At 63.4% G+C, this 224,629-nt stretch carries 208 protein-coding genes, 3 tRNA genes, 2 pseudogenes and 2 riboswitches (1 of these 215 running past the window's edge); of the genes and pseudogenes, 96 read left to right on the plus strand and 117 right to left on the minus strand.

Annotation, left to right across the window (positions count from 1 at the left end; translation table 11 throughout):
• Positions 1–1,021, plus strand: the 3' portion of a protein-coding gene (locus tag JQ624_RS11950) for an EAL domain-containing protein (protein WP_212419085.1). The gene continues 1,712 nt to the left of window position 1, outside the view; only the last 1,021 of its 2,733 coding nucleotides appear in the window; the start codon falls outside the window, past its left edge; its stop codon occupies positions 1,019–1,021.
• A gap of 216 nt (positions 1,022–1,237) precedes the next feature.
• Here the strand turns inward: JQ624_RS11950 and JQ624_RS38535 are convergent, their stop codons facing one another.
• The 4 genes from JQ624_RS38535 to JQ624_RS11970 all read right to left on the minus strand — a co-directional run bounded on the left by JQ624_RS38535 (position 1,238) and on the right by JQ624_RS11970 (position 5,591).
• Positions 1,238–2,263, minus strand: coding sequence for a hypothetical protein (locus JQ624_RS38535; RefSeq protein WP_249129753.1), 1,026 nt, complete (start codon positions 2,261–2,263; stop codon positions 1,238–1,240).
• A 308-nt stretch (positions 2,264–2,571) separates the two neighbouring features.
• On the minus strand, positions 2,572–3,906 hold the full coding sequence (locus tag JQ624_RS11960; RefSeq protein ID WP_212419086.1) for a S41 family peptidase: 1,335 nt from the start codon (positions 3,904–3,906) through the stop codon (positions 2,572–2,574).
• A 132-nt stretch (positions 3,907–4,038) separates the two neighbouring features.
• On the minus strand, positions 4,039–5,211 hold the full coding sequence (locus JQ624_RS11965; protein ID WP_212419087.1) for an NADH:flavin oxidoreductase/NADH oxidase: 1,173 nt from the start codon (positions 5,209–5,211) through the stop codon (positions 4,039–4,041).
• A 77-nt stretch (positions 5,212–5,288) separates the two neighbouring features.
• Complete coding sequence (locus JQ624_RS11970) at positions 5,289–5,591, minus strand: hypothetical protein (protein ID WP_212419088.1); 303 nt, start codon at positions 5,589–5,591, stop codon at positions 5,289–5,291.
• Between the two features lie 180 nt (positions 5,592–5,771).
• On the opposite strand from JQ624_RS11970, the gene JQ624_RS11975 reads away from it, so the two are divergent.
• The 5 genes from JQ624_RS11975 to JQ624_RS11995 all read left to right on the plus strand — a co-directional run bounded on the left by JQ624_RS11975 (position 5,772) and on the right by JQ624_RS11995 (position 9,677).
• On the plus strand, positions 5,772–6,398 hold the full coding sequence (locus tag JQ624_RS11975; protein ID WP_212419089.1) for an HAD-IA family hydrolase: 627 nt from the start codon (positions 5,772–5,774) through the stop codon (positions 6,396–6,398).
• A 170-nt stretch (positions 6,399–6,568) separates the two neighbouring features.
• Positions 6,569–7,780, plus strand: coding sequence for a gephyrin-like molybdotransferase Glp (gene glp / locus JQ624_RS11980; RefSeq protein ID WP_212419090.1), 1,212 nt, complete (start codon positions 6,569–6,571; stop codon positions 7,778–7,780).
• A 224-nt stretch (positions 7,781–8,004) separates the two neighbouring features.
• Positions 8,005–8,706, plus strand: coding sequence for a transcriptional repressor LexA (gene lexA / locus JQ624_RS11985; protein WP_212419091.1), 702 nt, complete (start codon positions 8,005–8,007; stop codon positions 8,704–8,706).
• Positions 8,707–8,946: 240 nt separating this feature from the next.
• Positions 8,947–9,363, plus strand: coding sequence for a hypothetical protein (locus JQ624_RS11990; RefSeq protein ID WP_212419092.1), 417 nt, complete (start codon positions 8,947–8,949; stop codon positions 9,361–9,363).
• 5 nt (positions 9,364–9,368) lie between these two features.
• On the plus strand, positions 9,369–9,677 hold the full coding sequence (locus tag JQ624_RS11995; protein ID WP_409334321.1) for a hypothetical protein: 309 nt from the start codon (positions 9,369–9,371) through the stop codon (positions 9,675–9,677).
• Positions 9,678–9,744: 67 nt separating this feature from the next.
• Here the strand turns inward: JQ624_RS11995 and JQ624_RS12000 are convergent, their stop codons facing one another.
• Entirely contained in the window at positions 9,745–12,042 is a 2,298-nt protein-coding gene (locus JQ624_RS12000; protein ID WP_212419093.1) for a ComEC/Rec2 family competence protein, read from the minus strand.
• Between the two features lie 136 nt (positions 12,043–12,178).
• Here JQ624_RS12000 and JQ624_RS12005 point away from each other — a divergent pair, with 136 nt between their 5' ends.
• The 4 genes from JQ624_RS12005 (at position 12,179) to JQ624_RS12020 (ending at position 15,144) form a co-directional block, all read left to right on the plus strand.
• Positions 12,179–12,454: a hypothetical protein gene (locus JQ624_RS12005; RefSeq protein WP_249129754.1), complete on the plus strand. Its 276-nt coding sequence runs from the start codon at positions 12,179–12,181 to the stop codon at positions 12,452–12,454.
• A gap of 179 nt (positions 12,455–12,633) precedes the next feature.
• Positions 12,634–12,816 (plus strand): hypothetical protein, encoded by a 183-nt coding sequence (locus tag JQ624_RS12010; protein WP_212419094.1) that lies wholly within the window; start codon positions 12,634–12,636, stop codon positions 12,814–12,816.
• Positions 12,817–12,930: 114 nt separating this feature from the next.
• The gene (gene glnA / locus JQ624_RS12015; RefSeq protein ID WP_212419095.1) at positions 12,931–14,361 is read left to right on the plus strand and encodes a type I glutamate--ammonia ligase; all 1,431 of its coding nucleotides are present in this window, start codon (positions 12,931–12,933) and stop codon (positions 14,359–14,361) included.
• A gap of 426 nt (positions 14,362–14,787) precedes the next feature.
• Positions 14,788–15,144: an Mth938-like domain-containing protein gene (locus JQ624_RS12020; protein ID WP_212419096.1), complete on the plus strand. Its 357-nt coding sequence runs from the start codon at positions 14,788–14,790 to the stop codon at positions 15,142–15,144.
• A 729-nt stretch (positions 15,145–15,873) separates the two neighbouring features.
• Here JQ624_RS12020 and JQ624_RS12025 read toward each other — a convergent pair.
• Together JQ624_RS12025 and JQ624_RS12030 are read right to left on the minus strand one after the other, a co-directional pair.
• Positions 15,874–16,278, minus strand: a complete 405-nt coding sequence (locus JQ624_RS12025) for a nuclear transport factor 2 family protein (RefSeq protein ID WP_212419097.1) — start codon at positions 16,276–16,278, stop codon at positions 15,874–15,876.
• A 9-nt stretch (positions 16,279–16,287) separates the two neighbouring features.
• Positions 16,288–17,970, minus strand: coding sequence for a glutamine--tRNA ligase/YqeY domain fusion protein (locus JQ624_RS12030; protein WP_212419098.1), 1,683 nt, complete (start codon positions 17,968–17,970; stop codon positions 16,288–16,290).
• A gap of 143 nt (positions 17,971–18,113) precedes the next feature.
• Here JQ624_RS12030 and gltX point away from each other — a divergent pair, with 143 nt between their 5' ends.
• Both gltX and gltA read left to right on the plus strand, forming a co-directional pair.
• Complete coding sequence (gene gltX, locus JQ624_RS12035; protein ID WP_212419099.1) at positions 18,114–19,538, plus strand: glutamate--tRNA ligase; 1,425 nt, start codon at positions 18,114–18,116, stop codon at positions 19,536–19,538.
• A 159-nt stretch (positions 19,539–19,697) separates the two neighbouring features.
• Positions 19,698–21,002, plus strand: coding sequence for a citrate synthase (gltA, locus tag JQ624_RS12040; RefSeq protein ID WP_212419100.1), 1,305 nt, complete (start codon positions 19,698–19,700; stop codon positions 21,000–21,002).
• 197 nt (positions 21,003–21,199) lie between these two features.
• Here the strand turns inward: gltA and lpxB are convergent, their stop codons facing one another.
• From lpxB to JQ624_RS12125, 17 genes are all read right to left on the minus strand, one after another.
• Positions 21,200–22,363: a lipid-A-disaccharide synthase gene (gene lpxB, locus JQ624_RS12045; RefSeq protein WP_212419287.1), complete on the minus strand. Its 1,164-nt coding sequence runs from the start codon at positions 22,361–22,363 to the stop codon at positions 21,200–21,202.
• Between the two features lie 23 nt (positions 22,364–22,386).
• Complete coding sequence (locus JQ624_RS12050; RefSeq protein ID WP_212419101.1) at positions 22,387–23,244, minus strand: LpxI family protein; 858 nt, start codon at positions 23,242–23,244, stop codon at positions 22,387–22,389.
• Between the two features lie 19 nt (positions 23,245–23,263).
• Positions 23,264–24,067 (minus strand): acyl-ACP--UDP-N-acetylglucosamine O-acyltransferase, encoded by an 804-nt coding sequence (lpxA, locus tag JQ624_RS12055; protein WP_212419102.1) that lies wholly within the window; start codon positions 24,065–24,067, stop codon positions 23,264–23,266.
• Between the two features lie 171 nt (positions 24,068–24,238).
• Complete coding sequence (locus JQ624_RS12060; RefSeq protein ID WP_212419103.1) at positions 24,239–24,592, minus strand: hypothetical protein; 354 nt, start codon at positions 24,590–24,592, stop codon at positions 24,239–24,241.
• Between the two features lie 238 nt (positions 24,593–24,830).
• Positions 24,831–25,079, minus strand: coding sequence for a hypothetical protein (locus JQ624_RS12065; RefSeq protein WP_249129755.1), 249 nt, complete (start codon positions 25,077–25,079; stop codon positions 24,831–24,833).
• Between the two features lie 60 nt (positions 25,080–25,139).
• Positions 25,140–25,598 (minus strand): 3-hydroxyacyl-ACP dehydratase FabZ, encoded by a 459-nt coding sequence (gene fabZ / locus JQ624_RS12070; RefSeq protein WP_212419288.1) that lies wholly within the window; start codon positions 25,596–25,598, stop codon positions 25,140–25,142.
• The gene (gene lpxD / locus JQ624_RS12075) at positions 25,598–26,665 is read right to left on the minus strand and encodes a UDP-3-O-(3-hydroxymyristoyl)glucosamine N-acyltransferase (protein ID WP_212419104.1); all 1,068 of its coding nucleotides are present in this window, start codon (positions 26,663–26,665) and stop codon (positions 25,598–25,600) included. The genes fabZ and lpxD overlap by 1 nt, the downstream gene beginning before the upstream one ends.
• Before the next feature lie 127 nt (positions 26,666–26,792).
• Complete coding sequence (gene bamA, locus JQ624_RS12080) at positions 26,793–29,360, minus strand: outer membrane protein assembly factor BamA (RefSeq protein ID WP_212419105.1); 2,568 nt, start codon at positions 29,358–29,360, stop codon at positions 26,793–26,795.
• Positions 29,361–29,533: 173 nt separating this feature from the next.
• Positions 29,534–30,709, minus strand: a complete 1,176-nt coding sequence (rseP, locus tag JQ624_RS12085; RefSeq protein WP_212419106.1) for an RIP metalloprotease RseP — start codon at positions 30,707–30,709, stop codon at positions 29,534–29,536.
• Positions 30,710–30,752: 43 nt separating this feature from the next.
• Positions 30,753–31,976 (minus strand): 1-deoxy-D-xylulose-5-phosphate reductoisomerase, encoded by a 1,224-nt coding sequence (gene dxr, locus JQ624_RS12090; protein ID WP_212419107.1) that lies wholly within the window; start codon positions 31,974–31,976, stop codon positions 30,753–30,755.
• A 4-nt stretch (positions 31,977–31,980) separates the two neighbouring features.
• Positions 31,981–32,826, minus strand: coding sequence for a phosphatidate cytidylyltransferase (locus JQ624_RS12095; RefSeq protein ID WP_212419108.1), 846 nt, complete (start codon positions 32,824–32,826; stop codon positions 31,981–31,983).
• The gene (locus JQ624_RS12100; RefSeq protein WP_212419109.1) at positions 32,823–33,578 is read right to left on the minus strand and encodes an isoprenyl transferase; all 756 of its coding nucleotides are present in this window, start codon (positions 33,576–33,578) and stop codon (positions 32,823–32,825) included. The genes JQ624_RS12095 and JQ624_RS12100 overlap by 4 nt, the downstream gene beginning before the upstream one ends.
• Positions 33,579–33,620: 42 nt before the next feature.
• On the minus strand, positions 33,621–34,184 hold the full coding sequence (gene frr, locus JQ624_RS12105) for a ribosome recycling factor (RefSeq protein ID WP_212419110.1): 564 nt from the start codon (positions 34,182–34,184) through the stop codon (positions 33,621–33,623).
• A 70-nt stretch (positions 34,185–34,254) separates the two neighbouring features.
• Positions 34,255–34,971 (minus strand): UMP kinase, encoded by a 717-nt coding sequence (gene pyrH / locus JQ624_RS12110; protein WP_212419111.1) that lies wholly within the window; start codon positions 34,969–34,971, stop codon positions 34,255–34,257.
• A 71-nt stretch (positions 34,972–35,042) separates the two neighbouring features.
• Positions 35,043–35,969, minus strand: a complete 927-nt coding sequence (gene tsf, locus JQ624_RS12115) for a translation elongation factor Ts (protein ID WP_212419112.1) — start codon at positions 35,967–35,969, stop codon at positions 35,043–35,045.
• Positions 35,970–36,102: 133 nt separating this feature from the next.
• Positions 36,103–37,101 carry a 30S ribosomal protein S2 gene (locus JQ624_RS12120; RefSeq protein WP_212419113.1) on the minus strand — a complete coding sequence of 333 codons (999 nt, stop codon included), beginning with the start codon at positions 37,099–37,101 and terminating at the stop codon, positions 36,103–36,105.
• 223 nt (positions 37,102–37,324) lie between these two features.
• Positions 37,325–39,688, minus strand: coding sequence for a caspase family protein (locus JQ624_RS12125; protein WP_212419114.1), 2,364 nt, complete (start codon positions 39,686–39,688; stop codon positions 37,325–37,327).
• Between the two features lie 242 nt (positions 39,689–39,930).
• Between JQ624_RS12125 and JQ624_RS12130 the strand changes: the two genes are divergently transcribed.
• Positions 39,931–40,398, plus strand: a complete 468-nt coding sequence (locus tag JQ624_RS12130) for an aminoacyl-tRNA deacylase (RefSeq protein ID WP_212419115.1) — start codon at positions 39,931–39,933, stop codon at positions 40,396–40,398.
• Positions 40,399–40,521: 123 nt separating this feature from the next.
• Here the strand turns inward: JQ624_RS12130 and JQ624_RS12135 are convergent, their stop codons facing one another.
• The 3 genes from JQ624_RS12135 to JQ624_RS12145 form a co-directional block, all read right to left on the minus strand.
• A complete protein-coding gene (locus JQ624_RS12135) occupies positions 40,522–40,941 on the minus strand; it encodes a CBS domain-containing protein (RefSeq protein ID WP_212419116.1) in 420 nt (139 codons plus the stop codon).
• Between the two features lie 193 nt (positions 40,942–41,134).
• Positions 41,135–42,652, minus strand: a complete 1,518-nt coding sequence (gene adh / locus JQ624_RS12140; protein WP_212419117.1) for an aldehyde dehydrogenase — start codon at positions 42,650–42,652, stop codon at positions 41,135–41,137.
• A gap of 136 nt (positions 42,653–42,788) precedes the next feature.
• Positions 42,789–43,754: a helix-turn-helix domain-containing protein gene (locus tag JQ624_RS12145; RefSeq protein WP_212419118.1), complete on the minus strand. Its 966-nt coding sequence runs from the start codon at positions 43,752–43,754 to the stop codon at positions 42,789–42,791.
• A 181-nt stretch (positions 43,755–43,935) separates the two neighbouring features.
• Between JQ624_RS12145 and JQ624_RS12150 the strand changes: the two genes are divergently transcribed.
• The 3 genes from JQ624_RS12150 (at position 43,936) to JQ624_RS12160 (ending at position 45,530) form a co-directional block, all read left to right on the plus strand.
• Entirely contained in the window at positions 43,936–44,640 is a 705-nt protein-coding gene (locus JQ624_RS12150) for a YafY family protein (RefSeq protein WP_212419119.1), read from the plus strand.
• 90 nt (positions 44,641–44,730) lie between these two features.
• Positions 44,731–45,102, plus strand: coding sequence for a VOC family protein (locus JQ624_RS12155; protein WP_212419120.1), 372 nt, complete (start codon positions 44,731–44,733; stop codon positions 45,100–45,102).
• On the plus strand, positions 45,099–45,530 hold the full coding sequence (locus JQ624_RS12160; RefSeq protein ID WP_212419121.1) for an EVE domain-containing protein: 432 nt from the start codon (positions 45,099–45,101) through the stop codon (positions 45,528–45,530). Before JQ624_RS12155 ends, JQ624_RS12160 begins: the two co-directional genes overlap by 4 nt.
• Before the next feature lie 25 nt (positions 45,531–45,555).
• Here the strand turns inward: JQ624_RS12160 and JQ624_RS12165 are convergent, their stop codons facing one another.
• From JQ624_RS12165 to JQ624_RS12180, 4 genes are all read right to left on the minus strand, one after another.
• Positions 45,556–46,014, minus strand: a complete 459-nt coding sequence (locus JQ624_RS12165) for a DUF2846 domain-containing protein (RefSeq protein ID WP_249129756.1) — start codon at positions 46,012–46,014, stop codon at positions 45,556–45,558.
• 210 nt (positions 46,015–46,224) lie between these two features.
• Positions 46,225–49,734 (minus strand): DNA polymerase III subunit alpha, encoded by a 3,510-nt coding sequence (gene dnaE / locus JQ624_RS12170; protein WP_212419123.1) that lies wholly within the window; start codon positions 49,732–49,734, stop codon positions 46,225–46,227.
• 754 nt (positions 49,735–50,488) lie between these two features.
• A complete protein-coding gene (locus JQ624_RS12175) occupies positions 50,489–50,743 on the minus strand; it encodes a hypothetical protein (RefSeq protein ID WP_212419124.1) in 255 nt (84 codons plus the stop codon).
• Positions 50,744–50,934: 191 nt separating this feature from the next.
• Positions 50,935–51,672 carry an outer membrane protein gene (locus tag JQ624_RS12180; protein WP_212419125.1) on the minus strand — a complete coding sequence of 246 codons (738 nt, stop codon included), beginning with the start codon at positions 51,670–51,672 and terminating at the stop codon, positions 50,935–50,937.
• Between the two features lie 302 nt (positions 51,673–51,974).
• On the opposite strand from JQ624_RS12180, the gene JQ624_RS12185 reads away from it, so the two are divergent.
• From JQ624_RS12185 to JQ624_RS12195, 3 genes are all read left to right on the plus strand, one after another.
• Positions 51,975–52,268 (plus strand): DUF3551 domain-containing protein, encoded by a 294-nt coding sequence (locus JQ624_RS12185; protein ID WP_212419126.1) that lies wholly within the window; start codon positions 51,975–51,977, stop codon positions 52,266–52,268.
• 149 nt (positions 52,269–52,417) lie between these two features.
• Entirely contained in the window at positions 52,418–52,678 is a 261-nt protein-coding gene (locus JQ624_RS12190; protein ID WP_212419127.1) for a DUF3551 domain-containing protein, read from the plus strand.
• On the plus strand, positions 52,678–52,926 hold the full coding sequence (locus tag JQ624_RS12195) for a DUF3551 domain-containing protein (protein WP_212419128.1): 249 nt from the start codon (positions 52,678–52,680) through the stop codon (positions 52,924–52,926). Before JQ624_RS12190 ends, JQ624_RS12195 begins: the two co-directional genes overlap by 1 nt.
• A gap of 95 nt (positions 52,927–53,021) precedes the next feature.
• On the opposite strand, the gene JQ624_RS12200 is transcribed toward JQ624_RS12195, so the two are convergent.
• The 8 genes from JQ624_RS12200 to JQ624_RS12235 form a co-directional block, all read right to left on the minus strand.
• Positions 53,022–53,720 (minus strand): ABC transporter ATP-binding protein, encoded by a 699-nt coding sequence (locus tag JQ624_RS12200; protein ID WP_212419129.1) that lies wholly within the window; start codon positions 53,718–53,720, stop codon positions 53,022–53,024.
• Between the two features lie 7 nt (positions 53,721–53,727).
• Entirely contained in the window at positions 53,728–55,008 is a 1,281-nt protein-coding gene (locus JQ624_RS12205) for a lipoprotein-releasing ABC transporter permease subunit (protein WP_212419130.1), read from the minus strand.
• Between the two features lie 69 nt (positions 55,009–55,077).
• Positions 55,078–56,397 (minus strand): proline--tRNA ligase, encoded by a 1,320-nt coding sequence (proS, locus tag JQ624_RS12210; RefSeq protein ID WP_212419131.1) that lies wholly within the window; start codon positions 56,395–56,397, stop codon positions 55,078–55,080.
• Between the two features lie 208 nt (positions 56,398–56,605).
• Positions 56,606–58,171, minus strand: a complete 1,566-nt coding sequence (locus JQ624_RS12215; RefSeq protein WP_212419132.1) for a copper resistance protein CopC — start codon at positions 58,169–58,171, stop codon at positions 56,606–56,608.
• Positions 58,172–58,181: 10 nt separating this feature from the next.
• A complete protein-coding gene (locus JQ624_RS12220) occupies positions 58,182–58,706 on the minus strand; it encodes a YcnI family protein (RefSeq protein WP_212419133.1) in 525 nt (174 codons plus the stop codon).
• An 11-nt stretch (positions 58,707–58,717) separates the two neighbouring features.
• Positions 58,718–59,215, minus strand: a complete 498-nt coding sequence (locus tag JQ624_RS12225; protein WP_212419134.1) for a copper chaperone PCu(A)C — start codon at positions 59,213–59,215, stop codon at positions 58,718–58,720.
• Between the two features lie 54 nt (positions 59,216–59,269).
• Positions 59,270–61,477 carry a TonB-dependent receptor gene (locus JQ624_RS12230; RefSeq protein WP_212419135.1) on the minus strand — a complete coding sequence of 736 codons (2,208 nt, stop codon included), beginning with the start codon at positions 61,475–61,477 and terminating at the stop codon, positions 59,270–59,272.
• Between the two features lie 99 nt (positions 61,478–61,576).
• Complete coding sequence (locus JQ624_RS12235) at positions 61,577–61,945, minus strand: DUF2946 domain-containing protein (protein ID WP_212419136.1); 369 nt, start codon at positions 61,943–61,945, stop codon at positions 61,577–61,579.
• 480 nt (positions 61,946–62,425) lie between these two features.
• Here JQ624_RS12235 and JQ624_RS12240 point away from each other — a divergent pair, with 480 nt between their 5' ends.
• From JQ624_RS12240 to JQ624_RS12260, 5 genes are all read left to right on the plus strand, one after another.
• The gene (locus JQ624_RS12240) at positions 62,426–62,827 is read left to right on the plus strand and encodes a globin (protein ID WP_212419137.1); all 402 of its coding nucleotides are present in this window, start codon (positions 62,426–62,428) and stop codon (positions 62,825–62,827) included.
• A gap of 251 nt (positions 62,828–63,078) precedes the next feature.
• Positions 63,079–64,098, plus strand: a complete 1,020-nt coding sequence (locus JQ624_RS12245; protein ID WP_212419138.1) for a sugar ABC transporter substrate-binding protein — start codon at positions 63,079–63,081, stop codon at positions 64,096–64,098.
• A gap of 6 nt (positions 64,099–64,104) precedes the next feature.
• The gene (locus JQ624_RS12250) at positions 64,105–65,607 is read left to right on the plus strand and encodes a sugar ABC transporter ATP-binding protein (RefSeq protein WP_212419139.1); all 1,503 of its coding nucleotides are present in this window, start codon (positions 64,105–64,107) and stop codon (positions 65,605–65,607) included.
• Positions 65,608–65,617: 10 nt separating this feature from the next.
• Complete coding sequence (locus JQ624_RS12255; protein WP_212419140.1) at positions 65,618–66,652, plus strand: ABC transporter permease; 1,035 nt, start codon at positions 65,618–65,620, stop codon at positions 66,650–66,652.
• A gap of 74 nt (positions 66,653–66,726) precedes the next feature.
• A complete protein-coding gene (locus JQ624_RS12260; RefSeq protein WP_212419141.1) occupies positions 66,727–67,125 on the plus strand; it encodes an EF-hand domain-containing protein in 399 nt (132 codons plus the stop codon).
• A gap of 44 nt (positions 67,126–67,169) precedes the next feature.
• On the opposite strand, the gene mtnK is transcribed toward JQ624_RS12260, so the two are convergent.
• The 24 genes from mtnK to JQ624_RS12380 form a co-directional block, all read right to left on the minus strand.
• A complete protein-coding gene (gene mtnK, locus JQ624_RS12265; protein WP_212419142.1) occupies positions 67,170–68,480 on the minus strand; it encodes an S-methyl-5-thioribose kinase in 1,311 nt (436 codons plus the stop codon).
• A gap of 36 nt (positions 68,481–68,516) precedes the next feature.
• Positions 68,517–68,864 (minus strand): hypothetical protein, encoded by a 348-nt coding sequence (locus JQ624_RS12270; protein ID WP_212419143.1) that lies wholly within the window; start codon positions 68,862–68,864, stop codon positions 68,517–68,519.
• 25 nt (positions 68,865–68,889) lie between these two features.
• Complete coding sequence (locus JQ624_RS12275; protein ID WP_212419144.1) at positions 68,890–69,165, minus strand: DUF1467 family protein; 276 nt, start codon at positions 69,163–69,165, stop codon at positions 68,890–68,892.
• 6 nt (positions 69,166–69,171) lie between these two features.
• Positions 69,172–69,576, minus strand: coding sequence for a methylmalonyl-CoA epimerase (gene mce, locus JQ624_RS12280; protein ID WP_057849481.1), 405 nt, complete (start codon positions 69,574–69,576; stop codon positions 69,172–69,174).
• A 65-nt stretch (positions 69,577–69,641) separates the two neighbouring features.
• On the minus strand, positions 69,642–71,312 hold the full coding sequence (locus JQ624_RS12285; protein WP_212419145.1) for a ribonuclease J: 1,671 nt from the start codon (positions 71,310–71,312) through the stop codon (positions 69,642–69,644).
• Positions 71,312–72,124 (minus strand): biotin--[acetyl-CoA-carboxylase] ligase, encoded by an 813-nt coding sequence (locus tag JQ624_RS12290; RefSeq protein WP_212419146.1) that lies wholly within the window; start codon positions 72,122–72,124, stop codon positions 71,312–71,314. Before JQ624_RS12290 ends, JQ624_RS12285 begins: the two co-directional genes overlap by 1 nt.
• A 1-nt stretch (position 72,125) precedes the next feature.
• Positions 72,126–73,562, minus strand: a complete 1,437-nt coding sequence (gene nuoN / locus JQ624_RS12295; RefSeq protein ID WP_212419147.1) for an NADH-quinone oxidoreductase subunit NuoN — start codon at positions 73,560–73,562, stop codon at positions 72,126–72,128.
• 66 nt (positions 73,563–73,628) lie between these two features.
• Positions 73,629–75,140: an NADH-quinone oxidoreductase subunit M gene (locus JQ624_RS12300; protein WP_212419148.1), complete on the minus strand. Its 1,512-nt coding sequence runs from the start codon at positions 75,138–75,140 to the stop codon at positions 73,629–73,631.
• Entirely contained in the window at positions 75,140–77,200 is a 2,061-nt protein-coding gene (nuoL, locus tag JQ624_RS12305; protein WP_212419149.1) for an NADH-quinone oxidoreductase subunit L, read from the minus strand. The genes JQ624_RS12300 and nuoL overlap by 1 nt, the downstream gene beginning before the upstream one ends.
• Before the next feature lie 7 nt (positions 77,201–77,207).
• Entirely contained in the window at positions 77,208–77,516 is a 309-nt protein-coding gene (gene nuoK, locus JQ624_RS12310; protein WP_171581897.1) for an NADH-quinone oxidoreductase subunit NuoK, read from the minus strand.
• Positions 77,513–78,151 (minus strand): NADH-quinone oxidoreductase subunit J, encoded by a 639-nt coding sequence (locus JQ624_RS12315; RefSeq protein ID WP_212419150.1) that lies wholly within the window; start codon positions 78,149–78,151, stop codon positions 77,513–77,515. Before JQ624_RS12315 ends, nuoK begins: the two co-directional genes overlap by 4 nt.
• 137 nt (positions 78,152–78,288) lie before the next feature.
• Positions 78,289–78,783 (minus strand): NADH-quinone oxidoreductase subunit NuoI, encoded by a 495-nt coding sequence (gene nuoI, locus JQ624_RS12320; RefSeq protein ID WP_057840541.1) that lies wholly within the window; start codon positions 78,781–78,783, stop codon positions 78,289–78,291.
• Positions 78,784–78,790: 7 nt separating this feature from the next.
• The gene (gene nuoH / locus JQ624_RS12325) at positions 78,791–79,861 is read right to left on the minus strand and encodes an NADH-quinone oxidoreductase subunit NuoH (RefSeq protein ID WP_212419151.1); all 1,071 of its coding nucleotides are present in this window, start codon (positions 79,859–79,861) and stop codon (positions 78,791–78,793) included.
• Between the two features lie 10 nt (positions 79,862–79,871).
• Positions 79,872–81,947: an NADH-quinone oxidoreductase subunit NuoG gene (gene nuoG / locus JQ624_RS12330; RefSeq protein ID WP_212419152.1), complete on the minus strand. Its 2,076-nt coding sequence runs from the start codon at positions 81,945–81,947 to the stop codon at positions 79,872–79,874.
• Positions 81,948–81,954: 7 nt separating this feature from the next.
• On the minus strand, positions 81,955–82,449 hold the full coding sequence (locus tag JQ624_RS12335; RefSeq protein ID WP_212419153.1) for a hypothetical protein: 495 nt from the start codon (positions 82,447–82,449) through the stop codon (positions 81,955–81,957).
• Between the two features lie 2 nt (positions 82,450–82,451).
• Positions 82,452–83,777, minus strand: coding sequence for an NADH-quinone oxidoreductase subunit NuoF (gene nuoF / locus JQ624_RS12340; protein ID WP_212419154.1), 1,326 nt, complete (start codon positions 83,775–83,777; stop codon positions 82,452–82,454).
• 21 nt (positions 83,778–83,798) lie between these two features.
• Positions 83,799–84,014: a hypothetical protein gene (locus JQ624_RS12345; RefSeq protein WP_212419295.1), complete on the minus strand. Its 216-nt coding sequence runs from the start codon at positions 84,012–84,014 to the stop codon at positions 83,799–83,801.
• A complete protein-coding gene (nuoE, locus tag JQ624_RS12350) occupies positions 84,011–84,622 on the minus strand; it encodes an NADH-quinone oxidoreductase subunit NuoE (protein WP_212419155.1) in 612 nt (203 codons plus the stop codon). The genes JQ624_RS12345 and nuoE overlap by 4 nt, the downstream gene beginning before the upstream one ends.
• An 11-nt stretch (positions 84,623–84,633) precedes the next feature.
• Positions 84,634–85,593 (minus strand): FkbM family methyltransferase, encoded by a 960-nt coding sequence (locus JQ624_RS12355; protein WP_212419156.1) that lies wholly within the window; start codon positions 85,591–85,593, stop codon positions 84,634–84,636.
• A complete protein-coding gene (locus tag JQ624_RS12360) occupies positions 85,593–86,783 on the minus strand; it encodes an NADH-quinone oxidoreductase subunit D (RefSeq protein ID WP_212419157.1) in 1,191 nt (396 codons plus the stop codon). The genes JQ624_RS12355 and JQ624_RS12360 overlap by 1 nt, the downstream gene beginning before the upstream one ends.
• 5 nt (positions 86,784–86,788) lie before the next feature.
• The gene (locus JQ624_RS12365; RefSeq protein WP_212419158.1) at positions 86,789–87,400 is read right to left on the minus strand and encodes an NADH-quinone oxidoreductase subunit C; all 612 of its coding nucleotides are present in this window, start codon (positions 87,398–87,400) and stop codon (positions 86,789–86,791) included.
• A gap of 11 nt (positions 87,401–87,411) precedes the next feature.
• A complete protein-coding gene (locus JQ624_RS12370; RefSeq protein WP_409334316.1) occupies positions 87,412–88,002 on the minus strand; it encodes a NuoB/complex I 20 kDa subunit family protein in 591 nt (196 codons plus the stop codon).
• Complete coding sequence (locus JQ624_RS12375; RefSeq protein WP_057856661.1) at positions 87,993–88,358, minus strand: NADH-quinone oxidoreductase subunit A; 366 nt, start codon at positions 88,356–88,358, stop codon at positions 87,993–87,995. Before JQ624_RS12375 ends, JQ624_RS12370 begins: the two co-directional genes overlap by 10 nt.
• Positions 88,359–88,556: 198 nt before the next feature.
• Positions 88,557–89,072 (minus strand): MarR family winged helix-turn-helix transcriptional regulator, encoded by a 516-nt coding sequence (locus JQ624_RS12380; RefSeq protein ID WP_212419160.1) that lies wholly within the window; start codon positions 89,070–89,072, stop codon positions 88,557–88,559.
• Positions 89,073–89,246: 174 nt separating this feature from the next.
• On the opposite strand from JQ624_RS12380, the gene JQ624_RS12385 reads away from it, so the two are divergent.
• The 3 genes and pseudogenes from JQ624_RS12385 to JQ624_RS12395 all read left to right on the plus strand — a co-directional run bounded on the left by JQ624_RS12385 (position 89,247) and on the right by JQ624_RS12395 (position 92,206).
• The gene (locus JQ624_RS12385) at positions 89,247–90,437 is read left to right on the plus strand and encodes an aromatic ring-hydroxylating dioxygenase subunit alpha (RefSeq protein WP_212419161.1); all 1,191 of its coding nucleotides are present in this window, start codon (positions 89,247–89,249) and stop codon (positions 90,435–90,437) included.
• 43 nt (positions 90,438–90,480) lie between these two features.
• Positions 90,481–91,766 (plus strand): annotated as a pseudogene (locus JQ624_RS12390) (spinster family MFS transporter).
• Between the two features lie 245 nt (positions 91,767–92,011).
• Positions 92,012–92,206: a hypothetical protein gene (locus JQ624_RS12395; protein ID WP_212419162.1), complete on the plus strand. Its 195-nt coding sequence runs from the start codon at positions 92,012–92,014 to the stop codon at positions 92,204–92,206.
• A gap of 144 nt (positions 92,207–92,350) precedes the next feature.
• Here the strand turns inward: JQ624_RS12395 and JQ624_RS12400 are convergent.
• Positions 92,351–92,427: transfer RNA gene (locus JQ624_RS12400), tRNA-Asp, on the minus strand.
• Between the two features lie 325 nt (positions 92,428–92,752).
• Here JQ624_RS12400 and JQ624_RS12405 point away from each other — a divergent pair.
• From JQ624_RS12405 to JQ624_RS12415, 3 genes are all read left to right on the plus strand, one after another.
• Entirely contained in the window at positions 92,753–93,052 is a 300-nt protein-coding gene (locus JQ624_RS12405) for an HU family DNA-binding protein (RefSeq protein ID WP_212419163.1), read from the plus strand.
• Between the two features lie 105 nt (positions 93,053–93,157).
• The gene (gene pepT, locus JQ624_RS12410; RefSeq protein WP_212419164.1) at positions 93,158–94,414 is read left to right on the plus strand and encodes a peptidase T; all 1,257 of its coding nucleotides are present in this window, start codon (positions 93,158–93,160) and stop codon (positions 94,412–94,414) included.
• A 124-nt stretch (positions 94,415–94,538) separates the two neighbouring features.
• The gene (locus JQ624_RS12415; protein ID WP_212419165.1) at positions 94,539–94,916 is read left to right on the plus strand and encodes a hypothetical protein; all 378 of its coding nucleotides are present in this window, start codon (positions 94,539–94,541) and stop codon (positions 94,914–94,916) included.
• A 539-nt stretch (positions 94,917–95,455) separates the two neighbouring features.
• Here JQ624_RS12415 and JQ624_RS12420 read toward each other — a convergent pair.
• From JQ624_RS12420 to JQ624_RS12465, 10 genes are all read right to left on the minus strand, one after another.
• Positions 95,456–96,316, minus strand: a complete 861-nt coding sequence (locus tag JQ624_RS12420; protein WP_212419166.1) for a class I SAM-dependent methyltransferase — start codon at positions 96,314–96,316, stop codon at positions 95,456–95,458.
• Positions 96,317–96,372: 56 nt separating this feature from the next.
• A complete protein-coding gene (locus JQ624_RS12425) occupies positions 96,373–96,978 on the minus strand; it encodes an acetyltransferase (protein WP_212419167.1) in 606 nt (201 codons plus the stop codon).
• Positions 96,971–98,017 (minus strand): Pnap_2097 family protein, encoded by a 1,047-nt coding sequence (locus JQ624_RS12430; protein ID WP_212419168.1) that lies wholly within the window; start codon positions 98,015–98,017, stop codon positions 96,971–96,973. The genes JQ624_RS12425 and JQ624_RS12430 overlap by 8 nt, the downstream gene beginning before the upstream one ends.
• A gap of 79 nt (positions 98,018–98,096) precedes the next feature.
• Positions 98,097–98,173 (minus strand) — tRNA-Val (locus JQ624_RS12435).
• 67 nt (positions 98,174–98,240) lie between these two features.
• Positions 98,241–98,642 (minus strand): GFA family protein, encoded by a 402-nt coding sequence (locus JQ624_RS12440; protein ID WP_212419169.1) that lies wholly within the window; start codon positions 98,640–98,642, stop codon positions 98,241–98,243.
• A 132-nt stretch (positions 98,643–98,774) separates the two neighbouring features.
• Positions 98,775–101,201 (minus strand): endopeptidase La, encoded by a 2,427-nt coding sequence (gene lon, locus JQ624_RS12445; protein WP_212419170.1) that lies wholly within the window; start codon positions 101,199–101,201, stop codon positions 98,775–98,777.
• 314 nt (positions 101,202–101,515) lie between these two features.
• On the minus strand, positions 101,516–102,790 hold the full coding sequence (gene clpX / locus JQ624_RS12450) for an ATP-dependent Clp protease ATP-binding subunit ClpX (RefSeq protein ID WP_212419171.1): 1,275 nt from the start codon (positions 102,788–102,790) through the stop codon (positions 101,516–101,518).
• Positions 102,791–103,220: 430 nt separating this feature from the next.
• Positions 103,221–103,856 carry an ATP-dependent Clp protease proteolytic subunit gene (locus JQ624_RS12455; protein WP_212419172.1) on the minus strand — a complete coding sequence of 212 codons (636 nt, stop codon included), beginning with the start codon at positions 103,854–103,856 and terminating at the stop codon, positions 103,221–103,223.
• 300 nt (positions 103,857–104,156) lie between these two features.
• Positions 104,157–105,521, minus strand: coding sequence for a trigger factor (tig, locus tag JQ624_RS12460; RefSeq protein WP_212419173.1), 1,365 nt, complete (start codon positions 105,519–105,521; stop codon positions 104,157–104,159).
• A gap of 163 nt (positions 105,522–105,684) precedes the next feature.
• Positions 105,685–105,769 (minus strand) — tRNA-Leu (locus tag JQ624_RS12465).
• A 155-nt stretch (positions 105,770–105,924) separates the two neighbouring features.
• On the opposite strand from JQ624_RS12465, the gene JQ624_RS12470 reads away from it, so the two are divergent.
• Both JQ624_RS12470 and JQ624_RS12475 read left to right on the plus strand, forming a co-directional pair.
• On the plus strand, positions 105,925–107,235 hold the full coding sequence (locus JQ624_RS12470) for a multicopper oxidase family protein (protein ID WP_249129757.1): 1,311 nt from the start codon (positions 105,925–105,927) through the stop codon (positions 107,233–107,235).
• A gap of 10 nt (positions 107,236–107,245) precedes the next feature.
• Positions 107,246–108,331, plus strand: a complete 1,086-nt coding sequence (locus JQ624_RS12475; RefSeq protein ID WP_212419175.1) for an enolase C-terminal domain-like protein — start codon at positions 107,246–107,248, stop codon at positions 108,329–108,331.
• Between the two features lie 92 nt (positions 108,332–108,423).
• Here JQ624_RS12475 and JQ624_RS12480 read toward each other — a convergent pair whose 3' ends face one another.
• Both JQ624_RS12480 and JQ624_RS12485 read right to left on the minus strand, forming a co-directional pair.
• Complete coding sequence (locus JQ624_RS12480; RefSeq protein WP_212419176.1) at positions 108,424–109,923, minus strand: NAD(P)H-hydrate dehydratase; 1,500 nt, start codon at positions 109,921–109,923, stop codon at positions 108,424–108,426.
• Positions 109,924–110,038: 115 nt separating this feature from the next.
• Positions 110,039–110,248, minus strand: coding sequence for a hypothetical protein (locus tag JQ624_RS12485; protein WP_212419177.1), 210 nt, complete (start codon positions 110,246–110,248; stop codon positions 110,039–110,041).
• A gap of 46 nt (positions 110,249–110,294) precedes the next feature.
• On the opposite strand from JQ624_RS12485, the gene JQ624_RS12490 reads away from it, so the two are divergent.
• The 12 genes and pseudogenes from JQ624_RS12490 (at position 110,295) to pal (ending at position 123,117) form a co-directional block, all read left to right on the plus strand.
• Entirely contained in the window at positions 110,295–110,633 is a 339-nt protein-coding gene (locus JQ624_RS12490) for a P-II family nitrogen regulator (protein ID WP_011441447.1), read from the plus strand.
• 138 nt (positions 110,634–110,771) lie between these two features.
• Positions 110,772–112,181 carry a type I glutamate--ammonia ligase gene (gene glnA, locus JQ624_RS12495; RefSeq protein WP_212419178.1) on the plus strand — a complete coding sequence of 470 codons (1,410 nt, stop codon included), beginning with the start codon at positions 110,772–110,774 and terminating at the stop codon, positions 112,179–112,181.
• Positions 112,182–112,511: 330 nt separating this feature from the next.
• The gene (locus JQ624_RS12500) at positions 112,512–113,042 is read left to right on the plus strand and encodes a DUF992 domain-containing protein (protein WP_212419179.1); all 531 of its coding nucleotides are present in this window, start codon (positions 112,512–112,514) and stop codon (positions 113,040–113,042) included.
• A gap of 16 nt (positions 113,043–113,058) precedes the next feature.
• Positions 113,059–113,220: pseudogene (gene glnA / locus JQ624_RS12505) on the plus strand (glutamine synthetase); the annotation flags it as partial.
• Between the two features lie 252 nt (positions 113,221–113,472).
• Positions 113,473–114,225, plus strand: a complete 753-nt coding sequence (locus JQ624_RS12510) for a hypothetical protein (protein WP_212419180.1) — start codon at positions 113,473–113,475, stop codon at positions 114,223–114,225.
• A gap of 1,110 nt (positions 114,226–115,335) precedes the next feature.
• Positions 115,336–116,049, plus strand: coding sequence for a protein TolQ (gene tolQ, locus JQ624_RS12515; protein WP_212419181.1), 714 nt, complete (start codon positions 115,336–115,338; stop codon positions 116,047–116,049).
• 37 nt (positions 116,050–116,086) lie between these two features.
• Positions 116,087–116,563, plus strand: coding sequence for a biopolymer transporter ExbD (locus tag JQ624_RS12520; RefSeq protein WP_212419182.1), 477 nt, complete (start codon positions 116,087–116,089; stop codon positions 116,561–116,563).
• 47 nt (positions 116,564–116,610) lie between these two features.
• Positions 116,611–117,549, plus strand: a complete 939-nt coding sequence (locus tag JQ624_RS12525) for a cell envelope integrity protein TolA (protein ID WP_212419183.1) — start codon at positions 116,611–116,613, stop codon at positions 117,547–117,549.
• 126 nt (positions 117,550–117,675) lie between these two features.
• A complete protein-coding gene (gene tolB / locus JQ624_RS12530) occupies positions 117,676–118,968 on the plus strand; it encodes a Tol-Pal system beta propeller repeat protein TolB (protein WP_409334318.1) in 1,293 nt (430 codons plus the stop codon).
• 176 nt (positions 118,969–119,144) lie between these two features.
• Complete coding sequence (locus tag JQ624_RS12535) at positions 119,145–121,475, plus strand: bifunctional diguanylate cyclase/phosphodiesterase (RefSeq protein WP_212419185.1); 2,331 nt, start codon at positions 119,145–119,147, stop codon at positions 121,473–121,475.
• Positions 121,476–121,643: 168 nt separating this feature from the next.
• Positions 121,644–122,384: an N-acyl amino acid synthase FeeM domain-containing protein gene (locus tag JQ624_RS12540; RefSeq protein ID WP_212419186.1), complete on the plus strand. Its 741-nt coding sequence runs from the start codon at positions 121,644–121,646 to the stop codon at positions 122,382–122,384.
• 241 nt (positions 122,385–122,625) lie between these two features.
• A complete protein-coding gene (pal, locus tag JQ624_RS12545; protein ID WP_212419187.1) occupies positions 122,626–123,117 on the plus strand; it encodes a peptidoglycan-associated lipoprotein Pal in 492 nt (163 codons plus the stop codon).
• Positions 123,118–123,166: 49 nt separating this feature from the next.
• Here the strand turns inward: pal and JQ624_RS12550 are convergent, their stop codons facing one another.
• Positions 123,167–124,039: an alpha/beta fold hydrolase gene (locus tag JQ624_RS12550; protein WP_212419188.1), complete on the minus strand. Its 873-nt coding sequence runs from the start codon at positions 124,037–124,039 to the stop codon at positions 123,167–123,169.
• Positions 124,040–124,220: 181 nt separating this feature from the next.
• Between JQ624_RS12550 and ybgF the strand changes: the two genes are divergently transcribed.
• From ybgF to ftsH, 3 genes are all read left to right on the plus strand, one after another.
• A complete protein-coding gene (gene ybgF / locus JQ624_RS12555; protein ID WP_212419189.1) occupies positions 124,221–125,360 on the plus strand; it encodes a tol-pal system protein YbgF in 1,140 nt (379 codons plus the stop codon).
• Between the two features lie 50 nt (positions 125,361–125,410).
• Complete coding sequence (tilS, locus tag JQ624_RS12560) at positions 125,411–126,445, plus strand: tRNA lysidine(34) synthetase TilS (protein ID WP_212419190.1); 1,035 nt, start codon at positions 125,411–125,413, stop codon at positions 126,443–126,445.
• A gap of 266 nt (positions 126,446–126,711) precedes the next feature.
• Positions 126,712–128,634 (plus strand): ATP-dependent zinc metalloprotease FtsH, encoded by a 1,923-nt coding sequence (gene ftsH / locus JQ624_RS12565; RefSeq protein ID WP_212419191.1) that lies wholly within the window; start codon positions 126,712–126,714, stop codon positions 128,632–128,634.
• A gap of 197 nt (positions 128,635–128,831) precedes the next feature.
• Here ftsH and metE read toward each other — a convergent pair whose 3' ends face one another.
• The 5 genes from metE to JQ624_RS12590 all read right to left on the minus strand — a co-directional run bounded on the left by metE (position 128,832) and on the right by JQ624_RS12590 (position 135,720).
• The gene (gene metE / locus JQ624_RS12570; protein ID WP_212419192.1) at positions 128,832–131,204 is read right to left on the minus strand and encodes a 5-methyltetrahydropteroyltriglutamate--homocysteine S-methyltransferase; all 2,373 of its coding nucleotides are present in this window, start codon (positions 131,202–131,204) and stop codon (positions 128,832–128,834) included.
• Positions 131,205–131,315: 111 nt separating this feature from the next.
• Positions 131,316–131,518, minus strand: a riboswitch (cobalamin riboswitch).
• A 104-nt stretch (positions 131,519–131,622) separates the two neighbouring features.
• The gene (gene prpB, locus JQ624_RS12575; RefSeq protein ID WP_212419193.1) at positions 131,623–132,543 is read right to left on the minus strand and encodes a methylisocitrate lyase; all 921 of its coding nucleotides are present in this window, start codon (positions 132,541–132,543) and stop codon (positions 131,623–131,625) included.
• 11 nt (positions 132,544–132,554) lie between these two features.
• The gene (prpC, locus tag JQ624_RS12580) at positions 132,555–133,727 is read right to left on the minus strand and encodes a 2-methylcitrate synthase (RefSeq protein WP_212419194.1); all 1,173 of its coding nucleotides are present in this window, start codon (positions 133,725–133,727) and stop codon (positions 132,555–132,557) included.
• Positions 133,728–133,738: 11 nt separating this feature from the next.
• Positions 133,739–135,292, minus strand: coding sequence for an MmgE/PrpD family protein (locus JQ624_RS12585; RefSeq protein WP_212419195.1), 1,554 nt, complete (start codon positions 135,290–135,292; stop codon positions 133,739–133,741).
• Entirely contained in the window at positions 135,289–135,720 is a 432-nt protein-coding gene (locus JQ624_RS12590; RefSeq protein ID WP_212419196.1) for an acyl-CoA thioesterase, read from the minus strand. Before JQ624_RS12590 ends, JQ624_RS12585 begins: the two co-directional genes overlap by 4 nt.
• A 134-nt stretch (positions 135,721–135,854) precedes the next feature.
• Here JQ624_RS12590 and JQ624_RS12595 point away from each other — a divergent pair, with 134 nt between their 5' ends.
• The 4 genes from JQ624_RS12595 to JQ624_RS12610 all read left to right on the plus strand — a co-directional run bounded on the left by JQ624_RS12595 (position 135,855) and on the right by JQ624_RS12610 (position 143,221).
• Positions 135,855–137,279: a short-chain fatty acyl-CoA regulator family protein gene (locus tag JQ624_RS12595; RefSeq protein WP_212419197.1), complete on the plus strand. Its 1,425-nt coding sequence runs from the start codon at positions 135,855–135,857 to the stop codon at positions 137,277–137,279.
• 63 nt (positions 137,280–137,342) lie between these two features.
• Positions 137,343–137,562, plus strand: a riboswitch (cobalamin riboswitch).
• Between the two features lie 118 nt (positions 137,563–137,680).
• Positions 137,681–140,587, plus strand: a complete 2,907-nt coding sequence (locus tag JQ624_RS12600) for a ribonucleoside-diphosphate reductase subunit alpha (RefSeq protein ID WP_212419198.1) — start codon at positions 137,681–137,683, stop codon at positions 140,585–140,587.
• 26 nt (positions 140,588–140,613) lie between these two features.
• On the plus strand, positions 140,614–141,744 hold the full coding sequence (locus tag JQ624_RS12605; RefSeq protein WP_212419199.1) for a ribonucleotide-diphosphate reductase subunit beta: 1,131 nt from the start codon (positions 140,614–140,616) through the stop codon (positions 141,742–141,744).
• Positions 141,745–141,997: 253 nt separating this feature from the next.
• Positions 141,998–143,221: a glycosyltransferase family 87 protein gene (locus JQ624_RS12610; RefSeq protein ID WP_212419200.1), complete on the plus strand. Its 1,224-nt coding sequence runs from the start codon at positions 141,998–142,000 to the stop codon at positions 143,219–143,221.
• 12 nt (positions 143,222–143,233) lie between these two features.
• Here the strand turns inward: JQ624_RS12610 and JQ624_RS12615 are convergent, their stop codons facing one another.
• Positions 143,234–144,046, minus strand: coding sequence for a sialate O-acetylesterase (locus tag JQ624_RS12615; protein WP_212419201.1), 813 nt, complete (start codon positions 144,044–144,046; stop codon positions 143,234–143,236).
• Between the two features lie 339 nt (positions 144,047–144,385).
• On the opposite strand from JQ624_RS12615, the gene JQ624_RS12620 reads away from it, so the two are divergent.
• The gene (locus JQ624_RS12620; RefSeq protein WP_212419202.1) at positions 144,386–145,060 is read left to right on the plus strand and encodes a TetR/AcrR family transcriptional regulator; all 675 of its coding nucleotides are present in this window, start codon (positions 144,386–144,388) and stop codon (positions 145,058–145,060) included.
• Between the two features lie 91 nt (positions 145,061–145,151).
• Positions 145,152–145,577 (plus strand): OsmC family protein, encoded by a 426-nt coding sequence (locus JQ624_RS12625; protein ID WP_212419203.1) that lies wholly within the window; start codon positions 145,152–145,154, stop codon positions 145,575–145,577.
• Positions 145,578–145,688: 111 nt separating this feature from the next.
• Here the strand turns inward: JQ624_RS12625 and pyk are convergent, their stop codons facing one another.
• Positions 145,689–147,125 carry a pyruvate kinase gene (gene pyk / locus JQ624_RS12630; protein ID WP_212419204.1) on the minus strand — a complete coding sequence of 479 codons (1,437 nt, stop codon included), beginning with the start codon at positions 147,123–147,125 and terminating at the stop codon, positions 145,689–145,691.
• A complete protein-coding gene (locus JQ624_RS12635; RefSeq protein WP_409334319.1) occupies positions 147,122–147,658 on the minus strand; it encodes a DUF1036 domain-containing protein in 537 nt (178 codons plus the stop codon). Before JQ624_RS12635 ends, pyk begins: the two co-directional genes overlap by 4 nt.
• Before the next feature lie 245 nt (positions 147,659–147,903).
• Here JQ624_RS12635 and JQ624_RS12640 point away from each other — a divergent pair, with 245 nt between their 5' ends.
• Both JQ624_RS12640 and JQ624_RS12645 read left to right on the plus strand, forming a co-directional pair.
• Positions 147,904–148,206, plus strand: coding sequence for a DUF1244 domain-containing protein (locus JQ624_RS12640; RefSeq protein ID WP_212419206.1), 303 nt, complete (start codon positions 147,904–147,906; stop codon positions 148,204–148,206).
• 274 nt (positions 148,207–148,480) lie between these two features.
• Positions 148,481–148,756 carry a DUF2312 domain-containing protein gene (locus JQ624_RS12645; protein ID WP_212419207.1) on the plus strand — a complete coding sequence of 92 codons (276 nt, stop codon included), beginning with the start codon at positions 148,481–148,483 and terminating at the stop codon, positions 148,754–148,756.
• A gap of 193 nt (positions 148,757–148,949) precedes the next feature.
• On the opposite strand, the gene JQ624_RS12650 is transcribed toward JQ624_RS12645, so the two are convergent.
• From JQ624_RS12650 to JQ624_RS12670, 5 genes are all read right to left on the minus strand, one after another.
• A complete protein-coding gene (locus JQ624_RS12650; protein ID WP_212419208.1) occupies positions 148,950–150,593 on the minus strand; it encodes a DUF882 domain-containing protein in 1,644 nt (547 codons plus the stop codon).
• Positions 150,594–150,819: 226 nt separating this feature from the next.
• Positions 150,820–152,961: a murein L,D-transpeptidase gene (locus JQ624_RS12655; protein ID WP_212419209.1), complete on the minus strand. Its 2,142-nt coding sequence runs from the start codon at positions 152,959–152,961 to the stop codon at positions 150,820–150,822.
• Between the two features lie 354 nt (positions 152,962–153,315).
• Positions 153,316–154,806 carry a sigma-54 dependent transcriptional regulator gene (locus JQ624_RS12660; RefSeq protein WP_212419210.1) on the minus strand — a complete coding sequence of 497 codons (1,491 nt, stop codon included), beginning with the start codon at positions 154,804–154,806 and terminating at the stop codon, positions 153,316–153,318.
• A gap of 122 nt (positions 154,807–154,928) precedes the next feature.
• A complete protein-coding gene (locus JQ624_RS12665) occupies positions 154,929–155,570 on the minus strand; it encodes a TerC family protein (protein ID WP_212419211.1) in 642 nt (213 codons plus the stop codon).
• Positions 155,571–155,690: 120 nt separating this feature from the next.
• A complete protein-coding gene (locus tag JQ624_RS12670) occupies positions 155,691–156,032 on the minus strand; it encodes a hypothetical protein (RefSeq protein WP_212419212.1) in 342 nt (113 codons plus the stop codon).
• A 78-nt stretch (positions 156,033–156,110) separates the two neighbouring features.
• Here JQ624_RS12670 and JQ624_RS12675 point away from each other — a divergent pair, with 78 nt between their 5' ends.
• The 4 genes from JQ624_RS12675 (at position 156,111) to JQ624_RS12690 (ending at position 159,480) form a co-directional block, all read left to right on the plus strand.
• Positions 156,111–156,443 carry a helix-turn-helix domain-containing protein gene (locus JQ624_RS12675; protein ID WP_212419213.1) on the plus strand — a complete coding sequence of 111 codons (333 nt, stop codon included), beginning with the start codon at positions 156,111–156,113 and terminating at the stop codon, positions 156,441–156,443.
• Positions 156,440–156,883, plus strand: coding sequence for a hypothetical protein (locus tag JQ624_RS12680; RefSeq protein WP_212419214.1), 444 nt, complete (start codon positions 156,440–156,442; stop codon positions 156,881–156,883). Before JQ624_RS12675 ends, JQ624_RS12680 begins: the two co-directional genes overlap by 4 nt.
• Positions 156,884–156,981: 98 nt before the next feature.
• Positions 156,982–158,790: a M3 family oligoendopeptidase gene (locus tag JQ624_RS12685; RefSeq protein WP_249129773.1), complete on the plus strand. Its 1,809-nt coding sequence runs from the start codon at positions 156,982–156,984 to the stop codon at positions 158,788–158,790.
• A gap of 102 nt (positions 158,791–158,892) precedes the next feature.
• Positions 158,893–159,480, plus strand: coding sequence for an intradiol ring-cleavage dioxygenase (locus JQ624_RS12690; protein ID WP_212419216.1), 588 nt, complete (start codon positions 158,893–158,895; stop codon positions 159,478–159,480).
• 4 nt (positions 159,481–159,484) lie between these two features.
• Here the strand turns inward: JQ624_RS12690 and JQ624_RS12695 are convergent, their stop codons facing one another.
• Positions 159,485–160,267, minus strand: coding sequence for a sterol desaturase family protein (locus JQ624_RS12695; RefSeq protein WP_212419217.1), 783 nt, complete (start codon positions 160,265–160,267; stop codon positions 159,485–159,487).
• A gap of 97 nt (positions 160,268–160,364) precedes the next feature.
• On the opposite strand from JQ624_RS12695, the gene JQ624_RS12700 reads away from it, so the two are divergent.
• The 11 genes from JQ624_RS12700 (at position 160,365) to JQ624_RS12750 (ending at position 168,624) form a co-directional block, all read left to right on the plus strand.
• Positions 160,365–161,078 carry a TetR/AcrR family transcriptional regulator gene (locus JQ624_RS12700; RefSeq protein WP_212419218.1) on the plus strand — a complete coding sequence of 238 codons (714 nt, stop codon included), beginning with the start codon at positions 160,365–160,367 and terminating at the stop codon, positions 161,076–161,078.
• Positions 161,079–161,174: 96 nt separating this feature from the next.
• On the plus strand, positions 161,175–161,435 hold the full coding sequence (locus JQ624_RS12705) for an AbrB/MazE/SpoVT family DNA-binding domain-containing protein (protein ID WP_051379805.1): 261 nt from the start codon (positions 161,175–161,177) through the stop codon (positions 161,433–161,435).
• Positions 161,432–161,818: a type II toxin-antitoxin system death-on-curing family toxin gene (locus JQ624_RS12710; protein WP_212419219.1), complete on the plus strand. Its 387-nt coding sequence runs from the start codon at positions 161,432–161,434 to the stop codon at positions 161,816–161,818. Before JQ624_RS12705 ends, JQ624_RS12710 begins: the two co-directional genes overlap by 4 nt.
• Before the next feature lie 84 nt (positions 161,819–161,902).
• Positions 161,903–162,055, plus strand: coding sequence for an aa3-type cytochrome c oxidase subunit IV (locus JQ624_RS12715; RefSeq protein WP_057858656.1), 153 nt, complete (start codon positions 161,903–161,905; stop codon positions 162,053–162,055).
• A 132-nt stretch (positions 162,056–162,187) separates the two neighbouring features.
• Entirely contained in the window at positions 162,188–163,315 is a 1,128-nt protein-coding gene (locus tag JQ624_RS12720; RefSeq protein WP_212419220.1) for a Re/Si-specific NAD(P)(+) transhydrogenase subunit alpha, read from the plus strand.
• Between the two features lie 11 nt (positions 163,316–163,326).
• Positions 163,327–163,644: a proton-translocating transhydrogenase family protein gene (locus JQ624_RS12725; RefSeq protein ID WP_212419221.1), complete on the plus strand. Its 318-nt coding sequence runs from the start codon at positions 163,327–163,329 to the stop codon at positions 163,642–163,644.
• Between the two features lie 54 nt (positions 163,645–163,698).
• Complete coding sequence (locus tag JQ624_RS12730) at positions 163,699–165,096, plus strand: NAD(P)(+) transhydrogenase (Re/Si-specific) subunit beta (RefSeq protein ID WP_212419222.1); 1,398 nt, start codon at positions 163,699–163,701, stop codon at positions 165,094–165,096.
• 16 nt (positions 165,097–165,112) lie between these two features.
• A complete protein-coding gene (locus JQ624_RS12735; RefSeq protein WP_212419223.1) occupies positions 165,113–165,919 on the plus strand; it encodes an alpha/beta hydrolase in 807 nt (268 codons plus the stop codon).
• 54 nt (positions 165,920–165,973) lie between these two features.
• Positions 165,974–167,068, plus strand: coding sequence for a calcium:proton antiporter (locus JQ624_RS12740; protein ID WP_212419224.1), 1,095 nt, complete (start codon positions 165,974–165,976; stop codon positions 167,066–167,068).
• Positions 167,069–167,089: 21 nt separating this feature from the next.
• Positions 167,090–167,374, plus strand: coding sequence for a cupin domain-containing protein (locus tag JQ624_RS12745; RefSeq protein ID WP_212419225.1), 285 nt, complete (start codon positions 167,090–167,092; stop codon positions 167,372–167,374).
• 194 nt (positions 167,375–167,568) lie between these two features.
• Positions 167,569–168,624 (plus strand): hypothetical protein, encoded by a 1,056-nt coding sequence (locus JQ624_RS12750; protein ID WP_212419226.1) that lies wholly within the window; start codon positions 167,569–167,571, stop codon positions 168,622–168,624.
• An 11-nt stretch (positions 168,625–168,635) separates the two neighbouring features.
• Here JQ624_RS12750 and JQ624_RS12755 read toward each other — a convergent pair whose 3' ends face one another.
• Entirely contained in the window at positions 168,636–169,280 is a 645-nt protein-coding gene (locus JQ624_RS12755; RefSeq protein WP_212419227.1) for a tetratricopeptide repeat protein, read from the minus strand.
• 221 nt (positions 169,281–169,501) lie between these two features.
• Positions 169,502–169,807, minus strand: a complete 306-nt coding sequence (gene rpsU, locus JQ624_RS12760) for a 30S ribosomal protein S21 (protein ID WP_057838472.1) — start codon at positions 169,805–169,807, stop codon at positions 169,502–169,504.
• Between the two features lie 254 nt (positions 169,808–170,061).
• Here rpsU and aqpZ point away from each other — a divergent pair, with 254 nt between their 5' ends.
• Positions 170,062–170,784: an aquaporin Z gene (gene aqpZ, locus JQ624_RS12765; RefSeq protein ID WP_212419228.1), complete on the plus strand. Its 723-nt coding sequence runs from the start codon at positions 170,062–170,064 to the stop codon at positions 170,782–170,784.
• A 14-nt stretch (positions 170,785–170,798) separates the two neighbouring features.
• Here the strand turns inward: aqpZ and JQ624_RS12770 are convergent, their stop codons facing one another.
• Positions 170,799–171,902 (minus strand): 5-(carboxyamino)imidazole ribonucleotide synthase, encoded by a 1,104-nt coding sequence (locus tag JQ624_RS12770; RefSeq protein WP_212419229.1) that lies wholly within the window; start codon positions 171,900–171,902, stop codon positions 170,799–170,801.
• Positions 171,899–172,387, minus strand: coding sequence for a 5-(carboxyamino)imidazole ribonucleotide mutase (gene purE / locus JQ624_RS12775; protein ID WP_212419230.1), 489 nt, complete (start codon positions 172,385–172,387; stop codon positions 171,899–171,901). Before purE ends, JQ624_RS12770 begins: the two co-directional genes overlap by 4 nt.
• Before the next feature lie 151 nt (positions 172,388–172,538).
• Between purE and JQ624_RS12780 the strand changes: the two genes are divergently transcribed.
• Complete coding sequence (locus tag JQ624_RS12780) at positions 172,539–173,336, plus strand: GGDEF domain-containing protein (protein ID WP_212419231.1); 798 nt, start codon at positions 172,539–172,541, stop codon at positions 173,334–173,336.
• Here the strand turns inward: JQ624_RS12780 and JQ624_RS12785 are convergent.
• The 3 genes from JQ624_RS12785 to JQ624_RS12795 all read right to left on the minus strand — a co-directional run bounded on the left by JQ624_RS12785 (position 173,323) and on the right by JQ624_RS12795 (position 174,220).
• Positions 173,323–173,574, minus strand: coding sequence for a hypothetical protein (locus tag JQ624_RS12785; protein ID WP_212419232.1), 252 nt, complete (start codon positions 173,572–173,574; stop codon positions 173,323–173,325). The genes JQ624_RS12780 and JQ624_RS12785 overlap by 14 nt on opposite strands.
• A gap of 23 nt (positions 173,575–173,597) precedes the next feature.
• A complete protein-coding gene (locus tag JQ624_RS12790) occupies positions 173,598–173,810 on the minus strand; it encodes a hypothetical protein (protein WP_212419233.1) in 213 nt (70 codons plus the stop codon).
• Positions 173,811–174,013: 203 nt separating this feature from the next.
• Positions 174,014–174,220 carry a YdcH family protein gene (locus JQ624_RS12795; RefSeq protein ID WP_057851906.1) on the minus strand — a complete coding sequence of 69 codons (207 nt, stop codon included), beginning with the start codon at positions 174,218–174,220 and terminating at the stop codon, positions 174,014–174,016.
• Between the two features lie 239 nt (positions 174,221–174,459).
• On the opposite strand from JQ624_RS12795, the gene JQ624_RS12800 reads away from it, so the two are divergent.
• Positions 174,460–174,645 carry a YdcH family protein gene (locus JQ624_RS12800; protein ID WP_212419234.1) on the plus strand — a complete coding sequence of 62 codons (186 nt, stop codon included), beginning with the start codon at positions 174,460–174,462 and terminating at the stop codon, positions 174,643–174,645.
• A 77-nt stretch (positions 174,646–174,722) separates the two neighbouring features.
• On the opposite strand, the gene JQ624_RS12805 is transcribed toward JQ624_RS12800, so the two are convergent.
• The gene (locus JQ624_RS12805) at positions 174,723–175,826 is read right to left on the minus strand and encodes an NAD(P)/FAD-dependent oxidoreductase (RefSeq protein ID WP_212419235.1); all 1,104 of its coding nucleotides are present in this window, start codon (positions 175,824–175,826) and stop codon (positions 174,723–174,725) included.
• A 258-nt stretch (positions 175,827–176,084) separates the two neighbouring features.
• On the opposite strand from JQ624_RS12805, the gene JQ624_RS12810 reads away from it, so the two are divergent.
• The 3 genes from JQ624_RS12810 (at position 176,085) to JQ624_RS12820 (ending at position 182,437) form a co-directional block, all read left to right on the plus strand.
• Positions 176,085–178,790, plus strand: coding sequence for an EAL domain-containing protein (locus JQ624_RS12810; protein WP_212419236.1), 2,706 nt, complete (start codon positions 176,085–176,087; stop codon positions 178,788–178,790).
• Positions 178,791–179,199: 409 nt separating this feature from the next.
• Positions 179,200–180,726, plus strand: a complete 1,527-nt coding sequence (locus tag JQ624_RS12815; protein WP_212419237.1) for an ABC-F family ATP-binding cassette domain-containing protein — start codon at positions 179,200–179,202, stop codon at positions 180,724–180,726.
• 217 nt (positions 180,727–180,943) lie between these two features.
• The gene (locus tag JQ624_RS12820) at positions 180,944–182,437 is read left to right on the plus strand and encodes a glycerol-3-phosphate dehydrogenase (protein ID WP_212419238.1); all 1,494 of its coding nucleotides are present in this window, start codon (positions 180,944–180,946) and stop codon (positions 182,435–182,437) included.
• Between the two features lie 17 nt (positions 182,438–182,454).
• Here the strand turns inward: JQ624_RS12820 and JQ624_RS12825 are convergent, their stop codons facing one another.
• Positions 182,455–183,777, minus strand: coding sequence for a tetratricopeptide repeat protein (locus JQ624_RS12825; RefSeq protein WP_249129759.1), 1,323 nt, complete (start codon positions 183,775–183,777; stop codon positions 182,455–182,457).
• A 34-nt stretch (positions 183,778–183,811) separates the two neighbouring features.
• On the minus strand, positions 183,812–184,312 hold the full coding sequence (locus JQ624_RS12830; RefSeq protein ID WP_212419239.1) for a heme-binding protein: 501 nt from the start codon (positions 184,310–184,312) through the stop codon (positions 183,812–183,814).
• Positions 184,313–184,484: 172 nt separating this feature from the next.
• On the opposite strand from JQ624_RS12830, the gene JQ624_RS12835 reads away from it, so the two are divergent.
• From JQ624_RS12835 to JQ624_RS12855, 5 genes are all read left to right on the plus strand, one after another.
• Complete coding sequence (locus tag JQ624_RS12835; RefSeq protein ID WP_212419240.1) at positions 184,485–185,678, plus strand: ABC transporter ATP-binding protein; 1,194 nt, start codon at positions 184,485–184,487, stop codon at positions 185,676–185,678.
• The gene (locus tag JQ624_RS12840; protein ID WP_212419241.1) at positions 185,675–186,589 is read left to right on the plus strand and encodes an ABC transporter permease; all 915 of its coding nucleotides are present in this window, start codon (positions 185,675–185,677) and stop codon (positions 186,587–186,589) included. Before JQ624_RS12835 ends, JQ624_RS12840 begins: the two co-directional genes overlap by 4 nt.
• Entirely contained in the window at positions 186,589–187,404 is an 816-nt protein-coding gene (locus tag JQ624_RS12845) for an ABC transporter permease (protein ID WP_212419242.1), read from the plus strand. The genes JQ624_RS12840 and JQ624_RS12845 overlap by 1 nt, the downstream gene beginning before the upstream one ends.
• A gap of 231 nt (positions 187,405–187,635) precedes the next feature.
• On the plus strand, positions 187,636–188,469 hold the full coding sequence (locus JQ624_RS12850; RefSeq protein ID WP_212419243.1) for a C1 family peptidase: 834 nt from the start codon (positions 187,636–187,638) through the stop codon (positions 188,467–188,469).
• A gap of 21 nt (positions 188,470–188,490) precedes the next feature.
• Positions 188,491–188,919, plus strand: coding sequence for a protease inhibitor I42 family protein (locus tag JQ624_RS12855; RefSeq protein ID WP_212419244.1), 429 nt, complete (start codon positions 188,491–188,493; stop codon positions 188,917–188,919).
• A 93-nt stretch (positions 188,920–189,012) separates the two neighbouring features.
• Here the strand turns inward: JQ624_RS12855 and JQ624_RS12860 are convergent, their stop codons facing one another.
• The 3 genes from JQ624_RS12860 to JQ624_RS12870 all read right to left on the minus strand — a co-directional run bounded on the left by JQ624_RS12860 (position 189,013) and on the right by JQ624_RS12870 (position 192,340).
• Positions 189,013–189,864 carry a carbohydrate ABC transporter permease gene (locus JQ624_RS12860; RefSeq protein ID WP_212419245.1) on the minus strand — a complete coding sequence of 284 codons (852 nt, stop codon included), beginning with the start codon at positions 189,862–189,864 and terminating at the stop codon, positions 189,013–189,015.
• On the minus strand, positions 189,861–190,733 hold the full coding sequence (locus tag JQ624_RS12865; protein WP_212419246.1) for a carbohydrate ABC transporter permease: 873 nt from the start codon (positions 190,731–190,733) through the stop codon (positions 189,861–189,863). The genes JQ624_RS12860 and JQ624_RS12865 overlap by 4 nt, the downstream gene beginning before the upstream one ends.
• Before the next feature lie 221 nt (positions 190,734–190,954).
• A complete protein-coding gene (locus tag JQ624_RS12870; protein ID WP_212419247.1) occupies positions 190,955–192,340 on the minus strand; it encodes an ABC transporter substrate-binding protein in 1,386 nt (461 codons plus the stop codon).
• A 494-nt stretch (positions 192,341–192,834) separates the two neighbouring features.
• Here JQ624_RS12870 and JQ624_RS12875 point away from each other — a divergent pair, with 494 nt between their 5' ends.
• The gene (locus tag JQ624_RS12875) at positions 192,835–193,590 is read left to right on the plus strand and encodes a ThuA domain-containing protein (protein WP_212419248.1); all 756 of its coding nucleotides are present in this window, start codon (positions 192,835–192,837) and stop codon (positions 193,588–193,590) included.
• 111 nt (positions 193,591–193,701) lie between these two features.
• Here the strand turns inward: JQ624_RS12875 and JQ624_RS12880 are convergent, their stop codons facing one another.
• Positions 193,702–193,881 (minus strand): DUF3072 domain-containing protein, encoded by a 180-nt coding sequence (locus tag JQ624_RS12880; RefSeq protein WP_249129761.1) that lies wholly within the window; start codon positions 193,879–193,881, stop codon positions 193,702–193,704.
• A 49-nt stretch (positions 193,882–193,930) separates the two neighbouring features.
• Between JQ624_RS12880 and JQ624_RS12885 the strand changes: the two genes are divergently transcribed.
• Positions 193,931–194,389 (plus strand): hypothetical protein, encoded by a 459-nt coding sequence (locus tag JQ624_RS12885; RefSeq protein WP_212419249.1) that lies wholly within the window; start codon positions 193,931–193,933, stop codon positions 194,387–194,389.
• Positions 194,390–194,536: 147 nt separating this feature from the next.
• Positions 194,537–194,764 carry a hypothetical protein gene (locus tag JQ624_RS12890; RefSeq protein ID WP_212419250.1) on the plus strand — a complete coding sequence of 76 codons (228 nt, stop codon included), beginning with the start codon at positions 194,537–194,539 and terminating at the stop codon, positions 194,762–194,764.
• Positions 194,765–195,477: 713 nt separating this feature from the next.
• On the opposite strand, the gene JQ624_RS12895 is transcribed toward JQ624_RS12890, so the two are convergent.
• Positions 195,478–197,421 (minus strand): AsmA family protein, encoded by a 1,944-nt coding sequence (locus JQ624_RS12895; RefSeq protein WP_212419251.1) that lies wholly within the window; start codon positions 197,419–197,421, stop codon positions 195,478–195,480.
• Positions 197,422–197,905: 484 nt separating this feature from the next.
• Here JQ624_RS12895 and JQ624_RS12900 point away from each other — a divergent pair, with 484 nt between their 5' ends.
• The 5 genes from JQ624_RS12900 (at position 197,906) to JQ624_RS12925 (ending at position 204,085) form a co-directional block, all read left to right on the plus strand.
• The gene (locus JQ624_RS12900; RefSeq protein ID WP_249129762.1) at positions 197,906–201,172 is read left to right on the plus strand and encodes a CHAT domain-containing protein; all 3,267 of its coding nucleotides are present in this window, start codon (positions 197,906–197,908) and stop codon (positions 201,170–201,172) included.
• Between the two features lie 14 nt (positions 201,173–201,186).
• The gene (locus JQ624_RS12905) at positions 201,187–201,645 is read left to right on the plus strand and encodes a hypothetical protein (protein WP_212419253.1); all 459 of its coding nucleotides are present in this window, start codon (positions 201,187–201,189) and stop codon (positions 201,643–201,645) included.
• A gap of 205 nt (positions 201,646–201,850) precedes the next feature.
• Complete coding sequence (locus tag JQ624_RS12915; RefSeq protein ID WP_212419254.1) at positions 201,851–202,621, plus strand: hypothetical protein; 771 nt, start codon at positions 201,851–201,853, stop codon at positions 202,619–202,621.
• Between the two features lie 84 nt (positions 202,622–202,705).
• Positions 202,706–203,413: a CoA transferase subunit A gene (locus JQ624_RS12920; RefSeq protein WP_212419255.1), complete on the plus strand. Its 708-nt coding sequence runs from the start codon at positions 202,706–202,708 to the stop codon at positions 203,411–203,413.
• 21 nt (positions 203,414–203,434) lie between these two features.
• On the plus strand, positions 203,435–204,085 hold the full coding sequence (locus JQ624_RS12925; protein WP_212419256.1) for a CoA transferase subunit B: 651 nt from the start codon (positions 203,435–203,437) through the stop codon (positions 204,083–204,085).
• A gap of 92 nt (positions 204,086–204,177) precedes the next feature.
• Here JQ624_RS12925 and styB read toward each other — a convergent pair whose 3' ends face one another.
• Positions 204,178–204,660, minus strand: a complete 483-nt coding sequence (gene styB, locus JQ624_RS12930; protein ID WP_212419257.1) for a styrene monooxygenase NADH-dependent flavin reductase subunit StyB — start codon at positions 204,658–204,660, stop codon at positions 204,178–204,180.
• Between the two features lie 10 nt (positions 204,661–204,670).
• Positions 204,671–205,918, minus strand: a complete 1,248-nt coding sequence (styA, locus tag JQ624_RS12935; RefSeq protein WP_212419258.1) for a styrene monooxygenase subunit StyA — start codon at positions 205,916–205,918, stop codon at positions 204,671–204,673.
• A 134-nt stretch (positions 205,919–206,052) separates the two neighbouring features.
• Here styA and JQ624_RS12940 point away from each other — a divergent pair, with 134 nt between their 5' ends.
• Positions 206,053–206,949 carry a LysR family transcriptional regulator gene (locus tag JQ624_RS12940; protein WP_212419259.1) on the plus strand — a complete coding sequence of 299 codons (897 nt, stop codon included), beginning with the start codon at positions 206,053–206,055 and terminating at the stop codon, positions 206,947–206,949.
• A 16-nt stretch (positions 206,950–206,965) separates the two neighbouring features.
• On the opposite strand, the gene JQ624_RS12945 is transcribed toward JQ624_RS12940, so the two are convergent.
• From JQ624_RS12945 to JQ624_RS12955, 3 genes are all read right to left on the minus strand, one after another.
• Positions 206,966–208,612: an iron ABC transporter permease gene (locus tag JQ624_RS12945; protein ID WP_212419260.1), complete on the minus strand. Its 1,647-nt coding sequence runs from the start codon at positions 208,610–208,612 to the stop codon at positions 206,966–206,968.
• Positions 208,613–208,715: 103 nt separating this feature from the next.
• Positions 208,716–209,741 (minus strand): Fe(3+) ABC transporter substrate-binding protein, encoded by a 1,026-nt coding sequence (locus JQ624_RS12950; protein WP_212419261.1) that lies wholly within the window; start codon positions 209,739–209,741, stop codon positions 208,716–208,718.
• A gap of 207 nt (positions 209,742–209,948) precedes the next feature.
• Positions 209,949–210,905, minus strand: coding sequence for a threonine/serine dehydratase (locus JQ624_RS12955; protein WP_212419262.1), 957 nt, complete (start codon positions 210,903–210,905; stop codon positions 209,949–209,951).
• 89 nt (positions 210,906–210,994) lie between these two features.
• Here JQ624_RS12955 and JQ624_RS12960 point away from each other — a divergent pair, with 89 nt between their 5' ends.
• Both JQ624_RS12960 and JQ624_RS12965 read left to right on the plus strand, forming a co-directional pair.
• Positions 210,995–211,312, plus strand: coding sequence for a helix-turn-helix transcriptional regulator (locus tag JQ624_RS12960; protein WP_212419263.1), 318 nt, complete (start codon positions 210,995–210,997; stop codon positions 211,310–211,312).
• Positions 211,313–211,447: 135 nt separating this feature from the next.
• Positions 211,448–211,933, plus strand: coding sequence for a Crp/Fnr family transcriptional regulator (locus JQ624_RS12965; protein ID WP_212419264.1), 486 nt, complete (start codon positions 211,448–211,450; stop codon positions 211,931–211,933).
• On the opposite strand, the gene JQ624_RS12970 is transcribed toward JQ624_RS12965, so the two are convergent.
• Positions 211,872–212,699 carry a metallophosphoesterase gene (locus tag JQ624_RS12970; protein WP_212419265.1) on the minus strand — a complete coding sequence of 276 codons (828 nt, stop codon included), beginning with the start codon at positions 212,697–212,699 and terminating at the stop codon, positions 211,872–211,874. The two genes, JQ624_RS12965 and JQ624_RS12970, sit on opposite strands and share 62 nt — an antisense overlap.
• Positions 212,700–213,425: 726 nt before the next feature.
• Between JQ624_RS12970 and JQ624_RS12975 the strand changes: the two genes are divergently transcribed.
• Complete coding sequence (locus JQ624_RS12975; protein ID WP_212419266.1) at positions 213,426–214,589, plus strand: hypothetical protein; 1,164 nt, start codon at positions 213,426–213,428, stop codon at positions 214,587–214,589.
• A gap of 610 nt (positions 214,590–215,199) precedes the next feature.
• Here the strand turns inward: JQ624_RS12975 and JQ624_RS12980 are convergent.
• The 4 genes from JQ624_RS12980 to JQ624_RS12995 all read right to left on the minus strand — a co-directional run bounded on the left by JQ624_RS12980 (position 215,200) and on the right by JQ624_RS12995 (position 218,908).
• Complete coding sequence (locus tag JQ624_RS12980) at positions 215,200–216,699, minus strand: tripartite tricarboxylate transporter permease (protein WP_212419267.1); 1,500 nt, start codon at positions 216,697–216,699, stop codon at positions 215,200–215,202.
• Complete coding sequence (locus tag JQ624_RS12985) at positions 216,699–217,184, minus strand: tripartite tricarboxylate transporter TctB family protein (RefSeq protein WP_212419268.1); 486 nt, start codon at positions 217,182–217,184, stop codon at positions 216,699–216,701. The genes JQ624_RS12980 and JQ624_RS12985 overlap by 1 nt, the downstream gene beginning before the upstream one ends.
• Positions 217,181–218,146: a tripartite tricarboxylate transporter substrate binding protein gene (locus JQ624_RS12990; RefSeq protein WP_212419269.1), complete on the minus strand. Its 966-nt coding sequence runs from the start codon at positions 218,144–218,146 to the stop codon at positions 217,181–217,183. Before JQ624_RS12990 ends, JQ624_RS12985 begins: the two co-directional genes overlap by 4 nt.
• Before the next feature lie 117 nt (positions 218,147–218,263).
• Positions 218,264–218,908, minus strand: a complete 645-nt coding sequence (locus tag JQ624_RS12995) for a TetR/AcrR family transcriptional regulator (RefSeq protein ID WP_212419270.1) — start codon at positions 218,906–218,908, stop codon at positions 218,264–218,266.
• Between the two features lie 164 nt (positions 218,909–219,072).
• Between JQ624_RS12995 and JQ624_RS13000 the strand changes: the two genes are divergently transcribed.
• Positions 219,073–219,738: a glutathione S-transferase family protein gene (locus tag JQ624_RS13000; protein ID WP_283816911.1), complete on the plus strand. Its 666-nt coding sequence runs from the start codon at positions 219,073–219,075 to the stop codon at positions 219,736–219,738.
• A 32-nt stretch (positions 219,739–219,770) separates the two neighbouring features.
• Here JQ624_RS13000 and JQ624_RS13005 read toward each other — a convergent pair whose 3' ends face one another.
• Positions 219,771–223,064: a PAS domain-containing protein gene (locus JQ624_RS13005; protein WP_409334317.1), complete on the minus strand. Its 3,294-nt coding sequence runs from the start codon at positions 223,062–223,064 to the stop codon at positions 219,771–219,773.
• Between the two features lie 265 nt (positions 223,065–223,329).
• On the opposite strand from JQ624_RS13005, the gene JQ624_RS13010 reads away from it, so the two are divergent.
• Positions 223,330–223,713 carry a phasin family protein gene (locus JQ624_RS13010; protein ID WP_212419272.1) on the plus strand — a complete coding sequence of 128 codons (384 nt, stop codon included), beginning with the start codon at positions 223,330–223,332 and terminating at the stop codon, positions 223,711–223,713.
• 259 nt (positions 223,714–223,972) lie between these two features.
• Positions 223,973–224,407, plus strand: coding sequence for a phasin (locus JQ624_RS13015; protein WP_212419273.1), 435 nt, complete (start codon positions 223,973–223,975; stop codon positions 224,405–224,407).
• The last annotated feature ends 222 nt before the right edge of the window (positions 224,408–224,629 follow it).

Below are 224,629 nucleotides of genomic sequence, written 5' to 3' on the forward strand. Positions count from 1 at the left end.
CGAGGCGATCCGCTCGCCCTATCAATGTTTCGGCCATCAGGTGACCACCGACGCCAGTATCGGCATCGCGCTGGCGCCGCAAGACGGCTCCGACATCGACCAGATCCTGAAGAACGCGGATCTGGCGATGTACGCGGCCAAGGCCGCCGGCCGCCGCACCTATCGCTTCTTCGAAACCGACATGGAGGCCGAGGTCCGCGCCCGCCGCAGCCTGGAAATGGACCTGCGTCAGGCGCTCGTCGACGGCGGCTTCGAGGTCTACTATCAGCCCTGCCTCGGCCTGCAAACCAACGCGATCACCGGCTGCGAGGCGCTGGTGCGCTGGCGCCATCCGCAGCGCGGCATGATTTCGCCCGCCGAGTTCATCCCGCTTGCCGAGGACACCGGCCTGATCAACCAGCTCGGCGAGTGGGTGCTGACATCAGCCTGCAAGGAAGCCGTGAGCTGGCCCGGCAATATCAGGCTCGCGGTCAACGTCTCGCCGGTTCAATTCAGGAGCGGCACGCTGGCGCTGAAGGTGATGGCGGCGCTGGCCGCATCGGGCCTCGCTGCCGATCGGCTGGAGCTCGAGATCACCGAGGCCGTGCTGATTCGCGACGACGAGGCCGCGCTCGCCGTCCTGCACGATCTTCGCACCATCGGCGTCCGTATCGCACTGGATGATTTCGGCACGGGTTATTCCTCGCTGAGCTATCTGCAGCGTTTTCCGTTCGACAAGATCAAGATCGACCGCTGCTTCATCACCGACATCGCCGAGCCCGAAGGCTCGTCCTGCATCGTGCAGGCGGTGGTCAACATCGCCGCCGAACGCCACATGACGACGACGGCCGAAGGCGTCGAGACCGAGCAGCAACGCGACTTGCTGCGCGAACTCGGCTGCTCGGAAATGCAGGGCTATTTGTTCAGCCCGCCGAAGCCGGCAGCGGAGATCAGGCCGTTGCTGTCGGCGCACCGGCAGGGACCCGACGCGGTGCAGGTGAACCGGGCACGCAGGCGCAAGCCGGTGGTGCGGACGGCGTAGCTGCTTAAAGCCCTCTGGACGCACGTTCCTCGTTAACACAACAAAGACCGTCGTGCCCCGCGAAGGCGGGGCATCCAGTACGCCGCAGCTTATCGTCCCTGGAATTAGACACGCAATTTCTGTGACAGCCGGGCATAGCGAGTAGCCGCATGAACGCAGCGATATGCGGGAATAAGCCAAGACCGCGGATATCGCTCGCGCCCATCCGCCCCCTCACTACAGCCGAGCCTTCAGCGGCAATCGAAACGTCCGGAATCCCTCGAGCTCGGGAAACAGGTTCGCCACCTCGCGCGAGGCAAGCACGACGGCGGCCGGGACTTCGCCGCTGATCAGCCGATCGATCGCACTGGCTTTTACTTCGCGGAACTGGACTTCGGGGGCACCCGCCGCCATCAGCGCGGCGCTGACGCGTCCGCTCGAGGCGGATTGCTTCTCGGTGATCGCGATGTTCTTGTTGTTCAGGTCGGACAATGAATTGATCTCGGGGCGCACCAGCACGAGCGCGACCAGATTGTCCTGATCATCAGGCGATGCGGATGCGGTCTTTCCGATCTCGCTGGCCTTGTTAGACACCGTCGCGGGAGCCGGCGTCGCCGGCCGCGCGGCGATTTCGAGCGTCGCCGGCGGCGGCAAGGCGACCTCAGGCTTTGCCTCGGCCGCGACCTGGGACTTCACCTCGGGCTTGGACTCGGGTGCGGGCGCCTCGGCAGGCTGCGACGGGGCGATGGCGACTGCCTGCGCCGGCGCCGGCCGATCGGCGCGCTCCACCTTGGGCTCCGGCCGTTGAATGGCGGGGGCGGTCTCACCTACGGCCTTTTCCGGAGTAACGGCCGCCGTGGCCGCCGGCATATCCTTCGCCGGCGCTGAAGGTGCGGGTTTGGCAACGGCAATCTTCTTGCTGTTTGACGCCTTGGTGCCGGGCGCCTTGCCATTCGACGCCGCCGTGCCGGCGTGCAGCGCGGTGCGGGAAACCGGTACGTGCTGCCTTGCCACACGGGGGCGGGCTACGGGTTCGACACGCTCTATTTCCACCTCATCCGGTACCGCGACTCTGGTCTCGCGTTCCTCATGGCGCCGGGCGGACAACGCCCGGTAAGACCAGTCCATGTAGGACTGGCACGCGCGGTTGCACGGCTGTCCGTCGATATACACGACGCCGGGTGAATCGAGCGGTTCTGCCTGCAGGGCTCCGGTTGAACCGAGGAACAGGATCAGGGTCAGCAAAGTCCAATTTCTCGACATGACTACTCCGTTTGAACGCGCAGGGAGCGGGAACCGGCCTGGTGAAATATCTCGCGCGCGAGCTACGGCCGGTTGGAAACGGAGTTTCAAAAAAGGATATCCAGCCTACTTTGCATGGGGTTGTTTTCGATATTTTGTGTTTGGGGCTTGCGGCTTGCGGCCGAAGGGCATCTGCGCACGTCATTGCGAGGAGCCAGTAGCCCGCATGAGCGCAGCGAGATGCGGGGATGGACCAGAACCCCGGATATCGCTTCGCTCATCCGGGCTACGCGGAGAATTCCGACAGCGTCAATAGCGTTGGGCTGCCGCTAGTTCGGCACCGCGCGCTTCGCCATCGTCGGCGCGTTCGCATTGACCGTCACGCCGCGCAGCAGGTTGAACGCCGCGTTCAGCGCCTTGTCGTCCTTGTCGTTCGGCGGAACCCAGGCTTGCGAGCCGGCCTGCTCGGCGCCGTCGGCGGCGAGGTGGCCGCGCATCGAGGCTTCGCCCTTCAGTTCGGAGCGGTTCTTCAGTTCATCCGGCACGTCCTGCAGCACCTCGACGTCGGGCGCGATGCCCTGGGCCTGGATCGAGCGGCCCGACGGGGTGAAGTAGCGCGCCGTGGTCAGCGCCAGCGCGCCATTGCCGGCCCCGAGCGGGATGATGGTCTGCACCGAGCCCTTGCCGAAGGTGCGCGTGCCGATCAGGGTGGCGCGCTTGTGGTCGCGCAGCGCGCCGGCCACGATCTCGGAGGCGGAAGCCGAGCCGCCATTGATCAGCACGACCAGCGGCTTGCCCTTGGTGATGTCGCCGCCGCGCGCGGTGAAGCGCTGGGTTTCCTCCGCGGTGCGGCCGCGCGTCGAGACCACCTCGCCCCGGTTCATGAAGGCGCTCGACACCGATACGGCCTGGTCGAGCAATCCGCCGGGATTGTTGCGGAGGTCGACGACATAGCCCGCGAGCTTGTCGGCCGGGATCTCCTTGGTGATGCTGGCAATGGCCTTTTTCAGGCCGTCGGTGGTCTGCTCGTTGAAGCGGGTGATCCTGATATAGCCGATATCGCCGCCGTCGGTCTTGTAGCGGACCGGCCGCACCCGGATGATCTCGCGGACGATGGCAATATCGATCGGCGCGGCGGAACCCTTGCGCGCGACCTTGAGCCGGATCTTGCTGTTGGCGGGGCCCTTCATCCGGCTCACCGCCTGTTCCAGGGTCATGCCGGCAATGGTCTCGTCGTCGATCTGGGTGATCACGTCGCCCGACAGCATGCCGGCCTTGGCCGCCGGCGTATCGTCGATCGGCGTCACCACCTTGACGAGGCCGTCTTCCATGGTGACCTCGATGCCGAGCCCGCCAAACTCGCCATGGGTGGTCTCCTGCATGTCGCTCCAGCCCTTCTCATTCATGTAGCGCGAGTGAGGATCGAGCGCGGAGATCATGCCGTTGATGGCGCCTTCCATCAGCTTGGAATCGTCGGGCTTCTCGACATAGCTGGTCTTGATCCGCTCGAACACGCTGCCGAACAGATTGAGCTGGGTGTAGGCGTCGGAACGGGCCGCGGCCTTTGCCGCCGCCACCAGATTCGTCCCCTGCGGTCCCGTCACGAGAACGGCCAGACACGCGCCCGTCACCGTGCCGAGAAGAAAGGCAAAATTCCTGCGCATCGTGGGGCGTCCCTTATTTTTTCTGCGGACGCCCGCGATTCCCGTGAATCGGCGCCCCTGTCCCGTCGCCACCAACTCACAATGGCTTTTTGGTCGGATCAAGGCACGCCGCCCCGGACCAGTACGGCCTTGTCAGGAGGCCTTATCAGCTTCCTGCAGCCCGTTTTGCCAGGTGGAGGGCGGGGTTCCAAAACCACGCTTGGCGCGGGTACCCAGCCAGTAGCCGAATTGCGGCGGAACGTTGCGGAATGCGCCCTCCACGCCGAGCTTGAGCGCGGCGTCCATCGGCCAATTGGGATTGTTGAGGATTTCCCTCCCCACCGCGATCAAATCGGCTTGGCCATCGCGCAGGATCTGCTCGGCCTGGTCGCCATGGATGATGAGACCGACCGCCATCGTCATGATGTCGGCATGGCGCCTGACATATTCCGACAGCGGCACCTGGTAGCCAAATTTGATTTCCTTGCCCAGGATCGGTGCCATCTCGGTGATGCCGCCGGATGAACAGTCGATGACGTCGACGCCTTTGGCTTTGAGGATTTTGGCCAGCCGCACGCTCTGCTCGGGCCCCCATCCGGCGTTGTCCTCGACCGAGAGGCGGACGAACAGCGGCTTGTGGTCCGGCCAGTGCGCGCGCACGGCTTCGGTGATTTCGGTGATGAAACGCATGCGATTGGCTTCGGAGCCGCCATATTCGTCGCTGCGCGCGTTGGAGCGTTCGGAAAGAAACTGGTGCACGAGATAGCCATGCGCGCCGTGCAGTTCCAGCACGTCGAAGCCAGCTTCATGCGCGCGGCGCGCCGCGTTGCCCCAGGCCTGCACCAGGTCTTTCACCTCACCCCGCTCAAGCGCCTTCGGCACCGGCCATCTCTCGCTATGGGCAATGGCGCTCGGGGCCACCGGCTGCCATGCGTCCCAGTCCTCGATGTCAGGCGTCCGCTCCAGCGGGCGGTCGCCCTCCCAGGGCCGGCTCGCGCGCGCCTTGCGGCCGGAATGGCCGAGCTGAATGCCGGCGACCGCGTTCTGCTGCCTGATGAACTTGACGAGGCGGCCGAGCGGCTCGACGAACTTGTCGTCCCAGATGCCGAGATCGCCGACCGTGCCGCAGCCGCGCCGCTCGACCTTGGTCGATTCCACGACGACGAGGCCGGCGCCGCCGGCGGCGAACTTGCCGGCGTTCATCAGGTGCCAGTCGGTTGGAAAGCCCTTCTGGGCCGAATATTGATGCATCGGCGGCACCACGATGCGGTTCTTCAGTGTAACGCCGCGGATCGTCATCGGGGAAAACAGCAGCGTTTCCGTCATGTGGTTTCCTCGCATCCGGACATCATTGTCCCGGCATGACGCCGGGAAGTATTGGCGCCGGGAAGTGTCTTCTACTTTTACTTTGTGGCGCCCTCGGCGGATTTGGCCTTCGGCTTGGCCGGCGGCGCCTTGGCGGCTGCTTTCGGCGGCGCGGTGTCGCTGCGCACCGTCCCCCAGGGGTCCGTACTCTTCTGTTGTTCCGGTATGTTGCCGAGCGACCGCTTGTAGGCCCGCTCGGCCTCCTTCTCGGCCGCGATTTCCGAAGGTGACTTGGTCTTGTCGGTCTCACCGTATTTGGGAATGCTGGTCTGGGCCCAGGCGGGCCCGGCCAGCGAGGCGATCACAAATGTAGCGCCCAAGATTCCGCCCAGGATTTTCATGCCACCACTCCCCATTTCGAACCAAGGCGCTGTTTTTGACGCGTTTTCTTCACGCGAGAAGCGGCATCCGCTTCGCTCGAAAGCGCTATAGCACAGCTCGCGCACGGGCTTAAGCGCCGGATCGGGCCGAAATCAGTCCCGCCCGTTGCCCATGCCTGACCAGTTTTGTAAACGATGGCCATGAATTTGCCGCCAGCCCCCTCCTCCGTCGACGCATTACTGTTCGACCTCGGCCGTGTCGTGCTCGACATCAGTTTCGATTCCGTGATGGCGATCTGGGCAGAGCACGCGGGCTGCGAGCCCGCCGAGCTCGCCAGGCGTTTTGTCGTCAACGACAGTTTCAAGCATCACGAGACCGGCCGGATCGACGACGCGGCGTTCTTTTCGGGCCTGCGCCAGTCGCTCGGCATCGGCCTCACCGACGCGCAGTTCCTGGAAGGCTGGAACGCGATCTTCACCGGCGAGATGCCGGGTATTGCGCCGCTCTTGGCCGGCGCCGCACAACGCCTGCCGCTCTATGCTTTTTCCAACACCAATCCGGCCCATGTCGCGCATTTCTCGCAGGCCTATGCCGGCGTGCTCAGCCATTTCCGCGAGATATTTTTGTCCTCCAGCATCGGTTTGCGCAAACCCGACGCGGAAGCCTATGATCATGTGGTAAAAGCGATCGGGGTGCCGGCGTCGCGGATCCTGTTCTTCGACGACTCGGCCGCCAATATCGAGGGTGCGCGGGCGCGCGGCCTTTGTGCCATCCACGTGACATCGATGGATGACGTGGCAAGGGCACTGACCGCACTTGAGATCTAGATGACGAGACCGTCATTGCGAGCGCAGCGACTTGTCCGCCGTAGCTCAACGAGCGAAGGCGGAAGCAATCCATGGCCACGAAGAAAGCGTGGATTGCTTCGTCGCTTTGCTCCCTTGCGCAAACGCTACGCGTTTGTCGCAGGCAATGACGTCGAAGCCGGAGTTTGCCCGTGGCCTTGATGCCTGTCGCCGATGCGCTTGCTGCGATCCTTGCCGGCGCCGAACCGTTGCCCGAGGAAGCCGCGGCACTCGATGCCGCACATCATCGCATCCTCGCGCGCGACGTCGCCGCGCGGCGGACGCAGCCGCCGCAGGCGATGTCGGCGATGGACGGCTACGCGGTGCGCGCGGCAGATGCCGCCGATCTCTCGGCACGGCTAAGGGTGATCGGCGAGGTCGCCGCCGGCCGCCCGTTCGAGCGCAAGGTCGGCAAAGGCGAAGCCGTGCGGATCTTCACCGGCGGCGTAATCCCTGAGGGCGCCGATGCCGTCATTATCCAGGAGGACACGGCGATCGACGGCGATTGCCTCACCATCACGGAAGCCGCCGTTCCGGGGCGGCATATCCGCGCCGCCGGCGTCGATTTCCGCGAGGGCGACGTGCTGCTCACGCGCGGGCGCCGCCTCACCGACCGCGATTTGTCGCTCGCCGCCGGCATGAACTATCCGGAGCTTGCGGTGCACCGCCGCCCGAAAGTCGCCGTCCTCGGCACCGGCGACGAGCTGGTGATGCCCGGCGCCACCCCCGGCCCCGGCCAGATCGTCTATTCCAACGGCTACGGGCTGCGGGCGCTGGCGCGGGCGGAAGGGGCCGAGGTCGTCGATCTCGGTATCGCCGCCGACACGGTCGCCGCCACCGCGCAAGGCATCCGCCGGGCGCGCGAGCTTGAAGCAGATATCCTGATCACCATGGGCGGCGCCTCGGTCGGCGACCATGACCTCGTCAAGCGGTCGCTGGAGGCCGAGGGCACGGCCATGGCGTTCTGGCGTATAGCGATGCGGCCGGGCAAGCCGATGATGCACGGCAGGCTGGGCGCGATGCGGGTGATCGGCCTGCCCGGCAATCCCGTCTCCTCCTATGTCTGCGGCTTCCTGTTTCTGGTGCCGTTGATTCGTGCGCTATCGGGCCGCGACACCATCCATCATCCGCGCGAAAGCGCCCTGTTGGGGCGCGATCTCGCCGCCAACGACCAGCGCGAAGACTATCTTCGGGCACGCCTCGAAGCGCGCGAGGACGGCACGCTGATCGCGGTGCCGGTGAACCACCAGGACTCGTCGCTGCTCGGGAATCTCGCTGCGGCACGGGCACTTGTGATACGTCCGCCGTTCGCGCCATCAGCGGCGAAGGGTTCGCGTTGCGAGCTGCTCCGGCTGCCGGAATGACGCCCAAAACGGCGTCCTGAGCGTGGCTGGAAGCCTGCGTTGGGCCGAAGCCGCAATGCGTTCACCTGAAATTAAGTGGTTGCAGAACACATATCGAACATATAGTGTCTGTTCATGATTTGTTTCGACCGCTAGTGTCTATGGTTGGGAGTTTTGGGGGACTCCCGCGATGGACCCTGACGATTCGGGACCGAAAGACGACGCCAACCGGGGGATTGCTCGCGATGCTTACGCGCAAACAGTATGAACTTCTGCGTTTCATCAATGAACGGCTGAAAGAAGCCGGCGTACCGCCCTCCTTCGACGAGATGAAGGACGCGCTCGATCTGCGCTCGAAATCCGGAATCCACCGCCTCATTACGGCGCTGGAGGAGCGCGGCTTTATCCGCCGCCTGCCCAACCGCGCCCGCGCCATCGAAGTCATCAAGCTGCCGGAGCTCGCGGCCGCCGGCAACGGCCGCCGCGGCTTCACACCGAGCGTCATCGAAGGCACGCTCGGAAAGCGCTCCATGAGCACGCCCGCCACCGAGGACGACGGCAATCGCCCGGTCGCCGTCCCCGTGATGGGCCGGATCGCCGCCGGTACGCCGATCGAGGCGCTGCAGACCCGCAGCCACACCATCAGCGTGCCGCCTGACATGCTCGGCTCCGGCGAACATTACGCGCTCGAAGTGCGCGGCGATTCCATGGTCGACGCCGGCATTCTCGACGGCGACATGGCGCTGATCCAGCGCAACGAGACCGCCGACACCGGCGATATCGTGGTGGCGCTGATCGACGAGGAGGAAGCAACCCTGAAGCGCTTCCGCCGCCGCGGCGCCTCGATTGCGCTGGAGCCGGCCAACGCCGCCTATGAAGTCCGCATCCTGCCGCCGAACCGGGTCCGGATTCAGGGCAAACTGATCGGGCTGTACCGCAAGTATTGACCGGCCGAGTGCGGACGTGACCGCCACGACAATCCCGCCAATCCCGCCCCGGCCTTCGGCCGGGGTTTTTTGTGGCGCGGCCGGAACCAAACTGCGTTATCGCGTTTGTGATTTAAGCGCAGTGCGTTAGTCGCAGAAATGCCCAGAAACAAGAAAAGACTCTGCGCCAAGTCCACTCTGATAGAGGCCTGTGCCTCCTTCCAGACACGGGTCAGCTATCTCAAACGAGGGAGCCATCCGATGTGTGACTATAGCCTGCATGCTGTGGCGACGCGGCCAGCCCAGGTCGGCGAGACGCTGATCACCACGACATTCCGCGGTACATCGACCCGCGGCTTTGCGTCGGAACGCGAGCCAGCAGTGGCGGTCTGCATGCTTCCCGGCACTGAACTGGCGTTCGCCGAGGACGTCAGATACGACAACCGATGGATCTGGACGCGCACCACCGACTGGCGGGTCGGCAAGTTCAACCAGATCGAACCCGAAGTGACCGACCGCCACCACGACGCGATCGAATTTCCTGACGGAAGCCACGTGCTGGTGACGCAGCTTTGCGAAGGCCAGCGCGCGACCGTGCTGCAATTGCCGGTGACCGATGGCGAACGTGCGGCGAAGGTGACGGAAGCTCGACCGGCCGAATCCATCGTGACCGGATAAACGCAATGGGTATGCGATCCGCCGGTTCAAGCCGGCGGATCACGGTGATATCGTTTTTCGAGAAACTCGGCACCGAGGGGCAGTCGGTGGTCAACAAGGTTACATGGCAAAAAGCCGGACGCGTCACGGAGCCGGGACGGTACATGTTCCGGTACGGCTGGCTCACCATCACGGCCGAAGATCTCGCGATCTGGCAGCAATTCCCCGAGGCGTCGTTCACGCTGGTCAGCCTGCCGTCGGAGCCCGATGCGCCTGAGGAGTTTCATCTGGGCGCATTCGAAATACCAGCCAGTCCCTCGCTCGACGAGCACTAGTTTTTTGTTAATGACGCGTTTTCTTTACGCGAACCGGCTCCACTTCGCTCGAAAACGCTATGTTCGTCTATTCCTCCGCCTGAAGGTCGGCCTCGGCCGGCGTGGCGTCGACGGCGCGCGGCGGCACCACACGCGGCGCCAGGACGGCGGCGTCCGCCTCGCTCTCGTCGGCGATCGCCGGTGACCACGGGCGGTCGATCCCTCTGGGTTTAGCCGCCTCGACGACAAATCCCTCACCGCCTCGCCGCAACGCCATCGCGCCCTGCCGCCGCAGCCGGTCGGCATCGATGACGGACGCCGCGCATGAAGCGGGCGCCTGCCGCAGCGTCACGATGAGCGCGGCGCGCTCGCAATCGTCCGAAAGCGCCTCGGGCCTGAACGCCTGCGCGACCAAAGCGCCGCCAGCCGATTGCATCACGCAGCCAAAATCGTCGCACGAGACGCCTGCGGTGAGCGACGCGTCAGCCGCGGTGCGCGCGTCCGCATCCGCCGCCAGCCACTCCTTCAGCAGGAAGGTATCCCTGGAGCCCTTGACCGCATGCATCAGATGCAGCCGGCCGTCCGCGCCGCGGACGCCGACATGGCGGCCGTCGGCGGAGATCAGGATATCCGGTTGCGGCACCCTCGCCGCCCACAGCGCCGCCACCAGCACCAGCACGGCGCCCGACCAGCGCAGCGGCGTGCGCAACAGGCCGAGCAGGATAATGCCTGCGCTTGCCGCAATCAGCGGGCCGATGCCGAACGCCGGCACCCGCCCAACCGCGCCGGGCAGCGCCGCGACCCATTGCGTCACCGCGATCATCCAGTCGATGCCGACGCCCATGATTGCCCAGAACAGGCGATCGAACCCGAACGGCATCGCGACGAGGCCGAGCAGCCCGGCTGGCATCACAACTGCGGAGACCACCGGCATCGCCGCGAGATTGGCCAGTACGCCGTATGGCGTGACCCGGTGGAAGTGAAAGGCCGCATACGGCATGGTCGCGAGTCCCGCCACCAATGAGGCCAGCAGCAGCATCGTGATCTCGCGGCCGCCCCACAGCGCCGCGCGCGCGGTTGCGGTGTGATCGGCGGTCGCGAACAGGCGCGGCATACCCATCTGCACCAGCGCCACCAGGCCGAGCGTGGCGGCAAACGACATCTGAAAACTCGGATGCACCACCGCTTCCGGCGCCACCGTCAGCACGATCAGGGCCGCGACCGCAAGCGTGCGAAACGTGATCGCCCGGCGATCGACCATGACCGCAATCAGCACCACGGCCGTCATGAAGAACGAGCGCTGCGTCGCCACTTCCGCCCCCGACAGCAGCAGATAGAACGCGGCAGCGACGAGGGCTGCCGCCGCCGACCATTTCTTGATGGCGTAGCCGACGGTGAGCGCGGGGAACAGCGCCAGCAGCGCCCGCACCGCAAAGAACACGACGCCGGCGACGACGGCCATGTGATAGCCGGAGATCGACAGCACATGGCCGAGGCCGGAGATGAACATGGCGTCGTTCACCGGCGGCGAGATCGCGTCGCGCCGCCCGGTCAGCAGCGCGGTGGCAATCGCGCGCTTGTCGCCTTCCAGCGTGGTCCTGATCCGCGCGTCGATTGTATCGCGCAAGCCCTGCATCACGGCCGAATAGCGCAGGCGCAGCCCGCCGCCGGTGGCGGGCGCCTCCGCGGTCTTGATCGCGCCCATCACGAAGCCGGAGGCGCCGATGCCGGCGAAGAACATGTCGCGGCTGAAATCGTAGCTGCCCGGCCGCACCGGGATGAGCGGCGGCAACAGCCGCGCCTTCAGTTCGACAAAACTGCCGACCGCGGGCGCGGTGCCCTTCTTCACCGACAGCCGGACGCGCTCCAGCTTGGTCGATCCGCGCGCGCTTTCCATGGTGACGACGCGCAGGACAAAACGGTCGGTGCGCTCGCGAATGTCGCGGGTTTCGACAAAGCCGGTCAACGAAACCGAAAACATCGGCCGCGCCAGCACGCCATGCGCGATCCGCGCCGTCTTCCAGGTCGCGATCGCAAAGCCCGCCGCGACCGCCGCAATCATGACGGCGACAGGAAAGAATTTTTGCCGCCGCAGCAGCACCGCGACCGCGCATAGCGCGATGGCCACGACGGCGGCCACCGGCAAAACCGGCTCATGATCGGCAGCAAAGTAAAAGGCGATGCCGGTGCCGAACGCGATCGGCACCCAGGGCAACAACCGCCCGGCGCCAGCTTCCGCGCGCGCCCACGCGCGCAGCGTTTCGATCAATGGCGGCCAGAAAGCGGGACGCGATGGTACGAAGCCCCCGGCTGGCGCCGCCGCGCGCGGCGGCCAGGTCCCGGCATAGCCCCGCTTCCGGCCCGAAATGTCGCCCTGCTCCGCCACGCTGGTTACACCTTACGATCTCGTGGAGAGCATAAGACTACCGGACGCTGCATCCCGGCCGCTAGCGGAACGGATGCAGAAACCGGAGGAAATGCACATCGACCGGCGCTACACTTGTCGGGCACTCCCGGATCGCATGAAGGTCAAACGCCACGTGAAGCTTGCAGCCTGCATTTCGATTGCGTTGACAATATCAGGTCTGCCGTCAGCGCTGGCTGCGGCCGAACAATGCCGTTTCATCGAGGCGAGGTCCGAGCGCGAGGCCTGCTACCAGCGCCAGGAAACTGCGCGTGCCGCCCGGCAGAAGGCCCTGGAAACGCAACAGGCCGCACAGCCAAAGCCCTACGAGCCGATGGGGCCGGAGGATGCCCAGCTCGCAAAATCCATGCGCGGCATTTGCCGGGGCTGCTAGGCGGCCGGCGCCAGCCTCCGCGCGAACCCACCATCCAGTTCCGGCAGCCCACCGCCCGGAAAGCGCTCTTGCAAGTGCGCCGCAGCAGGATGCACACTGGGTTCGCTTGACTAGGTGTCAACGGCTCTCGGCCCGACTGGAATTCACGGTTGCGCCCAGAAAGAGCGGAGGATGACGCCATGCGAGAAATCGAAATCCACGACTATGCGCGGCAATTGCTGGAAGCACATGGCGCCAAGGCCATTGCCGAAGCTGCCCAGAACGCCATCGAACTCGAGGCAAAAGGCGAGGTCGAACTGGCCAGAACCTGGCGGCATATCGAAGACGCCATGAAGCTCATGCGCGGGCCGCACCAAAGCTGAAGCTGCCGACGCGGCAACGCAGAACGTGGACCAGGCCCCGTCGCAAGCCGCTCCGCCGCGGCCGAATGGCGGCGCGACCTCCAAGATGCGGCTCTCCATGACAGGAGTGAAGCCATGTTTCCGAAGTGTGCGACAGCCGAAGACCTCGTGAAGACGATCAAGGACGAGAAGGTGCAGATGATCGATCTGCGCTTCACCGACTTGCCTGGGGTGTGGCAGCATTTTTCCGTGCCGCCGAGTGCCGCGAATGTCGACGCTCTCAGCGAAGGCATTGGATTCGACGGCTCATCGATCCGCGGCTTCCAGGAGATCCAGGAAAGCGACATGCTGGTCGTGCCGGACCCAACCACGGCCTTCCTCGACCCGTATTCCCCAGCATCAACCCTGGTCCTGATCTGCAACATCAGGGACCCCGTGACCGGTCAACCCTATAGCCGTGACGCCCGCTACATCGCCCAGAAGGCCGAAACTTACCTGAAGGGCAGCGGCCTCGCCGATACGAGCTATTTCGGCCCTGAGGCGGAGTTCTTCGTGTTCAACGACGTGCGCTACGGGCAGGGCATCAATTTCGCCTTCCACGAAATCGATTCCAGCGAAGGCAGTTGGAACACCGGCAAGGAGGAAACGCCAAATCTGGGCCACAAGCCGCGTCCCAAGGAGGGATATTTTCCGGTTCCCCCGACCGACAGCATGCAGGCTCTCCGCACCGAGATGGTGCTGACGATGGAACAGCTGGGCATCCAGATCGAAGCCCACCACCATGAAGTCGCGACTGGCGGCCAGAACGAAATCGACATGCGTTTCACCACCCTCACCCGCATGGCGGACAATCTGATGATGTACAAATACGTGGTGAAGAACACCGCCCGCGAGCGCGGCATGACCGCAACGTTCATGCCGAAGCCGCTGTTCGAGGACAACGCCTCGGGGATGCACGTTCACCAGTCTCTTTGGAAGGGTGAGAACAATCTTTTCTACGACAAGGGCGACTATGCCGAGTTGAGCCAGCTCGGCCGCCACTACATCGGCGGTCTCTTGACCCACGCCTGGGCGCTGTGCGGGCTTTGCGCTCCCACCACCAACTCCTATCGGCGCCTGGTGCCGGGCTATGAGGCTCCGATCAACCTGGTCTATTCGCAGCGCAACCGCTCAGCCTGCTGCCGTATTCCGATGTATTCGCCGAACCCGCGGGCAAAGCGCGTCGAGTTTCGCTCGCCGGATCCCTCCTGCAATCCCTATCTGGCCTTTGCCGCGATGCTGATGGCCGGCCTTGACGGCATCAACAACCGGATCGATCCGGGCAGCCCGATCGACAAGAACCTTTATGACCTGCCGCCCGCCGAGGCGAAGGACGTGAAGTCGACCCCCGGATCGCTGGATCAGGCGCTTGACGCGCTCGAGCGCGATCACGCCTTCCTGCTCCGCGGCGATGTGTTCACCAGCGACGTGATCGAGACCTGGCTCGACTACAAGCGCAAGAAAGAGATCGATCCGATCCGGCTGCGCCCTCATCCTTACGAGTTTCATTTGTATTACGACATCTAACTAAGGCGTGAACTCATAAATCCGCAAGCGTACGCGGACTTCGGCTTTAGTGCGCAGACCACTGGAACCTTATTCCCGGCCGGAGAACTAAAGGAACGGCTGAAAAAATCTCGGTAGTCGGTAGTGGGTCAGTTTGAATATAGCAGCCATCCATACTGGAAAACGGGTGAGTGGAGGCGCATACTTCCAAAATGGCGACAATTGTCAGATGTAACAATTGCGGCGCCGAGTACCATCGTACTGACGAGAAATTCCTGGTGCCGCACACTGGTCACGCATCCTGCGCGATCTGCGGTGACACGCTCGAGTATTGGGTGGAAAACACCCATGTCGCCATATTCGAGTTGGTCACACGTCCAGACGGAAGTCCTGACACTCCCCAAACGCCGCGCTAGGGACCCAACCAACTCGCCAAGGGGTCAGGTCATGGAGATCGAACGCACTACATTCGGCGCCATCACGATTGACGGAAAGACCTATGAACACGACGTGATCATCCGTCTCTCCGGCGAAGTGGCAAGGCGGAAGAAAAAGCTGTCGAAGAAGTACTACGGCACCTCGCATGTCCTCTCGAAAGACGAAGCGAAGTTTATCTATGAGGACGGATGCGAGCAGCTAATTCTTGGCTCGGGCCAGATGGGCAATGTGCACCTATCGCCGGAAGCTCAAACGTATTTTGCGAAAAAGGGTTGCACGGTCCTGTTGCAGCCGACCCCCAAGGCGATTCATACGTTCAACAACTCGCATGCGAAGAAGATCGGCCTTTTTCACGTTACCTGCTGAACCGGGCCAGGCCGCGACTGCGCTGCGGCGCATGAGCAAAGGCCCGAGAGCGCATTGATAACATCGATTGGTCGCGCGGTCTGGGCGGTAGCGGAAACCACAATCGTCCAGGTCCGCAAGAGGTCCTGACCTGAGCCGCATGCCACATACGCGGCCGAAGGCAGAAGCGCAAACGGCTTTGGCGGCCGAGAAAACCTGCGCCAAGTAATGAAGTGAAGTGAAGGCGCGAGCACAGGGTGGGTCTATTGGTTCGACAAAACTACTGACCCGCCCCGCCAATTAGCGGGGTCCTGGACGAGACGTGATGGCTGACGATTTTCCATTCGCCGTCCTCGCGAACGATCACCCGCCCCCGCCAAGTGCGGGCACCAAGTGTTAGCTTCGATCCAGCTGATCGGCAAAGACCTCAAAGCGCGTGTCGCCATTGACTGCGCGGATACCCCAAGGTTGCTTGGTATCAACTACGGCAAATTCTTGCCCATTCTCGTCGAGGCCAGTGCAGATGATGTGACAACCAATCACTCCTGACTCGGGATAAGTGCTGTCGTTGCATAACGCGGCAGAGCTGACCACCGCACACTTTCTCCATAAACACCCAGTCTCTGCCAAACCGATCGGTGAGCCTGCATTCGACGATTCCCGGCTGGGACTCGTCGTCCACCCATCGTACGATCAAAACGCGGATTGCAATGGTCATATTATCCACGTCCTGAAGTAATCGCGGCTCGATTACTGCTCGATCAGCGGCGTCTTCGACGACACGTGGTGGCTGACGATCTTCCATTCGCCGGCTTCGCGAATGATCACCCAAGTGATCTTGACCTGCAGCGGCTCGGCATTCGCATCGACGATAAAGGTCGCGGTGCCCGCCACGTTGATCACGTCAGGCGCGGCGTGGGCGGTCCTGACATCGGTGAACTGAACTGTCGGTGAAGACCAGCGCGGCAGCGCGTCGAAATAAGCCTGCACGCCGTCATTGCCGCGGTAGAACGTCGGGTTCGAACCGAAGAAGAACGCGTTTCGTGAGTAAAGCGATGCGAGCGCGCTGGCGTCCAGCTTGTTGAACGCCGCCGCCCATTTCCCCATGATGCCGGAGACGATGTCGTCGGTCCCGCTACGCTCGGAGGATCCCATCGCTGGATCTCACCCCTTCCCGCTGACTTCCTTCGCAAAGGTGTCGCGCAGGCCGATCGTGCGGTTGAACACCGGCTTGCCCGGCGCCGAATCCCTGTCGCGCACGAAATAGCCCTGCCGCTCGAACTGCATCACCTCGCTCGAATTGCTTGCGGCGACGGATGGCTCGATCCGCGCGTCGGGCAGGATTTCCAGCGACTCCGGATTGAGGTCGGCGGCGAAATTCGCAGCACTCGGGCTGGGGTTCGCGAACAGCTGATTATAGACGCGGATTTCCGCCGGCACCGACTGCGCGGCCGACAGCCAGTGCATGGTGGCCTTGACCTTGCGGCCGTCGGGCGCGTTGCCGCCCCTGGTCGCGGGATCGTAGGTGCACCGCAGCTCGACGACTTCGCCTGCATCATTCTTGATGACGCCGGTGCACTTGACGAAATAGGCGTAGCGCAGCCGCACTTCGTTGCCCGGTGACAGGCGGAAGAACTTTTTCGGCGGGTTCTCCATAAAATCGTCGCGCTCGATATAGAGCTCGCGGCCGAACGAAATTTTTCGCGTGCCGGCCGAAGGGTCGTCGGGGTGGTTGACGGCCTCGAGCTCCTCGACCTGGCCTTCCGGATAATTCTCGATCACGACCTTCAAGGGCCGCAACACCGCCATCCGCCGCTGCGCTGATTTGTTGAGGTGTTCGCGAATGCAGAACTCCAGCATGCCGACATCGACCACGCTGTTGGCTTTCGCCACGCCGATGCGCTTGACGAATTCGCGCACCGCGGCCGGCGGCACGCCGCGCCGCCTCAAGCCGGCAATGGTCGGCATGCGCGGATCGTCCCACCCCGACACGTGGCCATCACGCACGAGCTGAGTCAGCACGCGCTTCGACAGCAGCGTGTAGGTCAGGTTCAGCCGGGCGAATTCGTACTGGCGCGGTTTTGACGGCACCGGCAGTTTTTCAAGCAGCCATTCATAGAGCGGCCGGTGGTCCTCGAATTCCAGCGTGCAGATCGAATGCGTGATGCCTTCGATGGCGTCCGATTGGCCGTGGGCATAGTCGTAGCTCGGATAGATCGACCATTTGGTGCCGGTGCGCGGATGCTCGGCATGCAGGATGCGATAGAGCACGGGGTCACGCAGGTTGATGTTGCCGGCGGCCATGTCGATTTTCGCGCGCAGCACGCGGGTGCCGTTCGGAAACTCGCCGGCCTTCATGCGGCGAAACAGATCGAGGTTCTCCTCCATTGTGCGGTCGCGGAACGGCGAGTTCTTGCCGGGTTCCGTCAGCGTGCCGCGGTTAACGCGGATTTCCTCCTGCGACTGGTCGTCGACATAGGCATCGCCGGACTCGATCAGACCTTCCGCCCAGTCGTACAGGCGGTCGAAATAGTCAGAGGCGTAATAGAGATCGGTTCCCCAGTCATAGCCGAGCCAGTGCACGTCGGCCTGGATGGAATCGATATATTCCTGCTCTTCCTTGGTCGGGTTGGTGTCGTCGAAGCGCAGATGGCACTTGCCGGCGAATTCCTGCGCGATGCCGAAATTCAGGGCAATCGACTTGGCATGGCCGATGTGCAGATAGCCGTTCGGCTCCGGCGGGAATCGGGTCACGATCCGGCTATGCTTTTTCGAGGAGAGATCGGCCTGCACGATGTCGCGGATGAAATCGCGTCCCGCCTCTGCCGCTACCGGTTCTGTGGTCATCCTGAGTTCCTGTTAGGGATTGGCGAACCTTCTGCCAAATTCGCCCTTGTGAGCCAAGCCTACTTTGCCCTGGGCTAAGGCTTTAGTTATGCACCGTTCCTGCTATACACCACGGCCGTTCAAGCATAGGCCCCGCCCCGGTAATGACTGATTCCGTCGTCACACGCTTTGCCCCCTCGCCCACCGGCTTCCTCCATATCGGGGGCGCCCGTACCGCGCTGTTCAACTGGCTCTATGCCAAAAAGCGCGGCGGCAAGATGCTGCTGCGGATCGAGGACACCGATCGGGAGCGCTCGACCGAGCCTGCCATCGCAGCGATCCTGGATGGCCTGAAATGGCTCGAACTCGATTGGGACGGCGACGTCATCTACCAGTTCAGCCGCGCCGCCCGCCATCGCGAGGTCGCCGAGCAACTGCTGGCCAACGGCAAGGCCTACCGGTGCTACGCCACCGCGGAGGAACTGACCGCGATGCGCGAGAAGGCGCGCGCCGAGGGCCGCACCCGCCTTTATGACGGGCTGTGGCGGGACCGCGACCCCTCCGAGGCGCCGGCCGGCATGAAGCCGACCATCCGCCTGAAAGCGCCGCAGACCGGCGAGACCGTGATCGAGGACCAGGTTCAGGGCCGCGTGGTCTGGCAGAACGAGAATCTCGACGATCTCGTGCTGCTGCGCGGCGACGGCAACCCGACCTACATGCTGGCTGTCGTGGTCGACGACCACGACATGGGCGTCACCCACGTCATCCGCGGCGACGACCATTTGATCAACGCCGCACGGCAGAAGCAGATCTACGACGCGCTCGGATGGGACATCCCGAACATGTCCCACATCCCGCTGATCCACGGGCCGGACGGCTCAAAACTGTCGAAGCGCCACGGCGCGCTCGGCGTCGACGCCTACCGCGCCATGGGCTATCTGCCGGCGGCGCTGCGCAATTACCTGGTCCGGCTCGGCTGGAGCCATGGCGACCAGGAAATCTTCTCGACGCAGGAAATGATCGACGCATTCGATCTGCCCGCGATCGGGCGCTCCGCGGCGCGGTTCGATTTCGCCAAGCTGGAGAACCTCAACGGCCACTACATCCGCCAGGCCGACGACCGTGAACTGGTGTCCCAGTTCGAGAGCGTGCTGGCTTACGTCCCCGAAGGCGCTGAGCTCAAGGCAAAGCTCAACGACACGACGCGCGGCCAACTGCTTCGCGCTATGCCGAGCCTGAAGGAGCGCGCCAAGACCCTGATCGAGCTGATATCGGGCGCCTACTTCATCTTTGCCGACCGTCCGCTTGCGATCGAGCCGAAGGCCGCCGCCCTGCTGACGCCGGAGACCCGCATCCTGATCGGCCAACTCCGGACCGCGCTCGAGACCGTCACCGACTGGCGTGCCGAGACCACGGAAGCCGCCATGCGGAATTTCGCAGAGCAGAACAACCTCAAGCTCGGCGCCGTCGCCCAGCCGCTCCGGGTGTCGCTGACCGGACGCACGACTTCACCGGGAATTTTCGATGTTCTGGCGGTCCTGGGGCGGGAGGAATGCCTGGCCCGTCTGGGCGATCAGGCGGCCAATTAAGCCCCTACCATATGGGGGGCCGCGGCCATCTTGCAGTGCACAGGGCAATAAGCTACGCCTTTGACGCCGCTTCAAGACAATCCGGCTTCCCTTGCTGCTGCCGCGAAATGGCACCAGGGTCGGCGCGGTTTTTCGTAACGATTTCATCGGGGATTCACGATGGACGCAAAATCCAGCAACAAGACTGCAACGCTCACGGTAGGTAACAAGACCTACGATTTCCCGATCCTCAGCGGCACGGTGGGGCCGGATGTCATCGACATCGCCAAACTCTACGCCCAGGCCGGGATGTTCACCTACGACCCCGGTTTCACCTCCACCGGCAGCTGCCAGTCGAAGATCACCTATATCGACGGCGACGCCGGCGTGCTGGAATACCGCGGCTACCCGATCGAGCAGCTCGCCGAGAAGGGCGACTTCCTCGAGACCTGCTACCTCCTGCTCTACGGGGAGCTTCCGACGCCTGCCCAGAAGCAGGATTTCGACAGCCGCGTGATCCATCACACCATGGTTCACGAGCAGATGGCCCGCTTCTTCCAGGGTTTCCGCCGCGACGCCCATCCGATGGCGATCATGGTCGCCGCCGTCGGCGCGCTGGCCGCGTTCTATCACGATAGCACCGACATCAACGATCCGAAGCAGCGCATGATCGCTTCGATGCGCATGATCGCGAAGGTCCCGACGCTGGCCGCGATGGCCTACAAATACACCGTCGGCCAGCCCTTCATGTATCCGAAGAACGCGCTCTCGTTCGCCGAGAACTTCCTGCACATGTGCTTCGCGGTGCCCTGCGAGGATTACAAGATCAACCCGGTGCTGGCTGACGCGCTCGACAAGATCTTCATCCTGCACGCCGACCACGAGCAGAACGCCTCGACTTCGACGGTGCGTATCGCCGGCTCCTCCGGCGCCAACCCGTTCGCCTGCATCGCCGCCGGCATCGCCTGCCTGTGGGGCCCGGCCCATGGTGGCGCCAACGAAGCCGCACTCGCCATGCTCGCGGAGATCGGTTCGGTCGACAAGATTCCGGAATTCATCGCGAAGGTGAAGGACAAGAACAGCGAAGTCCGCCTGATGGGCTTCGGTCATCGCGTCTACAAGAACTACGATCCGCGCGCCAAGATCATGCAGAAGATGTGTCACGCCGTGCTGGCCGAGACCGGCCATGGCAACGATCCGATGCTGAACGTCGCGATGGAACTGGAAAAGATCGCGCTGAGCGACCAGTACTTCATCGACCGCAAGCTCTATCCGAACGTCGATTTCTATTCGGGCATCACGCTGAAGGCGATGGGCTTCCCGACCTCGATGTTCACCGTGCTGTTCGCGGTCGCCCGCACCGTCGGCTGGATCAGCCAGTGGAGCGAGATGATCGAGGACCCGCAGCAGAAGATCGGCCGTCCGCGCCAGCTCTACACCGGCGTCGCGCGCCGCGACTACGTGGCGATGGACAAGCGGAAGTAAGCGACGTCGCTTACAGGAATCCTGAAAGCCGGATGCGATCGTCGCGTCCGGCTTCTCTCATTTTAAAACGGACGCGCCACGGTGTCAGACCTCATCCTGAGGAGCCGTGCAGCGGCGTCTCGAAGGATGAATGGCAACAGTGGGGCCTCATGGTTCGAGACGGCGCTGCGCGCCTCCTCACCATGAGGGTCTGGCGACTACCCCCGCCGCGCCTGCCACATCGTCGCCAGCACGATATCGGCGGCACGGGCGCTGGGCGGCTGGTTGCCGGTCGAAAGTATCCCGTCGATCTTTCTGAAAGCCTCCAGTTGCCTTCGGCGCAGGTCACTGTCGCCGAGCACCTCACGCAGCGCGGCGGCGAGCTTTTCCGGGGTGCAATCTTCCTGCAGGAATTCGGGAATGACATTTTCGCCGATCACGAGATTGGCCAATATCACCGAGTTCACCTTGATGGCGCGGCGCAGGATCCAGGCTTCCACCGTACCGGTCCGGTAGGCCGTCACCATCGGCACGCCGGCCAATGCCAGTTCCAGCGTCACCGTGCCGGATTTGGCCAGCGCCGCGTGCGCGATCCGGAACTTGGCCCGCTTCTCCTGCTCGCCGATCACGACCTGCGGCTGCACCGGCCAGGTCTTCACCGCCTCCACGACCGCTTCCTGCAGATGCGGCATGGTCGGCAGCACCAGTTCGAACGCTGTGCCCTGCTCCTGCAGCCGGGCGACCGCCTGGCCGAAGACCGCCATGTGGTGGCGGATTTCGCTGCGCCGGCTTCCCGGCAGCACCAGGAGCACCGGCGGCGATTGCGCCCGCCGCGCCGCTTCATCGGCGCTCGGGCGCAGCGAAGCCAGTTGCTCGGTCAGGGGATGGCCGACATAGGTGCAGGGCGGCCCGTGCAGCTTGCGATAGGCCTCGGGCTCGAACGGCAGCAGCGCCAGCACATGATCGACATATTTCAGCATCGCGCGCGCCCGGCCGGGCCGCCACGCCCAGACCGAAGGCGACACATAGTTGACGATCGGAATCCTGGGGGCCTTGGCGCGAACGCGCTTCGCCACGCGGTGGGTGAAGTCCGGGCTGTCGATGATGACGAGAATATCCGGTGCGGCTTCCGTCACCGCGATAGCGGTTTCCTTGATCAGCCCGAGGATCTTCGGCAGTTCCTTGACGACGGCGGCGAGCCCGATGATCGAGAGCTCTTCGATCGGAAACAGCGACTCCAGGCCTTCGCGCGCCATCGCGCGGCCGCCGATGCCTTCGAACCGCACCCCGTCGCCAAGGCGCTGGCGCAGCACTTTCATCAAATTGGCGCCGAGGCGATCGCCGGACTCTTCCGTCGCGATCAGAAATATCCTCCGCTCCATCCCGGCGGTGGCGCGAGACGGCGTCACGCGGGCAGACCCTGGATGAACAGGCCAGCGCTGTCAGCGGCCTCGATCATGGCTTGCGCCTCCGCGGCAATCGTATGGCCGGCGATCACGGCGATGCCGGCGAGCCCGGCCCGGGCTGCGCCCTCGATGGTTTTAGCGCCCACGGCCGGCAGGTCGAAGCGCAAATCCTGGCCGCTCTTCGGCGCCTTCACCAGCACACCGCGGCCGGATTTGGCGCGAATGCGCCCGGCCTCGCGCAGCCGCGCCACGCGCGCCAACAGCCCGTCGGTGCCCTCGATGTCCTCGACCGCCACCACGTGCCCGTCGATCACGACCACAGCCTGGCCGATGTCGAAGGGCCCAAGCGCGCCGAGCACCTGCCGCCCCTTGGCGATGTCAGCAACGGCAGCGGGATCGGGCATGGCGCGCGCAATATTTCCCTCCGGCATCAGGATGTCGGGGGCGACATCCCGGATGCCGACCATCCGAAAACCGTCCTGTTCGAGGATGCGGCCGATCCCCGACAACAGATGATCGTCGCCGCCGCGAAATGCCGCCCAGACGCGGCCGAGAACGCGGATCGTTCCCCAGTCGAGCCGGATTTCCGACAGCGCCGGGCGCAGCAGCGTGCCGATGAAGATCAGATCGCGGCAGCCCTCGCTGCGGAACAGTTTTGTGGCGCGGCCGAGCTGCCCGACCGAGATCCAGTGATGGCGGAAGCGCCCGACGCGCACCGGATCACAGGCGCCGCGCAGCGCGAACAGCACCGGCGCGATCCCCCGCTGGCTAAGCGACTCCGCCACCGCGAACGGCATGGCGCCGCCGCCTGCGATGACGCCGACCGGCGAAGAAATGTCAGAAGCCGCTGAAATCATGGCTGCGGCGATCCCGTCATCAATGCTTGTTGCCGTCGCCGGCGGGCAGGCAAAGCGCGCGATGTTTGCCTTGCGCGATGAAGGCGAGGATTTCAGCGATCGCCGGATCTTCGCCAGCGAGCTCCTGCACCACATTCAGCCGCTCGGCAAAGATGCCGGGGCCGTGAAACAGTTTTTGGTAGAACGCGCGCACTTTCGCCAGCCGCTCCTTGGTGAACTGGCGCCGCTTCATGCCGATGATGTTGAGCCCTTCGAGAGCAGCGTACTGGCCGTTGACGAGGCCGAACGGGATGATGTCGCCGCGCACGCCGCAGACGCCGCCGACCATCACCTGCGGTCCGATCCGCGTGAACTGGTGCACGGCCGACAGCCCGCCGATGAAGACGAAATCGCCGATCTCGCAGTGACCGCCGAGCGTGGCGGAGGTCGCAAAAATTACGTCATTGCCGACCTGGCAATCGTGCCCGACATGGCTGCAATTCATGAAGTAGCCGCGCTCGCCGACCCGCGTCACGCCGCCGCCGGCAACCGTGCCGGCGTTCATGGTGACGGATTCGCGGATAGTGCAGCCCGCGCCAATCTCGAGCCGGGTCAGTTCACCCTTGTAGCTCAGCGATTGCGGTGGGGTGCCGAGCGAGACGAACGGATAGATCGTGCAGCCGGCGCCAATCGTGGTTTGCGCGGTGATGTGAACATGCGCGATCAGATTGCAGTTGGCGCCGATAACGACGTTGCGGCCGATAATGCAATAGGGACCGATCGTCGTCCCCTCGCCGATCACAGCGCCATCCTCAACCCGCGCGGTTGGATCGATCGTACCCATCAAGCAGCCCAGCCCATCGATTGGACGCGAATATCTCGCGTTTTCGGGTGGTTAGCGCGACGTACCAACGCTGTCCAGTGACGTATGGTTACGCCGTATGTCGGCGCGTCCGGCTGCAAATCCTCCAGCCAGCGGCCTGATTCCCATGGCGAAAGTCGGGATAAACAGTCGCTAGATCATACTGCCGGGCAGGAAGCACCGGATCGAAATCCCGGTTGCCCCTTTTACAGGCCAAACCATGGTTCGGCCGGCGCGATTTGGCACGGTGATGACGGCATCGTCGGGCACGTCGATCCATTGGCCCTCGAGCCGGACGCGATAATGACCGTCCTTCGATTCCCAATCGACGTCGGAAACAACGGAGCCGTCGGCATCCGAGCAGCACAGCCCCTTCGCGCTTCTGAGGCTGTCGAACCAGGGCTTGAGCGGGGAGTTGGCGTAGCGGCCATCATCACGGGCCGTTGCACTTCCCGCGAAAACAGCGGCTAAGGCGATCAACGCACCGGCGGTTTTCAGGCGTTTCATGCGACTATCTCGACCTGCCACCGGAAATTACAAGTCAGTCGACGGACCGAAGTTCCAATGCGCCATGCTCACGCTGACGGCATGGCCGCACGGAGTGACGGAGCACATGCTCTGTCAACGATCGGACATTGTCGAGTATACCAGCGTATAGTCACGCCTGACCGTTGCCGACAATGCGCGGCGACAGCTCACGCAAACGGCGCCCTGCGCGCAGGCAACTGCCCCCCGCAAGACCTCTCTAGCTGCCCGCCAGTGCGATCCATTCGCTCACCTGCGCACGCGCGATCAGGGCGGCCGGGTCCGAGGCGCTGGTCTTGTAGACGAGCGCCTCGCCTTCGCGGATACCGGCAAATTCCTTGCCGAAGGCGTCGGCGACGTTGGTCTTGTGCGTCACCGCCAGATTATTGACGCCGGCTTTCGGAGGCGCGTTCACCAGATTGCGCACGGCGCGTCCGGCCTTGGCGTTCTTGCCGTCAGGGTTCGCCATCGCTGGTGAACAACGACATCAGGAAGACGTCGGTTGTATGACGGATGAATTCAATCCGATTCAATCCGTCAGCATCGCGCCGACGTCGGCCTCCGCGACCACGCTGCCATTCACCTTGGCGTCACCGTGAAACCACCACATCGCCTTGCGGCGGCCGATCGAGCGCATGTGGTACTCGATGGTGTCGCCGGGCATCACCGGCTTGCGGAATTTGCACTTGTCGATGGTGAGGAAATAAACCGCGCGCGGCTTCTCGGTGCCCTCGACCGACTTGATGCCGATGACGCCGGCGGTCTGCGCCATGGCCTCGATCATCATCACGCCGGGATAGACCGGACGCTCGGGAAAATGGCCGAGAAACGGCGGCTCGTTGAAGGTGACGTTCTTGATGCCGATGCCGCTGTAATCGGTCCGGATCTGGATCACCCGGTCGATCAGCAGCATCGGATAACGGTGCGGGAGCGTCTTGAGGATCTCATTGATATCCACGAGCTCGAATCTGACCGCTGCCTCCTCCATCACTCCCGCCCTTCGCCTTTCGGATCGGCCGTGCCGCCCTGCACCAGTCGCTCCACTGCAACAATCTCCCTGAACCACTGCTTGGTCGGCTTTGCAAAGAAACCGCCCCAGCGGCCGTTGGGCGGGATGTCGTCCTTGACCCCGCTCATCGCCGTTACCTGGGCGCCGTCGCCGATCTTGAGGTGGTTGTTGATGCCCACCTTCGCCCCCAGCGCAACGTTGTCACCGATTGTCAGGCTGCCCGCGAGCCCGATCTGGGCCGCGAGCAGGCAGTGCCTGCCGATGGTTACATTGTGGCCGATCTGGACCTGATTGTCGATTTTGGTGCCCTCGCCGATCACCGTATCGCGCAGGCTGCCGCGGTCGATGGTGGTGCCGGCGCCGATCTCGACATCGTTCTGGATCAGGACCCGGCCGGTCTGCGGCACCTTCAGATGGCCCTCGGGGCCAAAGAAGATGAAGCCATAGCCGTCCTGCCCGATGCTGCAGGCAGGATGGATCAGGACATTGTTGCCGATCAGGGAGAACTGGATCGCCGTGCGGGCGCCGACATTGCAGTCGCGGCCGATCTTGACGTCGGCGCCGATCACCGCACCCGCGCCGATCACGGTGCCGGCGCCGATCTCGACCCTGGGGCCGATCACCGCGAGCGGATCGACGATGACGCCGTCTTCCAGGTGGGCCGACGGATCGATGATCGCCGATGGCGCGATGCCGTCATTGTCGAACCAGGATTGCGGGCGAAGCGCATCGGCATGCCATTCGCGCGCCAGCTTCACGAAGGCGCGAAACGGCTGGCTGGCCCGCAGCACCGCCACATGGGCGGGCACCTGGGCTTCGAAACGCGGGCTGACCAGGCAGGCGCCGGCCTTGGTCGCCATGAGCTGATCGGCGTATCTGAGGTTGTCGAAAAACGCCAGGTGCATGGGACCGGCTTCGTCGAGCGAAGCGAGGCTTCTGATCACCTGACCGCCCCGTGCGGGGTCGACCAATACCGCTCCCGTCAACGCGGCCAGTTCGGCCAGCGTCGAGGCAGGGGGTTGCTTGAAGAATATCGGCTGCGCCATTCCACCCGTCGCAGTCCGGCCGACCTTCACAACAGAGTGCCGGCTCCGAAGAAACGAAGCCGACCCCTCTTCTGGTTCCGAGGTGTTCTCGTCACGCGGACCTTTCGTCCGTTCGCTTCAAGCCACCTTAGAACGATGTGCCGCCGCCAAACTTGAATTGCTGCACGCGGTCAAACTGACCCTTCGTAAGCGGAACCGCATAGTCGAAGCGCAGCGGACCGAACGGCGAAGCCCAGATGAGGCCCACACCCACCGAGGTGCGTACCACGTTGCCGTCGTCATACTGCAATCCCAAACAGGTTCCGGGAGAGGCCCCAGTCGTCGACGTCACCTGGGTCGGCTTGATACAACCGGGCACGTTGACCTCGCCCGTCTGCGCCCACGACGTCGGTCCCTTGTAGTCGAACAGCCCGCCAGCGTCGGCATAGACGGAACCCTTGAGCCCGACTTCCTTCGGCAGGAACCAGAACGGCATCTGCAATTCGAACGAAGCGCCCCAGTATTTGGTGCCGCCGAGCGCGTCACGCGTGCCGTAGGGGTTGATGTCGCGCGGACCGATGCCGTTGGGCGCGAAACCGCGAACGAGGTTCGGACCCATCTGGAAGTGATCCAGCATGCGCAGTTCGCTGCCACCGAACTGGTTCAGCACGCCGCCCTGGAGATGGATCAGGCCGACGATATCGGCAACCAGCGGGGTGTAGTATTTCGCATCGATCGCGGACTTGATGTACTTCACGTCGCCGCCGACACCCGCGAAGTCCTGCTTCCAGTCGATCAGCAAGCCGTCGGTCGGGTTCTTGTTGTTGTCCAGCGTGTTGTAATTCAGCGAGTAGCCGACCGCCGAGGTCAGCGTCTTGCCGCTCTGCAGTTCCCTGCGGACCGGCAGCGAAGCTTCGCCATCGCTGAAGCACCAGAGGCCGACGCCGGAAGTATCGGTGGCGGTCTGGCCCCCGTCCGTTATCGATCCGCCCGCGGGAGCGCCATTCAGATTCGCAAATGCCGGCGTCGGATTGAACGCGAGCAACGAGTTCGACGAGTTGTTGTTACAGTTCGCGAGCTGGTTCGGCAGCTGGATTTGCTGCTGGTAGATCGAGTAGCGCAGCTGCAGCGCGAGATCTTCCCGCAGGGTGAAGCCGAGCCGCGGGCTGAAGCCAAGCGTCTTGGTTCCGTAAGAAATATAGCTGTTGGCCAACTGCTCGCGATAAAACAAATCGAGGCCGAGCGCGACGCGATAGTCCAACAGATAGGGGTCGACGAACGACAGCGAACCACCGCGCGCGTACTGGCCGTAGGTCACCGCCGCCTTCGCATACAGGCCACGGCCGAGGAAGTTGCGCTCGGAAATGCTGACTTCGGCCAGCGCACCGTCGCTGGTCGAATAGCCGCCCGACACCGAGAAGTCGCCGGTCGACTTCTCTTCGAGATCGACAACCAGAATCACGCGATCGGTCGACGAGCCGGGCTCGGTCAGGATCTTCACGCTCTTGAAGAAGTCGAGGTTTTTCAGCCGGCGCTCGGCGCGATCGACCAGCGCGCGGTTGTAGGCGTCGCCTTCGGACAAGTCGAACTCGCGGCGAATCACGTAGTCGCGGGTGCGGGTATTGCCGCGGACGTTGATACGTTCGATATAGGTTCGCGGGCCCTCATCGACGGCGAACACGATCGAAACGGTGTGCTGTTCGAAATTGCGATCACCGCGCGGGCGCACCACGGCGAAGGCGTAGCCGCGCCGTGAGGCCTCGATCTGCATTTCCTCGACGGATTTCTCAAGCGCCTCGGCATTGTAGACCGAGCCGACGCTGACGCGCGAGAAGCTGCGCATCGAGGCGGCATCGAGGGTTGCGATGGAGGTCTGGAAGTCGACGGAGGCCACGCGATATTGCTGCCCCTCCTCGATCTTGAAGGTGACGAGGAAGCCCTTCTTGTCAGGGTCATACTCGGTCAGCGCGGCGATCACCTGCACGTCGGCGTAACCGTTCTTGAGATAGAAGCGGCGAATCAGGTCGCGGTCGGCCTCGACCCGGTCTGGATCGTAGACGTCGGCGCCGCCGAGGAAGCTCAGAAGGTTGGATTCGCGCGTCTTGATGACGTCCTTCAGGCGATAGGACGAATAGGCGACGTTGCCGACGAACTCGATCGACCTGACGCCGGTCTTGCTGCCCTCGGTGACCGTGAAGATCAGGTCGACACGGTTGTTCGGCTGCTCGATGATTTCCGGGGTCACACGCACGTCATAGCGGCCGGAGCGCCGGTAAATTTCGGCGATGCGCTGGGCGTCCGACTGAACCATCGGGCGCGAGAACGTACCGCGCGGCTTGGACTGGATTTCAGCCGAAAGCTGCTCGTCCTTGACCTTCTTGTTGCCTTCGAAGGCGATGCGCCCGATCACGGCGTTTTCGACCACGGTCACGACCAGCCGGCCGCCCACCTGGTTGATTCGCACGTCCTGGAACAGGCCGGTCTCGATCAGCGCCTTGAGGCCGTCGTCGATCTGGGCCTGTCCGAGCCGGCCGCCGGGGCCTGGCTTGAAATAGGAACGGATGGTCTCGACCTCGACACGCCGGTTCCCCTCGACGGAGATCGACGCCACTGTCTGGGCCGCAGCCGGCACAGACAACAGCGCGCCCCCCATCGGCGCGGCAACCATGATCAGAGCGCCCAGCAGAGCCCCCCGCACTCGCATTCCCAACATCATGCGCAACGCGCCCTCGTCATTCCAATGCCGGCCCGTACCCCTACGAACCGGCAGATTCCCAAAGTTGCACTGCTTGTAGCCAATTTCGCGAGGGCGGCAAACCAGACATCGCGGTGCGATTCCATTTTCATTCCAAGACGTTGCCAATGGGCAACGTCACAAAAAAGCCGCTTCTACGATCTTCCGAACAGCCCCTTCAGCCAGGGCACCTGATGGAAGTCGTTGTAAAAGGCGAACACCATCAACATCAGCACCAGAACCAGCCCCACGCGGAACCCGTATTCCTGGGATTTCTCCGACAACGGACGGCCCCGCAGCACCTCGGCCGTGTAGAACAAAAGGTGGCCACCATCGAGCAAGGGCACCGGGAACAGATTCAGCAGCCCGATCGAAATCGACAGCACCGCCGCCAGATGAAGCAGCGGAATCAGTCCCAGCGTGGCGACCTGACCCGAAATCTGCGCGATCCGAATCGGCCCGCCGATCTGGTCCGCGCTCGCCCGGCCAGTGAAGATGTTGCCGATATAGGCCAGCGTCTGCTCGATGACGAACCAGGTTTCCTTGATTCCGAGCCAAAGCGCGCTCGCCGGATCGACCTTCTCGGTGGTTACTTCGCCCGGCGAGGTTGCGCGGGTGATGCCGAGAATCCCGAGCCGCTGCGTGTTTCCGAACGGATCCTTCACTTCGCGCAGTTCCGGCGTGCCCTTCAACTGCAGCGTGGAATCACCGCGCTTGACGGTGAAGGTCAGGGTATCGCCGGCACGCACGCTGACGAAGCGCTGCATATCGGAGAAGCTGCCAATCTTCTTGCCGTCGATGGCGGTGACGATGTCGCCGACCTGGAAGCCCGCCCGCTCGGCGGCACTGCTGGCTTCGATCTTGTCCACGCGCGCCGTCGTGCTCGGCTTGCCGAAGAAGGTGAAGAGACAGGTGAAGATGACGATCGCCAGAATGAAATTCGCAATCGGACCGGCGGCAACGATGGCCGCGCGCGCGCCGACTTTCTTGTGATGGAAACTGCCCGCCCGCTCCTCGTCGGTCATGCCGGCGAGCGTTTCGGCCGAAGCCGGCGTCGAGGCTTCCGATTCGTCGCCGAAGAACTTCACATAGCCGCCAAGCGGGATCGCGGAGATCTTCCAGCGCGTGCCATGGCGATCGTTGAAGCCAACGAGTTCCGGCCCGAACCCGAGCGAGAACGTTAACACTTTCACGCCCGCCCATCGGGCGACCAGGAAGTGGCCGAGTTCATGAAAGAACACGACGATGGTCAGGACGAACAGGAAGGGAACGATGTAGCCGATGAGCCCATGGCCCAACGTACTGAAACTATGTAGAAAAAACTCTGACATCAGGTTCCCCTCGACAAGAGCCAAAGGCTCCGTCCCCAACCCTCTAGGATGCCTTTAAGGCAATTTGAGGCAATAGGGCGGCGGCTCTATTTCGCGCGTTATAGTCAACGGCAATCGCGTCATCGGCCGAGCTCAAAGGCGCAAGGTTCCCGGCGCGAATCCAGTCGTTCATGGTGGCTTCGACAAGGCGCGCGATCGACCCGAACTTGATCTGTCCGGCAATGAACGCCGCCACCGCCACCTCATTGGCAGCGTTGAATACCGTGGTCGCACCACGCCCCGTACGTAACGCCTCGTAGGCCAGACGCAAGCCCGGGAACCGCTCGAAATCCGGCTCTTCAAAGGTGAGCTGTCCGATTTTTGCGAGATCCAGCCGGGCCGAGGGGCCGACGATTCGGTCGGGCCATCCGAGGCAATGCGCAATCGGAATGCGCATGTCGGGCGCGCCGAGCTGCGCAACCACGGAGCGATCGGAGAATTCGACCATGCCGTGGATGATCGACTGCGGATGGACGAGAACGTCGATTTCGTCGGCGGTCAGCGCGAAAAGATAGGAGGCCTCGATGACTTCGAGGCCCTTGTTCATCATCGAGGCCGAATCGATGGTGATCTTCTGGCCCATGCTCCAGTTCGGATGTTTTAGCGCCTGCGCCAGCGTCGCCTGTTCGATGTCGGTGGCGGCCCAGGTGCGGAACGGACCGCCGGATGCGGTGATGATCACGCGCACCAGTTCCTCGCGATTGCCTGAGGAAAGCGCCTGAAACAATGCGTTGTGTTCGGAATCGGCCGGCAGAATGCAGGCCCCGGCTTTCGCCGCGCGCTGCATGAAGAAATCGCCGGCACAGACCAGGCATTCCTTGTTGGCGAGTGCCACGGCCGCGCCACGGTCGACCGCCGCCAGAGCGGGCTTCAGCCCGGCGGCACCGCTCACCGCCGCCATCACCCAGTCGGCGGGTCGCGCGGCGGCCTCGATGATGGCGCTTTCGCCGGCGCCGCATTCGATACCCGTGCCGGCCAGGGCGTCCTTCAGTTCGCCAAGGCGCGCGGGGTCGGCGATCGCAGCGAATCGTGCACCGAATTCCTTTGCGAGTTTGGCCAGCGCTTCAACATTGGTATTTGCGGTCAGCGCCTCGACGGAATAGCGGTCGCGCGCGCCGCGCAGCAAATCCATGGTGCTGTCGCCGATGGAACCGGTGGCGCCCAGCACCGTTACGGTGCGCGCGTCGGCTACCGCGGCCTTGTTGTTACGCAATGGAACTGCGCTCATAATTTCACCAAACCATAAGACCGCGGCCGACGCCATCGGCACCACCCCGCAGAAGACCGAAAAGTGCCGCCACAACGACGGCCGCGACAAATCCATCCAGACGGTCCATTAGCCCGCCATGGCCCGGAATAATGTGACTTGAGTCCTTTACGCCAAAACGCCGCTTCACGGCTGATTCGAAGAGGTCGCCGAGCTGCGAGGCGACTGAAAGAGCCCCGGAAAGCATCAATAACGGCCCGATTCTGCCCAGATCGAGCGCGGCAAAGCCTGCCGCCACAGCCAGGCTGGCGGCAAACCCGCCGGCGGCGCCCGCCCAGGTCTTTTTCGGGCTGACGCGCGGCCAAAGTTTCGGGCCGCCAATGCCGCGGCCCGCGAAATAGGCGCCGCTATCGGTCACCCATACGATCAGCAGCACGAACATCAGCGCGGCGAATCCCTTGACGGGATCGAGACGCACCAGCACCGAGGCGATCTCGGCCGCCGCCGCGTACAAGAATCCCGCCGCCGCCCAGTTTCGCCGCTCCGGCGCGATCGACACCACCGTAACGAAGCCGACGCCGAGCACGATCAGCGCGGCATCAAGCCGGCCAATCGCAAAGCAAAGCCCGGCGACCGCGAGCGCGGCCACACCCGGCACCATCACGCGAGTAGCGCCGGCGAGACCCACGATCGCGAGCCATTCCACGAACAGGCCGACGGCAGCCAGCGTCACCAGCGCGGCCCACAACCAGCCGCCCGCATAGGCGATCGCAACCGCAAGCGGGATCAGCACGGCGGCTGCGGCGATGCGCATCACCAGATTGCGCGAATCGGCGCTCGCTGCCGCCGGCGCGGCCTCGCGCTCGGTCACGATCCGGTTTTCGCGGCCAGACCGCCGAAACGGCGTTCCCGTCTGGCATATTCGGCAATGGCGCTTTCGAGCGCGGCCTTGTCGAAATCCGGCCAGTGGATCGGCACAAAAACGAGTTCGCTGTAGGCCGCCTGCCACATCAGGAAGTTCGACAGCCGCTGCTCGCCGCTGGTGCGGATGATCAAATCGGGATCGGGGATGTCAGGCGCATCGAGATAGCGGCCGAGCGTATCGGCGTCGATCGATGCCGGATCGCGCTTGCCCTCCGCCACTTCGCGCGCCAGCCGCTGGGCGGCGCCGGCGATTTCCTGGCGCGATCCGTAATTGAACGCGACCACGAGATTGAGCTTGGTGTTGCCCCGGGTCAGTTCCTCGGCTTCGTTCAAGAGCGTGCAGATATCGGGCTCCAGCCCTTCCCGCTCCCCGATCACACGCACGCGCACGCCGTCGCGATGCAGCGTCGCCAGATCGTTGCGGATGAAGCGGCGGAGCAGTCCGAACAGATCGCCGATTTCGGTCGCCGGGCGCGACCAGTTCTCGGAGCTGAACGAAAAGATCGTCAGATAGAGCACGCCGAGTTCATGGGCGGCGCGAACGACACGGCGCAGCGCCTCGACACCGCGGCGATGGCCTTCGGCACGCGGCAAGCCGCGCGCTGCCGCCCAGCGCCCGTTTCCGTCCATGATGATCGCCACATGCAACGGGACGGATCGATCCGGTCCTTCCGTGGCTGGGGCGGCGGCGTTCGGCATTATCTGAATTCCAAGACCAATCTCGATTCTTGAACGTTGCCGTCAAACGGTGAGGATTTCCTTTTCCTTCGCCGCAAGCAACTGATCGATTTCCGTAATCGTTCCGTCGGTCGCCTTCTGCACCTCATTGGCGAGCCGCTCCTGATCGTCTTCGGAAATCTCGTGATTCTTCTCGAGCTTCTTGACGATATCCAGTCCGTCGCGGCGGACATGGCGGACCGCCACCTTGGCGGCTTCGGCGTATTTGTGCGCGACTTTCACCAGTTCCTTGCGCCGCTCCTCGTTGAGCTCGGGAATCCGCAGGCGCAGCACCTGCCCTTCGGTCGCGGGCGAGAGGCCGAGGTTGGAATCGACGATCGCCTTTTCGACGGCCTTCACCATGGACTTGTCCCACACCTGCACGGAGAGCAGGCGCGGCTCGGGCACGCTGACGGTCGCGAGCTGGTTGAGGGGCATGTGCGAGCCGTAAGCCTCGACCTGCACCGGCTCCAGCATGGACGCCGCCGCGCGGCCGGTCCGCAAGCCGCCCAATTCGTGCTTGAGCGAGTGGGTGGCGCCTTGCATGCGGCGCTTCAATTCGTTGATGTCAAAACCGGGCGTGGGCATAACACTCTCCCCTCCTTAGAAACCAGCCGCCGGCGCCTTAAAGCCTGCGGTTCGAAGCAGCACTGGCATATCAGCCGGCGACCACCGTGCCGTGCCCGGTCCCGCGCAGGATCGCGCCGATCGAACCCGGCTCGGCGATCGAGAACACGATGATAGGCAGTGACGTCTCGCGGGCAAGCGCGAATGCGGTCGCATCCATCACCTTGTAGTCGCCGGCAATCGCCTGCGAATGCGTCAGGCGGTCGAAACGCTTGGCGGACGGGTCCTTTTTGGGATCGGCGCTGTAAACGCCGTCGACATTGGTGGCCTTGAGCACGGCGTGTGCCCCGATTTCGGCCGCCCGCAACACCGCTGTGGTGTCGGTGGTGAAGAACGGATTGCCGGTTCCGCCGCCCAGCAGGACGATTCGTCCCTCGGAAAGGTATTTGTGCGCTGCACTGCGGGTGAACAGCTCGGAAATCTCGGGCATCACGAACGCCGACAGGGTCCGCGCCGGCGTTCCCTTGCGCTCGATGGCCGCTTCCAGCGCCAGGCAGTTCATCACGGTGGCGAGCATGCCCATGGTGTCGCCGGTCGGGCGCGACACGCCGCGCGAGGAGACTTCGACGCCGCGAACGATGTTGCCGCCGCCGATCACGACAGCCACCTCGACGCCGAGCTTCTGGGCCGCGATCAAATCGTCGGCGATGCGGTCGATGGTGGGCTGGTCGATACCGAAGGAGTGGCTGCCGGCGAGATACTCGCCCGAGAGCTTGATCACGACGCGACGATAGACCGGCTCAGCCATTGCTTATCGCTTCCTTGTCCCGCGCAGGTGACTTCCGGCGCAATTACGCCGGAAGACGGTGACCGCAGCGGTTACTTCTTGCCGCTGGCGGCTGCGACCTCGGCTGCGAAATCGGATTCCTGCTTTTCGATTCCCTCGCCGAGAGCATAGCGCACAAATCCGGCAATCTTCACAGGTGCACCGATCTTGCCTTCGGCTTCCTTCACCGCCTGCGCGACCGACTTGCCCTTTTCGTCATGGATGAACGCCTGCTCCAGCAGGCAGACTTCCTTGTAATAGGTCTTCAGGCCGGACTCGACGATCTTCTCGATCACGTTCTCCGGCTTGCCCTGCTGGCGATACTTGTCGGCCAGCACGTCCTTTTCGCGCGTCACGATCGCCGGATCGAGACCGCTCGGATCCAGCGCCTGCGGATTGGTCGCAGCGACGTGCATGGCGAGCTGGCGGCCGAGATGGGCGAGCTCATCGGCCTTGCCGGCCGATTCGAGCGCGACCAGCACGCCCATCTTGCCGGCGCCGTCGATCACCGCACCATGGACATAGCTCGACACCACGCCCTGGCTAACTTCGAGCGAAGCCGCACGGCGCAGCGACATGTTCTCGCCGATGGTCGCGATCGCGTCCGAAATCGCGGTCTCGACGGTGACGCTGCCGACCTTGGCCGCCTTGATCTTCTCGACGTCGGCGCCGTTGTGGAGCGCGACCTGCGCGATCATCTTGACGAGGCCCTGGAATTGCTCGTTGCGGGCCAAGAAATCGGTCTCGGAGTTGACTTCGACCACGACGCCCTTGGCGCCCGAGGTCAGCGCGCCGATCAGGCCTTCGGCCGCGACGCGGCCGGCCTTCTTGGCGGCCTTCGACAGGCCCTTCTTGCGCAGCCAATCCTGCGCTTCCTGCATGTCGCCGTTGGTTTCGGTGAGGGCTGCCTTGCAGTCCATCATGCCCGCGCCGGTCGACTCGCGCAGTTCCTTGACCATCGCCGCAGTGATCGTTGCCATCGTCGAATATCCTTCTTGCCTGTTGCCACGGGCGCGGCGCGCGCTTTGCGCCGTGCCGCCGTCAGCTCCAGGGAATGTCGTAATCTGGGGAGCAGAACCGGTGGCCGGAAGACCCGGCCACGCGGCGTACCAATTATTCCGCTTCCGCGGTCAGCGTCTTGGCCTGGGCAACCCAGGCATCGGCGCGGCTCGGAAGACCGACCTCTTCACCGATCTTGTGCGCGGTATCGTGGTCGAGTTCGGCGAGCTGCCAGTAGTGGAAGATGCCGAGGTCGTTGAGCTTCTTCTCGATCGCACCCGATACGCCGGTGAGCTTCTTGAGGTTGTCGGCGGTGCCGCGCGGACCGGCCAGACCCTGGAAGCCGGTCGGCTGGGGAGCTGCCGGAACTTCCTCGCGGGCGGGCTGAACCGAGGCGCCGATGTCGATGCCGTGGTCGCCTTGCGCGCGGGAGATGCCGTCGATGGCGGCGCGGGCAATCAGGTCGCAATACAGCGAGATGGCGCGGCCGGCGTCGTCATTGCCCGGCACCACGAAGGTGATGCCCTTGGGATCGGAGTTGGTGTCGACGATCGCGGCGACGGGAATGTTGAGCCGCTGCGCTTCCTGGATCGCGATGTCTTCCTTGTTGGTGTCGATCACGAAGATCATGTCGGGAAGACCGCCCATGTCCTTGATGCCACCGAGCGAGCGGTCGAGCTTGTCGCGCTCGCGCTGCAGCGTCAGGCGCTCCTTCTTGGTGTAGGAGTTGGCCTCGCCGGACGACAGCACTTCGTCGAGGTGACGCAGGCGCTTGATCGAGCCGGAAATCGTCTTCCAGTTGGTCAGCGTGCCGCCAAGCCAGCGCGAATTGACGAAATACTGCGCGGAGCGCTTGGCCGCTTCGGCGACGCCGTCCTGCGCCTGGCGTTTGGTGCCGACGAACAGGATGCGGCCGCCCTTGGCGACGGTGTCGGATACCGCCTGCAGCGCACGATGCAGCATCGGCACGGTCTGGGCGAGATCGATGATGTGGATGTTGTTGCGGGCACCGAAAATGAACTCCGCCATTTTCGGATTCCAGCGGTGCGATTGGTGGCCAAAGTGCACGCCAGCTTCAAGCAGCTGACGCATAGAAAAATCGGGTAGCGACATAGTGATGATTCTCCGGTTGGTTCCTCCGGAAACGTGTGAGCAAACGAGCCTTATGGCCCGGCTGCCACCGGACGGCCTTTTGAGCCATGTTTCCGTGTGAGATGGCGCGCTGTATAGCCGGATTCCAGCCAGAAGCAAGGAAATACGGCCGGATTTTCGGCGCTCCGGCCCCGCGATTTAGGGCCGCCGCCGGCCAAATCCCTCGGATCTGGCCGGTTAACAATCAGCATCGGGCACCCGGCGGACACTTCCTGGCTGCCGCCGCCGGGGGCGGCGCCGGACGCGGCGGTGGCGCAGCCATCCGAGGGGGCGGTGGCGCCGCCATCCGCGGGGGCGGCGGTGCCGCCATACGCGGGGGCGGCGGCGCGGCCATACGTGGGGGTGGCGGCGCGGCCATACGTGGGGGTGGAGCGGCCATCCTTGGTGGAGGCGACGGCGTGGCCATCCGCGGCGGCGGGGCGGCCATCCGTGGAGGCGCCGGAGCGACGCGAGCCGCCGGCGGTGGTGAGGGCCTTGCCACATGCACCGCCGCCGGCGGCGGGGCTCGCCGCAGTTCAGGCTGCAATTGAGGTTTCGGAGCGATCGCAGCGGCGGGCCTTGGCGGCGCGGCGGCGCTGGGTGGCGGGACTCCGACCCTCGGCTGGCCAGCCGGAGCGGCGGGAGCGGTCGCGCCGATCGCGGGCCTCGAGCCGGCCGCCGCGCCGGGCGCGGTCGGCGGCGACCCGCCCGGCGCAAGCTTCGCGTTCGGATTGACGGTGCTTGGCGATACCGCCGCGCTCGGAGGCGCGGGTGGCGTGCCCCTGGCACCTGGAACCGGCAGCGCGTTGGTTCTCGGCAAAGTCTGGTTCGAAGGCAGCGTGCCCGGCGCATTGACCGGCTGTGTCGCGTTCGGCCTGCCGGTCTGCCCCGCCGGAGCGCCGGGCAAACCAGTCCTCACGGCAGGGTTGATCGTGGCGCTCGGCGGAACCGGCGCCTTGCCCTGCTGGATCAGCGTGGCCCTTTGCGCGACTGCGGGCGGCAGTGTCGGCGTGGCACCACCACCCTGCCCCGGCGCAACCGTTGCGCCCGGGGAGCCGGGGCGTCCGATAGCGTTGGCGCCAAGTCGTCCGGCGTCAGGTCCGGCCGCCGGCGACGCCGGCTGTGGCCGCCTGTTGATGACGTTGTTGATGACGGCCCTGTTGTGGATGTTGGCAAAGATGATGTTGTTCGGCGGCGGCGCCACATAGCGCGGGGCCCGCACATAGATCGGTATCGGCACAAAGATCGGCTGCGGCAGGATGAACAGCCCGATCGGCGGCGGCGGTGGCTCCAGTATCACGAAATCATCCGGCGGCGGCGGCAGGTAGTAGACCGGCGCCGGTGGCGGCGCGACAAAATCGAACTCGGGATCGCCGAAGGCCAGCACCGGCCGGTCGACATAGATGAACTCTTCCGGCGGCGGCGGCGGCACGTCGTAGTCGATGACGTCAAAGGCCGGCGGCGGCTCCAGCGCCGCGGTGAGAATGGCCAGACGTCGGCGCGCGTCGGCGGCATGAGGCCCGCGCGGGTAGCGTTGCAGATACGACCAATAGGCGTTCGGGGTGTCAGCGCGGTAGGTGCGGCGCCAGGTGATCGCTTCGCGCCGCGCCGCCGCGATCGCCCTCACCCGCTTTGCCATGGGATCGTCGGGATAGGCGGCGAGAAAATCCTCGTAGGCCGGCAGCGTGTCGCGCTCCAGCACCGCGGCGTAGGCGTCCTGCACGCCGAGATCGCGGATCGGCTTGCTGCGGATGGCGGCGACCTGATCCGGCGGTGGGGCGGCGGGTGCATCCGGTCCGCGCTCGAAGAACGTGAAGGCCGCATCGACCTTCTGGCTGTCCCAGGGCACCTGCGCGCCCTTGCTCGCCTCGTTGACGCGAAGCCGCACGCGATTGAAGACTTCCGGCAGCGGCAACCCGCCGGTCCGGATCATCTCGGCCAGCGACTGGGCATAGACGCCGTACGGTCCCTGCTCGGCCGGCGCGACCGTTCCGGGCGCCGCGTTGAACGCGATCAGCATGTGCGGGTCCGCCTCGACCAAAGCGAGACCGCTAGCGATCTGCCCGTTGACGAAAGGCTGCTGCCGCGCCGCGTCCAGCACGACGATGCCGGCCTTCAGCGGCAGCGAGGCGAGCTGACGGATGTAGTCGCCGGTCCGCAGCGCCTCGATCGGAACATCAATATCGCGGTTGATTGCGGAATCGACCGGCACGAAATAGTTCTCGCCCGCCAGTTGCAGCCCGTAACCGGCCAGATACACCATCGCGACCGTGTCCGGCCCCGAGCTTTCGGCTTTCTGGATGAAGTCGCGAAAACTCTTGCGCAGCGTGTCGCCATCGAGATCGCGCGCGCCGATCACGTCGAAGCCGGCCGCCTGCAAGGTCTGCGCGATCAGGCCGGCGTCATTGGCCGCCGTCGGCAGCGGCGATTTCGCATAGGCGGCATTGCCGACCACCAGCGCAATACGCTTTTCCGGCTGCTGCGCGGCCGCGGCGCTCAAATACCCCGCCAGTCCTGATATCGCGACCAGACACGCCGAGAGAATCGACAAACTTCTTGCTATCCGCATGGGATTCCACCCTGTCGCCGCCCGCGCTGCATGGAACGCGCATCAAAATGAACATTTCTTGAATAATTGCGCTCTCAGCAAGGCATGGCGCCTCGCTCCGCCCGGTTCCGGCACCGAAATTCGCATTGTCGCGGCCTTACGGCGGGCGTATCCTTTGATCAAATCGTGTTCGCCTGCATCGTGAGGCGACTGCGCGAGTACCTCCCGGTGTGCGAATTGCCCATGCAATGGAGGAAATCGCCATGACCGTTTCCCCGACCCTGCAGAAGTACCTGGATCAGAGCGTCACCTACGACCTGATCCCTCATACCCCCACGATGTCATCGACTCGCACGGCCGAAGCTTGCCACGTGCCGGGAGAGGCTCTGGCCAAGGCCGTCGTGCTGCGCCGCGACGGCGGTTACATGATGGCCGTTCTTCCGGCCTCCCATCACCTGCACCTGTCGGCCCTGAAAAGTCAGCTCGGCCACAAGGTCGACCTGGCGAGCGAAGACGAAATCGAACGGCTGTTCGAGGACTGCGACCGCGGGGCCGTCCCGCCGCTCGGCGAATGCTACGGGCTGGACGTCATCATCGACGACAGCATCGATGCGCGGCGGCACGTCTACATGGAAAGCGGCGATCACGCCACGCTGATCCGCATGGAGGGCGAGCAGTTCGCGCGCTTGACGGCGAAGGCCTGGCGCGGCCACTTCAGCACGCACGATTGAGGCCGCTCGTTCCGCCGACTGCGCCGCTGCGGTCGAGCGACTTCAAGCAGGACGCCCCGCGCCTGTTCGCGGTCGAACAGACGCGAACCGTTCAAGACGCTTCGATCGCAAGAAGCCGCCGCTTCAGTGGTGGGCCGCAACGCTCTTCACGTACCCGGACGTTAAATCACTCGGCGCGAACTGGCTGATGTCGCCCAGGCTGATCATGCCGACCATCCGCTTGCTCTTGTTGATCACCGGCAACCTGCGGACTTTCAGCGTCTCCATGTGATGCACCGCTTTCGCAAGGTCATCGTCCTCGCGGCAGCAATGAATGCCTTCGGTCATCACGTCGCGCGCCTTGGCGCGGCCGGCATCGAAACCGTTGCCGGCAAGTCCTTTGCAGACAATGTCGCGGTCGGTCACCATCCCGATCAGCTGATCGTCATCCCCGATCGGAATGCAGCCGATATCATGCGCTCGCATCAGCTTTGCGATTTCGGTAATGGGCGTGTCGGGGCTGACCCAGTCGACGCCCTTGTGCATCGCGTCTCTGACTTTCATGGCGGACCTCCGTTGCTGCGATTTCAGGTGGTATTCACGTGATGCAGAACAGTTCCCCCTCGGCAAGACTATACGACGGATCAGGCGGGACGGCATCGCAAAAAGCAATGACAAGTTCTTGAAATTTGCGAATCGCGTCGTTGCGCGCGGGTTGAAGCAACCCGCGCGCAACGCTGTCGCAAGTCAGAACAGATCAGAAGAAACCGAGCTTCTTCGGGCTGTAGCTGACCAACAGGTTTTTGGTCTGCTGGTAATGATCCAGCATCATCTTGTGGGTCTCCCGGCCGACACCCGATTGCTTGTAACCGCCGAACGCGGCGTGCGCCGGATAGGCATGGTAGCAATTGGTCCAGACCCGGCCGGCCTGGATGGCGCGGCCGAAGCGATAGAGCCGGCTCGCATCGCGGCTCCAGATACCGGCGCCGAGGCCGTAGAGCGTGTCGTTGGCGATCGCGAGCGCCTCCTCGTCATCCTTGAAGGTCGTGACCGAAACGACGGGTCCGAAAATCTCCTCCTGGAAGACCCGCATCTTGTTGTTGCCCTTGAATACCGTCGGCTTGATGTAGAAGCCGCCGGCGAGATCGCCCGGCAGTTCGTTACGCGCCCCGCCCGTCAGCACCTGCGCGCCCTCCTCGCGGCCGATGTCGATATAGGACAGGATCTTCTGCATCTGCTCGGAGGACGCCTGCGCGCCGATCATGGTGGCCGGATCGAGCGGATCGCCCTGGACGATGGCCTCGACGCGTTTCAAGGCCCGCTCCATGAAGCGGTCGAAGATCGATTCATGGATCAGCGCGCGGCTCGGACAGGTGCAGACCTCGCCCTGGTTGAACGCGAACATGACGAAGCCTTCGATCGCCTTGTCGAAGAAATCGTCATCCTCGGCCATGACGTCCTTAAAGAAGATATTGGGCGACTTGCCGCCGAGTTCGAGCGTCACCGGGATGAGGTTCTGGCTGGCATATTGCATGATCAGCCGGCCCGTTGATGTCTCGCCGGTGAAGGCGATCTTGGCAATGCGCGGCGAGGACGCGAGCGGCTTGCCGGCCTCGAGGCCGAAGCCGTTGACGATGTTGAGCACGCCTGGCGGCAGCAAGTCACCAATCAGCCCTGCCCACACCATGATCGCCGCCGGGGTCTGTTCAGCGGGTTTCAGCACGACGCAGTTACCGGCAGCCAGCGCCGGCGCCAGCTTCCAGCACGCCATCAGCAGCGGAAAATTCCACGGAATGATCTGGCCGACGACGCCGAGCGGCTCGTGGAAATGATAGGCGACCGTATCGTGGTCGATTTCGGAGAGGCCGCCCTCCTGGGCGCGGATGGCGCCGGCGAAGTAGCGGAAATGGTCGATGGCGAGCGGCACGTCGGCCGCGGTGGTCTCGCGGATCGGCTTGCCGTTGTCCCAGGTTTCGGCGAGCGCGAGCAGATCGAGGTTTTCCTCCATGCGATCGGCGATGCGGTTCAGGATCAGCGCGCGTTCGGCGACGCTGGTGCGGCCCCAGGCTTCCTTGGCGGCATGCGCCGCATCGAGCGCGTCTTCGATGTCGTTGGCATCGGAGCGCGCGATCTCGCACAGCAGCTGGCCGTTGACCGGCGAGAAGTTCTCGAAATAGCGGCCCGAGCGCGGCTCGGCCCATTTTCCGTTGATGTAGTTCCCGTATCGCCTTTCGAACGGGGCCTTCGCAGTTCGTGAAAATTCGACCTTGTTCATGGCTGTTCCTCGCTATGGCGTCGCTGAATGCGGCGCTCGAGAAAACCATGGCGAAGGCCGGCTTCGTTGTCAGTCCGTGCAAACCGGATCGCGGGCGCGTGTGTCGCAGAACTGCGACAGTGGACCGGACAAACCGTCAGTGAGCGCGATTAAGGTCCAGGCGCCGCAGCTTTCGATGCAGCGTCGCACGGCTGATGCCGAGCGCCTCGGCAGCGGCCGAAACGTTGCCGTCGCTGCGCGCCAGCGCCCGTTGTACGGCTGCCCGCTCGGCCTGATCGAGATCCCGCGCCGGGCTGGACGTCCCGCCGAGCAGGTCGGCCGCCGGCAACGGCTTCTTCAGAAAATCCCGCGTCACGCCGAGTGCCAGCCGCGCCGACCGCGTCGCGCCGATGACGAGGTCGTCGGCATCGACCGCGATCAGCCCACCGCCGCCGCGATTGATGTCTGGCGCAAACAGAAAGCGGGCGTTCGGGAACGCCAGCCGGAAATTTTCCATCTCGATCCGGCGGGCGGCGTCGCTGACGGCAACGGCAATGAGATTGACAAATCCTTCCGTGAGGTCGGCGCGGCAGGAGGAGACGTCGAGCGCCGCGGCCAGCCTGCCCTCGTGATCATAGATCGGCGCCGACGTGCAACTCAGCAGCGTGTTGCGCGCATAGAAATGCTGGTCGCGATGAACGGTAAGCGCACGCTGCTCGGCCAGACACGTTCCGATGCCGTTGGTGCCCTCGCACTCCTCGCTCCAGACCGTCGCGGTCCACAAGCCCCACGCCTTGAACGTCTCGTCGTCGGAGGCTGTGCCACGCCGGTCGACCGGCACACCGTTGCGGTCGGCCAGCAGCACGCAGCAGCCGACGCCGCCGACCGCGAGAAACAGCCGGTCGAGGTTGGATTGCGCAGCCCGGACCAGCGGCTCGATTTGCTGCCGCGCCAATTCGAATTCGGCCTGGCTCAACCGGCGCGGCAGGCTGCATTCGGCGGGATCGAGGCGATGAAAATTGGATGACCGGCGCCAGGACGCGACCACGGCAGATTTCGCGGCCGAGCCGCGCGCGACCGTGGCCTGCACCTGATCGGCATGGTGTTTGGTGGTCTGCGCCACACTCTTTCCTCCCGCGCAGCAAGATATTCGGCCCGGGCCGGTGGGCGAATTGATCCAGATCAAGCGCACGCGACGTTACCTCGCCCCGCTTCCCCGTCTCAAGCTGGCAACGGAATGATGCTGACACGTTTTGGCAGCATGCCCTGATAGACTTTAGTCGGCTTGGTAACGGGGCGGATCAATGTCGCGCGCACAGCGCCTGCTCGATCTCATTCAGCTTTTGCGTGGCTATCGACGCCCCGTCAGCGGCGCGGTGCTAGCGGAGGCGCTCGGGATTTCGCTGCGCACGCTCTACCGCGACATCGAAACCCTCAATGCGCAGGGCGCGCATATCGATGGTGAGCCGGGCATCGGCTACGTGCTGCGTCCGGGATTCATGCTGCCGCCGCTGATGTTCTCGGAAGACGAAATCGAGGCGATCGTGCTCGGCTCGCGCTGGGTGGCGGACCGCACTGACGCGGCGTTGAGTGGCGCCGCACGCAGCGCATTGGCCAAGATATCAGCCGTGCTTCCGCCCGACCTCAAGGCCGGCCTCGATACGTCGGGCCTGCTGATCGGGCCGGGAACAGCGATCGCCACGGGTGACGCCGAACTGCCGGTCATTCGCTCGGCGATCCGGACCGAGCGCAAGTTGCGGATCTTCTATCAGGACGGCAGCGGCCGCAGTTCCAACCGGACCATCTGGCCGTTCGCGCTCGGCTTTTTCGACCGCGTGCGCATCGTCGTAGCGTGGTGCGAGTTGCGTGAGGGCTTCCGGCATTTCCGGACCGACCGGATCAGCAAGGTACAAGCGGTCGACAAGCGCTATCCGCGCCGTCGTCAGGTTCTGCTGAAGGAATGGCGCGCCAGCGAAGGAATTCCGAACGGTAGCGAATTTCACTACTGACAGTTTTTGGCAGGGTCATCTTCTAGGCTGAACGCATGCCGGACGCCCTCAGAGCGGCTTCGGCAGCGATGTTCAACCAGGAACCTGCCAATGCCAAATTTCAGTTTCGTTCTGCTCTATGTCGAGAACCCGCCGGCCAGCGCCGGCTTTTATGCCGATTTGCTCGGCCGCCCCATCCTCGAGACCTCGCCGACCTTTGCGATGCTGCCGCTGTCGGAAGGCGTAATGCTGGGACTGTGGTCGCGCAAAACCGTGGAGCCTGCAGCCAATGCGCAGGCAGGCGCCACCGAAGTCGCGTTCACGGTCGAAAGTGCCGCGGCAGTCGAGGCGACCTTCGCCGACTGGAAGAAGCGCGGGCTGAACGTCTTGCAAGAGCCCGTGCAGATGGATTTCGGCACAACCTTCGTCGCGACCGATCCCGATGATCATCGTCTGCGCGTATTCGTTCCGGCGGCGGCATGAGCAGGAACTGGGTAGCGGTGGCTTCCGCCGAACATGTTCGCATCGGCCGAGGCCAGGGATTCATGCAGGTCTGTCACGGCAAGGCCGGGCCGCTCAAGCGCGTCCGGCCCGGCGACTATGTCGTCTATTACTCGCCAACCAGCGTCTTCCGCGGTCAGGATAAATTGCAGTCGTTTACCGCAATCGGTGTCGTGGATGACGAGTCGCCGTATCAGGCAAGTATGGGCGGCGGTTTCTTTCCGTTCCGCCGTAACGTCAACTGGTGCGCGGCCCGGGAAGCGCCGATCAAGCCCCTCGTCGGGCGGCTCGAGTTCACGACGGTCAAACGTAACTGGGGCTTTCAGCTCCGCTTCGGACTGTTCGAAATCTCCGAGCACGACATAAAGATGATAGCGGCAGCGATGGACGCACAGCTTTCAGCGGCGTAACGACAAATCATGCCCGCCGGCTTAGCTACTGGGCCAGCCGAAGTTCCGCAATGGTCGTTCTCGCGGTCGCCTCGTCCAGCGGAAAAAAGTCGATTGGCCCGGGATTGTCGTAACCCGAGGTCAGCGCGGTGCTGAGCGCTAGCCCCAATATTCCGCCTCCGGTAGCGCCCGCGGTGGCGATCATGGCGTTTTTTCTCTTACTCGTCCGCGCCACGAAGAAATAGGTTCGGCCGGATTGGGCTGTGATGTCGTGCCGCGTCACGCCCGGGAATGCGGCCTCGGTAGCCGTCAATTGAAGCTGGCCGTTCGGACGATCGGCGAAGGCGAAGGTGCCGGTCTTGAGGCCGGTGATCGGCGTTCCATCGAGCTGAACGTCCCACGCCCCATCGACGATGCCGCCAAAGCCTTTTTCGCGCAGCACGACGACACGTGCGTGCCCTGCTTTTGGCGGGCCGACCTTCCGCGCGATCGCCGAGTAATCCAAACCGTCCCTTTGGGTCTCACAGCCGCCCAGCAGCAAGACCGATATCAGTAACGCCACGCCTCGCCAAAACACAGTACGCCCCAAAATCCATTCCCCGGCCATTTTTTAGCCAAAGCTCGAAATGGTTGCAACAGCGCTGGCGTTTCCGCGCCCGCAAAATCACAGGTTGTGATCAAAATACGACGGTGGCGTTGCACCGCTGCGCACGACCTACAGCGTCTGCACGTCAACGACGCCCGCAACCGCCTTGATCGCGCCAGCGATCTGCGGCGAGACCTTGAAGCGCCCCGGCAGCTTCATCTCCACCTCGGTCTGCAGGTCGAGCATGATGACGAGCGAGACGTCGCCATCGGCGCCGCCCGATGGCGCAGGCGCGGGTTTTGCCGGCAGGCCCTTTGCCGAGCCGTTTGGCGCGGCGGCTTCCGGCATGTTGAGCCGTCGCGCGATGGAATCCAGCGGCTTGGTGTCGCGAACGAAAATCCGCAGGCCCTTTTGGGTTTTCGCCGCGGCGTCATCCAGCGGCTCGGCATGCAGCACCCGGGCGCGCACGTCCTCGCCCTGCAGTTCGGCGCCGAGCTGCAGCAACACCGCAGCCCCCGGCTCCAGCACGTCGCGATACTGCGCAAGGCCTTCCGAGAACAGCACCGCCTCGAAATGGCCGGTCGGGTCTGACAGGCCCATGATGCCCATCTTGTTGCCGGTCTTGGTGCGCCGTTCCATGCGCGACACAACCGTGGCCGCGACCTTGCCCGCGGTCGCGCCGGTTTTGACGGCGCGCGAGAATTCCGCCCAGGTCTGCACCCGCAGCCGCTTCAACACCGTGGCGTAATCGTCGAGCGGATGGCCGGACAGGAAGAAGCCGACGGCGTCGTATTCACGGCGGAGTTTTTCGGCCGGCAGCCAGGGCTCGATCTGCGGCAGCATGATGGTCGGCGCGTCGGCGGCGTTGCCGAACATGTCGTTCTGACCGATCGTTGCAGCTTCGTGGCTGCGCTGGCAGGCGGCGAGAATGGCGTCCGCCCCGGCAAAGACGCGGGCGCGGTTGGTTTCGAGCGTGTCGAATGCGCCGGCAGCGGCCAGGCTTTCGATGATCCGCTTGTTGATCGCGCGCGGATTGACCCGCGCCGCGAAGTCCGCAAGCGAGGTGAAGGCGCCCTTCTTGCGCTCCTCCACGATCTGCTCGACTGCCTGGATGCCGACACCCTTCAGCGCGGCCAGCGCATAGTAGATGGTGTTCTCGCCGACCTCGAAGGTGGCGCCCGAACGGTTGATGTTCGGCGCCTCGACCTTGATGCCGAGCCGCTGCGCCTCGGCGCGAAATTCCGAGAGCTTGTCGGTGTTGTTGAGTTCAAGCGTCATCGACGCTGCCAAAAACTCCACCGGGTAATGCGCCTTCATGTAGGCGGTGTGATAGGACACCAGCGCATAGGCGGCGGCGTGGCTCTTGTTGAAGCCGTAGTCGGCGAATTTGGCGAGCAGTTCGAAGATCGTGTCCGCCTGCCCCTTCGGCACGCCGTTCCTGACCGCGCCGGCAACGAAGATCGCGCGCTGCTTTTCCATCTCGGCGCGGATCTTCTTGCCCATCGCACGGCGCAGCAGGTCGGCGTCGCCGAGCGAATAGCCGGCCATGACCTGCGCGATCTGCATCACCTGTTCCTGGTAGATGATGACGCCGAATGTCTCCTTCAGGATCGGCTCCAGGATCGGATGCAGATATTCCGGCTCCTCGTCGCCGTGCTTGCGCGCGCAATAGGTCGGGATGTTGGCCATCGGGCCCGGGCGATACAGCGCCACCAGCGCGATGATGTCCTCGAAGCGATCGGGGCGCATGTCGATCAGCGCGCGCCGCATGCCCTGGCTTTCCACCTGGAACACGCCGACCACGTCGCCGCGCGCCAGCATCTGGTAACTGGGGGCATCGTCGATCGGCAGCGTCGGCAGATCGACATGAATGTTGCGCTGCCTGAGCAGCTTCACGGCGACGTCGAGCACGGTCAGCGTCTTCAGGCCGAGGAAGTCGAACTTCACGAGCCCCGCCGGCTCGACCCATTTCATGTTGAACTGGGTCACCGGCATGTCGGATTTGGGATCGCGGTAGAGCGGCACCAGTTCGCTCAAGGGACGGTCACCGATCACGATGCCGGCGGCGTGGGTCGAGGCGTGACGCGTCAGCCCTTCGAGGCGCTGGGCGATGTCGAAGGCGCGCGCGACCACCGGATCCTCGTCGCGGAACGCCTGCAGCTTCGGTTCGCTCTCGATCGCCTGCGCCAGCGTCACCGGTGCGGCCGGATTTTGCGGCACCAGTTTTGTCAGCTTGTCGACCTGGCCATACGGCATCTGCAGCACGCGGCCGACGTCGCGCAGCACGCCGCGTGCCTGCAACGTTCCGAAGGTGATGATCTGCGCCACCTGATCGCGGCCGTAGCGCTGCTGCACGTAGTCGATCACCTCGCCGCGGCGGTCCTGGCAGAAGTCGATGTCGAAGTCCGGCATCGACACGCGTTCGGGATTGAGGAAGCGCTCGAACAGCAAGCCAAAGCGGATCGGATCGAGATCGGTGATGGTCAGCGAATAGGCGACCAGCGAACCGGCGCCGGAGCCGCGGCCGGGACCGACCGGAATGTCGTGGGCCTTGGCCCATTTGATGAAGTCCGAGACGATCAGGAAGTAGCCCGCATAGTTCATGCGGTTGATGACGTCGATCTCGAAGGCGAGACGCTTCTGGTACTCCTCGTTCGTGGTGCCGGGCGACAGGCCGTGAACCTGCAGGCGCCGTGCGAGCCCCTCCTCGGCCTGGCGCTTCAGCTCCGCGGCCTCCTCAGTTGCCGCGTCGGAACCTGAACCGGCGCCGACCGTGAAGCGCGGCAGGATCGGCTTTCGCGTCTTCGGGCGAAACGAGCAGCGCTCCGCGATCTCGACCGTGGAGGCCAGCGCTTCCGGAATATCGGCGAACAGCACCGCCATTTCGGCGCGGGTCTTGAAGCGGTGATCGGGTGTGAGCTGGTCGCGATCGGTCTCGGCGATCAGCTTGCCGCCGGCGATGCACAACAGCGCGTCGTGGGCCTCATAATCGTCATTCGCCGCGAAATATGGCTCGTTGGTCGCGACCAGCGGTAATCCTTTGGCGTAGGCGAGATCGATCAGGCCGGCCTCGGCGCGGCGCTCCTTGTCGATGCCGTGGCGCTGCAATTCGACATAGAGGCGATCGCCGAATAGGCTAGCCAGCCGGTCGCAACGGGCTGCCGCAAGGGCTGCATGATCGCCATGCAGCGCCAGCGAGATCGGCCCGTCGGGGCCGCCGGTCAGCGCGATCAAATCCTCGGCATCGCCTTCCAGCCATTCGAGCTTGATGTGCGGGGATTGGTGAACCGGCGTCTCCAGAAAGGCCCGCGAGTTCAACCGCATCAGGCTGCGATAGCCGCGCTCGCGCGCCGCCAGCAGCACGATTCGCGACGGCGCCGCGGCCATCGCGTTGCGCGCGTTCGGGTCCTGGTCGCCGAAATCAATGGCGAGTTCGCACCCCACGATCGGCTGGATGCCGTAGCCCGCCATCTTGTCGGAGAATTCCAGCGCCCCGAACATGTTGTCGGTGTCGGTCAGCGCCAAGGCCGGCTGGCGGTCGGCCTTGGCCAGTTCGCCGAGCTTGGCGATCTTGATCGAGCCCTTCAGCAGCGAATAGGCCGAATGAACGTGGAGGTGAACGAATCCGGCACTGGACATGGTCGCTTAACGGGCTCTTGCATCAGGATGGGGAGCGATCATCGGCCGCTGCTGCGCGCCGACTCAGCCACCCGCAATGGTGATGCCTTGGCCTTGCGGAGTCCACGCGGAACGCAGCCTCCGCGCCCGCCGTCCGGCTTTTCCCCAGCCCGTCCGCACGTTCGCTTGGATCAGGTTTCGGCCTGGATCAGGTTTCCGATCCCGCTTCAAAGCTGCGGAATCACCTGCGCCCAGACCGCGATCATCGCGACAAACAGCGTAATCGACGCCAGCGCCGCCGCTTCTTCCACAAACATCCGCAACATCGTCCGACTCCTTACGATATGAGAACATATGAGGAACATTGTTCCTTTTTTGTTCTTGGAGTCAAGGGGGCGGTGGTGGGTCAGTTTGAAATCCACCCCCGAAAGAAATTCGCTTGGTTAATTCAGCGGCGCACCGGTGCCGATCTGTTGGGGTCCCTAGGACGTTTGGGGTGGCTTGTCCTGCCCACTTTCTGTCTGTGGACGTTCAATAAGTTCGTATGAGGGAACGTGGGTGGACTCCAGCCACGATTCCAGCGCAGCGCCGCAGACTGCGCAGACCGCGTCACCCGTTTGCGGTACCAAGAACTTCTCTTCAGTGCGTCTATACTCGGCGCCGCAATTGCATTGAACAATTGTCGCCATCCGCGAAATATGCGCCCGGAACCGCCCGTTTTCCAGCCCGGAACTCTGCCATAATCAAACTGACCTGGTTAATTCCAGCCCCGGGGTCATTCGAAGCTCCTCATGAGCTTCTCAATGTAATCGTTCACTACCTCAGCGAAATCACGCTGATCGCCAGAGGTTGCCGCGTCGCGATGGGTCTGCACCACCCGCTGAACCTCCTGAAGGGCGCCGGTCCGATCGGAAGGCTTTGTGGCGGCCAGATATTCGTCAATCGACCGTTCGGCCATCGGGACACCATTGGTGTCAGCCATTCCGATCAGTCTTCGCAGGTCGCCGGAACATTTTTCAAAATCTGCCATCCGCCAAATATGCGCGCCGTCCCGCGCGTTTTCCAGCCCAGAACTTCGCCACAGTCAGACTGCCCACTACCCAAAGGTCTCGATTGAAGGAGTTATGCCGGCAAATCTCGATGGTTAATCGGCCTCTCCGCCCAAGAAAAAAGCCCCGGGCAGCGCCCGGGGCTTCGATGATTCGCGAGAATCGCGAACGATCAGTATCGCGCGATGACCGGGCCGCCGAACTTGTAGTTCAGGCGGGCGGTGACGAGATCGACGTCCTGACGGATGCGGTCGGTGCCGAAGGCGAGGCCGCCCGGCGTGGTGAAGTTGTAGGTACGGTCCTGCATGAACAGGTGATCGTACTCGACACCAACTGACCAGTTCGGGGCGAAGGCGTATTCGAGGCCGGCGCCGATCGTGCCGCCCCAACGGGTGTCGTCGCCGGTGACGCCAGCGAGCGCGCCGCCTACAACGTTGTTGACGCGGTAGCTGTTCGAGGTCACTGCAGCACCGCCCTTGACGTAGAGCAGGACGTTGTTGACGGCATAACCGACCTGACCGGTGAACAGGCCGAACGCATCGACGTTCGTGTGGTTGCGGAAGGCGGGGAACTGCAGGCTCACATTGCTGCCCGAGAAGTCGGCCCAGTTGCCCTGGGCTTCAACACCGAACACCCAGGTGCCAGCCTGCCAGCGATAGCCGACCTGGCCACCGACGGTTCCGCCGGTCGCGTCATGCGAGCCCTCGGCGCCAAAGCCAACCAGATCCCAGGAGTTGCGGCTCGAACCCCAACCGCCGTTCGCACCGATGTAGAAACCGGTCCAGTCATACACAGCAGCGACCATCGGGGGCGCCTTGGTGTAAGGACGCGCAGCGAGATCAGCAGCAACAGCCGGCGCAGCCGCGCCGAGCGCGATCAGACTGGCCGTAACAAGCAAAACCTTCTTCATTCTTTTTATTCCCGTTCCTTTTTGACAGCCCCCAAGGCCGTGACAGCCTCTTAGCATTGTTCGCTCGAATTGCTGTCACCTCGCTGCAACAACACACATCAAACGGCCGCAGTATGAACGTAAGTTAATGTTGTGCTGCAGACGTTTTTCGAAACTTTGAACCGGAACCTGCCGCAAAGAATTCACATTCAACTTTGTGACGGTATTGCAGGGTGGAATAGCTTGACGGGAGTGCGCGGGTGCGGCTTGTGTCGATGAAAGTGGAACCGGCAAAGCGCGGAAATGCGATGAGGAGATTCGAAATGCGTAAAGCGATTCTAGCCGTGCTGGCCGCGAGCGCACTGGCCGCACTCGGCGCCGCGCCTGCCGAAGCCGTCGGCACCCGGTATCCGTTCTGCCTTCAGGGAGACGAGTATCCGGGGCTGAGCTACTGCACTTTCACAAGTTACGAGCAGTGCCAGGCGACCGCTTCGGGACGCTTTCTCTATTGCATCGCCAATCCGTATTATGTCGGCGAGAACGAACCGCCGCCCGCCGCGTATCGCCGACTGCCCGGCCGCGCGCTGCCGCCGGCCCCCGGCTACGGCAGATACTGAGCGCCCACCGAGGGCTCATCGCGCCGCGCCTGCGCACGCTGAGGAACATTCAACGCGCGAACGTGATTTGACGCGGGCGTGGGTGGATCGTCTGGTTAGCGGCTGAAGATTAGTGGCCGAAGATTTCTGGGACTGCGGCGGAGGATGCAATGCGAAGGGCATGGCTGGCGCTGATGGCGGCCGGTGCTGTGTCGGCAGCGGTTGCGATGCCGGCGATGGCGCGCGAGTTTCCCTACTGCATCAAGGGCTGCGATTTCGGCGGCGGTGCCGGCGATTGCAGTTTTTCGTCGCTGGCGCAGTGCCAGGCAACCGCCTCCGGGCGAGATGCGAGTTGCGCTGCGAATCCCTATTTCAACGCCAAGGCGGACATGCTGACCGATCGCAGCCGCCAATCCCGAAGGAAATTCTGATGCGCATTCCGGCGTTGGCAATTCTGGCGATCGGAGCGGCCTCGGCAGCGGTACCGGCGCAGGCACAGACCTACGATCCCAACTTTCCGGTTTGCCTGCATGTCTACGGACCGATCACGTATTACGAATGCCGCTATACGTCGCTGCCGCAATGTAACACGTCGGCCTCGGGGCGTGCGGCGCAATGCGTGCTCAACCCCTATGCGGCCTATCAGGACCGGCCGGCGCGCAAGCGCGGCGTTTACTGAACCGTCCCGGATTATTCTTTGAGCATGATCTCCGCGCAAACGCGTTCCGCGTTTGTCGCGAGGAAAAACCGGTACCCACTTTTCCGGATCATGCTCTACTCCAGTTCGACGACCTGACCATCGACCAGCGACACCCGGCGGTCCATCCGCCCGGCCAGTTCCATATTGTGGGTGGCGATCAGCATCGCGACCTGCGTCGCCTTCACCAGTTGCATCAACGCCTTGAAGACGTGATCGGCGGTGTGCGGATCGAGGTTGCCGGTCGGCTCGTCCGCCAATAGCGCCCGCGGGGCATTGGCGACCGCGCGCGCAATGGCGACGCGCTGCTGTTCACCGCCGGATAGCTCGGCCGGCCGGTGCGTGACGCGGTCGGCGAGGCCGAGATAGGCCAGAATTTCCGTCGAGCGCTTGATAGTCTCGGACCGTTTGAGGCCACGGATCATCTGCGGCAGCATCACGTTTTCGAGCGCGGTGAATTCCGGCAGCAGCCGGTGCGACTGATAGACGAAGCCGATGTCGGAGCGCCGGATCTGGGTGCGGTCGATGTCTGATAATTGCGAGGTCGGCGTGCCCGCGACATAGACCTCGCCATCATCGGGACTTTCGAGCAGGCCGGCGATGTGCAGGAGTGTCGATTTTCCCGAACCCGACGGCGCCACCAGCGCCACCGACTGCCCCGCCCACAGCGCGAGCTTGGCGCCGTTGAGAATGGTCAGCGTCGCCTCGCCCTGCCTGTACTCGCGTTTTATCTCGTGGAGATAGATAACCGGTACGTCTTCCGCCTCCTCGGCCATCTCGTCCTCACTCGTACCGGAGCGCGTCGACGGGATCGAGGCGCGCGGCGCGCCAGGACGGATAGAGCGTCGCCAGGAACGACAGCGTCAGCGCCATGATCACGACCGCGGCGGTCTCGCCGAAATCGACCTCGGCCGGCAGCCGGGAGAGGAAGTAGAGTTCCGGCGAGAACAATTCGGTGTTGGTCATCCAGGACAGGAATTGCCGGATCGATTCGATATTCAGGCAGATCAGCATGCCGACGAAGAAGCCGGTCAGCGTGCCGACCACGCCGATCGCCGCGCCCGTGATCAGGAATATCCGCATGATCGAGCCCTGCGAGGCGCCCATGGTGCGCAGGATGGCGATGTCCTGCCCCTTGTCCTTGACCAGCATGATCAGGCCGGAGACGATGTTGAGCGCGGCAACCAGCACGATCATGGTCAGGATCAAGAACATCACGTTGCGCTCGACCTGCAGCGCATTGAAGAAGGTCGAGTTGCGCTGCCGCCAGTCGACCAGGAACACCGGCCGCCCGGCCGCCTCCGTGACGGCCTTGCGGAACGCGTCGATTCGATCGGGATTGGTGGTGAATACCTCGATCGCGGTCACGTCGTCCTTGCGGTTGAAATAAGCCTGCGACTCCGGCAGCGGCATGAACACGAAGCTGGCGTCATATTCCGACATGCCGATCTCGAACACCGCCGCCACTTTGTACGGCTTGATGCGCGGCGTGGTTCCCATCGGGGTCACGGCGCCCTTCGGCGCCACCAGCGTGATGGTGTCGCCGGCGTGCAGCGACAATTGATCGGCGAGCCGGCGTCCGATGATGACGCCCTGCCCCTCGTCAAAACCTTCCATCGTGCCTTGCTTGATGTTCTTGGCGATCGAGGTGAGGTTGTTCAGGTCGGCAGACCGCATGCCGCGCACCAGCACGCCGGCGGCGTTGAAGGCCGAGGACGCCAGCGCCTGACCGTCCACGACCGGCGCAGCAAGGCGGATGCCGTCGACCTGGCTGATGCGCTCGGCGACATCCTTCCAGTCGGTCAGCGGCGATTCCAGCGGCTGCACCAGCAGATGCCCGTTCAGACCGAGGATCTTGTCCAGCAGTTCCTTGCGAAAACCGTTCATGACAGCCATCACGATGATCAGCGTGGCGACGCCGAGCATGATGCCGAGGAACGAAAAGCCGGCGATGACCGAAATGAAACCTTCCTTGCGGCGCGCACGCAGGTAACGCCCGGACAACAGCCATTCGAAGGGCGCAAAAGGCGGGGTTCGGGCTGTCTCGTTCATGGTCTCATCCATTACTCGATAATCCCATGATTCGGGCCAAATGTGGCCTTATTGGCCAACATTACCGCCACCGTGGATATCTTATCCCGCTATCCTCGCCACTACTTCAACTGGGCTGAAATTCTCGCGCGAACCGTCGCTGCGCCGCTTGATCTCGAGCTTGCCCTCGGCGAGGCCCTTCGGCCCGACCAGAATCTGCCAGGGGATGCCGATCAGGTCGGCGGCTGCGAACTTGGCGCCGGCACGCTGGTCGGTATCGTCATAGAGCACGTCGACGCCCTTGGCCTGAAGTTCCCGATAAAGCTTCTCGCAGGCGCCGTCGACGGCCGCGTCCCCCTGCTTCAAATTCAAGATCACGGCGGTGAACGGCGCCACCGCCTCCGGCCATTTGATGCCGGCGTCGTCGTGGCAGGCCTCGATGATGGCGCCGACCAGGCGCGAGACGCCGACGCCGTAGGAGCCGCCATGGATCGGCACGTCGACGCCGTCGGCGCCGGCGACCATCGCCTTCATCGCGTCGGAATATTTGGTGCCGAAATAGAAGATCTGGCCGACCTCGATGCCGCGCGTGTTGACGCGCTTGTCGGCCGGCACTTCGCGCTCGTAGCGCTCGGCATCGTGGACGTCCTCGGTCGCGGCATAGACCGACGTCCATTGCTTGATGATGTCAGTGAGATCGCCGTCATAGTCGACATCGTCGGGCGGGATCGGCAGGTTGAGCACGTCGCTGTTGCAGAACACGCCGGACTCGCCGGTTTCCGCCAGCACGATGAATTCATGGCTGAGATCGCCGCCGATCGGGCCGGTCTCGGCGCGCATCGGAATCGCCTTCAGTCCCATCCGCGCGAAGGTGCGCAGGTAGGCAACGAACATCCGGTTATAGGCACGGCGCGCCGCCGCCTCGTCGATGTCGAAGGAGTAAGCATCCTTCATCAGGAATTCGCGGCCGCGCATCACGCCGAAACGCGGCCGCTGCTCGTCACGGAACTTCCACTGGATGTGATAGAGATTGAGCGGCAGGCTCTTGTACGACTTCACATAGGCGCGGAAAATTTCGGTGATCATTTCCTCGTTGGTCGGCCCGTACAGCAATTCACGCTTGTGACGGTCGGCGATGCGCAGCATCTCCGGACCATAGGCGTCGTAGCGGCCGCTCTCGCGCCAGAGATCGGCGAGCTGCAGCGTCGGCATCAACAGTTCCAGCGCGCCGGCGCGATCCTGTTCCTCACGGACGATCTGCTCGATCTTCTTCAGGACCCGAAAGCCGAGCGGCAGCCAGGCGTAGATGCCGGCCGCTTCCTGCCGCATCATGCCCGCACGCAGCATCAGCCGATGCGAGACGATCTCCGCCTCTTTCGGATTCTCTTTCAGGATGGGTAGAAAAAACCGCGACAACCGCATGGGACAACTCAAGGAATCAGTAAGATACCGGAAGAGGTGCAGTGAAACCGGATCGGGTGCCAAAATACAAGGCCGGGGCCGGTGAAAAGCGGCTGGAAACGCGGATTTCCGGGCCGTTTTTGGGCCTCGTGGTCCTCATGCCTTCACAACGGCGTCATACCCCGCTGCGCTCCACCCATCTACAAGTTGGTGGAAGCGGGATCCGCTGTCAGCGCACCTGCAATTCATCTTGCAGCGTCACCTTCTCGAAATCGGAGACCAGTGCCTCGATGCGCATGTGCCAACGTCCCGCCAGCGGCAGCGCCACGCCGCGCACATGCCAGTAGCCGTCCGGCCCGAGCGCCGCGCGACGCTCCATCGGCTCGATGCCGCGCTCCGGCAAGCTCATGATCAGCGTCGCCTCTTTGGCCGGCAGCAGCGCGGCGTCGCCCGTCATCAGCTGCAGCACAAAATCGTTGGCGCCGACCTTGCCCGGCGAAACCAGCACCTGAAACATCGCTGCGTCGGTGTGGATATGGACCGAGAGCGGCGCCGCAACTGATGCAGCCGAGGCGCGCGGCGGCGGCGTGAACCGCCAGCCGGCGACGACGGCAAGGATGCAAACGACGAGAGCGCATTCCAGCAGGATCGCTCCCAGCAGCGGCCGGGTGTTCTCGTAATTCGCAACGACGGCGGGCGTGCAGACAAACCGGTTCAGCGCGGCAAGGCCGAGCAACAGGATCACCAGCGCCAGCTTGACCGAGAGAAGGATGCCGTATTGGGTTTCGATCAGCGCGCGGACACTGCCAAGCTGGATGATCGAAAGCACCAACCCGCTCAGCACGAGCAGCCCGACCAACGGAATCGCTAGGCCTGAAAACTGCTTGAGCACGCGCGGCAGGTCGTCATTGCGCCAACGCGCCATGGTCGCCAGCGGCGCCAGCGCGCCGATCCAGTAGGCCGCGGCGACGCCGTGCAGGAACAGCAACGGCCGGGTCAGCCATTGCGGCGAGGCGGTCGCGGCATGCCCGCTCATCGCCAGCGACAGCCCGACGCCCGCCATGCACAGCGTGGTCAACACCCGGGCGATCAGGATGCCCGGGCTTTTCCATGCGTACCAGGCGATGGCCACCACCACGATCGCCATCAACAGCGACGGCCCGAGGGAGGTCGCAAGTGCGCTCGCCCACGGCGCCGAGGTCACGATGCCGCCAAGCGGAAGGTTGAGGAGATCGAGGCCTTGGAGGCCGAGCGAGGCCACCGCGCTCACGAGACCGACAGCGAGCGCGCCACGGCTGACCGTCGATCCGCTCGGGCCCTGCCCGATCCAGGCTGCGAAGAACGCGCCGCCGACACCCACGAACAGCCCGAGATAGACCCCGATCCGCGCCAGCCAGATCAGCACCGCTTGCGGACTTGTTTTCGCCGGCGGCGCGGCCCCGGTCACGGCGCCGATTGAAAACACCAGCGATCCCGCCACGGGATGACCGTCCTGCGAAACCACGCGGTAGCTGACGATCTGCGTGCCCTGCGGCAGGTCATCCGGCAGAACGATCAGCACGGATTGGCCGACCGCGCGCGTGGCGACATCGCGCGCCTTGCCATCGGCATCGATGACGCCGATCACGGCCCGAGCAACGCTCTCGTTGAAATGCAACTGCACCATCTTCGGCGGCAGCGTGAGCACGCTGCCATCGGCCGGCTCCGAAGAAAGCAGCGTCGCATGGGCCCACGCGGCGCTCGCAATGCAAAGCGCCGACAGCAGCGCAGCAAGACCAGCGAGCACGCGCGCCATCGGGATGGCTTTACGGCTTCGTTGTCAGCTTGAGTCCCGGCGCCGGTGTCTTGCTGCCCTCTCCGTGGCCGCTCTGGCCTGCTGCCGGAATATCGATCCAGCGGCTGACCCCCTGCTCGCATTCCTGCACCACGGGAAAATACAGCGTGGTGTCCGGCTTCAGGCCCGCCGTGAGATAGCTGGAGAAGACGAACTCGTCGAAATTGTCGTCGGCAAGCTTGCCGCCGCTCCACACCACTTCCTTGACGCCTTCGGACAATTTGCTGCCGTGAAACTCATACTCGGCGGCGTATTTGCCCTTGACGGTCTCGAGGGTCCAGCCCGGCTTGGGCATCGGCTTGATGCCGATCACGCCTTCCGGAATTTGCACCCGCAGCTTGACGGTCGGCGATCCCGCGCAGCCATGCGGCACGGCGAACACCGCCTTGTAGTACGAGCCGACCGGCGCCTGCCGTTTCTCAAGTGTGACATGCGCGGCGGCCGGAGAGGCCGCAATCGCGGCAAGGATAATGACGGCAAAAGCAATCTTCGACATTGGGTGGACCTTTACTTCTTCATGCCGGAATGATCATGCCCCGCGGGCGCCTTCGCGCCGACGCCCTGCACATCGAGCGACAGCGTCACCTTGCCGGCCTTCTCGAATTCGAGCGTGAGCGGCACCTTGTCGCCCTGCTTGAGCGGCGTCTTCAGATCCATCAGCATCAAATGGTAGCCGCCCGGCGCGAGCTTGACGATCTTGCCCGGCTCGATCACGAGGCCCTTGTCGAGCGGCCGCATGGTCATGACGCCGTTGTTCATCGCCATCTCGTGAATCTCGACCTTGCCGGCGAAATCGCCGGCTCCGCTGATCAGGCGGTCCGGCGCAGAGCCCTTGTTCTCGATCGTGAGAAAGCCGCCGGCGATCTTGGCGCCGCCGGGCGTCGCGCGGCTCCAGGGCTGCGTGATGACGAGATCGCCGGCCTTGACCTCCTGGGCGTGCGCGGGTGCGCCCTGGAGAGCAAACAGGGCGGCCACGCAGGCAAGCGTGTGCATAATGTTCTTCATGGTTCGACTTTCGTGTTCAAACGGGTTCAGCATTGGTCTGCGTCGGATCGATACCTACCACCTGTACTTCATCCCGGCAAAAACAGCCCTTCCATTGCCCGGCTCAAACAAGGGCGAGGTTGCAGTCGCCACATTGATGATGCTGGTGCTGGAAATGTACGCCTTGTTGGCGAGATTGCGCCCCTCGATATAGGCCGAAACCGGACCGCCATTGTCGAAGCCCGCCTTGAGCCCTAGCAGCGCATAGGCCTCGGTCTTCAGCGTGTTCGCACTGTCGACGAAATAGGCCTGCGGCACCCATTCGACATTGGGCCCGAAATAGAAGCCGGTCGGATTCTTGTAGAGCAACTCGGCGCGGAGATAGTGGCGCGGGGCGCCGGGCAGCAGGTTGTTGCCGAAGGTTGCGTCATTGTCGAAGCGGAAATCGTTGAACGTGTAGGCCAGGTTCAGCCAGAGTTTGTCCGGCGCCGGGCCGTTGTTGAAGATACCTCGGAAAATCGCGGCGCCCGCGCCCGCTTCGATACCCTGGTGAACGGTGCGGTCGGCATTGGTGACGTTGCAATTGCCGAACGCGCTGTAGAGACATTGCAGTTCGTCGCGGATGTTGGCGCGATAGGCCGAGATCTCCCAGGCGTAATCGGGCCGCTTCATGCGGGTTCCGATCTCATAGGTGGTGGCGGTCTGCGGGCGGATGCTGGTGAAGGGAATGACCACGACCCCCGGTACATTCGCGCTTTCGCCAAAACTTGGCACTTCGGCGCTTCGCGAGATGTTGGCGAAGGCCTGCCAGGTCGGATCGATATTCCAGAGCAGGCCAGCCTTCGGCGACCACAGATTGAACTTGGTCGCTCCCGAAGCATCACCATCGCTGAGGAAACGATCCTGCCGGTTACGGGTAGCGTAAAGGAATTGTGTTCCCGCGATCGCCGCGACGTTCGGCAGGAAGTAGAAACTGTCTTCGACATAGAGCGAGGTGTTTTTCGAGCGATCGATCGACGAGGACAGCAGCGCGCCCTTCTGGCCGCCGAGATTGGCGAATTGCTGGTTGTCGATGCTGCCGTTCAGGATGTTGACGCCGGCGACAAGGCGGTTGCGGAAGCCGCCGATGAAGCGGTCGTCGGTCACCTTGGCGAAGCCGCCATAGTCCTTGTAGCTGTAATCGAGCCACTGGAAGATCGGATGCATCAAATGGCGGTCTACGCCAAAGGCGCCGAATTCGACCTTGGTGTCGTCGAACCGGATCGTGGTCTTGTTGGCAAGCCGCACGGTGTCGATGTTGCGCTGTTGGTCGTTGGCGACATTGGCGGGAGCGGCGGCTTCAGGATTGGTCAGGGCCGACTGCTTGGCGACGGTGCCGGGAATGCGCTGGCGCACTTCGTTGGCGTTGAAATAGAACCGCGTTTCGGCATCCGGCGAGAACTGATAGCCGACATTGCCGCTGACGCGGGTGCCGCTGCCAAAACTGTGGTCCCGGAAGCCGTCTGACGCCTGCGTCGCGGCGGTGACGAAACCGTCCCAGGGGCCGTTGGCGCCGCCGGCATTGGCCTGCAGCCGTTTGAAGCCGAACGCGCCGATATCGGCCGACACGCCGTTCGGGAACGGATCGCGGCCGGTCGGCATCACGAAATTGATCGCGCCGCCGAGCGAGTTCGCGCCGAACTGCAGCGCATTGGCGCCCTTGTAGACCTCGACATATTTGTAGGCGGTCGGATCGATCTCCTGGAAATCGCCGTAGCCGTCGGCGGTGTTGATCGGAATGCCGTCCATATAGAGCTGCACGCCACGCAGATGGAAGTTGCGTGACAGGCCCGAGCCGCGGATCGAAAGCCTGGTGTCGTCACCCCATTTCGGCTGCGCGAAGACGCCCGGCACATAATCCAGGATGTCCTTGATGGTGTTGGCTACGGTTGAATTCCTGTAGGCCGCGGCCGGCACGATCGCGACGCCGCCCGGGGTTTGATTGATCTCGGTCAGCGCCTGCTGCGCGCTCAGCACCGCCAGCGCGCCGCGGCCGCCCTGCCCCTGATCGCCAGCGGTCGGCGGCGCCGGAGCGCGCACCTGCCGGACGGCGCGCGCGGACCGCGCCGCGCTGCGGGGTGGACGAGCGCTGGTGGCGCGCTTCTGTTCCGGCGCGGTGACGGTCACCGGCGGGAGGTTTGATCGCTCGGTCTGCGCCTCGGCGCCAAACGGCGATACGAATATGGCGGCCGAGGCCAGCAGTGTGCTGCGCACGAGCCCTGGGGGTGGTGCAAGACGAAACATGGAATGATCCTGACGCCAGCTCTCTGGCCGGCTTTGCTCAACTGAACGAACAGGCACGGCCGTGGGCCGCACCAATCCTGATGGGAAGTTGCGAGGTCGTCAGGAAAAGGCGGGAGGGGCGCGCGCCTGCGCGTGCGAGCCGGCACGGGCGTTGGTCAGCCGAAAGACAAAATCGAACCAGGCCACCCGCTCGGCAACCCGATCGACGGCGATCGCCGCGGCCTGCGGCACATCGACCGGGGCGCCGGTCTGCAGCACACTGCAAACCGAACAGCATCCGTCATGGGCGCGGTGGCCGGTCTGATCGGTCTGCCCCGCACCGGGCGCAGCATTGCCGTGGCAGATGACGGCGCCGGCGAGCGGATCGGAGGCCGCAATGGTCGCCGCCCAGCATGCGCCGATCGGTGCAAAAATCTGCACCGCCAGGGCAATCAGGACAATTGGCAGAAAATTCTTCAGCCGGCGCATCGCAAACCCATCCGCTTCAGACCTTAATCACCTGGAGAGTCCGAAGTCGAGATCAGGTTCCCGGAACTATGTTGCCGCTTTAGGGAATAAACCTGACGAAAAGCGATGCGTTTTGCAGCATTTGGAGGACGCCCTACCCCAATACCAAGCTTCGGGCGAATTGCGGTTAAATCCACAACCATCAGTAGCAAATTCCCAATCATTTCGCAGAGTGCTGGAATTTTGAACAAAGGTTGCCGAAAATGGTGACAAGACGAAAAAGATGGTCTACCAATCCAAGCTCAGGCTGAGCCGAGAGGCTTAAGCTTGGTGGTCCAAGTCTCGGGAGGAGCCCTGACGCGCACAAGCAGCGTCGCCTCGACAATCAAGATCAAATCTAAGTTTTCGGGGAAATTAAGGGTCGACACAATTTTTGAGCAGGGCTTGGCGCCCTGCTCTTTTTTTTGAGACGTTTTTCTTTCGAGACGATCGCAAGCGACAATGATGGCATCGTCAAATCCGATCGAACGAAGTTTCGAACTGGCCGCCGGACGTTGCGAGGATCTGACGCCGCTGGTCTATCGGCGGCTGTTCGACGCGCATCCCGAAGCGCGGACGATGTTCCGCACCGAGGGCAGCGAACTCGTCAAGGGTTCGATGCTGGCTTTGACGATCGAGGCCATCCTCGATTTTGCCGGAGAACGCACCGGCCATTTCCGCCTGATCAGCACAGAGGTTTCCTCGCACGACGACTACGGCACGCCGCGCGAATTGTTCGTCGCATTCTTCGGCATCATCGCGCAGACGCTGCGTGAAGTCATCGGGGCGGAGTGGTCGGAAGAAATCGATACGGCGTGGCGGAAATTGCTCGGCGACATCGAAAGTCTCGTTGCAGCGCGGTGAACTACAGCATGATCCGGAAAAGTGGAAACCGGTTTTCCGAAAAGATCATGCTCAAACAAAGAGATGAGATCATGATGCGATTTCGTCAAATCGCATCGTGATCTCATGCGCGCCAAAACTCCTGAAGCTCATTGATACTGGCGATCAAGTCAGCCGGTGGCGCAAATGCGCCGAGTGTGAAAGACTGCCTCGATCCGCGGTGCGTGCAATCGACGCCGTCGGTAATAAAACGACAAACGAGGGAGCGAGCGATGTCCGGGACTGAGAAATCGTCAACGACAAGGCGTAATCTTCTTCAAGCGGCGGCGACTGGCGGCGCGGCAACTGCCCTGCTCGGCGGGTTGGGCATCAACCCGGCGCTGGCGGCAGCGGCACGTTCGGAAAAACCGCTGAAGGCGGCATTCTCCAATGCAGGCCTGCAGGCCACCTGGTGCGCCCAGGGCAAGCAGGCGGCGGAATGGTGGGGCAAGCTGTTCAACGTCGAGGTCACCTGGTTCGACGGCCAGCTCGACGCGGTCAAGCAGCGCGCCGCCATCGACAACATGGCGTCGCAGAAATGGGATTTCGTCGCCATCCAGGCGTTCGGCATCGGCACGCTGACCCAGCCGGTGCAGAAGATGATCGACGCCGGCATTCCCGTGATCGACATGGACACGCTGATCGCCCCGCTCGACCAGATCAAGGTTCATTCATTCCTGGCGCCCGACAATGAATTCATGGGCGCGTCGGTGACGCAGGCGCTCTGCAACGCCATCGGCGGCAAGGGCAAGGTCATCATGACGCAAGGCGCGCTCGGCCATACCGGCGCACAGGGCCGCGCCAAGGGCTTCGAAACGGTCATCAAGCAATTCCCCAACATCGAGGTGCTCGACACCCAGCCGGCGGATTGGGACGTCTCGAAGGCGGCACGGCTGTGGGAGACTTATCTGACAAAGTACCCGCAGATCGATGCGGCGTTCTTCCACAATGACGACATGGCGCTGGCCGCCTACAACATCATGAAGGCGCGCAACCGCACCAACATCCTGATCGGCGGCGTCGACGCCATGCCGCCGGCGATCCAGGCGGTGAGCGAAGGCCGCATGTTCGCGACCGTCCGCAACCCGTCCTGCGGCATCCATGGCGGCGCCATCATCGCCGGCGTCGCCGCGGTGACCGCGGGCGAGAAGAGCGGACAGGGTATCCCGAAGCATGTGATCACGGACGGCCCGGTGGTGACGAAAGCCAATGCGGCCGGCATGCAATGGATGGAGGATCACTTCCTGATCTGAGCCAGCATGCCCAGGGGACATCAGCCCATCCTCGAACTGCACGACATCACGAAGGCCTTCGGCGGCGTCGAGGCGCTTCGTGGTGTCGACTTCGCGCTCACCGCCGGCGAGATCCATGGGCTCGTCGGCGAGAACGGCGCGGGGAAAAGCACGCTGATGAAGATCATCGCCGGCGTGCATGCGGACTTTTCCGGCCGGTTCGTGCTGGACGGAAAGGAAACTCGCTTTCGATCGGTGCGTGACGCGCATGCGGCCGGGATCGCGATGGTGCATCAGGAACTCAGCGTGGCGCCGGACCTGACGGTGGCCGAGAACGTGTTTCTGGGCAGCCAGCCGACCAACCGCTTAGGGCTGGTGCAATGGCGGCGCATGGCCCGCGAGGCCGGCGAGCAGCTCAAGCGGTTCGGCATCGACGTCGATCCGACGTCGCGGCTCGGCGACCTGCCGATCGGGCTGCAGCAACTGATCGAGATCGCCCGCGTGCTGTTCTCGGGCGCCCGCATCATCATCCTCGACGAGCCGACCTCGGCGCTGTCGCCGCCCGAAGTGGAGCGCCTGTTCGCGACGCTGAAGCGGTTGCGGGACGAAGGCACCAGCATCGTCTTCATTTCGCATTTCATCGAGGACATCCTGCGCGTCTCCGACGTTGTGACGGTGTTCCGTAACGGCAGGAAGGTTGCGGAGACCGCCGCGTCGGAGACAAGCAAGCCGGCATTGATCGAGGCGATGATCGGCAAGGGCCGCGAGGCCCTGGAGGAGACCTACACCCACGACATCATGCTGCCGCCGCCGACCGATCAGCCGGTGGTGCTGAACGCAAACGGGCTGACGCTGGCCGGCCGCCTGCGCGAGGTTTCGTTCGAGGCCCGCGCCGGCGAGGTACTCGGCATTTACGGCTTCATGGGGTGCGGGCAGCTCGAACTGGCGCGGATCCTGTTCGGCAAGATAAAGCCCGACCTCGGCACGCTCGCGGTCGCAGGCCACCCAAAGGCCTTCCGCAGCACAGCGGACGCCAGGCGTTCGGGCATAGCCTTCGTTCCCGAGAGCCGCCGCGACATGCTGTTCCTGCAGGAGCCGGTCTACAAGAACGTCTCGATCAGCATCCTCGATCGGATTTCTTCCCTGCTGCTCAAGCCGTCGCGCGAGCGCGCGATCGCGACCCGGCAGGTCGAGCAGTTGCGGATCCGGCCCGCGGCCGTCGATCTCGAGCTCGGCATGCTCTCTGGCGGCAACCAGCAGAAGGTGGCGCTGGCGAAGTGGCTGAGCTATCCGCCGCGGCTGTTGGTGCTGTGCGAGCCGACCCGCGGCATGGATGTCGGCGCCAAGAACGACGTCATCCACATCGTCAGGGACCTGCGCGCGAAGGGGCTTGCCATCATCGTGCTCTCCACCGAGCCCGAGACGGTGCTGTCGCTCGCCGACCGCGTCATCGTGCTCAAGCGCGGGGCGGTGGTGCGGGAGTTTGCCAACGAACAGATCAGCAAGGACCGCCTGCTCGAAGCGGCGTGAGGAGACCGGCATGACTTCAGGTGAAAGCGTGACAGTCGCCGCGGATCGGAAACGGCCTCGCGGGCTCGGTGCGATGCTGCGCTCGCAGATGCGCAACATCGCGCCGTTCCTGACGCTGATCTGCCTGTTCGGCTTCTTCGCCGCCGCCAGCCCCTCCTTTGCGACGCTCGACAATCTCGGCAACATCCTGACGCAGATCTCGGTCACCGGCATCATCGCCGTCGGCCTCACCTTCGTGATTCTCTGCGCCGAAATCGATCTGTCGATCGCCGCCATCGCCAACGTCACCGGCATTGCGGTCGCCTATTTCACGCTGCAGGATTCCTACGTCAACATCGCCAACGTCCCGATGCCCGGATGGGCCGCGATCCTGCTCGCGCTGGCGCTTTGCGCCCTGCTCGGCCTCGTCAACGCGTTCGGGCTGACGGTGATCGGCATCCCCTCCTTCATCATGACGCTGGCGATGATGCAGATCGCCGCCGGCGTCTCGGCGCTCCTGGTGCGCGGGCAGATCGCCTACAAGGTGCCCCCGCTGGTGACGACGCTCGGATCGACATCGATCGGCGGCATCCCCTGGATCGTGATCGTGGCAGCCCTGATGCTGCTCGGCGGCCATCTGGTGCTGACCTACACCCGCTTCGGCCGCTACGTTTACATGGTCGGCGGAAACCGCGAGGCGGCGGAATATTCCGGCCTCAACGTCAAGCTGATCCTCGGCAGCGTCATGGTGATTTCGGCGGTGTGCGCCGGCATCGGCGGCATGCTCGGGGTGGCGCATTTCGGCAGCGCGCAACAGAACGAGTTCGACACCTACCTGCTCGATTCCATCGCCGCCGTCGTGGTCGGCGGCACCAGTCTCTTTGGCGGCCGCGGCGGCATCGGCAACACCATCGTCGGCCTGTTCGTGCTCGGCGTCCTCAACAACGGGCTCGATCACGTCAACATCGACAGTTTTTTGAAAATTCTGATCCGCGGCCTGATCCTGCTGGCGGCGCTCGTAATCAACGTCTATGCGCAGAAATTACGGGAACGGGCGGTGGAATAAGGAATGGAACTGATAAGGACATCCGCTCGTTAGTGCGTGTACCTTGCAAATGGCTTTGCTTAGGAGATCAGAGGATGATTTCACGCTCATTCGTCGGTCTAATGCTAGTTACTGCTGTGGCATTTTCCGGTCCCGCCTTGGCAAAGGACCGCGCCAACCCGGTCAAGATGTTCGACTCCGACAATGATGGTACCCTCGATCTGGCCGAGGTGAAGAAGGCCGCATCCGCCATGTTTGCCAAACTAGACCCGGATCGGGATGGCACGCTCGACGCGCGTGAGTTGCGCGGCAGGTTGAGTGCCAAGGAGTTGGCTGCAGCCGATCCTGACCATGACGGCACGCTGACGCTGGACGAATATCTTACTGTCGTCGAGCAGCGCTTCAACGCAGCCAATCCGGACAAGGATGGGACGTTGGACGCCAAGGAATTGAGATCGCCCGCCGGGCGGGCTCTGCTGCGGCTACTGAAATAGCGCTAACCAGACCTGCGAGTAAAATCCCTCATCAGCGGGAGCTCTCATTTGGCAAAATCCGGCTGCCAGTCGCGCACCTCCCGCGCCGCTTTCGTCACGGCGCCGATCGTGAGGAATGAAGACGTTTCCACCATCATCGCACGCGCGAGCCGCAGGCTCCGCGCCTCGCAAATGGCCCGCTGCTTTGGATCCTCGATCAGTTCGAAATCGGCATTGTGCGCCAGGCCTAGAATGCGGCGGATGATTTTTGCGGCCGAAAATCCCACGCTGTCGCCGAACAGCCGCGCCATATAGGCCTGCCGCTCGGCCTCCAGGCGCGCCGCACCGGCCGGGCCGGGGAACAGCGTCAGGGGGTAGGCGTCGCCGTGGGCTTCCGTCCGCCAGAGCTCGAGGAATTCATGGGCGAACTCCGTCCAGACGTCTTCGATCGTTTCCAGCAGCCAGACCTCGAACAGCCGCCCTTCGCCCGGCGCGCGTTCGTGGCCGGCGGAGGCCAGATAGCTCATCAGGAGATTGCCGATGACCGCGCCGAGATCGAACCCCATCGGTCCGTAAAACGCGAACTCGGGATCGATCACGACAGTCGAGCCTTCCGTCACCATGATCGAGCCGGTGTGGAGGTCGCCGTGGATCAGCGCTTCCGGTGCGTTCAGGAATTTCAGTTTCAGCCGCGAGATCGCGACGTGCAGGTCGAGATCCTCGCGGAAGCCGGCCGCAGCCGCGTCGAGCCAGGGCTGCGTCCAGCGGTTCTGCTCGGCCTCACGGTAGGGATCGGTGAAGATCAGGTCCTCGGTGATCTTGCACAGCGCGTGGTTACCGGCGAACGCGGCAATCCCCTCCTTCTTCTTGGCTGCGGGAAGCGCGAGGTCGGAAGAGAAAAATAGCGTGCGCGCCAGAAAGGTTGCGATGTCCCCGACAAACCGCGGATAGAGCGTGCCGGCAATCAGCCCCTTGCGCATGATGATATGAGGCTCGATCAACTCCATGACGACGAGCGCGAGCCCCTCGTTGTGGTGCAGCACGGCCGGCACCAGCCCGGCCGCCAGCCGCGCCTGATGCGTGAGCGCCAGATATTCGTAATGCGAGCGCGACAGCGGCAACGGCCAGCTTTCGCCGACGAGGCGCACATAGGGCAGCGCCTGCTTGACGGCGATGCCGCCCGCGACGCCTTTGACGATGAACACGAGATTGAGGTTGCCGTCGCCGACCTCGCTGATCGTCCAGGCTTCGGGGGCGCCGCCAAGCCGGCCCGCGACCGCCGGGAGCCCTGCGAGGTAATCCCGCAGGTCAGCTTCATGGAGAATTCGGTATTCGTCCTGCCGGAGATCAGCCAATGATCGCTGCTGTGAACTCATCGCAATCTGCCCCCCATGCCGGTATGGGAGGCGCCGCTACTCCCGTTCCAGGAAATTCGATCCGATATTGGCCTTTTTCTTGACCGGATCATAATCGCAAAACACGCTGTCGGCGACCAGCGTGTAGCTCGGCAGGATCGTATCCTTGTCGAGCTTGACCGAACTCACGCCGATCACGGCGGTCTGCTTGCCGCCGGTCCATTTGAACGGGGTGGTGCTCTGCGCTCTCTCGCAGGCGGCCACCGCTTCGGCGAAGACCGAGCCCTCGACAAAGGCCTTTACTGTCCGAAGCTGCCCCAGTGTCTTCCAGTTCATATAGAACGATCCCGCAAGGCCGGCCGCGAGCAGGACCACGAGCGCGATCAGGATGCGTTGAACGGTCATTTCTCTCCCCCGCCAGATCGAAACCTTAAAACGGCAGCCCCATCAGCTTCGACAGCCGCTCGATGTTCAGATAGCCCTGATAATACGCCCACATGCCGATGCCGAAGATCACGCCCGAGATCAGCGTGGTCCAGAGCAGCTTGTAGCCCATCCGCGCCATGACCGGCGCACCGGGATCGGTGCCGGGAGCGCCCTCGCCGTCCTCGTGCTGGCTGCGGACACCGAACGGCAACGTCGTGAACAGCACGACCCACCAGAGCACGAAGTAGATCGCAAGCGCGGTGGAGACGCTATAGGCCATCAGGGTTCACGCCTGTTCGATTTCGACGAGGGCGCCGGAAAAATCCTTCGGGTGGAAAAACAGCACCGGCTTGCCGTGCGCGCCGATCTTGGGCACGCCGTCGCCAAGCACGCGCGCGCCCTCGCTGATCAGCTTGTCGCGCGCGGCGATGATGTCGGGCACGTCGTAGCAGATGTGATGGATGCCGCCGTCGGCATTGCGCTCGACGAATTTGGCGATCGGCGAGGCCTCGCCGAGCGGCTGGATGAACTCAATTTTGGTGTTGGGCAGCGTGACGAACACGGTGATGACGCCATGCTCCGGCAGCGGCACCGCGCCGGAAATTTCAGCGCCGAACGCGCCGCCATAGATTTTTGCGGCCTTTTCCGCGTCCTTGACCGCGATCGCAACGTGATTCAGCCGGCCCAGCATAACTCAACTCCCTGCTTCCTGCGTTTCCCCGGCACGTCCGCTCGGTTTCGAAAACGCTTTCTACCTCAAACCGTCAGAACATGAACGAGGCAAATCGGCTTCTTGCCCCAGTGCTCGTTGATGACGGCCCGCACCGCGCGGCGCACCGATTCCGCCGTCGCGTCCGCATCGCGCCGCCGCGCCCGCGGCAGGTTTTCCACCGTCGAAACCACCGTATCGAACACGATTTCGTCGATCACCTCGCCGGCCGCATTCTTCTCGGGGATGCCGACGAGATCAACCTCGGGATCATCAGCCAGTTCGCCCTTATCGGTCATGGCGAACGCCACAAAGGCACAGCCGGCAAATCCCATCCGGCGCCGCTCGACCACGGCGCGAGACTTGGAATCCTCCAGGATATTGCCGTCCTTGTAGAGCCGCCCCGACGGCAATTCGTCGATGATGGCGGGATCGCCAGGTCCGAGCTTGACGAGATCGCCGTTGCGGCAGGTCAGCACCTTGGGCACGCCGGCGGTGCGCGCCAGCTTGGCGTGCTCGGCCAGATGCAGCGCCTCGCCATGGACGGGGATCAGTATCTGCGGGCGTACCCATGAGATCATGTCGCGCAACTCGTCGCGGCGCGGATGGCCGGAGACGTGGACGAGATCGGTGCGGTCGGTGATGACTTCGATGCCCTGGCTGACCAGGCCATTGATGATGGCGCCGACCGCCTTCTCGTTGCCGGGGATGGTGCGCGAGGAAAAGATCACGCTGTCGCCCTTGTTCAGCGTCACCTGCGGATGGTCGTTATTGGCGATCCTGGCGAGCGCCGCCCGCGCCTCGCCCTGGCTGCCGGTGCACAACGCCAGCACCTTGTCCGGCGGGAAATGCCCATAATAATCGGCGCCGCGGAAATTCTGCACGCCGTCGAGATAGCCGGTCTCGCGGGCGACCTGCACCACGCGCTCCATGGCGCGGCCGACCACCACCACCTCGCGATCGGCGGCTTTGGCGGCATCCGCCACCGCTTTCACGCGCGCGACATTGGAGGCAAAGGTGGTGACGGCGACCCGGCCCTTGGCCGCCTTCACCAGCTTGGCGATGGTGGCGGCAACCTCGGTTTCCGAGGGCGAGCGCCCCTCCCGCACCGCGTTGGTGGAATCCCCGACCAGCGCCAGCACGCCGGCATCGCCGAGTTCGCGCAGCCGCCGCTCGTCGGTCGGAAGCCCGATGATCGGCGTCGGGTCGATCTTCCAGTCGCCGGTGTGCAGGACGGTGCCGACCGCGGTGTGGATGGCGAGTGCATGCGATTCCGGAATCGAATGGGCGACCGGGATGAACTCGACGGTGAACGGCCCGAGATCGACGCGGCCGCCCGATGGCACCACCGTCACCGGTATCTTCGGCGGATTGCGCTCGGAGGCGCACTTGGCCTCGAACAGCGCCGCGCTGAATTGGGTCGCGTAGATCTTGCATTGCAGCTTCGGCCAGAGGTCGATGATGGCGCCGAAATGATCCTCATGGGCATGCGTCAGCACCAGCCCCATCAAATTCTTGCGCTCCTTCTCCAGGAAGCGGATGTCGGGCATGATCAGGTCGATCCCCGGCAAATGCTCCTCATCGCCGAAGGAGACGCCGAGATCGACCGCGAGCCAGGAGCGCTGGTTGCGGTTGCCGAGCCCGTAGATCGACAGGTTCATGCCGATCTCGCCGACGCCGCCGAGGGGCGCAAAGGTCAGTTCATCCGGCCGTGCCATCAGGCCGCTCCCACTGACGCCGCAGCGCCGAAATAGACCTCGCCCGCGGCGATCGGAATACGCTTGCCCTCGGCCGTGCGGACGATCAGGCAGCCGGTCTCGTCGATAGTATCGAACGTGCCTTCGACGGTCACGGTTCCAGTCTGAATCGCGACCCGCTCGCCAAGGCCGAACGCGCGCTCCAGCCACAGTTTTCGGATGCCGGCAAAACCGCAGCCATTGTCCCAGATGCCGCGGAATTCGACCCAGGCCTCCGACAACGCGGTGAACACTTCCTCCGCGCCGACGGTGACGCCGAGCGCGGCCAGCGAGGTCGCCGGCGTTGGCGTGCCCTCAGGGGCCGCGACGACGTTGGTGCCGATGCCGACCACCACGGCCAGGCGATTGCCGGCCACGGCCTCGGCCTCCAGCAGGATGCCCGCGAGCTTCTGCCCGTTCGCCATGACGTCGTTCGGCCATTTCAGTGTGTATTTCAGCGGCTCCGCGCCGGCCCGCCGCAAATTGGCTTCGATGCTGAGCCTTTGCAGCGCGCTTTCAAGCGACAGCCCCGCGGCAAAGCCCAGCGTGGCCGCGACACCGGGAGAGACGTCGATGACTTCGAGAATGCTGCTGGCAAGGTTGCCGCGCGGCGCGATCCAGGCGCGCTGCCGGCGGCCCCGGCCCGCCGTCTGCTCCGTTGTCACGAACCACATCGGGCCGCGCTCGCCATCGCGGGCGCGGGACATGGCTTCGGCGTTGGTCGAACCGATCCGGTCGAAGGCGGCGAGACCGTAGCCCGCCGATATGGCCTTGGGACCGAGCGCGAAAGTCATCCTAGAACAATGACTTCGCCGCAGCCGTGGCGACGCTCACCAGCGGCCCCGGGTAGACAAAGAAGAAGATGTTGAAGATGCCCGCGACCGCCAGCACCGTGCGCAGTTCGATCCGCATCGGCTCGATCTCGCCGGCCGGCTCGTCGAAATACATCACCTTGATGATGGTCAGATAGTAGAACGCGCCCACGACGCTGGTCAGCACGCCGATCACGGCGAGCGTGAACAGGCCCGCTTTGATCGCGGCCACGAAGACGTACCATTTGGCGAAGAAGCCCGCGAGCGGCGGAATGCCGGCCAGCGAGAACAGCAGCATGGCGAAGAAGAAGGCCAGCAGCGGGTTGGTGCGCGACAGGCCTGCGAAATCGCTGATCTGCTCCATCGGCTGGCCGTCGCGCTTCATGGAAAGGATGACCGCGAAGGTGCCGAGCGTCATCGCGACATAGATCGCAATATAGACCAGCACGCCCTGCGCGCCCTCCACCGTGCCGGAGGCAAGCCCGACCAGCGCAAAGCCCATATGGCCGATCGAGGAATAGGCCATCAGGCGCTTGATGTTCTTCTGCCCGATGGCGGCGAACGAGCCCAGCGCCATCGAGGCGATCGCGACGAACACGAGAATCTGCTGCCATTGCGGGATGATGCCGGGGAAAGCCGTCAGCGTCACGCGGGTGAACACGGCGAGCGCCGCGACCTTCGGCGCGGAGGCAAAGAACGCCGTGACCGGCGTCGGTGCACCTTCATAAACGTCGGGCGTCCACATATGGAACGGGACGGCCGATACCTTGAAGCAGAGCCCGGCCAGCAGGAATACCAGGCCAAACACGATGCCGACGCTACCGGTCTTCACCGCCGCCGCGATGCCGGCGAAATCGACCGTGCCGGTGAAGCCATAGATCAGCGAGGCGCCGTACAGCAACATGCCGGAGGACAGCGCACCGAGCACAAAGTACTTCAGGCCGGCCTCGGTGGACTTGGCGTTGTCGCGGTTAGAGGCGGCGACCACGTAGAGCGCGAGGCTCATCAGCTCAAGCCCGAGATAGAGCATGATCAAGTCGGCGGCCGAGATCAGCACCATCATGCCAAGGGTGGAGAGCAGCACCAGGATCGAATATTCGAAAATGCGCCGCGACGGGTCGGACAAGAACTCCGTCGACAGGATCAGCGTCACCGCCGAGCCGATGATCGCAAGAATCTTCAGGAAGCGGGCGAAGTCGTCGACGATGAAGCTGCCGCCGAAGGTCGTGAGCTTGCCGGCCGGCAGCATCAGCTCCAGCGCGCCGGTGACGACCAGCAGCACCACCGCAAGGGTGGTAACCGGCCTGGTCGTCCCCTCGCCGCGATAGGCGCCCAGCATCAGCAGCCCCATGGCGCCGACGGCCAGCACCAGCTCCGGCAGCACCGGCAGCAACTGATAACCTGCACTTGAGAAGCTCATGGCGGACTTATCCTTGACGCGTTTTCTTCATGCGAACCGGTTCCCACTTCGCTTGAAAACGCTACCTTACTGGACGACCAGCGCGGCTGCCTTCACGGCAGTCACGGCGGCATTGTAATTGTTGACGAGTTGCTGAACCGAGGCCGCCGACATGTCGAGCACCGGCTTCGGATAGACGCCGAACAGGATGGTCAGCGCGACCAGCGGGAACAGCGTCAGGCTCTCGCGGAAGGTCAGGTCCTTGATGCTGGCCAGCGACGGTTTCGTCAGCGCGCCGAACACCACCTTTCGATAGAGCCACAGCGCGTAAGCAGCCGACAGGATCACGCCGAGCGTGGCAAAGGTCGCGGTCGGGATCGAAACCTTGAAGGTGCCGAGCAGCGTCATGAATTCGCCGACGAAGCCGCTAGTGCCGGGCAACCCGACATTGGCCATGGTGAACACCATGAACACCAGCGCATAGAGCGGCATCCGGTTGACGAGGCCGCCATAGGCCACGATCTCGCGGGTATGCATGCGGTCGTAGACGATGCCGACGCACAGGAACAGCGCGCCAGAGACGATGCCGTGCGACACCATCTGGAACACGCCGCCGGCCACGCCCTGCGTGGTGCCGGCGAAGATGCCCATGGTGACGAAGCCCATATGGGCCACCGAGGAATAGGCGATCAGCTTCTTGATGTCTTCCTGCATCAAGGCCACCAGCGAGGTGTAGACGATGGCGATCACCGACAGCGAGAAGATGATCCAGGCGAAATCATGCGACGCCAGGGGGAACATCGGCAGCGAGAAGCGCAGGAAGCCATAGCCGCCCATTTTCAGAAGGATCGCGGCCAGAATCACCGAGCCTGCCGTCGGCGCCTCGACATGCGCATCGGGAAGCCAGGTGTGCACCGGCCACATCGGCATCTTCACCGCAAAGGAGGCAAAGAACGCCAGCCACGCCCAGGTCTGCAACGAGCGCGGCACCGCGGTGTGCATCAGCGTCGGGATGTCGGTGGTGCCGGCATTCCAGTACAGCGCCATGATGGCGAGCAGCATCAAGACCGAGCCGAGCAGCGTGTAGAGGAAGAACTTGAACGACGCGTAGACCCGGCGCGGACCGCCCCAGACGCCGATGATCAGGAACATCGGGATCAGGCCGCCCTCAAAGAACAGGTAGAACAGCACGAGGTCGAGCGCGCAGAAGGTGCCGACCATCAGCGTTTCCAGCAGCAGGAACGCCATCATGTATTCGCGCACGCGATTGGTGACGGATTTCCAGCTCGCGATGATGCAGAACGGCATCAAGGCGGTGGTCAGGATCACGAACGGCAGCGAAATGCCGTCGACGCCCATGTGATAGGTGATGCCGCTGGCGAGCCAGTTCGCCTTTTCGATGAACTGAAAGTCCGGATTGGCGGCGTCGAAGCGCCAGACCAGGATCAGCGACACCGCAAAGGTGACCAGCGTGGTCCACATCGCGATCCAGCGCGCATTGCGCCGCGCCGCCTCGTCGTCGCCGCGGGTGAGATAGATCGCCAACGCGCCGATCACCGGCAGGAAGGTGACGACCGAAAGGATGGGCCAGGTTGTCATTACTGGCCTCCCAAGCCGAACATGAACCAGGTGATCAGCCCCGCTACCCCGATCAGCATCGCAAAGGCATAGTGATAGAGGTAGCCGGTCTGGATCTTCACCACGTTGCGGGTGACATCGAGCACGCGCGCCGAAACGCCATCCGGGCCGAAGCCGTCGATAACGAAGCCGTCGCCCTTCTTCCACAGGAAGCGGCCGAGCCACTTCGCCGGACGGACGAAGATGAACTCATAGAGCTCGTCGAAATACCATTTGTTGAGCAGGAACTGGTAGAGCATCTGGTGCTGGTTGGCGAGTTCGACCGGAAGGTAAGGCCGGCGGATGTAGAACAGCCACGACACCAGGAAGCCCACCACCATCATCACGGTCGGCAGGAACGCAATCGCTTGCGGAATGTGATGCATCTCGTCGATGATGTGCGGGTGCATCTTGAGCGACTCGCGGAAGAACTCTTCCACGCCATGGCCCGCGAACACTTCCCTGAACGGGAAGCCGGCCAGGATGGAGCCTGCGGCGAGAATACCGATCGGGACCAGCATCCACATCGGCGCCTCGTGGGCGGCCTCGTAATGGTGCTGGTCATGCGGCTCGCCGTGGAACGTCTTGAAGATCAGGCGCCACGAATAGAACGAGGTCAGGCCGGCCGCGATCACCGTCATCGCGAAGCCGTAATACGCGAATGGATTGTGCGCGACATAGGCGGACTCGATGATCGCGTCCTTGGAGAAATAGCCCGCCGTCAGCGGGAATCCGGTCAGCGCCAGCGTGCCGATCACCATCACGCTATAGGTGTAGGGGATCTTGTCCTTCAGCCCGCCCATGTTGCGGATGTCCTGCTCGTGATGCATCGCGTAGATCACCGAGCCTGAGCCCAGGAACAGCAGCGCCTTGAAGAAGGCGTGCGTGAACAGATGGAACATGCCGACCGAATAGGCCCCTGCCCCCATCGCCACGAACATGTAGCCGAGCTGCGAACAGGTCGAATAGGCGACGATGCGCTTGATGTCGTTCTGGACGAGGCCGACGGTTGCCGCAAAGAACGCCGTGGTGGCGCCGAAGAACATCACGACCGCCTGCGCGTTGGGCGCCAGCTCGAACAGCGGCGACAGCCGCGCCACCATGAACACGCCGGCCGTCACCATGGTCGCAGCGTGGATCAGTGCGGAGACCGGCGTCGGGCCTTCCATCGCGTCCGGCAGCCAGGTGTGCAGCAGGAACTGGGCCGATTTGCCCATCGCGCCCATGAACAGCAGCAGGCAGGTCAGCGTCAGCGCATCGGCATGCCAGCCGAAAAAGTCGATGGTCTTGCCCGACAGCCCGGGCGCGCCGGCAAAGATCGTCTCGAAATCGGTGGTATTGAGCAGCATGTAAATGGCGAAGATGCCGAGCGCGAAGCCGAAATCGCCGACGCGGTTGACGATAAAGGCCTTGATCGCCGCCGCGTTCGCTGACGGCTTCTGGTACCAGAAGCCGATCAGGAGGTAGCTGGCGAGACCGACGCCCTCCCAGCCGAAGAAGAGCTGGACCAGATTGTCAGCCGTCACCAGCATCAGCATCGCAAACGTAAACAGGCTGAGATAGCCGAAGAAGCGCGGCCGATACGGATCCTCGTCCATGTAGCCGATGGAATAGAGGTGCACCAGCGACGAGATGGTGTTGACCACCACCAGCATCACCGCGGTCAGCGTATCGACGCGCAGCGCCCACGCCACCTGCAGATCGCCGGAATTGATCCAGGGAAACAGCGCGATCCTGACGACATCACGATGCAGGAAGCCGATGTCGACCAGCACCACCCAGGAGAGCGCTGCGGAAATGAACAGCAGTCCTGTCGTGATCAGCTCGGCCGCGCGCGATCCCTGCGCCGGCGGCTCCGAGACGTGGTGGTCGTCGTGGCCATGGTCGTCATGGGCGTCAGCCGCTTGGGTGTGATCGCCGTGCCCGTGGTCGTGATGCTCGACTTCATCGCCGCTCGGGTTGCGCGCATGCGCCCCAAAGATCGCGATCAGGCCGGCCAGAATGGCGCCCAGCAGCGGCAGAAAGACGATTGCCTGAACCATAGCTGCGTTAGCCCTTCATCAGATTGACGTCTTCAACCGCGATCGAACCGCGGTTGCGGAAATACACCACCAGCACCGCGAGACCGATCGCTGCCTCCGCTGCTGCAACCGTCAGCACCAGGAGCGCGAACACCTGCCCGACGATGTCGCCGAGGAAGGTCGAGAACGCCACCAGGTTGATGTTGACGGCGAGCAGGATCAGCTCGATCGACATCAGGATGACGATGATGTTCTTGCGGTTCAGGAAGATGCCGAGGATCCCGAGTGTGAACAGGATGGCGCCGACCGCGAGATAGTGCCCCAGACCGATGGTCATTTCACCCACTCCGCCGCGTCCGCGTCCTGCAGCCCCTGCCCCGACGCCACCTGGCGCACCGCCATCGCGAGCTCCGGCGTCCGCGCGTTCTGCACGTTAATGTCCTGACGCTTGACCTTCACCTTGTGGCGCAGCGTCAGCACGATGGCGCCGATCATGGCGACCAAGAGCACCATGCCGGCGATCTGGAAGTAATGGATGTACTTCGTATAGAGCACCAGCCCGAGCGCCTCGGTGTTGCTGACATTGGCCGGGATCGCCGCCGTGATCTGCTTGACCGTGCCGGGATTGATGACCCAGCCGCCGGCGACCAGCAGCAGTTCGACAAGGAAAATCGCGCCAATCACGAGGCCGATCGGCAGATATTCCAGAAAGCCTTCGCGCAGCTCGACGAAGTCGACGTCGAGCATCATGATCACGAACAGGAATAGCACCGCGACCGCGCCGACATAGACCACGATCAGCATCATGCCGAGGAATTCGGCGCCCATCAGCACGAACAGGCCGGAAGCGTTGACGAAGGCCAGGATCAGATACAGCACGGAGTGCACGGGATTGCGCGACACAATCACCATGACCGCCGACGCCACGCAGACGCCGGCGAAGAGATAGAAGAACAGCGCGAGAAGGATCATCGGCTTTTCCCCGTCATTCCGGGGCGCGGACGCAGGCCGCGAACCCGGAATCTGGAGGTTACTGCGCGAGATTCCGGGTTCGCGCTACGCGCGCCCCGGAATGACGTTGAGATGCGGTTTACGATCATGCCCTCACCTCACCGGTACGGCGCGTCGAGTTCGATGGCTTTCGCAATCTCGCGCTCCCAGCGGTCGCCATTGGCGAGCAGTTTCGCCTTGTCATAGTAGAGTTCCTCGCGGGTCTCGGTCGCGAATTCGAAATTCGGTCCCTCGACGATGGCATCGACCGGGCAGGCTTCCTGGCACAGGCCGCAATAGATGCATTTCACCATATCGATGTCGTAGCGCACGGTGCGGCGGGTGCCGTCGTTGCGGCGCGGCCCGGCCTCGATGGTGATCGCCTGCGCCGGGCAGATCGCCTCGCACAGCTTGCAGGCGATGCAGCGCTCCTCGCCGTTCGGATAGCGGCGCAGCGCATGCTCGCCGCGGAAGCGCGGCGAGATCGGGCCCTTCTCGAAGGGGTAGTTCAGCGTCGGCTTCGGCTTGAAGAAATAGCGCATGGCGAGAAAGAACGCCGATACGAATTCGCTCAAGAGAAGCGCCCGGGCGGTTGCGTTGACGTTGACACTCATGACGGCCTCACTTCGGCGCAATGCCGGCGAATTGCAGCACGCCGGCCACAATCACCACCATCGCCAGCGACAGGGGCAAAAACACCTTCCAGCCGAGTCGCATCAGTTGATCGTAGCGGTAGCGCGGCACGATCGCCTTCGCCATCGCGAACATGAAGAACATGAAGAACAGTTTCAGCGCGAACCAGACCGCTCCGGGGATCCAGGTGAATGGCGGCAGCGCCACCGGCGGCAGCCAGCCGCCGAGGAACAGGATCGTCGCCATCGCGCACATCGTGGTGATCGCGACGTATTCGCCGAGCATGAACAGCAGATACGGCGTCGAGCCGTATTCGACCATGAAGCCCGCGACCAGTTCGGATTCCGCTTCCACCAGATCGAACGGCGGACGGTTGGTCTCGGCCAGCGCCGAGACGTAGAACACCACGAACATCGGGAACAGCGGCCAGACATACCAGTTCAGGATGGTGAGCTGCGGCAGACCGATCAGGCTGGCGAAGCCGCGGGTATTCTGCGCCTCCACCACGGCCGAAAGGTTGAGCGAGCCGGCGCACAGCAAGACGGTGATGATGACGAAGCCGATCGAGACTTCGTAGGACACCATCTGCGCCGCCGAGCGAAGGGCTGCCAGGAACGGGTATTTCGAGTTCGACGACCAGCCGGCCATGATGATGCCGTAGATCGACAGCGACGAGATCGCGAAGATGTAGAGCACGCCGACATTGATGTCGGAGATGACCCAGCCGAGATCCATCGGGATCACGGCCCAGGCGGCCAGCGCCAGCACGCAGGATACCAGCGGCGCCAGCAGGAACACGCCCTTGTTGGAGCCGGACGGGATGATCGGCTCCTTCAGCACGAACTTGAGCAAATCCGCGAAGGATTGCAGCAGGCCCCAGGGGCCGACGACATTGGGACCCCTGCGGATCTGCACCGCCGCCCAGATCTTGCGGTCGGCGAGCAGGATGTAGGCGATCGCGACCAAGAGCACGACGAGCAACAGAACGCTCTGCGCGACCATCACGATCAGCGGCCAGAGGAAGCCGGTCCAGAACGAGCTTGCGAAAAAATCAGTCATCAGGTCACGCTCACTCCGCTGCCGTCAGCATTCGCCCGGACGCCAGCCGGGAACATTCCGCCATCACCGCCGAGGCCCGCGCGATCGGGTTGGTCAGATAGAAATCCTCGACCGAACTCTTGAACGGGGTCTTGTCGACCTTGCCGCCCTTGCCCGCCAGCGCCTTGACGTCGCTGGCCTTGCCGGGCTCGATCTGGTCGATCCGCATCAGATGCGGGACGGCCTTGAACAGGGCCTGGCGCAACGCCCCGAGGGAATCATAGGGCAGCTTCTTGCCCAAGACGTCCGACAACGCGCGGACGATCGCCCAGTCCTCGCGCGCCTCGCCGGGCGGGAACGCCGCGCGGCTGGCAATCTGCACCCGGCCCTCGGTGTTGACATAGAGGCCGGATTTTTCGGTATAGGCCGCACCCGGCAGGATGACATCGGCACGGTGCGCGCCGCGGTCGCCATGGGTGCCGATATAAACCACGAACGTGCCGTCCGGCACCTTCACTTCATCCGCGCCGAGCAGGAACAGCACGTCGAGCGTGCCGAAGGTCGTCATTTGCGCCAGGCTGAGACCGCCCGCGCCGGCCGCAAAGCCGATATCGAGCGCGCCCGCGCGCGAGGCGGTATCCTGCAGCACCGCAAAGCCGTTCCAGCCGTCCTTGAGCGCGCCGACGCCTGCCGCGACCTTCGCCGCCAGCGCCAGCGCCGCCGCGCCGTCATGCCGCGAAAGCGCACCGGCGCCGACCAGCACGATCGGGTTCTTGGCGCCCTTCAGCACCTCAGTAAAGGAATGCTTGCCGCTGGCGAGTTCGCTGAGCGTCTCCGTACCGGCGCCGAGATAGTCGTAATCATAGGTGAGATCGGCCTTGGCGCCGATCAGTCCGACCTTGAGCTGGCCCGTGCGCCAGCGCTTGCGGATGCGCGCGTTGAGGACGGCGGCCTCCTTGCGCGGGTTGGCGCCAATGATCAGCAGCGCATCGGCCTGCTCGATCCCGGCAATGGTCGGATTGAAGATCCAGGTCGCCCGTCCCGCCTTGGCATCAAAGGCGTCGCCGCCCTGTACCGCGAGATTCGAAGAGCCGCACTTCGCCAACAGCTCCTTCAGCGCGAACATCTCTTCGACCGCCGCAAGATCGCCGGCGATTGCGCCGATCCGCTTGCCGTCGATCCGGCCAGTCTTGGCGGCGATAGCTGCAAAGGCTTCCTGCCACGACGCGGCGCGAAGCTTGCCGTTCTCCCGGATATAGGGCCGATCGAGCCGCTGCGTGCGCAGGCCGTCGACGACGTGGCGGGTCTTGTCGGAAATCCATTCCTCGTTCACGGCCTCGTTGATGCGCGGCAGGATCCGCATCACCTCGCGGCCGCGGGTATCGACGCGGATCGCGGAGCCTACGCCATCCATGACGTCGACCGACTGCGTCTTGCCGAGTTCCCACGGACGCGCGGCGAACGCGTAAGGCTTTGAGGTCAGCGCGCCCACCGGGCAGATATCGACAAGGTTGCCCTGCAGCTCCGAGGTCAGCGCCTGCTCCAGATAGGTCGTGATCTCCATGTCCTCGCCGCGGCCGGTGGCGCCCATTTCCGGGGCGCCGGCGACTTCGGCGGAGAAGCGGACGCAGCGCGTGCACTGGATGCAGCGGTTCATCGAGGTCTTGACCAGCGCGCCGAGATATTTGTCCTCGACCGCGCGCTTGTTCTCGGCAAAGCGCGAGGTATCCACGCCATAGCCCATCGCCTGGTCCTGCAGGTCGCACTCGCCGCCCTGGTCGCAGATCGGGCAATCCAGCGGATGGTTGATCAGCAGAAATTCCATCACGCCTTCGCGCGCCTTCTTCACCATCGGCGAACGCGTGGAAATTTCGGGCGGCTCGCCCTTGGGGCCGGGCCGGCAGTCGCGCACGCCCCAGGCGCAGCTTGCGACCGGCTTCGGGCCGCCCTTCACCTCGACGAGGCACATCCGGCAATTGCCGGCGATCGACAGCCGCTCGTGGTAGCAGAAACGCGGAATTTCGACGCCCGCGGCCTCGCACGCCTGCAGCAGCGTGTACTCCGCAGGCACATCGATCTCTTTACCGTCGATGATGAGTTTGGTCATTGCTGTCTCAAGTCTTTCCCAGCTTGCAGTCTGGCGGTGTAACGCTGGCGGTCTTCAGCGACGCCTTGATCCATTGCTGGGTCTCGGCGCCATAGGTCGCGAGGTAGGTCGGCTGCGCCGCGTTCTTCTCGCACAGGAACGGCAGATGCGGCTTCAGGTCGTAATCGCAGGACGCCAGCCACTCGCGCTTTCCCGCGAACGCGCCGATCGCTTCCTCGCAGGCGTAGAGGAAGTAGGTGACAAAACTCTCGTACTGGACCTGCTCGTCGCGGCCGGCGGCCTTGATCTTCTCGTAGTCCGGCTGCGCGAATTTCGGATTCTTGAACGCCAGATCGGTGTAGCCCAGAAACGCCTGCCGCGCGCTGGCGGCGCGGTTGTTGGCACGGATCTCGTTGATCTGGATCAGGATCGCAACAAAGCCGAGCAGCGCCACGGCCGCCTGCGCCATCTGCGCCAGCGTCCCGTATCTCTGCCACCAGAAGCTCGGTTGCGACATCGTCATCCCTATTCCGCCGCGACCATGTTCACGGGATCGCGCACGCCGATATCGTCGATATCGGCCTTGTGCGAATACTGGTCGATGCGCGCTTCGATTTCGTGCCGGAAATGCGCGATCAGGCCCTGGATCGGCCAGGCCGCGGCGTCGCCGAGCGCGCAGATGGTGTGGCCTTCGACCTGTTTCGTCACTTCCAGCAGCATGTCGATCTCGCGCTTGTGGGCACGGCCGTCGGCCATGCGGGTCAGCACGCGCCACATCCAGCCCGTGCCTTCACGGCATGGCGTGCACTGGCCGCAGCTCTCATGCTTGTAGAAATAGGAGATGCGCGCGATCGCCCGGATCAGGTCGGTCGACTTGTCCATCACGATCACGGCGGCGGTGCCGAGGCCGGAGCGCAATTTGCCGAGGCTGTCGAAATCCATCGGCGTGTCGATGATCTGCTCGGCCGGCACCATGCGCACCGACGAGCCGCCGGGGATCACGGCCTTCAGATTGTCCCAGCCGCCGCGAATGCCGCCGCAATGCCGCTCGATCAGTTCGCGGAACGGAATCCCCATCGCCTCTTCGACGTTGCAGGGGCGTTCGACATGGCCGGAGATGCAGAAAAGCTTGGTGCCGACATTGTTCGGCCGGCCGATGGCAGCGAACCACGCTGCACCGCGTCGCAGGATGTCAGGCGCAACCGCGATGGACTCGACGTTATTGACGGTGGTCGGGCAGCCATAGAGACCGACATTGGCCGGGAATGGCGGCTTCAGCCGCGGCTGGCCCTTCTTGCCTTCGAGGCTCTCCAAGAGCGCGGTTTCCTCGCCGCAGATATAGGCGCCGGCGCCGTGCGCGACATAGATGTCGAACGGCCAGCCGTTGAGATTGTCCTTGCCGACCAGTTTCGCGTCATAGGCCTGATCGATCGCGGCCTGCAGGTGCTCGCGCTCGCGGATGAACTCACCGCGCACATAGATGTAGCAGGCATGCGCGCCCATCGCGAAGCTTGCGAGCAGGCAGCCCTCGACCAACAGATGAGGATCATGCCGCATGATCTCGCGGTCCTTGCAGGTGCCGGGCTCGGACTCGTCGGCATTGACCACAAGATAGCTCGGCCGCCCGTCGGTCGATTCCTTCGGCATGAACGACCATTTCAGGCCGGTCGGAAAGCCGGCCCCGCCGCGCCCGCGCAGGCCGGAGGCCTTCATCTCGGCGATGATCCAGTCGCGGCCCTTGTCGATGATCGCCTTGGTGCCGTCCCACGCCCCACGGCGGCGCGCGCCCTCTAGCCCCCAATCGTGGAGGCCGTAGAGGTTCTTGAAGATGCGATCCTTGTCGTCGAGCATGACTTGAAGCTTCCTAGCGGATCAACGATTGGACTGCGCGTAAGCGAGACCCGCGGCGCATCCGCCGAAGGTCAACGCCCACAACAGGCTGGATTCGAGCGTCGCGCTCAGCGCGTAACGCTGCAGCAGAAAAATGAACGCGGCCGCCGCGACGGCGTGCATGCCGATATAGCGCCAGTTCTTCATCGCGCTGACCCTTCCCTGCCCGATCACGGGCAATGTGCCGTTACGCGTCATGTGGATTCCTTCAGCGTCGTCGGCCCGCCCACCGGCGCCGAGAACTGACGGTCGATCTGGGGTCCCGGCTTCGGCGGATTGCCGGACGCAAAGCCGTCCAGCACCTTGCCAAAGCTTTCCTTGGTCAGGTCTTCGTAGGTGTCCTTCCAGATCAGCACCATCGGCGCGTTCACGCAGGCGCCGAGGCACTCGACCTCTTCCCAGCTGAAATTGCCGTCCTTCGACAGATGGAAGGGATCGTGATGGATGCGGCTCTGGCACACTTCGATCAGGTCGCCGGCGCCGCGCAGGCGGCACGGCGTGGTGCCGCAGACCTGCACATGGGCCTTCTTGCCGACCGGCTGAAGCTGGAACATGGTGTAGAAGGTCGCCACTTCCAGCACGCGGATGTAAGGCATTTCGAGGAGGTCGGCGACGGCGCGGATCGCGGCTTCCGAAACCCACCCCTCATGCTGTTCCTGGACGCGCCACAGGATCGCGATCACCGCGGACGCCTGGCGGCCCGGCGGATACTTTTCGATCTGCGCCTTGGCCCAGGCGAGGTTCTCTTCCGAGAACGTGAAGCTCGCGGGCTGCAATTCCTTCGGTGCGAGGCGGCGGACGGACATCGTTCAGTCTCTCATTGCACGCGGCGCCCGGCTTTCGCATTGAGCGCATCGATCCGGGCGAGCCAGAATGCACTTGCGGTGCCGAACACGTTGTAGCCGACATGGGTTGAAACCTTGATCCGGTCCAGAATCGAAAGGTCGGTCACGGTTTCAAGGCGATTGCTGTGCGGGTCGTAAACGATCAGCTTCAGCGGAGTCTGTTCGAGGATGTAGCGCGACACGGTGTGCTGGGGATCGTTGCCGTGCTCCTCGCACAGCAACACGCTGTCGCCCTGCATCAGCCGCACGCCGCCCTTCATGGCCTCGATCTCGACGCCCTCGACGTCGAGCTTGATCAGATATTTGCCGCCGGGGGCGACCTTGCCGTCGTCGAGCAGATTGTCGAGCGCGATGACCGGCACCTCTTCGCCATCAGACTGATTGCCGGCGATGGAAAACGCCTCATGCTTGGTGCCGGACAGCCGTGCAGTGCCGCGCGTCGCACCGATCGCGCATTTCATGGCTTCGAAGCGATTGCCGTTGATTTTGGCGTTGTTGGCAAGCTTCGGAAAATTCTGTCCCGACGGCTCGATCGCGATCGCCTTGTGCGAACCGAACGGCTTGCTCGACACCAGGACCGACCAGTAGCCGTAATTCGCGCCGCAATCGAGCAGCGTGTAGTCGACGTCGGCGGAGTCCTGAAACAGCAGCTCGAGTTCGTTCTCGTACCGGAAGGAGCGATTGAGCAGCTTGCTCCAGTAGCCGTCGCCATAGGGAAACTCGAAAGTGGCGTCGGGATTGAGTTTGATCTGGATGCCGCGCTCCGGCAGCGTCGTGCGCAACAGGTTCGCGCATATATTGTAGCCGCGATGGGAAAAGTTCGACGCCACCTTCGACCCCAGCACGAGCGCAACCGCGGCCAAACGCTCCCACGCGTTCGCGCCAACGAGCGCGCCCGAAGCCCGGTCAAACTGGATGGGCGCCTGCGCCATCACCGATCGACCTCTCCGAACACGATGTCGAGCGAGCCGAGAATGGCGGAGACGTCGGCGAGCAGATGGCCTTTGCAGATAAAATCCATCGCCTGCAGATGGGCAAAGCCCGGCGCGCGGATCTTGCACTTGTAGGGCTTGTTGGTGCCGTCGGCGACGAGATAGACGCCGAACTCGCCCTTGGGCGCCTCGACCGCAGCGTAGACTTCGCCGGCCGGCACATGGACGCCCTCGGTATAGAGCTTGAAGTGATGGATGAGCGCTTCCATCGAGCGCTTCATCTCGCCACGTCGGGGCGGCGCGATCTTGTTGTCCTCGACGACGACCGGCCCCTGGCCATCCGGCGCGCGCAGCTTGGCGATGCACTGCTTCATGATGCGCACCGACTGGCGCATCTCTTCCATGCGGATGCAGTAGCGGTCGTAGCAATCGCCGTTCTTGCCGATCGGAATGTCGAAATCCATTTCGGCGTAGCATTCATAAGGCTGCGCCTTGCGCAGATCCCACGCCGCGCCCGAACCGCGCACCATGACGCCGGAAAAACCCCATTCCCAGGCCTGCTGCAGCGTCACCACGCCGATATCGACGTTGCGCTGCTTGAAGATGCGGTTGCCGGTCAGCAGCGTTTCGAGGTCGGCGACGACCTGCAGGAACGGGTCGCACCACGCCTCGATATCGTCGATCAGTTTTGGCGGCAGGTCCTGATGCACGCCGCCGACGCGGAAATAGGCCGCGTGCATGCGCGAGCCGGAAGCGCGCTCATAAAACACCATCAGCTTTTCGCGCTCTTCGAAACCCCACAGCGGCGGGGTCAAGGCGCCGACGTCCATCGCCTGCGTGGTGACGTTGAGCAGATGCGACAGGATGCGGCCGATCTCGCAATAGAGCACGCGGATCAGCTGGCCACGGCGCGGCACCGTGATGCCGAGCAGCTTTTCCGCCGCCAGGCAAAACGCGTGCTCCTGGTTCATCGGCGCGACGTAATCGAGCCGGTCGAAATACGGGATCGCCTGCAGGTAGGTCTTCTGCTCGATCAGCTTTTCGGTGCCGCGATGCAGAAGACCGATATGCGGATCGACGCGCTCCACGACTTCGCCATCCAGCTCCAGCACCAAGCGCAGCACGCCATGCGCCGCGGGATGCTGCGGCCCGAAATTGATCGTGAAGTTTCGGAGATTTTGCTCATTCATGATCGTCAGGCCTTCGGCTCAGCCTTCTCGTCGCCCGGCAGCGGGTAATCCGCGCCTTCCCATGGCGAGAGGAAATCGAATTTGCGGAATTCCTGGTTGAGACGCACCGGCTCGTAGAGCACCCGCTTCTCCTGGTCGTCGTAACGGACCTCGACGAAACCGGTGAGCGGGAAATCCTTGCGCAGCGGATGGCCGTCAAAACCGTAGTCCGTCAGCAGCCGCCGCATGTCGGGATGGCCGATGAAGATCACGCCGTAGAGGTCATAGGTCTCGCGCTCGAACCAGTCGGCGCCGGGAAACACGTCGATGATCGAGGGCACCTGCGTGGTCTCGTCGGCCTCGGCGCGGATGCGGATGCGTTCGTTCAGCGTCGGCGACAGCAGATGATAGACCACGTCGAAGCGCTTCTCGCGGCCGGGATAGTCCACCGCCGTCACGTCGGTAAAGTTGACAAAGCGCAGCGCGGGATCATCGCGCAGGTACTTCATCACCTCGACGATCTTCGTCGCATCGACCGTGACGGTGAGCTGGTTGAACGCGACCGCATGGGCACTGGCCGCGCCGCCAAGCGCGCTAACAATCGTCTGCCCAAGGGCGTCGAGTTTGCCGTCGTCCATTACCTAAAACCTTAGCGTTCGATGGTCCCGATGCGGCGGATCTTCTTCTGCAGCAGCAGCACGCCGTAGAGCAGCGCCTCCGCCGTCGGCGGGCATCCGGGCACGTAGATGTCGATCGGCACGATGCGGTCGCAGCCGCGCACGACCGAGTAGGAATAGTGATAGTAGCCGCCTCCATTGGCGCACGACCCCATCGAGATCACGTAGCGCGGCTCGGGCATCTGGTCGTAGACCTTGCGCAGCGCCGGCGCCATCTTGTTGGTCAGCGTGCCCGCGACGATCATGACGTCGGACTGCCGCGGCGAAGCGCGCGGAGCGAAGCCGAAGCGCTCGACGTCGTAGCGCGGCATCGACACCTGCATCATCTCGACCGCGCAGCAGGCGAGACCGAAGGTCATCCACATCAGCGAACCCGTACGCGCCCAGGTGATCAGATCGTCGGCCGCGGCAACGAAGAAGCCCTTGTCCGAGAGCTCGTGGTTGACCTCGAGGAAAAACGGATCATTGGCCCCGACCGGCTTGCCGGTCGAGGGGTCGAGAATGCCCTTCGGCGCCTGCGCGATCGCGGGCGAAGAGCCAGCTGCTGTCGGGCTCAATCCCATTCGAGCGCGCCTTTCTTCCACTCATAAGCAAAGCCGACCGTGAGGACGGCGAGGAACACCATCATGGACCAGAAGCCGGTGGCGCCGAGCTTGCCGAAGGCGACCGCCCACGGGAACAGGAATGCCACTTCGAGGTCGAAGATGATGAAGAGGATCGCGACCAGGTAGAAGCGGACGTCGAACTTCATGCGGGCGTCGTCAAAAGCGTTGAATCCGCATTCATAGGCGGAGAGCTTCTCCGGGTCAGGCTGCTGGAACGCGACCAGGAACGGGGCGATCAGGAGCGCCAGACCGATCAGGCTAGCCACCCCGATAAACACCACAAGTGGAAGGTAATTCTGCAGGATGCCGGTCATCGGCGGTGCCTTTTCCTGCGGATTTCGACCGCAGATTCGTTGATTGGAATTATTCTTGGCTTAGCGCAGCGCAACAGGGGGCGCAAGACAAGCCGGCTTGACGTCCCTGCCCGCCCTTGGCGCGTCGGCAGAACCCGAAAAAGTGTTGCGTTCCTGCCTCTCCCGACCAACGCGCGCCGGGCCGCAAGGTGCCGAATTTCAGTTCAAATCCTTCTCGTCCGCGAGCATCTGGGCAGCCGTGTCGGTCAGGCGATCGATCTGGTCGAGCAGCACCTTGAACTCGTCCTTGCTGAGCTGTTCCAAGAGGCGCCGGTTACGTTCCTGCGCGCCTGCCACAATGGTGTCATGCGCCGCCAGCCCCGCCTTGGTCAGGCAGACCAGCGTCTCGCGGTTGTCCCGCGGATTGACCTCCTTGGCGACCAGCTTGCGCGAAACCAGTTCCGCCAGCGCCCGGCTGATCTGCCCCTTGTCCATGCCGACCGCTTCCGCCAGCCGCACCACGCTCATCGGCGGCCGCCGCCCCAGCGAGGCCACCAGGCCGAATTCCACCGAGGAGAGCCCCGCCAGTCGCTTGTAGCGCAGGATCGCGCCGCGCTTGAGCAGATTGGCCAGCACCATCAGCCGCGACGACATCATCGCGGTGATCGGCGCCAATGCCTCGTCATTCCCCGCGGCGGGCGGAGGCGCGGTCTGCTTTCCGGGCTTCTGGCTCATCCCCAACCTCTGCCAACAAAGCGGGCCGATGCCAAGGTCAGTGGCGATGGCGATCGAACAAAGTAATCAAGCGATGTGAAATCAGATCGTTGACATTGTCATCGATCTGCATTTCACTTCCCTCAAGCACGTCAAACGACCGCGGCGCTAAAAGCCGTGGCGGGAGGAAACGGCATGAGCATTACGCAGCGGGATCGCGATCTCGGGACCGGCTATGCCATGAAGCCGTCCACGACCCGGACCGAATTGACCTCGGTCGGCCGCGGCACGCCAATGGGCGAGCTGTTGCGGCGCTACTGGCACCCGGTCGGCCTTGTCACCGACGCCACCGATATCCCCAAAAAAGTGCGCGTGCTCGGCGAGGATCTGGTGCTGTTTCGCGACAAGCACGCCCGGGTCGGCCTGTTGCACGCCCGCTGCTGCCATCGCGGCACCACGCTCTATTACGGCAAGGTCGAGGAAGACGGCATCCGCTGCTGCTATCACGGCTGGAAGTTCGACACCGAGGGCCGTTGCCTCGAACAGCCCTGCGAGCCCGAGGGCGGCCCGTTCAAGGACAAGATTCGCCAACCCTGGTACCCCGTGCAGGAACGCTACGGCCTGATCTTCGCCTATCTCGGACCGGCCGAGAAGAAGCCGGCACTGCCGCGCTACGAGTGCCTGGAAAAGATGGACGACGGCGAGTTCGTCGAGGCCGATGATTCCTCCATAGGCGGCGGCGGCCCGGCGATCATTCCCTGCAACTGGCTGCAGCATTTCGAAAACGTGGTCGATCCCTACCACGTGCCGGTGCTGCACGGCTCGTTCTCGGGGCCGCAATTCACCAACATGATGGCCTCGATGCCGGAGGTGAAGTTCGAGACGTCGCCGCGCGGCGTCACCGTGCGCTCGATCCGGCATCAGGACGACGGCAAGGTTTTCTACCGGGTAACGGAAGCCGCCCTCCCCACGCTGCGCGTGGTGCCCAATCCGCGCGTCGCCCAATTCGCCCGCGTCGAGTCGATCGGCTGGACCTTGCCGATCGACGATACGTCGTTCCGCATCTATGTCGCGGGCCGGGTGAAGACATCAGGCGACATCGGACGGATGCGCTCCAAATTCAACGGCAAGTTCTGGTGGGACATGACCGAACAGGAGCACCGGCAATTTCCGGGCGATTACGAGGCGCAGGTCGGCCAGGGCCCGGTGACATTGCATTCGGAAGAGCATTTTGGCCAGAGCGACCGCGGCATCCTGATGATCCGGCGGATGCTGGGCGATCAGCTGGAAGCGATGGCCGCGGGCCGAGATCCGATCGGCATCTCCTTCGCTTCAAACGCGCCGCCGGTTGAATTCGAGGCGGGGAATTTCATTCGCGAGGCGTGAGGCGCAAACGAAACGGAATAAATCCGAAAAAAAGGGGGAAACCATGGTCGATCTCGCGCCGCAGGCGGCCTTGCAAGCGCAAGCCGCCGCAAGGCCCTCGATCCGGCGATATTACGTGCTGGCGCTGTTGACCGTCATCTATGCGCTGAACTTCCTCGACCGCACCATCTTCAACGTCCTGATCGAGCCGATCAAAAAGGAATTTGCGCTGAGCGACACTACGATGGGCCTGCTCGCAGGCTTCGGCTTCGTGCTGTTCTATTCGCTGCTCGGCATCCCGATCGCGCGCCTCGCCGACCGCTTCAACCGGCGCAACATCGTAGCCGTTGCGTTGGCGTTCTGGAGCGCGATGACGGTCTTTTGCGGCATGGCCTCGCGACGCTGGCACTGGCGCGCATCGGCGTCGGCATCGGCGAATCCGGTGGCACGCCCGCCTCGCAGTCGATCATTGCCGATCTCTTCAGCAAGAACGAACGCCCACGCGCGCTCGGCGTCTACGCCATCGGCACCTATCTTGGCGTATTCCTCGGCTATTTCATCGGCGGCTATATCAACCAGTACTACGGCTGGCGGATGGCGTTCTATGTCGCCGGCCTGCCCGGCCTCGCGCTTGCCGCGGTGCTGTGGCTGACGATCTCCGAACCGAAGCGCGGGTCGATGGCGGAGACGTTTACGCCGGAGCCGATCGGGCCCACGCTCGGCTTCCTTGCCTCACAGCGGACGTTTGTGATTTTGCTCGCAGGCTTTTGCCTGACGACCTACACCAACTACGCGACCTCCGCCTGGATTCCGCCCTTCCTGGCGCGGGTGCACCATCTCTCCAGCGCCGAGATCGGTACCTATGCCGGCACCTTCAAGGGGCTGTGCGGCATCGCCGGCACGCTGCTCGGCGGATTCGTGGTGGCCCAGATCGGCCGCCGCGACGATCGCTGGAAATTGTGGGCGCCCGCGATCACATCAGGCCTCGCGGGACCTGTGTTTGCGCTGTGCATGCTGACCCAGGACTTCACTACGATGGTGGCCACACTGGCGGCCACCTCGTTCCTGGTCGGCTTTCATCTCGGCCCGATCTTTGCGATCGCGCAAACCGTTGCAAAGCCGAGCATGCGGGCGCTGGCATCCGCGATCATGCTGCTGACGGCCGCCGGATTCGGCCAGGGCATCGGCCCGCTGGCGGTCGGCATGCTCAACGACGCGCTGAAGAACGATTTTGGCGCCCAGGCCGTGCGGTATTCGCTGCTGTCGGCTGCGGTGACGACCACGGTCGGGGCCTTGTTGTTCATCTGGGCGGCACGGTCGATTCGCGCCGATATTCAGCGGGCGAGCTGATCGATCAGCTTGGCGCCGGCTCCTCCCTTGTTTTTATTAGTTTTGATCCCGGCCCACGTCGCCGCCGCCCGCATGGTTGTCGGTCAAACGGCCTGTATGTGACCTGCATCACGGATGCCTTGGCGAAAGCAGGCCAAAAACCGGCTGAACGAAACCATTTTGCCGGAACCGCGAAACGATCCTGAAACAGACGGGGCGTACCTCTTTCACCAACAGGGGCGCGGAAGGCGTCCGGGAGGCATCACATGAACCACTCAATTCACTCAGCGGACCGCTCGACCCACCTGAAGATCGTGGTCGTCGCCTTGGTGGCAGGTATCGCGGTGGCGGCTTTCGGTATCTCGGCCCGGACCGGCGCGGATTACAGCCAGACCGCCCAGGTCGTGAAGGCCGGCAAGGCGGTGATCGTCACCAGCTCGAGCACCACGACGGTCCGTTAAACGATATCGCCGGCGTCGGAATAAAAACGGCCGCCTCACGGGGCGGCCTTTTTGCATGCGACAGTCTCCATTGGCGACAGTCTCTATTTGCGACAGTCTCTATTTGCGACAGTCTCGGAGATCAACGTCAACCCATTGAAATAATGGCGCGAGAGACGGGACTCGAACCCGCGGCCTCCGCCGTGACAGGGCGGCGCTCTAACCAACTGAGCTACTCCCGCGGATGCCGTAATCATGTTCTGATCCGCGCAGAACCGAGGGCATAAAGGGCCGCCCCCGCTTAGTCAAGGACGTTGCGAATCCCAGCGCCAGACGGGCGTTTCTGCGATTACGATGCAAATAATGGCCTGTTTTCAGGCAAAACAGCGTAGGCAGCTGTCATCCGAATCGTTTAAGGCCTGATACGTCTGGGTTTCTTGAAACCCTCCCCCGCTCTGGTTGCACCGGACTCTTAGGGTTTCAAGTCACCACGCGAGGCGTTTTCCCGGCGCGGACCGGTTTCATAAACGCGCTTGAAAGCCATTCAACCAACGAGGAGGGCCAGATATGGCGAAGAAAGCAGCGACTCCAGCCACCATCACACTCAAGCATCTGGCGGCAGCGCTGGCCGAGGAACACGACCTGTCGAAGAAAGCCGCCGAGGCGATCCTGACCGACATGGTCGGCAAGATTGCAAAACATCTGAAGAAGGGCGAGCGGATCCGTATCGTGGGGCTCGGCATCCTCCAGGTCCGCAAGCGCGCCGCCCGCACCGGGCGCAACCCCGCCACCGGCGAGCCGATCCAGATCAAGGCCAGCAAGAAGGTCGCCTTCCGCGCCGCCAAGGAACTCAAGGAAGCCGTGTAAGCCGACGCTCCCCCCCGATCGCACCAGAAGCGCCATTCCGGCGGGGACCCGGAATGGCGCTTTTCTGTTATAGAGCGCTTCCCTAGCCCAGCTTTTCGGATCGTCATGCCGGCCTCAGCCCTCACCTTCACCCACGATGTCACCGAGCGCTTCCTGCGCTATGTCGTGATCGACACCCAATCCGATCCGACATCGCCGACCTGCCCTTCCACCGAGAAGCAGAAGAATCTGGGCCGCCTGCTGGCTTCGGAGTTGCAGGCCATCGGGCTCACAGACGCCCATCTCGACGAGCACGGCTACGTCTACGCGACGATCCCGGCGAACACCGACAAGAAGGTTCCGGTGATCTGCTTCTGCTCGCACATGGACACCTCACCTGATTGCACCGGCGCCAACGTCAGGCCGCAGATCGCCAGGAATTACCAGGGCGGCGACATCGTGCTGCCGGCCGATCCCACCCAGGTGATCCGCGCCGCCGACCATCCCGCGCTCGCTGAGCAGATCGGGCACGACATCATCACGACCGACGGCACCACGCTGCTGGGGGCCGACAACAAGGCCGGCCTCGCCGAGATAATGGATGCGGCGCGGTTCCTGATTCAAAACCCGCAACTCAAGCACGGCACCATCAAGATCCTGTTCACGCCCGACGAGGAGATCGGCCGCGGCGTCGACAAGGTCGACCTGGAGAAACTCGGCGCCGACTTCGCCTATACGATGGACGGCGAAACCGCCGGGAATATCGAGGACGAAACCTTTTCGGCCGACGGCGCCACCATCACCATCGAGGGTGTCTCGACCCATCCCGGCTTTGCAAAAGGCAAGATGGAGCACGCGATCAAGATCGCCGCGGCCATCGTCGACCGCCTGCCCAGGGACACCTGCTCGCCGGAGACGACTGAAGGCAAGGAAGGCTTTCTGCATCCGATCGGCATTACGGGCGCGCTGGAGAAAGTCACCATCGGCTTCATCCTGCGCGATTTCACCGACGAGGGGCTGCAGCAAAAGGAAGCCCTGCTCGAAGGCATCGTCAAAGAGGTGATGAAGGATTATCCGCGCTCGACGTACCGGATGGAGGTCAAGCCGCAATACCGCAACATGAAGCAGGTGATCGACCGCCACCCCGAGACCGTCGACTACGCCATCGAGGCGATCCGTCGCGCAGGCCTGACACCGGTGCGAAGCTCGATCCGCGGCGGCACCGACGGCTCACGGCTGTCGTTCATGGGCCTGCCCTGCCCCAATATCTTCGCCGGCGAACACGCGTTCCACTCGCGGCTGGAGTGGGTCAGCCGCCAGGACTTGGAAAAGGCCGCCGAGACGATCGTGCATCTGGCGATGATCTGGGAAGAGCGGGCTTAGCAACTTCGGCAAAGCTCCACCCCCATCATTGCCTGCGACAAACGCGAAGCGTTTGCGCAAGGAAGCGATAGCGACGTGGTTGCAAGCCGGGTACGCCGCGTTATTGAAAACGAGGAGCTCTACCATGCGGTTGTCCAAGGTCGCCGTTTTGGCGCTTATCGTTGGAGCCACAGGCTCGATGTCCGCGTCTTCAGCGCTGGCCGCGTCTGACTGTCCAAAATTAGTGGAACTAGCGGATTGGGGCGAGAACTCGACCGGCGACATCAGCGTCGCGTCCGGGCAAAGTTGCCTGTTTCCGATCACGATGCGCGGCACGGTGAATAGCTCGGACATTTTTCAAAAGCCGGCACACGGCAAGTTGAAAAAGCTCAACGTAACGACTTACGAATACAAGGCGAAGGCTAGATACAAGGGAAGCGATACTTTTGCCATCAAAGCAACGGGTCAGGGGCCGACGGCTTCTGGGACGTCGGTCATTACCGTGCACGCGACAATCAAATAGCGTTCCTCGCGCCATTGGGCGGAGGACGCGCGTTGCCGTCCGACAAGTTATCTTATGGCAGCGATCCTCTCAGGCCTCTGACACCAGTATCCGGGGTGGCTCGCCCAACGCTCTCATGAGCGGTGGGCGTGCGGACATCACTGTGTTCGGACGCAGTGATGACTCGAACGACGATCGCGCCGAGCACAAGCACCACGAGCATAATCAGCCCGGTCCGGGCCGGAGTTAGATGCCGATCGGACAAGCGCACCATTGCCGCACCCATGCGCATCGCCACCAGCCCCATGCAACAAGCGTCGTTGAGTCGTCAGGCGATTTGGTGGCGTGGCGATGGCGATCCGGCGTTCAATTGGAAGCTCTCACGCCGTCATTGCCTGCGACAAACGCGAAGCGTTTGCGCAAGGGAGCGAAAGCGACGAAGCAATCCATGCTTCCGCGCCCGCCGGTGGTTGGATTGCTTCGCGGAGCCTGTCATCGGGCGCGCGTTCGCGCGACCCGTTGGCTCGCAATGACGATGTGGCGCGAGGCTGCGCCCGTTGCTACGACGCCCGCGCCGTAACGATCCAGACCGACGCCGGCAGCAGCACAGCGTTGCCCTTGGCGAACGGCGTCAGCGCTTCGCGGATCGAATTGGCGGCGGCTGTGCGCAGATGCTCCGGCTGTCCTTCCAGCGCGCGGCTCACCGGGCCGATTTCGAGCGCGCCCTGCACCGCCCCATCGAGGCCGCGGCCGATCGCGGAATCCAGCAGCAGCGGGCACGCCTCCATCTCGACGCCGGTAAAGCCAGCCGCATCGAGAATCCGGCGCACACGCGCCTCCGAGGCGAACGCAAACGGCCCGGGATCTTCCGGCCCCTGCTGCGGCAGCTTTGGCACGTGCATGTAGGCGGCCTGCAGCGGCGCCATGAAGAACGGGTTTTCGCGCGGCTCGCGCCAGCAGGCGAACGCCAGCCGGCCCGAGGGCCGCAGCGCCTTGCGCATGTTGGCAAACGACAGCGCGGGATCGGCGAAGAACATCACGCCGAACCGCGAGGCCAGCACATCGAAACTGGCTGCCTCAAACGGATAGACGGTGGCGTCCGCCAGTACGAAATCGACCGGCAAATCCTTCGGCGCACTCTGCCGCGCCCGCTCCAGCATCGGGCCGGATACGTCGACGCCGAGCACATGGCCCGATGGCGCGACCTCTCGCGCGAATGCGATCGCCGTGGCGCCGCTGCCGCACCCGACATCGATGACGCGCTCGCCCGGCTTCAGCTTCGCCCGATCGATCACAAGGTCGGCGACCGGCTTGAGCAGCACGTCCTGCGCCGCCTGCCGCTCCGCCCAGCGCTGTCCGGCGGGACCGTTCCAGTAAGCGACCTGGTCGGCGTTTTGATCGTGGCCTGTCGGTGTCTGCATAGGCGCTCTCGCTCTCACATTCGTAAACAATGGCGAACTCGATCGCCTCGTCAGAACTACAGCCGCTTGACCAGCCGCGCCGGATTTCCGCCCATCACCACGTTCGATTCGACGTCCGACACGATCAGAGACCCGGCCATCAACTGCACCTTGTCGCCAATCGTGATGTTCGGAACGACAGCGCTTTTGATGCCAAAAAAGCAATTGACGCCGGTTCTCACCCCGCCTCCGAAGGTGACGCCGGCAGTCACCTGGGAGAGGGTGCCAAGCACGCAGTCGTGATCAACGCTGGAAAGCGTGTTGATGATCGCATCTCGCCCGATCCTGGCTCTTGAGCCCACAACCGCGCCGGCACAAACGAGGGCACCGCTCTCGATTTCTGCGTCCCTCGCGACGAAGGCCGTCGGGGCAATGCAAGGCGGCATGTTCGCACGGACCGCCCGCAGTCGCGATGCGCATAACTCACGCTCCTCGTTCGAACCGATGCCGATGTAGACGTCTCCGGGCGGCAGTTCGCGGAAATATTCGTCTTCGGACAGCGTGTTTCCGGGCAGCGTTGCCTGACCACCCGGCCGCTGGACGACGAAAACGGGCGAGACGGTGAGGAAAGACGCTATCACGCGGGCATGGCCGCCACCGCCAAAGATATAGGCCTTAGCCATTGGACTTTCTCGTCAGGACATAGGCCATCAGGAGGCCGTCGCTCTTCCGTGACAACGAGGTCTCGATGTCGAGCGCGGACGGCGACAGCTCCGACTTATGGACGCGAAATATCAGGCGATCATTGATATCCGCGTTGGCAAAATAATAGATGTCCCTGGAGATGGTGCTGCGCTTTGCAATGTCCGCGGAGTATCGCAATGAGCAGATGTCGCTGATGATGGGATATGAAGCGAAGTAGAGCAGACCTACGCCGTTGACGTCGTAAAAGGGAATGATCTCATACTCGCATTCGAACAGGGGAGCTTCCGGCTTGGTGACCCTGCGATCGCGATACTCGAGGACGAAGGGCGGCAATGCGATTTCCGGAATTGGGCAGTCGGGCGGAATCGTCGGCTGGCCCTTCTGGAGAGATGTATTGTTGGTTTCGCCGCGGCGAGAGAAATTTGACATCAGCCGCGCTTCGCCTGCGGCGAGGTCGTGGCCAAGCGCAATGTCCGAGATGAAAGTGCCGGCTCCGAAACGGCAAATCGTGCCCCGCAAATCAAGGCCGGAGTTTTCACCGATGGCGCTGAGCGGCTTGCCGAACGAATAGCGAATCCGCGTAAAGGTGGCGTACAGGCGATTGCCGCTGCCGTCCTTGAGCGAGGCGCTTTCGCTACCCAGGCCGGAGGTAATCATGCTCCAGTGCATGTCGCCCAGTTCCTTCAGCAGCCAGGACTCTGAGAGGCCCCCCATCGCCATTTGTGGCATGTTGACGGAGAAGCTGCGTCGTTCCATCGACGTGTCGTGAGACTGCGGCGCAATCCCTTCCGCTGCCGAGAGAACCAGGATGTCGTTCAAGGTCGCGATCCCGCCCCACGCGTCGTCGCTGATGGGACGCCCCAGCGTCGCTTCAATCCGCGCCCGAAGAACCACCATGCCGAAGCTGTCGATCGGCAGATCGGAAATCGAAACGAAAAAGTCGGGGGAACCGGGGATTTCCTCTTCAATAATCTGGCGCAGCATCCAAGGTCCCCTATCCAACATCCGCGCAGCCAAGTCCGCCGGCGCTTGAGCAGGCACTACCCTATTGCGGCGTGGATAGACGCCAGAATTACCCACATCTTGACATCGTATGTGGTAGGCGGCGACAGATTCGAACTGCCGACCCTCTCGGTGTAAACGAGATGCTCTAACCAGCTGAGCTAGCCGCCCTCGCCGCCTGTTTAGCCCTGCGGCCCCCTTTGATGCAAGGGTTGGATACCTCGGGCGTCCGGCCGTACTAGCCGCCCGGCCGTCCTGGCAAATCCCTGATATCGTTGATCCATGGCGCGGCGGAGCGGCACCAGATTTGCCGCGCCGGCTTGAGCTGACCGCGCTGGCGGATGCTGCCCCAACGGATGCCCCAGTCGTCCGGCCCGCCGTCGCCGCTGGTGAACAGCGGGGAACCACAGCCCGCGCAAAAATGCTGGAAGCGCGTGCGGCCGTTGTCGCCGGTCTTCGCGTAGATCTTCGCCGGCGCGCCCGTCATGCGGACCTGTTCTTCGGAGCAGATCACCGTGACCCGGTACGGCGAGCCCGTCAGGTTCTGGCAATCCGTGCAGTGACAGATCGATACTTTCGCGGGATCGATGTCGGCCCGATAGGTCACCCGCCCGCAATGGCATTGCCCGTCGATTTCCATCCCTTCAACTCCGCCTGTCCAATGGGGGTCCGGTCCGCACAAACAAAAACGGCGCCCGGAGGCGCCGTTTTATCATGTTGCAGTGGATTGGCTCAGTGGTGACTGATCGGGATCAGTAGCGACTGATCGGGCTCAATGCGCCGTCAGCCCACCGGCCGCTTCGTCTCCGGCGTCGGTCTTTACCGGCACCTTGGTGTCCTCTTCCCAGACGATCGGCACCGGTGCGCGGACCAGCGCCTTGGCGACGACATCATCGAGCCGGGCCACCGGGATGATCTCCATGCCGCCCTTGATCGCATCGGAAATCTCCGTGAGATCCTTGGCGTTGTCCTCGGGGATCAGCACCGTCTTGATGCCGCCGCGGGCAGCCGCGAGCAGCTTCTCCTTCAGGCCACCGATCGGCAGCACGCGACCACGCAGCGTGATCTCGCCGGTCATCGCGACATCGTGGCGAACCGGGATGCCGGTCATGACCGAGATGATCGCGGTCGCCATCGCCACACCCGCCGACGGTCCGTCCTTCGGGGTTGCCCCTTCAGGCACGTGGACGTGGATGTCGCGCCGGTCGAACAGCGGCGGCTCGATGCCGTAGTTGATCGCCCGCGAGCGGACGTAAGACGCCGCCGCCGAGATCGACTCCTTCATCACGTCGCGCAGATTGCCCGTGACCGTCATCTTGCCTTTGCCGGGCATCATGACGCCTTCGATCGTCAGCAGCTCGCCGCCGACATCGGTCCAGGCCAGGCCCGTGACGATACCGACCTGCGGCTCGCTTTCGATCTCGCCGTAGCGGTACTTCGGCACGCCGAGGAAGTCTTCCAGTGTCTTCTCGGTGACCTTGACCGACTTCTTCTTGGAGATCATCAGCTCCTTCACCGCCTTGCGGGCGAGTGTCGACAGCTCACGTTCCAAATTCCGCACGCCCGCTTCGCGGGTGTAGCGGCGGATCATCAAGAGCAAGGCGTCATCGTCGATCGACCATTCCTTGGAATCGAGACCATGCTTGGCGATGGCGTTCGGGATCAGATGCTTGCGCGCGATCTCGACCTTCTCGTTCTCGGTGTAGCCGGCGATCCGGATGATCTCCATGCGGTCCATCAGCGGGCCCGGAATATTCAGCGTATTCGCGGTCGTGATGAACATGACGTTCGACAGATCGTAGTCGACCTCCAGATAGTGGTCGTTGAAGGTGCCATTCTGCTCGGGGTCCAGAACCTCAAGCAGCGCCGACGACGGATCGCCGCGGAAATCGGCGCCCATCTTGTCGATCTCGTCCAGCAGGAACAGCGGATTCGAGCTCTTCGCCTTGCGCATCGACTGGATGATCTTGCCGGGCATCGAGCCGATATAGGTGCGGCGATGACCGCGAATCTCGGCTTCATCGCGCACGCCGCCGAGCGACACGCGCACGAATTCGCGTCCCGTCGCCTTCGCGATCGACTTTCCGAGCGAGGTCTTGCCGACGCCGGGAGGCCCGACCAGGCACAGGATCGGTCCGGTCAGCTTGTTGGCGCGCGACTGCACCGCAAGATACTCGACGATGCGGTCCTTGACCTTCTCGAGCCCGTAGTGGTCGTTGTCCAGGACGGCCTGCGCCGCCTCGAGGTCCTTCTTGACCTTGGACTTCTTGTTCCACGGGATCGACAGCAGCCAGTCGAGATAGTTGCGCACGACCGTTGCTTCCGCGGACATCGGCGACATCTGACGCAGCTTCTTCAACTCGTGCTGCGCCTTCTCCCGCGCTTCCTTGGAAAGCTTGGTCTTGGCAATCTTCTCTTCCAGATCGGCCAGCTCGTCGCGGCCTTCGTCGTCGCCGAGCTCCTTCTGGATCGCCTTCATCTGCTCGTTCAGGTAATATTCGCGCTGGGTCTTCTCCATCTGGCGTTTGACGCGCGAGCGGATGCGCTTCTCGACCTGCAGCACCGAGATCTCGCTCTCCATCAGGCCCAGCACCTTCTCCAGGCGCTGCGTGACGGACAACGTCTCCAGGATGCCCTGCCGATCGGCGATCTTGACGGCCAGATGCTGGGCGACCTGATCGCTCAGCTTGGCGAAATCAGTGATCGCCTGAACCACGCCGACGACTTCGGCGGAGATCTTCTTGTTCAGCTTCACATAGCTTTCGAAGTCGGACACGACCGAGCGGGCCAGCGCCTCGGCTTCGACCGAGTTGGCGTCGGTGTCGGCGAGCGCGACCGCGGTCGCTTCATAGTATTCGCTGCGGTCGGAATATTTCTCCACGCGCGCGCGCTCGAGCCCTTCGACCAGCACCTTCACGGTGCCGTCGGGAAGCTTCAGGAGCTGCAGCACGCTGGCGAGCGTACCGACCTCGTAGATCGAATCCGGGCTCGGATCATCGTCGGACGCGTTCTTCTGCGTCGCGAGCAGGATCAGCGCGTCGTTCTTCATCACCTCTTCGAGGGCGCGGATCGATTTCTCGCGGCCGACGAACAGCGGCACGATCATGTGCGGGAAAACGACGATGTCGCGAAGCGGCAGCACCGGATACGAATGGCTTTCGCCGAGAACGATGGTTGGCCGGTTTTTTGGGGTCGTCATGGCCTATTCCTTTTGTTTTGCCCCCTTGCACGCAGTCCGCTTCGCTTGCGCAACCGCCACAAGGTGCCGGGAGGTACCGGGCCGTTTGGCCGCTTTCGCGAGCCCACGCTACCGGATCGTTTTGCGACGAATCTCGAACGTGATTTCCGCCACCATTCGCATTAGGTGGCTATCGGGTATGGGGGTGTCAAGTCGCGGAAAAATGCCCACAAATTGGGGCCAAACGTGTGCAAAACGCTGACGCAACAACGGCCGCCGGAACGTTCGGCAGCCGTCCTTATCGGGGTAGTCCAAGCGAGGTATGTCGAGCGCGATCAGGCGCTGGCGCTGCTCTCGACGGCCCGGTCCGAACGATCCGCGTAGATGTAGAGCGGACGGGCGGTTCCCTCGACCACTTCGCGCGAGATCACGACCTCTTCGACGCCTTCCAGACCCGGCAGATCGAACATGGTCTCGAGCAGAATGCTTTCGAGGATTGAACGCAGTCCGCGCGCGCCGGTCTTGCGCTCGATCGCCTTGCGGGCGACCGCGCCAAGCGCCTCGTCGGCGAAGGTAAGCTCGATGTTCTCCATTTCGAACAGCCGCTGGTATTGCTTCACCAGCGCGTTCTTCGGATCGGTCAGGATCTTCTTCAGCGAGGCCTCGTCGAGGTCCTCCAGCGTCGCGACCACAGGCAGACGACCGACGAATTCCGGGATCAGGCCGTACTTCAGGAGGTCTTCCGGCTCGACATGGCGGAAGATCTCGCCGGTGCGGCGGTCTTCGGGCGCCAGGACCTGGGCGGCGAAACCGATCGAGGTCGAACGTCCGCGCGCGGAGATGATCTTCTCCAGCCCCGAGAAGGCGCCGCCGCAGATGAACAGGATGTTGGTGGTGTCGACCTGCAGGAACTCCTGCTGCGGATGCTTGCGGCCGCCCTGCGGAGGCACGGAGGCGACCGTGCCTTCCATGATCTTCAACAGCGCCTGCTGCACGCCCTCACCCGACACGTCGCGGGTGATCGACGGGTTGTCGGACTTGCGACTGATCTTGTCGATTTCGTCGATATAGACGATGCCGCGCTGTGCGCGCTCGACATTGTAGTCGGCCGACTGCAGCAGCTTCAGGATGATGTTCTCGACGTCCTCGCCGACATAGCCGGCTTCGGTCAGCGTCGTCGCATCCGCCATCGTGAACGGCACGTCGAGAATCCGCGCCAGCGTCTGCGCCAGCAGCGTCTTGCCCGAACCGGTCGGACCGATCAGCAGGATGTTCGATTTCGCGAGTTCGACGTCGTTGTGCTTGGTCTGGTGATTGAGCCGCTTGTAGTGATTGTGGACGGCGACCGAGAGCACCTTCTTGGCATGGCCCTGGCCGATCACGTAATCGTCCAGCACCTTGCAGATTTCCTTCGGCGTCGGAATCCCGTCGCGCGACTTCACCAGCGAAGACTTGTTCTCCTCGCGGATGATGTCCATGCAGAGTTCGACGCATTCGTCGCAGATGAATACGGTTGGACCCGCGATGAGTTTGCGGACTTCGTGCTGGCTCTTTCCACAGAACGAGCAATACAGCGTGTTCTTGGAGTCGCTCGTGCCAACCTTACTCATTCCTGTCTCCGTCCGCCGTTCGATCCGTTACCCGATCGACCCATTCCGGCACTCACACCGGACCTCAAGGTAGATAGAGCAAATTCCGTACCAGAAAAGACCCTAACTCAAATACGCACCGTGCGAATCACGGTTTCTCGAATCCCCCGCGACCTTAACCCATCCCACACAGCCAACCATGCTGACACCCGACTATCAAGAATTCGCTAATCGGGGCCGGGACGGCTACCCGTGACAATACCGTGATTTGTGGCGTTCGCACGGGGAGAAGTTGACGAAATCGACCGAGCGTTGCGCAACTGCCACGCAGCAAAACCGGCACGAAAGCGGAACTTTCGGCCCATGCGGGGGCATAGGCACGCGGCTTTCGGCCATATTTGCCGGTTCAACCAACCGTTAAGGTCAATGCGGGGTGTCGCTATCCGTTACCTTACGGGGTTTTTGTCGGCATCGCCTCTTCGGGACGCTTGTCGATCACCTTGTCGACGATGCCGAAGTCGCGGGCCATCTCGGCGGTCAGGAATTTGTCGCGCTCGAGCGCGTCCTCGATCGCCTTGTAGGTCTGCCCGGTGTGCTTCACATAGATTTCGTTGAGGCGCTTCTTGAGGTTCAGGATCTCCTGCGCGTGCAGCATGATGTCGGTGGCCTGGCCCTGGAAGCCGCCGGACGGCTGATGCACCATGATGCGCGAATTCGGCAGCGAGAAGCGCATGTCCTTTTCGCCGGCGGCGAGCAAGAGCGAGCCCATCGAGGCCGCCTGCCCCGTGCACAGCGTCGATACCGCCGGACGGATGAATTGCATGGTGTCGTAGATCGCAAGCCCCGATGTCACCACACCGCCGGGCGAGTTGATGTACATCGAGATTTCTTTCTTCGGATTGTCCGCTTCCAGGAACAGAAGCTGGGCTACGACCAGCGTCGACATGCCGTCTTCGACCGGACCGGTCACGAAGATGATGCGCTCTTTCAAGAGCCGCGAGAAAATGTCGTAAGCGCGTTCACCGCGGTTGGTCTGCTCGACCACCATCGGCACGAGTTGCATGTAGGTTTCAACGGGATCGCGCATTAGTCACCCCAAGGGTTAGTAGAGCGTTAGAGAGCAGCGGAGGCGCACATCCATCGGCAAGGCAGGCCAATTGCCATGATTGCCGCGAGCGGACGAACGTCCCGTGATGCAGGACTTCAACTCAAGAACTCGCGTGAGCGAGCCACTCACAGATATGAGCCAATTTCCCGGCGACAAGGCCGGGCCATTGCGAGCCGAATGAGAAGAGTTCAAGCTGATTCGCAGGCGATCTCATAGCGACCGATGCCGCAGCCCAGCCGCTTTCGCCGTTCATCATTAACGTCAGCCTGACCAAGTCGATCAGGCTGCGCTCTTCTCGTCGGCCTCGTCTTCCTTGAACAGGTCCTCGCGCGAGACCTTCTTTTCGGTCACATGGGCGAGTTCGAGGATGAAATCCACCACCTTGTCTTCATAAATCGGCGCACGAAGCTGGGCCAGCGCATTGGCATTGTTGCGATAGTAGTCCCAGACCTCCTTCTCGCGGCCGGGCATCGAACGCGCGCGCTCGATCACCGCGCGGCCGACTTCGTCATCGGTCACGGTGATCTTGTTCTTCTCGCCGATCTCCGACAGCACCAGCCCAAGCCGGACGCGGCGGTCGGCGATCTTCCTGTACTCTTCCCTGGCGGCCTCTTCGGTGGTGTCCTCATCGGCAAAGGTCTTGCCTGAGGATTCCATCTCGGCCTTGATCGAGTTCCACATCAGGTTGAACTCTTCCTCGATCAGCGACGGCGGCGCCTCGAATTTGTGACTGTCGTCGAGACGGTCGAGCAGCGCGCGCTTGACGCGCTGGCGTGTCGCACCGGCGAACTCGGCGACCAGACGCTCGCGCGCGGCCTCCTTCAGCTTGTCGAGCGATTCCAGGCCGAGCGTCTTTGCAAACTCGTCGTCGATCTTGGTTTCACCCGGGGCTTCGATCAGGGTTGCCGTGGTCTCGAACTCGGCTGGCTGGCCAGCGAGCTTCTCGCTGGCGTAATTCTTCGGGAATGACACTTTCAGCGTACGGGTCTCGCCGGTTCCGATGCCGACGAGTTGCTCCTCGAAGCCCGGAATGAACTGACCGGCGCCGATCACCAACGGGATACCCTCGCCGGTGCCGCCGTCGAACAGTTCGCCGTTGATGCTGCCCTTGAAGCTGATGGTGACGCGATCGCCGGTTTCGGCCTTGGCGCCTTCGGCCTTCGCCGCGTAGGGACGATTCTGGTCGGCGATGCGCTTGATGGCCTCATCGACCTCCGCATCGGTGACTTCGACCACCGGCTTCTCCACCGAGAAGGTCTTGAAATCGGCGAGCTGAATCGTCGGCACCACCTCGATCGCCACCGTGTAGGTCAGATCGGTCTTGCCGGCGAGCAGCTCCTCGACCTCGTCCTTTTCGGTCGGCATGGTGATCTTCGGCTCGGTCGCAAGGCGGAAACCGCGGTCGGTGAAGATCTGCGTGTTGGTATCGCGGATGGTCTGGTCGATGGTCTCGGCCATCACCGAGCGGCCATACACCTTCTTCAGATGGCTGACCGGCACCTTGCCGGGACGGAAGCCGTTGAGCTTCACCTTGTCCTTGAGGTCGACCAGCTTGGCGTCCGCCTTGGCATCGAGATCCGATGCGGGAACGCTGACCTTGAACTCGTGCTTCAATCCCTCGGCGAGGGTTTCGGTGACCTGCATGGTGTCAATCTTCTTCCGCTTGCGCCGGGCCAGACAGGCCCGGCAGTGTCAAATGTTCGAGGCGTAGCCTTGCAGCCTGCGCCGGTGGTTCGGCTGACCTTGGCTTCCCGACCGGGAAGCAGGCCCTCCAGTATTCGTCATGCAAACGCTTGGATAGAGCGCTTGGTGCGGGCGGAGGGACTCGAACCCCCACAACTTTCGTCACTGGAACCTAAATCCAGCGCGTCTACCAGTTCCGCCACGCCCGCGTGAAAAGCATCCATACCCGGCCGCGATGCCGCGGGCGGCGGGCTTATAACATGAGCCTACACCTCCGCAGCAAAAAAATGGCCCTTTTTGACAGCACCGGGGCAAGGCGTCACAGCTGGGACAGACACAACAAAAAATGGTCCGCATTGGTCCGATGGCAAGCCCCGAATTCCCGCTGGATCGACGCGAGCTGATGGCCGGATTGGGGGCGGCCGCGCTGGCCCCGATGTGGCCTGTGGCAAGCCGGGCCCAAGCCCGGTCCGCGCTGGCGCTGCAGGCCAAACCCGACAGCGTCGCCCTCCGCCCGAACGCCCCGGTCACGCCGATCTGGTTGCTGCAAGGGCCTGAACTTCGCTTCAAGCGTGGCGAGACCCTCGATATCGCCTTCGGCAACGAACTACCGGTGCCGGCCGTCCTAAACTGGCATGGAATCGATGGCGTCCAGGCAGCCGAACCGCTGACGGCACGGCCTCCGCTCGGAGGCGGCGGCAAGGAAACCTTGCAGCTGTCCCTGCGCCATGCCGGGACCTTCCTCTGCGACCTCACCCTGCTGGGGGACGGACAACCGCGACCGTCGCAGGCGCGGGCGCTGATCGTCCAGGAAAGCGAAGCAGTCGCCGTCGACCGCGACGTAGTTCTCCTGATCGAGGACTGGCGGGTCAAGCCAGATGGAACCGCGATGGCACCGGGGACCGATCCCGGGGACACCATGCCAGTCCATACGATTAACGGCCAGACTTCGTTCGATCTCTCAGCGCGGACCAACGACCGGGTCAGGCTCCGCATCATTAGTGGCTGCCAACGCTCTGTTATTGCTGTCAAACTGGAGGGGATCGAGGTCCGCGTGATGGCCATCGACAGCCAGCCATCCGCGCCGTTTCAGGCCCGCAACGGCGCCCTGGTGCTGGCACCGGGCGGCCGGGCCGATGTCTTCATCGACGTAACAATGCCGGCAGGCACTTCCACGCCGATCCTCCTGCACGACGGCAAGGAGGCCCGCCCGGTCGGCAAGATCATCGTCTCGGGCGAGCCGCCGATCCGCCCGGCCCCGCTGCCGCCGGCCCCGCCATTGCCCTCGAACGGTCTCCCCGAACGGCTCGACCTCAAGAACGCCACCCGGGTCGATCTGCCCCTCGGCGGACCACCCGGCGACTGGGTGACACCGGCCAGCTTCACCGCAGCCGCTCCGCCCGCCTTCCGCGTCAAGGGCGACCGCACCGTCGTGCTGGCCCTGACCAACCGCGCCGCCATCGCCACCATCTTCCACCTCCACGGCCATCATTTCCGGCTGCTGGACCGGCTCGACGATGGCTGGAAACCGTTCTGGCTGGATACGCTGGCCATCGAGCCCGGCCAGACCCAGCGCATCGCCTTTGCCGCCGAACATGCCGGCCGCTACCTGATCGAATCCGTCGCGACCGATTGGGCGGCGCCGCGGCTGGTGCGGTGGTACGCTGTCGAATAAGGAGCAAGCCATGAGCAAACCGGTTCCCGCCATCCGCAGCGTCAAGGCGCGAGGCCTCGTCGTGCCGCTCGCGCGCCCCGTGAAGAACGCCTTTGGCGTGATTGATGTCGGGCCGCTGGTCTTGATCGATGTCGAAACCGATCAGGGCGTTACCGGCCACTCCTACATTTTCGCCTACGCCCGGATGACGGTGAAGCCGCTGGTCCATCTGGTCGAGGAGATCGGGCGCGAGCTCACCGGCCGGCCAGTCGCGCCCTACGATTTGATGGCGGCGATGGACGCCAAGTTCCGCCTGCTCGGCTGGCAGGGCCTCGTCGGCATGGCGGTGTCAGGCCTCGACATGGCCTATTGGGACGCGCTCGGCCAGATCGCCGGTCGGCCCGTGGCCGAGCTGCTCGGCAGCGCGCCGCGGCCGATCAGGGCCTACGACAGCTATGGCGTGGTCGATCCCATAGCCGACGAAAGAGCGCTGCGCCGTTCGCTCGAACAGGGTTTTCGCGGCATCAAGATCAAGGGCGGCGACGGCGATGCCGCCAATGACGAGCGCGTCATCAAGGGCGTGCGCGCCCTCATCGGTCCTGATGTTGCGCTGATGATCGACTTCAACCAGTCGCTCGATCCCGCAGAAGCGGCGCGCCGCATTGCCCGCCTCGAACCTTACGATCTGCACTGGATCGAAGAACCGGTGCCGCAGGAAAACCTGTCAGGCCACGCAAAAGTGCGTGAGACCTCGCCGACGCCGATCCAGGCCGGCGAGAACTGGTGGTTCCCGCGCGGCTTTGCCGAAGCGATCGAAGCCGGCGCCAGCGACTTCATCATGCCCGACCTGATGAAGTGCGGCGGCGTCACCGGCTGGCTGCAGGTCGCCGCCCAAGCGGAAGCCGCCAACATTCCGATGTCGAGCCATCTGTTCGCCGAAGCCAGCGCCCACATGCTGGCGGTGACGCCAACCGCGCACTGGCTCGAATTCCTCGATTTTGCCAGCGTGATCCTCACTCATCCCGCCGAGATCGTCGACGGAACGGTGACCGCGCGAGGGCCCGGGCTTGGGCTGGAATGGAATGAGACGGCGGTGGCGAACTATCAGGTGACTTAGCCGTAGGATGGGTGGAGCGAAGCGATACCCATCAACTTTTCTGCAGGCCGCGAAGACGATGGGTTTCGCTTCGCTCGACCCCTCCTACAGACCTAATACTCAATCCCGAACCCGTCATAGAGCCGGCGGAATACCGCGGGCAGCACTTCCGGCAAATCTTCCGCAATCAGCCCCGGTCCCGCCTCGCCCGCGGCTTCGCCGTGCATCCAGACGCCGATGCAGGCGGCTTCGAATGCCGGCACGCCTTGCGCCAGCATCCCGGCGATCATTCCCGCCAGCACGTCGCCGGCGCCGGCGGTGGCCAGCCAGGGCGGCGCGTTGGAGGCGATACTGGCGCGCCCGTCGGGCGAGGCCACCACCGTATCCGGCCCTTTCAAGAGCACCACCGCGCCGCAGCGTTCGGCGGCGTCGCGCACCCGCTCCAGTTTGGAGCGGCCGGGATGCTTGTTGCTGATATCGCTGAACAGGCGCGGAAACTCGCCCTCATGCGGAGTGAGGACAACCTGGGCGCCCTCGCCCGCCTTGATCGATTCAAACAGCCGCTCCGGCGCTTCGGCAAAGCTCGTCAGCGCGTCGGCGTCGAGCACGAGCCCGCGTTTCGCCGATAATGCGGTGTGGACGAGATCGCGCGTTCGGGCGCTGACGCCGGCGCCCGGCCCGATCACGACAGAGCTGAGCCGCCTGTCACCGAGCATGTCGGCGAATTCGAACACCGTATCGACGGCGCGCACCATGACCGCCGTCAGCGCCGCGGCGTTGACCGCCAGCGCATCGCGCGGCGAGGCCACGGTCACGAGCCCGGCGCCCGCCCGTAACGCACCCCGCGCCGCGAGCCGCGCCGCCCCGGTCGACGCCAGTTCGCCTGACAGCACGACGGCATGGCCGCGGGCATATTTGTGGCCGTCGATGTCGGGCACGGGGAAGGATTTTTGCCAGCTTTGCGGAACGTCCTCGAACGTCTGCGGCCGGATTTCGTCGAGCACGCGGGGATCGATGCCGATATCGGCGACGCGGACGCGGCCGCAGTGTTTCCGCCCCGGCATCAACAGATGCGCCGGCTTGCGGCGGAAGAACGTCACGGTCTCCACGGCGTTGATCGCGGCCCCCATCACGGCGCCGGTCGTGCCGTTGATCCCGCTCGGCAGGTCGACCGCGAGCACCGGCGCGCCATTGGCGTTGACCGCCTCGATCATCTCGAGCGGGTCGCCCTTGACGGGACGATTGAGCCCGGCGCCGAACAGCGCATCGATGATCAGCGCCGGCTTGCCGATCGCCTGCGGGTTAAACGGCAGCACCGGATACTTCCAGCCACGTGCAGCGAGCGCCGCATCACCCTGCAGGCTGTCGCGCTCGCACAGCAGGATGACGGAAACCTCCCGGCCGCGCGCCGCCAGTTCGGCCGCCGCCACAAAACCGTCGCCGCCATTATTGCCGGAGCCGGCGACCACCATGATCGGTCCTTCCTCGACGAGACCCATCGCGGCTTCGGCCACGGCTTGCCCTGCGCTCATCATCAGCGCGAAGCCGGGCGTGCCGGCGGCGATCGTCAACCGGTCGGCACGCTCCATCTCAGTCGTGGTCAAAACTTCCATGCCGAATCCTCGATCCGTCAGCCCGTTCTGGAGGCATATCGCCGTCGCCCTCGTGACCCTCCTGGCCCTTCCTGCACATGAATTGATCTGTTTGCCTATTTCGTAGGCTTAGCTATCATGCGGCGTCCGGCACAACCTCTTCCACTCGCTTGTTAAAAGTCTGATAACGTTCCGAAATCAGCCGCGTTAACAACTTGGCATAGACCCTGCTTTTGAGGAAGCCGGTTAGAACACCAAGCTCAGGATCGTCGCAGTTCGCGGCAATAATGAGCAATCCGGCTCTGCCGGATGCAAGGATCAAACCAGACGGCGCCTCGCGCGACATCGAAACTATCTGCACTCTGAATTTGGAAATGCCCGGGAGGCGCTCAGTGAAGAAGATTGAAGCCATCATCAAGCCATTCAAGCTCGACGAGGTGAAAGAGGCGCTTCAGGAAGTCGGACTGCAGGGTATCACGGTCACCGAAGCCAAGGGTTTTGGCCGGCAGAAGGGACACGCCGAACTCTATCGCGGCGCGGAATATATCGTCGACTTCCTGCCCAAGGTGAAAATCGAGATCGTGATCGGGGATGATCTGGTCGAGAAGGCGATCGACGCGATCCGCCGCGCCGCCCAGACCGGGCGGATCGGCGATGGCAAAATCTTCGTCTCCAATATCGAGGAAGCGATCCGGATCAGAACCGGAGAATCCGGGCTGGACGCTATCTAAGCCGGGTGCTATCCGAATTTTGCGACTAAAAAACAAGAAGGAGGCTGCTTCGGCGGCCTGATTTCGTTCGCGCTATCTCACCGGATCGTTTGCGAAGAGTCGTGTCCTGGAAACCGTCCGTAGCCAATAGGGGTATTCATGAAGACCGCCAAAGACGTCCTGAAATCGATCAAGGACAACGACGTAAAATACGTCGACCTGCGCTTCACCGATCCGCGCGGCAAGTGGCAGCACGTGACTTTCGACATCGGCCTGATCGACGAGGACGCCTTTGCCGAAGGCCTGATGTTCGACGGCTCCTCGATCGCCGGCTGGAAGGCGATCAACGAATCCGACATGTGCCTGATGCCCGATCCCGTTACCGCGACGATCGATCCGTTCTTCGCCGAAACCACCATGGTCATTGTCTGCGACGTGCTGGAGCCGACCACCGGCGAGCCCTACAACCGCGACCCGCGGGGCATCGCCAAGAAGGCTGAGGCGATGGTCAAGTCGATGGGCGTCGGCGACACCGTGTTCTTCGGCCCCGAGGCCGAGTTCTTCGTATTTGACGACGTTCGCTTCCAGACCACCCCCTACAACACCGGCTTCAAGCTCGACTCCTCGGAACTGCCGATCAACTCGGACACCGAGTATGAAGGCGGCAATCTCGGTCACCGCATCCGCACCAAGGGCGGCTACTTCCCGGTCCCGCCGCAGGATTCGGTGCAGGACATGCGCTCGGAAATGCTCGGCGCCATGGCCAAGATGGGCGTCAAGGTCGAAAAGCATCACCACGAAGTCGCTTCCGCCCAGCACGAGCTCGGCATGAAGTTCGACACCATGACGCTGATGGCCGACCAGATGCAGATCTACAAATACTGCATCCACCAGGTCGCGCACATCTACGGCAAGACCGCCACCTTCATGCCGAAGCCGGTCTATGGCGACAACGGCTCGGGCATGCACTGCCACCAGTCGATCTGGAAGGACGGCAAGCCGGTGTTCGCCGGCAACAAATATGCCGACCTGTCGGAGACCTGCCTCCACTACATCGGCGGCATCATCAAGCATGCGAAAGCGATCAACGCCTTCACCAACCCGTCGACCAACTCCTACAAGCGCCTGGTCCCGGGCTATGAAGCCCCCGTGCTGCTCGCCTACTCCGCGCGCAACCGCTCGGCCTCCTGCCGCATCCCCTACACGGCGAACCCGAAGGCCAAGCGCGTCGAAGTCCGCTTCCCCGACCCGATGGCCAATCCGTATCTCGGCTTCGCCGCGATGCTGATGGCCGGCCTAGACGGCATCAAGAACAAGATCGATCCGGGTCCGGCGATGGACAAGGACCTCTACGACCTGCCGAAGGAAGAGCTGAAGCAGATCCCGACGGTGTGCGGCTCCTTGCGCGAGGCGCTGGAAAATCTCGACAAGGATCGCGCCTTCCTCAAGAACGGCGGCGTGTTCGACGACGACTTCATCGACAGCTTCATCGAGCTGAAGATGACCGAAGTCGAGCGCTTCGAGATGACCCCGCACCCGGTCGAATTCGACATGTACTATTCGCAGTGATCTCGCGCGGCGTTCGCGCCGCCGGTATCACAGCCCGAGAAACGCGAAAGGCGCTCCTTGTGGAGCGCCTTTTGTTTTTGCGAGGAAAATCAGGCGTTTCGACCGCCCGGTTCGTGTACTCATCGGCCGAATGCCGCCGCGAATTCCGCTCATATGGCCACCGGCGATCGATGGACCATGTTTCCACGGCCCGCCTGCCCCGCGACCAGCACACCCATGATTTCCCGCCTGTAAGGCAGTTATAGCCCGGAACGAGGCTTGGAACGGGAACATCGCGATGTCGCTGCGCGTTGAGGGGGTCCATCAGAATGTGTCGATGGAGGGACTCCCATGACCAAAGCAACCCTGAATAGAACAACGTTGAATAGCCTCGCAACCACATGCGTCGCCCTGGCGCTCGCCCTCGCCATGGCTCCGGCCACGGCTCAGGACACCGGGCGGACAAGGGTCGGCACGCTCACCTGCAACATATCGCCCGGTGTCGGCCTCGTTGTCGGAGGGCAGCGGCAACTGAGCTGCATCTATGCGTCAGCGAAAGGTAGGGCACGCGAGGCTTATGAGGGCACCGTCAGCACGCTTGGCCTCGACATCGGTGCCACGACCGGCGGCCAGCTGGCCTGGGCGGTCTTCGCGCCTGCAACGCTGCCCCGGGGGGCATTGGCGGGAACCCACACGGGTGCGACCGCCGGCGGCACAGTCGGCGCCGGAGCGAGTGCCAACGTCCTGGTTGGAGGCCCGGACCGCAGGATCATCATGCAGCCGGCATCCGTTCAGGGGCAGACGGGCGTGAATATTGCAGCAGGCGTATCCACAATGGAGTTGCGGCCGGCCGCTGCGCCCGCCCGCCGCATGGCCCGGTGACGACATCATCGCTGGTGAACTGGTGGAAAATCTCGACAAGGACCGCGCCTTCCTGAAGAACGGCGGCGTGTTCGACGACGACTTCATCGACAGCTTCATCGAGCTCAAGATGACCGAAGTCGAGCGTTTCGAGATGACCCCGCACCCGGTCGAGTTCGAGATGTATTATTCGCAGTGATCTCGCGCGGCGTTCGCGCCGCTGATATCACCGTTCAACGATGCGAAAGGCGCTCCGTTTGGGGCGCCTTTTGTCTTGGTGGCCGTCATTTCCGCTCTTGCGCAAAGCAATCCGGGCTTTTCCGCGTGATCTTGCGGTTCCCATATCCCAGTGAAATCAAGACTTCTCCTAAATCGTGGCGGTGATTGTCGCTTTTAGACCTCGCTGGCGGGGTATTGATGGAGGCTCTCAACAAGAGGCGGCATCAACCACATGGCGACAAAAGATGGTTTTCAGCCGGATCGCTCTCCTATCTTTCTCTCCGGACATGCGGAAGAAACCGAGCAGCCGGATATCGGGAAGGCCTGGGACATAGCGACCATCTCGTCGCGAATTCTCAAGGCGAGTATTTTGGCTGTAACGGTGACAGCGATCGGCATCGCTATTCTGTCGATCGGAAATCCGGTCGCGCTCGTTGCGAACGTGACGGATTGGTGGATCGACAACCCGGCGCTTCAGCCTGGCGCCGATCCGTCGACATCAACAATTCAGTCAATCGCCGCCACTCAGGATTTGCCGACGACGACAGCGGACGCGCCGAGGCGCGACGAAATTGCTGCGGCGGTTGAACCTGCTGGTCAGAGCGCTACGGCTGTTGAACCTGCCGATCAGAGCCAACAAGCCGAGGTCGGCCAGCCCCTCACTGAAGCTTTGTTCAAGCAATTCCAAGCTTGGGCGGCGGAGAAGGAGGCGCACGCACAAGCCGCGCCCGCACAACCCGTGCAAGCTGCCCCCGTACAGGTGGTGCAAGATGCGCCAGCGCAGGTCCGGCCTACGAAAAAGCACCGACGGGTCCGGTCCGTGCAAAATGCACGAGCAGAGATCCGGCCCCAGCGAAATCATCGAGCAAAGGTCCGGCAGGAGCAAGATGCACAGGTCCCGCCCGTAGCCGACCCCCGAGCACAGGACCAGGCTGTGCAAAATGCCCAGACACCGTCGCTCCTGCAAAGCCTCGGTTTGCGCTAGGTCGAGCAATCGTAGCCCGGGTGTGACACCCGGGCTACGTCGAGAGAGTACCCGCATATCGCTACTTGCTGCGAGCTGATTTGCCTGCCGTGCAAGCTCGATCTCGATGCACCGGTGCGACAAATCAACACGATGGGCAAATCACTTCTGATTTTCCGAAATCGTGTCAAGCCCGGGAATCAAAAATATTCCGCTTAACTTGCAGGGCAAATCATCGGCATAACTCCGCCCGTCTCACGGCGGATGAGGGGCGCTCGCGATCGTCACGAACGTGCGGTGAGATGCGATGGACGTGGGTGGCGCGAGACGTACGCGCCGGAAGCGTACGGCGAAGTCGTGTGGTCCTGGCGCCGCGGTGCTGGCGCTAAGTTTCACGGGTTACCTCGTGGAGCGACGGTGGCAAGAAAGCCGTTCACCGGGGAGAGCTCGAAGTAAGCCGTAAAGCCATTGCGCAGGGAAGGCCGGAATGCTCCCGCTGCCCTGTATGCTCGTGTGCACTTTTGTTTGCGCAAATCGCACGCGAGACCGCGGGTGCAGCAAGCACCCGGTCTTCCCTGCGCCCTCTGAACAAGAGGGCGGGAAGTTATCCAGCAAACCTCGGGCGCAATGTGCCGCGAGATCGCGAAGCCGTTTTTCGTAGGATGGGTGGAGCGCAGCGATACCCATCGCCACACGCGCCGCCGTTGATGGGTATCGCTGCGCTCCACCCCATCCTACGGGACTTGATGACGCGTTACCCCGAGGACCGCGGAACGGCCGCCTCGAAAGGGCGAGGCGACCAGCCGGCCACCACCTCCGGGGCATGGAACCCGGCCCCCGGGCCCCCCGTAACCGCCCGGCCTGCCTCGATTTCCGGCAGCCGGATTCCCCTTTGGTAACCTAAAGTTAACCAAGCTTAGCGTCTGGTTAGGGACGGAATGACGCGCTGATAGCCCTCGTTTTGACATGTTGGCAGGGGAAGCAAGACCCGGCTTTCGGCGGGCCCCCCATGCGACACCAAGAGCGGCTCTCGCGCTGGCGCATATCGCCGCGCCCGACGCGCGGCTGTGGTACCGGCAGCCGTTTGCTCCCGGAGGAAATAGGGACACTTGCGTTGAGAGGATACCGCTCATGAATCCCGCCGACGTGGCTCCGGCAGCCCTGCCGTTGGTCTCCGCCGACGTATCGCTGATTGCCCTGTTCCTGCAGGCCCATTGGGTCGTGAAAACCGTCATGCTGGGGCTTTTGGCCTGCTCGGTCTGGGTCTGGGCGATCGCGATCGACAAGATTTTCCTCTATGGCCGCACCAAGCGCGCCATGGATCGCTTCGAGCAGGCGTTCTGGTCGGGCCAATCGATCGAGGAACTCTACCGCGCGCTGTCGGCCAAACCGACGCAATCGATGGCGGCGTGTTTCGTTGCGGCCATGCGCGAGTGGAAGCGCTCGTTCGAGAGCCAGACACGCTCCTTTGCCGGCCTGCAGATGCGGATCGAGAAGGTGATGAACGTCTCCATCGCCCGCGAGGTCGAGCGGCTGGAACGAAGGCTCCTGGTGCTGGCGACCGTCGGCTCGGCCGGGCCGTTCGTCGGCCTGTTCGGAACCGTATGGGGCATCATGTCGAGCTTCCAGTCGATCGCGGCCTCGAAAAACACTTCACTCGCGGTGGTGGCGCCCGGCATTGCGGAAGCGCTGTTTGCGACCGCTATCGGTCTCATCGCCGCCATCCCCGCGACCATTTTCTACAATAAGTTCACGTCCGAAGTGAATCGGCAGGCGCAGCGGCTGGAAGGTTTTGCCGACGAGTTTTCAGCCATCCTGTCCCGCCAGATCGACGAGCGGGCGTGAGGACGGCAAATGACGAGCGCATCGTGAGATCAAGATCATGGCGATGAACATGGCAGGTTCGGCCGGCGGTGGCGGTGGACGCCGCGGCCGGCGTCGCGCCGCCGTGATGGCGGAGATCAACGTCACGCCGATGGTCGACGTGATGCTGGTGCTGCTCATCATCTTCATGGTGGCCGCGCCGCTGATGACCTCGAGCATCGATATCGACCTGCCGGTCGCCAGCGGCGGCAAGCAGCTCCAGGCCAACGCGCCGCCGTTGACGCTGTCGGTCAAGCGCACCGGCGGGGCATGCAATTCGAATGTCGAACTCTATCTTGGAGATACGCTGATTTCGGCCAATGACCTCTTGCCCAAGATCAAGGCGATCCGGGAGACCCGGTCGGAAGCCGAGAGCGTGGTATACCTGCGCGGCGACAAGGACGTTTGCTACACGGATATGATGAAACTATTGGGGTATATTAGGACGGCGGGGTTCAAGGCGAATATCGTCATCGTGCCGGAGCAGGGCTCCTGAGCCATGAAGCGGCGCGCGACGGCTGAGGACGGAGCGGGAAAGCTCAAGTGAAGGTCAAGGTCGACAAGACGGTCCTGGCATCGGTCGCTCTGCACGTCCTCGTGCTGGGTTGGGTGATGCTGTCGTTCTCGACCAAGGCGCTCGAAATTCCGCCGGAAGACTCGGTGCCGGTCGATGTCGTTTCTCCCGATCAGCTTGCCAAGGTCATGGCCGGCATGAAGACCGGCAAGAAGGAAAACCCGAAGCCGCTGGTCGAGAAAATCGCCGAGGCCAAGCCCGTCGACGATGCCGTCGGCAAGATCACCGAGAAGGCGCCGGTCGTGACCGAGACCGCGCCGCCGCCGAAGGTCGAGGAGAAGCCGGTCGAGAAGAAACCCGACCCGCCGAAGGCCGTCGAGAACAAGCCCAAGGAAGAGCCGAAGCAGGAGCCGAAGCCGATCGAGAAGAAGCCGGATCCGGTGAAGCCCGACCCGATCGCCGAGGCGATCAAGAAGGAAGAGAAGAAGCCGCCGCCGAAGCCGGTGCAGGCCGCCAAGCCGCCCGAGCCGGCGAAGCCGAAGATCGTCGAACGGCACTTCGATCAGACGCAGATCGCGGCGCTGCTCGACAAGCGCGACCCGACGCGCCAGGCCGCAGCCGGCGACACGCTGAACTCCAACGCCGCGCTCGGCCTTTCGAAGGGCACGGCTGCGGACAATTCCGCAACCTGGGGCTCGATGTTCCAGCGGCAGGTCGAACGGTGCTGGAAAAAGCCCTATGGCGGCATCGAGTCGCAGAAGCCTGAGGCCGTGTTTGCTATTCGTCTGAAGCGCGACGGCACCCTTGAAGGCTCGCCGGTTCCGGAAGGTGTTCCGGCGACGCCTTTCCTCCGCGTCTATCAGGAGAGCGCGCTACGCGCGATCATCGAGTGCCAGCCGTACAAATTGCCGGCGGCCTTCTACGAGGAATGGAAATATTTCGCGCCGGTGTTCAAGGAAAAGGCCTGACCGCGCTCGCCGATTGGCGATCACTGCAATTGGCGATCACACAAGAGCAAGATTGAAGCCATGACTGACAAAGATGGATTGCCTGCTACGTCGTTCCGCCTGAGCCGCCGGCAGATTATTTCCGGAATGGCTTCAACGGGCCTGTTGATGGGCGGTCCGATCCGGAATGCCTTCGCCCAGAAACGCGTCGTCATTCCTGAGGGCGAATTCACTCCGCTCCCGATCGCGATCCCGAACTTCGTCGCCGGCACGCCTGGAGATGCCGAAGTAGGCGTGGGCGTGTCGCAGGTCATCACCAACAATCTCAAGCGCAGCGGGCTGTTCGCGCCGATCGATCAGGCCGCCTTTATCGAGCGCATCACCAACATCGACACCGCGCCGCAATTCAATAGCTGGAAGCAGATCAATGCCCAGGCGCTGGTGACCGGCCGCATGACGCGGCAGGGCGATGGCCGCCTCAAGGCCGAATTCCGCCTCTGGGACGTCAACACCGCTCAGCAGCTCACCGGCCAGCAATATTTCACCTCGCCGGAATACTGGCGGCGTATCGCCCACATCATCTCCGACCAGATCTATGAGCGGCTGACCGGCGAGAAGGGCTATTTCGACAGCCGCGTCGTGTTCGTCGACGAGACGGGATCGAAGGAGCGCCGCGTCAAGCGGCTGGCGCTGATGGATCAGGACGGCGCCAATGTCAGATATCTGACCAAGGGAAGCGATCTGGTGCTGACGCCGCGGTTCTCGCCGTCGACCCAGGAAATCACCTATATGGAATTCGGCCAGGGCGACCCGCGGGTCTATCTGTTCAACGTCGAGACCGGGCAGCGCGAGATCGTCGGCAATTTCCCGGGCATGTCGTTCTCGCCGCGGTTCTCGCCGGATGGCCAGCGCATCATCATGAGCCTGCAGCAGGGCGGCAACTCGAACCTGTTCGTGATGGATTTGCGTTCGAAGTCGACGACGCGGCTGACCGACACGCCGGCAATCGACACCTCGCCGTCCTATTCGCCTGACGGGGCCCGGATCTGTTTCGAATCCGACCGCGGCGGCAAGCCGCAGATCTACGTGATGGCGGCCACCGGCGGCGGCGCGCAGCGCATCTCGTTCGGCGAGGGCAGCTATTCGACGCCGGTGTGGTCGCCGCGCGGCGACTACATCGCCTTCACCAAGCAGGGCGGCGGACAATTCGCGATCGGCATCATGAAGACCGACGGTTCGGGCGAACGAATCCTCACCTCGGGCTTCCATAATGAAGGGCCGACCTTTGCGCCGAACGGCCGGGTCGTGATGTTCTTCCGCGAGCCCGGCGGCAGCGGCGGGCCGTCCTTGTTCACCGTCGATATCTCAGGTCGCAACGAATTGCGGGTACCAACGCCCGGTTTTGCCTCCGACCCGGCATGGTCGCCATTGCTGTCCTGATGGAACCCGGCCGCGCAACCGGCATGGCGTTATGGGCAAACATTGCCTAGCCTGATGATTTATCAGGAAAATTTTTGCCGTGTGCTGCAAATGCAACCACTTGGTAACGATGTTCCCTCAGAAAGACTTCATCTGCACCGGGTAGAACTACGACCTGGAGAGGACGCGCGCCCGAAATGCAGCTTGCCAATCAGCGGGAAGTACCTGACGAGGAGAAATCACCGCCCATTCACACGGCGTTGATCGATTCGTTGTTCGAAGCGTCCGGTCCGCTGCTTGCGGGTCTCGTCTTCGCGGCCATTGCGGCGGCCTTGACCGCGCTGAAGACCGGAAGTGATCTCATCTGGTGCTGTGTTGCGCTTCTCATCGCCACCGGCGCTGTCCGGGCATTCGATTTGCAGCGCTACCAGGCTCGCAAATCGAGTGTGACTGCCGATGAAGCTACGCGGTGGCAGAAGCGCTATCAGATTGGAGCGATGATTCAGGCCGCAGCCATCGGCCTGTGGTGCTCCGTCACCTTGTTGAGCACTGACGACGCCGTAGCCCACATGATTGCCTTATCCGTCACGACGGGCCTTGCGGCGGGTGGTGCGGGCAGGGCCTACGGACGGCAGTGGATCTTCCAGCTCCAGGTCACGCTTATCTTCGGTCCAACGGTGATCGCGCTGGCGTTGCGCGGCACGCCCTATTACGTCGCGATGTCAGTCGTGAGCGCCGTTTTTCTTGTGACGCTCATGCGGATCTCGGCCACCCTGCATAGAATATTTATGGGAGCGATTGTGGCGCGCGAGCGCGAAGCGGCGCTCGCCGGCCAGTTCGATACTGCGTTGAACAACATGCCGCACGGCCTGTGCATGTTCCGCGCCGACGGGCAGCTTGCAGTGGTGAATCATCGCTTCAGCGAAATGATGAACCTGTCCGACGACCTGATTGACCGCGGCGCCAGCGCGCCCGACATCATCGCGGCCTGCATCACCTCGCATTCGATCTCGGAGACGAGCGGCAAGATGATCCTGTCGGAGATCGTCAACGCGCAGGCCGGCGACATGGTTACGACCGACACCGACGCCACGCGGGGTCGCTCGCTGTCATGGACCTTCCAGCCGATGGCGGGGGGCGGCGCAGTCGTACTGGTGGAAGACATCACCGAGCGCCGCAATGCGGAGGCCCGGATCAGCCATCTGGCGCGCTACGACGAACTGACAGCGCTGCCGAACCGGGTCAATTTCCGCGACGAGATCGGGCGGCTTCTGGCCGTCCAGCAAGACGCCGAGCAGTTGTCGGCGCTGCTGTTCGTCGACCTCGACCAGTTCAAGCAGGTCAATGACACGCTCGGCCATCCCTGCGGCGACCAGTTGCTGTGCGCGGTGTCCGAGCGGTTGCGCGAGATGCTGCGGCCCGAGGACTTCGTGGCGCGGTTCGGCGGCGACGAGTTCGTGGTGTTCCAGCAGAACATCCATTCCCCCGACGACGCCGCCGGTCTCGCCCGGCGCATCGTCGATCGCCTGAGCGAGCGCTACAAGATCGACAATCATCTGGTCGAGATCGGCGCCAGCATCGGCATCGCCATGACCTCTCGCGGCGTCAGCGCCGATACGCTGTTGAAGAATGCCGACATGGCGCTGTACCGCGCCAAGGCTGACGGCCGCGGTACCTTCTGCTTCTTCCGGGAGGAGATGGCGCAGGTCGTCGAAGCCCGCCGCATCCTCGAACTGGACCTGCGCAAGGCGCTGGCCAATGAGGAGTTCGAGCTGTTCTTCCAGCCGCTGGTCAATCTCAAATCGGGACGGATATCCACCTGCGAAGCGCTGTTGCGCTGGAATCATCCGGTTCGCGGCACGGTGTCGCCGACCGATATCATTCCGGTCGCCGAGGACATGGGCCTGATCGTCGATCTCGGCCGCTGGATTTTGCGCAAGGCCTGCATGGAATGCATGAAATGGCCCGAAGGCGTCAGCGTCGCGGTCAACTTCTCGCCGCAGCAATTCCATCAGCGCGACGTGCTGAGCGAAGTGCGCTACGCGCTCGAGGTCTCTGGCCTGCCGGCGAACCGGCTCGAAATCGAGATCACCGAATCCTCGCTGCTGCGTAACACCCAGTTGACGCACGACGTGCTGTCGCAATTGCATTCGCTCGGCGTGCGGATTTCGCTCGACGACTTCGGCACCGGCTATTCGAGCCTGAGCTATCTGCACAACTTCCCGCTGCAGAAAGTGAAGATCGACCGCTCGTTCCTCGAGGGCATCGACAGCGACCGTCCACTGACGCTGCTGCGTGGCGTAGCGCGGCTGTCTGCCGACCTCGGCATGTCCGTCGTGGTCGAGGGTATCGAGACCAACGAGCAGCTCGAACTGATCAGTGCCGACGGCGCGATAACCGAGGCGCAGGGCTATCTGTTCAGTCCGCCGGTGCCCGCGGTGCGGGTTCGTCAATTGCTGAACGCCTCGCACGGACGCAGCATGCGCGACGATCAGATCGTCGCGGTGCCCTCGCGATCTATCGCCTAACCTTAGCTCGACCGGTTGCACGGTCTATCAACTCGAAATCACCGGGTTTTTGCGGGTAAAAAGGTTAACCCTAACCTCGCTAAGCCTTTGCAATTTTATTAAGAAACCGTTAATCTTTTTCACACGCAGAAGTTGCCCCAAAATGCCGTGAACGTGTGAGGTTATCAGATGGAGCCCATAGCCGAACCGCGCGCTCCGCGCTCTGTGCGGGGATCAGGGCTGTTCGATCGCGTCGACTACCGGCTCATCGAAACCTCCGAGGACAAAGATCGCATCTGTGCGCTGCGCTACAGAGGTTATCTGCACGGAGGACTAATCTCGCCGTCGGCATCACAGCGCGTCAGCGATCGTTATGACGATGCGCCGAACGCCTGGACCTTTGGCATCTACGTTGACGGCGAACTCTGCAGCTCTCTTCGGCTCCACGTTCTGACGTCAGAATGGCGGATGTCCTATACAACGGATGTTTTCGGCGATGTTCTTCACCCTCGCCTCGATCAGGGCGAAGTCTTCATCGACCCGTCGCGTTTTGTTGCAGACCCGGAAAAAGCCAAGCGGTTTCCTGAGCTTCCATATCTGACGCTGCGCCTGGCCTATCTGGCATGCGAGCATTTCAACGCCGATACCGGGCTTGCGCTCGTTCGTGCCGAGCACCAGGCGTTTTACCGCCGGGTCTTTCTGCATGAGACCCTGGCCGAGCCGCGTTCGGCACCAAACCTGATAATAAAGGTGGCATTGATGGCGTCCGATTTCCGGACTCTGCGAGAGAAGGTCTTGACGCGCTTTCCAATTATGCGCTCGAGCGCCTTTGAGCGACGGATGCTGTTCGAGCGCCGGGCCGAGCGCAGTTTTTTTTCCAACGCGGTCGTTACACCCTTCGAACGACCCTCGATTGTGCCGAACGCCTGAACCCGCGTGCACGGGGATTTTTGGCTGAAAGCTAGCCTCACTGCGGTTTTTGGGCCGATTGGCACTTGCCTTCACCGTCGCGCCACATTTACAAACCATTAACTATCGCGGTCGCTTTTCACGGTTTGTCGGCATTTGATCGGGTCTGGCAAGGTTCCATCAAGGTTGACGGAACGTTCGCTTAACCATCGACCTGTAGACCGGATAACAGTCGAAAAACGTGAGCGTTGGAGGCTCCGGAATGAAATATCAGATGCGTATCCTCCAGGGATGGAAGCTGGCGGCTGTGGTCGCGGTGGCGCTGTCGATGGGCGCCTGCGCCAAGAACAACGTCGGCGCCGATGGCGCGATGGCGAGCGCGGCGACCCCGGGGAGCCAGCAGGATTTCGTGGTCAATGTCGGCGACCGCGTGTTCTTCGAGAGCGACCAGACCGAACTGAGCCCGCAGGCGATCGCCACGCTGGAGAAGCAGGCGCAGTGGCTGCAGACCTACAACCGCTATTCCTTCACCATCGAAGGCCATGCGGACGAGCGCGGCACCCGTGAATACAACATCGCGCTCGGCGCACGCCGCGCCCAGTCGGTGCGCAGCTATCTCGCCTCGCGCGGCATCGATCCGAACCGCATGCGCACCATCTCCTACGGCAAGGAGCGTCCGGTGGCGGTCTGTAACGACATCTCCTGCTGGTCGCAGAACCGCCGCGCCGTCACGGTGCTGAACGCCGGCGCCTGAGCGTCCTCCGTTTCGCAGAATTTTGGACCGGCGCCTTCGGGCGCCGGTTTTATTTTGGGCTCATGATGAAGCGACGGATCGCGGCCAGCGTGCGCTCAGGTGCGTCTTGTATGCAGGCGTGCCGGCAGTCGGCGAACCGTTCGAACCGCACCAGCTGCGGCGGCAGCGCGGCTGCGATGTCGGCCTGGCTCTCGATTGGGTGAATGGGATCGTCTTCGCCGCCGAGTACCAGCGTCGGGCACTGAATGCGATCCAGGTCGGGGAAGAAGTTGTAGCTGTGGCTCTCGCCGCCGGGCCGCGTGAACCATTGCAGCACTTCCTGCCGATTGATGGCGCGGCGTGCCATGTCCGGGTCGCGCGGGACGCGCGTATAGTGCGGCATGGCCAGCCGCACCCAGGCGTCAACCGAAGCCTGATCGGGATGGCCCTGTTCTTCCAGCAGGCGACGCCGCGCCAGCGCGCCGACCTCCGGTCCACCAAAGCGTTCGAACAACTCGACCCGCCGCTCCAGATATTCGTCGCCCGTGGCCGCGGTGCTGATCAGGATCAGTTTCGAAGGGGCCGCCGGATGGCGCGTGGCGTAGGCCAGCGCGACCATGCCGCCAAACGACGCGCCCAGCACGATCGGGTCGACGATGCCGAGCGCGTCGCAGAACGCCCGCACGTCGTCGCCCCACTGGGCGAGATTCCAGTTCTGCTGCGGGCCGTCCTCGCTGCGGCCGTTGCCGCGATGGTCGAGATAGACGATCTGGGCAATGTCGGCCAAGGCCGAGTAGGCAGGCCGGTAGATGGAGTGGTCGAAGCCGGGGCCGCCATGCAGCATCAGCAGGACAGGCTTTTCCCGCATCACCGGGCCGTCGGGGACGAATTTCGCGCCCTCGACATCGAAGAACAGCCGCACCCCGTTCACAGATACGTGCATGAACGGACCTCCCTCGATTTGTGAACGGTCCGCCGGACCGGACGGCTTGTCTTGAAGCGGATACTAAACCATACCGGAATTCCGCGAACCGAATCGGAAATGCCAGTCACAATTCTGGCGTACTCGCTCTCTCAATGTGTTCTGCTTTCGTTTGACACGTGATTTTCGTCGTCAGGGCAAAATGTCATCCAGATTCCTCAATGCTGCCGGTGCCGCGGCGATCGCCGCGATGCTGGGCTTGTCCACGCAGACCTTGTCCGCACAGATCACGTTCCCGTGGGAGCGTTCTCCGCAAGGCTCCCCGCAAGTCCCGGCGCAGTCCGATGACGCCGACCTGGAAATGCGGATCCAGCGGCTGGAAAGCCAGCTCCGGCAACTGACCGGCCAGAACGAGGAGCTGCAGTATCGCAACCGCCAGCTTGAGGATCGGCTGCGCCAGCTTGGAGCCGCGCCGCCCGCGCCGGGTGGTGGCCAGCCCCCGGTTGCGCAGCCCAACGTGGCCGCAGCGCCGCCTCCAGTTCAGCCCGGCCCGCCGCAGGGGCAACAGGGCTATCCGCAGCAGGGGGTTCGCCAGCAGCAGGGCTATCCGCAGGCCCAACCCGGCTATGACCAGCAGCCGCAGATCGCCTCTCCCGCGCCGATTGTACAGGATCCGGCAGCCCCGCAGGCCGGTGGCCGCCGTCGCGGTGATGCCTTCGATCCCAGCCAGAATCCCAACGCGCCGGGCGCGCCGCGCGCGCTCGGCGGTGGCCAGATGCCGATGTCGGGCGAAGCGGCGGCCGGTGCGCCGGGCGGGCGCGGTCCGGGCGAACCGCTCAATCTCGGTGGTCCGCGCGATCCCGGCGGCGCCGCCTTGCCGCCGCCCGCTGCAGCCGCACCGCCACCGCGCGGTCCCGGGCCCGGCGCCAGCGCCGCGCTGACCACGCTGCCGCCTTCGGCCACGCCGAAGGACGAATTCGATCTCGGCATCGGCTACATGCAGCGCAAGGACTATGCGCTGGCCGAAGAGACGATGAAGAATTTTGCGCAGAAACATCCGAACGACCCCTTGGTCGCGGACTCGCAATACTGGCTCGGCGAGAGCTATTTCCAGCGTCAGCAATATCGCGACGCCGCCGAAGCGTTCCTTGGTGTGACCACCAAGTTCGACAAGTCGGGCAAGGCGCCCGACGCCCTGCTGCGGCTCGGCCAGTCGCTGGCGGCGCTGAAGGAAAAGGAAGCCGCCTGCGCCGCGCTCGGCGAAGTCACGCGGAAGTATCCGCGCGCGTCGGCCGGCGTAAAGGCTGCCGTCGATCGTGAGCAAAAGCGGGTTAAGTGCTAAAGCGGAAGCCGGTCGAGGCCGCCATCGGCCTCGCATAGACTGGCGATGCCATGGCTGACGACGACCACGCGCCGATCTCGGTACAGCAAGCGAAAGATCTGTTCGCACAATGGAAGGCGGCGCCCGCGCTCGTGCTGGCGGTATCCGGCGGTCCCGATTCCCTTGCCCTGATGTGGCTTGCCGCCCGCTGGCGCCGTGCGCTTTCGCGCGGGCCGCGGTTGATTGCCGTCACCGTCGACCACGGCTTGCGGGCCGAGGCCGCGCGCGAGGCGCGCGACGTCAAGCGCCTCGCACGTACGCTCGATGTGCCCCATCGCACGCTGCGCTGGACCGGGACCAAGCCGAAGACCGGCTTGCCGGCGGCAGCCCGCGCGGCGCGCTATCGGCTGTTGGCGAAAGCCGCGCGGGCGAGCGGCGCCACGCACATCCTGACCGCGCATACCCGCGACGACCAGGCCGAGACGCTGTTGATGCGGATACTGCGCGGCAGCGGCATCGCCGGCCTCGCCGCGATGGCGCGCGAGACCGAGCGTGAGGGCGTGTGGGTGGCGCGGCCGTTGCTCGACGTTCCGAAATCGCGGCTCGTTGCGACGCTGGGCAGGGCGAAGATCGCCTTTGCCGACGATCCCACCAATCGCGACATGAGCTTCACACGGCCGCGGCTGCGCGCGTTGATGCCTGCGCTGGTCGAGGAGGGCGGCGACAGCCGAAATTTGGCGCGGCTGGCGACAAGGCTGGCGCGGGCGAATGCCGCGATCGAGGTGCTGACCGACGGCGCCGAGCGCTATCTCGCCTTGAGAGATCGCGATGATGCCTCGCGCTTCGGATTCGATGCCGCCGCATTTGCCGGTCTGCCCGAGGAAATCCGGCTTCGGCTGCTCAAGCGCGCGATTGACCGGGCCGGTCACGAAGGGCCTGCGGAACTCGGCAAGGTCGAAGCGCTGCTGGCGGTGCTGGACCGGGCCATTGCGAATGGCGAGAGGCAGCCAAGGCTGAAACAGACGCTGGCCGGGGCGGCGATTGGCCTGACGAAGGGGCGAATTCATATCGATCCAGCACCGCCGCGGAGGGGCAACCGGGCGTGAGAGGCGTCCACATACCGCAATATCCGCGATATCGGCACCAAGAGCCTTAACCACCCCGGAAAAACCTCGGCTTTTGCGTCATTTTTTGACCGGGAATCGCGTTAAGATGCGTTAAATAGTCCCGTGTGGTTCCCTTGGCATTGCCCCAGGCGCCACCTAGATTGGGTGCAGTGGATCGGGGATTCTCGCCACACCACCCAAAGAATACTCTAGGGTTACTGCCAAGGACATAGGGCCGCGATCCGCGCGACCACGAAGGAAGATCGATGAACGCCAATCTGCGCAACTTCGCCCTCTGGGTCATCATTGTTTTGCTGCTGTTGGCATTGTTCACGCTTTTCCAGAATCCGGGTCAGCGCACGTCCTCACAGGACATCTCGTTTTCGCAATTGTTGAGCGAGGTCGACCAGAACCGCGTGCGCGACGTCGTGATCCAGGGGCCGGATATCCACGGCACCTTCACCAACGGCTCCTCTTTCCAGACCTACGCGCCGAACGATCCGACGCTGGTGAAGCGTCTGTATGACGGCAAGGTCTCGATCACCGCGAAGCCGCCCGGCGACAACGTGCCGTGGTTCGTCTCGCTGCTCGTCTCCTGGCTGCCCTTCATCGCGCTGATCGGCGTGTGGATCTTCCTGTCACGCCAGATGCAGGGCGGCGCCGGCAAGGCGATGGGCTTTGGCAAGTCGCGCGCCAAGATGCTGACGGAGGCCCATGGCCGCGTCACCTTCGAGGACGTAGCTGGCGTCGACGAAGCCAAGCAGGACCTGCAGGAGATCGTCGAGTTCCTGCGCGATCCCGGCAAATTCCAGCGCCTCGGGGGACGGATTCCGCGCGGCGTGCTGCTGGTCGGTCCTCCCGGCACCGGCAAGACCCTGATCGCGCGTGCGGTCGCGGGCGAAGCCAACGTGCCGTTCTTCACCATTTCCGGCTCGGACTTCGTCGAAATGTTCGTCGGCGTCGGCGCCAGCCGCGTCCGCGACATGTTCGAGCAGGCCAAGAAGAACGCGCCCTGCATCATCTTCATCGACGAAATCGATGCGGTCGGCCGCCATCGCGGCGCCGGTCTCGGTGGCGGCAATGACGAGCGCGAACAGACGCTCAACCAGTTGCTGGTCGAGATGGACGGTTTTGAAGCCAATGAAGGCGTGATCCTGATCGCGGCGACCAACCGTCCCGACGTGCTGGATCCCGCGCTGCTGCGCCCCGGCCGCTTCGATCGTCAGGTCGTGGTGCCGAACCCTGATGTTGTCGGCCGCGAGCAGATCCTGAAAGTTCACGTACGCAAGGTGCCGCTGGCGCCGGATATCAACCTCAAGACCATCGCGCGCGGCACCCCGGGCTTCTCCGGCGCCGACCTGATGAACCTCGTCAACGAGGCGGCGCTGACCGCCGCCCGCCGTAACAAGCGCATGGTGACGCAGGCTGAGTTCGAGGAAGCCAAAGACAAGGTGATGATGGGCGCCGAGCGCAAGTCGCTCGTCATGACCGAGGAAGAGAAATTGCTGACGGCCTATCATGAGGGCGGCCACGCCATCGTCGGCCTCAACGTCGTCGCGACCGATCCGATCCACAAGGCGACCATCATTCCGCGCGGTCGTGCACTCGGCATGGTGATGCAGTTGCCGGAGCGCGACAAGCTGTCGATGTCGCTCGAGCAGATGACGTCGCGGCTTGCGATCATGATGGGCGGCCGTGTCGCGGAAGAACTGATCTTCGGCAAGGAGAAAGTTACGTCCGGCGCCTCTTCCGATATCGAGCAGGCAACGCGACTGGCGCGCATGATGGTGACGCGCTGGGGTCTCTCCGAAGCCCTTGGCACCGTGTCCTACGGCGAAAACCAGGACGAGGTGTTCCTCGGCATGTCGGTATCCCGTACCCAGAACGCGTCGGAAGCGACGGTTCAGAAGATCGACACCGAGATCCGGCGCTTTGTCGAAGAAGGCTACAACGAAGCGACACGCATTCTCACCGAGAAACGCGAAGACCTCGAAACCCTTGCCAAGGGCTTGCTCGAATTCGAGACGCTTTCCGGCGATGAAATTCAGGATTTGCTCAAGGGCAAAAAGCCGAACCGCGAGTCGGTGCTGGAGCCGACTACCCCGCGTGCCTCGGCGGTGCCGCCGGCCGGCAAGTCGCGCCCGCGTCCCGATCCGGACCCCGGCCTGGAGCCGCAGCCGCAGGCGTAAGCAGATCGCATCTGAGCAGAAAACGCGGCGGAAACGCCGCGTTTTTTATGTCGCGGCCGTCGTTGCGAGGAGCCCGGGTCGCGCGAATGCGCGTCCGATGACAGGCTCCGCGACGAAGCAGTCCACGCGCAGCTGAGGACAGATGGATTGCTTCGCTTCTCTCGCAATGACGGAGTTGGCATCGTGTGACGGGCAGACTAAGCCAGCGCCCGCAACTCGCGGGCGGCCGCGACCATGTTGACGAGCGCGGGCCGCACCTCTTCCCATTTGCGGGTCTTCAATCCGCAATCCGGATTGATCCAGATCTGGGCGTCGGAGAGCCGCATCCGCGCCAGCCTGAGCAGGGCGGTCATCTCTTCGATCTCGGGGACGCGCGGAGAGTGGATGTCGTAGACGCCGGGGCCGATTTCGTTCGGATAGCGGTAGTCCCTGAACGCATCGAGCAATTCCATCTTCGAGCGCGAAGTCTCGATCGAGATCACGTCGGCATCCATTGCGCCAATTGCATCGATGATGTCGTTGAACTCCGAGTAGCACATGTGGGTGTGGATCTGGGTCTCGTCGCGCACGCCGGACGAACAGAGGCGAAAGGCGTCGACGGCCCAGTCCAGATAGGCCTTCCATTCGGACTTGCATAGCGGCAGGCCCTCCCGCAGCGCCGCCTCGTCGATCTGGATCATGCCGGCGCCGGCAGTCTCGAGATCGGAGACCTCGTCGCGGATCGCGAGCGCGATCTGCCGGCAGACTTCGCTGCGGGCAATGTCGTCACGGACGAACGACCAGTTCAGGATGGTGACGGGGCCGGTCAGCATCGCCTTCATCGGCTTCTTCGTCAGCGACTGGGCGTATTGCCACCATTCGACCGTCATCGGCTTCGGGCGCGAGACGTCACCGAACAGCACCGGCGGGCGAACGTAGCGCGATCCGTAGGATTGCACCCAGCCGTGGGTGGTGAAGGCGAAACCCGCGAGTTGTTCGCCAAAGTACTGCACCATGTCGTTGCGCTCGAACTCGCCATGCACGAGCACGTCGAGACCGATGGTTTCCTGCCACTGCACCGCGCGGGCCGTCTGGTCCTGCAAATAAATCCTGTAGACCTCATCCGTCAGGGCGCCGCTGGCGTGAGCGGCGCGCGCTTTCCGGACTTCGGCTGTCTGCGGAAACGAGCCGATGGTCGTGGTCGGGAAGGCCGGCAGGTTGAAGCGCTCGTGCTGAACGCCGGCGCGCTCGGCGAATGCGCTGGCGCGGCGACGCATGGCGGCATCGACGCCGGCGATGCGCGCGGCCACCTTCGCATCGTGAATCCGCGGCGAGGCCTTGCGCGCGGCGGCCGCTTCGTCTGAGGCACGCAGGGCAGCTTCGACGCTACCACGTCCACCGGCGAGTGCCGTCCCGAGCGTCGTCAGCTCTTCGAGCTTCTGCACCGAGAACGCCAGCCAGCTCTTGATTTCGGAATCGAGCCCCGTTTCCAGCGCCAGATCGATCGGGACATGCAACAGCGAGCAGGAGGGCGCGATCTGCACACGGTCCTTGCCGCGTTTCGCGATGGCGGGTTCGAGCGAAGCGAGAATCCGGCTCACATCCGCGCGCCAGATGTTACGGCCGTCGATGATTCCGAGCGACAGCACGCGGTCTTCTGGAAAATCGGCGAGGCCATCGATTTGCTCCGGCGCGCGTACGAGATCGAGATGCAGGCCGGCGACGGGCAGTGCCAGCGCGGTATCGCGGTTGCCGCCCAGCCCGCCGAAATAGGTTGCCAGCATGATCTTGAGCTGCGGCGCCGCGTTGGCGATTTCTGTGTAGGCGCAATGCAGCGCCTGCTGCCCGACGATATCGAGGTCGAGCACGAGACATGGCTCGTCGATCTGCACCCATTCGGCGCCGCGGTAGGCCAGTTCGCGCAGCACGTCGATGTAAACCGGCAGCAACCGGTCGAGCAGCGACAGCGGATTGAAGCCGGCGTCCTTGCTTTTTGCCAGTTTGAGAAACGTGACCGGACCGATGAGCACAGGGCGGGTCTGATAGCCGAGCGCCTTGGCCTCCTCATATTCCTCGATCGGCTTGCGCGAGGCGAGGGTGAACCGCTGATCCCTTACCAGTTCAGGCACCATGTAGTGGTAGTTGGTGTCGAACCATTTTGTCATCTCCTGCGCCGGTACGCCGTGGTCGGCGTCGTGCCCATGATGGGCATGGCCGCAGCTCGCTTCATGCGTTTCGCCTTGCGCGCCGCGGGCCATCGCAAAATAGGTCGCAAGCGGGACCGGGCCACCGTTCCAGCGATGGATTTCCGGGATCGCACCGACCATCACAGACGTGTCGAGCATCTGATCGTAGAACGAGAAATCGTTCGACGGGATCACGCTGACGCCGAGTTTCTTCTGGCGTGCCCAGTTGGCGGCACGAAGACCGGCGCCGGCTTCGATCAGCGCCTTCTCGTCGGTCGCGCCGGACCAGAAACTTTCCAGCGCGAATTTCAGTTCGCGGCGCGGGCCGATGCGTGGCGTGCCGAGGGAGGCAACGGGAAGCGAGGAAGTGGAGATTGTAGAAGAAGGAGACGTTGCAGTAGACATTGGCTTAACCCCAAAAGTTGGGGGCAAAGGCCGAAGTGACACGTCTGGATTCCGCGTACGGTGGGAAGCGCGCGCGGAATCGCAACCGCACCACCGGGACACCCCGCCCGAGGACGTGTATGTTGTCGAGGCAGGTCTCCTGGCTCGCGGGTCCATGCTGCTGTCCGGCCTTCCCGAAACCAAGCAAGGTCTCAGTGACTTTGTTGGACAGCGGCTCGCCGCTTACAGTTGCGGGGGCAGCTCCGGCTTTGCACCGGCTTCCCTCTTAGCTTCGGGCCGAACGAGCCCGAAGAACCACGACGGGTTCAGTTAAAGTCAACGGCGATCTCAGTCAATACGAGATCGGTCGTCGCCCCGTTGCGCTTTCTGCCATCATTCGATGAACGCCATTCCGATCGAAGCGCGATAGCTACATAATTCACTCCTGCGGCATGCCCGCGGGGACGATGGTTCTGATGATGGAGGCGTCGAGCGCCTCGTAATCGTGCAGCCCGATCGTTGCGTAGAGCTCGGCGCGCGTCTGCATCTGGTCGAGCATCGTGCAGGTGCTGCCATAGCACTTGAGGGCCGTGAACAGGTTCTGCTGGGCCTTGTTGGCGACGCGGAGCGACGATACCGGCCATATCACCATGCGATAGCCCATGGCCTCGAACTCGGATGCGGTGAAGAACGGCGTCTTGCCGAACTCCGTCATGTTCGCCAGCAGTGGAACATCGGGAACGCGCCTGGCGAACTCCTCGAACATCTCGCGCGAAATCATCGCTTCCGGGAAGATCGCGTCCGCTCCCGCTTCCAGATAGAGTTTGGCGCGCGCTACCGCGCCGTCCATCCCTTCGCTGGCCGCGGCATCTGTTCTCGCGATTAGATAGAGATGACGCCGCGCCTTGGCGGCGGCGGCGACCTTGGCCGCCATGTCGCGCGCATCCGCCAGCTTCTTGTCGTTGAGATGGCCGCATTTTTTCGGAAGCAGCTGATCCTCGATGTGAACGGCGCCAGCACCGGCATCCTCGAAGGTGCGCACCATGTTCATGACATTGAGCGCTTCGCCATAGCCGGTGTCGCCATCGACCAGAACCGGCAGGCCGCTGGCGCGCGCCACCTGGCGGATGAAGAAGGCGACTTCCTCGATAGTGATGATGCCGAGATCCGGCAGGCCCATCGAGGCCGTCATCGCCGCGCCGGACAGATAGAGCGCGGAAAAGCCGGCGTCGCGGGCCTGCAGCGCGGCCATTCCGTTGTGTGTGCCCGGCATCTGGAGAATGCCCGGTCTGTCCAGGAGATCGCGGAAGCGCGCCCCGGCCGGCTTGTCGGCTATGTCGGTACCCAGGAGATATACCATGGCTGTCGTCCTTACGCCGCGCGTGGGGCGATTGTCGCCTTGCCACGCTCATGCAGCGGAACGAACTTCAGGTTCTCCGGACCGACATAGTTCGCGGCCGGGCGGATAATCTTGTTGTTGATGCGCTGTTCCATCACATGCGCCGCCCACCCCGACGTCCGGGAAATCACGAACAGCGGCGTGAACATCGCGGTCGGCACCCCCATCGCGTGGTAGGAGACCGCGCTGAACCAGTCGAGATTGGCGAACATCTTCTTGGCGTCGGCCATGACGGCTTCGATCCGGTCGGCAATTTCAAACATCCGGGTGCTCTCGCCTTCGATGCTGAGGCGGCGCGCGACTTCCTTGATCACCTTGTTGCGCGGATCGGCGATGGTGTAGACCGGGTGGCCGAAGCCGATCACGACCTCCCTGGCCGCGACCCTGCGGCGGATATCGGCCTCCGCTTCGTCAGTATCGCCATATCGCTTCTGCACTTCGAACGCGATCTCGTTGGCGCCGCCATGTTTCGGCCCGCGCAGCGCGCCGATCGCGCCTGTGATCGCGGAATAGAGGTCTGACCCGGTGCCCGCGATCGAGCGCGCCGTGAATGTCGAGGCGTTGTACTCGTGCTCCGCGTAGAGGATCAGCGACGTATGCATCGCGCGCTCGTGCGATGGCGGCGGCTTCCTGCCATGGAGCAGATGCAAAAAGTGCGATCCGATCGAATCGTCATCGGTTTCGACATCGATCCGGCGGCCGTGGTGGGCGTAGTGATGCCAGTAGAGCAGCATCGATCCAAGCGAGGCCATCAGCCGGTCGGCAATGTCGCGCACGCCGGGCTGATTGTGATCATGGGCTTCCGGCAGGATACAGCCGAGTGCGGAGACGCCGCTTCTTAAAACATCCATCGGATGCGCGGCGGCGGGCAGCAATTCCAGCGTCTGCAACACCGCGAGCGGCAAGCCGCGCAGCGCCTTCAGCTTGGCCTTGTAGTTTCGAAGCTCCGACAGCGTGGGCAGGCTGCCGTGAACCAGGAGATACGCGATCTCCTCGAATTCGCAGGTTTCGGCGACATCCAAAATGTCGTAGCCCCGATAATGCAGGTCATTTCCGGTGCGGCCGACCGTGCACAGCGCGGTGTCGCCGGCGATCACGCCGGCAAGCGCGACCGACTTCTTGGGCGGAGGCTTGATGTCTGTCATCTCAATCTCCCTTATCGATTGCCGGCGACGCGCTGGGCCGCAACCCGGGCGGTGTCGCGCCAGTCGAAGATACCGTGCGGCGATGTGCTGCCGAGAAATTTTGGATCGACCGTGAAGGTGAGGTCGGTCAGCTCACCGGCCTTCAACGACGCGAGTCTTTCCACCGTTGCGATGAAACGATCCTGCTCAGCCGCGCTGATCAGGCCTTCCGCCAGCATCCGGAATTTCCCAATGTAGTTCTGGCGTTTGAACGGGCGGACCCCCAGCGGATGTGCATCGGCCAGCGCAATCTCGTCGCTGATGATGGAGCCGCCCTTCAGCTTCACGATGACACGGCCGCCAAAGGCCTTTTCCTTCGGATCATGGCTGTGGTAGCGGCGGGTCCATGCCGGGTCTTCGACCGTCGAGATCTTGCGCCACAACGCGATCGTGGTCTCGCGGCCCGCGCGCTCTGGCGCATAGGATCGTTCGTGATGCCAGCCGCCGTCTTCCAGCGCGACCGCGAAAATATACATGATCGAATGGTCGAGGGTTTCGCGGCTCGCCTTCGGATCCATCTTCTGCGGATCGTTGGCGCCGGAGCCTATGACGTAGTGGGTGTGGTGGCTGGTGTGGATGACGATGCTTTCGATGTCAGAGAGATCGCCAATCTTCGGTCCGAGCCGGCGCGCGAGGTCGATCAGGGCCTGGCTCTGGTATTCGGCTGAGTGTTCCTTGGTGTAGGTGTCGAGAATGGCGCGCTTGGGTTCGCCCTTCTCCGGCAGCGGCACGGTGTATTCCGCGCCGGGGCCGCCGAGCAGCCAGGCGATGAAGCCGTCCTCGCCCTCATAGGCGGGTGATGGCGCGCCCTCGCCGCGCATCGCGCGATCGACAGATTCGATCGCCATCTTGCCGGCGAAGGCCGGGGCATAGGCCTTCCAGCTCGATATCTCGCCCTTGCGCGATTGCCGCGTGGTCGTGGTGACGTGCAGCGCCTGCTGAACGGCCTGATAGATCGTCTCGGCCGGCAATCCGAGCAGCGCGCCGATTCCGGCAGCGGCGGACGGCCCGAGATGGGCGATGTGATCGATCTTGTGCTCATGCAGGCAGATGCCCTTCACGAGATCGACCTGGATTTCGTAGGCCGCGGCCAGCCCGCGCACGAGGTCCGCGCCCGTCAGCCCGCAGTGCTGGGCGACCGCCAGCACCGGCGGAATGTTGTCGCCGGGATGCGAATAGTCCGCGGCCAGGAACGTATCGTGGAAATCGAGCTCGCGCACGGCGACGCCGTTGGCCCAGGCGGCCCACTCCGGCGACATCCGTTGCGACCGCGTTAGCCCGAACACGGTTGATCCAGCGTGGTACGGATGCGCCTCGGCTTGCGCTCGCGCGCTGACAACGGGACGCCGCGACACCGAGGCCGCGGCAACGGCGGCGTTGTCGATGATGCGGTTGCCCAGCATCTCCGCCACATCGCCCTCGACCGCGACCGGGTCGGCGGCGACCTCGGCGATCTTCCAGGCCAGTTGACCGGCGCGCGGGAGATGATCGGCCGATTTGAACGTACGAACGCTATGCTGTTTCAAGACGCAGCTTCCTTCTGGATGGGATCGATCCTGGTTGGTTGCGCGAACGGGACCGGACGGCCGAATTCGTTCACCGCGACCATCTCGAACGTTCCGCGCACCGCGGATTTCCGCCGGCCGCTGATCAGGTCTTCGCGGATCATGTCGACGGCGACCGTCATGGAGCTGCGGCCGACGCGCACGACCTGGGCGACGAGCTCGACGAGTTCGCCGACATGGACGGGCTCGTGAAATTCGATCTTGTCCGAGGTCGCCATGACGACGCTCTGGCGCGCGTACCGGGTGGCTGTGACGAAGGCCGCCTTGCCCATCAGGCTCAGGGCATGGCCGCCGAACAGCGTGCCGTAGTGATTGGCCTGCTCCGGAAACACCATCTCCACGAACCGGGTTTCGTCGGGATGGAGGTTTGGCGACGCCGCTGAATGCATTTTCCTGCTCCGGACGACTTGTCATTCCGTAACAACTTCGCAATATCTACAAACGTACACCACCGAAATGGCTGAAAAAGCATAGTATTGCGAAGAAAAACCAACTGATTTGCAAAGTTTGCGAAGGTAGTGCGATGAAAAAGACCTTCATGGGCGTGCGGCTGAAAAGGCTGCGCGAGGAGCAGCGCCTGACGCAGGCAGCGCTTGCCGGCAAACTCGGGATCTCCCTGAGCTACCTCAACCAGCTGGAAAACAATCAGCGTCCGCTCACCGTGCCGGTGCTGCTGGCGCTCAATTCGGTGTTCGGCCTCGACGTGCAGTCGTTCGCCGAGGGCGACGAGGCGCGTCTGATCTCGGACCTCCGCGAAGCGCTGGCGGATCCTTCACTGGGAGAGTCGATCGCTGTCGCCGAACTTCGCGAACTCGCGCAGAACATGCCGGCGGTCGGGCGCGCGCTGGTCAACCTCAACCGCAAATATCGCCATGCCGCGGAGCAATATGCGGCAATCTCCGCGCGGCTCGGCGATGACCGTCAGGCCGCGGTGGCGGTTCTGCCGTCCACGCCGTTCGAGGAAGTTCGCGACTTCTTCTATCTGCAGCACAACTACATTGCCGAGCTCGACGATGCTGCGGAAGCGATCGCCGGCCGGTTGGAATTGCCGATCGGGCGGATGACGCCGAGCTTGGTGTCGCATCTCGAAAGCCGGCACGGCGTCACTGTCCTGATCGATGCGATCAGCGAGCTGGAATCGGGAATGCAGCGCCTGTTCGATGGCCGCACGCGAACGCTACGGCTGTCGCCGGGCCTTGATCCAGGCCAGCAGGCGTTTCAGCTCGCGACGCAGATCGCCATTCTGGAACTGGACGAGGCGATACGTTCAATCGTCGACAAGGCAAAGTTCACCAGCGACGAATCGCGCGGCCTCGCCCGCATCGGCCTTGCGAACTATTTCGCCGGTGCGCTGATCCTGCCTTACGCCGTTTTCCTCAACGAGGCGGAGCGCTGCCGCTACGACATCGAATTGCTCAGTCACCAGTTCGGCGTCGGCTTTGAAACGATCTGTCACCGCCTGAGCACCCTGCAGCGCCATAATGCGCGGGGCGTGCCGTTCTTCTTCATCCGCGTCGATCGCGCCGGAAACATATCGAAGCGCCAATCGGCGACCGATTTCCATTTTTCGCGGGTCGGCGGCACCTGTCCGCTGTGGAACGTCTATGAGGCCTTCGCCAACCCCGGGCGTATCCTGACGCAGTTGGCGCGAATGCCCGATGAGCGAACCTATTTGTGGGTTGCCCGAACCGTGTCGCACGGCAGGGGAGGTTACGGCGCGCCCGCCAAGACGTTTGCGGTTGCGCTGGGATGCGATGTTCGCCATGCGGAGCGAATCGTCTATTCGCAGGGGCTCAAGATCGATCCGTCACTGGCGACGCCGATCGGCATGGGCTGCAAGGTTTGCGAACGCCCGGATTGTCCGCAGCGCGCGTTTCCACCGGTCGGCCGCGCCCTCAACGTCGATGAAACGCGGTCCTATTTTGCCCCCTACGCCACATCGCGCTAGGGCGGCGATGTGAATTTCGTGCGTATGTCCCGAATGGGCCATTGACACTTAGCAGCGAATATCACCACATGTAGCCGTCACGGTCCGCCTGATCGCAAGATTTGGTGGCTAAGAGGGAAGCCGGTGATCGCGCAAAGCGCGCGAGAATCCGGCGCTGCCCCCGCAACTGTAAGCAGTGAGTTGTTCCCGATCTTAACGTCACTGATGCGGCATCGCATTGGGAAGACACGGGGATAACGGCGACCTGCGAGCCAGGAGACCTGCCGCGACACCAAAAAACGTCCACGGGCGGGGTGTCCCGGCGGCGCTTGCAGACTCATGCCGGCGTTTTCCCGCCTGCGCATTTGTAGCAGCGTCCTCCCTGACATCCAGCCCCAACAACATTGCCACGGGGTCTCTTGATGTCACTCTCTCTCGATCGCGAAGCCAACGCTGTTCCATTCATCCACCTGCGCCCCGAATCACTGGCCGAGCCGAGCGCGCAGCCGCCGATGCAGGTGATCCGCCGCAACGGCACGGTTTCGAAATTCGACGCCAGCAAGATTTCGGTCGCGATGACCAAGGCGTTCCTCGCGGTCGAGGGGCATGGCGCGGCGGCCTCCCGCCGCGTCCATGAAATCGTCGAGCAACTGACCTCGGAAGTCGTCGGCGCGCTGTCGCGCCGGATCAGCGAGGGTCGCACCTTTCATATCGAGGACGTGCAGGACCAGGTCGAACTCGCCCTGATGCGCAGAGAGCACCACAAGGTCGCGCGGGCCTATGTACTGTATCGCGAGGAACGCACGCGGCAGCGCGCCGGGCAGGAGGCGGCCAACGCCGCTCAGCCGTCGGCGGAGCCTTCGCTGCGCGTCACGCTGGCCGGCGGCGTGCAGGTCCCGCTCGATATCGCGCGCCTGACGCTGATCATCGAGGAAGCCTGCGCCGGTCTCGACGGCGTCAGCGCCGCTGCCGTGCTCGCCGAAACGCAGCGCAATCTCTATGACGGCATCGGCGAGGCCGAACTGGCGCTGGCGTCGGTGATGGCTGCGCGCACGCTGGTGGAGCAGGAGCCGGACTACGCTTATGTCAGCGCGCGGCTGTTGCTCGACAAGTTGCGCACCGAGGTGCTGTCGTTCGTGCTTGGTGAGCCGACCAGCGCGTCGCAGGCCGATATGGCGGTGCGCTACGGCGAATACTTCCCCGCCTACATCAAGACCGGCATCAAGGCCGAACTGCTCGATCCCGATCTGGCGCGGTTCGACCTGAAGAAGCTCGCCGCGGCGCTGAAGCCGGAGCGCGATCTGGCGTTTCAGTTTTTGGGGCTGCAAACGCTGTACGACCGCTATTTCTTGCATGAGCGCAGCAACCGCATCGAACTGCCGCAGGCGTTCTTCATGCGCGTCGCCATGGGCCTTGCGCTGCGCGAGATCGACCGCGAGGCGCGCGCCATCGAGTTCTACGATTTGCTGTCCTCATTCGACTTCATGGCTTCGACGCCCACTTTGTTCAACTCGGGAACGCTGCGGCCGCAATTGTCGTCGTGCTTCCTCACTACCGTTGCCGACGATCTCGACGGGATCTTCAAGTCGGTCAAGGACAACGCGCTGCTGGCGAAATATTCCGGCGGGCTCGGCAACGACTGGACCCGTGTGCGCGGGCTCGGCGCCCACATCAAGGGCACCAATGGCGAGAGCCAGGGCGTGGTGCCATTCCTGAAAGTCGCCAACGACACCGCGATCGCCGTCAACCAGGGCGGAAAGCGCAAAGGCGCGGTCTGCGCCTATCTCGAAACCTGGCATATCGACATCGAGGAATTTTTGGACCTGCGCAAGAACACTGGCGACGAGCGCCGCCGCACCCATGACATGAACACCGCGAACTGGGTGCCTGACCTTTTCATGCAGCGCGTCGAGACCGACGGCGAATGGACGCTGTTCTCGCCGGACGAGACGCTCGATCTGCACGACCTCTACGGCCAGCCCTTCGCCGAGCGCTATGCGGTCTATGAAGCCAAGGCGGCGCGCGGCGAAATCCGCGTGTTCAAGCAGGTTCGCGCCACGGATTTGTGGCGCAAGATGCTGACCATGCTGTTCGAGACCGGGCATCCCTGGATCACATTCAAGGATCCCTGCAATCTGCGCTCGCCGCAGCGCCATGCTGGTGTCATCCACTCCTCGAACCTCTGCACCGAAATCACGCTCAATACATCCGACGATGAAACCGCGGTCTGCAATCTCGGCTCGATCAATCTGCTCAACCATGTGCGGGAAGGCCGGCTCGATGAACCGCGGCTGCAGCGCAGCGTGGCCATTGCGATGCGGATGCTCGACAACGTCATCGACATCAATTTTTACACCATCCCGGAAGCGCGCCGCTCGAACCTGCGGCATCGCCCGGTCGGTCTTGGGCTGATGGGCTTCCAGGATGCGCTGCAGGCGTTGCGGGTCGCGATGGCTTCCGATGCGGCGGTTGCCTTCGCCGATACCAGCATGGAGATGATCTCCTATTATGCGATCTCGGCCTCCGTTGATCTGGCGGCCGAGCGCGGGCGCTATCCGTCGTTCGACGGCTCGCTGTGGAGCCGGGGCATTTTGCCGATCGATTCGATCGAACTGCTGGCGGAAGCCCGCGGCGGTCTCGCGATGGACCGCGGCATGGCGCTTGACTGGGATCACTTGCGCGAGCGCGTCAAATCGACCGGCATGCGCAACTCGAACGTGATGGCGATCGCGCCGACGGCGACGATTTCCAACATCTGCGGCGTGGCGCAGTCGATCGAGCCCGCCTACCAGAACCTCTATGTCAAATCCAACATGTCCGGCGACTTCACCGTGGTGAACGAGTTTTTGGTGCGCGACCTCAAGGCGCGCGGGCTGTGGGACGAGGTGATGGTCAACGACCTCAAATATTTCGACGGCAGCGTCGGCGCCATCGATCGGATTCCCGACGACCTCAAGGCGCTCTATGCCACCGCCTTCGAGATCGATAGTGCATGGCTGATCGAGGCGGCCTCGCGGCGGCAGAAATGGATCGACCAGTCGCAGTCGCTCAACCTCTATATCGCCAATCCCAGCGGCAAGAAGCTCGATGCGCTCTATCGGCTGGCCTGGGCGCGCGGGCTGAAGACGACTTATTACCTGCGCTCGCGCAGCGCGACACATGTCGAAAAGTCCACGCTCCGCGGCACCGACGGCAAGCTCAACGCCGTCGCAGCGGCTCCTGTGATGCCGGCGGGCGCGCCGATCATCGTCCCGTCCGCCACCGCGCCTGACCTGTCCAGCGCGGTGGCGTGTTCCATCGACAATCCCGAATGCGAAGCCTGCCAGTAAGCAGACAAGAAGAGAAGGAAACGACAATGCTCGACTGGTCAGAACCCGCTGCGCCCGTGCGCCAGATGCCGCCTCCGTTGGTGGCGCAAACCACTGTTGCGGCCGATCAAACCGGCCTCGGCGCCATCGACCGACGCGGCGGCAGGGTGTCCGTGGACGACAAGCGGATGATCAACTGCCGCGCCGACGTCAATCAATTGCTGCCGCTGAAATACAAATGGGCGTGGGAGAAATACCTCGCCGGCTGCAACAATCACTGGATGCCGACCGAAGTCTCGATGCAGGCCGACATCGCTTTGTGGAAATCGCGTGACGGCCTCACCGAGGATGAACGCCGCGCCATCAAGCGCAACCTCGGCTTCTTCGCGGCTTCCGAAAGCCTCGTCGCCAACAACATCGTGCTGGCGATCTATCGCCATCTGACCAATCCGGAGTGTCGGCAGTATCTGCTGCGGCAGTCCTTCGAGGAGGCCGTGCACACCCATACCTTCCAGTACATCGTCGAGAGTTTGGGATTGGACGAGGGCGAGCTGTTCAACATGTATCGCGAGGTGCCGTCGATCACCGACAAGGCGGCGTGGGCGCTGAAGCACACCCAGCACCTCGACGATCCCGATTTCAGCACCGGGACACCGGAAGCCGACCAGGCATTCCTGCGCGATCTCGTCGCCTTCTACGTCATCTTCGAGGGCATGTGGTTCTATACCGGGTTCGCCCAGATCCTCTCGCTCGGCCGCCGCAACAAGATGGTCGGCATCGCCGAGCAGTACCAGTACATCCTGCGCGATGAATCGATTCATCTGAACTTCGGCATCGACGTCATCAACCAGATCAAGATCGAGAATCCGCATTTGTGGACGAAAGCCTTTCAGGACGAAGTCCGCGCCATGGTGCGCGAGGCGGCCGAACTGGAAGCGGCCTACGGGCGGGACACCATGCCGCGCGGCTTCCTCGGCCTGAATGCGGCGCTGTGCGAGAGCTACATGCACTTCATCGCCAATCGCCGCTGCGCGCAGCTCGGGCTTCCGCGGGTGTTCGACGAGACCGAAAATCCGTTCCCGTGGATGTCGGAAGCGATGGACCTGAAGAAGGAGAAGAACTTCTTCGAGACACGGGTGATCGAATATCAGAACGGCGGGGCGCTGAGTTGGGAGTAGGGGACGGTTTGCACCGGTAGCCCGTCGTCCCTGCGAACGCAGGGACCCATACCGCGCGATCTCACGATTTCGCGGTATGGGAGACGTCATTCGTAACAAATAAATGCCGGTGGTTATGCGTCCCTGCGTTCGCAGGGACGACAGAAAATCCCGCCGTTGCCGCGCTAAAACTTAAGATTTCCTCAATTCAGTCAGGCCTATTGCTTTAAGGGTGTGCGCTTTCGGACAGGGCGCGCCCAGGCAAGGACCGCGCATGACCGCCTCTCTTTCCACCATCAGGCCCGCACCGGAGCAAACCGCGATTCCCGCGTGGCTCGTCAGGGCCTGCCTGGTGCTGGCGATTGCGAACGTGACCCTTTGCGGGGTGGCGTATTTCTCACACTGGTGGGTTTACGATCCGAACGGCCGCGGCATCCCGACCGATTTCATCAACGTCTGGGCGGCCGGCCGCCTGGTGCTCGACGGCCTCCCGGCACAGGCCTATGACTGGGACATCCAGAAGCAGGTCGAGGTCGCAAAGCTCGGGCAGGATTTCGTCGGCTATTTTGCCTGGCACTATCCGCCGCCATTCCTGTTCGTCGCATCCTTGCTGGCGCAGCTTCCCTATCAGGTCGCCTTTATCGGCTGGGTCGTGGTCAGCTTTCTGCTCTTTCAGGTCGCGATGCGCGCGATCGTCGGCCACCCCTTCGGCTATCTGCTCGCGCTCGCCATTCCGATGGCGTTCATCAATGCGCTGGTCGGGCAGAACGGATTCCTCACCGCGGCGCTGATCGGCGGTGCGCTCTATCTGATTCCGGTACGGCCGGTACTGGCAGGCATCTGCCTCGGGCTTTTGACGTACAAGCCGCAATACGGGCTGCTGTTTCCGATCGCGCTGATCGCAGCCGGGCATTGGCGCGTGTTCATCAGCGCTGCCGTAACGGCGGTCGCGCTGGCCACCGCTTCCTGGCTCGCCTTCGGCACCGAGAGCTGGCTGGCGTTCTTCCACTGGATGCCGAAATTCTCGCAGGCGTTCCTGACCGAGGGCAAGGCTCCATGGTGGAAGATGCAAAGCATCTTCTCGCTGGTGCGTTATTTCGGCGGCAGCGAGCCGCTTGGCTGGGCATTCCAGTGGGTCCTCACTGCCTCGGTGGCCGTGGTGCTGGCGCTGATGTGGCGAAGCCGCGTGCCCTACACGCTGAAGGCCGCAGCGCTCGCCGCCGCTGCGCTGCTGACCACGCCCTATCTGTTCATGTACGACATGATGGTGCTGGCGATCCCGATCGCCTTTCTGGTCCGCATCGGATTGAAGACCGGTTTTCGCAGCTACGAGCTTCCGGTGCTCGGCGCCGTCGTCGCCCTCATCGGCTGCTACATGTTCACCGGCATTCCGACCGGCCTTGGCGCCACGCTGGTGGTGTCCGCGCTGATCCTGCGCCGCGCCGGATCGTGGTGGCGGCCTGAGCCGGCGCCAAAACTCGTCGCGGCAGGGGCGTAAAGTCAGCGGTCGCTATTTGATGAACGCCGCCCATAATGCGGCATTGGCGAGCGTGCCGGCCTCGTTCATGTGGCAGCCGTCAGAACTGCGGCCTTCATTTCCGATCGTGTCGGTGTCGGGCCCCGGGCGGATGTCCAGAGCTTCGTCGACCGCAGATAATTGGCCGGCACGTACCGCCGCGGTGTTGTACGGCGCGATGTAGTCGCATTTTGCGCTACGTGACAGATAGAAGGGCGCATCGAAACCGGCCGCGCGAAATCGCTTCACCAACTGATGCAACAGCGAAGCATATTCTTCGGCAGTCGTCGTCGATACCGCATCCGTTTCTCCCTGCTGGAACAGAATATGCGTCGGCGTCAGCCCTGCGGCCTTCAGCTTTGCGATGCCGTTGGTGATCAACTCGGCGCCTTCGTTGCTCAGAAAGGCGAGCGGTGCCCCGCCCTTGGCAAGGGGTACAAAAATCACGCGGTCATAGCGTCCGGCCTGGATCAGGATGTCGCCGAGGCGCGTTGCAAAGCTCCCGCCCATGCCGTCGGTACCCAGCAAGGGATCGGCCGCTGCAAAGCATTTGCCGCTTGCGGGATCGAAATTGTCGACGGCTTCACGTGCCGTATGTCGGACGCTTCCGTAGTTGGCCGCGTTGCTCTGGCCGTGCACGACGATGATGGCCGTCTTGCCGGATACGGGGCCGCACGGCCGTTCGACGCGCGCCGGCGGTGGCGGAAGCCCAGTTAGGTCGGTCGGGCGGCCGCCCGGCGTCAGCAGCCTGCCGGCAATCGTGCCGATCAGCAGGCCACCAATCAGGAACGCGACAAGGCGTAACAATGAAAATTTCTCCCTGGATCGCTCAGCTTCGTCGCGGGCGCACACGGCTCGGCCGCCTAGAGGGCGCTCACCGATTCGGGCTGAGCGCGACCTGGAGCGCGAGGGAGGTGATCTGAGGCTGCCCAATTCGGTGCATGCTAACCGGGCAGCGTTGAGAGGCTGTTAATGGTTGGAAAGCCCCGCCGGCAAATCCCGCTACAAAACCGTCTTGTCATTTGGCGTGAATAGTTGTTCACTTCTTCAAAGCGATGAGTGTGCTTATCGCTCAAGACATTGAAGGTGTGCGCGTTCTGGCAGGCTCCACGGGGCTCAAGGGCGCGCCGGGGACGGAAACGCGCCATGGTCTATCGGCGAACCCATCAGGTCGTAAAGCGGCTGGCGGCGCGGCGTAGCGCCATCCTGACGGCGGCGCGGGACGCTGCGGCCGAGGGCGGCATGGCGGCGGTGCAGATCGCCCCGGTTGCGGTCCGCGCCAATGTCGCGGCCGGCACCGTCTACCGCTACTTCCCGTCCAAGGCCGAGCTGATTTCCGAACTGATCGCCGAGGTCTCGCGCGACGAACTGGCGGCGATCCGCCGCGCAGCGGATGCCGCTCCGGGGCCGTCCTCGGCGCTCGCCGCCGCCGTCACCACGGTCGCCGTGCATGTGCTGTCGCAGCGCAAGCTCGCCTGGGGCATTCTGGCCGAACCTGTCGATGTCGACGTCTCGGTGTCGCGGCTCGCCAGCCGCCGCGAAATTTCCGGCGAGATTGCTGCCAGAATCGACGCCGCGGTGCGCGCCGGCCATCTGCCCGCGCAGGATACGGCGCTTGCCGCCACCGCGCTGCTCGGCGCGCTGCATGAATCGCTGGTCGGTCCGCTGGCGCCCGAGAATCTGGATGATCCCGCGAAGCTGCGCGACGCCGTGCAAACCGTCACACTATTGGCGTTGCGCGCCGTCGGTGTGATGGATGCCCGCGCCCGCGGCCTCGTGGTGCAGGCGGTGTTGCCGGCGAAGGCGCTGGTCGGCGCGTAGAAACTTCGCTTCCGTTTGCGCCACGCCTTTGTCGCAACCATTTGCCACGCTGCGGCTTATCGACGGGTTCAACCGTGATCAGGAGCATGCGATGACGACGACATCAGGATCCGCCAAATGGCAGGGCGGCATCAAGGACGGCAAGGGCGCGATCTCGACCAAGAGCGGCGCGCTGAACGATTATCCTTACGGCTTCGCCAGCCGCTTTGAGGGTAAGCCCGGCTCCAATCCGGAAGAATTGATCGGCGCCGCCCACGCCGCCTGCTTCACCATGGCGCTGTCGCTGATCTTGGGAGAAGCCAAGCTCACCGCCGAGCATATGGAAACCAAGGCCGACGTCACGCTGGAAAAGCAGGGCGATGGTTTTGCCATCACCTCGGTTCATCTAACGCTGAACGCGAAGATCCCGGGCGCGGACAAGGCGACGTTCGAGGAACTGGCGGGCAAGGCCAAGGCCGGTTGTCCGGTGTCGAAACTTCTGAATACGAAGATCACGCTGGACGCGACGTTGCAGTAATTCTGCGGGTAGTTCTTCCCTGTCATTCCGGGGCGGCGCGAAGCGACGAACCCGGAATCTCGAGATTCCGGGTTCGATGCTGCGCATCGCCCCGGAATGACGTGGTATTCCTCACTTCTTCGCCCCGCCCTCCGGCTCGACATTGGCGATGCGCACCATGTTGGTGGTGCCGGGGATGCCGAGCGGCACGCCGGCGACGATGATCACGCGCTGGCCGGCCTTGGCAAAACCGTCGCGGAACGCAATCGAGCCGGCGCGGTCGACCATGTCGTCCTGGTCGTGGGCATCTTCGGCCACCACACAATGCACGCCCCACACGACGGACAATTTACGGCCCGTCGCAAGGTTCGGCGTGATCGCCACCACCGGCGGCTTCGGCCGTTCGCGCGCGACGCGGATGGCCGTCGAGCCCGACGAGGTCCAGCAGATGATAGCCGACAATTCCAGTGTCTCGGCGATCTGACGTGCCGCGTCGGCGATGGCGTCGCCGACCGTATTCTCCGGTTCGGGCCGCTGCGCCGTCAGCACCGAGCGATAGATCGGGTCGCGCTCCACTTCCTCGCCGATGCGGTTCATGGTCGAGACCGCCTCGACCGGGAATTTGCCGGCGGCCGATTCGGCTGACAGCATGATGGCGTCGGCGCCTTCGTAGACGGCGGTCGCGACGTCCGAGACTTCGGCGCGCGTCGGCACCGGCGCCTGGATCATCGATTCCAGCATCTGCGTTGCGATCACCACCGGCTTGCCGGCGCGACGCGCCATCCGCGTCATTTGTTTCTGCAGGCTCGGCACCCGCTCCAGCGGCAGTTCGACGCCGAGATCGCCGCGCGCCACCATCAGCGCGTCGGAGGCGTCGATGATCTCGCCGAGCCGGTCGATCGCCTGCGGCTTTTCGATCTTGGCCATCACGGCGGCGCGGCCGCGGATCATCCGCTTGGCTTCGTTGACGTCCTCGGCGCGCTGCACGAAGGAGAGCGCGATCCAGTCGACCCCGGTCACCAGCGCTGCTTCGAGATCGGCGCGGTCCTTCGGCGTCATCGCCGACACCGGCAGGTCGGTATCGGGCAGGCTCACACCCTTGCGATCAGACATCTTGCCGCCGATCACCACCCGCGTCACCGCGCGTTCGGGCGAGGTTTCCTCGGCGATCAGGCGCACCTTGCCGTCGTCGAGCAGCAGCGCATGGCCCGGCCGCAGGGCTGCGAGGATTTCAGGATGCGGCAGCTGCACGCGGCTGTTGTCGCCCGGGGTCTTGTCGGAATCGAGCACAAAGCTCTGGCCGTTCTTGAGTTGCGTCGAACCGTCGGCGAAAGCGCCGAGCCGCAGCTTCGGCCCCTGCAGGTCGACCAGGATGCCGATCGGCCGGCCATAGCTCGACTCGACATTGCGGATGGTCGAGACCAGCTCGCGCATCTTGTCGTGCGGCGTGTGGCTCATATTGATCCGGAACACGTCCGCGCCGGCCTCGAACAGCTTCCGGATCATCGCGCTGTCTGACGATGCCGGGCCGAGGGTGGCGAGGATCTTGATGCGACGGAGCCGTCTCATTGCCTGGGCGCCGGGGCTGGTGGCAGACCCGGTCCGCTTGGCGGATTGGATAGGCCGGGAACCCCGCCGGGGCCGCCCGGTCCCATTGTCCCCGGAATTCCCGGCACGCGCTGCGCGGGTTGCTCGTTGGCTTCGGTCAGTTGCACGGTCCACGCTCGCTGTTCGCCTGTGTCGACCTCGAAGAACCCGGTGCGATCGTAGCCGCGCGCCAGGCAATTCTCGGTGCCCTTGATGGTGAATTCCTTGTCACGCGAACACATGAAGGCCTGTCCCGACCATTCGCCGCCGCGGTCATAGTCGAGCGCATAGATGTAATAGTAACGGGCGACAAGGGTTCCGCGCAGCAGCGTCTCGCAGCTCCGCGATGACACATTCCACCAGCCTTCGGTGGTCCAGCCCTCGGCGTCCTTGTAGCCCAGCGCAATGCCGACCCGGCTGGAAGTGTTGTTGCAAAGCCGGAAATCGGCCGCCGCCGGACTGCTCCACAGGCAAGTCGCCGCCAACGCGAGCATCGGCATCAGGCCGGTGGTCATGCGTGCGGAGAGGGGGGCCAAGCGGCGAGAATCTTTTGCGGTCATGCAGTGAAGCTATATCAAATCATTGACGATTTCGCGTGACCCGGCGGGACCTGTCAACGGCCGGGCACGCCTTTCCCGCGCTATGGGAAACCGGGACTCCACGTGCGATACCCACTTTTGCGCGCAGATGTGGCAAAATCTGTGACAATTCCCACCTGATATCAATATGCTCGGCTCCAGATGACGCAGGACCCAAAGCCATGACGATCGACGACAAAACCAGAACGGAACTGGAAGCCGCCGTTTTCCGGCGCCTGGTCAGCCACCTGCGCGCCCGTACCGACGTCCAGAACATCGATTTGATGAATCTGGCCGGCTTCTGCCGCAACTGCCTGTCCAACTGGATGAAGGAGGAGGCCGACGCCAAGGGTGTCGCCGTCAGCAAGGACGAGAGCCGCGAGGCGGTCTACGGCATGCCCTATGAGGAGTGGAAGGCGAAACATCAGGGCACGGCCACCCCGGAGCAGTTGGCCGCGATGAAGAAAGTTCACCCCGGGCATTGAGGTATTGATGGTTTCGCAGCCCGGATGAGCGCAGCGACATCCGGGACGGTGTCAGCGTTTTTGCCGGATATCGCTGCGCTCATCCGGGCTTGTTTTCAACGGCGGCCTGAACGGCAATATCCGCATCTCCTGTGGGCGCGCTGTGGATGAGCGCGATGTTTCCTTGACGCAAGGCCCCCCGATCTTGAGGGTCATCCTGCAAAAAGCGCCGTGCGGTAACGCGTACGGCGCTTGATCTTTCAGCATCACCGTCAGTTCCACTCAGGAGTACCCGATGGCCACCACCGCCGCCGCTGCCGTCCAGGACGAGCCCGCGACAAAATTCGCCAAAGACCAGCTCAAGGCCATCATCGAGCGCATCGAGCGTCTGGAAGAGGAAAAGAAGACCATCTCCGACGACATCCGCGACGTCTATGCCGAAGCCAAGGGCAACGGCTTCGACGTTAAGGCGCTGCGCACCATCGTGCGGATGCGCAAGCAGGACGCCAATGAGCGCGCCGAGCAGGAAACCATTTTGGAGACCTACATGCAGGCGCTGGGGATGCTGTGAGCGTTTAGGCCGGCGCCATCCTATCATCGTCCCGGCCAAGCGAACGAAGTGAGCGCGAGCCGGACCCATAACCACAAATGTTGGTTTTGCGTTGAGCTGTGGGCCACGGCCGGCCCTAACAACGCGCATTTGCGGTTATGGGTCCTCGCGTTCGCGAGGACGACACGAGTTTGCGGAAGCCGCGTGAAATGCTCTAGCGCAGCGCGGCGGTGCGCAGCACGAACGACTGCGTCGGCAGTTGCGCGGTCGCCGATCCCGTGAAGCGGTCGCAGGTCATGCCCATCATCGGATCTTCCGAGAAGGTCATGGCGATCGCGGCCTGCGGCTTGACGAAGTGGCTGCGCATCTGGGTCATCTCGGTGTCGCCGAGCACCGTCGTCGACATTGCGTTGCTCGCGCTCGGCGCCAGCATCACCACGCGCATCCAGATACCGTTGCCCTGGGCGGCGGCGAGACGGGTCGAGGTCGCGACCACGCTGTCCTGACCCTGCGCGCCTTTGGCGACCACGGTGTTGATTTCGGTCGCCGCGGCGCCGGCGTTGCGCGCCGGACGGGCGGAACGCGTCGGGATCGGCGCGGAGGCGGCGACGACGTTGGCGCGATCGACCGGCGAAGAAGCGGCCGGCGCATAAGCCATCGCCCTGTTGAACGATTCGGTGACGCTGGCGGTCGGCTGCGGATCGGTGGCGGCGGCGAGCACCTGACGTGCGCGGAGGGCCGCGACCTGCGCGGGGGTAGCCTGGTTCGCCGCAGTCGGCACCTCGTCCCAGAAGCCGCGCGCGTTGATGATATCGGCCGGCGTCTGCGGTTTCGGCTCGGCGGAAGCCTGCGCAGGCTGTTTCTGTTCCGGCTTGGATTTCGGCGCCGGTACGATCTGCGCGTCGGCCGAAGCCAGCTGGAGGGTCGCTGCGACCTGCGGTTTCGCACGCGGTGTCGGAACCGGATCGGCGGATTTCGCGGGCGCCGCTGCGGCCATCACGCTGGCCGGCGCGGGCTTCTCGGACTTGGCGGGAACGTTGGCGCCCTCGTCGTCCTCCTCGTTCGACTTGCCGCCCCGGAACAGGGCCGCGAACAGGCTCGGCTTCTTGCCGACGCTTGCGACATCGTCGCCATTGCCGCGCCGTTCGATGTCGGCGCGGGCCAGCTCATAGCCCTTCATCGGACCGCCATTGGAGGGCAGGTGGACGGTACGTCCATCCGGGAACACCCTGGCGAGTTGATCGTGGGTCATGCGCGGCCAGTGACGGATGCTGCCGGTATCGAGATGGACGAAGGGCGATCCGGAGGTCGGGTAGAAGCCGACGCCGCCGCGCTGCAGCCGGAGCCCGGCAGCACGGATCTGCTCGAGCGGCACGTCGGGGATGTAGAAGTCCATCGCGTGGCCGAGCATGTGCTGGCTGAAGCGCGCCACGCCGGAAGAGCGGCGGCGGAGCATGGCGTTGGTGGCGGGGGAACGGTAGGCGGAGATGATATTGATCGGCTTCTTGCCGTCGACGTCGCGGTAGACTTCCCAGAGGATGTCGAACAGGTGCCGATCCATCGTGGTCGAGTCCTGGCTGCGCCAGTCGCGGAGGAAGTGATTGATCTTCTTGAGCGCCTCTTCGTCGTAGCGGCCGTCGCGCTTGAAGGTGACGGTGAGGTCTTCGTCGGAATGGGTGTGGTGGAAGGAAAGGGTGCGGGTTTCGTTCAGCGCGGTCGCATCATGCACCGAGCTGGCGCCGGCGAGCAGCAACAGCGAAGTCAGCCCGATCCGATATCCGGCCTTTGGCAGAGCAAGCGAATTGAATTGGCGCGCGAAACCAGCCAGCACGTATGAGCCCACCCAATCGACGAGCATTCACGGTGTTCTTTTGCAGACCCCGGCAAAAGAGGGTGAACGCTTTCTTAAAGCGGGAGGGTTAACCGATGTTTACCGTCCCGCCCCCAAGCAAGACTTAACCTAACCCGTGGACTGTGGCGAAAAAGTGCCCGGTGCCGAATCCGGGATGGATAATGGTTAACGTAAACGAACTCGCCCAAGAGGCGAGATCGTTGATTTTGTTCGGAAATCCGCCCGGACAGGATTACCGCGTGAACCGCTGTTGCGGCCGCCGGCCAACCGGGGCGGGCGGCGTCACGGTCGACGGCCCCCCGAACAGGCGCTCAAAGAATGACGGACCGGACGAGTAGGTGTTGTCGCTGGCGAAGCTGACGCCGGCTGGCAAGCCGTCCTTGGGCCGCGAATAGTTCGGCTGGGCATGCGAGACCAGGGTCTCCAGATCCTTGTTGCGGCTGTTCTTCAGCAAATTGATCATCACGGCGTCGCGGCCGTAGAGATCCTTGCGGATCTGCAGCTTGCCGGCGTCATCCACGAAGGCGGTCTGGTAGGTGATGTTGACCGGCAGCGGCGTCGGGAATTTGAGGTCGATCTCGCTGCGGCCGTACATGCCGCGGATTTTTTCCGGCGTGTAGCGCTCGTTCGGCATCACGATATTGAGCAGCGTCGAGGCGTATTGGTCCGGATTCTGCACCCGCATGCAGCCATGGCTGAAGGCGCGCTCTTCCTTCGCGAACAGGTGCTTGTCCGGGGTGTCATGCTGATAGACCAGGAACTTGTTCGGGAAGTTGAAGCGGATGCGGCCGAGCGCATTGGCCTCGCCCGGCGGCTGCGAAATATGGATGCTGCCGTCGCGCGCCCGCTCGAGCTTCAGTCCCATGCGCTGCAGCACGGTCGGGTCCTGCTGCAGGGCCGGCAGATATTCGTTGTAGATGATTGAGGGTGGCACGTTCCACGTCGGATTGACGGTGATGAACTTCATCGTTTCCGTCAAAAGCGGCGTGGCGTGGTTGCCCGGCTTTCCGGTCACCACGCGGGTATTCCAGACCTGGGCGCCGTTCTGCATCACCTTGAGCGTGAAGTCGGGGATGTTGAGGATGACGTAGGCGTTGCCGAGCGAGGCTGCGCCGAGCTGGCGCGGCAGCCAGCGCCAGCGCTCCATGTTGACGATGACAGTGTCGATCTGCCGGTCGCGCTTCGGGCTGTTGATCGCCTTCACCGTGCGGTCGTCGAGCACGCCGGTCGGCTTCAGATCGACGCTTTCCTGGAATTTGCGCACGGCGGCTGCGACCTTGGCGTCGTAATGCGTGCTGTCGGGATGTTCTGATATGCCGAGCTTAGCGCGCAGTTGCGGCACCCGCGAATCTTCCGGCGCCACCTCACCCAGCTTCTTGGTCGCCGCCTTGTAAGCCAGCGCCGGGCCTTCGGCGATCTGGATCACCGGCCCGTCGCCCTGGCCGCGCAGTTCGGCGAGCTTGGCCTTCAGTTCCTTGTAGAGCTTGTGCGGCGGGTTGTAGCCGTCGAGCGCAGCGGACGCATCCTTGGCGGTCGAGATATTGGCGAGCACTTCGGCCGGATCGGTCGGGTGCTCGGGATAGAGGATGTCGGCAGAGACCTGCGACCAGTGCATCCGGCCGCTCTGGGCCTGCCGCGCATAATCGAGCATGCTCGCGGTCAGTTTCAGTTCGGCCTCGGCGAGCTGGTCCGGCGAAGCGGCGGCGGCAAAATCCGGCACCGGATAGTCGGCCGGATTGAGGCCTTCGGTGGCGGCGTCCTTCAAGCGGGCGATCACGCCCTTGCCGCTGTCGGTCAATTTGCCGGCTTGCGTCCATTGCGGCGCGTAGTCGCGCGCGGAGTAGAACTTCTCGACGGCGGCGCGCTCGTTCTTGCGGTCGAAATAGCGCAGCGATTTGGCGCCGAGCATGTCGCGCAGGCGGTCGGCGACCGGCTGGTCGGCCGGAGCCACGGTGCTTACCTTCACCGGCTCCTTGGCGGGTTCGGCGGCCGGCGCGGTGGCTGTCGCAGCCGGAGGCGTGGCGGTTGCGGCGTCGTTGGCCGCAGGTGCGGTGACGGTCTCAGCCGGCTTGGTATCGGTTTTGGGCTCGGCTGCCTTTGCGGCCGGGCTCGGCTCGGCCGGCTTTTCGACTGCCTTGGTTGCGTCAGGCACCGAGGCGGTGGAGTCCATCTTGAAGTCGCCGACGGTCGGAGGCGGAACGTTGGCCGGTTCGGGGCGGGGGACTGCTGCGTCGATCGCGAGCTCGGCGGCGCTGGCGCGCGGCGTGGTCGACTGGGCCGCCAGGGCTGAGGTCGCGGACACCGTGAGGAAAGTTGCCGCGACGGCCATCAGCACGCGGTCAAATCCTGCACGATTCGTCGAACAGTCACGCATCGTCGCACCCCCTTGGGCGAACTGCCCCGGCATGGAACAGTCGTTAGGTATCGTTCGTCACGGCTTGCGCGGGAAGCGCCGGCTCGATCGGTTTCTCAGTCGTACGCCTGCACGCCACGGTTCAAACGCAGACGATACATGTGCCCCTCTCATGCAGCCAGCGCCATGCGGGACAGCTCACGACAAACTGACATCAAACTACCCGTTTGCATTCGGGTCGCGTGGTTTTGCCACGCTCCCCGCCATTTGTCTGTCACCGCCAAGCCACGGTTCAAAAGCTTCCGAACGATGGATGTCGTTGGTTTGCCACGATCTTTGCCACGCGGGCGCCATAATCGCCCGCCGGCCGTCCGCTCAGTTCGCGTCCCCTTCGGCCGGGTCGTTGGCGGCAGCCTCATCGAGCTTGCGGTAGAGTGTAGAGCGGCCGATCTTGAGCCGGCGCGCGACTTCCGACATCTGACCGCGATAATGCGAGATCGCGAAACGGATGATCTCGTTTTCCATGTCATCGAGCGGGCGCACCTCGCCGGTGGCGGTCAGCATCGGAAGGCTGCCGGCAGTGGCGAGCGGCGCAATCGGTATATCACTACCCGAAACCATGGCGGGCGCCGTCGATGGCGCGACGATCAACGGTTCGCTGTGCGCCAACTGGCCGTCCGGGACGACCTGGCCGGCGGTGTGCGGGAAATCCGACAGGCCGAGCTGGTCGCTCTCGCTCATGACGACGGCGCGATACACCGTGTTCTCGAGCTGGCGGATGTTGCCGGGCCAATCGAGCTGCGCGAGGTGGGCCACGGCCTCGCCGCTGATGCCGGTGATGGTGCGGTTTTCCTCGGCGACAAAGCGCGCCAGGAAATGACGCAACAGATGCGGGATGTCCTCGCGCCGCATCCGCAAGGGCGGGATCGTCAGCGGCAGCACGTGCAGCCGGTAGAACAGGTCCTCGCGGAACGCGCCGCCCTTCACGAGGTCGAGCAGTTTGCGGTTGGTCGCGGAAATGATGCGGACGTCGACCTTCACCGGCTTGCGGCCGCCGACCGCCTCGACGGTGCCTTCCTGCAGCGCGCGCAGCAGCTTTACTTGCGCGGCCAGCGGCAGCTCGCCGACCTCGTCGAGAAACAGCGTGCCGCCGGAGGCTTCGACGAATTTGCCCATATGGCGTTCGGTGGCGCCGGTGAAGGCGCCCTTCTCGTGACCGAACAGGATCGATTCCACGAGATTGTCGGGGATGGCGCCGCAATTGACCGCAACGAAGGGTTTCGACTTGCGTTCGCTGGAGCCATGGATGGCGCGGGCGAACAATTCCTTGCCGACGCCGGACTCGCCCTCGATCAGTACCGGAATGCTGGAAGCTGCCGCTTTCTGCGCGGTACGCAGCACGGCTGCCATGGCTTCGCTGCGGGTGATGATGTCGGCAAAGGTCAGCCGGCCTTCGCGGCTATGGCGGATGCGCTGCAGTTCACCCTTGAGCGCCGAAGTGTTAAGCGCGTTGCGCAGCGACACCTGCAGACGTTCGAAGCCGACCGGCTTGACCACGAAATCCTGCGCGCCGGCGCGCATTGCGGAAACCACGTTGTCGATGCCGCCATGGGCGGTTTGCACGATGACGGGGATGCTCAGGCCTGCTTCACGCATTTTTGCGAGCACGCCGAGCCCGTCGAGGCCGGGCATCACGAGGTCGAGCACGACCGCGTCGATCGCCTGTGCATCAGGGGCGGTCAGCAAGGCCACGGCCGCATCGCCGCTATCGACGACGAGGGGCTCATAGCCGCACTTCTGCACCATGTTTTCAACCAAACGGCGCTGCACAGCGTCGTCATCGGCAATCAAAATGGTGGCAGCCATGGTTTTCCCCGCACTCTACTGCATGTCTCGAATCGGGGCACTTTCGCCGATGCCGATTAACGCACGCTTAATTGTTGGAAATGGCATCCTTGGGGCGGGGAACTAAGCCTTGGGGCGGGGAACTAGGCGTTGAGGTGTGGCCACACCTCCAGCGCCCCGCGATAGCACATGTCGAAGGCCACATAGAGGATGATCGCGAGGCCGACATAGGCGATCCAGCGGTGCTTTTCCAGAAGCCGCGCGATGAAGTTGGCGGCGAGCCCCATCAGTGCGATGGAAAGTGCCAAACCGAATATCAGGATCATCGGATGCTCGCGCGCCGCGCCTGCGACGGCGAGCACATTGTCGAGCGACATCGAGACGTCAGCGATCGTGATTTGCCATACGGCCTGGCTCAGCGTCTTTTGATGGCCCGCAGCGGCAGACACATCGATCGTGCTTGCGGCCGACAGGTTCTGCAATTTCGGTTGATGATGCGACATATGCAGCTCGCGCCACATCTTCCAGCATACCCAAAGCAGGAGAACGCCGCCGGCGAGCAGCAGCCCAATGATCTGCAGCAGCTGAACCGTGACGGACGCGAAGCCGATGCGCAGGATCGTGGCGGCCAATATGCCGATCAGGATGGCCTTCCTGCGCTGACCCTCGGGGAGCCCGGCGGCTGCAAGCCCGATGACGATCGCATTGTCGCCGGCGAGCACCAGGTCGATCATGATGACCTGGAAAAGCGCTGTCAGATGTTGCGAGGAGATTAATTCCAGCATGCGGGCCACTCCGTGAATGGTCCAATCCGACATCGCAGTTCGATTGAACTGCCAGAGGGGCCCGGGCTTGGACGTGCAGACAAAAACGACACAGTCAGACTGCGGAAAAATGCGTTCCCGTTACTCAGGTTGATCCGAGAGGGTGAAAAGCCTGACCATCTGATCGGGCTCGATCAAAACGGAGATGACGACGCCAATGAAAGTCAGGCTTGCGGCGAGGTCGAGCCACATGATGCGGAATCGGCCGGCCTGACAAAGCCACGCTGCTCCGGCCGTTGCCGCGCCAACCACGAACAGCAGTGTGACGATCGCGGGCGCCAGCGCGTCCGCCGGCACCAGATTCCGGATGGCGAGGGTCGCGATCAGCGCCGCCAGAAGCACGCCGACCATCAACTCCTTGCCATGCGCTAAGGGTGTCCGGTCGGCGGTTCGAACAATCTGACTGCGGTCCAGGAAGGCCATCGGATTCTTATTCGCGAGCTGGAATTGTGGTAGGGAACATTACCTACCCGGCAATTCATTCTGGATAGTTTAGTAATCATGAAACGAGTAAAACATCAAGATGTTTTCACTGAACGATCCCCGGGCAAGGCTGCGCTGGATGCCAAGCAATTGCGCAAATTGGCTGGGGATTGGCTAAAGCAGCGAAGGGCGGATGCCGAATTGTCGCAGGCCGATCTCGCGGCACGCCTCGGCTTGAAATATTACACATTCATCTCGCAGGTCGAGAACGGGTTCAGCCGTGTTCCAACCGAAATTATGGGCGCGTGGGCCCGCGAGTTGGGCCTTGAACCGGCCGCCTTCGCTAGGCATTTATTAATGTACTACGAGCCGGAATTGCACCGGCTGTTGTTCGGAGCGGAAAGCAAATGAGCGTGGTTGCATTCGAGCGCAAACAAGACAGCGGCGAATGGAGCGAAAAGGAACTCAGCACCCTTGTCGCGGCGCTCGGCGCAGCGATTGCGAAGGGCCCCGGACGCGAGTGGGAAACCGGCATGACGGAGAAGGGCGACGCCCAGTTCTATCTGCTGGGTCCACTGCCGGATCAGGCCTGCGAGGTATGCGTATCCCGGATCGGTGGGCGCTACATCCTGGAGGACGGATTGGGCCGGCTGTTGTTCGAGCATCGGAACCTCGAACTCGTGGCATTGCATGCCAGGGCCGCGGTCCCGTCGACGTCATGGCTGATGGTACGTGCGATCACGTTGTGGTGTGCTGTCCGCAATACGGTCCACGAAAAGGTCGAGCCGCTGCTCGTTGAGGGCGAAGAGTTGTTTGTCCAGTTTGTACCGCAGCTTGCGGCTTTCGCCTGATCTCGCAAGCCCATTTCCCGATGACCTCCCCAATTTGAAAGTGCCATAGCGTGAAATCTGCGACCTCCCGAGCCGGCAAGACGTCCCGCAAGCCCGCCATGGGCAGCAAGGCGGCCACAGCGAAATCCAAAACCGGCAAATTGCCGGAATGGAACCTCGCCGATCTTTATTCCGGTATCGACGCGGCCGAAATCGCGCGCGATCTGCAAAAGATGGATGCCGACTGCGTCGCGTTTGAAACGGATTACAAGGGCAGGCTAGCGGAAGGCGTCGCCCGCGATGATGGCGGCCTTTGGCTCGCCGCGGCGGTCAGGCGTTACGAGGCGATCGACGATCTCGCCGGCCGGCTCGGCTCCTATGCCGGCCTCGTTCATGCCGGCGACAGCGTCGATCCCGTGATCTCCAAATTCTATGGCGACATTTCCGAGCGGCTCACGGCGGCTTCGCTGCATCTCCTGTTCTTTGCGCTGGAACTCAACCGCATCGAGGATGCCGTGATCGAGCGCGCGATGCAGGCGCCGGACCTTGGGCATTACCGTCCGTGGATCGAGGATCTGCGCAAGGACAAGCCGTATCAGCTCGAAGACCGCGTCGAGCAGCTGTTTCACGAAAAATCCCAGAGCGGCTATGCCGCCTGGAACCGGCTGTTCGACCAGACCATCTCCGGCCTGCGCTTCAAGGTGGGGGCCAAGGAACTCGCGATCGAGCCGACGCTCAATCTGCTGCAGGACCGCGCGCCGGAAAAGCGCAAGGCTGCGGGACAGGCGCTGGCCAAGACCTTCAAGGACAATGAGCGGACCTTTGCGCTCATCACCAACACGCTCGCCAAGGACAAGGAGATTTCCGACCGCTGGCGCGGTTTCCAGGATGTCGCGGATTCCCGTCACCTGAACAACCGCGTCGAACGCGAGGTCGTCGATGCCCTGGTCGGCTCGGTTCGCGCAGCCTATCCGCGGCTTTCGCATCGTTATTACAATCTGAAAGCCGGCTGGTTCAAAAAGAAGAAGCTCGCGCATTGGGACCGCAACGCGCCGCTGCCGTTTGCCGCGACCGGCACGATCGGCTGGGCCGAGGCGCAGAAGATGGTGCTGACGGCGTATCGCGGCTTCTCCACCGAGATGGCGGCGATCGCGGAACGTTTCTTTACCGATCGCTGGATCGATGCGCCGGTGCGGCCCGGCAAGGCGCCGGGCGCGTTCTCGCACCCGACCACCCCATCGGCGCATCCCTATGTGCTGATGAACTACCAGGGCAAGCCGCGCGACGTGATGACGCTGGCGCACGAGCTCGGCCATGGCGTGCACCAGGTGCTGGCGGCCAAAAATGGAGCGCTGATGGCGCCGACGCCGCTGACGCTGGCGGAGACGGCCAGCGTGTTCGGTGAAATGCTGACCTTCAAGCGGCTGTTGTCGCAGACCAAAAACGCCAAGCAGCGCCAGGCGCTGCTCGCCGGCAAGGTCGAGGACATGATCAACACTGTGGTGCGGCAGATCGCGTTCTATTCGTTCGAGCGCGCCGTGCACACCGAGCGCAAGAACGGCGAACTGACCGCCGAGCGCATCGGCCAGATCTGGCTCAGCGTGCAGGGTGAAAGCCTCGGGCCGGCCATCGACATCCGCCCGGGCTACGAGAATTTCTGGATGTACATCCCGCACTTCATCCATTCGCCGTTCTACGTTTACGCCTACGCGTTCGGCGATTGCCTGGTGAACTCGCTTTACGCGGTCTACGAGAATGCCTCCGAGGGTTTTGCCGAGCGCTACCTCGCCATGCTCGCGGCCGGCGGCACCAAGCATTATTCCGAACTGCTGAAGCCGTTCGGGCTTGATGCCAAGGACCCCAAATTCTGGGACGGCGGGCTGTCGGTCATATCAGGCATGATCGACGAGTTGGAGACGATGGGCTGACGGGGCGCCCGCGGCCACGAAACGGATTTGTGATGGGCGCGGACACAATTTCAGCCGCCGTCGCCCTCCATGATGACGGTGACGACAGGAGGGGAGTGCCCCATGATCGACACCCCGACGCGGCGCGATGTACTTGGAGCGGGAGTCTTCGCTGCCGGTTCGCTGCTCATGGCCGATGGCAGCGTGGCTCAGGCCCCGCTTGCCCCCACGCCCGCATGCCACGACGGCGACGACGCCACCGTGCCGCAAACCGAAGGCCCATACTTCAAGCCGTCGTCGCCTGAGCGAACCGAGCTGTTCGAAGAGGGCATGGCGGGGCAGCCGATCGAACTGGTTGGCTTGGTGCTCAGTCGCGCCTGCAAACCGCTCGCCGGCGCCTTGCTGGATTTCTGGCAGGCCGACGACAAGGGCCGCTACGACAATTCCGGCTTCCGCCTGCGCGGCCATCAGTTCTCCGACGCGGAAGGGCGCTATCGATTGCGCAGCATCGTGCCCGGCATCTATCCGGGCCGCACGCGCCACATCCATGTGAAGGTGCAGCCGCGCGGTGGTCCCGTGTTGACGACCCAGCTCTATTTCCCCGGCGAGTCAAAAAACCGCTCCGACAGCCTGTTCCGCAAGGACTTGCAGATACGCACGGCCAAGAACGCAGGCTGGCTGGCCGGGCGTTTCGACTTCGTGCTCGGATAGAGCGTCAATTGCCGCGGGCGACATTACGTCCAAGCGTGCCAGGTCCGGCAGCGGGTTCGTTGACGTCGACAAAACCCAGCATCGCGCCGAGGCGATTGGTTGCGGGCTGATCGAAGCCGACCGCGCCTTCGAAGCTCGCCGGATTGCGGAAGGTGCCGAACAGCATATCCCAGATCGGCAGGTCGCCGTAATTATAGGCGTGCACGTCGCGCTGGTGATGGATGCAATGGGCTTCCGGCCGCTGGATGATGAAGCCGAGCCATTGCGGCGTGCGGATGTTCATGTGCTGGAAATAGCCGTAGAAGGCGGCGATGTAGCCGGTAAGCGCGGCGGCGACCGGATCGAGCCCGAGCACCAGCGTCGTCACGAGCGCGCCGATCAGGAGAAAGGCCACCGTCTCCAGCGGATGGAATAGTGCGGCGCCGGACATATCGACCCGCTGCGGGCTGTGGTGGATCTGGTGGAACAGCCGCCACATCGGCGAAAACGTGTGCGCGCTGCGGTGCCAGGCGTAGCTCGCGAGCGAGACCACGGCATAGCCGAGCACGGCGCCGCCGACCACGCCGAGGCTTTCCAGATTGATCAGGCGGTGCGCCGCCAGCCAATGCTCCGGGATCACCAGCGGCGTCAGCGTGGCAAGCAGCCCCTGCACCGTCAGGAAGCAGAAGCCCTTCAAGCGCCAGTAAGGGATTGGTGGAAACTTTCGCGCCGGAAACAGCGACTCGATCCCGAGCATGAGCAGATAGGTCACCGGCACCAACAATCCGAAAATATCGATGGCCGACATGGAAGCTCTCCTGCCTTACAGCGTAAGTCTATTTTCCTCATACAGCCTTCCAGTGTAAGGTTGCAAGAGATTCGAGGACTCCCGCTTGATCACAAAGATGAAATCCAAAGCGCCTTCAAAGCCGCTCGCCAGCGCAAAGCCGAAGCGTCCCGCCGGTGCCTGGCGGGGCCGGGAACAGGGGAGGCCAGGGGCGGGGCTGTCGCGGGAACGGATCGCGGCGGCGGCGCTGGCGCTGGTCGATCGCGAGGGGCTGACCGCGCTCTCAACGCGACGGCTCGGCGACGAACTCGGCTGCGAGGCCATGAGCATCTATCACCACTTCCCGAACAAGGCGCATCTGATGGACGCGCTTGTCGATCTGATGCTGGCCGAGGCGCGCGTGGCGGCGGCAGGCGAGGGGGATTGGCTCGAACGCCTGCGCAGGACTGCGCACAGCTTTCGCGCGATGGCGCTAAAGCATCCCCAATTCTTTCCGTTCTTTGCCGTGCACCGCCTCAACACCCGCGCCGGTGTCGCTTTCGTCAACGGCGTCATTGGCATCCTGCGCGAGGCGGGGTTTTCCGACGGCGACGCCGCGCGCTATTTCCGCGAGATCGGCTATTACCTGACCGGCGCGGCGCTGGATGAAACCGCCGGCTACGCCAAGGGCCCGTCAGCGGCCGAGCCGGTGTCCGACGCGACGATTCTCACTGAGTTCAAACACCTTGCGGCGGCGGCGCCTTACTTTCAGCCTGGGCATTTCCAGGCCACGTTTGAGACCGGTCTTGAAATCCTGCTGGAGGGAATCCGGCGGGCGAAGGAGGGCGGATAGGTCGGCGCGGTGTAATACATTTGTTGAACATGCCGAGAAGGTGTGTTATACATTTTGTATAACGGAGCTCGTGCGATGACCAAAGCCCCTCGCGGCATGGAAGAGGCCTCTCGCGAATACAAGCTTGAGGACACTGCCCTTCAAATTCGAAAGATTGGCAATTCGGTTGGTGTGATCCTGCCGAAAGAGCTTCTTGCCCGGCTCAATCTCAAGGAGGGGGACAAGTTCTATCCGGTCGAACAACCGGATGGCAGCCTGCGGCTTTCGCCGTTCAACCCCAAACACGCGCGGACCATGGAAATAGCCCGCAAGGTCATGCACGAATATCGCGATACGTTTGCAGCGCTTGCAAAATGAGTGAGCCAATTTGGCTCGATGTCGATGAAGTCATCGATATGCATGCCGAGCAACTGGCAATATTCGGCGGACCGGAAGGCATTCGGGATCATGGCCTTCTCGAGTCGGCGGTTTTGCGGCCAGTCAACCAATGGAATTACGGACAGACGGATATGGCTGCGCTCGCCGCAGCCTATGCCTTCGGTCTTGCGCGCAACCATGCCTTTGTGGACGGCAACAAGCGCATCGCGTTCCACGCCATGATGGTCTTCTTGCGGGGCAACGACATACCCTTTGCGCCCGACCCGGCGCACGCCACGGCCATCATCCTCTCCCTCGCCGCAGGCGAGGTCAGCGAGGAAAGCCTGACCCGCTGGATCCGGGATAATTGGCCTTCCGAATGACCCGATAGGCAGGGGGCCGTTGCCCTCCCAAACGCTTTGCGGTAATTGCACGCGAGAAACGCGGATTTTTGACTGGGGATACCGATGGCAGACCATAACGAAGTGGCCTACACGACCGCTGACGGCAACGACTATGTGGCCCATGAGCAGACCTATGAAGGGTTCATCATGCTGGTCAAATACGGCACGGCCGCCGTCGTGATCATCGTCGCCCTGATGGGCTACTTCCTGACCTGACGCGTCGCTGCCTGCACCGCCGCGCCGGCGGTGGCCAGAAATAGCACGCATGCCGGTTGCGAAACCGGTATCCAACTAAGCGAAAAAGACGCTAGTTTGATTGCGCGCGCGCCTGCCGCGCCGGGGGGCCCCATGAAGATTGCCGTTGCCAAGGAAATCGATCCGTCCGAACCGCGGGTTGCCGCTTCCCCAGACACCGTGAAGAAATTCAAGGCACTCGGCGCTGAAGTCGCGATCGAGCCGGGCGCGGGCATCAAATCGGGCCTGCCGGATTCCGAATTCACCGCCGTCGGCGCCACCGTCAGCGCTGACGCGTTGAAGGACGCCGACATCATCATCAAGGTGAAACGGCCGGAAGCCTCCGAGCTTTCGCAATACAAGCGCGGCGCGCTGGTGATCGCCATCATGGACCCCTACGGCAACGAAGCGGCGTTGAAGACGATCGCGGATGCCGGCGTCTCGGCCTTTGCGATGGAATTGATGCCGCGCATTACGCGCGCGCAGGTGATGGACGTGCTGTCCAGCCAGGCGAACCTTGCGGGCTACCGTTCGGTGATTGAAGCCGCTGAAGCGTTCGGCCGCGCGTTCCCGATGATGATGACCGCGGCCGGCACCGTGCCGGCGGCGAAAGTGTTCGTGATGGGCGTCGGCGTGGCCGGCCTGCAGGCGATCGCGACCGCGCGCCGGCTCGGCGCCGTCGTCACCGCAACCGACGTGCGTCCGGCCACCAAGGAACAGGTCGAGTCGCTCGGCGCCAAGTTCCTCGCGGTCGAGGACGAGGAATTCAAGAACGCCCAGACCGCCGGCGGCTACGCCAAGGAAATGTCGAAAGAGTACCAGGCCAAGCAGGCGGCGCTCACCGCCGAGCATATCAAGAAGCAGGACATCATCATCACGACCGCGCTGATCCCGGGCCGACCGGCGCCGCGGCTCGTCACGTCAGAGATGGTGAAGTCGATGAAACCCGGCTCGGTGCTGATCGATCTCGCCATCGAGCGCGGCGGCAATGTCGAGGGCGCGAAGGCGGGCGAAGTCGTCGATCTCGATGGCATCAAGATCGTCGGCTACACCAACGTCGCCGGCCGCGTCGCGCAGTCGGCCTCCAGCCTTTATGCCCGCAACCTGTTCTCGTTCATCGAGACGATGGTCGACAAGCCGAACAAGGCGCTCGCGGTCAACTGGGACGACGAGTTGGTGAAAGCCACCGCGCTGACCAAAGACGGCGCCGTCATCCACCCGAACTTCCAGCCGAAAGCCTAAGGAGAGAAGCCATGGAGCATGTCGCTCAAGCCGTCGATCCCTTCGTATTCCGGCTGTCGATTTTCGTCCTCGCCGTCTTCGTCGGCTACTTCGTGGTCTGGTCGGTGACGCCGGCGCTGCATACGCCGCTGATGTCGGTGACGAATGCGATCTCCTCGGTGATCGTGGTCGGCGCGCTGCTCGCGGTCGGCGTCCCAATGATCTCGAGCGGCAGCGGCTGGGCGCGCGGCTTCGGCTTCATCGCGCTGATCTTCGCCTGTGTGAATATCTTCGGCGGCTTCCTTGTCACCCAGCGCATGCTGGCGATGTACAAGAAGAAAGCCAAGTGAAATGGCGAGCGAGCGGCGTGCACCTCGTGGTGACGAAGACAATGGGGACCTGAGATGAACGCCAATCTGGCTGCAATTCTGTATCTCGTGGCGGGTGTGCTGTTCATCCTGTCGCTGCGCGGGTTGTCCAGCCCCGCCACATCCCGCCAAGGCAATTTCTTCGGCATGATCGGCATGGCGATCGCGGTCGTGACCACGCTCGCAATCCATCCACCGGCGGACGGCCTCGCCTGGGCGCTGGTTATCCTCGGCATCGCCATCGGCGGCGGCATCGGCGCAGTCATCGCCCGCCGGGTGCCGATGACCTCGATGCCGGAACTGGTCGCAGCCTTCCACTCATTGGTCGGTATGGCCGCCGTGCTGGTGGCGGCGGGCGCGTTCTATGCGCCCGAAGCCTTCGACATCGGCAAGCCTGGCGCCATTCACGGCTCGAGCCTCGTTGAAATGTCGCTCGGCGTCGCGATCGGCGCCCTGACCTTTACCGGATCGGTGATCGCGTTCCTGAAGCTGTCGGCGCGCATGAGCGGCGCGCCGATCATTCTGCCCGGGCGCCACTTCATCAACATCGGGCTGGCGCTGGCGCTGGTGTTCTTCATCGTCGGCCTCGTGATCTCGGGTAGCGCGTTGGATTTCTGGCTGATCACCATCATCGCACTGGTGCTCGGCGTGCTCATGATCATCCCGATCGGCGGCGCCGACATGCCGGTCGTGATCTCGATGCTGAACTCCTATTCGGGCTGGGCCGCCGCCGGCATCGGCTTCACGCTCGGCAATTCGGCGCTGATCGTCACCGGCGCGCTGGTCGGTTCCTCCGGTGCGATCCTGTCCTACATCATGTGCCACGCGATGAACCGTTCCTTCATCTCGGTCATCCTCGGCGGCTTTGGCGGCGAGACCGCGGCGGCCGGAGGCGGCAGCGGTGAACAGAAGCCTGTAAAACTTGGCTCGGCGGACGACGCCGCGTTCATCATGAAGAACGCGCAGAAAGTGATCATCGTTCCCGGCTACGGCATGGCGGTGGCGCAGGCCCAGCATGCGCTGCGCGAAATGGGCGATCTCCTGAAGAAGGAAGGCGTCGAGGTGAAGTACGCCATTCACCCGGTCGCGGGCCGCATGCCCGGCCACATGAACGTGCTGCTCGCGGAAGCCAACGTGCCCTATGACGAGGTGTTCGAACTCGAGGACATCAACTCCGAATTCGCGCAGGCCGACATCGCGTTCGTGATTGGCGCCAACGACGTCACCAATCCCGCCGCCGAGGAAGACAAGTCCTCGCCGATCTACGGCATGCCGGTGCTGCAGGTCTGGAAGGCCGGCACCGTGATGTTCATCAAGCGCTCGCTGGCGTCAGGCTACGCCGGCATCGACAATCCCTTGTTCTATCGCGACAACACCATGATGCTGCTCGGCGACGCCAAGAAGGTCACCGAGAGCATCGTCAAGGGGATGTAACCGTACGCAGGAAATCATGACCGCCCTGAAATGGGTCCTGATCGTCGTTTCGGCCGGTTATGTCTGCGGACTGCTCGCATTGTTCTTCGCGCAGCGCGCCGTCCTGTTTCCAGCTCCGACGAGTGCGCGCACGGCGCCACAAGCAGCGGGCTTTCCGGAAGCGGAAGAACATATCCTGACCACGGCGGACGGTGAGCAGGTCATCGTCTGGCACGTTCCGGCCAGGCCGGGCCGTCCGGTCGTCCTTTATTTCCACGGCAATGGCGATTATCTCGCCGGCTTCTTCGGCCGCTTTCGCAGCATCATCGCCGACGGGACCGGGGTCATCGCATTGTCCTATCGCGGCTATGCGGGCTCAACCGGTCAACCGAGCGAGCACGGATTGCTGCAGGATGCCGCGGCGGCCTATGCCTTTACGGCTGCTCGCTATCGCGCGGACAACATCGTCGTCTGGGGCTTCTCGCTCGGCACCGGCGTTGCGGTGGCGCTTGCAGCGGAGCAGCGGATCGGGAGGTTGATCCTGGAAGCTCCCTATACCTCGATCGCCGATGTCGCCGCGTCGGCATTCTGGTTCGCGCCAGTGCGTCTATTTATGCAGGACCAGTTCCGTTCCGACGCGCAGATCGCGCGGATCAGGGTTCCGCTGCTCATGATGCATGGCGCGCTCGATCCCACGATACCTGTTAGGTTTGGCGAACGGTTGTTTGCGATGGCGAATGAGCCGAAGCGGTTTGTCCGCCTTGCCCGCGGCGGTCATAACGATCTGGACAATTTCGGCGCGATTGAAATCGCGCGAAATTTCATCAACCTTGCAAGGGGGTGATGGCTACCTTGATGGGCGCATCTTGCGCCCACGAACCTGTTGGGACCTGATCGCATGAGCGCACACGGACCAATGCCGCGATCGGCCTGGATGTTCCCGGCGCTGGCGGTGCTGCTGTTTGCGGTGGCCACCGGCCTCGGGCTCAACTTTACGCCGTCAGTTGGCGGTGTTTTATTCGCGGCGGTGCTGCTGTCGATTCTGTTCGGCACCGTGTTTGCAGCCGTGCATCATGCCGAGGTGATCGCCGAGCGAATCGGCGAGCCCTACGGCACGCTGCTGTTGACACTTGCGGTCACCATCATCGAGGTCGCGCTGATCGCCACCATCATGCTCGGCGACAAGCCGCAGCCCGCGTTGGCGCGTGACACCGTGTTTGCGGTGGTGATGATCGTGTGCAACGGCCTCGTCGGCCTCTGCATCTTCATTGGCGGTCTGCGCTACCGCGAGCAGGATTTTCAGGTCTCGGGTTCGAACCTTTATCTCAGCGTGCTGTTCGTGCTGGCGACCATCACGCTGATCATGCCGAACTATACGCTGACGGCGCCGGGGCCGATCTATTCGGCGGCCCAGCTCGGCTTCGTCAGCATCGTCACCCTCGTTCTCTATGCCGTGTTTCTCTATACCCAGACCATCCGGCATCGTGATTATTTCATCAACCAGGCCGAAGGCGAGCCGGCCGAATCCCGACTGTCCAACCGGATGCTGGCCCTCAGCATCGCGCTGTTGCTTGTGTCCCTGCTGGCGGTGGTGCTGCTGGCCAAGAAATTTTCGGCGACCGTCGATACCGTGACTGCAATGATCGTGGCGCCGCCGGCCTTTGCCGGCGTGATCGTGGCGCTGTTGATCCTGCTGCCGGAGAGCGTTGCGGCGGTCGGCGCCGCGCGCAGGAACGACCTGCAGAAAAGCATCAATCTCGCGCTCGGCTCGTCGCTCGCCACGATCGGGCTGACGGTGCCGGCGGTCGCGGTGGTCGCCCATACGCTCGACAAGCAGTTGGTGCTCGGGCTCAATGCGCCGGAGATGGTGCTCTTGGTGCTGACCTTCGTTATCAGCATGCTCACCTTCGGCACCGGCCGCACCAACATCCTGTTCGGGCTCGTGCATATGCTGGTGTTCGCCGTGTTCCTGTTCATGGTATTCGTGCCGTAATTCCCCCGGAGTGAACCCGATATGCTTGCCGCCAAATCCGATATTCAGGTCGATACATCAGAAGTCCGCGTCACCGAGTGGCGGCTGCCGCCGGGCAGCGCTACCGGCCATCACACCCACGAGATGGATTACGTGATCGTGCCGGTGACCTCCGGCGAGATGACCATCGTCGCGCCGAACGGCGAACGCACCAAGGCGCAGCTCGGGGCCGGCAAATCCTATTTCCGGAAAGCCGGCGTCCAGCACGACGTGCTCAACGAGACGGCAGCCGAGATCGTGTTTCTGGAGGTCGAACTGAAGCCCTGACCACCTGGCCTCGGGTTCCGGGCTGTTTCCGGGCTTCGCCCTATGGCACCGGAATAGTTAGGCAATTTTTAACCGACCGAGCTGGTGTCGCCCGGCCTGCACGGGAACTGCTGAATTGCCACCGATCCGTCGCAGTTGATCCCTCAATGTGCCTCAAAGTTCCGGCAATTGACGGACCGCGGGGAGTGGCCGGAATGCTGAATTACCTGAAGAAATTTGCGGTGGACATCTTCCCCTCGGTGGCCGCGACGGTCATCGGGGCGTACATCGTCAACCACTACATCGTGAGCAAGCCCAGCGCGGACGCCCCTGCCGCTGCGGCGTCGACTGCCAATCCCAAGGGGGAAGGCAAGGCTGAAGCCAAATCCGATGCCAAGCCCGCTGAGACTACGGCCAGTGTCAGCAATCTCCCGGCCGCCGGCGTCAAGGCGAGGGGAATCTCCGAAAAGGCCATCATGGAGAAGACCGCTGCCGAACGGCCGGCGGTGGTCGAAAAGTCTCAGGAGAAGACCGAAGCAAAGGCCGACGCCAAAGAAGCAAAAGCTGACGCCAAAGCCGATACCAAGTCGCTCGATGCCAAGTCCGACGTGAAATCGGCCGAAAGCCCGGCCGAGGCCTCCGACCAGCGCCGCCATGCAGCAGCGCCGCGCGAAAAGGAAAAGATCAGGGTCATACTGCCGTCGCCCGTGCAGCCCGTGAATTCACCGGCGGCTTCGGTTGTGGCAGCCGCACCAGCCGCCCCGGTCGAGGCTGCGGTTGCGCCGGATGAGCGGCGCGATGCCAATGATCTGGCGCGCGCCGCGATCGAACGCCTGCGCGCCAACGGCGAAACGGCTCCCCGCGCGTCTGAGACGGCCCGCGCTCACGAGGCGCCGAGGGTTGCGAATGCACCTGCGGTCGCGAATGCGCCTGCGGTGGCAAATGCGCCCATCGTCGCGAATGCACCCGCGGTTGCCAATGCGCCTGCCGCCGTGAATGCGCCTGCGCTTCGTCCGCTGCCGCCGCCGATCATGGTCTCGGGCTCGCCGGCCGGCGAACCCCATGGTCAGGCTCCGTCGCAGCCACGGCCGCCTTATGCCGAGGCCGTCGACCCGAACCGACCAACCCCGCCCGCCGAGATTCCGCTCTCGCGCCCGCTTGATCTGCGTGCCGAAGTGGCCGAGCCCTCCGTGCGCGAACGCGCCACGGCGGCCGCGGAGGACGCGCTGTCGACCGCCAAGTCGATCTTCCACGCGGTCCTGCCGAAATAATTCTGGAGAAGCTAGCCGCCGGTGCGTGCGAGGCCGCTTCGCGCGGCTTCGTCCCTGGGGCGGAGCGCGAGCGCACGGCCGTACGAGGTGAACGCCTTGGCCTTGTCGCCTAGACGTTCATAGGTGACGCCGCGAGCCGACCAGGCTTGCGCGCTGTTGGGATCGGCCTGCACCGCCTCGTCGAGATCGGAAGCGGCTTCCTTTGTCTTGTCGATGGCGAGGTAGCTGGTTGCACGCGCTAGCAGCGGCTCGACCCGTTGCGGTGTCAGGCCATTGGCTGCGGTGAAATCCGCGATCGCCTGCTCATGCTGCTTGTCGGCCTGATAGATCAGCCCGCGGCCGTACAGCGCCTGCACGTTGTAGGGATCGAGTACGAGCGCGCGGTCGAATTCCGCGAGCGCTGCTTCGGTCTTGCCGGATTTGGCGAGCGCCTGGCCGCGCGCAGCGTAGCCCTGGGCGTCGCTGGCGCTTTGTCCGCTGACCGTGCCGGTCGGCTTCTGCTCGACGGCCTGCGGCTTCTCCTTGTCCGATCCCCACGATCCCAAGTCGAACGAACAGCCGCCGAGAGGAACGGTGAGAATGATCGCGAGCAGCGCGATGGGTACGGCCGTGAAGCGTGAAGCGCAGGGAAGGGCATTGCAATCCGTAACGGCCATGCAGCGGAATACTCTCGCTTGTCCAATACGGCATAGGTAACCCGATGGACCGCAAAATGCATCGGTCAAAATAGCCGCAACGTCCGGCGAAGGAGATGCGAGTGATCGAGCACGCCGCGCGCACCAGCGCCGATGATTCGATACTGCCGGATCTGCGATGGCGAAAACAAAAACGCGGGCCCGAGGCCCGCGTTTTCAACTCAAATCTTTTTAGAACACGCTCAGCGCGGTCCGCGCGGACCTGCGCCCGGGCCACCACGGCCGCCAGCGCCACCACGGTCGCCACCGGGACCGGCGCCGAACACCGGCTTCGGCTTCATCGGCAGCAGGCCTTCGCGCTGCAGCTTCTTGCGGGCCAGCTTGCGCGCGCGGCGCACCGCCTCGGCCTTTTCACGGGCCTTCTTCTCGGAGGGCTTTTCGTAGTGCCCGCGGAGCTTCATCTCGCGGAAAATTCCCTCGCGCTGCATCTTCTTCTTCAGCGCCTTGAGGGCTTGATCGACATTGTTATCGCGGACGAGAACCTGCACGCGGCATCCTCTTTCAATTGATCGGATAGGAATTCTGGTAAAGTGAAGGGCCGGCGAAAGGCCTGGCCCTTAACCCTGAGCGCGGGCATGTAGCAGACAAAACCGCAGATGTCCACCTGAGAAGGCGGTTTTTGGCCCGGGAGCGCCACGAAAATGCGCGGGATTCGCCGATACGGGCTCGATTTTCTCAAATAACGAGCCCTTCACGGCGCCTCCCTAGCATCCAGCAACGCAAAACATGCGGGAGGCGAGTAATGAACACCAAAAAATATACCGCTGAAGCGATCGGCACGTTTTGGCTCACTTTTGCGGGATGCGGCAGCGCGGTCATCGCCGCCGGCTTCCCTCAGGTCGGTATCGGCCTGGTCGGCGTGTCCCTGGCGTTCGGCCTGAGCGTCGTGACCATGGCCTATGCGATCGGCCACATCTCCGGCTGCCATCTCAATCCCGCGGTAACGGTCGGTCTCGCCGCGGGTGGGCGCTTTCCAGCGTCGCAGATTCTGCCTTACGTGATCGCGCAGGTGATCGGCGCGGTCGTTGCCGCGGCGCTGCTTTATGTGATCGCAAGCGGCGCGCCCGGCTTTGATCTGGCCAAGGGCTTTGCCTCCAACGGCTATGATGCGCATTCGCCCGGGCAGTACAGCATGATGGTCTGCTTCATCACCGAAGTGGTGATGACGATGATGTTCCTGTTCATCATCATGGGCGCCACGCACGGCAAGGCGCCTGCGGGCTTTGCGCCGCTCGCCATCGGATTGGCGCTGGTGATGATCCATCTCGTCAGCATTCCCGTCACCAACACGTCGGTGAATCCCGCGCGCAGCACCGGGCCGGCGCTGTTCGTCGGCGGCTGGGCGCTGGCGCAGCTCTGGCTGTTCTGGGTTGCGCCGCTGATCGGCGGGGCGCTCGGCGGCGCGATCTATCGCTGGCTCAGCGAGGAGCCGGCCGGCGTCGTGGAAGGTCTGAAGACGGCCTGATCTGAAAAAACGCGTTATTTCTTGCTTGCCGGGGCCACTTCGGTGACGTGGCCCATCTTGCGGCCCGGCCGCGGCGCGCCCTTGCCGTAGAGATGAACGGTGGCGCCGGGCACCGTCAGCCATTGCTCGTAGTCGAGGATATCGTCGCCGATCAGGTTGGTCATGGTGACCTCGCCGTGGCGAACCGGCTTGCCGAGCGGCCAGCCGGCGATCGCCCTTATGTGCTGCTCGAACTGCGAGATCGAGGCGCCGTCCAGCGTCCAGTGCCCGGAATTATGTACCCGCGGCGCAATCTCGTTGACCAGCACATGCGGTCCGCCGTTTCCGGCAACGACGAACAACTCGACTGCGAGCACGCCGACATAATCCAGGGCGTTGGCGATCTTCTCGGCGACGGCGCGCGCGTCGGCGGCCAGCGCATCCGATATCGCGGCCGGCGCGCGCGAGATCTTCAGGATGTGATCGCGGTGTTCGTTTTCGGTGACGTCGTAGCATTCGACCTCGCCGTCCGACGAGCGCGCGGCGATCACGGAGATCTCGCGCTCGAAGGGAACGAAGGCTTCGAGGATCGCGGATTTGGTGCCGAGGTCTTCCCAGACTTGAGCGGGATCGTCGCCCTCGCGGATGATCGCCTGGCCCTTGCCGTCATAGCCGAAGCGGCGGGTCTTGATCACGGCGGGAAGGCCGATGCGCGCGATCGCCGCGTGCAGGGTTTCAACCGACGACACGTCGGCATAGTCCGCGGTGCCGATGCCCAGCCGTTTGACGAAATCCTTTTCGATCAGCCGGTCCTGCGTGGTCTCGAGGATCTTCTGCGCCGGCAACACGGGACGCCGCGCGGCCAGCACCATGGCGGTGGCGGCCGGCACGTTCTCGAATTCATAGGTGATGACGTCGACATCGTTGGCGAACAACTCCAGCGCCTCGACGTCGGCATATTCGGCGCAGGTTGCGTTCAGCACCACGTCGAAGGCGGGCGAGTCCGGGTCCGGTGAAAACACCTGGCATCTGAGGCCAAGGCGCGCCGCCGCCATCGCCAGCATCCGGCCCAATTGTCCGCCGCCGAGAATTCCGATGGTGTCGCCCGGCTTCAGCTTCACCTTGCCTGAAGCCGTCACGCCGATCCCTCCGGGCGCTCCTTGACCGCGTCCGTCTGCTGCTTGCGCCAGACGGCCAATCGCGTCGCCAGCGCCGCATCATTCAGCGCGAGCACGCTTGCCGCGAGCAGCGCGGCGTTGATGGCGCCGGCCTTTCCGATCGCCAGCGTGCCGACGGGAACGCCGGCCGGCATCTGCACGATCGAGTACAGCGAATCGACCCCCGACAGCGCCTTGGATTCGACGGGAACGCCGAAGACGGGGAGTTCCGTCAACGCCGCCGCCATGCCCGGCAGATGGGCTGCCCCGCCGGCGCCGGCGATGATGACCTTGAAGCCTGCGGCCTTGGCGCCCTTGGCAAAGGCGAACAGCCGGTCCGGGGTCCGATGGGCCGAGACGATGCGCTTTTCGCAATCGATCCCGAGCGCCACCAGCGTCTCGGCGGCGTGGCGCATGGTCTCCCAGTCGGACTGGCTGCCCATGATGATGGCGATGGGTGCGGTCATCTCGTCAATTCTGTTCGGGAATCCAGAAACATAGGCCGATTATAGGGTCGGCCCGGGGCTCATCCAAGGCGTGGCAAGGGATTAGGAATGGACTATCCTGTCTTGGTGAATCCCGGCAAGCCTTGATAAGCGAGCCTGCACAGGGAAGGCCATGACGAAGAAAACCAGGGCGACCGCCTCCAGGGCCGGAAAACGCCCCAAAAGCGCGGCTTCCGGGCGAAAAACCGCACCGCGGCGGTCATCCACGCCGGGATCCCGGCCGCCGGCCGTGTCCAACGGCACCAAGGCGACGATTCGCCGGCTGAAGGCGCAACTGGCCCGGACGCAGGCGCAGATCGAGGAACTTCAGGCCTCCGCCGATACCGACTTCCTGCTGGGCATTCCGAACCGGCGTGGCTTCGAGCGCGAGCTCAATCGCGCGATTGCCTACATCAAACGCTATCGCGCCGGCGGCGCCCTGGTCGTGCTCGACGTCGATCGCTTAAAGCCGATCAACGACGCCTTCGGACACGCCGCAGGCGATCAGGTGCTCAAGGCCATCGTCACGACGCTGCTCGCGCAGGTGCGCGCTTCCGACGTGGTCGGCCGGCTCGGCGGCGACGAGTTCGCGCTGCTGTTGTGGAATCTCAGCGAGACCGATGCCCGGGCCAAGGCGGCCGCGCTGGAGGAAGCGATCGATCGCCTCACCTTCGAGTTCGATGGCCGCACCATTACCGCGGGGGCCTCCGCAGGCGTCTCCGTTCTCGATACCCACTCAGAAGCGGGCCGCGCGCTGGAAGCGGCCGACAGCGCCATGTATGTGCGCAAGGCGCTGCGGCGGCATGAGGCGAATTCTAAGGCGCGCTTCGCGCCGTGCCCACCATCAGACAAGCGTCGAAGAAGGTGGTGGGCACGCTTGCGCTTTGCCCATCCAACGAATCTTCGATCAGCGATCGCTACAACCCGCTGAGATCATCCGGCACGTTGCCGAACTTGCGCAGCAGTTTCGCGTCGCCGAATTCACCCATCATGGGATCGCCGCTGCGGCTGAACGCAACGGCGCCGATACTGCCGGCCATCCGCGACATCGTCTCGGCGCGCCGCAACGCGGTCGTCGGGCTCTGGCATTCTTCCGCGGCTCCCGCCATCGGCGTACCGCTATCGTCCTGCAGGAATGGCATTGCGACGTAATACGTGACATCGGCCATTGGTTCGCTCCGGGTTTGATTGATCAGGCAGCGTCGCTCTCCGCATGGGAGGTTCTCGCCGGCACGCAGCCGGCGGCGATTGCCGCCTGCAATTCCTCCAGTTCGGTTTCCAGATACTCGTTCGCCATGATCAGCGCCTTGATGGTCGAGCGCAGATTGCCGTCGCACATCGCGATGGCCTGATCGCAGGCCTGCTCGTAGCGGCTGTTGTCGGACAGGGGCGATGTGACGGACATGGCGGAACTCCCGAGGCTGGCGGCGGAGGATATGTTCTCTTTTTGTTCTCGTGGAGTCAAGCCGCATCCGCCAACCGGTAAGCTGTTTTTTTTGGACAACCGCCCGGCAAGATCTTCGCGGCGCCGGGCTGTGTGGATGTCGGGGAAAAGGATCTGCCGGAACGCGTACGGTTTTGGTGAACCGAACGAGGCGAGCGCAACGATCAGGCGATGATATCAGGCGTGATCTGGTCTTCGATGAAGGCGATGCGGTCGCGCAATTGCAATTTGCGTTTCTTCAGCCGCTGCAGCCGCAACAGGTCCGGCGCTGGCGACTGATGCAACGCGTCGATCGCCGCATCGAGATCGCGATGCTCCTGCTGCAGGCGGGCGAGCTCGTTCTCAAGCTCGCGCTCATCATCGTCGGTCATGGTGTACGTTAGCTGAAAGCGCGAAGAGGTTGCGAACGGATTGTCCTAGGCTGGCAGTGAATATCGTCCCTGCGAGGCCGGTCCGCAAGCTGACCGGGTTCCCATACTCACGATTGGTTACAGATAAATCCGAAAATATGACAAGGCGCGATTCTGGATACCCATCGACAGATTCGTCGGCTGGTGTACACTCACGCGTCCGGATCGAATCTGAGGTTCAACCACCGAGGAGATTTCGTATGGCAATACAGGCGCATCTTGTTGAACTTGAACGTAAACACAAGATTCTCGAGAATGAATTGCACGAAGCGCTCGTGCACCTTTCCACAGACGACCTGCAAATTGTCGAGTTGAAGCGCCGCAAGTTGATGGTCAAGGATGAGATCGAGCGGTTGAAGCATACCGCCAGCGAAACTCTCCACTAACAGTCCAGCAAAGTATCGAAAGTCACCACACGGCCGGGTGGGTGCCGATGCGCTCATCCGCCCGCACGTGGCTTTTGTCAAAGCTCCACCAGCGCGCCGACATGATCGGCGATCGCGAGCGATGACGTCAGTCCCGGCGATTCGATACCGAACAGATTGATCAGCCCGGCGACGCCGTGATCGGCTGGGCCCTGGATCAGAAAATCCTGCGTAGCGACGGCCGGCGGCACGATTTTCGGCCGGATTCCGGAATAGCTCGGCATCAGCGCGCCGTCCGGTAGCGTCGGCCAGTAGCGCCGGATCGCGGGATAAAAACGCTCGGCGCGGGCCGGGTCCACCGCATAGTCGATGCTCTCGATCCATTCCACGTCGGGGCCGAAACGGGCCTGTCCCGCCATGTCCAGTGTCAAGTGCACGCCCAACCCGCCGGGCTCCGGCACCGGATAAATCAGGTGTGAAAACGGGGCCCGCGCGCTGCAGCTGAAATAATTGCCCTTGGCCAGATAGGCGCAGGGGATCAGCCCGATCGGCATGCCTTCGATGCTGCGCGCCAATGCGGGCGCGCCCAGCCCCGCCGCGTTGACGAGCAGGTTGCAGGCAAGCGTCATCGGCGCGTCGCCGCCAGCTTCGATTTCGATCCGGCCGGCGCCGATCCGGGCGCACAACAGCGGCGTGTGGAACGCATAGGCCGCGCCGGCTTCTTCCGCGTCGCCCCGCAGCGCCAGCATGTAAGCGTGGCTGTCGATGATGCCGGTGGACGGCGAGAGCAGGGCCGCATTGCAGTTGAGCGCCGGCTCCAGCGCGCGTGCCGCCTCGCCCGTCAGCAACTGCAGATCGTCGACGCCATTGGCTTCGGCATGCGCCCGGATCGACTGCAGTTTTTCGGTTTCGCTTGGTGTCGTCGCCACGATCAGCTTGCCGCAATTGCGATGGGGAATGCCGTGGTCGCGGCAATATTGGTAGAGCGCGCGCTTGCCGCTCACGCACATCTGCGCCATCAGGCTGCCGGCGCGGTAATAGATGCCGGCGTGGATCACCTCGCTGTTGCGGGAGGAGGTGACGGTGCCGATGCCCTCAGTGGCCTCGAGCACGATCACTTCGCGGCCCGTCTGGGCCAGCCGTCGTGCGACCGCGAGCCCGATCACCCCCGCTCCGACGACGACGCAATCGACCTTGTCCATGTCAGCTTCGGACCTGAGAATCTGGCGTGGAAATCGGCGCTTGCCACGCTCGGTAATCATCGTTTCGTCCGCCGGGGCAGTCAAACAACCCGTTGGTTTGCCTTGAAATACGCCGCGAACGCCGTGCCGTTAGTGAAGCATTAATCATGTCAGGCCAATTGCCGTAATTTGGGTCACATTTTAGAATTGCAGGGGTAGTCATTTACCCGATCCAAACCCGTCAAGCCAGACACTCCGCCGGCAAACCTCGGGTGGGTAATGGCTGACAGGAACCGGCAGGCAGAACGGAAGAATTCGATTCCGGCGCAGGCCCTCGTCTGTCTGCTCGCCATTGCTGCGCCGTGCGGACTTGCGTGGGCTGCCCCGCCTTCCGCGGGCTTTGCCCCGGCGAGCTATATCGGCGAATACGATCCCAATCTTGTGTGGGAGCTCCTGCTCGGGGGGATCGCCGCCGTCTCCTTCCTGGTAGCGATCGGGATCTGGATATTGACGGCGTTGCGCGGGGCCAAGAGCGCACAATTGCGGCGCAGCGCATTCATCAGCTCGGCGCTCAACACCCTCAACCAGGGCGTGATGATAACCAACGCGCAAAACCGCGTGGTCTTCTTCAACGACCGCTTTCTCGAAATGTATGGACTCAGCCGCGCCGAGATTCCGAGCTCGATGACCGGCCGCGAACTGCTCGAACTGCGCCGTGCACGCGGCCTGGTCAATCTCACCGTCGAGGAGTTCGGCAAGCTTGCCCGCCGCCCGGAAGGCGTCGTCACCGAACTGCCGGACGGGCGATCGGTGCTTTCCAAGATCTTTCGCCTGCCCAATGGCGGGACCATCGGCACGCATGAGGATTGCACGGAGCAGCGCCAGCTGTCGCGCAAACTGGCATCGACCACCAAATTTCTGGAATCGGTGCTCGACCACGTTCCGGTCTGCGTCGCCGCCAAGAACATCGAGGACGGCCGCTATATCTTCGCCAACCGTGCGTTCGAGCGATTCTCGCGCTTCTCCCGCGATCACATCATCGGCAAGCGCGCCGACGAAATCTTCCGGCCCGAAACTGCGAAGAGCATCGAGGTGGCGGACCAGGCGGCGCTAACGGCGCCGGAAGGCTATCATCGCGGCGAATACGTCGTCGAACGGGGCGACGACAAGCGCGTTCTCTCCTCCAATCGTGTGGTTGCGCGCAACGAGAACAACAAGCCAGAATTCCTGATCGCGCTGTTCGACGACGTCACCGATCGGCGGTCGCTGTCGCGCGAGCTCGAAAACACCAAGAAGTTCCTGGAACTGGTGGTGGACAACATCCCGGTGTCGCTGATCGTGGAGCGCATCAGCGACGGGCGGTATCTGCTCGCCAACCGCAGCGCCGAGACCATTCTCAATCGCCGCCGCGAGGATGCCACCGGCCTGACCGCCGCCGACATCTTCAATCCGCGCGAAGCCAAGCTGATCATCGCGCGCGACGAGGCCGCGATCAAGAAGCGCGGCCTGCTCACCGAAGAGCACCCGATCTCCACCAAGGACGGGCTGCGGCTGTTCCTGACCCGCCGCATGACGGTGCTCGACGAGGCCGGCGAGCCGCAATATCTGATCAAGACCCACGAGGACGTCACCGACCGCCGCCAGACCGAATCGCGGATGGCGCACATGGCCTATCATGACGGCCTGACCGATCTGCCGAACCGCGCCGCCTTCCTGCAGGCGCTGGCGCAGATGATCGAGGCCTGCGCCGGCACCGACGAGGAATTTGCCGTGCTGTGCGTCGATCTCGACGGCCTGAAGGAAATCAACGACGTGTTCGGCCATGCGATGGGCGACAAGCTCCTGATCGAGGTTGCGGGCCGCATCCAGGCCTGCGCCCGTGGCGGCGTGGTGGCCCGGCTGTCCGGCGACGAGTTCGGCCTTATCATCGACGGCAAGCAGCCGGAGGCGGGCAAGGCGCTCGCCGAAAAACTCGCGCAAACGCTGTCGGATGAATTCGTGATCGACGGCAAGTCGGTGCGCACCGGCGTCACCACCGGCATCTCGGTATTTCCGCATCACGGCTCCGACGCGGCTTCGCTGCTCGCCAATTCCGGCGCGGCGCTGTTCCGCGCCAAGCAGAAGTCGCGCGGCTCGATCAGCATCTTCGCGCCCGAGATGGACCAGCAGATCCGCGACCGCCGCGTGCTGCATCAGGACCTCTCGATGGCGATCCGGAACGGCGAGTTGTCGCTGTATTACCAGCCGCAGGCCGTGGCGGGGGCGACGGTTGCCGCCAGCAAGGTCATCGGCTTCGAGGCGCTGGCGCGCTGGATGCATCCGGTGCGCGGCTTCGTGTCGCCGGGTGAGTTTATCCCACTTGCCGAAGAGAGCGGCCTGATCGTCGAGATGGGAGTCTGGATCCTGCGCGAAGCCTGCCGGGAGGCCGCCTCCTGGCCGGTGCCGATGCAGATCGCTGTCAACCTGTCGCCGGCGCAGTTCATGCATGGCGACGTGGTCAGCCTGGTGCATTCGATCCTGCTCGAGACGGGCCTTGCGCCCGACCGGCTCGAACTTGAGATCACCGAAGGCGTGCTGATCGAGGATTTCGACCGCGGTCTTGCGCTATTGAGGCGGCTGAAGGCGCTCGGCGTGCGGATCTCGATGGACGATTTCGGTTCCGGCTATTCCTCGCTGAGCTATCTGCAGGCGTTCCCGTTCGACAAGATCAAGATCGACCGCACCTTCGTCATGAATCTCGGACGCAATCCGCAGTCGGCGGCGATCGTTCGCGCTGTCATCGATCTCGGCCACGGCCTCGAAATGTCGATCGTTGCCGAAGGCGTCGAGACCCAGGAGCAACTCGGCTTCCTCGCGGACGAGGGCTGCGACGCGGTGCAGGGCTATTTCCTTGGCAAGCCCCAGCCGATCGGGCACTACGCCGCGCTGGTCGGCCGCAGCGCCGCAAACGACGGCGAAACCGCACGCAAGCTCGCCAGCGCCTGATTTCGCTAAACCGTGTCACCTGCGCCGGGTAGCTTGATCCGATGATGCCATCGGCCGCGTGACCTCTCGGGCTTTCGGGTTTGAGTAGACGGGGGCATGGCTTGCCTTCCTTTGCAGGCCCGGATATTTTGGCGACATAGCTGGTTCGAGATAGGGAGGGCTGCGCGGTGACGACATTTTTCCGGCACTATCGCCAGCGTGGCCCCGTCAACGCCCTGCAAATGCGTTTGCAGGGCTGACCAGAGACTTTTTCGCAAATCTCTTCCTGGTCTGCCCCCGTGGCAATGCGACGTCGAACGTCTGATCGTTCGCGCCCGCATTTCAGTAGCTCGCCGCGCTCCACCACGAACATCCGATGATGGCTGCATGCCCCGGACGTTGTGTTGGCCGGCAAGACCAGGGAACGACCATGACCCTTATCAATATTCGTAATCTTGGCGTGACGCTGAATGCTCCGCTGTTTTCCCGACTGGACCTTTCCGTCAATGCTGGTGACCGCATCGGGCTCGTCGCAGCCAATGGACGCGGCAAGTCCACGTTACTGCGCTGCATTGCAGGCATGGCGGAGCCAAGCGATGGCGAGATCACCAGATCGCGCGGGCTGACCATCGGCTATATGGAGCAGGATGTACCGTTCGCGCTAGCGGATACGCCGCTCCATGCGGCGGTGCTCGACATGCTTCCCGTTGAACGACGGGCAAGCGAAGGCTGGAGGGTCGAAATTGCCCTGGAATCGCTTGATGTGCCTGAGGCGCTGCGGCAGAGGCCGCTGAAGCAGCTGAGCGGCGGCTGGCAGCGGTTTGCCATGCTTGCCCGCATCGTGGTGGCCGAGGCCGATGTGTTGTTGCTCGACGAGCCGACCAACCACCTGGACCTCGCCAGGATTTGTCAGCTTGAAGCGTGGCTGAACGCGCTGCCACGGGATATGCCGGTCGTCATATCGAGCCATGACCGCGCCTTTCTCGACGCAACCACGAACCGCACCGTATTTTTGCGCCCAGAGCGGTCGCAGATATTTTCGTTGCCCTATACGCAGGCTCGCGCCGCGCTGGGCGAGGTGGACGCATCGGATGAACGGCGCTACCGACGTGACCTGAAGGCTGCCGAGCAGCTTCGTCAGCATGCTGCAAAGCTCAACAATATCGGCGTCAATTCCGGTAGCGACCTTCTGTTGCAGAAGACGAAGCAACTGAAGCAGCGGGCCGAGAAGCTGGAAGAAGCGGCAAAGCCCGCCCACCTGGAACGATCCGCAGGGACGATCAAGCTCGCCAACCGCGGAACGCATGCCAAGGTTCTGATTGCACTGGACGATGCCGCCGTCGCTACCCCCGACGGCAGGTTGCTGTTCAAGACCGGCAAGCGGTTCATCTGCAAGGGGGATCGGATCGTGCTGTTGGGGCCGAACGGGGCCGGCAAGACCCGGCTTGTGGCGATGCTGCGTCAGGCGATCGAAAACCCGGAAGCCACGCAAGCCGGCATCAAGGTCGCGCAGTCGCTTGCGCTCGGCGTTTGTGAACAGAATCTTGCTGATCTTTCCGATGCCGACACGCCGATGCACACGATTGTCAGCCGTTTCGACGTTGGTGATCAGCGTGCGCGCGCATTGCTCGCCGGCTCCGGCCTGTCGGTTGCGATGCAAAGCCGTCCGACCGGCCGGCTTTCCGGCGGACAGAAGGCACGCCTCGGCATGCTTCTGCTGCGGCTCGCCCAGCCAAACTTCTATCTGCTCGATGAGCCTACCAATCACCTGGATATCGAGGGACAGGAGGCGCTGGAAGACGAATTGCTGGAGCATCAGGCAAGCTGCCTGCTGGTTTCACACGATCGCAACTTCGTGCGAACGGTAGGAAACCGGTTCTGGCTGATCGAAACGAAGAAGCTGGTGGAACTGGAAGGACCGGAGCGATTCTTCGCATCGATCGGTGCAACCGGTTAGATGCGTTTTCCAGCGAAGTGGAGACCGGTTCGTGTCAAGAAAACGCGTCAAAACAAAAATCTAGAGCCCCGTTCCGATTCCATCGGAACGGAAAAGGCTCTGGAGCAGGCGGCTGGCTGTTTTTGCCCGGACTTGATTCATTTCCGGGAACGACATCCTCTTTTGGCCATCATGCCCTAGTGTAGTGAACGCACGTTCCCTACTGTAGCCCTTGCGTATGGCGGACTACGATCTCGCGATCATTGGCGGCGGATTGAACGGCGTCAGCATCGCGCGCGACGCCGCCGGACGCGGCTTGCGCGTCATCCTGCTGGAGCAGGGCGATCTCGGTGCGGGCGCCTCCTCGGCCTCGCCGCGGCTGATCCATGGCGATCTGGCTAATCTGGAGCGCCGGCATTTTCTTCGCGTCCGTTCGGCGCTCGCCGAGCGCGACGTCTGGCTCAGGATCGCGCCGCATCTGGTGCGCGCGATGCGGTTTGCTATCCCTGCCCATTCCGACGAACGTCCGGCCTGGCAGTTGCGCTCATGGCTCCTGCTCTACGACCGGCTGGCCTCGCGCAGCGGTCTGCCGGCCTCGGCGACCGTCGATGTCACCCATCATCCCGTCGGCAACGCGCTGAAGCGGCCGTTCGGCACCGCTTTTGAGTATTCCGACTGCGTCGTCGACGATTCCCGGCTGGTGATCCTCACCGCCGTCGATGCCGCGGCGCGCGGCGCGGTGATTCGCACCGGCGCACGCTGCACCCGGGCCGAACGCGGCAAGGAATGGCGGCTGGTGACGAAAGATCGCGGCTTTCGCCAGATCGTCACGGCCAGGGCGGTCGCCAACGCCACCGGCGCCTGGACGCCGTCCGTCGCCGAGACGGTGTTGCGCGTGCCGCCGCCGAAGGTGGCCGCCGTACAGATGGACCAGATCGTCGTCCGCCGCCTGTTCGACAGCGACAACGTCTATGTGTTCCAGAACAGTGACGGACGGCTGATTTTCGCAAGTCCCTATGAGCGCGATTTTACCCTGATCGGCACCGCCAGCCATGCCTTCAAGGGCGATCCCGCCATCGTCGCGATGGCGGCAGGCGACGTCGCCTATCTCTGCGATGCGGCGAACCGCTATTTCCGCGAGCGGATCGAGACGGTCGACGTGGTGCGCACGCTTTCCGGCGCCAACATGGTGAGGAATCCCGCAGGCAGGCTTTCGCCGCGCGACGGGGCGATAACGCTCGACTACGGACGCGGCAAGGCGCCGCTGATCACGGTTTTCGGCGGCGACGTCACCACCTCGCGGCTGCGTGCGGAGAGGGCGGTCACGAAGCTTGCGCCGTTCTATCCGATGTCGGCGCGCTGGACCGCGAATGCGCCGCTGCCCGGCGGCGATTTTGCGTGGGACCGCTTCGACAACGAGGTCGACGAGGTACGCGAACGCTGGCGGTTTCTCGGCGAGGACCAGGCGAGGCGTCTGTTCGCCGCCTACGGGTCGGACGCCAAGGCGATCCTCGGCGACGCCAGAGAGCGCGGCGACCTTGGACCGTCGTTCGGGCCGGAATTGACGGGCGCCGAAGTGCGCCATCTCATGAGTAAGGAATGGGCGCGTTTTCCGGACGACATTTTGTGGCGGCGCACCAAGCTCGGCCTGACCATGCCGCCAGCGGATCGCGAGGCGCTGGGGGCGTTCATGGCAGAGTTCATGGCGACGAGCTGCGCCGGAGCGAAGTAATCCGGCGCGCCGGGCCCTCAAATCCGCGGCGCTGTTCCCCGCGCCGCCCGCGACCATGCCTCGTCACGCGCCGAAGGCCTGCGATCGAGCCGGGCCGCGATGCGTCGGGCCGCCTTGTCGCCCTGACCCGCGCGCAGGCACGCGACGATCAGCGTGTCCTCCCACAATTCACGCTGGGCGTGGCTGCCGCCGATCCGCGCAAGTTCGGAAATCGCAGGTTCGAGCAGGCGGACCGCGCCCGCGTTATCGCCCTCCGCAAACGCGCGGATGCCACGGCAGAGGTCGATCGCACAACCGCCCGGCACCAGCTTGCCGTCGGCGGCGCGCGCTTCCAGTTGGGCCAGTCGCGTGTCCAGCGCATCGCTGCCAATCATTGCAGTGGCCAATGCAAAGTGAACGTCGGCAAAATGCGCGCCCGCCTGCGGAAAGTATGTCTCGCCATAGGCCGCAACATCCCGCCAATGCGGCTCCAGCCCGGCTTGGCCGGCGAGCGACAACCGCCACAACAGCGAGGCGCCGTCGGTGAAGATGTTCAGCGGCGGATAGGGCCGGCCTGCCGGCTTGATATGCTGTTCGTAGATCGCAAGCGCACCATCAAGGTCGCCTTCGTCGAGGTTGGTCAGCGCGACGTGCCAGGCAAGATGCCCGTGCAGAAAACTCTTGCGATCATGCGCGGGCATCCATTGCGCGAGAAATTTGCGGCCCACCGCCATGTCGCCCTGCTCGAACATGGCGTGCGAGAGGCCATGCGCGGCGTTGGCGTTTTCGGAACGCAGCCCCATCGCGCGCTCGGACAGTGCCCGGCCGGTGGAGAGATTTCCCGCTTCGGTGTGCGACCAGCCGAGGTAACTGACAAACCACCAGTCCTCGCCATAGTGCCGCGCGTGGCGTTCGCAGATCGCGAGCTTGGCGGCATCGTGGTCGGGACGGCCAGAGAACGCGTAGAGGCCGAACGCGCCGAGCAGGATCGACAGCACTTGCGCGTCACGCGGATATTCCTCGAGATGCGCCTCGGCGCCGGTCACGGCGACTTTCGGCTTGCTCTCGATCACGGCGGCCATGATCTCGACATGGCTTTTTTCGCGTGAGGTCGCGCCGGCCGCCAGTTCACGGGCCTGCGCCGCCATGGCGCGCGCCTTGCCGCCTTCCATATTGAGCTGGTGCAGCCGCGCGCGGCCAATATGCGCCAGCGCAAAACCCGGATCTTCCGCGATCGCCTTGTCGAAAGCGTCCTCGGCGCCGTGCCAGGCCGACAGCATGCAGTCGACGCCATCGCGGTAATGCGCCGCGGCGCGATCGGAAGCGGTGGTCAGCGGGAGGTCATATCTGTCCCGGTTCATTGTTCTTGTCCTTGAGGCGATGGCATTCTCGCGTCTAGAAATCGAGCTTGTCGCGGACGGCGTCGATGCCCGCCTTGGCGCAGGCTTCGTCCGCGTCGCCGCCGGGGGCCCCCGAGACGCCGACGGCGCCCAGCAGCGTGCCTGCCGCTTCAACCGTCACTCCGCCGCCGACGATCACGGCACCGGGCAGATGGCGGATTCCGGCCTGCATCATCCCGGGTTGGCTGATGGCGTTGAGCTCGGTCGTGCTGGTGCGAAAGCTGGCCGCGGTCCAAGCCTTGCCTGAAGCGGTCGACACCGTGTGAGGGCCTGCAAAGCGGTCGCGCAGCAAGACCTGCGTGACGCCGAAGCGGTCGACGACGGCGACCGTCACCTGAAAGCCGCGCTTTTGGCAATCCGCCAGCGTCGCGCGCGCCAGATCGAGCGCCAGTTCGGGGCTCAGCGATTTGTAGGTTACGAGGGCTTCCTGTGCGGTGGCTATGCCGGCAAGCAGGGTAGAAATCGCGGCCGCAGCCAGCAGGATCCGAGCGGTCATCATATTCCTCCGCGATCTGTCATGCCGCGAGCAAGAGCGGGCTTTCTGCGAATTCCGAACCTTACCAGAGCCGTGACCCGCATCCATAATATTGTGGCTGCCGGTTCCGGGCCGGTTGAGCGGATGCCGATCCGCCGCTAGCGTGCGAGCCACGACGGGGCTGGCAGGTGGCATGACCGGGGATTCGCCTGATATCGATACGCCGAAAACCGATGCGGCAGCAGCGCCGGCGGGGCCTGTTTCGCCTGTCGATGTGGCGGTCGACATGCCGCTGCTCCGGATCGAGGGGGTCTCCAAAAAGTTCGGCACCTTCCGTGCGGTGGACCGGCTCTCGCTCGACATCGGGGCGGGCGAGTTCTTTGCGCTATTGGGCCCGAGCGGCTGCGGCAAGACCACGCTGCTAAGGATGCTTGCCGGCTTCGAGACGCCGGACGAGGGCCGCATCCTGCTTGGTGGCCGCGACATCGCGCCGGTGCTGCCGCACGAGCGGCCCGTCAACATGATGTTCCAGAACTACGCGCTGTTCCCGCATCTTTCGGTCCGGGACAATATCGCGTTCGGGCTGAAGCGCGCTGGCATGCCGCGCGCCACCATCGACAGCCGCGTCGCCGAGATGATCGCGCTGGTCAAGCTCGGGGGTATGGAGAAGCGCAAGCCCGATCAGCTTTCCGGTGGCCAGAAGCAGCGCGTGGCGCTGGCGCGCTCGCTGGCGCGGCGGCCCAAGGTTCTGTTGCTCGATGAGCCCCTGGCCGCGCTCGACAAGAAGCTGCGCGAGAGCACGCAACTGGAATTGATGGAGCTGCAGCGCCGGCTTGGCATGACCTTCATCATCGTCACCCACGACCAGGAAGAGGCGATGACGGTGGCGAACCGGATCGGCGTGATGGATGCCGGCCGCCTCGAACAGGTCGCGACCCCGCGCGACCTTTACGAGGCGCCCGCCACGCGCTGGGTCGCCGAGTTCGTCGGCGACGTCAACCTGTTCGACGGCGAGGTCACCTCGCACGAGCATCATCGCCTGACGGTTGCGACCCGGGATGGCGGCGCTATCGTGGTCGCGGAGCCGCGCCAGCCGGTTACCAAGACCGTCGTCACGGTTGCGATCCGCCCCGAGAAGGTAAAACTGTCGCGCCGCGGCCCGGCGTCGGACGCGGCCAATTCGCAGGCGATCAACCGGCTCGAAGGCGTTGTCACCGATGTCGGCTATCTCGGCGGCTCGACCGTCTACAAGGTCAAGCTCGATTCCGGCGCCGTGGTGCGCTCGTCGATGGCCAACACTGCGAGGATGGACAGGGACGCCTATAGCGCGGGCCAGCGCGTGGTGGCCTGGTTCACGCCCGACGATTGTGTGGTGCTGGAGCGATGAGCACGCGCCGCATCTTCGCGCAGCCGGCGCGCTATGCGGCGATTGCGCCCTATGTCTGGATGGTGCTGTTCTTCCTGGTGCCGTTCGGCTTCGTGCTGAAGATCAGCCTGTCGCAGACCGCGATCGCGCAGCCGCCCTATGTGCCCGTGTTCGATTTCACCGAAGGGTGGGCGGCGATCAAGGCGGCCTTCGCAGAGCTCTCGCTGGACAATTTCAGGCTGCTGGTCTCGGACAATCTCTACATCAGTTCCTATCTTCGCAGCCTCGTTGTCGCGGTCACCTCGACATTGATCCTGCTGTTGATCGGCTACCCCATCGCCTATGGCATGGCGCGGTTGCCGCAACGCTGGCAGGCGATTGCGATGATGCTGGTGATCGTGCCGTTCTGGACCTCGTTCCTGATCCGCATCTATGCCTGGATCAATATTTTGCAGCATGACGGGCTGCTCAACAAAATTCTCCTCGCATTGCATCTGGTCTCGACACCGGTGGTGTGGCTTTCGACCGACACCGCGATGTATATCGGCATCGTCTATTCCTATCTGCCATTCATGATCCTGCCGCTCTATGCGACGCTCGCCAAGATGGATCCATCGCTGCTGGAAGCCGCAAGCGACCTCGGCGCGTCGCCGGGGAGGGCGTTCTGGCTGGTGACGTTTCCGCTGTCCCTGCCAGGGGTCGGCGCCGGTGCGCTGCTCTGCTTCATCCCGATCGTCGGCGAGTTCGTGATCCCCGATCTGCTCGCCGGCTCCGGTTCGATGATGATCGGCCAGACGCTGTGGCTGGAATTTTTCACCAACAAGGACTGGCCGGTCGCCGCCGCAGCTGCAGTCGCGTTGCTGGTGCTGCTGGTGCCGCCATTGTTGCTCTACGACCGGCTGCAACGCCGTCAGCTCGGAGGGGCGAACTGATGGCTCGCAAGGTCGGCAAGATCTCGCCGTTCAACATCACCGCGCTCGCGCTCGGGATGGCGTTTCTGTACCTGCCGATCGTGATCCTCGTCATCTATTCCTTCAACGCCTCGCGGCTGGTCACGGTGTGGGGCGGCTGGTCGCTGCGCTGGTATTACGAATTCTTCAACGACCGCGCCATGCTGGATGCGGCCTGGATGAGCCTTCGTGTCGCCACGGTATCGGCCACATCAGCAACGCTGCTCGGCACGCTGGCGGCGGTGGGGCTGGTGCGCGGCGAGCGCTTCAGGGGCCGGTCGCTGTTTTCCGGCATGCTCTATGCGCCGCTGGTGATGCCGGAGGTGATCTCGGGGCTTTCTCTATTGTTGCTGTTCGTGGCGCTGAACGCCGAGCGCGGCTTCTGGACGGTGACGATCGCCCATACCACGCTGACCATGTGCTTCGTCACCGTGGTGGTGCAGTCGCGGCTCGCCTCGCTCGACCGCAGTCTCGAGGAGGCTGCGATGGACCTCGGCTGCGATCCAGTGCAGGCGTTCCTCTCGGTGACCTTGCCGCTGATCATCCCGGCGATTGCCGCCGGCTGGATGCTGGCCTTCACGCTCTCGCTCGACGATGTCGTGATCGCGAGTTTCACCACCGGTCCAGGCTCGGCGACGCTGCCGATCCGGATCTATTCCGAAGTGCGGCTCGGGGTAAAGCCCGAGATCAACGCGATCTGCACCATGGTGATCGCGCTGATCGCGGTGGTGATCGTGATCGCCTCGCTCGCCTCGAAACTGTCGAGCTCGCAAGGCGAGAGCGCGGCGCCGCTGTAAGAGCCGCCGCCTGTTTTCGCAAAGCGCTGACGCCTCGGCTCTGAAGCCCTGGCCACGCGCCTATCACGAAATCGTGCGGGTGCCGTTCTATTTGAACGTGTGCCAGTTCATACTCCTTCGCTTTCGTTGCAACGCAAAAATGATGGCGTTTGTTTGGAAGTCGTTTCGAAAATTCTTGTCGGCCTCACGCAATTTTTCGCCTGCTTCGTCACGTCAACGGGAGAATTCATTATGGCCAAGTCCAAGAAAGTTCTCGGCAAGTCATCCTCCGCAAGACCGTATTCGGATCGCATTTGCAATGTGGTGCCTTCGCGCAATACCGAAACCGACTGGTCGCCGTCCGATGCGATCGCCGCCGGGGCGGTGGATGCGCAGCTTGCGGCGCCGCCCGCCAGCGTCGACCTTCGCCAGCCCTGGTGGGACATCGGCAATCAGGAATCGACCGGCTCCTGCGTCGGCTGGGGTTCGACCGACGGCGTGGCGCGCTATCATTTCGTCAAGGCCAACCGGCTCGCCAAGACGGCGAAACTGTCCCCGCGATTCACCTGGATGGCGTCGAAGGAAACCGATGAATTCGTCTCCAGGCCGGAAACCATGATCGAAGGCGCCGGCACCAGCCTGAAAGCCGCGCTCGATATCCTGCGCAGATACGGCGCGGTGCCGGAAACGCTGCTGCCCTTCCACATCCAGACCAATATGTATCTCGGCGACGAGAACGTGTTCTACGCCACGGCGGCGACGCGGAAGATCGCCTCCTATGTCAACATGCAGCGCAATTTCGCGAGCTGGCGCTCGTGGCTGGCGAGCAACGGGCCGATCCTGGTGGCGCTCAATGTCGACCACACCTGGGACAACGCGACCGCAACCCATGGCAACCTCGATACCTTCATGCCGGCGACCATTCGCGGCGGCCATGCCGTCTGCTGCGTCGGATATACCGCCGAGCGCCGCTTCATCATCCGCAACAGTTGGGGTACGGGTTGGGGCGACAAGGGCTTTGCCTATGCCAGCGAGGCCTATATCAATGCCGGATTCTTCAACGAGAGTTATGGCGTGACGATCTGAGGCGGGGAGCTTGACGATCCCTTGAGCGGATGGAACCTTTCTAAGCTGGCGCGCGTTGCCGCGCTGTTGGGTGCAATCCTGTTGTTGCACCTCAGCGGCGCGGTCGCCGCCGAGACCGGGAAGGCGCAGGTCATGCAGTCGCTGACGGAAGCGGACAACGAGCGGACCGTCGAGTTGCGCGTCGGCGAGAGCGTTCGCCTGACCCTGCCGGAGAACGCGACCACCGGCTACCGCTGGGCGATCGACCGTCTCGACCGGGACGTCGTGGAGGAAGCCGGCTCGGAGCCGCATTATGGCGGCGGCGCGGTTGGCTCCGCCGGGCATGTCACGTTCGATTTCAGGGCGAAGAAGGCCGGCAGCGGCGAGGTCGTCCTGAAATACTGGCGTCACTTCGAGGGCGAAGGCTCGATCGTCAGGCGCTTTAGCGTCCGGATCAACGCCAAGCTCTAGATTCTTGTTTTGACGCGTTTTCTTCACGCGAACCGGTGTCCACCCACGGATCAAGTCCGAGGGCATGCTTCGCTTGCAAACGCTATCGCCGCATCACGACTTCACGGCGCCTGCGGTCAGTCCCCCCACCATGTAGCGCTTGAACGCGTAATAGATCGCGGCCGGCGGCAGCGCATAGATGAAGCCGGTGGTCATCAGCAATTCCCACGGCGAATCGTCGGCGGCCAGGAAGTTGCCGAGCGCGACGGGGAGCGTGATCTCGGTATCCTTCGAGAGCAGCAGGAAGGCGTAGAGATATTCGTTCCAGGCGAGCAGGATCGCGTAGGTGCCGATCGCCACCAGCGACGGCATCATCAACGGTACATAGACCAGCCGGAACAGTTGCAGCGTGGTGGCGCCGTCCATGGTGGCGGCTTCATCCAGTTCGACCGGCAGCTTGTCGGAGGCCTGCTTCAGCACCCAGATCGCGTAAGGGGAGGCGATCGTCACCATCGCGAGAATCAGCGACCAGTGATTGTTCAAGAGGCCGTAAGTGCCCATGGTGCGGTACATCGGCACGGCGAGGAACGCCGCCGGGATGAAATAGGTGAGCAGCGCGAGATTCATCACCCAGCGTCCGCCGGGCACGCGCAGCCGCGAGATCGAGAACGCCGCAGCGGTCGCGATCATCAAGGTCAGCGCGCCCGCCGAAAGCGCGATCACCACCGAATTGAAGAACTGGATCCAGAAATCGCGCAGGAAGTAGTGCTGCTGGTGGAACACGATGCTGAAATTATTCAGCGTCGGATGCGCGGGCCAGAGTTTTCCCGCGAACGCGTCCTCTTTCGGCGAGATCGCGAACAGGAACATGTGGTAGATCGGCACCATGGTCCAGATGAACACGGGAATGCCGATCAAGAGCAGTTTGGCTTCGGTGCCGATTTCGCGGAGTGTTGGCAGCTTCATCGCGACAACCGTTTCATCATGAAATAGACCAGCGGCAGCACGAAGGGCAGCGCGCAGACGATGGAGGCCATCGCGAGGCTGAGCTGGTCGAGCCGGAGATAGCGGATGCCGAGCGTGGCCAGCACATGGGTGAGGTCGGCAGGGCCGCCACCGGTGAGCAGGTAGACGCTGTTGAAGTCGCCGAGCGTCCAGATCATCGAGAGCAGCGTGCAGGTGACGTAGAGCGTCTGCATCGACGGCCAGGTAATGTAGCGGAATTTTTGCGACCAGCTCGCGCCGTCGACCTCGGCGGCTTCATAGAGGTCATGCGAGATCGCAAGGCGCCCGGTCATCAGGATCAGCGTCCAGAACGGCAGCGATTTCCAGATGTGCACGCCGATCGCCATGCTCAGCGCCACCGTCGGGTCGTTCAGCCAGTTCGGACCGTCCTCGCCGGTGAACTTGAAGATCAGCTGGTTGATCACGCCCCATTCCGGATTGAGCATGAAGCGCACGGAAAGGATGGTCGGGATCGACGGCACCGCCCACGGCAGGATGAACAGCACCGACAGCCATTTGATCCAGGTGCGCTGCTGGGCGAAGAAGCCGGACAAAAACAGCGCGATCGCCATTTTGATGTTGATGCCGATCACAAGGAAAATCAGCGTGTTGACGGCGGCGCGCGCGAAGATCGGATCGTGCCAGAGCGCGACATAGCTCGCCGGATGCCGCGCCAGCCACAGCCCGTAGCCGACCGGATAGACCACGAAGGCCAGGAACACGAGGATGTAGGGCGCCAGCAGTACGATGCCCCAGACCTGCGGTGTGGTCAGCCGGGCTGAGAGGGGCGGACCTGGTATTGCGTGATCGCCCGAAAGCGTGATTGCCATACGTCTACTCTTGCAGTCTTAGAACGAGATGTCGGCCGCGACTACGCCGTCGTCCCTGCCGAGTGCGCGGTTGCGCACGGAGCAGGGATCCATAGCCACAGGCGGTTGTTATTGCGCGAAAGCCGTTGACCAGCATCCTTCAAAACGACCGCCGCGGCGTATGGGTCCCTGCGTGCGCAGGGACGACGGACATACTTTTGCGGCGGCCGGCATCGTTTACATCAACCCGCGACCTGCTTGATGCGGGCGATCAGTTCGTCGACGGCCTTGTCGACCGGCACCTTCTCGCTCACCACGCGGTTCATCGCCTTGGCCCAGACGTTCTCGTTGTTGAGGATCGTGAACTTCCAGTTCCTGGTGAAGTCGAACGGCGTGGTGCCGCCGGTGAACTGATTGTACACGGCCTTGCGATGGCGGTCAGCCTGCCAGAACGGGCTCTGCTGGCTGGCCGTCGTCACCGGGAACCAGCGGCCGAGCGCGCCTTCGATATAAGGCCGGACGTTCTCTTCCTGCAGCAGGAACTTGATGAATTCCTTGCCCTCAGCCTTGTTCTTGGCGACCGTGAACATCAGCCCGGTCTTGACGTCGGAGCGGTACTTGATCGGCGTGCCGTCCGGCTTGTTGGGGAAGGAGGCGGTGATGATGGTCTCGTCATAGTTCTTCTTGCCGAGCGCGCGCTGTTCCGGCGTCAGCGCCGGGTTGTTGGCGTCGTCGAGCCATTTCGCCGCGATCGAGATCGTGAAATTGTGCGTCATCACGATGGTCTTGTTGTGGAAGGCGACGTTGTTGTCCGGGTCCTTCCAGGTGGTGGAGGAGGGCGGCGTGCAGCCCTTGATATAGGTATCGGTGTAATCCTTCATCGCCTTGATGAGGTTCTCGCGCACCTTGGGATCGTCGACCAGGAGCTTGCCGTCGTCGTCGACCAGCTTGACGTTGTAGGCGTCCATGAAGGTGTAGAACGACTGGAAGGAGTCGGTGGATTCCACGCCCATCGGCTGGCCGACGGCGTAGACGCGCTGACCGGTGGCCTTGCGGATCGCCGGCTGCACCTTGTCGCACCAGAACGACCAGTAGTCTTCCCACTTGGTCGGGATATCGCTCTGCTTGAAGCCGGCCTGCTCCAGCATGTCCTGCCAGATCTGGACGTGCATGCTCTGCTGCTTCAGCGGGAAGCCGTAATAGGCCTTCTTCTTGGCGACGTCGTTATAGAGCAGCGCGGTTTCCAGCGTGTTCGGCGCGAACGCAGATTTCATCGGCGTCAGGATATCGCCGAGGTCCTCGAGCTTGCCCTCGAACGCCCATTTGCCCTGCGCCTGCACGTCATAGCTGTCGGAATAGGCGACATCGGGCACGGTGCCGGAATCCAGCGCCGCCACCGTCTTCGGGATCATGTCCTGAATGGCGTATTGCGACAGTTCGACCTTGATCCCGGTCTTGGCCTCGAATTTCTTGATCGCCTCCAGAAGCGCGTCGTCCTCGGATTTGTAAAAGCCCTTGCCGAACCAGACGGTGATGGTCTTTTGCTGGGCCAGCGCGGGTGCAGTGGCGTAAAACAGCCCGACCGCAGCGACCGCGAGTGAAAGCCCACCTAATTTTTTGGATATCACGTTGTTCTCCCTTGTAACGCCGGCTTATTAACCGGTTGGATAAAAGACTAGCCCATGCGCGCGGCGCGATCCAGATGGGGCAAGGCAGACTTCTGTAGGGGGACATTCCGGGCGCAAATGCGGCAAACCATCCGCGTGTACCCCGGCGTTTTGGTTCAATCATTTTTGGTTCAATCATTTACGCCCTCGGATACCGAAGGCCGGGGGGAGGATGGCTGACCAAGGCGCGGGCCCGCGATCTCGCAGCGCAGAGCGCGCCCGAGACTTGGCCGAAGCTCTCGCCCAATGAGGGCGGGGGAATGCGGACTCGTGAAAGCAATGCGGGATCCACTTGCTGGCTGAGTGGCCGTCAACGAATGCCGCCAAGCCGAGGCCATGAATTGAACGTGGGCGTTGCATAGGACGGCAGAGAGCGACGCTGCAGGGCCGGCGCTGGGCCGATCTGTGCTAAGCTTCTTTCAACACGTGGTTGGTTGGAGTGCGCGGAGAGGATTGTGAGGCGACGTGAGTTCATCGCGCTCCTCGGCAGCGCGGCGGCGATCCGGCCACTCGGCGCGCATGCCGAGCGTCCGACAGCGCGCATCCTCTATTTCACATACTCGGCCGGCTACCGGCATGATGTCATACCGCTTTCCAGGACAATCCTGACCCAGCTTGGAAACAATTCGGGTGTCTTTGAAGTCACTGCAACGGAAGACATGTCTGAATTTTCTCCCGAAAACCTCGAGCGCTACGCCGCGGTGATGTTCTACACGTCAGGAGAACTTCCGATGCGCGACGCGCAAAAGACAGCTCTTCTCAACTTCGTGCGTTCGGGCCGCGGGTTTCTCGGCGCTCATTCGGCGACGGACACATTCTACACTTGGCCGGACTATCTCGATCTGGTCGGCGGCTACTTTAATGGTCATCCCTGGCATCAGGCCGTGACAATCGAGGTGGTTGATCCCCGCGATCCCCTGGTGGCTTTTCTCGGGAATTCATTGCAAGTCGAGGACGAGATCTACCAAATCAGCGACTTCGACTATCGTAGATCACGCGTGCTCCTGCGCCTCGACCCAAGCTCGGTGGACCTTGGCAGGACCGGCGTGCATCAGCGATTTTATGGTTGGCCTCTCGCCTGGACCCGCCTCTACGGCGAGGGACGCGTATTCTATACGGCGCTAGGCCACGAGCCGTCAGTTTGGCAGGACGCCCGCTACCAGCGAATCCTCACGAACGCCATCCTCTGGTCTATTCGAAGGTCGCCCTAGCAAGCAGCGAGTAGCAAGTAGCCCGCATGAGCGCAGCGATATGCGGGATTTAAAGATAGACCCGGAGGCCGCGGAGCCTGTCATCGGTCGCTCATCCGGGCTCCGCTTGCTTCAAAACGAGTTCGCCAATTCGATCTCCGCCTTCAGCGCCGTAATCCGCCGCTCGGCTTCCCTTGCCGTCAGGTTCTGCTCGAACAGTTTTGGCTGATACGCCTCGGCGCTGAGCGTGCGCAGCGTCGCCAGTTGGCGGCGCGTCATCGGGGCGTCGACCTGGTCGGGGAGGCGGGGCATTCCGGAACTCCAAAGAATCTTCGAATGGACCCGACTCTTAACTTGAAATTTGTTCTTTATTTGTTCTTATAGGGTTCAACCGCAGCGAGGTGGCCCCATGGACAATAAGCTCAACGAAATTCGCAGGAAAATCAAATTCTTACGGGCGGAGATGCTGGGCGCGGAGGACAATATCCGCAAACGGGTCAACCGGGATGAGGACTGCTCGGAAGCCGCGGTTCACCTGATGTCCATGCGCGTTGTCATGCTTGGTCTCATCGCCGAGCGGAACCGGCTCGGCGGCGAAGAGCGGCTGCTCAATGTCGATGAGCGGCTGAAGCTGGATGTCCGCGCGGCCAGCAGAAAACCCGCGAATGCGGCGCCGATGCATTTCCCGGCGAAAGCCTGCGGCGGACCTGATCCGGGGTGGGGACCGGCTCGCGTCAAGAAAACGCGTCCAATCAAAAATCCGGAGCCTCGTTCCGATTCAATCGGAATGGAAAAGGCCCGAGGCCGCCGTGAGCGATGAGACGATTCAAGCCCTGCGCCGGCGGATTGGCGAACTGGACCAGCTTGCGCGCCGGCTCGATCAATCCGGCCTGGACAACGCGCGGGCGCAGCTTCTGCTCTCGCGCAAGCGGGCGGAGCTGGAAGATTTCATCAACAGGGGCCAGCGATGTCAGCACCGCTCAGATGGTACGACCACAACGCGGATAACCCGCCGTGGATAAAAGCCCTGGCGGAGGTCCGCATAAGAGCGACGCGGGAAGGGTGGTGCCACGCGCATGTGCAGGCGATCATCGTTGCGATCGACCAGTATGCCGAAGCGGCGCTGGGTAACCGGAGTTATTTTCTCAACAAGCCGTATGGGGTTGGTGGCGGCAGGGGCGAGAACGTGCCGTAATTGGAGGGGTTTGTTGAATTGCAGCAAGTAGCCCGCATGAGCAAACAAGACCCTGGATGTCACGGAGCCTGTCATCACTGCGCGAGCGCAATTGCGCTCGTCGCGGGCGCGCATTCGTGCGTCCTGTTGGCTCATCCCGGCTACGCTTGCTACCAGCCGCGAATGATGAACCTTGGTCCGCCGTAGCCGCGATCGTAGTAGCCGGGGCCAGCGTAGTAGTTGTAGCCCCGGCCGGGGAAGTAGCTGGGGTCTTAGTAATAGCGCACGACATAGCGCGGTCCTCGGGTCCGCCAGCAGCGTCCATAATACTCGTTGCAGACCAGACCGACCTGGTCGACGTTGGAGGCTTCGGCGGAGCCGATCGTCGTCCGTTGAGGGGGGCGGCGGAAGCGGCGGACGCGAGCAGCGCGGCACCGAATGCGCCCAGTGCGATGGCCTTCATGGAGTTCTCCCTTGGGCGAGACTATCGATCTCTATGACGCGGTGTTCCGGGACTCAACCCTGGCCTCGAACACGGATTCCCGGAATGCTGGCCGTGCGGCAGGTCGAGATCAGCAAGTAGCCCGCATGAGCGATATGCGGGATCTGCGACAAGATCCCGGATGTCGCGGAGCTTGTCATCACTGTGCGAGCGCAATTGCGCTCGTCGCGGACGCGCATTCGCGCGACCCGTTGGCGGATCCGGGCTACACTGCCCTTACATAGATAGAAAGCTAGTTCGCTTTCGCGCCAGCCGATCCATTCGCCGGCACCGCGGCCTCCGGCACCGCCTGCCGCGGTCCGCCACCGGTAAACCGCTCGATCACCGAGCGCACCGCATCGCGCGTCTTGCGGTCCTTCACCGCATCGAGCAATGGCGCCGCGCCGGGCGAGCGGCGGATCAGGCTTTCCGGATCGGGGAATACCAGGGGATCGTCCCACGGGCCCTGCACCACGAAGGGCAGCTCAAATCCCTTGTCGCCGCCGGTGGCCGCCGAGGTCAGGCTGGCGACGCCCTTGAGATCGTATTCGCGGGCCGGCACGGAAGCGGTGCCGGTCAGGGTCAGGCGCGTCGTCGGTCCGTCGACGCGGACATCCTCGACGGTGGCAATGCCGTCGTTGAAGCGCACCGAGACCGTGAGATTGTCGTAGGGCGTCGAACCTGAGCGCAGATTGCCGCCGCCGGATAGCGGCCGGCGCTCCAGCCGCTTCAGGAGTTGTTCGACATTGAAGCCCGCGATCGCGCCGTCATGGCCGATCAGGGTAGCGGTGCCGTCGAGCGAGGAGGCGAGGCCGAACGGGCTCGAGCCGGAAGCCAGCAGCGAAACCCCGAGATTGCCGCGGCCGGACAGTTTTGTGATGCCGAACAATTCGTTGGCGCAGGCCTGCAGGTCGACATCGGTGAACTGGAACTGCGCCTTGACGTCGGCGATCGCGTCCGAACGCGCGATCCCGAACGAGCCCTTGGCGATGCCGCCATACATCTGCGCTTCGCCGATCGAGAGCGCCAGCGCGCCGCCGCGCAGGTTCGCGCCAAACGCGGTGTGGCCGAGCTTTGTGGGGCCGACCGTCACCCGCGCCGCCGACAGGCGCATGTCGAGATCGGTGGCGGAAAGCGAGGTGAGGTCGAACAATTGCCGGTTCCAGTCGCGGGCGCCGCTCGCAAGCAGGCGCACGGTGGAGATATAGGGCGTGAAATCGAGGTTGCCGGCGGCGAGCGTCGCCTGCATCGCCTGGCGGCCATTATTGGCAAACGTCATCACGCCCTCGGCGACGTTGCCGTCGAGTTCGACATTCACGTTGGTCAGCGCAACCGAGGCGCCGACGACATTGGCGCGCGCCTTCAGCGCGAAGCGGCCGAAGCCGCCGCTGCCGGGCACCGGCTGTCCCATCCAGCGCATCGCATTGCGCAGCGACAGGCTGTCGACGGTCACCGTGCCTTCCATCATCAGGCTGGTGCGGTTGGCGACCGAGCCGTCGAAGGCCAGTTTCAGCGGCGCGCTGACGATGCGCGCCTTCAGGCCCGAGCGGTCGCCCGACAGCATCGCGACGAAGTCGCCGGCCGAGATCGAGCCGTCGACGCGCTCGCCGCGCCAGTCGAATTGTCCCGTCGCCGCGAACGAGCGCGAGATCGACGGCCAGGCCAGCGACAGATCGATGTCGCCGAGCTGCTCTTTGACGTTGTTGGCGGCGTCCTCATATTTGAGCACGCCGTCCTGAATCCTGATTTCGGAAAACGACACCTGGTTTTCGGCGCCGGGCTTCATCGTGCGCGCGATCCGCTCGACGAACGGCGTCCAGTTGCTCTCGCCGCCTGCTTCCCTGATGACGCGGATATGCGGCCGCAGCATCATGACATCGGCGATTTCGAAGCGGCGCAGCAGCAATGGCAAGAGGCGCAGGTTCGCGGTCAGCACATCGACCTGCAGCGCGGGGTCCATGGTGCCGCCGCCCTTCAGCCCGACATTGTGAAAGGAGACGTAGCTGCCCGGAAACACCGAAACGTCGATCGCGCCCGACACGACCAGATCGAGCCCGGTGACATTGCGGATCTGCGCCTCGACCGCCTGCCGCAGCGCGTCGCGGTTGAGGAACCAGGACGTGCCGATCAGGCCGGTCAAAGCCACGCCGAACAAGGCCGCAACCGGCATCCCCAGGCGCTTCATTCCTTGGGCCATCGTCAATGACATATCCGGATCTGACTACACCGAAGTCGGGTTGTTGATTAATGGGCGCTGATCAGGGCAGGCGGTGCATCGGTAAGCCCCTGCCAACCCACGCAACTTGAAGCGTTTTCTTGACGCTTTCAAGGCCATCCCGGCCGGTTCCTGTGTGGAGATCACAGTCAATGCCGGTTGCCGACGACCGGATGGCCGGCCTACCCCGGATGCGACCAGAGGCCCCGGATGCTGACCGGAGTATTTCATGACACCCCGGCCGAAACTTGCTAATGTTTCGCTATTGCTCAGTACCATTGTTAGATTTTGATGGGGTCATCATTTGTCCTCAGATAATGATTTTGCTTCACCTCGTTTTAATCGCGCAGACTTCCCCGTAATCTCCGGTACTACTTCAAGATGCATTATTTCGGCGCTGATCCTTATGATATCTGCGCCGCCGGCGCTTGGGCTTAGTATCGAAGCCGCCCGGGAAAACTGCAGGATGACCGTCGGCAGGCCGATCGTTCAGGCCTGCATGAGAGGATCCGGCGGGGCAGGAAATCTCGAAGCGTGCCGCGCCAAGGCCACGCCGCAGGTCAAAGCCTGCGTGATGGCGGCGCTAAACGCGGCCAATGGCCGCGCCAACGTCGCCGTTGCCATCCCAACCGAAGCCGCGCCGAAAGTTGCGGCCGGCAGCGCGCTGCCTGCCGGATTTGTCGCCCCGCCGCGAACCATCACCGACATCACCGCGATCCTGGACAGCGAGAAGGCCGATCTCAAGACGATCGAGGAGTTGAAGGTAGAGGCCGATTCCCAGCCGACCGGCAAGGAATCGCGCGAAGACCTCGCCCAGTTCTATTTCGATCGCGGCAATGCCCGGGCCCAGCTCGGCCGACTCGCCGATTCCATCGCCGACGCCAACAAAGCCATTGAAGTCGGACGTGGGGCGGTTTCCGCTCTCATGATGGGAAGGTTGATTACGCTCGCTGCCCACCAATACTCCGCGGCCGGCGATCCCAAGAAGGCCTTTGAAGTGTATCAGCGGCTGCTTCGAGAGACATCCACCCAGAGGGGGGCCAGGGGATACTTGTTCGGTGCGAACCGCGCGATCGCCGGCATTCTGATCCAGATGGGCGATGTCGCGCAGGCTGAGGCCTATCTCCGCCGCAGCCAGCCGTTCCTTCAGGAAGCGCGGACCAGCGGCAATCCCTTGCTGCGGTCGGCGTACAATACCTACGGCCAGAACTGGGAGGCCGAAGTCGAAACCGGCCGCGCCATGATTTTTGAAGCGCGGGGACAGCATCGCGACGCCGAGGCCTCGTACAAGCTCGGCGAAATGCGCAGACGTGCGGCGATCAAGCCATTGTTGGGCTCCGAGAATCCGCCGTCCGAGTCCAGCATGGTGCTTGCTGTCGATTTCAACATCCTGAGCCAGGCCAGGGTGAAAGCGCGACAGGGGCGGCTGCAGGAAGCCGAGGTCGATGCGCGCCGCGCGCTGCTGTCGCAGTTGAAGAATCAGGGCAAGTACAATCCGGTCACACCGCGCTTCATCGCCGGACTGGCCGACATTCTGGTCGAGCAGGGACGTTACGCGGAAGCCGAGCAACTGGCGCGCGTTTCACTGGAGATCAGCCAGACCGTCGGCGTCGCCGAGGATTCTCTTTCGAAGGTGCAGCAGCTGTCGCAGCTCGGCGGCATCCTGAATCTGCAGCGCAAGGGGCGTGAGGCAATCGCGGTGTTTGCGCAGATTGACAAGGCCATCGCCAACTGGGAGCCGGCGCGGCGTCAGACCTTTGAGCTCAGCGGCGGGCGGATTTCCTCGCTCTACGCCTCCGGTCAGATCGAGGCCGGCATCGCCGCGGCCGAACAACTCGTGAAGAAGCAGCTGTCCCGGGTCGGCGAAAATCATTTCGATACCGCTTCGGCGCGCGGCACGCTAGCGGTCGGCCTGATGCGAGCGGGACGCGATGCAGATGCGATCCGCGAGTTCAGGGCGGCGATCCCGATCCTAATGGCGTCCTCGCGCGAGAACGCCGATGACGACGACACCACGGCTGTGGCGGCGCGCAGCCAGCGCCTGCAGGGCATCGTGGAAGCCTACCTCGCCATGCTGGCGCGGGAGAAGAATGCCTCCGCCGACGTCGGTGGAGAAACCTTCAGCCTTGCCGACGCCATTCGCGGCCGTTCGGTGCAGCAGGCGCTGGCGGCGTCGAGCGCGCGCGCCGCGGCCAAGGATCCGGCGCTGGCCGAGCTGGTGCGGAAGGAGCAGGACCTCGGCAAGCAGGTGAACGCTCAACTCGGGACGCTGAACAACGTGTTGTCTTTGCCGTCGCACGAGCGCGACGACAAGGGCGTCCAGGCGCTCAACGCTTCGATCAACGCGCTGCGCGCCGCTCGGCTCAAGGCGCGACAGGAAATCGGCCAGCGTTTCCCTGCATATGCCGATCTGGTCGCGCCGAAACCGCCGTCGGTGGAGCAGATCAGGGCGACATTGACGGACGGCGAGGCGATGCTGTCGTTCTATTTTGGGCAAACCAGCAGTTTCGTCTGGGCCGTTCCAAAGAATGGTCCGGTCGCGTTCGCCGCGATCAAGGCAAGCAGCGGCGATATCGAGAGCAAGGTTCGCAAGCTCCGCGAGGCGCTGGAGCCGCAGGCGGCAATGATCTCGGACATTCCTCCGTTCGATCTCAAGCTTGCGCACGAACTCTACTCGCTGCTGCTGCAGCCGGTCGAGAGCGGGTGGAAGCCCGCCAACAACCTGATCCTGGTGACCAATGGCGCGCTCGGCCTGCTGCCATTGTCGCTGTTGCCGACGGCGCCGGTCGAGATCGGCAGCGACGACGATCCGATGTTTGCAGGCTACAGGAAGGTGCCGTGGCTGGCGCGGACGCACGCGGTCACGACCGTGCCTTCTGCCGCGGCGTTGCGCACCTTGCGCCAACTGCCGCCCGGCAAGCCCAACCGCGGCGAACTGATCGCGTTCGGCGATCCTTACTTTAGCAAGGAACAGGAAGCCGATGCCGAAAACACCGACAAGGTCAGGGTCGCCGATGCCTCCGGCAACACGACGCGCGGCGGTCCCCTGAAGCGGCGCAACAGTCCAAAGCTCGAGGGCGTCGATAGCGCGGAGCTCGCAATGTTGCCGCGGCTTCCGGATACGTCGGATGAATTGAAGTCGATCGCGCTGGCACTGCAGGCCGATCCGTCGAAAGTTCTCAACCTCGGCAAGCAGGCCAGCGAGCAGGCGGTCAAGACGATGGATCTTTCCGGATTCAAGGTTTTGGCGTTCGCCACTCATGGCCTCGTGCCTGGCGAACTGAACGGCCTGTCGCAGCCGGCGCTGGCGCTGTCATCGCCCACCGTCACCGGCGGCGAGGGCGATGGCCTGCTGACCATGGAGGAAATCCTTGGGTTGAAGCTCGACGCCGACTGGGTCGTGCTGTCGGCATGCAACACCGGCGCCGGAGCAGGCGCCGGCGCGGAGGCCGCCTCGGGTCTCGGCCGCGCGTTTTTCTACGCCGGCACCCGCGCGCTGCTGGTGACCAACTGGTCGGTTCACTCGCAGTCGGCGCGTGAACTGGTGACGGACCTGTTCCGGCGGCAGGCGCAGGATCCGAAACTGACGCGTGGCGAAGCGCTGCGGCGGGCGACGATGGCCCTGATGGACGGCCCCGGCTATGCCGGCGCCGACGGCAAGACCGAATTCGCCTACGCCCATCCGTTGTTCTGGGCGCCCTACACGATTATCGGCGACGGCGGCGTGAGATAATGTTGAAGGGAAAAATGATCGTGCGTATCTGGTGCTTGGGGCTTCTGCTGGGGAGCGTTGCGGCACTCATTGCGGGAGCGATGCCGGCTAACGCCGCGCAGGTTCTGATAACGGCCGAGGAAGCGGCATTGCCGCCACCCAAGGGCGCGATCGCGACCGAGCGGCGGGGGATCACGCGGGGACCCAAGGTCGACGTCGTGACCGGTGCCGGACAGCTCAAGTCCCCGATGCGCCTGCAGCTGAAATTCGAGCCCTATGGCGGGGCGAAGATCGATCCGGATTCCGTCAAGGTGACCTATCTCAGGACGCCGAATGTCGACCTTACGTCGCGGGTCAGATCCTTTGTGCTGCCGAGCGGCATCGACATGCCGGAGGTCGAACTGCCAGCCGGCGAGCACATGGTCCGCGTCGACATCAAGGATACCGATGGCCGCGTCGGGACAACGAGTTTTGTCCTGAAGGTGGCCCCCTGAGCAACGCTTGTCCATACTGCGCGCGGGACAACCTGCCCGAGGCGCTGGTTTGCGGCTCCTGCTCGCGGGAGATCGCGGTACCGCAATCGCTGATGGCGGAGCGTGACGAACTGGCGCGCAAGCGCGATTTGCTGCGGCAGGAACTGGATCAGGCGAGGAGCGAACTCGAGGCGCTCCGGCGTCGCAGAAAAAATCGATCAGCCTGATGGAATGCCCGTTCTGCGCCGAGACGATCAAGGACGAGGCGATCGTCTGCAAGCATTGCTCGCGGGATCTGCGGATCGTACGCCCCGTCATCATCGAGATCGAGAAAATCGCCATCGAACTCGATGGGCTGCGGCGTGAACTCGACCGCACCAACGCCCGCATCCAGCGGATCGGTTCGCCGGTTCGATTCTACATCGTTCACTCGCTCGCCTATGTTGTGACCCCGATCATCCTGCTGGTTGCGGCTCACGTCCTTATCACCATCACATTGAACGTCACGCCGCTCTATCTTCGGCTCGCCTCGGTGATCATACCGCTGCCGTTCGGCCTCCTGATCTATGCGCGTCACAAGGTCGGCTTCCGCGGCGCCATCCTGGTCGGGTTCCTGACCGCGGCGATCGCCGTGACATGCATGCTTGTCGTGACCGGCATCAACGACAATGTTCCGATCGTGCCCGGGCCCTGGGTCGAATGGCGGGAGGTCATCGAATACAGCGCCAGCATCGCGCTGGCGTTCGTGACGGGCAACATCCTCGGCTTCCTGATCCTCGATGTGTTGCCGAAAACGATGACGCGGGGCGGCGGAAGGCCCAACCCCGTCGCCTACAAGGTCGCGGGACTGCTTGGTCCGCATGTCGGCGAGGAACATCTTCGCCGCCGCGCACGCATCATTCAGGATCTGATGACGACGGCCGGGCCGCTGGTGGGCGTGGTGGGGACCGCCGCAGGCTCCCTGTATGCCGGTCTCAAGGGCGTTATTGGCGGCTGAGCGCATTGACGCACCGCGAAGAATTCGCCTAATAATCCCGATAATGGCGGCTTTCCGCCGCTCCTTCCATCAGGTCCTATTTCCATGAACAAGGTTTACCCAGACGCCAAATCGGCACTCGATGGCGTTCTCAAGGACGGCATGATGATCATGTCCGGCGGCTTCGGTCTGTGCGGTATTGCCGAAACCCTGTCGGACGCGATCCGCGATTCCGGCGTCAAGGGTTTGACGGTCGTCTCCAACAATGCGGGCGTCGACGGCATCGGGCTGAGCCGGCTCCTGGAGACGCGGCAGATCAAGAAGATGATCTCGTCCTATGTCGGCGAGAACAAGCTGTTCGCGCAGCAATACCTCGCCGGTGAGCTGGAGCTCGAATTCAATCCACAGGGCACGCTGGCCGAGCGCATCCGCGCCGGCGGCGCCGGTATCCCGGCCTTCTACACCAAGACCGGCGTCGGCACGCTGATCGCCGAAGGCAAGGAAGTGAAGGAATTCGACGGCGAGAAATACATCATGGAGCGCGGCCTGTTCGCCGACCTCGCGATCGTCCACGCCTGGAAGGGCGACACCGCCGGTAACCTGATCTACCGCAAGACCGCGCGGAATTTTAACCCGATGATGGCGACGGCTGCGAAGATCACGGTGGCCGAGGTCGAGCAGCTGGTTCCGGCCGGCGAACTCAACCCCGACCACATCCATACGCCAGGCATTTTCGTCAAACGCATCATCGAAGTGGGCACCGGCAAGAAGCGGATCGAGTTCCGCAACACCCGCCCGCGGCCGGCGGCTTGAGCGCGACACAGGAGAACTGAAATGGCCTGGACCCGTGAACAGATGGCAGCGCGCGCCGCGAAAGAGTTGCGCGACGGCTATTACGTCAACCTCGGCATCGGCATTCCGACGCTGGTCTCGAACTACATCCCCGAAGGCATCGATGTCAGCCTGCAGAGCGAGAACGGCATGCTCGGCATGGGACCGTTTCCTTACGAGGGTGAGGAAGACGCCGACCTCATCAACGCCGGCAAGCAGACCGTGAGCGAGCTGCCCGACACCAGCTATTTCTCCTCGGCCGATTCCTTCGCCATGGTGCGCGGCGGCCATATCGATTTGTCGATCCTGGGCGCAATGCAGGTGGCGCAGAACGGCGATCTCGCCAACTGGATGATCCCCGGCAAGATGGTGAAGGGCATGGGCGGCGCGATGGACCTCGTCGCCGGCGTCAAGCGCGTCGTCGTTGTCATGGAGCACTCCGCCAAGGACGGGCCGAAGCTTCTGAAGAAGTGCAACCTGCCGCTGACCGGCGAACGCGTAGTCGACATGGTGGTGACCGATCTCGCCGTATTCACCATCGACAAGCACGGCAAGGACGGCATGGCGCTGATCGAACTTGCCGACGGCGTCACGCTGGACGAGGTGAAGGCGAAGACCGAAGCCGAGTTCCGCGTCGCGCTGAAGAACGCCTGATTTGGCGGTTACGAGGCGCGCATGACGAAACCGTCTGCGCGTCCCGACAACGACGATTTCATCACAGCACGGTCATCGGGCCGCTTGCCCGCTCAGTGATCGACGGGCTTCCCGGGGCCCAGATGGTACCGGCTGGAGAAGAACACCAGCGGGAGACTGTCGCAGTAATCGCACTCCGATACTTCGGCGATGAACAGGGTGTGGTCGCTGACGTCGATCGTCCGCGTCACCTCGCAGGCGAAAAACGCGACGCAGTTCGACAGCCGCGGCAGGCCGTCGACGATTTTGTAACCGGGATAGGCCTGGCGCGGCTGGCCCGCGAAATGTCGCGACAACGCCCTGGCCTGTTCCGGCAGCACGTTGACGCCGTAGCGCCGGCTCGCCGACATCGCCTCATGCGTTTTGCCTGATTTGACCGAGACCAGCACGGTCGGCGGCGAAAGGCTGACGGTGACAAAGCTGTTGGCGGTCATGCCGCAGACCTCGCCGCGGGAATGGAGCGCGGTCAGTACCGCGACCCCCGTTGCGAAGCGCGATGCGGCCTGGCGGAAGGCGAGCGGGTCGGCGCGCTGCATCTCATGCGCCTCACGCCGTGGCCCGCACCGGCGCCGGCGCCGTCTTGCGCTCGATCCAGGCATGGATGCGCTCGGCCGACGCGACGCGGTCCCATTGCCGGTCCGGATAGTTGAAGTTCTCGGTGAACTCGTCGGCAAGCGCCTGACTCTGGCTCATCGTGCCGATCAGCATGCCGAGCGCCTCCGAGGGCGGCCGCAGCATGATGTTGGTCCAGCGCGCGGCCGCCAGCACGCGGTCCTGGCGCTTGAGGTCGACCTTTTCGCAGAACCGCGCATCGAGCACGTCGGCGTTGACGATCTCCTCGCCGAGCACGAACGCGGCGTAGGAGGCGACGTTGGCGCCCTGTCCCATCATCGGATCGACCACCGAGTGGACGTCGCCGAGCGCGATGGCGCATTTGCCGCCGTCGAATTCCACCACCGTGTTGCGGACCGTCGGCACCACGCCGCCCTGCAGCAAATCGAGCGGCTGCGCGAGATCGAAGCGCGCGGTGTCGATACGGTCGTAGGTGGTCGGATGATGCTTCTCGAGATTCTCCAGCACGACGCGCAGGAAATGCTTCGGGTTGGCCTCGTAGCTGAGTGTCGCAAGCTCCTCCATGTCGCCGCCCGGGACGTTCTCCATCAGAAGCGCGCTGGCGATGCCGCCGAAGGTAATGGTGGGAATCACGATCATCTCGCCGTGGCCCGGCGAAACCGAAAGCGTCACGTTCATCGGGTCCGGCTCGCGAACGCCGGTATAGAGGCCGACACAAAGCCGCCGCTGCGGCTGCGAATAGGGCGAGTGCTCCGGCCTATAGGCGAAGAGCTGGCCGAGCGGGCCCTTGCCGCTGGAAACGACGAGGAGGTCGAACCGGCCGACCAGCGGCGCGATATCGCTTTCCTCGATGCGGCGGTATTCGATCCTGCCGCCGCGATCGGCAAAATCCTTCATCAGCACCGGCAGATAGATCCGGTAGTCGACGGCGCGGCTCGGCCGCGAGAAGTAGCCGCGGAAGCTGATCGGCTGCGGGAAATTGAAAAAGTGATCGTGGTAGTAATAGTGATGCTTCGGGTCGTTCCAGTGATTGACGCCGAGATAGTCTTCGCGCGCGATCGTCACATGGTGGTGCGCGACCGTGTTCAATAGGCGGATGCCGCGATACTCGTCCGGCGCGCGGTCGGTGATCAGCGTGGCATCGACGCCGTGTTTCTGAAGGTACAGGGCCAGGTGCAAGCCGGCGATGCCGGCCCCGACGATCCCGATGCGCCGTCTCATGTCCGCCTCCCCAGTGGTTTGCCCGAAGGTTGTTCGGGAGCTGGTCTCCCGTTGTTGGCTGCAGCCTAGCGACGAACTTGCCGAAGAAAAATGGAATGGATAGGATATGATCTATTCCTGATGGGAATGATCGGATGGACCGGATCGACTGCCTGCGCGCCTTTGTCCGCTCGCTGGAGGGCGGCAGTTTCTCGGTGGCCGCCAACGAACTCGGCATCGGTCAGCCGGCCGTGAGCAAGCGGATCGCATTGCTGGAGAGCGAGTTCGGCACGCAATTGTTCTTTCGCACCACGCGCAAGCTCAAGCCGACGCCCGAGGGCCACCGCATCTACGATCTGGCCCGCCAGATCCTCGGAAGCTTCGATCTGGCGCGGGCCAACGTCGAGGAAAATTCACTGCGGCCGAGCGGCACGCTGCGGGTCAGCCTGCCTTCGTCGTTCGGCCGGCGCTATCTGATGCCCGTCATCGCCGAATATGTCCGAACCTATCAGGGGGTTCGTCTGGACATCCGCTTCAGCGAGCGTTTCGTCAATCTGGTGGAGGAGGGGATCGAGCTGGCGCTGCGGATCGGACAGCTCGAGTCGAGCACACTCGTCGCCCGGCGGCTTGGCACGGTGCGGCGCTATTTGGTCGCGACGCCGACCTATCTGCGGGGCCGTTCGGTGCCGCGAGCGCCCGAAGACCTCAACGCGCACCAATGCATCGTCTATTCGCGTCTGCCCGCCGCCAATGACTGGATATTCGAATCCGAACACGGCCGCCACGTCGCTTCGATCGGCGGGCCGCTGCTGGTCGACGATGCCGACGCGATGGAGCAGGCGGTGATGCATCATCTCGGCATCGCCATCCTGCCGGAATGGAGCGCCGTCGCCGGCATTCGCAACGGCCAGTTGCAGAACCTGCTGCCGGATTTTTCGATCGCGGCCTTGCCGCTGCACGCGATCTATCCCGAAACGCACTGGATGTCGCTGCGGGCGCGCAGCTTCCTCGATCTGTTGATCAAGCGTGCGGGGCAATTCTCCGTGCCGTAAGGCGCTGGGCGATGGCTTACGCCGGCCCGCTCGGCATGTCCGAGAACCGCGTCAACCACGCCACCGGGCCAATGCTGGCGGCGACGATCAACAGCGCCGCCAGCGCGCCTTCCTCAAAGCTGCCGCGGCTGGCGTACTGGTAGATCGAGGTGGCCAGCGTGTCGACGTTGAGCGGCCGCAGCAACAGCGTCGCCGGCAACTCCTTCAGGCAATCCACGAACACCACGATGACGGCGCCGAGCATGGCCGGGCGCAGCAGCGGCAGATGGATCAGCCGCATCGTCGTGGCCTGGCCGGCGCCGACGGCGCGCGCGCTGTCGTCGTAATCGCGCGGAATCCGCTCGAACCCTGCCTTGATGAATCCGGTCGGCACCGCGAGAAAGCGGATCACATAGGCGATGACAACGGCGGCGCCGGAGCCGATCACGATCAGTCCCGGCAGCGATTGTCCGAGCGAGGCGGCGAGCGCGTTCAGCGCATTGTCGATGGCGAGCAGCGGCGCCAGCAGCCCAAGCGCCAGCACCAGCCCGGGCAGCGTGTAACCCAATTGCGCGATGTTCATCGCAACGAAGCGCAGCCTGCTCGGCCGCCAGCGCCAGGCCAGAATGGTCGCAAAGCCGAGCAGCAGCGCGGCGAGCGTGGCAAGGCTTGCGAACGCGACCGAGTTGAAGGCGTCGCGCCACAACGCCATGTCGAAATTCGCAAACAGCCCGCGCTTGAAACTCTGATGCGCGAGATACAATAGCGGCACTAGGAATCCGAGGCAGACCGGCAGCAGGCAGGCTGCGAATGCCAAACCGCCCTTGATGCCGGCAAGCGTCGTCCGCTGAGTGAGCCGCGGGCTTTCGGCGGAAAACTCCGTCGTAACGTTGCGCCGTCCATAACGCTCGATCGCGATCAGTCCGGCCACGATCGCCAGCATGAAGCAGGACAACTGCGCGGCGCCGGCAAGGCTGCCGCGGTTGAGCCAGGTCGTGAACACCGACACCGTGAGCGTGCGGACGCCGAGATATTCGCTGGCGCCGATGTCGTTCAGCGTCTCCAGCGACACCAGCGCTGTGCCGACCGCCAGCGCGGGACGGGCCATGGGCAGCGAGATGCGCCAGAAGATGGTCCAGCGGCCGGCGCCGAGGGTCTTGGCGGCTTCAGCGAACTCCGCGCTCTGGAACTGGAACATCGTGCGCGCCGAAAGATAGACATAGGGATAGAGCACCAGCGCGATCACGATGATGGCGCCGGGCAGCGAGCGCAAATTCGGAAGCGCGCGCACCGCGTCCTGCAGCGGGAGCCAGACCGCGAGCGTCTGGTGGACCAGGCCGAGCGGCTCGAACAAATCGACATAGACGTAAGCCGCGAGGTAGGTCGGGATCGCCAGCGGCAGCGGCACCAGCCAGAGCAGCATTTTCCGGCCGCGGAATTCATATAGTGAGATCATCCACGCCGTGCCGGTGCCGATCGCAAGCGACAGGGCGCCGACGCCAGCGAGCAACAGCGCGGTGTCAAGAAGGCTCCGCGGCAGCACGTATTGGATGAGGGTCTGCCAGACATCCGGCGCCGGTTGCAGCGCCAGCGCGATGATCGAGATGACGGGAGCTGCGACCAGGATGGCGGTCGCGACCGCAATCGCTGCCGCGATCCGCCCCGAGCGCGTGGTCCGGTTCACGCCCCCTCACGTCCGCATGAAGCCACAAGCCCATGCAGCATCATGCCCTCTCCCGGGGAGGGAGAGGGCATGTTGGCGGAAATGCTTTCGCGACGTGGTGCGATCAATTGTCGAACCCGACCTTGTCCACCAGCGTCGAGGCCGCCTTGCGGTTGGCGGCGATCTTGGCGATCGGCATCGGATCGGCGACGAGTCTGCCGTAACCCGCAATCGTCGGGTTGACGGCGACGCCGGCGCGAACCGGATATTCGTAGTTGGAATCGGCGTAGATCTGCTGCGCCTTTTCGCCGGCGAGCCACTCGATCAGCTTGAGGCCGTTGGCCTTGTTGGGCGCGTGCTTCGCCAGCAGCACGCCGGAGAGATTGACGTGGGTGCCGCCGCCCTCGAAGGTCGGCAGGATCACCTTGGTGGCTTCCGCCCACGGCTTCTTCTCGGGGTCGCTGTTCATCATCAGCGCCCAGTAATAGGTGTTGCCGATGCCGATGTCGCATTTGCCGGCCGCGACGTCGCGCGCGGCTTCGCGGTCGCCACCCGAGGGCTTTTGCGCCAGATTGGCTTTCACGCCGCGCAGCCATTCCTCGGTCTTGGCCTCGCCGTACTTCGCCGTGTAGGCCGCGAACAGGCCGTTGTTGTAGATGTGCTGGCCGGAGCGGATGCAGATCTTGCCCTTCCACTTGGGATCGGCGAGTTCTTCGTAGGTGATCTTGTCCTGCTTGACGCGATCCTTCGAGGCGTAGATCACGCGCGCGCGCATGGAGATGCCGGCCCAGTGCCCATCAGGATCGCGATATTGCGGCGGCACGATCTCGTCGATCACCACCGACTTGATCGGCTGGGTGACGCCGGCCTGCACGGCCTCGTCGATGCGGCCGATGTCGACCGTCAAGAGCACGTCGGCGGGGCTGTTGGCGCCTTCCGCCTTCATGCGCTGCTCGAGGCCTGAACTCGCCGAGACGACGTTGACCTTGACGCCGGTGTCCTTGGTGAAGGCGTCGAACAGCGGCTGGATCAGCTTGGTTTCGCGATAGGTGTAGACGTTGACCTCGCCGTCGGCGGACGCCGGCGAGGCTCCGAACGCGGTAAAGCAAAGCAACGCTGCGGTTGCGGCGGTGGCGCGAAAGTTGATCATGAAAGCTGCCCGACAAAAGCTGGTGGAGATGCCGATCTCAGTAGCGCAGCAGCCGTCATGCCGTCAGCGACCGTATGTCGCGAATGGCTCGATTTAGAGCGATTCCAGCGCTCCGATTTAGAGCGATTCCAAAATGCGGCGGACCGTCGTGGCATCTGGGAGCACGCGCGTGAGCTCCGGCTGGAGCGGCGTGCGACCTGTCGGCAATCAACGGGTGCGGTCGAAATCAACAGCGGCTGTGTTGCCGCCGCTGACGATGACCGCAATGCGTTCGCCCGCGCCGGGCCGGTAGGCGCCCGACAGGATCGCCGCGAACGCTGCCGCGCCGCCCGGTTCTGCCACGATGCGCAAGGCGCGCCAAAGCGTCGCCTGTGCGTCGGCAATCGCGGCGTCGGAAACCAGCACGGTTTGCCGTGCGTATTTTTGCACGATCGGAAAGACCTGTTCACCGACGCGCCGCGGCGCCAGCGAATCTGCCGCCAGCCCGCCGGCCTCCGCATCGATCGGATGGCCGGCTTCAAAGGCCTTGGTCAGCGTGGGCGAAGCAAGCGGCTCGACGCCAATCACCTTGATACGGCCGGCGTACCAGGCGGCGATTCCTGCGATCAGCCCGCCGCCGCCCACCGATACCAGCAGTGTATCGATATCCGGCGCCTGGCTGGCGAGTTCGAGGCCGAGCGTTCCCTGTCCCGTGATGGTTTCGTTCTGATCGAAGGCCGGCACCGGCAATGCGCCGGTTTGTTGCGCCCACGCCTCGCTGGCGGCGAGCGCATCGGCATAGCGGTCGCCTTCGATCGTGAGGTCGGCGCCGTAGTCCCTGATACGCTGCACCTTCGCCGGCGAAGAGACGCTCGGCACGAAGATCTTGGCCGGCTTGCCGAGCTTCATCGCCGCATAAGCGACGGCCGCGCCGTGGTTGCCTCCGGACGCCGCCACCACGCCGGCCAGTGGCGCGTCGCGGGTCAGCAGATTGGCGAAAGCGCCGCGTGCCTTGAACGAGCCGGAGTGCTGCAGGAGTTCCAGCTTGAGCGTCAGCGTATGGCCTGGAAGGCCGAACTCGGGACCATCGACCTGAACCACCGGCGTCCGCCGGATAAAAGGCCGGATCACCCGCTCGCATTGAGCGATCAGTTCCGACGTTACGGCATCTGCAGACGCATCCATTGCATGCACTCCCAAGGCTTATCAAATAAGAAGGCTTTATCGAAACAAGGCCTGATTGACAGGAATTAGTCATTTAGCTAATTAGCAATATGACTTCTTTCGATGATGACGTCGAGTCTGCTTTTCGCGCGCTCGCCAGCGATCGGCGGCTGCTGATCCTGGAATGGCTCAAGCGCCCCCGTGCGCATTTTCGGGCCCAGGTTGACGGCGACCTTGTCAGGGACGGGGTCTGCGGGGTCTTGATCGCCGAGAAGCTCGGCGTCAGCCAGCCTACCGTGAGCGAACACCTCAAGATATTGTCGCAGGCCGGATTGGTGAGCGCCAAGCGCGTCAAGCAGTGGACGTTCTACAAGCGCGATGAAGCGCGCATTGCCAAGCTGAAAGCCGCTATGCTCGAAAAGATCTGATGTTCGTTCGAGGCCGCGTCTGCCCGGGCCGGCGCTGGATTTTCCGTGCTGACATTTTGGGCAGCCAAGCGCATGTTATCCGTTCGACCTTGGCATCCTCAGTGCCTAGTCTTGGCCGACACGGGGGTGAAGCTGATGCGCGCGGTTCTGGACTATTGCACCGGAGGGCTGGAACGAAAGCTGCCGGCCGGTACGGTCCTCATTCACGAGGGCAGCAAGACCGGACATCTGTTCGTGCTGCTCGAAGGACGGCTGGAGGTCATCAAGGGCGACAGCGTCGTCGCCGTTCTGACCGAGCCGGGGGCGATGCTGGGCGAGATGTCGGTCCTGCTCGATCAACCGCATACCGCAACCGTGCGCGCCGCCGCCGATTCCGTCGTGTACGAATTCGACGACGCCGCGGCGTTCCTGCGCGACCAGCCGGCGGTGGCGCTATTGATCGCGCGCTTGCTGGCGCAACGCCTCAACGTCGCCAACACCTATCTGGCCGACCTGATGCATCAATATGCCGGGCAAGGTAACCATCTCTCGATGGTCGGCGAACTCCTGCAGAGCATGATCAACCTGCCGCCGACGCAGGTCTCGCCAGGCTCGGATCGGCAATCCGACCCAAGGATATGAGCCATGCGGGTGGGTTCTCGACCGGCGCCGCCGGCCGCAGCAGGGGTGCGCGCAGGTCGATGCGTTGCGCTTCGCCGGCCGCCAGCCAGAAGGCTGTGCCCTCATCGAGGTCGAGCACGATATAGACCGGCGGACGGCCGTGCTGCAGGCCGGTGTTGAATACCCAGGTCGCGCCAAGCCGGTCGAACCACGAGCCGTCGGGGATGAAGGGCGACTGGTGCACATGGCCCGAGATCACCATCGACGGCTGATACTGCGCGATCCATTGCACCAGTTCGACGTCGCCGAAGAACCGCTTGCCGCCCCAGCTCGTCGGCGAATCCGCCGGCGGCGCGTGATGCACCCAGATCCAGCGTTGCGCGCGCTCGAGCGCGGCATCGCGAAGCTGGGCTTCGATGCGGCTCTTGACCAGCGGTCCGTCCCACCACGGACATACCGTAAAGAGCGTGCCGCCGATGGTGAGGTCGTCGCCGTCGCAGGCGATGCCGAGTTCTCTGACATCACCGACCCAGCGCGCGATCTTTTCGCCTTCCGCGCTGCGTTCGTCGAGATCGTGATTGCCCGAGCAGAGAATGACCCGCGTCATGCCCGACAGCAGCGACAGGTATTTTTTCACGACCAGAATCTGTGCGCGGAAATCGACGAACGATCCGATGTCGAGCGCGTCGCCGGCGAAAATGACGACGTCGAATTCAGGAGCTGCCGCGAGCAGCCAGTCGAACTGCGGCAATGAATAATGCAAATCGGCAACGACAAGGCAGAGCATAATGATTTCAAATCCAAAAATGCCTATGAAACAGGCGATCCGCAGGCGGATGCATTCACGCATAGTGGATTCGAGCAAGAATTGTGCCGGTCGTGACTTCAAACGGGATCGATCGGCCGGCTGGAAGGACCAGGGCGCGTACCCATAAATCGAGCTTGATGACTACTCGATGTCCGATATGCGCCGATAGCCGACCAAATTCCGCCTCGCAGCGAAACAACGCGCTAAGTGCCAACCACAGACGCGTGCACACGGCATTCAATCATCTCGTCAGCACGAGCGTATTTGGAACGTCGAGGCGGAGCTCCTCGGCGGTTTTCTCGACCGGCCAGAATGCGCTCGGAAGCATCAGCCTCCACGACTGCGCTTCATCATCTCCGGTCGCGCTGCTCAGCTGGTGCTCCGTCGATGCCCGCGCCCGGATTGCTGATCATCACCGATAGAACTTGGTCCTCACCCCATTCGGCGGCGTAAACACCTTGTTTTCAGCACAATTTGTGCTTGAGTCCGCCCAGGCGAGGTCATTCACCGGTTGCGGGCCTGCCCAAATCCTGGGCTTTGCGGCAAACACCTTCTTAACGACGGCCCGCGCAATGTGCAGAATCCCCTCCTGCTTTACCGCTTAATTAATGATGTCTTGCTTCTCTTCGGCAGTAGAGAGCGCGCAAATGCCTCCACAGAACGGAATGATAACCGTTCGGGAATCGCTGCGGAAAATTGCGTGCCATGATTCAGACCGATCGGCTTTCGGAATTTCTGCAAGAGCTGACGCCGCTGTCGCGGAGCTGTCTGCTCGGCGAGCTTGAGCGGCTGGAGCTGTGCGGCATCGATATCCCGGGCTCGTCCGATATCCTGGCCAAGTTGCGGGCCGAATTCCGCAAGGATGGATCGCTACAGAGTCGCGCCGGCAGCCCTTTGCGCCATTTCTTCATGCCGCTCGAATCCTTTCTGACCGATAGCGCGCCCGAGCACGCCAATCCGGGGCGGATCTCGCGCAGTTCGCTGGTCCCGGTCTGGGAGTGGATTTGCCGCGACCTGCTGCCGACCATGGCGCGCGACTATAGCAAGGCGGTCGGCGACCTGGACGCCACCCACAACTCCAAGGAATTGCTGAAGATCGCGTCCGCGTTTCAGACCAAGATTGTCAAGGTTCTCGAGAATTCGCTTGGGTCGTCCGACGGTGCCGAGCTGGCCCGCGCCAAGCTTGCGCAATATACCGCGGCGCGCACAGCCTTCGACGATGTGGTCAAGATGCTGCACGCGCTGCGCGCGCGCGATGCGCTCGAGAAATTCAACGCAAAATTACCGGAAAGGATTTCGAAGTTTGACAACGGACAGGTGGCGAGGATCGCGCCACTGCTCGACTCCTTGAGGAAGGCCAATGCCGATGCGGTGCCTTTCGCGCTGACGCTGGTTGCAAAGCGGCTGAAGACATCCTGGCAGCTGATCCGCCTCGCCACCAAGGCGGCAGCCAGCAAGAATGCCGAGGACATCGCCATCACGCCCTACGCCATCGCGGTCACCATGGCGCTCGACCAGCTCGACGACAAGCGCACCGCCTTGCGGATCGCGTTCAAGCACAATCGGGTGCTCGTCGCGAAGGACCTTTTGACCGAAATCTACGATACCGAATACGCGCTGCAAGTTCGCATCGACCAGTTCGAACAATCGAACTGGGGCTTACGTCTGCGCCAGATTATGGACGGGATTGCTGCGCTGGTCGAAGCCGAGGTGAGCCGCTTCCCCGAGGAGGTCGGCCATATCTTCGCTTCACGCCGCCTGCGGACCCATCAGTCGCTGAGCGGCCGGCTTACCTATCTCGCCTGGAGGGGCCGCGACGTCGTGCAGGAGGGCGCGGCGTTCTGCCGGAAGATGATCGGGCAGACCTAGGGCCCTCGACTGGCCCGCCGGCGAGAGGATCTTGAAGTCTTGGAATCTGGCCTTCGGGACGCCTAACACCTGTCACGATCACTGATCAACATTGGGCACCCATTCCTCCGCGCTTGAGTCCCAATGATGGGTGTCGTCGAAGTGCTTCCAGGGTGGCCGCCTTGGTTTGCTTTCACCCCTCTGTCGTAATGCATTCCGTGGGCTGAGTTGGACGACGAGAGCTCCAGCCATCATCATCCATTCGCGAGCGTTATATCGGGAGTTCCATTTGATTGTCGCGAGCATCGGATGCCTCCTTCAAAGCAAGAAGCCTTTGCAATGTTAACCCGAGCCGAGAACACGGGGTGTAAGGTACTTCACAGTCAGCCACCATCTTCGACATAGCCGCTGGCGTCCTAGCGGCGGCAATTTGAAGCGAAGTACCAGTCGCCGAATAGGATCCGACCTGAACTGTCAAACGCCTCCGCTGAGTATTCAATGCCCGGTTTGGTCATTCGCTACAGGGGCAACCCAGCGGCAAGTCCAGCCACGTCCGCTGTGACGCCGAAAGCGGAGGTCAATTCAAACTCGCCTCAATCCGAATTTGGCTGCGCGCTAACGAGTCCACGCCCTAATCCTCGCTCGCCCTGAAGCGGCCTAGTCCCTTCAGCACGAACGGCGCCAGCAGGGCGACCAGCGCAATGCCGAGCAGGGTGGCCGACATCGGACTTTGCAGCAGCACGATGGGATCGCCGAGGCTGATGGCGAGCGCGCGGCGCAACTGGCTTTCGGCGATCGGACCCAGGATGAGACCGACGACGACAGGCGCGATCGGAAAATCGAACCGGCGCATCAGAAAGCCCAGCACGCCAAAAGCCGCCAGCATCGACAGCTCGACGACCGACGGCTTCGCCGCGATGGTGCCCATGGTCGCGAACACGAGAATGCCGGCGTAAAGCCACGGCTGCGGGATCGCGAGCAGTTTCACCCACAGGCCGACCAGCGGCAGGTTGAGAACCAGCAGCATGACGTTGGCGATGAAGAGACTCGCGATCAGGCCCCACACCAGGTCGGGGCGCTCGGCGAACAGCAGCGGTCCCGGATTCAGGCCATATTGCTGAAATCCCGCCAGCATCATCGCAGCCGTTGCCGAGGTCGGAAGTCCCAGCGTCAGCAAAGGCACAAGCGTGCCGGCGGCTGAAGCGTTGTTGGCGGCTTCCGGCCCTGCGACGCCCTCGATCGCGCCCTTGCCGAATTCCTCCGGATGTTTGGTCAGCCGCTTCTCGGTGGAGTAGGACAGGAATGTCGGAATTTCCGCGCCGCCGGCAGGCAGCGCGCCGATCGGAAAGCCGAACATCGTCCCGCGCAGCCACGGCTTCCATGACCGCTTCCAGTCTTCCCTTGTCATCCATAGCGAGCCGCGCACCGGCTCGATCTTTTCCTCGGTATGATGGCGGCGCGAGGCGACGTAGAGCGCTTCGCCCAAGGCGAACAGGCCGACCGCCAGCGTCGTCACCTCGACGCCGTCGAGCAGTTCGGGGATGCCAAAAGCGAGCCGGGCCTGGCCGGTGAGCTTGTCGATGCCGATCAGCCCGAGCGTCAGCCCGATGAACAGGCTGGTCAGACCGCGGACCGGCGAATCTCCGAAGGTTGCCGACACGGTGATAAAAGCCACGCACATCAGCGCGAAATAATCCTCGGGCCCGAAGCGCACCGCGAAATCCACCAGCCACGGCGCCAGAAAGGCCAGACCGATGGTGGCGATGGTGCCCGCGACGAACGAGCCGATCGCCGACGTCGCCAGCGCCGGACCGCCGCGGCCGGCCTTGGCCATCTTGTTGCCCTCGAGCGCGGTCGCCATCGACGCGCTTTCGCCGGGCGTGTTGATGAGGATGGCCGTGGTCGATCCGCCATACATGCCGCCGTAATAGATGCCGGCGAACATGATCAGCGAGCCGCCGGGATCGAGCTTGTAGGTGACCGGCAGCAGCAATGCGACCGTGAGCGCCGGACCGATGCCGGGCAGCACGCCGACCGCGGTGCCGAGGAACACGCCGATCAGCGCGTAGAGCAGATTCATCGGCTGCACGGCGACAGCCATGCCATGCGCGAGCGCGGCGAAAGTTTCCATTACAGCAGTCTTTCCAGAGGCCCGGTGGGAAGGCTCAGCGTCAGCAGCCGATCGAATGCGAGATAGATCAGGGTGGTCATCACGAGAGCGATGGCGGAGTCGGCGAGAATGGCGCGCCGTCCGAAGGCAGCCGAGGTCGTGACGAACAATGCCGAGGTCGCAAGGATGAAGCCGCCGCCAAGGCCGATGATGGCGATCAAGAGCGCCAGGCCCCCGAGGATCAGCCACACGGCCCTGGGATCGGCGCTTTCGCGCGGCGGCAGGTTGCCGCGCAGCGCGTCGATCAGATTGCCGATCGCAAGCAGGCCGAGCCCGACGGCGATGACGACCGGCATCGCCTCGGGCCCCATGCCGTACATCGTGGTGGTTTGCAGTTGGCGCGAGTCCCATACCAGCACCGCCGCAAGCGCCGCGAGTGCGAAGGCAATGACGAGGCCCGCACGATCGATGCGCCGTGACGCCGGGCCCTGCGGAAGGTCCGTCATGATTTGACGAGGCCGACCGACCTCAGCACGTCGGTGACGCGCGTCGTTTCCTTCTTCAGGAAATCGGCGAACGCATCGCCGCCGAGATAGGCGTCATCCCAGCCCTTCTGCTTGAGGATGTCCTTCCAGGCGTCCGACTTGACCATGTTTTCGACCGCATCGCTCAGGACTTTGCGCTGTTCCGGCGTGATGCCGGGAGGCGCCACCACCGAGCGCCAGTTGGCGAGCACGAGGTCGATGCCTTGTTCCTTGAAGGTCGGAATGTCGCTGCCGGCGATGCGCTTCTCCGACGTCACGCCGAGCGCGCGCAATTTTCCGGACTTGATCTGACCGTCGTATTCGCTCATTCCCGAAATGCCCGCGGTGACTTTGCCGCCAAGGATAGCCGCCAGCGACTCGCCGCCTCCGGAAAATGGAATGTAGTTGACCTTCTTGGCGTCGGCGCCGATCGCGCCTGCAAACAACGCCGCCATCACATGGTCGACGCCGCCGGCCGAGCCGCCGGCAAAGGTCACCTTGGCGATGTCAGCCTTGAGCGCAGCGGCAAGATCCTGCGCCGTCTTGATCGGCGAATTCGCAGGCACCACGATCACCTGGATTTCCTCGGTGAGGCGGGCAATCGGCGTCACCTGATCGAGCGTCACCGGCGATTTGTTCATGGCGAGCGCGCCCACCATGACGAAGCCGTTCACCATCATCTGGTTGCCGTCGCCCTTGGCGCCGTTGACGAACTGCGCGATGCCGACGCTGCCGCCGGCGCCTGCCACGTTGGTGACCTGGACGCTGCGGGCGATCTTGGCGGCGACCAGCGCCTGCTGCATCGAGCGGGCGGTCTGATCCCATCCGCCGCCGGGCGCTGCGGGCGCCATGATCTTGAGCTCGAGCTGCTGCGAGAGGGCAGGGCCTGCTGCAAGTGTCAACGCGACGGCCGCGCCGAACAGGCGCGTGTAAAACGGCATCATGGGGCTTCCTCCAGGTTCACACAGAGCGGCTGTGTGTCAATTCGTCGCATTTCAGCCGGAAACGGCGCCGCTGTCCAGAAGGACCTTTACGAGTCCGAACCGGATTCGGAAATTTCGCTACGCCCTTGAAGCGCGGGCGGGTTTCGCCTTCGGCATTTGCCTTGAACGAAAGTGAAACGCCAGTTGCGCGGCACACGTCCGAAGAGGAGCCGTGCTTTGCGTTGCCTTGGCCTGGGCCATAGCGCCTGAATAAGACGCAATGACGAAGGTGGCCAAGGCCTCGGCGTCTAAAGCGCCCGCGAAATCCGCCCGCAGTTTGGCCGCAATCACCTTGCGCCAATTGTCATAGATTCTCTCGATCGCCTCACGAAATTCGGAATCTGCCGCGCAAAGCTCGAGCGCCAGATTGTTGAGCGGGCATCCCAGAATGGTCCTGGACCGGTCAAGGGCCGACGCGATCTGCTCGAACGCCGTGCGTATCCCTTCCTCAGCGCCGCGAGCGGACCTGACCGGCTCGAGCCAAGACGTGTCGACGGCTTGTGCCACGCGCTCCTGGATGACGTTGAGCGCAAGGACCTTCTTCGTAGGGAAATGATGGTGGAGGGCGCCCGCCGTTACGCCGGCCGCTCGAACAATGTCGTGAGTGCTGGTCGAGTGATAGCCACGCTTCTGGAAGGCGTCGGCTGTTGCATCCAGGATGCGTTTTCTCACTCCGGCGGGATCGTTGGTTCGCGAGCGGCCGCTGGCTGGCTTCTTGGTCATGACGGACTCCCACCGCTATCGGCATAGCTGCCGTCTATCGGATTGACAAAAACAGGGCAACCTGTTTGTTTTGATCTCACCTATTGTGATGATTGTGGGACGGGAAATCGATGCACGAGAACGTTCGATCCGATCGAGAAGCGCATCGAAGCAGCAACCGCAAGATGCGGCTGTTCTCCGGCCCGCTGAGCATGTTCGGCGCAAAGGTTCAAATCGCTGCGCACGAGAAGAATATCGACTTCGAACTGGTCATGGTCCCCTTCAACATGAAGGAGGGTTACGCGCCAAAGCATCCGGAAGTCCTGCGCATCAATCCGAAACGACAGGTCCCCGTGCTGATCGACGGTGACCTCGAGATCTTCGATTCCACCCAGATTTTCGAGTATCTTGAAGACATCAAGCCTCATCCTGCGCTGTGGCCTGCAAGGTCTGCAGCGCGGGCCTGGTCTCGCCGGCTGGAACATGAATCGGATGAGGTCTATTTCCCTCAAATCATCAAACTGATGCAGCTCTGGAAAACGCCGCTTGATCCCGCCGCGGAGCTCGCGCGCGCGGGCGCTGCCGCCTATTATCGAACGATGGAGAACATCGTGGGCGACAGCGAGTTTCTTGGCGGCGCGTATTCCTTTGCCGATATCGCGTTCTATATGGCCCAGCTCTTCGGCGCCCGTATGGGTGCCGACATGACCAGCGAAACGCCGAAGCTTCTACAATGGCGGGAGCGCATGACGGCAAGACCGGCCGTCCTCAAGGTCGTTGGACCGATGGCCGATTACTTGCGCGGCCAAGGCCTCAGCGTTCCAGCATTTCTTCCGTCAAAAGCGACGTGATCAACGCCGCGGGTACGCGCCGGTTTGTCCGGTCAGACCCTCGCCACCGCGTGCGGAAACACGATCTCGATCAGCGTGCCCGAACGGCCGCCGGTCTTGATCTGGAATTTGGCGCGGTTGGCTTCGACGAGCGCCTTGGTCAGCGACAGGCTCACGGCCGAACTCTCGGCCCGATCCGACGGCGCCGGCGTCCGGAACGGCTGCAGCGCGGCGGCAACCTCATTATCGTTGAGGCCGTGGCCGGTGTCGCGGACCCGCAGCATCACCTCGCCGAAATCGGACAGCGCGGTCGAGACGATGACCTGGCCACCGGCATTGGCGAGGTGGATCGAATTGCCGATCAGGTTCAGCGTGATCTGGCGCAAGGCCCGCGCGTCCGCGATCACAGCCGGCAACATGTGCGCGAGCGAGGTGCGGATGATGATGCGCTCGCGGTTGGCCTGCGGCTGCAACACCGCAACGCAGCTCTCGACCAGCTCGTTGAGGTTCTGGTTGGTGAAAGCCAGATCGAGCTTGCCGGTTTCGATCCGGCTGAGATCAAGCAGGTCGTTGATGATGGCGATCACGCGTTCGCCGGAGGCGCGGATGTCCTTCATGTATTCGAGGTAGCGCTCGTTGCCGAGCGCGCCGAAACGCTCGCCGATCATCACTTCGGAAAAGCCGATGATGGCGTTCAGTGGCGTCCGCACCTCGTGGCTGATCCGGGCCAGCACGTCGGCCTTGGCATTGGCGGCGCGTTCGGCCAGCCGCCGCGCTTCGCGCAATTCGCTCTCGGTCTTCTTGGCCTGCGAGAGATCGCGGAACACCGCGAAGAAATTCGGGCCATCAGGGCGGGTGCGGCCCATGGTCATCGACAGCGGGATGATGCCGCCCTTGCTTTCGCGCGCCAGCACCTCGCGGCCGTGATCGAGCAGGCTGGCGACGCCGGAAGCCTTGATGCCGGCGAGATATTCGAACACGCCGTGCTGGCTTTCGGGCGCAAACAGATCGGCGAGATTGCGGCGCGCGAGTTCGTCGCCGTCATGGCCGAACAGCGCTTCGGCGCTGCGGTTGGCCGCGTTGATGTTGCCGTCGGCGTCGAACATCAGGATGCCTTCGGCGGTGGTGTCGAGGATGGCGGCGAGGTCTTCGGCGTTGGCATGGCCGACATCGGACGGCTCGGAAGCGTCAGGCTCCGATACCGCCGGTTCGGTCTCCGATACCGCCGGTTCGGGCTCCGATACCGCCGGTTCGAGCTCCGATACCGGCTCGGCTCGCGCGATGGCGGCCGCGATCGCCGCGCTCTCATGGCGCGTGCCCGAGAAGATCAAGGCGAGGGCGGAATCGCCGTCCCACGAGATGGTGTAGAGGCGCGCGTCGGCCGCCGCTGGCGGCGCATCCGCATCCGTCGGCTGGCTTGCCGAAATCGTCACCGGCTTGCCGGTGTCCGATGTCGAGGAGGCGTTGGATACGCCGGGTTCGACATAGAGCGCGTCGAGGCCGCCGGCATCTTCCAGCGCATGCAGGCCCGGATAGCCCATCTGCGTCAGGAAGGCGGGGTTGGCGTACAGCAGCCGGTCGAGCCGGTAGATCAGGATCCCGACCGGCAACAGATCGAGCAGCGCCTTGTCGCGCGCCGCTTCGCCGCGTGCCGGCGGCTCGGGTGGCGCCAGCCATTCCGGCGGCGCGGGGGCCGGTTCGCGCACAGCCTGCTGTTCAAAGATGGTTTCGCCGGCGGCGTCCACCGCCTCGTTGCCGTTCTCGGTGTCGAGCCGCGCCGACAATTGCCGCGCGAGTTCGTCGAAGGCGCTGTTTTCAACCGGCGTCAGCGATGGCTGCTTCGCTTCGCCCGGGGCGCGGAACGGCAAGACGTTTGCGGCGGCGTCCGCCGGCAACCCCGTTGCAGTTTCCGTCAGCGCGTCCCTGGCGATTTCCGGGACGCTTTCCTCTAGGGCTTCCTTGGGAGGTTCCACGGGCGTTTCCAAATCTTTTTGATGTGAAGGCTCTGCAGCAGAAGTCTCTGCAGCAGAAGGCTCTGCAGCAGAAGTCTCTGCAGCAGAAGGCTCTGCAGCAGAAGGCTCTGCAGCAGAAGGCTCTGCAGCAGAAGGCTCTGCAGCAGAAGGCTCTGCAGCAGAAGGCTCTGCAGCAGAAGTCTTGGCAGCAATCGGTTCAGGCAATTCGTCTGATGAAGGCGGGGCGACGTCGGCCGGCTCGGCAGATGGCGCAGCGGACGGTTCGTGCGGCGTCACCATCTCACCGGACAATTCCGCCAGACGTAGGGCAGCGAGACGCGCCAGGGCGTCGAAATCGCGGCAGACGCCGAAGCCGCGATAGCCGATGAAATTCCGCGCCCCGTCGAAGACCGGCAGGCCGGACAGTTCGACGGGCAAGGTGCCGCCGCCGTCGACCGGCCAGTTCAGCGTGATGCCGCTCCAGGTCGCGCCCGTCGCAAAGGCCTGCATCATCCGGCCGGTGGGATCGAATCCGAAGGTCTCGGCGATCTCGCGCCATGGCCGGCCGAAAGCGGCCGTGGTGCGCGGGCCGATCAGGCTTGCGAATTCGTCGGTGCCGAGCGTGAAGCGGCCTTCGCGATCCATCTGCCAGGTGAAGCGCAGCGGCAGGCGGCGCGCCTGCCGCTGGCCGGCAAACGCTTCGATGGCAGGTGGCGGCGCGCGCGGAATAGATTCGGCCGCGGGCGGCTCCTCGGCAATGGCTGGCTCGGCAAACGCATCGAACAACGCAAACTCGGCGGGCGCTTCGCCCGATTGCGCCGGCAGCTGGTAATCGGGAGCCGGTTGCGGTGCGACCGGTTGCTCGACAACGGGCATGGCGGGTGCGCTCGGCTGCGAGATCGGCTCTGATAAGACCGGCTCTGATAAGGGGGGCTCTGATGATGTGGTTTGCGGCTGCATCTCGTCGTCGGGCTGTGCCTGCGCCGGTTGCGGCGCGATCAGCGCGATGTTGCCGGCGGCGATCAGAACGCCGTGGCTGCCATCGGGAAAGTCGAACCGCGAACAGCCGCAGGTCGAGAGCATGCCGGGCGCCGCGCCAAATCCCTGCAAGCGCTCCAGCCGGATGGCGCCGTTGGCGAGCAGCCGGCCTGCGAGCCGCGCGATCTGCCGCCGGTGCCGGTCGGCCGGCCCGAAGGTTTTTTCGGCAAGGGCTGCGGCGCTGGCCACGCCGAACAGGCGTGCGCCGGCCGGATTGGCCCACAGGATCCGCTTGCCGTCGGCCGTCCACAGCCAGGCGGGCAGGCGGCTCGCCGCGTAGGCCGCCAGTCGCGGATCGCTCTGCGCCAGCCACTGATATTCCGCATCCTTCATCGCAACCACATGACCGTCCGGCATCGGGATCGGCAGTCAGGATGCCGACAGCGTTAAGCGATCGTTACTATCGCAAGCCGGCAGCGGCAGGTCCACGGCCCGGCGGGCTGGAGGAAATTAAGCCGCGGATAACCTTAATCCGGCGGGACCCTTTGGCCGGCCGCCGCGTTGGGTGGTTGCAAACGGCCGTCAAGGGTTCAAAGAGGAACCTCCCCGGCGCCGCATCCGTCCCGGAGCGGCCCCCTGGCGGTAGCCGGACGCAATCCCTGCCAACGCAAAGGAGCACAGAATGAGCGACGATGCGCGAGAGCCTTTCGAGATACCCAAGGAAATGCGATCGATGGCGGAAGCGAGCTTCGAGCAGGCCCGCAAGACGTTTGAGAAGTTCGTCGACTCTGCGCAGGCCGCCGCCGGCACCATCGAGGAGCGCAACGCCACGGTTCGCGCCGGCGCCAAGGACGTCAGCAGCAAGGCCATCGCCTATGCCGAGCAGAACGTGCAGGCCTCGCTCGATCACGCGCAATCGCTGCTGAAAGCCAGGGATTTGCCCGAAGTGATGCGGCTGCACGGCGAATATGTGCAGGCGCAGATGCGCGCGCTGGCGGAGCAGGCCAGCGAAATGAGCCAGGTCGTCGGCAAGGCCGCCATGGAGGCGGCGAAGCCGAAAGCCTGACCTGCCGGCGTCGGCGGGGTTCAACCACTGGATAGCCCGGCCGAATGGGCATCCCTGCACGATCGAATATGCGGCGTCGCACCGGAAACTGCATTGCGCTGCACAAATTTGACATGATATGGGTGCTTATTAGGCGAGCCCGTGGATGGGCACTTCCGTGAATGTGCGTGTACGTGATCCCTTCGGCGTCTCGGCCGATTGCCCGCCAGGCGTCCGCAAGGGGGAACATCGTTTAACCCCATTGTGAAGGATGCAAGCCGTGACCAGCTCCACCGATCCCTTCTCCGCCTCCATCATTCCCTTCGAAGTCCCCGAGCAGATGCGCGCGCTTGCCGAAAAGGGCGTTTCGCAGGCCCGCGACAGCTACGCCAAGTTCAAGGATGCCGCCGAAACCCATAACGGCACCATCGAGGCCGTGTTCACCTCGGCCAGCAAGGGCGCCAGCGAGTACAACGCCAAGCTGATCGAGTTCTTCAAGGCCAACACTTCCTCCTCGCTCGATTTCGCGCAGGAGCTGTTCGGCGTGAAGACGCCGGCCGCCGCGCTCGAGCTGTGGACCTCGCATGCCAAGAAGCAGTACGAGACCTTGACGGCGCAAGCCAAGGAGCTCGCCGAGCTCGGCCAGAAGGTCGCGACCGAGACCGTCGAGCCAATCAAGGCCTCGGCCTCGAAGCTTTACAAGCCGGCCGCCTGATCGCTTCCGGTATTGATCACGAAAAGCCCGGGCCAAGCGGCCCGGGCTTTTTGCTGCCCAAGGAACGATTAAGGGATGATTTTGGCGGGCCGCCGGGGCTGGGCCGAGGGGCCCGGCAAATGAACGCAAAATGCCTTCCGGACGACTATAATGAGGCGCTTCACGGCCTTGCCAAAGCGAGGCGTTGCACCTAGTTTCCGGCCCATTCGCGCCCCCCTTTTT

The organism is Bradyrhizobium sp. AUGA SZCCT0283, assembly GCF_018130385.1.
In the GTDB taxonomy this organism is placed as follows: domain Bacteria; phylum Pseudomonadota; class Alphaproteobacteria; order Rhizobiales; family Xanthobacteraceae; genus Bradyrhizobium.

Excerpts from the sequence above, each read along its gene's own strand:
- JQ624_RS38535 (WP_249129753.1), bottom strand. The coding sequence starts at position 2,263 with ATGTCGAGAAATTGGACTTTGCTGACCCTGATCCTGTTCCTCGGTTCA.
- JQ624_RS11960 (WP_212419086.1), bottom strand. The coding sequence starts at position 3,906 with ATGCGCAGGAATTTTGCCTTTCTTCTCGGCACGGTGACGGGCGCGTGT.
- JQ624_RS11965 (WP_212419087.1), bottom strand. The coding sequence starts at position 5,211 with ATGACGGAAACGCTGCTGTTTTCCCCGATGACGATCCGCGGCGTTACA.
- JQ624_RS11970 (WP_212419088.1), bottom strand. The coding sequence starts at position 5,591 with ATGAAAATCCTGGGCGGAATCTTGGGCGCTACATTTGTGATCGCCTCG.
- JQ624_RS11975 (WP_212419089.1), top strand. The coding sequence starts at position 5,772 with ATGAATTTGCCGCCAGCCCCCTCCTCCGTCGACGCATTACTGTTCGAC.
- lexA (WP_212419091.1), top strand. The coding sequence starts at position 8,005 with ATGCTTACGCGCAAACAGTATGAACTTCTGCGTTTCATCAATGAACGG.
- JQ624_RS11990 (WP_212419092.1), top strand. The coding sequence starts at position 8,947 with ATGTGTGACTATAGCCTGCATGCTGTGGCGACGCGGCCAGCCCAGGTC.
- JQ624_RS11995 (WP_409334321.1), top strand. The coding sequence starts at position 9,369 with ATGGGTATGCGATCCGCCGGTTCAAGCCGGCGGATCACGGTGATATCG.
- JQ624_RS12005 (WP_249129754.1), top strand. The coding sequence starts at position 12,179 with ATGAAGGTCAAACGCCACGTGAAGCTTGCAGCCTGCATTTCGATTGCG.
- JQ624_RS12010 (WP_212419094.1), top strand. The coding sequence starts at position 12,634 with ATGCGAGAAATCGAAATCCACGACTATGCGCGGCAATTGCTGGAAGCA.
- glnA (WP_212419095.1), top strand. The coding sequence starts at position 12,931 with ATGTTTCCGAAGTGTGCGACAGCCGAAGACCTCGTGAAGACGATCAAG.
- JQ624_RS12020 (WP_212419096.1), top strand. The coding sequence starts at position 14,788 with ATGGAGATCGAACGCACTACATTCGGCGCCATCACGATTGACGGAAAG.
- JQ624_RS12025 (WP_212419097.1), bottom strand. The coding sequence starts at position 16,278 with ATGGGATCCTCCGAGCGTAGCGGGACCGACGACATCGTCTCCGGCATC.
- JQ624_RS12030 (WP_212419098.1), bottom strand. The coding sequence starts at position 17,970 with ATGACCACAGAACCGGTAGCGGCAGAGGCGGGACGCGATTTCATCCGC.
- gltX (WP_212419099.1), top strand. The coding sequence starts at position 18,114 with ATGACTGATTCCGTCGTCACACGCTTTGCCCCCTCGCCCACCGGCTTC.
- gltA (WP_212419100.1), top strand. The coding sequence starts at position 19,698 with ATGGACGCAAAATCCAGCAACAAGACTGCAACGCTCACGGTAGGTAAC.
- lpxB (WP_212419287.1), bottom strand. The coding sequence starts at position 22,363 with ATGGAGCGGAGGATATTTCTGATCGCGACGGAAGAGTCCGGCGATCGC.
- JQ624_RS12050 (WP_212419101.1), bottom strand. The coding sequence starts at position 23,244 with ATGATTTCAGCGGCTTCTGACATTTCTTCGCCGGTCGGCGTCATCGCA.
- lpxA (WP_212419102.1), bottom strand. The coding sequence starts at position 24,067 with ATGGGTACGATCGATCCAACCGCGCGGGTTGAGGATGGCGCTGTGATC.
- JQ624_RS12060 (WP_212419103.1), bottom strand. The coding sequence starts at position 24,592 with ATGAAACGCCTGAAAACCGCCGGTGCGTTGATCGCCTTAGCCGCTGTT.
- JQ624_RS12065 (WP_249129755.1), bottom strand. The coding sequence starts at position 25,079 with ATGGCGAACCCTGACGGCAAGAACGCCAAGGCCGGACGCGCCGTGCGC.
- fabZ (WP_212419288.1), bottom strand. The coding sequence starts at position 25,598 with ATGGAGGAGGCAGCGGTCAGATTCGAGCTCGTGGATATCAATGAGATC.
- lpxD (WP_212419104.1), bottom strand. The coding sequence starts at position 26,665 with ATGGCGCAGCCGATATTCTTCAAGCAACCCCCTGCCTCGACGCTGGCC.
- bamA (WP_212419105.1), bottom strand. The coding sequence starts at position 29,360 with ATGATGTTGGGAATGCGAGTGCGGGGGGCTCTGCTGGGCGCTCTGATC.
- rseP (WP_212419106.1), bottom strand. The coding sequence starts at position 30,709 with ATGTCAGAGTTTTTTCTACATAGTTTCAGTACGTTGGGCCATGGGCTC.
- dxr (WP_212419107.1), bottom strand. The coding sequence starts at position 31,976 with ATGAGCGCAGTTCCATTGCGTAACAACAAGGCCGCGGTAGCCGACGCG.
- JQ624_RS12100 (WP_212419109.1), bottom strand. The coding sequence starts at position 33,578 with ATGCCGAACGCCGCCGCCCCAGCCACGGAAGGACCGGATCGATCCGTC.
- frr (WP_212419110.1), bottom strand. The coding sequence starts at position 34,184 with ATGCCCACGCCCGGTTTTGACATCAACGAATTGAAGCGCCGCATGCAA.
- pyrH (WP_212419111.1), bottom strand. The coding sequence starts at position 34,971 with ATGGCTGAGCCGGTCTATCGTCGCGTCGTGATCAAGCTCTCGGGCGAG.
- tsf (WP_212419112.1), bottom strand. The coding sequence starts at position 35,969 with ATGGCAACGATCACTGCGGCGATGGTCAAGGAACTGCGCGAGTCGACC.
- JQ624_RS12120 (WP_212419113.1), bottom strand. The coding sequence starts at position 37,101 with ATGTCGCTACCCGATTTTTCTATGCGTCAGCTGCTTGAAGCTGGCGTG.
- JQ624_RS12125 (WP_212419114.1), bottom strand. The coding sequence starts at position 39,688 with ATGCGGATAGCAAGAAGTTTGTCGATTCTCTCGGCGTGTCTGGTCGCG.
- JQ624_RS12130 (WP_212419115.1), top strand. The coding sequence starts at position 39,931 with ATGACCGTTTCCCCGACCCTGCAGAAGTACCTGGATCAGAGCGTCACC.
- JQ624_RS12135 (WP_212419116.1), bottom strand. The coding sequence starts at position 40,941 with ATGAAAGTCAGAGACGCGATGCACAAGGGCGTCGACTGGGTCAGCCCC.
- adh (WP_212419117.1), bottom strand. The coding sequence starts at position 42,652 with ATGAACAAGGTCGAATTTTCACGAACTGCGAAGGCCCCGTTCGAAAGG.
- JQ624_RS12150 (WP_212419119.1), top strand. The coding sequence starts at position 43,936 with ATGTCGCGCGCACAGCGCCTGCTCGATCTCATTCAGCTTTTGCGTGGC.
- JQ624_RS12155 (WP_212419120.1), top strand. The coding sequence starts at position 44,731 with ATGCCAAATTTCAGTTTCGTTCTGCTCTATGTCGAGAACCCGCCGGCC.
- JQ624_RS12160 (WP_212419121.1), top strand. The coding sequence starts at position 45,099 with ATGAGCAGGAACTGGGTAGCGGTGGCTTCCGCCGAACATGTTCGCATC.
- dnaE (WP_212419123.1), bottom strand. The coding sequence starts at position 49,734 with ATGTCCAGTGCCGGATTCGTTCACCTCCACGTTCATTCGGCCTATTCG.
- JQ624_RS12175 (WP_212419124.1), bottom strand. The coding sequence starts at position 50,743 with ATGGCAGATTTTGAAAAATGTTCCGGCGACCTGCGAAGACTGATCGGA.
- JQ624_RS12180 (WP_212419125.1), bottom strand. The coding sequence starts at position 51,672 with ATGAAGAAGGTTTTGCTTGTTACGGCCAGTCTGATCGCGCTCGGCGCG.
- JQ624_RS12185 (WP_212419126.1), top strand. The coding sequence starts at position 51,975 with ATGCGTAAAGCGATTCTAGCCGTGCTGGCCGCGAGCGCACTGGCCGCA.
- JQ624_RS12190 (WP_212419127.1), top strand. The coding sequence starts at position 52,418 with ATGCGAAGGGCATGGCTGGCGCTGATGGCGGCCGGTGCTGTGTCGGCA.
- JQ624_RS12195 (WP_212419128.1), top strand. The coding sequence starts at position 52,678 with ATGCGCATTCCGGCGTTGGCAATTCTGGCGATCGGAGCGGCCTCGGCA.
- JQ624_RS12200 (WP_212419129.1), bottom strand. The coding sequence starts at position 53,720 with ATGGCCGAGGAGGCGGAAGACGTACCGGTTATCTATCTCCACGAGATA.
- JQ624_RS12205 (WP_212419130.1), bottom strand. The coding sequence starts at position 55,008 with ATGGATGAGACCATGAACGAGACAGCCCGAACCCCGCCTTTTGCGCCC.
- proS (WP_212419131.1), bottom strand. The coding sequence starts at position 56,397 with ATGCGGTTGTCGCGGTTTTTTCTACCCATCCTGAAAGAGAATCCGAAA.
- JQ624_RS12215 (WP_212419132.1), bottom strand. The coding sequence starts at position 58,171 with ATGGCGCGCGTGCTCGCTGGTCTTGCTGCGCTGCTGTCGGCGCTTTGC.
- JQ624_RS12220 (WP_212419133.1), bottom strand. The coding sequence starts at position 58,706 with ATGTCGAAGATTGCTTTTGCCGTCATTATCCTTGCCGCGATTGCGGCC.
- JQ624_RS12225 (WP_212419134.1), bottom strand. The coding sequence starts at position 59,215 with ATGAAGAACATTATGCACACGCTTGCCTGCGTGGCCGCCCTGTTTGCT.
- JQ624_RS12230 (WP_212419135.1), bottom strand. The coding sequence starts at position 61,477 with ATGTTTCGTCTTGCACCACCCCCAGGGCTCGTGCGCAGCACACTGCTG.
- JQ624_RS12235 (WP_212419136.1), bottom strand. The coding sequence starts at position 61,945 with ATGCGCCGGCTGAAGAATTTTCTGCCAATTGTCCTGATTGCCCTGGCG.
- JQ624_RS12240 (WP_212419137.1), top strand. The coding sequence starts at position 62,426 with ATGATGGCATCGTCAAATCCGATCGAACGAAGTTTCGAACTGGCCGCC.
- JQ624_RS12245 (WP_212419138.1), top strand. The coding sequence starts at position 63,079 with ATGTCCGGGACTGAGAAATCGTCAACGACAAGGCGTAATCTTCTTCAA.
- JQ624_RS12250 (WP_212419139.1), top strand. The coding sequence starts at position 64,105 with ATGCCCAGGGGACATCAGCCCATCCTCGAACTGCACGACATCACGAAG.
- JQ624_RS12255 (WP_212419140.1), top strand. The coding sequence starts at position 65,618 with ATGACTTCAGGTGAAAGCGTGACAGTCGCCGCGGATCGGAAACGGCCT.
- JQ624_RS12260 (WP_212419141.1), top strand. The coding sequence starts at position 66,727 with ATGATTTCACGCTCATTCGTCGGTCTAATGCTAGTTACTGCTGTGGCA.
- mtnK (WP_212419142.1), bottom strand. The coding sequence starts at position 68,480 with ATGAGTTCACAGCAGCGATCATTGGCTGATCTCCGGCAGGACGAATAC.
- JQ624_RS12270 (WP_212419143.1), bottom strand. The coding sequence starts at position 68,864 with ATGACCGTTCAACGCATCCTGATCGCGCTCGTGGTCCTGCTCGCGGCC.
- JQ624_RS12275 (WP_212419144.1), bottom strand. The coding sequence starts at position 69,165 with ATGGCCTATAGCGTCTCCACCGCGCTTGCGATCTACTTCGTGCTCTGG.
- mce (WP_057849481.1), bottom strand. The coding sequence starts at position 69,576 with ATGCTGGGCCGGCTGAATCACGTTGCGATCGCGGTCAAGGACGCGGAA.
- JQ624_RS12285 (WP_212419145.1), bottom strand. The coding sequence starts at position 71,312 with ATGGCACGGCCGGATGAACTGACCTTTGCGCCCCTCGGCGGCGTCGGC.
- JQ624_RS12290 (WP_212419146.1), bottom strand. The coding sequence starts at position 72,124 with ATGACTTTCGCGCTCGGTCCCAAGGCCATATCGGCGGGCTACGGTCTC.
- nuoN (WP_212419147.1), bottom strand. The coding sequence starts at position 73,562 with ATGAGCTTCTCAAGTGCAGGTTATCAGTTGCTGCCGGTGCTGCCGGAG.
- JQ624_RS12300 (WP_212419148.1), bottom strand. The coding sequence starts at position 75,140 with ATGACAACCTGGCCCATCCTTTCGGTCGTCACCTTCCTGCCGGTGATC.
- nuoL (WP_212419149.1), bottom strand. The coding sequence starts at position 77,200 with ATGGTTCAGGCAATCGTCTTTCTGCCGCTGCTGGGCGCCATTCTGGCC.
- nuoK (WP_171581897.1), bottom strand. The coding sequence starts at position 77,516 with ATGACCATCGGTCTGGGGCACTATCTCGCGGTCGGCGCCATCCTGTTC.
- JQ624_RS12315 (WP_212419150.1), bottom strand. The coding sequence starts at position 78,151 with ATGATCCTTCTCGCGCTGTTCTTCTATCTCTTCGCCGGCGTCTGCGTG.
- nuoI (WP_057840541.1), bottom strand. The coding sequence starts at position 78,783 with ATGAGTGTCAACGTCAACGCAACCGCCCGGGCGCTTCTCTTGAGCGAA.
- nuoH (WP_212419151.1), bottom strand. The coding sequence starts at position 79,861 with ATGACTGATTTTTTCGCAAGCTCGTTCTGGACCGGCTTCCTCTGGCCG.
- nuoG (WP_212419152.1), bottom strand. The coding sequence starts at position 81,947 with ATGACCAAACTCATCATCGACGGTAAAGAGATCGATGTGCCTGCGGAG.
- JQ624_RS12335 (WP_212419153.1), bottom strand. The coding sequence starts at position 82,449 with ATGACGATGTCGCAACCGAGCTTCTGGTGGCAGAGATACGGGACGCTG.
- nuoF (WP_212419154.1), bottom strand. The coding sequence starts at position 83,777 with ATGCTCGACGACAAGGATCGCATCTTCAAGAACCTCTACGGCCTCCAC.
- JQ624_RS12345 (WP_212419295.1), bottom strand. The coding sequence starts at position 84,014 with ATGACGCGTAACGGCACATTGCCCGTGATCGGGCAGGGAAGGGTCAGC.
- nuoE (WP_212419155.1), bottom strand. The coding sequence starts at position 84,622 with ATGTCCGTCCGCCGCCTCGCACCGAAGGAATTGCAGCCCGCGAGCTTC.
- JQ624_RS12355 (WP_212419156.1), bottom strand. The coding sequence starts at position 85,593 with ATGGCGCAGGCGCCCATCCAGTTTGACCGGGCTTCGGGCGCGCTCGTT.
- JQ624_RS12360 (WP_212419157.1), bottom strand. The coding sequence starts at position 86,783 with ATGAATGAGCAAAATCTCCGAAACTTCACGATCAATTTCGGGCCGCAG.
- JQ624_RS12365 (WP_212419158.1), bottom strand. The coding sequence starts at position 87,400 with ATGGACGACGGCAAACTCGACGCCCTTGGGCAGACGATTGTTAGCGCG.
- JQ624_RS12370 (WP_409334316.1), bottom strand. The coding sequence starts at position 88,002 with ATGGGATTGAGCCCGACAGCAGCTGGCTCTTCGCCCGCGATCGCGCAG.
- JQ624_RS12375 (WP_057856661.1), bottom strand. The coding sequence starts at position 88,358 with ATGACCGGCATCCTGCAGAATTACCTTCCACTTGTGGTGTTTATCGGG.
- JQ624_RS12380 (WP_212419160.1), bottom strand. The coding sequence starts at position 89,072 with ATGAGCCAGAAGCCCGGAAAGCAGACCGCGCCTCCGCCCGCCGCGGGG.
- JQ624_RS12385 (WP_212419161.1), top strand. The coding sequence starts at position 89,247 with ATGAGCATTACGCAGCGGGATCGCGATCTCGGGACCGGCTATGCCATG.
- JQ624_RS12395 (WP_212419162.1), top strand. The coding sequence starts at position 92,012 with ATGAACCACTCAATTCACTCAGCGGACCGCTCGACCCACCTGAAGATC.
- JQ624_RS12405 (WP_212419163.1), top strand. The coding sequence starts at position 92,753 with ATGGCGAAGAAAGCAGCGACTCCAGCCACCATCACACTCAAGCATCTG.
- pepT (WP_212419164.1), top strand. The coding sequence starts at position 93,158 with ATGCCGGCCTCAGCCCTCACCTTCACCCACGATGTCACCGAGCGCTTC.
- JQ624_RS12415 (WP_212419165.1), top strand. The coding sequence starts at position 94,539 with ATGCGGTTGTCCAAGGTCGCCGTTTTGGCGCTTATCGTTGGAGCCACA.
- JQ624_RS12420 (WP_212419166.1), bottom strand. The coding sequence starts at position 96,316 with ATGCAGACACCGACAGGCCACGATCAAAACGCCGACCAGGTCGCTTAC.
- JQ624_RS12425 (WP_212419167.1), bottom strand. The coding sequence starts at position 96,978 with ATGGCTAAGGCCTATATCTTTGGCGGTGGCGGCCATGCCCGCGTGATA.
- JQ624_RS12440 (WP_212419169.1), bottom strand. The coding sequence starts at position 98,642 with ATGGAAATCGACGGGCAATGCCATTGCGGGCGGGTGACCTATCGGGCC.
- lon (WP_212419170.1), bottom strand. The coding sequence starts at position 101,201 with ATGACGACCCCAAAAAACCGGCCAACCATCGTTCTCGGCGAAAGCCAT.
- clpX (WP_212419171.1), bottom strand. The coding sequence starts at position 102,790 with ATGAGTAAGGTTGGCACGAGCGACTCCAAGAACACGCTGTATTGCTCG.
- JQ624_RS12455 (WP_212419172.1), bottom strand. The coding sequence starts at position 103,856 with ATGCGCGATCCCGTTGAAACCTACATGCAACTCGTGCCGATGGTGGTC.
- tig (WP_212419173.1), bottom strand. The coding sequence starts at position 105,521 with ATGCAGGTCACCGAAACCCTCGCCGAGGGATTGAAGCACGAGTTCAAG.
- JQ624_RS12470 (WP_249129757.1), top strand. The coding sequence starts at position 105,925 with ATGGCAAGCCCCGAATTCCCGCTGGATCGACGCGAGCTGATGGCCGGA.
- JQ624_RS12475 (WP_212419175.1), top strand. The coding sequence starts at position 107,246 with ATGAGCAAACCGGTTCCCGCCATCCGCAGCGTCAAGGCGCGAGGCCTC.
- JQ624_RS12480 (WP_212419176.1), bottom strand. The coding sequence starts at position 109,923 with ATGGAAGTTTTGACCACGACTGAGATGGAGCGTGCCGACCGGTTGACG.
- JQ624_RS12485 (WP_212419177.1), bottom strand. The coding sequence starts at position 110,248 with ATGTCGCGCGAGGCGCCGTCTGGTTTGATCCTTGCATCCGGCAGAGCC.
- glnA (WP_212419178.1), top strand. The coding sequence starts at position 110,772 with ATGAAGACCGCCAAAGACGTCCTGAAATCGATCAAGGACAACGACGTA.
- JQ624_RS12500 (WP_212419179.1), top strand. The coding sequence starts at position 112,512 with ATGACCAAAGCAACCCTGAATAGAACAACGTTGAATAGCCTCGCAACC.
- JQ624_RS12510 (WP_212419180.1), top strand. The coding sequence starts at position 113,473 with ATGGCGACAAAAGATGGTTTTCAGCCGGATCGCTCTCCTATCTTTCTC.
- tolQ (WP_212419181.1), top strand. The coding sequence starts at position 115,336 with ATGAATCCCGCCGACGTGGCTCCGGCAGCCCTGCCGTTGGTCTCCGCC.
- JQ624_RS12520 (WP_212419182.1), top strand. The coding sequence starts at position 116,087 with ATGGCGATGAACATGGCAGGTTCGGCCGGCGGTGGCGGTGGACGCCGC.
- tolB (WP_409334318.1), top strand. The coding sequence starts at position 117,676 with ATGGCTTCAACGGGCCTGTTGATGGGCGGTCCGATCCGGAATGCCTTC.
- JQ624_RS12535 (WP_212419185.1), top strand. The coding sequence starts at position 119,145 with ATGCAGCTTGCCAATCAGCGGGAAGTACCTGACGAGGAGAAATCACCG.
- JQ624_RS12540 (WP_212419186.1), top strand. The coding sequence starts at position 121,644 with ATGGAGCCCATAGCCGAACCGCGCGCTCCGCGCTCTGTGCGGGGATCA.
- pal (WP_212419187.1), top strand. The coding sequence starts at position 122,626 with ATGAAATATCAGATGCGTATCCTCCAGGGATGGAAGCTGGCGGCTGTG.
- JQ624_RS12550 (WP_212419188.1), bottom strand. The coding sequence starts at position 124,039 with ATGCACGTATCTGTGAACGGGGTGCGGCTGTTCTTCGATGTCGAGGGC.
- ybgF (WP_212419189.1), top strand. The coding sequence starts at position 124,221 with ATGTCATCCAGATTCCTCAATGCTGCCGGTGCCGCGGCGATCGCCGCG.
- tilS (WP_212419190.1), top strand. The coding sequence starts at position 125,411 with ATGGCTGACGACGACCACGCGCCGATCTCGGTACAGCAAGCGAAAGAT.
- ftsH (WP_212419191.1), top strand. The coding sequence starts at position 126,712 with ATGAACGCCAATCTGCGCAACTTCGCCCTCTGGGTCATCATTGTTTTG.
- metE (WP_212419192.1), bottom strand. The coding sequence starts at position 131,204 with ATGTCTACTGCAACGTCTCCTTCTTCTACAATCTCCACTTCCTCGCTT.
- prpB (WP_212419193.1), bottom strand. The coding sequence starts at position 132,543 with ATGGTATATCTCCTGGGTACCGACATAGCCGACAAGCCGGCCGGGGCG.
- prpC (WP_212419194.1), bottom strand. The coding sequence starts at position 133,727 with ATGACAGACATCAAGCCTCCGCCCAAGAAGTCGGTCGCGCTTGCCGGC.
- JQ624_RS12590 (WP_212419196.1), bottom strand. The coding sequence starts at position 135,720 with ATGCATTCAGCGGCGTCGCCAAACCTCCATCCCGACGAAACCCGGTTC.
- JQ624_RS12595 (WP_212419197.1), top strand. The coding sequence starts at position 135,855 with ATGAAAAAGACCTTCATGGGCGTGCGGCTGAAAAGGCTGCGCGAGGAG.
- JQ624_RS12600 (WP_212419198.1), top strand. The coding sequence starts at position 137,681 with ATGTCACTCTCTCTCGATCGCGAAGCCAACGCTGTTCCATTCATCCAC.
- JQ624_RS12605 (WP_212419199.1), top strand. The coding sequence starts at position 140,614 with ATGCTCGACTGGTCAGAACCCGCTGCGCCCGTGCGCCAGATGCCGCCT.
- JQ624_RS12610 (WP_212419200.1), top strand. The coding sequence starts at position 141,998 with ATGACCGCCTCTCTTTCCACCATCAGGCCCGCACCGGAGCAAACCGCG.
- JQ624_RS12620 (WP_212419202.1), top strand. The coding sequence starts at position 144,386 with ATGGTCTATCGGCGAACCCATCAGGTCGTAAAGCGGCTGGCGGCGCGG.
- JQ624_RS12625 (WP_212419203.1), top strand. The coding sequence starts at position 145,152 with ATGACGACGACATCAGGATCCGCCAAATGGCAGGGCGGCATCAAGGAC.
- pyk (WP_212419204.1), bottom strand. The coding sequence starts at position 147,125 with ATGAGACGGCTCCGTCGCATCAAGATCCTCGCCACCCTCGGCCCGGCA.
- JQ624_RS12635 (WP_409334319.1), bottom strand. The coding sequence starts at position 147,658 with ATGACCACCGGCCTGATGCCGATGCTCGCGTTGGCGGCGACTTGCCTG.
- JQ624_RS12640 (WP_212419206.1), top strand. The coding sequence starts at position 147,904 with ATGACGATCGACGACAAAACCAGAACGGAACTGGAAGCCGCCGTTTTC.
- JQ624_RS12645 (WP_212419207.1), top strand. The coding sequence starts at position 148,481 with ATGGCCACCACCGCCGCCGCTGCCGTCCAGGACGAGCCCGCGACAAAA.
- JQ624_RS12650 (WP_212419208.1), bottom strand. The coding sequence starts at position 150,593 with ATGCTCGTCGATTGGGTGGGCTCATACGTGCTGGCTGGTTTCGCGCGC.
- JQ624_RS12655 (WP_212419209.1), bottom strand. The coding sequence starts at position 152,961 with ATGCGTGACTGTTCGACGAATCGTGCAGGATTTGACCGCGTGCTGATG.
- JQ624_RS12660 (WP_212419210.1), bottom strand. The coding sequence starts at position 154,806 with ATGGCTGCCACCATTTTGATTGCCGATGACGACGCTGTGCAGCGCCGT.
- JQ624_RS12665 (WP_212419211.1), bottom strand. The coding sequence starts at position 155,570 with ATGCTGGAATTAATCTCCTCGCAACATCTGACAGCGCTTTTCCAGGTC.
- JQ624_RS12670 (WP_212419212.1), bottom strand. The coding sequence starts at position 156,032 with ATGGCCTTCCTGGACCGCAGTCAGATTGTTCGAACCGCCGACCGGACA.
- JQ624_RS12675 (WP_212419213.1), top strand. The coding sequence starts at position 156,111 with ATGAAACGAGTAAAACATCAAGATGTTTTCACTGAACGATCCCCGGGC.
- JQ624_RS12680 (WP_212419214.1), top strand. The coding sequence starts at position 156,440 with ATGAGCGTGGTTGCATTCGAGCGCAAACAAGACAGCGGCGAATGGAGC.
- JQ624_RS12685 (WP_249129773.1), top strand. The coding sequence starts at position 156,982 with ATGGGCAGCAAGGCGGCCACAGCGAAATCCAAAACCGGCAAATTGCCG.
- JQ624_RS12690 (WP_212419216.1), top strand. The coding sequence starts at position 158,893 with ATGATCGACACCCCGACGCGGCGCGATGTACTTGGAGCGGGAGTCTTC.
- JQ624_RS12695 (WP_212419217.1), bottom strand. The coding sequence starts at position 160,267 with ATGTCGGCCATCGATATTTTCGGATTGTTGGTGCCGGTGACCTATCTG.
- JQ624_RS12700 (WP_212419218.1), top strand. The coding sequence starts at position 160,365 with ATGAAATCCAAAGCGCCTTCAAAGCCGCTCGCCAGCGCAAAGCCGAAG.
- JQ624_RS12705 (WP_051379805.1), top strand. The coding sequence starts at position 161,175 with ATGGAAGAGGCCTCTCGCGAATACAAGCTTGAGGACACTGCCCTTCAA.
- JQ624_RS12710 (WP_212419219.1), top strand. The coding sequence starts at position 161,432 with ATGAGTGAGCCAATTTGGCTCGATGTCGATGAAGTCATCGATATGCAT.
- JQ624_RS12715 (WP_057858656.1), top strand. The coding sequence starts at position 161,903 with ATGGCAGACCATAACGAAGTGGCCTACACGACCGCTGACGGCAACGAC.
- JQ624_RS12720 (WP_212419220.1), top strand. The coding sequence starts at position 162,188 with ATGAAGATTGCCGTTGCCAAGGAAATCGATCCGTCCGAACCGCGGGTT.
- JQ624_RS12725 (WP_212419221.1), top strand. The coding sequence starts at position 163,327 with ATGGAGCATGTCGCTCAAGCCGTCGATCCCTTCGTATTCCGGCTGTCG.
- JQ624_RS12730 (WP_212419222.1), top strand. The coding sequence starts at position 163,699 with ATGAACGCCAATCTGGCTGCAATTCTGTATCTCGTGGCGGGTGTGCTG.
- JQ624_RS12735 (WP_212419223.1), top strand. The coding sequence starts at position 165,113 with ATGACCGCCCTGAAATGGGTCCTGATCGTCGTTTCGGCCGGTTATGTC.
- JQ624_RS12740 (WP_212419224.1), top strand. The coding sequence starts at position 165,974 with ATGAGCGCACACGGACCAATGCCGCGATCGGCCTGGATGTTCCCGGCG.
- JQ624_RS12745 (WP_212419225.1), top strand. The coding sequence starts at position 167,090 with ATGCTTGCCGCCAAATCCGATATTCAGGTCGATACATCAGAAGTCCGC.
- JQ624_RS12750 (WP_212419226.1), top strand. The coding sequence starts at position 167,569 with ATGCTGAATTACCTGAAGAAATTTGCGGTGGACATCTTCCCCTCGGTG.
- JQ624_RS12755 (WP_212419227.1), bottom strand. The coding sequence starts at position 169,280 with ATGGCCGTTACGGATTGCAATGCCCTTCCCTGCGCTTCACGCTTCACG.
- aqpZ (WP_212419228.1), top strand. The coding sequence starts at position 170,062 with ATGAACACCAAAAAATATACCGCTGAAGCGATCGGCACGTTTTGGCTC.
- purE (WP_212419230.1), bottom strand. The coding sequence starts at position 172,387 with ATGACCGCACCCATCGCCATCATCATGGGCAGCCAGTCCGACTGGGAG.
- JQ624_RS12780 (WP_212419231.1), top strand. The coding sequence starts at position 172,539 with ATGACGAAGAAAACCAGGGCGACCGCCTCCAGGGCCGGAAAACGCCCC.
- JQ624_RS12785 (WP_212419232.1), bottom strand. The coding sequence starts at position 173,574 with ATGGCCGATGTCACGTATTACGTCGCAATGCCATTCCTGCAGGACGAT.
- JQ624_RS12790 (WP_212419233.1), bottom strand. The coding sequence starts at position 173,810 with ATGTCCGTCACATCGCCCCTGTCCGACAACAGCCGCTACGAGCAGGCC.
- JQ624_RS12795 (WP_057851906.1), bottom strand. The coding sequence starts at position 174,220 with ATGACCGACGATGATGAGCGCGAGCTTGAGAACGAGCTCGCCCGCCTG.
- JQ624_RS12800 (WP_212419234.1), top strand. The coding sequence starts at position 174,460 with ATGGCAATACAGGCGCATCTTGTTGAACTTGAACGTAAACACAAGATT.
- JQ624_RS12805 (WP_212419235.1), bottom strand. The coding sequence starts at position 175,826 with ATGGACAAGGTCGATTGCGTCGTCGTCGGAGCGGGGGTGATCGGGCTC.
- JQ624_RS12810 (WP_212419236.1), top strand. The coding sequence starts at position 176,085 with ATGGCTGACAGGAACCGGCAGGCAGAACGGAAGAATTCGATTCCGGCG.
- JQ624_RS12815 (WP_212419237.1), top strand. The coding sequence starts at position 179,200 with ATGACCCTTATCAATATTCGTAATCTTGGCGTGACGCTGAATGCTCCG.
- JQ624_RS12820 (WP_212419238.1), top strand. The coding sequence starts at position 180,944 with ATGGCGGACTACGATCTCGCGATCATTGGCGGCGGATTGAACGGCGTC.
- JQ624_RS12825 (WP_249129759.1), bottom strand. The coding sequence starts at position 183,777 with ATGAACCGGGACAGATATGACCTCCCGCTGACCACCGCTTCCGATCGC.
- JQ624_RS12830 (WP_212419239.1), bottom strand. The coding sequence starts at position 184,312 with ATGACCGCTCGGATCCTGCTGGCTGCGGCCGCGATTTCTACCCTGCTT.
- JQ624_RS12835 (WP_212419240.1), top strand. The coding sequence starts at position 184,485 with ATGACCGGGGATTCGCCTGATATCGATACGCCGAAAACCGATGCGGCA.
- JQ624_RS12840 (WP_212419241.1), top strand. The coding sequence starts at position 185,675 with ATGAGCACGCGCCGCATCTTCGCGCAGCCGGCGCGCTATGCGGCGATT.
- JQ624_RS12845 (WP_212419242.1), top strand. The coding sequence starts at position 186,589 with ATGGCTCGCAAGGTCGGCAAGATCTCGCCGTTCAACATCACCGCGCTC.
- JQ624_RS12850 (WP_212419243.1), top strand. The coding sequence starts at position 187,636 with ATGGCCAAGTCCAAGAAAGTTCTCGGCAAGTCATCCTCCGCAAGACCG.
- JQ624_RS12860 (WP_212419245.1), bottom strand. The coding sequence starts at position 189,864 with ATGAAGCTGCCAACACTCCGCGAAATCGGCACCGAAGCCAAACTGCTC.
- JQ624_RS12865 (WP_212419246.1), bottom strand. The coding sequence starts at position 190,733 with ATGGCAATCACGCTTTCGGGCGATCACGCAATACCAGGTCCGCCCCTC.
- JQ624_RS12880 (WP_249129761.1), bottom strand. The coding sequence starts at position 193,881 with ATGCCCCGCCTCCCCGACCAGGTCGACGCCCCGATGACGCGCCGCCAA.
- JQ624_RS12890 (WP_212419250.1), top strand. The coding sequence starts at position 194,537 with ATGTCAGCACCGCTCAGATGGTACGACCACAACGCGGATAACCCGCCG.
- JQ624_RS12895 (WP_212419251.1), bottom strand. The coding sequence starts at position 197,421 with ATGGCCCAAGGAATGAAGCGCCTGGGGATGCCGGTTGCGGCCTTGTTC.
- JQ624_RS12900 (WP_249129762.1), top strand. The coding sequence starts at position 197,906 with ATGACCGTCGGCAGGCCGATCGTTCAGGCCTGCATGAGAGGATCCGGC.
- JQ624_RS12905 (WP_212419253.1), top strand. The coding sequence starts at position 201,187 with ATGATCGTGCGTATCTGGTGCTTGGGGCTTCTGCTGGGGAGCGTTGCG.
- JQ624_RS12915 (WP_212419254.1), top strand. The coding sequence starts at position 201,851 with ATGGAATGCCCGTTCTGCGCCGAGACGATCAAGGACGAGGCGATCGTC.
- JQ624_RS12920 (WP_212419255.1), top strand. The coding sequence starts at position 202,706 with ATGAACAAGGTTTACCCAGACGCCAAATCGGCACTCGATGGCGTTCTC.
- JQ624_RS12925 (WP_212419256.1), top strand. The coding sequence starts at position 203,435 with ATGGCCTGGACCCGTGAACAGATGGCAGCGCGCGCCGCGAAAGAGTTG.
- styB (WP_212419257.1), bottom strand. The coding sequence starts at position 204,660 with ATGCAGCGCGCCGACCCGCTCGCCTTCCGCCAGGCCGCATCGCGCTTC.
- styA (WP_212419258.1), bottom strand. The coding sequence starts at position 205,918 with ATGAGACGGCGCATCGGGATCGTCGGGGCCGGCATCGCCGGCTTGCAC.
- JQ624_RS12940 (WP_212419259.1), top strand. The coding sequence starts at position 206,053 with ATGGACCGGATCGACTGCCTGCGCGCCTTTGTCCGCTCGCTGGAGGGC.
- JQ624_RS12950 (WP_212419261.1), bottom strand. The coding sequence starts at position 209,741 with ATGATCAACTTTCGCGCCACCGCCGCAACCGCAGCGTTGCTTTGCTTT.
- JQ624_RS12955 (WP_212419262.1), bottom strand. The coding sequence starts at position 210,905 with ATGGATGCGTCTGCAGATGCCGTAACGTCGGAACTGATCGCTCAATGC.
- JQ624_RS12960 (WP_212419263.1), top strand. The coding sequence starts at position 210,995 with ATGACTTCTTTCGATGATGACGTCGAGTCTGCTTTTCGCGCGCTCGCC.
- JQ624_RS12965 (WP_212419264.1), top strand. The coding sequence starts at position 211,448 with ATGCGCGCGGTTCTGGACTATTGCACCGGAGGGCTGGAACGAAAGCTG.
- JQ624_RS12970 (WP_212419265.1), bottom strand. The coding sequence starts at position 212,699 with ATGCTCTGCCTTGTCGTTGCCGATTTGCATTATTCATTGCCGCAGTTC.
- JQ624_RS12975 (WP_212419266.1), top strand. The coding sequence starts at position 213,426 with ATGATTCAGACCGATCGGCTTTCGGAATTTCTGCAAGAGCTGACGCCG.
- JQ624_RS12980 (WP_212419267.1), bottom strand. The coding sequence starts at position 216,699 with ATGGAAACTTTCGCCGCGCTCGCGCATGGCATGGCTGTCGCCGTGCAG.
- JQ624_RS12985 (WP_212419268.1), bottom strand. The coding sequence starts at position 217,184 with ATGACGGACCTTCCGCAGGGCCCGGCGTCACGGCGCATCGATCGTGCG.
- JQ624_RS12990 (WP_212419269.1), bottom strand. The coding sequence starts at position 218,146 with ATGATGCCGTTTTACACGCGCCTGTTCGGCGCGGCCGTCGCGTTGACA.
- JQ624_RS12995 (WP_212419270.1), bottom strand. The coding sequence starts at position 218,908 with ATGACCAAGAAGCCAGCCAGCGGCCGCTCGCGAACCAACGATCCCGCC.
- JQ624_RS13000 (WP_283816911.1), top strand. The coding sequence starts at position 219,073 with ATGCGGCTGTTCTCCGGCCCGCTGAGCATGTTCGGCGCAAAGGTTCAA.
- JQ624_RS13005 (WP_409334317.1), bottom strand. The coding sequence starts at position 223,064 with ATGCCGGACGGTCATGTGGTTGCGATGAAGGATGCGGAATATCAGTGG.
- JQ624_RS13010 (WP_212419272.1), top strand. The coding sequence starts at position 223,330 with ATGAGCGACGATGCGCGAGAGCCTTTCGAGATACCCAAGGAAATGCGA.